At 68.5% G+C, this 205708-nt stretch carries 172 protein-coding genes; 70 read left to right on the forward strand and 102 right to left on the reverse strand.

Annotation, left to right across the window (positions count from 1 at the left end; genetic code table 11):
- The first annotated feature begins 66 nt into the window (after positions 1-66).
- Positions 67-249, forward strand: coding sequence for a hypothetical protein (locus ACHWVH_RS07130; RefSeq protein ID WP_394686896.1), 183 nt, complete (start codon positions 67-69; stop codon positions 247-249).
- Between the two features lie 133 nt (positions 250-382).
- Here the strand turns inward: ACHWVH_RS07130 and ACHWVH_RS07135 are convergent, their stop codons facing one another.
- Both ACHWVH_RS07135 and rmuC read right to left on the reverse strand, forming a co-directional pair.
- Positions 383-925, reverse strand: coding sequence for a glutathione peroxidase (locus ACHWVH_RS07135; protein ID WP_295966272.1), 543 nt, complete (start codon positions 923-925; stop codon positions 383-385).
- Between the two features lie 526 nt (positions 926-1451).
- The gene (gene rmuC / locus ACHWVH_RS07140; protein ID WP_295941428.1) at positions 1452-3041 is read right to left on the reverse strand and encodes a DNA recombination protein RmuC; all 1590 of its coding nucleotides are present in this window, start codon (positions 3039-3041) and stop codon (positions 1452-1454) included.
- 383 nt (positions 3042-3424) lie between these two features.
- On the opposite strand from rmuC, the gene ACHWVH_RS07145 reads away from it, so the two are divergent.
- The 6 genes from ACHWVH_RS07145 (at position 3425) to ACHWVH_RS07170 (ending at position 8789) form a co-directional block, all read left to right on the forward strand.
- Positions 3425-3751 (forward strand): hypothetical protein, encoded by a 327-nt coding sequence (locus ACHWVH_RS07145; protein WP_148827365.1) that lies wholly within the window; start codon positions 3425-3427, stop codon positions 3749-3751.
- Positions 3752-3877: 126 nt separating this feature from the next.
- A complete protein-coding gene (locus ACHWVH_RS07150; protein ID WP_017912892.1) occupies positions 3878-4606 on the forward strand; it encodes an MgtC/SapB family protein in 729 nt (242 codons plus the stop codon).
- A gap of 42 nt (positions 4607-4648) precedes the next feature.
- Positions 4649-5719, forward strand: a complete 1071-nt coding sequence (locus ACHWVH_RS07155) for a sensor histidine kinase (protein ID WP_394686897.1) — start codon at positions 4649-4651, stop codon at positions 5717-5719.
- A complete protein-coding gene (locus tag ACHWVH_RS07160) occupies positions 5716-6333 on the forward strand; it encodes a response regulator transcription factor (RefSeq protein WP_394686898.1) in 618 nt (205 codons plus the stop codon). The genes ACHWVH_RS07155 and ACHWVH_RS07160 overlap by 4 nt, the downstream gene beginning before the upstream one ends.
- A 288-nt stretch (positions 6334-6621) precedes the next feature.
- Positions 6622-8067 (forward strand): amino acid permease, encoded by a 1446-nt coding sequence (locus ACHWVH_RS07165; RefSeq protein ID WP_394686899.1) that lies wholly within the window; start codon positions 6622-6624, stop codon positions 8065-8067.
- A complete protein-coding gene (locus tag ACHWVH_RS07170) occupies positions 8064-8789 on the forward strand; it encodes a DUF6882 domain-containing protein (protein WP_152239766.1) in 726 nt (241 codons plus the stop codon). Before ACHWVH_RS07165 ends, ACHWVH_RS07170 begins: the two co-directional genes overlap by 4 nt.
- Before the next feature lie 45 nt (positions 8790-8834).
- Here the strand turns inward: ACHWVH_RS07170 and ACHWVH_RS07175 are convergent, their stop codons facing one another.
- The 3 genes from ACHWVH_RS07175 to ACHWVH_RS07185 form a co-directional block, all read right to left on the reverse strand.
- Positions 8835-9236, reverse strand: coding sequence for a DUF2628 domain-containing protein (locus ACHWVH_RS07175; RefSeq protein WP_394686900.1), 402 nt, complete (start codon positions 9234-9236; stop codon positions 8835-8837).
- An 850-nt stretch (positions 9237-10086) separates the two neighbouring features.
- Complete coding sequence (locus ACHWVH_RS07180) at positions 10087-11244, reverse strand: glycerate kinase (RefSeq protein WP_394686901.1); 1158 nt, start codon at positions 11242-11244, stop codon at positions 10087-10089.
- An 87-nt stretch (positions 11245-11331) separates the two neighbouring features.
- On the reverse strand, positions 11332-12513 hold the full coding sequence (locus tag ACHWVH_RS07185) for a class I SAM-dependent rRNA methyltransferase (protein ID WP_152180921.1): 1182 nt from the start codon (positions 12511-12513) through the stop codon (positions 11332-11334).
- Positions 12514-12771: 258 nt separating this feature from the next.
- Between ACHWVH_RS07185 and ACHWVH_RS07190 the strand changes: the two genes are divergently transcribed.
- From ACHWVH_RS07190 to ACHWVH_RS07210, 5 genes are all read left to right on the forward strand, one after another.
- Positions 12772-13725, forward strand: coding sequence for a TerC family protein (locus ACHWVH_RS07190; protein WP_017913055.1), 954 nt, complete (start codon positions 12772-12774; stop codon positions 13723-13725).
- Positions 13726-13827: 102 nt separating this feature from the next.
- Entirely contained in the window at positions 13828-14613 is a 786-nt protein-coding gene (locus ACHWVH_RS07195) for a rhomboid family intramembrane serine protease (protein ID WP_394686902.1), read from the forward strand.
- A gap of 198 nt (positions 14614-14811) precedes the next feature.
- Positions 14812-15642 (forward strand): phosphatase PAP2 family protein, encoded by an 831-nt coding sequence (locus ACHWVH_RS07200; RefSeq protein WP_394686903.1) that lies wholly within the window; start codon positions 14812-14814, stop codon positions 15640-15642.
- 106 nt (positions 15643-15748) lie between these two features.
- Positions 15749-16762, forward strand: a complete 1014-nt coding sequence (locus tag ACHWVH_RS07205; RefSeq protein WP_295923499.1) for a TIGR00266 family protein — start codon at positions 15749-15751, stop codon at positions 16760-16762.
- 205 nt (positions 16763-16967) lie between these two features.
- The gene (locus ACHWVH_RS07210) at positions 16968-18002 is read left to right on the forward strand and encodes a patatin-like phospholipase family protein (protein WP_295923496.1); all 1035 of its coding nucleotides are present in this window, start codon (positions 16968-16970) and stop codon (positions 18000-18002) included.
- A gap of 250 nt (positions 18003-18252) precedes the next feature.
- Here the strand turns inward: ACHWVH_RS07210 and ACHWVH_RS07215 are convergent, their stop codons facing one another.
- Together ACHWVH_RS07215 and ACHWVH_RS07220 are read right to left on the reverse strand one after the other, a co-directional pair.
- A complete protein-coding gene (locus ACHWVH_RS07215; protein WP_394686904.1) occupies positions 18253-20448 on the reverse strand; it encodes a TonB-dependent siderophore receptor in 2196 nt (731 codons plus the stop codon).
- A gap of 231 nt (positions 20449-20679) precedes the next feature.
- Positions 20680-21159 (reverse strand): Lrp/AsnC family transcriptional regulator, encoded by a 480-nt coding sequence (locus ACHWVH_RS07220; RefSeq protein ID WP_010343045.1) that lies wholly within the window; start codon positions 21157-21159, stop codon positions 20680-20682.
- A gap of 127 nt (positions 21160-21286) precedes the next feature.
- Here ACHWVH_RS07220 and phhA point away from each other — a divergent pair, with 127 nt between their 5' ends.
- Entirely contained in the window at positions 21287-22177 is an 891-nt protein-coding gene (gene phhA / locus ACHWVH_RS07225; RefSeq protein WP_267084917.1) for a phenylalanine 4-monooxygenase, read from the forward strand.
- A 63-nt stretch (positions 22178-22240) separates the two neighbouring features.
- Here phhA and ACHWVH_RS07230 read toward each other — a convergent pair whose 3' ends face one another.
- The 11 genes from ACHWVH_RS07230 to ACHWVH_RS07280 all read right to left on the reverse strand — a co-directional run bounded on the left by ACHWVH_RS07230 (position 22241) and on the right by ACHWVH_RS07280 (position 32628).
- Entirely contained in the window at positions 22241-22579 is a 339-nt protein-coding gene (locus ACHWVH_RS07230; protein WP_394686905.1) for a hypothetical protein, read from the reverse strand.
- A 250-nt stretch (positions 22580-22829) separates the two neighbouring features.
- The gene (locus ACHWVH_RS07235; protein WP_394686906.1) at positions 22830-23915 is read right to left on the reverse strand and encodes a cupin domain-containing protein; all 1086 of its coding nucleotides are present in this window, start codon (positions 23913-23915) and stop codon (positions 22830-22832) included.
- A 156-nt stretch (positions 23916-24071) separates the two neighbouring features.
- Positions 24072-24728, reverse strand: a complete 657-nt coding sequence (locus tag ACHWVH_RS07240; RefSeq protein ID WP_394686907.1) for an RpiB/LacA/LacB family sugar-phosphate isomerase — start codon at positions 24726-24728, stop codon at positions 24072-24074.
- Positions 24729-24870: 142 nt separating this feature from the next.
- Positions 24871-25626, reverse strand: a complete 756-nt coding sequence (kduD, locus tag ACHWVH_RS07245; RefSeq protein WP_010343054.1) for a 2-dehydro-3-deoxy-D-gluconate 5-dehydrogenase KduD — start codon at positions 25624-25626, stop codon at positions 24871-24873.
- Between the two features lie 61 nt (positions 25627-25687).
- Entirely contained in the window at positions 25688-26542 is an 855-nt protein-coding gene (kduI, locus tag ACHWVH_RS07250) for a 5-dehydro-4-deoxy-D-glucuronate isomerase (protein ID WP_394686908.1), read from the reverse strand.
- Positions 26543-26697: 155 nt separating this feature from the next.
- Positions 26698-27090, reverse strand: coding sequence for a VOC family protein (locus ACHWVH_RS07255; protein ID WP_394686909.1), 393 nt, complete (start codon positions 27088-27090; stop codon positions 26698-26700).
- Positions 27091-27709: 619 nt separating this feature from the next.
- Positions 27710-28768 (reverse strand): LacI family DNA-binding transcriptional regulator, encoded by a 1059-nt coding sequence (locus tag ACHWVH_RS07260; protein WP_017907811.1) that lies wholly within the window; start codon positions 28766-28768, stop codon positions 27710-27712.
- 189 nt (positions 28769-28957) lie between these two features.
- The gene (locus ACHWVH_RS07265) at positions 28958-30241 is read right to left on the reverse strand and encodes a TRAP transporter large permease (RefSeq protein ID WP_267084914.1); all 1284 of its coding nucleotides are present in this window, start codon (positions 30239-30241) and stop codon (positions 28958-28960) included.
- A 2-nt stretch (positions 30242-30243) separates the two neighbouring features.
- Complete coding sequence (locus tag ACHWVH_RS07270) at positions 30244-30762, reverse strand: TRAP transporter small permease (protein WP_191091443.1); 519 nt, start codon at positions 30760-30762, stop codon at positions 30244-30246.
- Positions 30763-30772: 10 nt separating this feature from the next.
- Complete coding sequence (locus ACHWVH_RS07275) at positions 30773-31774, reverse strand: TRAP transporter substrate-binding protein (RefSeq protein WP_017914540.1); 1002 nt, start codon at positions 31772-31774, stop codon at positions 30773-30775.
- A gap of 35 nt (positions 31775-31809) precedes the next feature.
- Positions 31810-32628, reverse strand: coding sequence for a 2-keto-4-pentenoate hydratase (locus ACHWVH_RS07280; RefSeq protein ID WP_267095243.1), 819 nt, complete (start codon positions 32626-32628; stop codon positions 31810-31812).
- 381 nt (positions 32629-33009) lie between these two features.
- Here ACHWVH_RS07280 and ACHWVH_RS07285 point away from each other — a divergent pair, with 381 nt between their 5' ends.
- Entirely contained in the window at positions 33010-34113 is a 1104-nt protein-coding gene (locus ACHWVH_RS07285; RefSeq protein WP_295932318.1) for an alpha/beta hydrolase, read from the forward strand.
- Between the two features lie 146 nt (positions 34114-34259).
- Positions 34260-35915 carry a carboxylesterase/lipase family protein gene (locus ACHWVH_RS07290; RefSeq protein WP_394686910.1) on the forward strand — a complete coding sequence of 552 codons (1656 nt, stop codon included), beginning with the start codon at positions 34260-34262 and terminating at the stop codon, positions 35913-35915.
- A gap of 183 nt (positions 35916-36098) precedes the next feature.
- Here the strand turns inward: ACHWVH_RS07290 and ACHWVH_RS07295 are convergent, their stop codons facing one another.
- The 13 genes from ACHWVH_RS07295 to ACHWVH_RS07355 all read right to left on the reverse strand — a co-directional run bounded on the left by ACHWVH_RS07295 (position 36099) and on the right by ACHWVH_RS07355 (position 49030).
- Positions 36099-37274, reverse strand: coding sequence for a GGDEF domain-containing protein (locus ACHWVH_RS07295; RefSeq protein ID WP_267095245.1), 1176 nt, complete (start codon positions 37272-37274; stop codon positions 36099-36101).
- Between the two features lie 203 nt (positions 37275-37477).
- Entirely contained in the window at positions 37478-39025 is a 1548-nt protein-coding gene (locus ACHWVH_RS07300; RefSeq protein WP_267098957.1) for a PepSY domain-containing protein, read from the reverse strand.
- A complete protein-coding gene (locus ACHWVH_RS07305; RefSeq protein ID WP_017916978.1) occupies positions 39022-39294 on the reverse strand; it encodes a hypothetical protein in 273 nt (90 codons plus the stop codon). Before ACHWVH_RS07305 ends, ACHWVH_RS07300 begins: the two co-directional genes overlap by 4 nt.
- Complete coding sequence (locus ACHWVH_RS07310) at positions 39284-39574, reverse strand: hypothetical protein (RefSeq protein ID WP_017907895.1); 291 nt, start codon at positions 39572-39574, stop codon at positions 39284-39286. The genes ACHWVH_RS07305 and ACHWVH_RS07310 overlap by 11 nt, the downstream gene beginning before the upstream one ends.
- Positions 39574-41826, reverse strand: coding sequence for a TonB-dependent receptor (locus ACHWVH_RS07315; protein ID WP_394686954.1), 2253 nt, complete (start codon positions 41824-41826; stop codon positions 39574-39576). The genes ACHWVH_RS07310 and ACHWVH_RS07315 overlap by 1 nt, the downstream gene beginning before the upstream one ends.
- Positions 41827-42651: 825 nt before the next feature.
- Positions 42652-45033 (reverse strand): TonB-dependent receptor, encoded by a 2382-nt coding sequence (locus tag ACHWVH_RS07320; protein WP_394686911.1) that lies wholly within the window; start codon positions 45031-45033, stop codon positions 42652-42654.
- Positions 45034-45365: 332 nt separating this feature from the next.
- On the reverse strand, positions 45366-45848 hold the full coding sequence (locus tag ACHWVH_RS07325; protein ID WP_394686912.1) for a DUF3828 domain-containing protein: 483 nt from the start codon (positions 45846-45848) through the stop codon (positions 45366-45368).
- Positions 45849-46141: 293 nt separating this feature from the next.
- Entirely contained in the window at positions 46142-46588 is a 447-nt protein-coding gene (locus tag ACHWVH_RS07330) for a hypothetical protein (RefSeq protein ID WP_394686913.1), read from the reverse strand.
- A 97-nt stretch (positions 46589-46685) separates the two neighbouring features.
- Positions 46686-47078 carry a hypothetical protein gene (locus ACHWVH_RS07335; RefSeq protein ID WP_295944744.1) on the reverse strand — a complete coding sequence of 131 codons (393 nt, stop codon included), beginning with the start codon at positions 47076-47078 and terminating at the stop codon, positions 46686-46688.
- A gap of 267 nt (positions 47079-47345) precedes the next feature.
- The gene (locus ACHWVH_RS07340) at positions 47346-47606 is read right to left on the reverse strand and encodes a hypothetical protein (RefSeq protein ID WP_017911386.1); all 261 of its coding nucleotides are present in this window, start codon (positions 47604-47606) and stop codon (positions 47346-47348) included.
- A gap of 142 nt (positions 47607-47748) precedes the next feature.
- Positions 47749-48213, reverse strand: coding sequence for a hypothetical protein (locus ACHWVH_RS07345; protein ID WP_295909683.1), 465 nt, complete (start codon positions 48211-48213; stop codon positions 47749-47751).
- A gap of 59 nt (positions 48214-48272) precedes the next feature.
- Positions 48273-48554 (reverse strand): hypothetical protein, encoded by a 282-nt coding sequence (locus tag ACHWVH_RS07350; protein ID WP_267084900.1) that lies wholly within the window; start codon positions 48552-48554, stop codon positions 48273-48275.
- Between the two features lie 113 nt (positions 48555-48667).
- On the reverse strand, positions 48668-49030 hold the full coding sequence (locus ACHWVH_RS07355) for a hypothetical protein (protein WP_320739972.1): 363 nt from the start codon (positions 49028-49030) through the stop codon (positions 48668-48670).
- 319 nt (positions 49031-49349) lie between these two features.
- Here ACHWVH_RS07355 and ACHWVH_RS07360 point away from each other — a divergent pair, with 319 nt between their 5' ends.
- Positions 49350-50027 carry a hypothetical protein gene (locus ACHWVH_RS07360; protein ID WP_394686914.1) on the forward strand — a complete coding sequence of 226 codons (678 nt, stop codon included), beginning with the start codon at positions 49350-49352 and terminating at the stop codon, positions 50025-50027.
- A gap of 107 nt (positions 50028-50134) precedes the next feature.
- Here the strand turns inward: ACHWVH_RS07360 and ACHWVH_RS07365 are convergent, their stop codons facing one another.
- From ACHWVH_RS07365 to ACHWVH_RS07390, 6 genes are all read right to left on the reverse strand, one after another.
- On the reverse strand, positions 50135-50593 hold the full coding sequence (locus ACHWVH_RS07365; protein WP_017907618.1) for a T6SS immunity protein Tdi1 domain-containing protein: 459 nt from the start codon (positions 50591-50593) through the stop codon (positions 50135-50137).
- 70 nt (positions 50594-50663) lie between these two features.
- A complete protein-coding gene (locus ACHWVH_RS07370; protein WP_152239789.1) occupies positions 50664-50927 on the reverse strand; it encodes a hypothetical protein in 264 nt (87 codons plus the stop codon).
- Between the two features lie 51 nt (positions 50928-50978).
- Positions 50979-51392, reverse strand: a complete 414-nt coding sequence (locus tag ACHWVH_RS07375) for an ankyrin repeat domain-containing protein (protein ID WP_081616361.1) — start codon at positions 51390-51392, stop codon at positions 50979-50981.
- Positions 51393-52049: 657 nt separating this feature from the next.
- Complete coding sequence (locus tag ACHWVH_RS07380; protein ID WP_017911379.1) at positions 52050-52448, reverse strand: Imm10 family immunity protein; 399 nt, start codon at positions 52446-52448, stop codon at positions 52050-52052.
- A gap of 99 nt (positions 52449-52547) precedes the next feature.
- Entirely contained in the window at positions 52548-53030 is a 483-nt protein-coding gene (locus ACHWVH_RS07385) for a hypothetical protein (protein WP_043090286.1), read from the reverse strand.
- A 72-nt stretch (positions 53031-53102) separates the two neighbouring features.
- A protein-coding gene (locus ACHWVH_RS07390; RefSeq protein ID WP_394686915.1) for an IS3 family transposase occupies positions 53103-54208 on the reverse strand; the annotation gives its coding sequence in 2 pieces (ribosomal slippage) (positions 53103-53950 and positions 53950-54208; 1107 coding nt in all).
- Positions 54209-54359: 151 nt separating this feature from the next.
- Between ACHWVH_RS07390 and ACHWVH_RS07395 the strand changes: the two genes are divergently transcribed.
- Positions 54360-55664: a hypothetical protein gene (locus tag ACHWVH_RS07395; protein WP_043093929.1), complete on the forward strand. Its 1305-nt coding sequence runs from the start codon at positions 54360-54362 to the stop codon at positions 55662-55664.
- A gap of 637 nt (positions 55665-56301) precedes the next feature.
- Here the strand turns inward: ACHWVH_RS07395 and ACHWVH_RS07400 are convergent.
- The 13 genes from ACHWVH_RS07400 to ACHWVH_RS07460 all read right to left on the reverse strand — a co-directional run bounded on the left by ACHWVH_RS07400 (position 56302) and on the right by ACHWVH_RS07460 (position 72233).
- On the reverse strand, positions 56302-56838 hold the full coding sequence (locus ACHWVH_RS07400) for an Imm1 family immunity protein (protein ID WP_394686916.1): 537 nt from the start codon (positions 56836-56838) through the stop codon (positions 56302-56304).
- Between the two features lie 1727 nt (positions 56839-58565).
- A complete protein-coding gene (locus ACHWVH_RS07405) occupies positions 58566-58883 on the reverse strand; it encodes a hypothetical protein (RefSeq protein WP_052250829.1) in 318 nt (105 codons plus the stop codon).
- A 154-nt stretch (positions 58884-59037) separates the two neighbouring features.
- Entirely contained in the window at positions 59038-59733 is a 696-nt protein-coding gene (locus ACHWVH_RS07410; protein WP_295972415.1) for a DUF1963 domain-containing protein, read from the reverse strand.
- Positions 59734-60007: 274 nt separating this feature from the next.
- The gene (locus ACHWVH_RS07415) at positions 60008-60361 is read right to left on the reverse strand and encodes a DUF2185 domain-containing protein (RefSeq protein ID WP_148828250.1); all 354 of its coding nucleotides are present in this window, start codon (positions 60359-60361) and stop codon (positions 60008-60010) included.
- 228 nt (positions 60362-60589) lie between these two features.
- Positions 60590-60943, reverse strand: a complete 354-nt coding sequence (locus tag ACHWVH_RS07420) for a hypothetical protein (protein ID WP_295972412.1) — start codon at positions 60941-60943, stop codon at positions 60590-60592.
- A gap of 280 nt (positions 60944-61223) precedes the next feature.
- Positions 61224-62291 (reverse strand): DUF6708 domain-containing protein, encoded by a 1068-nt coding sequence (locus ACHWVH_RS07425; protein ID WP_394686917.1) that lies wholly within the window; start codon positions 62289-62291, stop codon positions 61224-61226.
- Between the two features lie 196 nt (positions 62292-62487).
- Complete coding sequence (locus ACHWVH_RS07430) at positions 62488-62901, reverse strand: hypothetical protein (protein WP_394686918.1); 414 nt, start codon at positions 62899-62901, stop codon at positions 62488-62490.
- Between the two features lie 180 nt (positions 62902-63081).
- On the reverse strand, positions 63082-63528 hold the full coding sequence (locus tag ACHWVH_RS07435) for a hypothetical protein (RefSeq protein WP_394686919.1): 447 nt from the start codon (positions 63526-63528) through the stop codon (positions 63082-63084).
- A 3-nt stretch (positions 63529-63531) separates the two neighbouring features.
- Positions 63532-64188, reverse strand: a complete 657-nt coding sequence (locus ACHWVH_RS07440) for a serine protease (protein WP_394686920.1) — start codon at positions 64186-64188, stop codon at positions 63532-63534.
- Positions 64189-64353: 165 nt separating this feature from the next.
- On the reverse strand, positions 64354-64590 hold the full coding sequence (locus tag ACHWVH_RS07445; RefSeq protein ID WP_394686921.1) for a hypothetical protein: 237 nt from the start codon (positions 64588-64590) through the stop codon (positions 64354-64356).
- Positions 64591-64765: 175 nt separating this feature from the next.
- On the reverse strand, positions 64766-64975 hold the full coding sequence (locus tag ACHWVH_RS07450) for a hypothetical protein (RefSeq protein ID WP_394686922.1): 210 nt from the start codon (positions 64973-64975) through the stop codon (positions 64766-64768).
- A 246-nt stretch (positions 64976-65221) separates the two neighbouring features.
- Positions 65222-69010 carry a LamG-like jellyroll fold domain-containing protein gene (locus tag ACHWVH_RS07455; protein WP_394686923.1) on the reverse strand — a complete coding sequence of 1263 codons (3789 nt, stop codon included), beginning with the start codon at positions 69008-69010 and terminating at the stop codon, positions 65222-65224.
- A 445-nt stretch (positions 69011-69455) separates the two neighbouring features.
- Positions 69456-72233 (reverse strand): TonB-dependent receptor, encoded by a 2778-nt coding sequence (locus ACHWVH_RS07460; RefSeq protein ID WP_295966143.1) that lies wholly within the window; start codon positions 72231-72233, stop codon positions 69456-69458.
- A 295-nt stretch (positions 72234-72528) separates the two neighbouring features.
- Between ACHWVH_RS07460 and ACHWVH_RS07465 the strand changes: the two genes are divergently transcribed.
- A complete protein-coding gene (locus ACHWVH_RS07465; protein ID WP_295936212.1) occupies positions 72529-73551 on the forward strand; it encodes a sugar kinase in 1023 nt (340 codons plus the stop codon).
- A 569-nt stretch (positions 73552-74120) separates the two neighbouring features.
- On the opposite strand, the gene fabV is transcribed toward ACHWVH_RS07465, so the two are convergent.
- From fabV to ACHWVH_RS07480, 3 genes are all read right to left on the reverse strand, one after another.
- On the reverse strand, positions 74121-75326 hold the full coding sequence (gene fabV / locus ACHWVH_RS07470) for an enoyl-ACP reductase FabV (protein ID WP_320744872.1): 1206 nt from the start codon (positions 75324-75326) through the stop codon (positions 74121-74123).
- Between the two features lie 353 nt (positions 75327-75679).
- Positions 75680-76312, reverse strand: coding sequence for a response regulator transcription factor (locus tag ACHWVH_RS07475; protein WP_152239799.1), 633 nt, complete (start codon positions 76310-76312; stop codon positions 75680-75682).
- Positions 76309-77406, reverse strand: a complete 1098-nt coding sequence (locus ACHWVH_RS07480) for a sensor histidine kinase (protein ID WP_148828238.1) — start codon at positions 77404-77406, stop codon at positions 76309-76311. Before ACHWVH_RS07480 ends, ACHWVH_RS07475 begins: the two co-directional genes overlap by 4 nt.
- A gap of 224 nt (positions 77407-77630) precedes the next feature.
- Here ACHWVH_RS07480 and ACHWVH_RS07485 point away from each other — a divergent pair, with 224 nt between their 5' ends.
- From ACHWVH_RS07485 to lldD, 4 genes are all read left to right on the forward strand, one after another.
- Positions 77631-78212, forward strand: coding sequence for an isoprenylcysteine carboxylmethyltransferase family protein (locus ACHWVH_RS07485; RefSeq protein ID WP_267093200.1), 582 nt, complete (start codon positions 77631-77633; stop codon positions 78210-78212).
- Positions 78213-78222: 10 nt separating this feature from the next.
- Positions 78223-78678, forward strand: coding sequence for a DUF2214 family protein (locus ACHWVH_RS07490; protein WP_394686924.1), 456 nt, complete (start codon positions 78223-78225; stop codon positions 78676-78678).
- A gap of 104 nt (positions 78679-78782) precedes the next feature.
- Positions 78783-79583 carry a transcriptional regulator LldR gene (lldR, locus tag ACHWVH_RS07495; RefSeq protein ID WP_051064775.1) on the forward strand — a complete coding sequence of 267 codons (801 nt, stop codon included), beginning with the start codon at positions 78783-78785 and terminating at the stop codon, positions 79581-79583.
- A gap of 13 nt (positions 79584-79596) precedes the next feature.
- The gene (lldD, locus tag ACHWVH_RS07500) at positions 79597-80757 is read left to right on the forward strand and encodes an FMN-dependent L-lactate dehydrogenase LldD (protein WP_267093197.1); all 1161 of its coding nucleotides are present in this window, start codon (positions 79597-79599) and stop codon (positions 80755-80757) included.
- Positions 80758-80799: 42 nt separating this feature from the next.
- On the opposite strand, the gene ACHWVH_RS07505 is transcribed toward lldD, so the two are convergent.
- Positions 80800-81786, reverse strand: a complete 987-nt coding sequence (locus ACHWVH_RS07505; protein ID WP_394686925.1) for a Ku protein — start codon at positions 81784-81786, stop codon at positions 80800-80802.
- Positions 81786-82181: a hypothetical protein gene (locus ACHWVH_RS07510; protein ID WP_295911895.1), complete on the reverse strand. Its 396-nt coding sequence runs from the start codon at positions 82179-82181 to the stop codon at positions 81786-81788. The genes ACHWVH_RS07505 and ACHWVH_RS07510 overlap by 1 nt, the downstream gene beginning before the upstream one ends.
- Before the next feature lie 157 nt (positions 82182-82338).
- Between ACHWVH_RS07510 and ACHWVH_RS07515 the strand changes: the two genes are divergently transcribed.
- Positions 82339-82641 carry a hypothetical protein gene (locus tag ACHWVH_RS07515; protein ID WP_394686926.1) on the forward strand — a complete coding sequence of 101 codons (303 nt, stop codon included), beginning with the start codon at positions 82339-82341 and terminating at the stop codon, positions 82639-82641.
- Between the two features lie 230 nt (positions 82642-82871).
- On the opposite strand, the gene ACHWVH_RS07520 is transcribed toward ACHWVH_RS07515, so the two are convergent.
- Both ACHWVH_RS07520 and adhP read right to left on the reverse strand, forming a co-directional pair.
- The gene (locus ACHWVH_RS07520; RefSeq protein WP_295911898.1) at positions 82872-83267 is read right to left on the reverse strand and encodes a DUF779 domain-containing protein; all 396 of its coding nucleotides are present in this window, start codon (positions 83265-83267) and stop codon (positions 82872-82874) included.
- The gene (gene adhP, locus ACHWVH_RS07525) at positions 83267-84295 is read right to left on the reverse strand and encodes an alcohol dehydrogenase AdhP (RefSeq protein WP_148828231.1); all 1029 of its coding nucleotides are present in this window, start codon (positions 84293-84295) and stop codon (positions 83267-83269) included. Before adhP ends, ACHWVH_RS07520 begins: the two co-directional genes overlap by 1 nt.
- A 288-nt stretch (positions 84296-84583) precedes the next feature.
- Here adhP and ACHWVH_RS07530 point away from each other — a divergent pair, with 288 nt between their 5' ends.
- Both ACHWVH_RS07530 and ACHWVH_RS07535 read left to right on the forward strand, forming a co-directional pair.
- Positions 84584-85189 (forward strand): hypothetical protein, encoded by a 606-nt coding sequence (locus tag ACHWVH_RS07530; protein ID WP_295928504.1) that lies wholly within the window; start codon positions 84584-84586, stop codon positions 85187-85189.
- A gap of 66 nt (positions 85190-85255) precedes the next feature.
- Positions 85256-86587 (forward strand): peptidoglycan-binding protein, encoded by a 1332-nt coding sequence (locus ACHWVH_RS07535; protein WP_295928505.1) that lies wholly within the window; start codon positions 85256-85258, stop codon positions 86585-86587.
- A 146-nt stretch (positions 86588-86733) separates the two neighbouring features.
- On the opposite strand, the gene adh is transcribed toward ACHWVH_RS07535, so the two are convergent.
- Complete coding sequence (gene adh, locus ACHWVH_RS07540; protein WP_017914593.1) at positions 86734-88263, reverse strand: aldehyde dehydrogenase; 1530 nt, start codon at positions 88261-88263, stop codon at positions 86734-86736.
- A 245-nt stretch (positions 88264-88508) separates the two neighbouring features.
- Here adh and ACHWVH_RS07545 point away from each other — a divergent pair, with 245 nt between their 5' ends.
- Both ACHWVH_RS07545 and ACHWVH_RS07550 read left to right on the forward strand, forming a co-directional pair.
- Complete coding sequence (locus ACHWVH_RS07545) at positions 88509-90407, forward strand: sigma-54-dependent Fis family transcriptional regulator (RefSeq protein ID WP_295957296.1); 1899 nt, start codon at positions 88509-88511, stop codon at positions 90405-90407.
- A gap of 310 nt (positions 90408-90717) precedes the next feature.
- Positions 90718-91482, forward strand: a complete 765-nt coding sequence (locus ACHWVH_RS07550; protein ID WP_295936198.1) for an SDR family oxidoreductase — start codon at positions 90718-90720, stop codon at positions 91480-91482.
- A gap of 122 nt (positions 91483-91604) precedes the next feature.
- On the opposite strand, the gene ACHWVH_RS07555 is transcribed toward ACHWVH_RS07550, so the two are convergent.
- On the reverse strand, positions 91605-92024 hold the full coding sequence (locus ACHWVH_RS07555) for a hypothetical protein (protein WP_017910076.1): 420 nt from the start codon (positions 92022-92024) through the stop codon (positions 91605-91607).
- A gap of 440 nt (positions 92025-92464) precedes the next feature.
- Positions 92465-94591 (reverse strand): TonB-dependent receptor family protein, encoded by a 2127-nt coding sequence (locus ACHWVH_RS07560; RefSeq protein ID WP_394686927.1) that lies wholly within the window; start codon positions 94589-94591, stop codon positions 92465-92467.
- A 130-nt stretch (positions 94592-94721) separates the two neighbouring features.
- Here ACHWVH_RS07560 and ACHWVH_RS07565 point away from each other — a divergent pair, with 130 nt between their 5' ends.
- The 7 genes from ACHWVH_RS07565 to ACHWVH_RS07595 all read left to right on the forward strand — a co-directional run bounded on the left by ACHWVH_RS07565 (position 94722) and on the right by ACHWVH_RS07595 (position 100365).
- Positions 94722-95924, forward strand: a complete 1203-nt coding sequence (locus ACHWVH_RS07565) for an amino acid aminotransferase (protein WP_026144580.1) — start codon at positions 94722-94724, stop codon at positions 95922-95924.
- Positions 95925-96094: 170 nt separating this feature from the next.
- Positions 96095-97111, forward strand: a complete 1017-nt coding sequence (locus ACHWVH_RS07570; protein ID WP_017910079.1) for a class 1 fructose-bisphosphatase — start codon at positions 96095-96097, stop codon at positions 97109-97111.
- 259 nt (positions 97112-97370) lie between these two features.
- A complete protein-coding gene (locus ACHWVH_RS07575) occupies positions 97371-97694 on the forward strand; it encodes a hypothetical protein (protein WP_267084872.1) in 324 nt (107 codons plus the stop codon).
- Positions 97695-97775: 81 nt separating this feature from the next.
- Positions 97776-98288, forward strand: coding sequence for a hypothetical protein (locus ACHWVH_RS07580; RefSeq protein ID WP_394686928.1), 513 nt, complete (start codon positions 97776-97778; stop codon positions 98286-98288).
- 194 nt (positions 98289-98482) lie between these two features.
- Positions 98483-98755 carry a hypothetical protein gene (locus ACHWVH_RS07585; RefSeq protein ID WP_267123228.1) on the forward strand — a complete coding sequence of 91 codons (273 nt, stop codon included), beginning with the start codon at positions 98483-98485 and terminating at the stop codon, positions 98753-98755.
- A 206-nt stretch (positions 98756-98961) separates the two neighbouring features.
- On the forward strand, positions 98962-99573 hold the full coding sequence (locus ACHWVH_RS07590; RefSeq protein WP_152236791.1) for a flavodoxin family protein: 612 nt from the start codon (positions 98962-98964) through the stop codon (positions 99571-99573).
- An 84-nt stretch (positions 99574-99657) separates the two neighbouring features.
- Positions 99658-100365, forward strand: a complete 708-nt coding sequence (locus ACHWVH_RS07595; protein ID WP_017911286.1) for a 2OG-Fe(II) oxygenase — start codon at positions 99658-99660, stop codon at positions 100363-100365.
- Positions 100366-100524: 159 nt separating this feature from the next.
- Here ACHWVH_RS07595 and ACHWVH_RS07600 read toward each other — a convergent pair whose 3' ends face one another.
- Positions 100525-101610: a PA0069 family radical SAM protein gene (locus tag ACHWVH_RS07600; protein ID WP_295928519.1), complete on the reverse strand. Its 1086-nt coding sequence runs from the start codon at positions 101608-101610 to the stop codon at positions 100525-100527.
- Positions 101611-102001: 391 nt separating this feature from the next.
- On the opposite strand from ACHWVH_RS07600, the gene cls reads away from it, so the two are divergent.
- The 3 genes from cls to ACHWVH_RS07615 all read left to right on the forward strand — a co-directional run bounded on the left by cls (position 102002) and on the right by ACHWVH_RS07615 (position 104610).
- Positions 102002-103474, forward strand: coding sequence for a cardiolipin synthase (gene cls / locus ACHWVH_RS07605; protein WP_152236794.1), 1473 nt, complete (start codon positions 102002-102004; stop codon positions 103472-103474).
- A 102-nt stretch (positions 103475-103576) separates the two neighbouring features.
- On the forward strand, positions 103577-103843 hold the full coding sequence (locus ACHWVH_RS07610; protein WP_010340662.1) for a hypothetical protein: 267 nt from the start codon (positions 103577-103579) through the stop codon (positions 103841-103843).
- Between the two features lie 14 nt (positions 103844-103857).
- Positions 103858-104610 (forward strand): pyridoxine 5'-phosphate synthase, encoded by a 753-nt coding sequence (locus ACHWVH_RS07615; RefSeq protein ID WP_017914585.1) that lies wholly within the window; start codon positions 103858-103860, stop codon positions 104608-104610.
- Positions 104611-104792: 182 nt separating this feature from the next.
- On the opposite strand, the gene ACHWVH_RS07620 is transcribed toward ACHWVH_RS07615, so the two are convergent.
- From ACHWVH_RS07620 to dnaA, 12 genes are all read right to left on the reverse strand, one after another.
- Positions 104793-105200, reverse strand: coding sequence for a biopolymer transporter ExbD (locus ACHWVH_RS07620; RefSeq protein ID WP_017911271.1), 408 nt, complete (start codon positions 105198-105200; stop codon positions 104793-104795).
- 320 nt (positions 105201-105520) lie between these two features.
- Positions 105521-105934, reverse strand: a complete 414-nt coding sequence (locus ACHWVH_RS07625) for a biopolymer transporter ExbD (protein ID WP_010340665.1) — start codon at positions 105932-105934, stop codon at positions 105521-105523.
- Between the two features lie 3 nt (positions 105935-105937).
- Positions 105938-106363 carry a biopolymer transporter ExbD gene (locus ACHWVH_RS07630; RefSeq protein WP_010340666.1) on the reverse strand — a complete coding sequence of 142 codons (426 nt, stop codon included), beginning with the start codon at positions 106361-106363 and terminating at the stop codon, positions 105938-105940.
- Between the two features lie 40 nt (positions 106364-106403).
- Positions 106404-107168, reverse strand: coding sequence for a TonB-system energizer ExbB (gene exbB / locus ACHWVH_RS07635; RefSeq protein WP_010340667.1), 765 nt, complete (start codon positions 107166-107168; stop codon positions 106404-106406).
- 97 nt (positions 107169-107265) lie between these two features.
- Positions 107266-107940 carry an energy transducer TonB gene (locus ACHWVH_RS07640; protein ID WP_242082628.1) on the reverse strand — a complete coding sequence of 225 codons (675 nt, stop codon included), beginning with the start codon at positions 107938-107940 and terminating at the stop codon, positions 107266-107268.
- Between the two features lie 152 nt (positions 107941-108092).
- Positions 108093-109286, reverse strand: coding sequence for a lipopolysaccharide assembly protein LapB (locus tag ACHWVH_RS07645; protein WP_152237609.1), 1194 nt, complete (start codon positions 109284-109286; stop codon positions 108093-108095).
- 159 nt (positions 109287-109445) lie between these two features.
- On the reverse strand, positions 109446-110252 hold the full coding sequence (locus tag ACHWVH_RS07650; RefSeq protein WP_026143554.1) for a M48 family metallopeptidase: 807 nt from the start codon (positions 110250-110252) through the stop codon (positions 109446-109448).
- Positions 110253-110320: 68 nt separating this feature from the next.
- Positions 110321-111166, reverse strand: coding sequence for a CPBP family intramembrane glutamic endopeptidase (locus tag ACHWVH_RS07655; protein ID WP_267098919.1), 846 nt, complete (start codon positions 111164-111166; stop codon positions 110321-110323).
- A 78-nt stretch (positions 111167-111244) separates the two neighbouring features.
- Complete coding sequence (gene gyrB, locus ACHWVH_RS07660) at positions 111245-113707, reverse strand: DNA topoisomerase (ATP-hydrolyzing) subunit B (protein ID WP_017915838.1); 2463 nt, start codon at positions 113705-113707, stop codon at positions 111245-111247.
- A gap of 112 nt (positions 113708-113819) precedes the next feature.
- Complete coding sequence (recF, locus tag ACHWVH_RS07665; protein WP_267098918.1) at positions 113820-114920, reverse strand: DNA replication/repair protein RecF; 1101 nt, start codon at positions 114918-114920, stop codon at positions 113820-113822.
- Between the two features lie 480 nt (positions 114921-115400).
- Positions 115401-116501, reverse strand: a complete 1101-nt coding sequence (dnaN, locus tag ACHWVH_RS07670) for a DNA polymerase III subunit beta (RefSeq protein WP_017911750.1) — start codon at positions 116499-116501, stop codon at positions 115401-115403.
- A 322-nt stretch (positions 116502-116823) separates the two neighbouring features.
- Positions 116824-118164: a chromosomal replication initiator protein DnaA gene (dnaA, locus tag ACHWVH_RS07675; RefSeq protein ID WP_026144198.1), complete on the reverse strand. Its 1341-nt coding sequence runs from the start codon at positions 118162-118164 to the stop codon at positions 116824-116826.
- A 261-nt stretch (positions 118165-118425) separates the two neighbouring features.
- Between dnaA and rpmH the strand changes: the two genes are divergently transcribed.
- From rpmH to mnmE, 5 genes are all read left to right on the forward strand, one after another.
- Entirely contained in the window at positions 118426-118566 is a 141-nt protein-coding gene (gene rpmH / locus ACHWVH_RS07680; RefSeq protein WP_003469983.1) for a 50S ribosomal protein L34, read from the forward strand.
- A gap of 38 nt (positions 118567-118604) precedes the next feature.
- On the forward strand, positions 118605-119042 hold the full coding sequence (gene rnpA / locus ACHWVH_RS07685; protein WP_081616388.1) for a ribonuclease P protein component: 438 nt from the start codon (positions 118605-118607) through the stop codon (positions 119040-119042).
- An 18-nt stretch (positions 119043-119060) separates the two neighbouring features.
- Entirely contained in the window at positions 119061-120797 is a 1737-nt protein-coding gene (gene yidC, locus ACHWVH_RS07690) for a membrane protein insertase YidC (RefSeq protein WP_394686929.1), read from the forward strand.
- A 101-nt stretch (positions 120798-120898) separates the two neighbouring features.
- Positions 120899-123646, forward strand: coding sequence for a tetratricopeptide repeat protein (locus ACHWVH_RS07695; RefSeq protein ID WP_394686930.1), 2748 nt, complete (start codon positions 120899-120901; stop codon positions 123644-123646).
- 32 nt (positions 123647-123678) lie between these two features.
- Entirely contained in the window at positions 123679-125022 is a 1344-nt protein-coding gene (gene mnmE, locus ACHWVH_RS07700; RefSeq protein ID WP_394686931.1) for a tRNA uridine-5-carboxymethylaminomethyl(34) synthesis GTPase MnmE, read from the forward strand.
- 22 nt (positions 125023-125044) lie between these two features.
- Here the strand turns inward: mnmE and ACHWVH_RS07705 are convergent, their stop codons facing one another.
- Complete coding sequence (locus tag ACHWVH_RS07705; protein WP_295928532.1) at positions 125045-125950, reverse strand: NAD(P)H-binding protein; 906 nt, start codon at positions 125948-125950, stop codon at positions 125045-125047.
- A gap of 133 nt (positions 125951-126083) precedes the next feature.
- Here ACHWVH_RS07705 and ACHWVH_RS07710 point away from each other — a divergent pair, with 133 nt between their 5' ends.
- A complete protein-coding gene (locus ACHWVH_RS07710; RefSeq protein ID WP_295928535.1) occupies positions 126084-126536 on the forward strand; it encodes a helix-turn-helix domain-containing protein in 453 nt (150 codons plus the stop codon).
- Positions 126537-126658: 122 nt separating this feature from the next.
- On the opposite strand, the gene ACHWVH_RS07715 is transcribed toward ACHWVH_RS07710, so the two are convergent.
- Positions 126659-127501 carry an ABC transporter ATP-binding protein gene (locus ACHWVH_RS07715; RefSeq protein WP_394686932.1) on the reverse strand — a complete coding sequence of 281 codons (843 nt, stop codon included), beginning with the start codon at positions 127499-127501 and terminating at the stop codon, positions 126659-126661.
- A 135-nt stretch (positions 127502-127636) separates the two neighbouring features.
- Here ACHWVH_RS07715 and ACHWVH_RS07720 point away from each other — a divergent pair, with 135 nt between their 5' ends.
- Both ACHWVH_RS07720 and ACHWVH_RS07725 read left to right on the forward strand, forming a co-directional pair.
- Positions 127637-128833 carry an acyl-CoA desaturase gene (locus tag ACHWVH_RS07720; RefSeq protein ID WP_017907974.1) on the forward strand — a complete coding sequence of 399 codons (1197 nt, stop codon included), beginning with the start codon at positions 127637-127639 and terminating at the stop codon, positions 128831-128833.
- On the forward strand, positions 128830-129237 hold the full coding sequence (locus tag ACHWVH_RS07725; RefSeq protein ID WP_295928538.1) for an EF-hand domain-containing protein: 408 nt from the start codon (positions 128830-128832) through the stop codon (positions 129235-129237). Before ACHWVH_RS07720 ends, ACHWVH_RS07725 begins: the two co-directional genes overlap by 4 nt.
- Positions 129238-129396: 159 nt before the next feature.
- Here ACHWVH_RS07725 and ACHWVH_RS07730 read toward each other — a convergent pair whose 3' ends face one another.
- A complete protein-coding gene (locus ACHWVH_RS07730) occupies positions 129397-129807 on the reverse strand; it encodes a hypothetical protein (protein ID WP_148827859.1) in 411 nt (136 codons plus the stop codon).
- A gap of 3 nt (positions 129808-129810) precedes the next feature.
- A complete protein-coding gene (locus tag ACHWVH_RS07735) occupies positions 129811-134529 on the reverse strand; it encodes an RHS repeat-associated core domain-containing protein (protein ID WP_394686933.1) in 4719 nt (1572 codons plus the stop codon).
- Between the two features lie 391 nt (positions 134530-134920).
- Here ACHWVH_RS07735 and mutM point away from each other — a divergent pair, with 391 nt between their 5' ends.
- A complete protein-coding gene (mutM, locus tag ACHWVH_RS07740) occupies positions 134921-135733 on the forward strand; it encodes a bifunctional DNA-formamidopyrimidine glycosylase/DNA-(apurinic or apyrimidinic site) lyase (protein WP_152239412.1) in 813 nt (270 codons plus the stop codon).
- A gap of 399 nt (positions 135734-136132) precedes the next feature.
- Positions 136133-137737 carry a glucan biosynthesis protein gene (locus ACHWVH_RS07745; RefSeq protein WP_267118876.1) on the forward strand — a complete coding sequence of 535 codons (1605 nt, stop codon included), beginning with the start codon at positions 136133-136135 and terminating at the stop codon, positions 137735-137737.
- A gap of 204 nt (positions 137738-137941) precedes the next feature.
- On the opposite strand, the gene ACHWVH_RS07750 is transcribed toward ACHWVH_RS07745, so the two are convergent.
- Both ACHWVH_RS07750 and ACHWVH_RS07755 read right to left on the reverse strand, forming a co-directional pair.
- Positions 137942-138706 carry a sel1 repeat family protein gene (locus ACHWVH_RS07750; protein WP_295928546.1) on the reverse strand — a complete coding sequence of 255 codons (765 nt, stop codon included), beginning with the start codon at positions 138704-138706 and terminating at the stop codon, positions 137942-137944.
- 164 nt (positions 138707-138870) lie between these two features.
- A complete protein-coding gene (locus tag ACHWVH_RS07755) occupies positions 138871-139491 on the reverse strand; it encodes a thymidine kinase (RefSeq protein ID WP_394686934.1) in 621 nt (206 codons plus the stop codon).
- 132 nt (positions 139492-139623) lie between these two features.
- On the opposite strand from ACHWVH_RS07755, the gene rep reads away from it, so the two are divergent.
- Positions 139624-141600: a DNA helicase Rep gene (rep, locus tag ACHWVH_RS07760; protein WP_010340793.1), complete on the forward strand. Its 1977-nt coding sequence runs from the start codon at positions 139624-139626 to the stop codon at positions 141598-141600.
- A 961-nt stretch (positions 141601-142561) separates the two neighbouring features.
- Here the strand turns inward: rep and glyS are convergent.
- Together glyS and glyQ are read right to left on the reverse strand one after the other, a co-directional pair.
- Positions 142562-144733: a glycine--tRNA ligase subunit beta gene (glyS, locus tag ACHWVH_RS07765; protein ID WP_394686935.1), complete on the reverse strand. Its 2172-nt coding sequence runs from the start codon at positions 144731-144733 to the stop codon at positions 142562-142564.
- 158 nt (positions 144734-144891) lie between these two features.
- Positions 144892-145800, reverse strand: coding sequence for a glycine--tRNA ligase subunit alpha (glyQ, locus tag ACHWVH_RS07770; protein ID WP_010340858.1), 909 nt, complete (start codon positions 145798-145800; stop codon positions 144892-144894).
- A 76-nt stretch (positions 145801-145876) separates the two neighbouring features.
- Between glyQ and ACHWVH_RS07775 the strand changes: the two genes are divergently transcribed.
- The 3 genes from ACHWVH_RS07775 (at position 145877) to ACHWVH_RS07785 (ending at position 149513) form a co-directional block, all read left to right on the forward strand.
- The gene (locus ACHWVH_RS07775) at positions 145877-147697 is read left to right on the forward strand and encodes a GspE/PulE family protein (protein ID WP_394686936.1); all 1821 of its coding nucleotides are present in this window, start codon (positions 145877-145879) and stop codon (positions 147695-147697) included.
- A 103-nt stretch (positions 147698-147800) separates the two neighbouring features.
- Entirely contained in the window at positions 147801-148571 is a 771-nt protein-coding gene (locus ACHWVH_RS07780; protein WP_081613595.1) for a glutamine amidotransferase, read from the forward strand.
- 48 nt (positions 148572-148619) lie between these two features.
- Positions 148620-149513 carry a BPSS1780 family membrane protein gene (locus tag ACHWVH_RS07785; protein ID WP_394686937.1) on the forward strand — a complete coding sequence of 298 codons (894 nt, stop codon included), beginning with the start codon at positions 148620-148622 and terminating at the stop codon, positions 149511-149513.
- Positions 149514-149524: 11 nt separating this feature from the next.
- Here the strand turns inward: ACHWVH_RS07785 and ACHWVH_RS07790 are convergent, their stop codons facing one another.
- The 6 genes from ACHWVH_RS07790 to ACHWVH_RS07815 form a co-directional block, all read right to left on the reverse strand.
- Positions 149525-149824 carry a hypothetical protein gene (locus tag ACHWVH_RS07790; RefSeq protein ID WP_394686938.1) on the reverse strand — a complete coding sequence of 100 codons (300 nt, stop codon included), beginning with the start codon at positions 149822-149824 and terminating at the stop codon, positions 149525-149527.
- A 98-nt stretch (positions 149825-149922) separates the two neighbouring features.
- Positions 149923-150915, reverse strand: a complete 993-nt coding sequence (locus ACHWVH_RS07795) for a trypsin-like peptidase domain-containing protein (protein ID WP_242157615.1) — start codon at positions 150913-150915, stop codon at positions 149923-149925.
- 634 nt (positions 150916-151549) lie between these two features.
- Entirely contained in the window at positions 151550-152284 is a 735-nt protein-coding gene (tatC, locus tag ACHWVH_RS07800; RefSeq protein WP_295928562.1) for a twin-arginine translocase subunit TatC, read from the reverse strand.
- Positions 152281-152802, reverse strand: a complete 522-nt coding sequence (tatB, locus tag ACHWVH_RS07805) for a Sec-independent protein translocase protein TatB (protein WP_394686939.1) — start codon at positions 152800-152802, stop codon at positions 152281-152283. The genes tatC and tatB overlap by 4 nt, the downstream gene beginning before the upstream one ends.
- A 15-nt stretch (positions 152803-152817) precedes the next feature.
- Positions 152818-153048, reverse strand: coding sequence for a Sec-independent protein translocase subunit TatA (gene tatA, locus ACHWVH_RS07810; RefSeq protein WP_010340619.1), 231 nt, complete (start codon positions 153046-153048; stop codon positions 152818-152820).
- Between the two features lie 125 nt (positions 153049-153173).
- Entirely contained in the window at positions 153174-154073 is a 900-nt protein-coding gene (locus ACHWVH_RS07815; RefSeq protein WP_295966084.1) for a YSC84-related protein, read from the reverse strand.
- A 167-nt stretch (positions 154074-154240) separates the two neighbouring features.
- Here ACHWVH_RS07815 and hemH point away from each other — a divergent pair, with 167 nt between their 5' ends.
- From hemH to ACHWVH_RS07830, 3 genes are all read left to right on the forward strand, one after another.
- Complete coding sequence (gene hemH, locus ACHWVH_RS07820; RefSeq protein WP_017912113.1) at positions 154241-155200, forward strand: ferrochelatase; 960 nt, start codon at positions 154241-154243, stop codon at positions 155198-155200.
- Positions 155197-156039 carry an alpha/beta fold hydrolase gene (locus ACHWVH_RS07825; RefSeq protein WP_394686940.1) on the forward strand — a complete coding sequence of 281 codons (843 nt, stop codon included), beginning with the start codon at positions 155197-155199 and terminating at the stop codon, positions 156037-156039. The genes hemH and ACHWVH_RS07825 overlap by 4 nt, the downstream gene beginning before the upstream one ends.
- Before the next feature lie 227 nt (positions 156040-156266).
- Positions 156267-158462, forward strand: a complete 2196-nt coding sequence (locus ACHWVH_RS07830; protein ID WP_394686941.1) for a methyl-accepting chemotaxis protein — start codon at positions 156267-156269, stop codon at positions 158460-158462.
- Positions 158463-159191: 729 nt separating this feature from the next.
- On the opposite strand, the gene ACHWVH_RS07835 is transcribed toward ACHWVH_RS07830, so the two are convergent.
- The 5 genes from ACHWVH_RS07835 to ACHWVH_RS07855 form a co-directional block, all read right to left on the reverse strand.
- Positions 159192-159983 carry a M48 family metallopeptidase gene (locus ACHWVH_RS07835; RefSeq protein ID WP_148828610.1) on the reverse strand — a complete coding sequence of 264 codons (792 nt, stop codon included), beginning with the start codon at positions 159981-159983 and terminating at the stop codon, positions 159192-159194.
- 67 nt (positions 159984-160050) lie between these two features.
- Complete coding sequence (locus ACHWVH_RS07840) at positions 160051-160956, reverse strand: recombination-associated protein RdgC (RefSeq protein ID WP_017907953.1); 906 nt, start codon at positions 160954-160956, stop codon at positions 160051-160053.
- 112 nt (positions 160957-161068) lie between these two features.
- Positions 161069-161944, reverse strand: coding sequence for a tRNA 2-thiocytidine(32) synthetase TtcA (ttcA, locus tag ACHWVH_RS07845; RefSeq protein ID WP_320695063.1), 876 nt, complete (start codon positions 161942-161944; stop codon positions 161069-161071).
- Positions 161945-161999: 55 nt separating this feature from the next.
- Positions 162000-162314: a hypothetical protein gene (locus ACHWVH_RS07850; protein WP_394686942.1), complete on the reverse strand. Its 315-nt coding sequence runs from the start codon at positions 162312-162314 to the stop codon at positions 162000-162002.
- Between the two features lie 219 nt (positions 162315-162533).
- Positions 162534-163070, reverse strand: coding sequence for a DUF2199 domain-containing protein (locus tag ACHWVH_RS07855; protein WP_394686943.1), 537 nt, complete (start codon positions 163068-163070; stop codon positions 162534-162536).
- A 159-nt stretch (positions 163071-163229) separates the two neighbouring features.
- On the opposite strand from ACHWVH_RS07855, the gene ACHWVH_RS07860 reads away from it, so the two are divergent.
- Positions 163230-163592, forward strand: coding sequence for a hypothetical protein (locus tag ACHWVH_RS07860; RefSeq protein WP_267121622.1), 363 nt, complete (start codon positions 163230-163232; stop codon positions 163590-163592).
- Positions 163593-163628: 36 nt separating this feature from the next.
- Here the strand turns inward: ACHWVH_RS07860 and ACHWVH_RS07865 are convergent, their stop codons facing one another.
- On the reverse strand, positions 163629-164537 hold the full coding sequence (locus ACHWVH_RS07865; protein ID WP_295928574.1) for a DUF6624 domain-containing protein: 909 nt from the start codon (positions 164535-164537) through the stop codon (positions 163629-163631).
- Between the two features lie 200 nt (positions 164538-164737).
- On the opposite strand from ACHWVH_RS07865, the gene ACHWVH_RS07870 reads away from it, so the two are divergent.
- The 4 genes from ACHWVH_RS07870 (at position 164738) to ACHWVH_RS07885 (ending at position 170962) form a co-directional block, all read left to right on the forward strand.
- On the forward strand, positions 164738-164896 hold the full coding sequence (locus ACHWVH_RS07870) for a DUF2256 domain-containing protein (protein ID WP_267121620.1): 159 nt from the start codon (positions 164738-164740) through the stop codon (positions 164894-164896).
- A gap of 49 nt (positions 164897-164945) precedes the next feature.
- Positions 164946-166496, forward strand: coding sequence for a cryptochrome/photolyase family protein (locus tag ACHWVH_RS07875; RefSeq protein WP_394686944.1), 1551 nt, complete (start codon positions 164946-164948; stop codon positions 166494-166496).
- Positions 166497-166788: 292 nt separating this feature from the next.
- Entirely contained in the window at positions 166789-168375 is a 1587-nt protein-coding gene (locus tag ACHWVH_RS07880; RefSeq protein WP_394686945.1) for a choice-of-anchor Q domain-containing protein, read from the forward strand.
- A 382-nt stretch (positions 168376-168757) separates the two neighbouring features.
- Entirely contained in the window at positions 168758-170962 is a 2205-nt protein-coding gene (locus tag ACHWVH_RS07885) for a methyl-accepting chemotaxis protein (protein ID WP_295937146.1), read from the forward strand.
- A 173-nt stretch (positions 170963-171135) separates the two neighbouring features.
- Here ACHWVH_RS07885 and ACHWVH_RS07890 read toward each other — a convergent pair whose 3' ends face one another.
- Positions 171136-171435, reverse strand: coding sequence for a hypothetical protein (locus ACHWVH_RS07890; protein ID WP_267116991.1), 300 nt, complete (start codon positions 171433-171435; stop codon positions 171136-171138).
- On the reverse strand, positions 171432-171893 hold the full coding sequence (locus tag ACHWVH_RS07895) for a DUF4262 domain-containing protein (RefSeq protein ID WP_267103331.1): 462 nt from the start codon (positions 171891-171893) through the stop codon (positions 171432-171434). The genes ACHWVH_RS07890 and ACHWVH_RS07895 overlap by 4 nt, the downstream gene beginning before the upstream one ends.
- Positions 171894-172130: 237 nt before the next feature.
- On the opposite strand from ACHWVH_RS07895, the gene ACHWVH_RS07900 reads away from it, so the two are divergent.
- The 3 genes from ACHWVH_RS07900 (at position 172131) to ACHWVH_RS07910 (ending at position 174836) form a co-directional block, all read left to right on the forward strand.
- Positions 172131-172694 carry a DUF6891 domain-containing protein gene (locus tag ACHWVH_RS07900; RefSeq protein WP_267084840.1) on the forward strand — a complete coding sequence of 188 codons (564 nt, stop codon included), beginning with the start codon at positions 172131-172133 and terminating at the stop codon, positions 172692-172694.
- A gap of 139 nt (positions 172695-172833) precedes the next feature.
- Positions 172834-173439: a hypothetical protein gene (locus tag ACHWVH_RS07905; protein WP_394686946.1), complete on the forward strand. Its 606-nt coding sequence runs from the start codon at positions 172834-172836 to the stop codon at positions 173437-173439.
- Positions 173440-173450: 11 nt separating this feature from the next.
- Positions 173451-174836 (forward strand): XVIPCD domain-containing protein, encoded by a 1386-nt coding sequence (locus ACHWVH_RS07910; RefSeq protein WP_394686947.1) that lies wholly within the window; start codon positions 173451-173453, stop codon positions 174834-174836.
- Between the two features lie 132 nt (positions 174837-174968).
- Here the strand turns inward: ACHWVH_RS07910 and bamE are convergent, their stop codons facing one another.
- A complete protein-coding gene (bamE, locus tag ACHWVH_RS07915) occupies positions 174969-175547 on the reverse strand; it encodes an outer membrane protein assembly factor BamE (protein ID WP_017912129.1) in 579 nt (192 codons plus the stop codon).
- Between the two features lie 165 nt (positions 175548-175712).
- Here bamE and ACHWVH_RS07920 point away from each other — a divergent pair, with 165 nt between their 5' ends.
- Together ACHWVH_RS07920 and ACHWVH_RS07925 are read left to right on the forward strand one after the other, a co-directional pair.
- Positions 175713-175916 carry a YdcH family protein gene (locus ACHWVH_RS07920; RefSeq protein WP_017908896.1) on the forward strand — a complete coding sequence of 68 codons (204 nt, stop codon included), beginning with the start codon at positions 175713-175715 and terminating at the stop codon, positions 175914-175916.
- Positions 175913-176491, forward strand: a complete 579-nt coding sequence (locus ACHWVH_RS07925) for a DUF488 family protein (RefSeq protein ID WP_394686948.1) — start codon at positions 175913-175915, stop codon at positions 176489-176491. Before ACHWVH_RS07920 ends, ACHWVH_RS07925 begins: the two co-directional genes overlap by 4 nt.
- Before the next feature lie 91 nt (positions 176492-176582).
- On the opposite strand, the gene ACHWVH_RS07930 is transcribed toward ACHWVH_RS07925, so the two are convergent.
- From ACHWVH_RS07930 to ACHWVH_RS07940, 3 genes are all read right to left on the reverse strand, one after another.
- Complete coding sequence (locus ACHWVH_RS07930; protein WP_394686955.1) at positions 176583-177425, reverse strand: DUF2884 family protein; 843 nt, start codon at positions 177423-177425, stop codon at positions 176583-176585.
- A 215-nt stretch (positions 177426-177640) separates the two neighbouring features.
- Positions 177641-180313 (reverse strand): glycerol-3-phosphate 1-O-acyltransferase PlsB, encoded by a 2673-nt coding sequence (gene plsB / locus ACHWVH_RS07935; RefSeq protein ID WP_267084835.1) that lies wholly within the window; start codon positions 180311-180313, stop codon positions 177641-177643.
- Complete coding sequence (locus tag ACHWVH_RS07940; RefSeq protein ID WP_267098895.1) at positions 180313-181251, reverse strand: hypothetical protein; 939 nt, start codon at positions 181249-181251, stop codon at positions 180313-180315. The genes plsB and ACHWVH_RS07940 overlap by 1 nt, the downstream gene beginning before the upstream one ends.
- Positions 181252-181629: 378 nt before the next feature.
- Here ACHWVH_RS07940 and ACHWVH_RS07945 point away from each other — a divergent pair, with 378 nt between their 5' ends.
- The 4 genes from ACHWVH_RS07945 (at position 181630) to ACHWVH_RS07960 (ending at position 190504) form a co-directional block, all read left to right on the forward strand.
- Entirely contained in the window at positions 181630-184695 is a 3066-nt protein-coding gene (locus ACHWVH_RS07945; protein WP_394686949.1) for a discoidin domain-containing protein, read from the forward strand.
- A 14-nt stretch (positions 184696-184709) separates the two neighbouring features.
- A complete protein-coding gene (locus ACHWVH_RS07950) occupies positions 184710-185753 on the forward strand; it encodes a LacI family DNA-binding transcriptional regulator (RefSeq protein ID WP_394686956.1) in 1044 nt (347 codons plus the stop codon).
- 91 nt (positions 185754-185844) lie between these two features.
- Complete coding sequence (locus tag ACHWVH_RS07955) at positions 185845-188868, forward strand: TonB-dependent receptor domain-containing protein (protein ID WP_295928599.1); 3024 nt, start codon at positions 185845-185847, stop codon at positions 188866-188868.
- Between the two features lie 118 nt (positions 188869-188986).
- Positions 188987-190504: a tryptophan halogenase family protein gene (locus tag ACHWVH_RS07960; protein ID WP_394686950.1), complete on the forward strand. Its 1518-nt coding sequence runs from the start codon at positions 188987-188989 to the stop codon at positions 190502-190504.
- Between the two features lie 178 nt (positions 190505-190682).
- Here the strand turns inward: ACHWVH_RS07960 and pyrF are convergent, their stop codons facing one another.
- The 3 genes from pyrF to ACHWVH_RS07975 form a co-directional block, all read right to left on the reverse strand.
- Positions 190683-191417 carry an orotidine-5'-phosphate decarboxylase gene (pyrF, locus tag ACHWVH_RS07965; protein ID WP_394686951.1) on the reverse strand — a complete coding sequence of 245 codons (735 nt, stop codon included), beginning with the start codon at positions 191415-191417 and terminating at the stop codon, positions 190683-190685.
- Complete coding sequence (locus ACHWVH_RS07970) at positions 191414-192328, reverse strand: 5'-nucleotidase, lipoprotein e(P4) family (protein WP_043093728.1); 915 nt, start codon at positions 192326-192328, stop codon at positions 191414-191416. The genes pyrF and ACHWVH_RS07970 overlap by 4 nt, the downstream gene beginning before the upstream one ends.
- 90 nt (positions 192329-192418) lie before the next feature.
- Positions 192419-193042 carry a hypothetical protein gene (locus ACHWVH_RS07975; protein WP_394686952.1) on the reverse strand — a complete coding sequence of 208 codons (624 nt, stop codon included), beginning with the start codon at positions 193040-193042 and terminating at the stop codon, positions 192419-192421.
- 343 nt (positions 193043-193385) lie between these two features.
- Between ACHWVH_RS07975 and ACHWVH_RS07980 the strand changes: the two genes are divergently transcribed.
- Both ACHWVH_RS07980 and ACHWVH_RS07985 read left to right on the forward strand, forming a co-directional pair.
- Positions 193386-195026, forward strand: a complete 1641-nt coding sequence (locus tag ACHWVH_RS07980; RefSeq protein ID WP_394686957.1) for a ShlB/FhaC/HecB family hemolysin secretion/activation protein — start codon at positions 193386-193388, stop codon at positions 195024-195026.
- A 73-nt stretch (positions 195027-195099) separates the two neighbouring features.
- Positions 195100-205708 (forward strand): filamentous hemagglutinin N-terminal domain-containing protein (locus ACHWVH_RS07985; RefSeq protein WP_394686953.1); only part of this gene is annotated, 10609 nt, incomplete at its 3' end.

A 205708-nucleotide genomic window follows, 5' to 3' on the forward strand; every position in this document is an offset into this window, starting at 1 on the left:
GGTCCGCGTCCATCACGGGGATCCGCGGAAGGGGCATCCTGCCCCTGCCGCGGACGGCGTACATCCATGTACGCCGCCCTTCGGGTTTTTCCCCGCGATGGCCGCCGCTTCGGAAGGGAACCCGGTAAATCAAAAGCCAGAGCAACAGCCAAAGCCAAGCAACAGCCAAGGCAACAGCAACGGCAAAGCAACGGCAACGGCAACGGCAACGGCAACAGCAACGGTTTCGATGCTGCACGCCTTGCGTAGGAGCGGTTCAGCCGCAACAAGCGACGCCGGACAACGAGGACATCGCTCACCTCTCCGGCTCGTTCACCAACTACCTAGACGCCGCAACACACCTTCAGCTCGTCCAAGCACAGCCAGATGGCGCAGCGCACTGTTACCCCAGCGCCGCGTCGATCGCCGCGCGCAGGCGCGGATCCTCGGCGGTAACGTCCGGAGCGAAGCGCGCGCGGACCTGGCCGTCCCGGCCGACCAGGAACTTCTCGAAATTCCACAGCACGCCCGGCGCCGGATTCGGCTCGATGCCATAGCCGGCCAGCTTCTCGCGCATCGGGCCCTCGCCCTCGGTCTGCGGCTGCGCGGCGATCAGCCCGCGGTACAGCGGATGCGTGTCCTCGCCGGTGACCGCGATCTTGGAGAACATCGGGAAGGTCACATCGTAGGTGAGCTGGCAGAACTGCTGGATCTCCGCCTCGCTGCCCGGCTCCTGGCCCTTGAAATCGTTGGCCGGGAAGCCCAGTACTTCCAGCCCCGCAGCCTGCTTCTCGCGGTACAGCGCTTCCAGACCCGCGTACTGCGCGGTGAGGCCGCACTTGGAGGCGACGTTGACGATCAGCAACACCTTGCCCTCGAACGCGGCGAGGGTGGCCGGCTGGCCGTCGATGCGGGTCAGCGGAATGGCGGTCAACGACTCGGACATGGGGCATTACCTCGATCGAAAGGGAGCGCCAGCATAGTCGCTGCCGGCGCAGCATGCGCAGCGCCGTGACCGCGTGACTCAGCGCACCGACAGCTAGCCTGTGCAGGCACGTAACACCCGCTTTTGCTGCGGATCATGTGATCCCGCAGGAGCGGCTTCAGCCGCGACAGCGCGTCCGCAACACCTGCTCGCGACTGCCGCAGAAGAAACAAGAGCCGCCACTACACATGTGCCTCTCGTCGTGATCGGCAGCGCGCGTATCGGCCAGCAGGCGAGCAGGCGAGCGGCCTGGAGACGACAACGCATCCGCGATGTCGAATCGCATCGACACTGCAGGCAAGACCAGGACACCCGCATGCTGCGCCATCTGTACAGCGCGCGCGTACGAAGCGGCCGCGCTGGCCCTTCCAGGTCGCGGCGCTGCATCCAATATGGCGCGTGCTGGTCGCACGCCATCCCGCGCCAACACAACCGCCACGACCAGTCATTCCACCTCGACACCCCCGCCGCCGCGCACCGCAAGCCCTCACTCCCGGTCGTCGCCCGCCGCCTCGTCCGCCTCGGCATCGTCCAGCGGCAGCGACAGTTCCAGCAGCGGCGCGGCCTGCGCGTCGGCCAGGGTCTCGACGCCGCGCAGGCGGCGTTCGATGGTGCGGGTCTTGCGGCTGGCCTCGCCCAGGCTCTTGCCGACGGTGCTGATCTGCTTCTCGGCCTTTTCCAGGATGCCGGCGAACTTGCCGAACTCGCTCTTGACCGCCGCCAGCACACCCCACACCTCGCTGGAGCGCTTTTCGATGGCGAGGGTGCGGAAGCCCATCTGCAGGCTGTTGAGCAGGGCGGTGATCGTGGTCGGCCCGGCGACGACGATGCGGTGCTCGCGCTGCAGCAGGTCGGCCAGGCCGGGGCGGCGCAGGGTCTCGGCGTACAGGCCCTCGGTGGGCAGGAACATCACCGCGAAGTCGGTGGTGTGCGGCGGGGCGATGTACTTGTCGCCGATCGACTTGGCTTGCACCCGGATCGCGCGCTCCAGCTGCGCGCCGGTCGCCTGCACCAGCTCCGGATCGCCCTGCTCCTGCGCGTCGAGCAGGCGCTCGTAGTCTTCGCGCGGGAACTTGGCGTCGATCGGCAGCCACACCGGCGTGTCCTCGTGGCCGCGGCCGGGCAGGCGCACCGCGAAATCGACCATTTCGTTGCGCTCCGGGCGCACCCGCACGCCGCGTGCGTACTGCTCCTGGGTCAGGGTCTGCTCGAGGATGTTCTCCAGCTGCACCTCGCCCCAGCCGCCGCGGTTCTTGACGTTGCTCAGCACGCGCTTGAGATCGCCGACGCCGGTGGCCAGCTGCTGCATCTCGCCCAGGCCGCGCTGGACCTGCTCGAGCCGTTCGGACACCAGCTTGAACGAGGCGTCCAGGCGCGTGTTGAGGGTGGTCTGCAGCTTTTCGTCGACGGTGCCGCGCATCTGCTCGAGCTTGGCCGCGTTGTCGGCCTGCAGTTCCTTCAACCGCTCCTCCAGGGTGGCGCGCATCTCGCCCAGGCGCTGCTCGTTGCGCTGGACCAGGTCGCTCAGGCGCTGGCCGAGCGTGTCGGCGAAGCGTTGCTGCGCGTCGGCGCCTTCCTGGCGGCCCTTGCGCGCATCCTCGATCAGGGCCTCGCGCAACGCGCCCAGCTGCGCGTCGATGCGCGCGATCAGCTCGGCCTGCTGCTGGCCGAACTGGGCCATGCGTGCGTCCTGCTGCTGGCCGAAGGCGTCGAGCTGGCCGCGGATCTCGACCAGGCGCTGGCTCAGCAGCTCGGCCATGCGCTGCTGTGCGGCGCCGGCCTCGACCCGGCCGCGCCGCGCGTCCTCGGTCAGCGCCTCGCGCAGCAGGTCCAGGCGCTGATCGGTGCGGGTGGATAGATCCGCCAGGTGGCGGGCGAAGCCTTCGCTGCGTGCGTCCTGCTGCCGCGCCAGGCTGTCGAGCTGCTCGCGCAGTTCGCCGCGACCGCTGCGCTGCTCCTCGCGCAGGGCCGCCTCCAGCGCGGCGTGGTTGCCCCGCCGCAGCAACACGGCCAGCAACAGGGCGATGACGGCACACAACAGGCCGGCGAGGATCAGGAAATGGGCATCGTTCTGCATGCGGCCAGTGTAGCCGGCCGCGTCTCAATCGCTGCGCCACGCGCCGGCAGGCGGACCAGACCGGATATACCTTGGTATCGCCGTCATGGCCTCATGCAGGCTGGTGCACACCTGGGCCGCATGCCAAGCTTTGCGCCACCCGCTCCTGGCCCGGCCAGTGGGCGGTACCGCGGCATCCGACCGCGCCAGACCATCGCGCTCCGCGCGATCCGTTCCCCTGATACCGGAGGCGAGCATGGACCCCGATCCGCATCGACGCGGCATCAGCGCCGCATTCCCCCGCCGTTCCCCTCGCCTGGTCGCTGCCCGGCGCTGAGCCGGAAGACGCACGCCGCGCACACGCTGCGACGTCCTTGCCGGCCACGCGCCGCAAGGAGGTCGTCATGTTCCTGTTCTCGCTGTTCTCCCGCCGTTTCCGCCTGCAGCGCGGCCTGCAGCGCGCGCTGCGCGCCGCGGTCGCCATGCGCCGCACCGAAGCGCTGCGCCATCTGCTCGCCGCCCACGGCGCACGCGCCTTCGCCCTGGCCCTGTCCGCGCAGTCGCCGCGGGTCATGGCCGATGCGCTGTCGCTGCTGTCCGTCGCCGACCGCATCCGGGTCCGCGCGCGCTTGCCGCATGCGGCGCAGCGGCGCCTGCACGACGCCGGAGCGAACGCCCCGGCCGCGCACTGGCTGCATGCCGCGCTGGCGTGGTGGCCCGGGGTGCGCTGACACCCGCGCGCCTGCCGCCACGGTGTCGAATGCCATCTCGCCGCGGCATCATCGGCCCCCGTCCCCGCCCACTCCCTTCCCCGGAGCCGCCATGCTCGCTCCCCTCGCCTACCGGAACGCGCCCTAATGGAAGCCCTGCGCCTGTTCAATCTCGGCTCGCTGCTCGACACCCTGGTCAGCCTCACCGCCGCCTTCGTGCTCGGCGCGATCATCGGCTTCGAGCGCCAGGTGCGCCAGCGCACCGCCGGGCTGCGCACCAACACCCTGGTCGCGGTCGGCGCGGCGATCTTCGTCTCGCTCGGCGATCGCCTGTTCGAGATCCACGGCGGCACCCAGGGCGCGGTGCAGGTGGTGGCCTACGTGGTCTCGGGCATCGGCTTCCTCGGCGCCGGCGCGATCATGAAGGAAGGCGCCAACGTCACCGGGCTCAATACCGCGGCGACGTTGTGGGGGTCGGGCGCGGTCGGCGCCTGCGCCGGTGCCGGGCTGGTCGCCGAGGCGGTGCTGGCGGCCATGTTCGTGCTGCTCAGCAATACCCTGCTGCGGCCGATGGTGAACCGCATCAACCGGCATCCGCTGAAGGAGTCCTCGCTGGAAGCCACCTACATGTTCTATGCGATCTGCGCGCGCGAGGTGCACGGCGACGTGCGCGAGCGGCTGATCGAACTGCTGGAGGAGGCGCACTACCCGGCGCGCGAGGTCGAGCAGCATCCGTTCGGGCAGAAGGACGTGGAGATCGCCGCCACCCTGTACGCCACCGCGGTGCGTGCCGAGGAACTGGATGCGGTGGTGCAGCGCCTGGAGGGCGAACCGGGTGTACAACAGGCGTTCTGGAACGCCGGCGCCGAAGCCTGAGCCAGTCATGCCTATCCCCGTCACTCCCACGCCACGCCGCCGATGATCGCCTGGTTCAAGCCGCTGCCGCCGCATCGCCGCCTGCTCGGCCTGGCCGCGCTGGGCCTGGCGCTGTGTGCGATCTTCGTCGCCGACACGGTCACCGACTACGCGGTGGCGGCGGCGCTGTTCTACACCGTGGCGATCCTCGGCGCGGTGCGCTTGCTGGCCCCGGCCGGGCTGGGCGTGCTGGCGGGCATCTGCGTGGTGCTGGTCGTGCTCAGCTTCCATCTCACCCACGCCGGCGCCTACCGCGTCGGCGTGATCAACTCGGCGATCAGCATCGTGGTGGTGGCGGTCACCGCCTCCATCGCGGTGCGCATGGAGCGGGCCAAGGCCGCCGCGCACGCGGCGCAGGCGCAGTTGCTGCGGCTGGCGCGGGTGCGCAGCCTGGGCAGCCTGACCGCCTCGATCGCGCACGAAGTCAACCAGCCGCTGGCGGCCATCGTCACCAGCGGCAACGCCTGCCAGCGCTGGCTCGACCAGCAGCCGCCGAACCTGGACAAGGCGCGCGCGGCGCTGGCGCGCATCCTTGCCGACGCCGAGCGTGCCGGCGAGGTGATCGCGCGGGTGCGCAGCCTGACCCGGGGCGAGGCGCCGCAGCAGCGCGCCTTCGACCTCAACGCCGCGGTGGCCGAGGTACTGGCGCTGTCGCAGGGCGAACTGGAACGCAGCGCGGTCAGCGTGCACACCGAACTGTCGGCGCTGCTGCCGCCGGTGTCGGCCGACCCGGTGCAGATCCAGCAGGTGATCGGCAACCTGCTGCTCAACGCGATCGAGGCGATGGCCGCGACGCCGCCGGCGCAGCGTGTGTTGCGCATCGTCACCGCGCGCGAGGACGCGCGTTCGGTGCGGCTGAGCGTGGCCGACAGCGGCGAAGGCCTGTCCGCGCAGGCGCAGGCGCATCTGTTCGATGCGTTCTGGACCACCAAGCAGGGCGGCATCGGCATCGGCCTGAGCATCAGCCGCAGCATCGTCGAGGCCGGCGGCGGACGCATCTGGGCCGAACCCGGGCGGCCGCGCGGCGCGGTGTTCTGCGTGTGCCTGCCCACCGCCGGCGGAGCCACGCCATGAATGAGGCGACCGCACGCCCGGTGGTGTACCTGATCGACGACGACGCCTCGATCCGCGCCGCGCTGGAAGACCTGTTCGCCTCGGTGGACCTGCAGGTGCACGCCTTCGCCTCGATCCGCGACTTCCTGGCGCATCCGCGCGCCGACGCGCCGAGCTGCCTGGTGCTGGACATCCGCATGCCCGGGCAGAGCGGCATGGATTTCCACCGCAACATGCACGAGGCCGGGCTGGCGCTGCCGACCATCTTCATCACCGGCCACGGCGACATCCCGATGAGCGTGGAAGCGATGAAGAACGGCGCGATCGAGTTCCTGACCAAGCCGTTCCGCGACCAGGACCTGCTCGACGCGATCGGCCATGGCATCGCCCGCGACCGCGTGCGCCGCGCCGCCGATGCGGCGCAGGCGGAACTGCAGGCGCGCTGGGCGCGGCTCAGCGCCGGCGAACGCGAGGTGGTGGAGCTGGTGGTGCAGGGCCTGTTGAACAAGCAGGTGGCGGCGCGGCTGCAGCTCAGCGAGATCACGGTGAAGGTGCGCCGCGGCAATGCGATGCGCAAGCTGGAGGTCGGCTCGCTGGCGGAGCTGGTAAGGCTGGCGGAGCGGCTGGGGCGGTAGGTCAGTTGCGAAAGCCCACGATTGCCGGGCGCGGCGGAACAGGTCCTGACGCACCGGTATTCCGTAGAAGCGGCTTCAGCCGCGACGGGCTTTCCCGATGACGTCCGTCGCGGCTGAAGCCGCTGCTACGAGACAGAGAGAGAGAGAGCGGTCTCCGCTCGATAAAGCCGGACTTGCGCTTCGCATCGACCTCCACAAGCGCCGTGCCATACCGCGCCGCAGGCATAGCTTTGCTGCACCGCATTCGGCGACACTGCCGGGCTTGTCACTTCCGCACCCGAGGCCCGCATGTCGTTCCTGTTCCGGCGCAAGTCGCTCGACCTGGTCACCGTCCACGAGGCCGGCCGCCGGCTGGTGCCCTCGCTGAGCTGGCCGCATCTGGTGGCGCTGGGCATCGGCGCGATCGTCGGCACCGGCATCTACACCTTGATCGGCGTCGGCGCGCAGCTGGCCGGGCCGGCGGTGCTGGTGTCGTTCGCGGTGGCCGGGGCGATCTGCGCCTGCGCCGCGCTGGCCTATGCGGAGATGGCGACGATGATGCCGGCCGCCGGCAGCGCCTACACCTACAGCTACGTCGCGCTGGGCGAAGCGATCGCCTGGGTGGTGGGCTGGAGCCTGATCCTGGAGTACTCGCTGGTGGTCAGCACGGTGGCGGTGGGCTGGTCCGGCTACTTCGTCGGCTTCCTGCATTGGGCCAGCGCGCAAAGCGGCATGGATCTGAATCTGCCGGCGGCGCTGACCGCGGGGCCGCATGCCGGCGGCATCGTCAACCTGCCGGCGGTGCTGATCACCTTCGCCGTGGCCGGCCTGCTGATGGCCGGCACCAAGGAGAGCGCCACGCTCAACGCGGTGCTGGTGGTGCTGAAGCTGATCGCCCTGGGCATCTTCGTGGCGGTGGCGCTGCCGGCGTTCCAGAGCGCCAACTTGCACCCGTTCATGCCCTACGGTTTCCCCAAGACGGTCGGCGCCGACGGCGTCGCGCACGGGGTCATGGCGGCGGCGGCGATCATCTTCTTCGCCTTCTACGGCTTCGATGCGATCTCCACCGCCGCCGAGGAAACCAAGAACCCAAAGCGCGACCTGGCGATCGGCATCGTCGGTTCGATGATCGGCTGCACCCTGATCTACATCCTGGTGGCGCTCGCCGCGGTCGGCGCGATGCGCTACGACGTGTTCGGCGCCAGCGCCGAGCCGCTGGCGCTGATCCTGCGCGAACTCGGCCACGGCAAGGCGGCGGCGGCGATCGGCGTGGTCGCGGTGATCGCGCTGCCCACCGTGCTGCTGGCCTTCCTGTACGGGCAGAGCCGGATCTTCTTCGTGATGTCGCGCGACGGCCTGCTGCCGCGCGGGCTGTCCAAGGTCAACGCGCGTACCGGCACCCCGGTGGCGACCACGCTGTTCACCGCGGTGCTGGTGGCGGCGCTGGCCGGCGTGGCGCGGCTGGACGAGATCGCCGCGCTGGCCAATGCCGGCACCCTGGCCGCCTTCATCGCCGTGGCCGCGTGCATGCTGGTCCTGCGCCGCCGCGAACCCGGCCGCGCCCGCACCTTCCGCACGCCGCTGGCATGGGTGGTCGGGCCGCTGGCGATCGGTGGCTGCCTGTACCTGTTCTGGAGCCTGCCGGATACCACGAAGATCTGGTTCGGGCTGTGGAACGCGCTGGGCGTGGTCGCCTACCTGCTGTACGGCCGCCGCAACAGCCTGCTGCAGCGCGCGCCGCAGACGCCGCGATGAGCCCGGCGTTCCAGGCAGCGCTGGCACGGCACATCGGCAGCGCCTACGCCCGCCAGCTGGCGCTGGCCGACGTGCTGGCCGAGCGTCGCTGGCAAATGGACCTGGGCGAAGGCCAGGTGTACTTCGGCGAGGACCTGCAGTTCCCGATTCAATTGCTGGGCACCGCCGCAGAAGCCAGCGCCAGCTGGCTGTGGGCCTGGGCCAACACCGCCAGCAACCTGCCACCGGCCCTGCTGGCCGATGCCAATGCGCTACGTGCGCACGGCGAGCGCGAGGGCATCGCCGAACTGGCCGCGCCGTCCTCGGCGCTGGGCGAGGACGGCGGCCACCAGATCGCCCTGCTCGCCGGTGCCCTGCGCGGGCGCTGCTACTACCGCGCGCCGTACGACGGCGGCGCGCTGTTCTTCCTGCTCGAGGACGTACCGGCCGCGGTCTTCGCGCCGTGCGACGACGCCCGCGTGCTGCGCCTGCTCGGCGAATTGCCGATGCAGTTCGAACTCGACCACCGGGCCATGACCGACGGCTTCCTGGCCGATCAGGGCTATGCCCTGCAGCGCGACGCCGCGCAGACCGTGGCGACGCGCGGCAACACCCGCATCGTCCTGGCATTCGATGCGCAGGCGCGGCTGACCGGCATTCAGGGCCAGCTGGCCCCGGCGCAGGCCGCGGCGGTCACGCCGAAGCCGGCACCGGCCTGGCAGTTCTGGAAGCGCAAGCGTTGAGCGCAGCGGCGGCGTGTCGCACCTGCGCGCCGCCGTGCCCGACGCTTACCACCAACGCAGGCCTTCGAGCGGGTTCCAGCTGACGCTGCCCTTGCGCTGGTCCAGGTAGTAGGCGTAGTTGGCGGCCATGCCGACCAGCAGCGAGTAGGCGATGCCCAGGCCGCGGCCGATCGCCTCGGGGAGGAACGCCGCGACCACAGCCAGCGCCAGCCAGATGCCGATCAACCCCAGCGCCTTGCGCCACATGCCGAGGATGAAGAAGTAGATGAAGCCGAAGAACAGGGCGAAGAAGTTCATGTTGATCTTCAACCGTTCCATGAACGGCAGTGCCTTGAACGCGGCCTTGTACTCGGGCGTGGACGGGGCGCCGTAACGGTCGAAGAAGTCGAAGCGGAACTGCCACTTCGGGCTGAGCGGCGCACGTTGCGGGAGATTGGGGGTTTCCATGGCGTTAGAATCCGTGTTGTAAACGTTTTCAGTTTACCTGAACGGGGCAGCGCGCGCCAAATGGGCGCGGCTGCCGCACCAGTTTGGTGCGGTCCCTGGGGAGTTGGGATTGGGGATTCGGGATTGGTCGCAGCGGGGGCGCCAACGTCAGGCCTGGCTTGGGGACGGGCTTCCCTGCCAGCATTGCGGCAGCCGACAGTCATCGCGTCGGGACTGAAGTCCCTCCCACAGGGCTTGCCTGCGCGTGCGCGTGGCGCATCCGCTGGCGACATACCCACATGTGGGAGCGGCTTCAGCCGCGACGCGCGGGGCAGCGGCCTCGCGGGGTCCTGCGGTAACCACCGGTCATCGGGTCCGGACTGAAGTCCCTCCCACAGGCTTGCCTGCACGTGGCGCATCCGCTGGCGACATGCCCACGTGTGGGAGCGGCTTCAGCCGCGACGCACGGGGCAGCCACCTCGCGGGGTCCTGCGGTAACCACCAATCACCGCGTCGGGACTGAAATCCCTCCCACAAGGCTTGCCTGCAAGTGGCGCATCCGCTGGCGACATACCCACATGTGGGAGCGGCTTCAGCCGCGACGCGCGGGGCAGCGGCCTCGCGGGGCCCTGCGGTAACCACCGGTCATCGGGTCCGGACTGAAATCCCCCCCACAAGGCTTGCCTGCGCGTGCGCGTGGCGTATCCGCTGGCGACATACCCACGTGTGGGAGCGGCTTCAGCCGCGACGCGCGGGGCAGCGGCCTCGCGGGGTCCTGCGGTAACCACCAGTCACCGCGTCGGAACTGAAGCCCCTCCCACACGGGATTCCAAACGCCGCGGCTGCAGCGCGCCGCCAAAGCCGAGCGCCGCTATTGCGCCCGGGAGCCGCCGAGGCGCTGGCCCAGGGCGATCGCTGCGGCCACGTTGCGCGCGGCCTGGTGCAGGGCGTCGGCGGCGTCGGCCAGCGCGGCCTCGCGCGTGGACACGCGTTGCACCGCGCCGAACAGCGCGTCGATCCCCTGCGCCTGCAGATCCGCCGCGCCCTCGCCCAGGCCGCCGGCGATGGCCAGCACCGGCACGCCGTGGCGCCGGGCGATGCGGGCGAGGCCCACCGGCACCTTGCCCTGCGCGCTCTGCCCGTCCAGGCGGCCTTCGCCGGTGACCAGCAGATCGGCGCCGGCCAGGTGCGCTTCCAGCCCCAGCGCCTGCGCGACGATCTGAACGCCCGGCCGCAGCCGCGCGCCGAGGAACGCGACCAGGGCCGCGCCGATACCACCACCCGCGCCGGCGCCGGGCAGCTGCGCCACTGCCACGCCCAAGGTGCGTTCGATCGCATCGGCGTAGTGCTGCAACCCGGCATCGAGCTGCGCGACCATCGCCGGCGTGGCGCCCTTCTGCGGCCCGAACACCGCCGAGGCGCCGCTCGGCCCGGTCAGCGGGTTGTCGACATCGCAGGCGACTTCGATCGTGCACTCGCGCAGTCGCGGGTCCAGCCCGTCCAGGTCGATGCGCGCCAGCGCGGCCAGCGCCGCGCCGCCGGCGGCCAGGTCGCGGCCATGCGCGTCCAGCAGGCGCACGCCCAGGGCCTGCGCCATGCCGGCGCCGCCGTCGTTGCTGGCGCTGCCGCCGATGCCGATCAGCAGCCGGCGCGCACCGGCATCCAGCGCGGCCAGGATCAGTTCGCCGACGCCGCGGGTGCCGGTCAGGCATGGATCGCGCTGTTGCGGCGGCACCAGCATCAGCCCGCTGGCCGCGGCCATCTCGATCAGGGCGGTGCCGCCGTCCTCGCTCAGGCCGAACTGCGCGGCGACCGGCGCGCCCAGCGGCCCGGTCACCGTGCAGGCGACCCGGCGCCCGCCGCCAGCGGCGACCAGCGCGTCCACCGTGCCCTCGCCGCCGTCGGCGAACGGCAGCAGCACGTACTGCGCGGCCGGGAACACGCTGCGGAAGCCGGCCGCGATCTGCGCGGCCGCCTCCGCCGCGGACAGGCTTTCCTTGAACGCGTCCGGGGCGATGACGATCTTCATGCAGCGGCGGCGTCGATCGCCGGCCGGCGCGCCCGGATCAGGCCGTCACGCACGCATCGCCGCTCGGCCTTGCGCATGCGTGGCGCGCTAGTCCAGCACGCGGCAGAACACCGCCTTGAGGTAGCGCGATTCCTGCACGTGGGCCATGAACGGGTGGTCGGCGCCGGCGCCGGCCACCTTCAGGATCTGGATGGTGCGGCCGGAGAAATAGGCGGCGCGGCGCAGCATGTCCAGGAACTCGTGCTCGGCGACCAGGCCGGTGCAGGAGAAGGTGGCGAACAGGCCGCCCGGAGCGACCACGCCCAGCGCCAGCTTGTTCATGTCCAGGTATTTCTTCAGCGCCGGGATCACCTGGTCGCGGTCGCGGGTCATCTTGGCCGGGTCCAGGATCACCACGTCGTACTGGTCGCCGCGGGCAGCGGCATCGCGCAGGTACGGGAAGATGTCGGCCTGCACGAACTTGGGCCGCACGTCGTTGAGGCGAGCGTTGCCCTTGGCGATCTCGATCACGTCCTCGTCGATGTCCACGCCGACCACCTCGGTGGCGCCGCGGACCTTGGCGTAGACCGCGAAGCCGCCGGTGTTGCAGCACAGGTCGAGCACGCGCTTGCCCTCCACCTGCTGGCTCAGCCACTGCCGGTTCTCGCGCTGGTCGGCGAAGAAGCCGGTCTTGTGCGCGCCGGCCGGGTCGGCGCGGAAGCGCACGCCGTACTCGCTGATGATCGCCGGCTCCGGGCGCTCGCCGCTGCTGGACACCGGCCGGTAGTCGAAGCTCTCCTGCTTCTGCACGTGCTCCTCGGCGAAGCTGTAGAAGCGCGCGCCGGGGAACTGCGCGCGCAGCGCGGCGTAGATCCACTCGCGGTGGCGGAACATGCCGGCGCTGAAGAACTCCACCACCAGCAGGTCGCCGTAGCGGTCCACCACCAGGCCGGACAGGCCGTCGCCCTCGGCATGCACCACGCGCCAGGCATCGCTGACCGCGTCCAGCTTGAGCACGTCACGGCGCAGCGACACCGCCTCGGCGATCTTGCGCGCGAACCACGATTCGTCGACGGCGATGTCGGGATGGGTCTCGAGGATGCGCACGGCGATGCGCGAGTGGCCGTTGTAGAAGCCGCGGCCGATCCAGTCGCCGTCCACCCCGACCACGTCCACCAGCGCGCCCGGCTTGGGCCTGGCGGCGGGTTTTTCGACCAGTTTCTGGAAGATCCAAGGATGGCTGGAGCGCCAGGCGTTCTTGAGACGGACTACGGGCAGTGGACTATTCATGAACGCCATTGTAGCCGCCCCGATTGACGGCACCGCCGGCAGCCGCAAGAATGCGCGAAGAAGGGGAGTAGCTCCCGACGTTGTCGCCGTCAATTCGAGCCTGCGGGCTCCGGTGCAACGGCAGCCGGTGCATCGGCTGCGAGCGAGACCTTCGCCGCTGTGGCGAAGGCACCCTCTGGACGACATTCGTCGTCTCCGTCCGGAACGCCTCCGCCACCGCGGCCCCGAGGTTCCCTGTTCACTGACGGAAAATTCCCAATGGAAACGATAGGCAACGTGTGGTTGTGGAGCGGTTTCGCGATCGTGGTGGTCGTGGCGCTGCTGGCGGACCTGGTGCTGATGCGCCACGGCGGTCCGCACAAGGTCACCTTCAAGGAAGCGCTGTGGTGGAGCATCGGCTGGATCGCGCTGGCGCTGGCATTCAACGCCGGCCTGTGGTGGTACCTGCGCGAGACCATCGACGTGGCCACCGGCAACCGCCTCGGCCTTGAGTTCCTGACCGGCTACCTGGTCGAGAAGTCGCTGGCGGTCGACAACATCTTCGTGTTCCTGATGATCATGAGCTACTTCGCGGTGCCGGAGGAGCAGCGCCAGCGCGTGCTGGTGATCGGCGTGCTCGGCGCGATCGTGCTGCGCGCGGTGATGATCTTCGCCGGCTCGGTGCTGCTGACCAAGTTCCACTGGCTGCTGTACGTGTTCGGCGCGTTCCTGCTGCTGACCGGCATCAAGATGTGGTTCTCGGCGGGCAAGGAGCCGGACCTGGAGGCCAACCCGGTGCTGCGCTTCATGCGCAAGCATCTGCGCCTGACCCCGCAGTACCACGGCAACGCGCTGAGCGTGACCCAGGAAGGCAAGCGCTGGTTCACTCCGCTGTTCGCGGTGCTGATGCTGATCGCGATCACCGACGTGATCTTCGCGGTGGACAGCATCCCGGCGATCTTCGCGATCACCACCGACCCGTTCATCGTGCTGACCTCCAACGTGTTCGCGGTGCTGGGCCTGCGCGCGATGTTCTTCCTGCTGGCGGGCATGGCCGACCGCTTCCACCTGCTGCCCTACGGCCTGGCGATCGTGCTGGTGTTCATCGGCACCAAGATGCTGATCATCGACCTGTACAAGATCCCGGTGCTGGTGTCGCTGCTGGCGGTGGCGGTGGTGATCGGCGCCACCGTGGTGCTGAGCCTGCTGCGCCCGGCCAAGCCGGCGCACTGACCCGGCACCTGTGCCGCGGCCGCGGATTGTCCCGCGGCCGCGGCCAGTCCCTCCCACCGGCGGCGCCTTGCCTTGGTGGCGGGGCGCCGCCATCCAGGGAACATGGACACCTCTTCGCTCCCCTCGCCCACGCCCGAGCCCGATGCGCAGGGCCGCTTCGACCGTGCGCGGATCCTGCGCGCGTTCAATGTCAGCCTGGCCTTCGTGGCGTTGCTGGTGGCGGTGTTCGCCAGCCAGGGCCTGTTCGATTGGCGGCCCTGGGCGGTCGCGCCGCACACGGCCGCCGGCCTGCTCGGCGTGCTCACCGCGCCGCTGTTGCATGGCTCGCTCGAGCATCTGGGGGCCAATGCCGGCGCCCTGCTGATCCTGGGCACCCTGGCCGGCAGCGTGTATCCGCGCGCCACCCTGGCCGGGCTGCCCTTGCTGTGGCTGGGCTCGGGCCTGGGCGCCTGGTGGCTCGGCGATCCCGGCAGCCATCACCTGGGCGCCAGCGGCGTCGCCCACGGCCTGCTGTTCCTGGTGTTCGTGCTGGCCTTGCTGCGTCGCGACCGCGCCGCGATCGCCGCCAGCATGATCGCCTTCCTGTTCTACGGCGGCATGCTGGTGACGGTGCTGCCGCACGAGGACGGGGTGTCCTGGCAATCGCACCTGGGCGGCGCGGTGGGCGGCGTGGTCGCCGCGCTGCTGCTGCGCCATCGCGATCCGCTGCCGCCACGCAAGCGCTACAGCTGGGAGGACGAGGAGGACACCGACGACCTCCTCGTCGCCGACGACGAACTGGAACCGCCGCCGCCGGCCCAGGTGCCGGTGCTGTGGCAGCCACCGCCGGCGCCGCCGCGCGGGGTCGTGCTGCGCTTCCCGCCGCGCGAGGAGCGTGACGGGGGCTGAGGCGGGAACGGTGCTTCCAGAAATACGCAAACCTGCTTCCGGAGGAGCGGGTTCAGCCGCGACGGGCCTTCCCGGTCACGCCCGTCGCGGCTGAAGCCGCTCCTCTCCGCAGTCGCGCGCCGCGGCATGCCGCCTCGGGCGACCCGTCACTGCATCGCACCGTACACTGACCGATCCGCCGTCGCTGTCCGAGTCCGCATGCCCGTGTCGCCCGCCTGTCGTGTCCGTTCCGTCGCCGTGGTGCTGGCGCTCGCCCTGGCCGCCTGCAGCGGCCCCGCGCTGCGTGCACCGGCGCCTGCGCCGGCCAAGGCGGTGGGCTATCTGCCGGCCGCGGCGGTGCCGGACAGCCTGCAGTTGCTGCCGGCGCCGCCGGCGGCCGACTCGCCGGGTGAGGCGTTGGACCTGGCGATCAACCGCGAGGCGCTGGCCCTGCGCGGCAGCGCGCGCTGGCAGCAGGCCGCACGCGATGCCGATCTGAGCTTCCCGAACGGCGCCGGCCAGTTCGCCTGCGCGCTGGGCGTGGCGATCGATGCGCAGCACACCCCGCATCTGTACACCTTGCTGGAGCGCAGCCGCATCGACGCCAGTGCCGCCACCAAGGCGGCCAAGCGCCGGTACCAGCGCGCGCGGCCGTTCCTGCGCAACGCGCAGGCGGTGTGCACCCCGGGCGATCTCGACGACCTGCGCCAGAGCGGCTCCTATCCCTCAGGACACAGCGCCATCGGCTGGGCCTGGGCGCTGATCCTGAGCGAGATCGCGCCCGAACGCGCCACTGCGCTGATCGCGCGCGGCCGCAACTACGGCGAGAGCCGGCTGGTGTGCAACGTGCACTGGCAGAGCGACGTGCTCGCCGGCCGCTTCATGGGCGCGGCCACGGTGGCGCGGCTGCACGACGATGCGGCCTTCCGCGCCGACCTGGCCGCGGCCCGCGGCGAGATCATCGCCGCGCGCGCGGCCGTGCGCGTGCCGGCCGGCGACTGCGCCGCGGAAGCCGGCGTCCTGCAGGTGCGGCCGGCCAGCGCGTTGTAAGGCGCAGCGTGCGGACCGGCTGCACCGCCCCCTGCCTTTGGGCAGATGCGAACGGTCCGGGACGGCAGGCTAGACTCGCGCGACTTCCCGCCAAGGACCTGCACCCATGAGCCAGTGGTATTTCCTGACCGGCAGCGAACAGACCCGCTCCGGCCCGTTCGACGATGCCGATGCGGTCGCCTTCGCCCGCAACAATCCCACGGCACTGGCCTGGAGCCAGGGCCAGAACGGCTGGCTGCCGGTGGCGCAGATCGCGGCCCTGCAGGGTGCCGCGACGTTCCTGCCGCCGGGCCTGCCGCCGCCGCCGGCCGCAGGCGGCCGCGCCGACGAGATCGACTTCCGCATCGTCGGCCACGAAATGCAGTTCGTGGAGATCGAGCTGGACCCCGGCGAGAGCGCGGTGGCCGAGGCCGGCGCCCTGATGTTCAAGGACGCGGCGGTGCAGATGGACACCGTGTTCGGCGACGGTTCCGGCGGCAACCAGGGCGGGCTGATGGGCAAGCTGCTGTCGGCCGGCAAGCGCCTGGTCACCGGCGAGAGCCTGTTCACCACGGTGTTCACCCACCAGGGCCAGGGCAAGGCCAAGGTCGCCTTCGCCGCGCCCTATCCCGGCACGGTGCTGGCAATGAAGCTGGACCAGCACGGCGGCCGCCTGATCTGCCAGAAGGACAGCTTCCTGGCCGGCGCACGCGGCGTGTCGCTGGGCATCCATTTCCAGCGCAAGATCATGACCGGCCTGTTCGGCGGCGAAGGTTTCATCATGCAGAAGCTGGAGGGCGACGGCTGGGTGTTCGTGCATGCCGGCGGCTGCGTGATCGAGCGCGAGCTGGCGGCCGGCGAGCGGCTGGACGTGGACACCGGCTGCGTGGTCGCCTTCCACGCCTCGGTGGACATGGACGTGCGCCCGGTCAGCGGCATCAAGAGCATGTTCTTCGGCGGCGAAGGCATGTTCCTGGCCACCCTCACCGGACCCGGCAAGGTCTGGCTGCAGTCGCTGCCGTTCTCGCGCCTGGCCGGACGCATGTTCGCCGCCGCGCCGCAGGGCGGCGGGCAGAACCGCGGCGAAGGCTCGGTGCTGGGCGGCTTCGGCCGCATCCTCGACGGCGACAACAACTTCTAAAGCGGCGCATTAGCCCCTCTCCCCCCGGGAGAGGGGTTGGGGTGAGGGTACGTGCGCGCAGCGCCTCGCAACATCAGGCGCACAAACCCCAGGCCTCAGAAACGCGCGCACACCCCACGCCATGACCTCCAGTCGTGGGCGGTGCAGGAGGATGCGGCTATCCTCGCGCCGGCTCCTCCCTTCTTCTTCCTTCCGCGACGCATCCATGACCGTGTTCCGCTCCCCGCGCCTGCTGCTGTCCCTGTCCCTGTTCGGCCTGCTTGCCGCCTGCGGCGGCGAACCCAAGCCGGCGCCGCCGGCCCCGGTGGTGAGCGGACCGGCATCGGTGCCCACGCCGGCCGCCCAGCCGCTGCGCATCGGCATCGCCCTGGGCGGCGGTGCGGCCAAGGGCTTCGCCCACATCGGCGTGATCAAGATGCTGCAGGCCAATGGCCTGGAGCCGACGGTGGTGTCCGGCACCAGCGCCGGCAGCGTGGTCGGCGCGCTGTACGCCAGCGGCATGGACGCGTTCCAGATGCAGCAGGCGGCGGTGGCGCTGGACGAGAGCAGCATCCGCGACATGCGCCTGTTCTCCGGCGGCCTGGTGCAGGGCCAGGCGCTGCAGGACTACGTCAACGCCCAGCTCAAGGGCAAGCCGATCGAGAAGCTGGCCAAGCCGTTCGCCGCGGTCGCCACCCGGCTGGAAGACGGCGAGCGCACCGTGTTCGTGCGCGGCAATGCCGGCCAGGCGGTGCGCGCGTCCAGCAGCATCCCCGGCGTGTTCGAGCCGGTGACCATCGGCAAGTTCCATTACGTGGACGGCGGCGTGGTCAGCCCGGTGCCGGTGGACGCGGCGCGCCAGCTCGGCGCCGATTTCGTCATCGCCGTGGACATCTCCAGCAAGGCCAGCGGCAAGAACCCGGGCAGCATGCTCGGCACCGTCAACCAGTCGATCGCGATCATGGGCCAGCGCCTGGGCCAGCAGGAACTGGGCCGCGCCGACATCGTGATCCGGCCCAAGGTCAACGACATCGGCGCGGCCGACTTCGCCCAGCGCAACGCCGCGATCCTGGAAGGCGAAAAGGCCGCGCTGGCAGCGATGCCGCAGATCAAGGCCAAGCTGGCGCAACTGCAGCAGCAGCGCGCGGCAGCGGCAGCCGCGGCGGCAAAGGCCGCGCAACCGGCGCCGCCGCCGTGCGAGCCGCAGTCGCGACTGGGCCGCCTGCTGCGCCGCGACGATCCCTGCAAGCCGAAAGACTGAGCATTCGCTCCCCTCTCCCGCCAGGAGAGGGGCCGGGGGTGAGGGTCCGACCGCCAGCACCAACTCCCGGCACACGCAGTCCCACACGCACCGCACCGCCGCTCAGCACCGCCACCGCAGGCGGAAACCATCAGCGCAACGCGCTCCGCCTACAGCTCCCCTCTCCCACCGGGAGAGGGGCTGGGGGTGAGGGTCCGACCGCTAGCGCAGTCTCCCTGCACAAGCGGCCACGCCATTACTGCGCCGTCGCTCAGTACCGCCAGCGCAGGGTAAAGCTGACGAACCGCGGCTCGCCGTAGTTCTGGTAATCCAGGTTGGCCCAGTACTTCTTGTTCAATGCATTGGTCACCGCCAGCGTCGCGGTCCACTGCGTGCTGAGCTGGTAGTTGGCATTGAAGTGCACCAGCGCGTACGGATCCTGCGCCACGGTGACCGGGCGCGTGGCGGCAGTGCCGTCGCCGAGCGGGCGCTGGATGTTGTAGCCGCGCACCGCGCTCTGCCAGCTCACGCCACCGCCCAGGCTCAGGCGCTGCCAGGCGCCGGGCAGGCGCACCTGGGTGGACAGCTGCAGGTAGTCCTCCGGCAGGTTGGCGTAGATCGCGTCGGTCGGCGCGCGGGTGACCTTGGCGTGGGTGTAGCCGGCATTGAGCGTCCAGCCCGGGCGCAGTTCGCCGTTGTATTCCAGTTCCCAGCCGCGGCTCTTGGTGCCATCGACGCCGATGTAGGCCGAGCTGCCGTCGGGCAGCGAGGCTTCCGGCTGGGTCATGTCGCGCACCGCGTAGTTGTCCTGCCTGGCCTCGAACACCGCCGCACTCAGCAGCGCGCGGCCGTCGGCCAGCTGCGCCTTGATGCCCGCTTCCAGGTTGGAGCCCTGCACCGGCGCCAGCAGGTTGTTGTCCTTGTCCTTGTAGTTCTGCGGATTGAAGATCTCGGTGTAGCTGGCGTAGGTGGAGATGGCCGGGGTGAGGTCGTAGACCAGGCCGACGTAGGGCGTGACCTCGTCGCTGACCCTGTAGCGGCCGCTGGTGCCGGTGTAGCTGCCGTCGGCGGCGAAGGCCTGGGTGCGGGTCTGCCAGGAACTCAGACGTGCGCCGGCAATCAGCGACAGCGGTTCGGCCAGGCGCAGCCGGGTGGAGGCGTATACGCCGCGCTGGGTGGTGCGTGCCTCGCGCCGCGCGCCGGTGCGCGTGGTGGTGATCTGGCCCACGTCGCCGTGCCAGTCGTAGACGTTGGGGATGTAGTAGCAGCGCTCGCGGCCGCAGGTGGTCCAGTCGCCCGGGTAGCGCAGCGCCAGGGTCGGCGTGGTCGACTGCAGGTCCTGCCAGCTGCCGCCGACCACCACGTCGTGGTCGCGGCCGAACAGGGGGAACGTGCCGGACAGGTACACGTCCAGGCCGTCGCGGGTGTCGGTGGCCTGCCCGGCGGCGGCGCGCAGGTAGATGCCGCTGCCGTCGCGCCTGGGATAGCCGCTGCCGTAGACGCGCAGGTTTTCGACCTCGCCCTCGGTGCGCGCCAGGTTGACCTTCAACAGCCAGTTGTCGCCGAAGCGCTGTTCCAGGTTGGCGAAGGTGGTATGGGTGTTGCGCTGCCAGCGCGCCCACTTCGGCGCCAGGTTGGTGGAGGTCGGCAGGTCGGCGAAGCTGCCGTCGGCGAAGAAGTACGGCACCGTGCCCCAGGTCGAGCCGACCGGGTCGTTGTCCTGGCGCTGGTAGCCGACGGTGACCGTGGTGGTGTCGGTCAGGTCGCCTTCCAGCACCGCCATGCCCGACATCTTCTGCTCGGTGTAGTGGTCGTAGTAGCCGCCGCGGTCCTGCCAGGCAGCGACGAAACGGCTGCGGAAGCGGCCGTCGGTGCTCAGCGGCGCGGTGACGTCGGCCTGGGTGCGGCGGAAGTCCCAGGTGCCGAGCGAGGCCGCGAACGACGCATCGAAGCTCTTGCCGGGGCGCTTGCGCAGCAGGTTGACCGTGGCCGAGGGAATGCCGGCGCCGCTGAGCAGGCCGTTGGCGCCGCGGATCACCTCGACGCGGTCGTAGAAGACCATGTCGTATTCCTGGTTGGTGGAGCCGCTGTAGGTGGGCAGGCCGTCGACCTGGAAGTCGGTGATCTGGAAGCCGCGCGCGAAGTACAGCGGGCGCTGGGTGTCGTAGAAGGACACGTTGACGCCGGTGACGTTGCGCATGACGTCGTTGACGCTGAACAGCGATTCCTCTTCCAGCCGCTGCTGGCCCAGCACGCTCACCGACTGCGGCGTCTCCTGCAGCGTCAGCGGCAGGCGGGTGGTGGTGGACGGCTGCGCACGGCTCGGGCTGCCGCTGACCTCGACCTTGTCCAGCGTGGTCGGCTGCACGTCGGCCGCGGCCTCGGCGGCGAACAACGGTGCCGAGGCGGCGGAGAGCGCGGACAGCACGGCGAGGGACAACAGACGGCGTGGAGCGGAGGAAAGCATGGATCGATCTCGCGGGGTGGGGCGCGGCGGCGACACCGTCGCGCCGCGGTGGAGGAAAGGGGCAGGCGCAGCCACGCTCCACGGCGGGAATCGACGTGGCTGGCCCGGCAGGGCTGGCGGAGGGGCTGTGGCCGTGGATGGCCGTCGCAGAACGCAAATGTAAATCGTTAGCAACAACTTAACAAGGGCGGCCACGCGCCGACACGCTGCGACACATCCGCAGCGTTCCCGCTAGCCGCGCGGCAACGGCAGGCCGGCGAAGTCCTTGACCGTGCGCAGCACGAAGCTGGAATTGACGTCGGCGACGCCGGCGGCGTTGAGCAACTTGTCCAGTAGAAACGCGGAGAAATGCGCCAGATCGCGGACGTAGACGTGCAGCAGGTAGTCCATGTCGCCGGTCAGCGCATGGCAGGCGACCACCTCGTCCCAGCCCTGCACGCTGTCGGCGAAATGGGCGATGCCACTCTGGCCGTGCTTCTCCAGCTGCACGCGCACGAAGGCCTGCAGGCCCAGGCCGATCGCCGCCGGCACCAGCCGCGCGGCGTAGCCGGCGACCACGCCCTCCGCTTCCAGCCGCTGCACCCGGCGCAGGCAGGCCGAGGGCGACAGGTTCACCTGCGCGGCCAGCTCGGCATTGCTGGCGCGGCCTTCCCGCTGCAGCAGGGCGAGCAGGCGCAGGTCGGTGCGGTCGAAAGTCGGCGATCCGGTCATTTATTGCTCTGCAACATTGCTTATACGCAATAATCTTGCGCGCAGCGCGCCGATCCGTGCAACTTCGCAAGCCCATTGCGCGTCCGCGCGCCTACCATCGTGGCTATTCCTTTCCGGAGCGTCGACCATGGACACCGCACCGCGCCGCGTCGAACACCAGCAGACCGACAAGGGCTACGTGCCGGTCTACACCACGGCCGTGGTGACCCAGCCGTGGGACAGCTACAGCGCCGACGACCACGCCACCTGGGGCACGCTGTACACGCGCCAGCGCGAGCTGCTGGTCGGCCGCGCCTGCGCCGAGTTCCTGCAGGCGCAGGACGCGATGGGCATGAGTTCGCAGGCGATCCCGCGCTTCGACGAGCTCAACGCGGTGCTGCAGGCGACCACCGGCTGGACCCTGGTCGGCGTGGAAGGGTTGCTGCCGGAGCTGGACTTCTTCGACCACCTGGCCAACCGCCGCTTCCCGGTGACCTGGTGGATCCGCCGTCCCGAACAGATCGACTACATCGCCGAGCCGGACCTGTTCCACGACCTGTTCGGCCACGTGCCGCTGCTGATGAACCCGCTGTTCGCCGACTACATGCAGGCCTACGGGCGCGGCGGCGTCAAGGCGCACGCGATCGGTCCGGACGCGCTGCAGAACCTGACCCGGCTGTACTGGTACACGGTGGAGTTCGGCCTGATCGACACCCCCGACGGCCTGCGCATCTACGGCGCCGGCATCGTCTCGTCGAAGGGCGAATCGCTGTATTCGCTGGAGTCGGACGCGCCCAACCGCATCGGTTTCGACCTGCAGCGGATCATGCGCACCCGCTACCGCATCGACACCTACCAGAAGACCTACTTCGTCATCGACAGCTTCGAGCAGCTGATGCAGGCGACCTCGCCGGATTTCACCCCGATCTATGCGGCACTGGCCGACCAGGCGCATCTGCCGGCTGGCCAGGTGCAGGCGCAGGACCGCGTGTTCCATGCCGGCAGCGGCGAAGGCTGGGCGGACGGCGGCGACGTGTGAGGTGCGCACGACGGCCGCGCGGGGCGTGCCCGCACGCGACCGTCGCCTGGCCGCGCTGCGCGCTCAGTCGTCGCCCATGACGGCGACGCCGGTGACGCTGGCCGGCTTCAGGTTGCAGCCGTTCAAGTAGTTGTAGAGGGCGCTGTCGCCGACCTCTCTGCCACGGACCGGCGGCGTGGTCAGCTTGAACGGCCCCTGCGGACCCGCGGGCAGCGGAGTGCCGACGACGCTACGCGCCGGCACGCAGCCGAGGATGTAGTTGCGCATGGTCGCGACGGTGGGCCGGCCACCGGGATTCTGGAACTCGAACTCGAGATCCCAGTTGCTGTTGGCCAGCGCCGAGGCGGCGCAGCAGAACAGGCAGGCGGCGGTGAGGAACGAAAGGCGTTTGCTGGCGTGCATGGCAGTCTCCCAGGTGGATGTCGCAGCGCGCGAAGTGGCTGCGTCCGCAAGGCTCGCCCCGCGCGCCGGTCTCCGCACTCGGCAACCGCCTGAGATCGCGTCGCGCGCATGCCGATCGCGGACTGCAGAGCGCAACGCAAAAGCCCCTCTCCCACCGGGAGAGGGCTTGGGGTGAGGGTCCGGGCGCCACGCGCGCGCCGAACACAACGCAGGTGCCGATGACATGCCGCGGATCCGAACGGCAACGCCGTCAGCGCGGATACACCAGCAACAGCACCAGCGGCTCGTCGCCCACCTGCTGCAACGCGTGGGCGCTGCCGGCACGGGTCAGCAAGGCATGGCCGGCGCGCACGTCGTACTGGGTTCCGTCCAGCACGTAACTGCCGCGTCCGCTGACGATGTAATAGATCTCGTCCTTGTGCTGCGGATGCAGGCCGATGCCGGCGCCCTTGTGCAACACGCGCTTGCGCAACACGAATGGCAGGTCCTGCACGTCGGCGAAGAACGGATACGCCGTGGTCGGCCCTGCGCCGCCATGCGGGCCGGGCTGTTCGCGGGCCAGCGCGTCTTCGTGCAGCACCTGCGATTGCGCCGATGTATTTGCGCCATGCGCAACATGGAACGCATCGCAGTCGAGATCGCGCACCAGCGCCGGGCGCAACGCGGGCAACACCTGCACCGCATCGCGCAGCACCAGGCAGACCAGGGCGTTGGCGCCGGCGATGCTGAAGCGGCTGTCGGTGGCAGTGTCCTGTTCGGGAGCGAACAGGTAAGGACGCGCGCCCTGCTCGCCCAGCGCACGCAGCCAGGCACGGCTGCTGGCATCGAGGTCGATCAGCGCGACCTGCTGCGTGCTCGCCAGCCGTCGCAATGCCTGGGCGGACGGCAGTTGCGTGTCCAGCGGCGCACCGTCCTCGAATCGCGGGCGCGCCACCGGCGTGATCAGCACCGGGGTGGCGCCACGTTCGTGCGCCAGCGCCACGGCCCGGGCTAGCGTCTGCTGCGGATCGTCATCGCGGCCAGGGGCTGTGTGCCTGGCGTCGTCGTCGCCGAACTGGATCAGCAACACGTCGCCACGGCGCAGCTCCCTGACGATCGCCCGCAGCCGACCATCGGCGATCGCGCTGCGCGCGCCGGGTCCGTGCTTGGCGTCGTTGCGCACCTGCCACGCGTTCGGGTCCAAGTAGCTCTGCAAGGCCTGGCCCCAGCCAGCTTGCGGCGCACGGTCGGGGCCGTACTCGGCGGCCACGGCATCGCCGACGACGAACACGCGCTGCGGTTCGGCGCAGGCGGCGTCGGCGAAGAGCAGCAGCAGGACAAACAGGAGCAGGCGCATTGGGAAACTCCGCTGCGCGGGGTCTGCGTGGTGCCCGCGCCGGTCGGCGGGAACAGGCCGGGCAGACCGGGAGGCGTGGTGCGCGTTGGTCGATCCTTCGGCCCTCGCCCCAACCCCTCTCCCGCGGGAGAGGGGCGCGAGCGGCGCACCGTGCGATCAGGCCGCGGCGGCGGCGGCCTTGCCCAGCACGCCGGCGACGAAGGCGCGCAGGTCGGCGTCCTTGGCGTTGTCGAAGAAGCACTGCTGGAAGCGCGGGCCGCCCACGGCCTGCTTGACCAGTTCCGGATCCAGCGCGCGCAGGCCGTCCAGGTAGGACTTGGCCAGGGCCTGCTTGACCTGGGTCAGGATGCCGGCGTTGGCCTGCTGCGATTCGCGGCGCTCGGCCGGGTAGCCCATGCCGCGCTCGCCGCTGAAGGCCTTCTCGAAGATGTAGCGCACGTTGATCTCCGCGCCCCAGCCGTAGCCCTTGGCGAAGGCCAGCGCCAGCGCGTTGCCGTTGTTGACCTGGGCGAACAGGTAGGCGTCGGTCGGCTCGATGCAGTAGCCGCAGAACACGCCCGGGTGCGCGTTGAGCGACATCATCGCGCCCTGCCCGGTGCCGCAGCCGGCGACCACGAAGTCCACCGCGCCGGCATTGAGCAGCAGGCCGGCGCAGATGCCCAGGTGGATGTAGGTCAGGCGGTGGTCGGCGTCGCCGTCCATGCCGACGTTGAACACGCTGTGGCCCTGTGCGGCGGCGACGTCGTTGAGCTGCTGCAGGATCACCGGGTTCTTGGCGGCCTGGCTGAACTCGTTCATTAGGGCGATTTTCATGGGGGGTCCTTTGCGTGGGGGATTGGTTGGTGGGGGCAGGTTGGGCGGAACATGGGTCGGCGGCTGACGTACCCTCATCCGCCCTGACGGGCACCTTCCCCCAAAAAGGGGGCCGAGGTCCCGAAGGGAGAAAGGACGGCAGTTAGCGGGCGAGCCAGCCGCCGTCGACCGGGATCACGGTGCCGTTGACGTAGTCCGAGGCGCTGCTGGCCAGGAACACCGCGGTGCCGCCCAGGTCTTCCGGCACGCCCCAGCGGCCGGCCGGGATGCGGTCCAGGATCGCCTGGTTGCGCGCGGCGTCGGCGCGCAGCTGCGCGGTGTTGTCGGTGGCCATGTAGCCGGGGGCGATGGCGTTGATGTTGACGCCCTTGGCGCCCCACTCGTTGGCCAGCAGGCGGGTGATGCCGGCGATGCCGGACTTGCTGGCGGTGTAGGACGGCACGCGGATTCCGCCCTGGAACGACAGCATCGAGGCGATGTTGATGATCTTGCCGCTGCCCTGGGCGATGAAGTGGCGGCCGGCGGCCTGGCACATGAAGAACGCGGACTTGATGTTGACGTTCATGACGTCGTCCCAGTCCTGCTCGCTGAAGTCCACCGCATCGGCACGGCGGATCAGCCCGGCGTTGTTGACCAGGATGTCGAGACGGCCGAGCCCGGCCAGGGTCTCGTCGAGGATGCGCTGCACCGGCTCGATGCTGATCAGGTTGGCCTCGATGGCGACGAAGCGGCGGCCCAGCGCGGTGACCTTGGCCTCGGTCTCGGTGGGCGCGGCGATGCCGGCGGCGGCGATGTCGGCGCCGGCCTGCGCCAGCGCCACGGCGATGCCTTGGCCGAGGCCGGTGTTGGCGCCGGTGACCAGGGCGACCTTGCCTTCGAGACTGAACGGGTGGGTCATTGCGTGGACTCCTTGAGGGAATGCGGACGACGGGAATGGGAGCGGCGCGCGGGACGGCGGCCTACTTGAGCTGGCAGATGTCCAGCACGTGCATGTCGGTGTAGTCGAGGTTCTCGCCGCCCATCGCCCAGATGAAGGCGTAGTTGGCGGTGCCGGCGCCCATGTGGATCGACCACGGCGGCGACACCACGGCCTCGTTGTTCTGCACCACGATGTGGCGCTGCGCGTCCGGCTCGCCCATGAAGTGGTAGACGCGGTCGTTGGCGCCGAGATCGAAGTAGAAATAGACCTCGCTGCGGCGGTCGTGCAGGTGCGGCGGCATGGTGTTCCAGACGCTGCCCGGCTTGAGCACGGTCAGGCCCAGCAGCAGCTGCGAGGACTGGCAGGTGGCCGGCACGATGTACTGGTAGATGGTGCGTTCGTTGCTGGTCTCCAGCGCGCCGCGGTCCAGCGCCACCGCCTCGGCGATCGACAGGCGCTTGGTGGCGAAGCGCGCGTGCGCCGGCGTGGAGGCCAGATAGAACTGCGCCGGGTTGGCCGCGTCGTCGGAGGCGAACACCACCTCGGCGCTGCCCATCGCCACGTACAGGCCGTCCTTCGGGCCCAGCGGATATGCGGTGCCGTCGACGGTGACGGTGCCGCTGCCGGCGCCGACGTTGATCACGCCCAGCTCGCGCCGCTCCAGGAACGGGTGGCCCGCGGCCGAGGCCGGTTCGGTCTGCGCCGGCAGCGTCAGCGCCCGCGTGCGCGGGGCGGCGCCGCCGAGCACGAAGCGCTCGTAGTGGGTGTACTTCAGGGTCAGCGCGTCGTCCACGAACAGGCCATCGAGCAGGTACAGGTCGCGCAGCTGGTCGTTGCTGGCGCCCTTGATCGCGTCGGGATGGGTCGCGTAGTGGGTCTTGCAGTACAGGGACATGGGGCGCTCCAAGGCAGGCGACGGCGTGTGTCAGCCCGCCACGGAGGACAGTCTAGCGGGTCTGGTAAACCGGTGTCATTCCGCAGTGCACGAACAGCCGGGATTGGGGAGTGGGGATTCGGGATGTGAGCGCTGCGGCGCTCGCCAATGGCGTGCTAGCCGGGCGGCAGCGGCTCGCCGACGTCGATGCGGTTGCCGTCGGGGTCGGCGAAGACGAAGCAGCGCAGGCCGAAGTCGGCATCGCGGATCGCCTTGATGATGCGCACGCCCTGCGCCTGCAGGCCGTCGTACAGGGCCGCGGCGTCGTCGACGATCAGGTGGGCGACGTTGCTGGTGCTGCCGCGGTGGTCGGGACGCAGGGTCAGGTGCAGTTCGGCGGCGTCCTTCTTCAGGATCACGAAACCGACGGGATTGCCGTTCTGGAACACGCTGCGGAAGCCCAGGCGCTCGGTGTAGAAGGCGACGGCGCGGGCGATCTCGGCGACGGGCACGGTCGGCGCCAGGCGGCCGAAACGGACCGCGACGGGGGCGGGGATGGGGGACGACATGGCGAAGGCTCCTCGCAGGAAGGCCGCGCGGTCCGCCCGGGCGGTGCCGGAACGGAGCGGGCCTTCGATGGGCGGAGCGGTGTCCGCACGGTCGGCGGCAGTGTAGACCGTTTGCGGCGAGTCGGGAGGCGGTGGGGGGACACGTGCCCCGGCCGACATGTGGGTGCGACGCATGGATGGCGTTGAAACGCGCACGCCCCGCGGTCAGCAGGCGCTTCACTGCTGCCTGGGAACGGCTCCCGGTCTGCCGGGAATCGTTCGCCGCGGCAGTTCGGTTCGTGCGCGTCGGGGCTGAAGCCGCTCCCACAGGAATGCACTCGGCCTCCCTGTGGGAGGGACTTCAGTCCCGACGACGGAGGCTGTCAGTCGGCTTTCGGCTTCGCTTGTCGCCTCTGCACGACCGTCAACTCCCCATAAAGCGCCTGACACCCGCATTGCAGGTCGCTGACGCCGCTCCCGCAGCGGCGGATGCGCGTGAGCCCGAGCCAGGCGAACTGCCGGGGCGCGAATCACGCATCTCGCTGTGTCTTCGCGAGCGCCTGGCAGGCCGCAAGCCTCCGTCTGCCGCCGCGTGCGGCGGCGCGTCTCGGGCGCGCGGCAGCTCGCCGCGCCGCCGCGCTCAGTCTTCCGGCGGCTGGCAGGAGTCGCGCACGATCAGGTGCGGGCGCACGCTGGCCACCGCCAGCGACGGCGTGCCCTCGGGCTGGATCAGCATCGCCGCGGCGGTGCGGCCGGTGTCGCGGGTATGCCGGCGCACCGAGGTCAGCGAGGGCCACAGTCGCGAGGCCAGCGGGCTGTCGTCGTAGCCGATGATCGACAGCTGGCGCGGGATGTTGATGTTGGCGCGCAGCGCGACCTTGTACACGCCGGCGGCCATTTCGTCGTTGCCGGTGAAGATCGCACTGGGGCGCTGCTTGCCCAGCAGCAGCTTCTCCGCCGCGGCCACGCCCGATTCGAAGGTGTAGCCGGCCTCGACGATGCGCGCCGGCGGCAGTTCGATGCCGCGCCGGGTCAGCGCGTCGATGAAGCCGGCGGTGCGCTCGTGCGCGGAGCGGTAGGCGCTGGGGCCGGTGATCAGGGCGATGTCGCGGTGGCCCAGCGACAACAAGTAGTCGGCGGCCTCGGCGGCGCCGTCGCGGTCGTGGGTGACCACCATCTGCGAGGTGTCGTCCAGCGGCAGCGAGGCGATGCGGGTGTAGCGCACGCCGATGCCGGCGAGCATGTCCGCCAGCGCCTGGTCCTCGGAGGCGCGCGGCACCAGGATCACCCCGTGCAGCTTCTGCTGCTGCACGAAGCGGCGCACGCCCTCGATGTAGCCGGGACTGCGGCTGTCGCAGGGATGCACCACCAGCTCGAAGCTGGAGCCGCGCAGTGCGTCCAGCGCGCCGTACTGCATGTCCACGATGTACTGCGCGGTGGGGTTGTCGTAGACCATGCCGATCAGGAACGAGCGACGGAACGCCAGCCCGCGCGCCAGCGGGTCCGGCGCGTAGCCGACCTCGCGCATCAGCGCCTCGACCTTCTCGCGGGTGTCTTTGCGCACCAGCGGCGAGTTGTTGATGATCCGCGACACGGTCTTCTTCGACACCCCGGACAGGCGCGCGATGTCGTTGATCGTCGCGGCCTTGCCGTGGGCGGAAGCGGGAGCATCGACGGAACGGGGCTTGTTCGGCGCCATGGACGGAAAACCGGGCGAAAGAAAGGGGATTCTACTGGGTGTCATGTTCGCTCCAGCGCACGGTCACGGAAGCGGTGTAAGGCGCACCACCCCGGTGACCGGCCGCGGCGCTGCCAAGGCCGGCAGCGGCGATCGGCGCGAACGGCCCGCGGTCACCCGCCTGACGCGAGCCGGCGCCGCCGGGCCGGCTCAGGCGCGCAGCGCGCGCGGCAGCCACAGCGACAGCTCCGGGAAGAACGCCACGATCAGCAGCACGCACAGCGCCGCCAGCCAGAACGGCCAGATGGTGCGCATGCTCTGGGCCACGGTGATCTGCCCGATCGAGGTGCCGATGAACAGCACCGAGCCCACCGGCGGGGTGATCAGGCCGATGCCGCCGGCCAGCACCATCACCAGGCCGAAATGGATCGGGTCGATGCCGTAGGCCTTGGCTACCGGCAGGAAGATCGGCGTGCAGATCAGGATCTTCGGCGCCAGGTCCATGAACATGCCCAGCAGCAGCAGCATCACCACGATCATCAGCAGCACCGTGTGCTGGCTGTGGGCGATGGACTGCAGGAAGCGCACCGCCGCCGCCGGCACCTGCAGGTAGGCCAGCAGCCAGCCGAACACCGCCGCGGTGGCGATCACGAACAGGATCACCCCGGTGGTGCGCGCGGCATGCGTCACCGCACCGAAGAACTCCGCCCAGCGCAGCTGCCGGTACAGCAGCGCGGTGACCAGCAACGCGTACACCACCGCGATCGCCGCGCTCTCCACCGCGGTGAAGATGCCGGCACGGATGCCGACGAAGATCAGCGCGACCAGTCCCAGGCCCGGCAGCGCGCCGACCAGACGCAGCGCCACCGCGCGCCAGCCCGGGAACGCCTCGGTGCCGTAGCCGCGCGAGCGCGCCACCGCGTAGCCGGTGAGCATCATCGCCGCGGTCATCAACAGCGCCGGGACGATGCCGGCGGCGAACAGGTCGGCGATCGACAGGCCGCCACCGGCCGCGGCCGAGAACAGGATCAGGTTGTGCGAGGGCGGCACCAGCAGCGCGACCAGCGCGGCGGTCATGCTGACGTTGACCGCGTAGTCGCGGTCGTAGCCGCGGTTGATCATCTGCGGAATCATCGTGCCGCCGACCGCCGAGACGTCGGCGATGGCCGAGCCGGACACGCCGCCGAAGAACAGCGAGGACAGCACGCTGACCTGGCCCAGGCCGCCACGCATGCGCCCGACCAGCGAGGACGCCAGCGCGATCAGGCGGTCGGAGATGCCACCGCGCAGCATCAGTTCGCCGGCGAAGATGAACAGCGGGATCGCGATCAGCGACGCCGAGCCGCTGCCGGCGGAGATCTGCTGCACCAGCACCACCGCCGGCAGGTCCAGATACAGCAGCGTGGCCAGCGCGGCCGTGCCCAGCGCATACGCCACCGGCACGCCGATCAGCAGCAGCACCACGAACAATCCCAACAGGATGGCGATGGCCATGCTCAGTTCCTCCCCATGGTGGCGCCCGGGCGCAGCACCCGCCAGGCCTGGTACAGCGCGAACACGCTCATCAGCGCGCCGCCGATCGACAGCGGCAGGTAGTTGATGCTCTGCGGCATCTGCGCGCCGGCCATCTTGATGTCCAGCCCGTCCAGCAGCAGCACCGCGCCCCACCACGCGATCACCGCACCGATGGCGGCCACCAGCAGCGGGCGCACCAGGTCGATGACGCGGCGCAGGCTGGCGTGCAGCGTCTCGGCCAGCAGGAAGAAGCCGAAGTGGCGGCGTGTGTGCACGCCGGCGGCGGCCCCCAGGCTCATCGCCGTGCTCAGCAGCAGCAGCGTCACCGGCTCGGTCCAGCTCGGCGAGTCGTTGAGCACGTAGCGGGTGAACACCTGCCAGCCCTGCACCACCACCAGCCCGAGCAGGGCGGCGGCGGCGGTGCCGATGGCGAGGTTGGCGATCCGGTCCAGCAGCCGCTGCAGCGGCGGCACCGGGAGGGCGGGGGCGTGGTCGGTCATCGGCATGGGCTCAGGCGAAATCGCGAATGCGGCGGTAGAGGGCTTCGATCTCCGGCTGCTGCCGGTACTCGGCCAGCAGCGGCGCGGCGGCCTTGCGGAAGGCCGGCATGTCCACCTCGTTGATGGCCACGCCGTAGTCGATCACCTGCTGTCGCGCCTGCGCCTCGGAGGCATCCCACAGCCGGCGCATCACCGTCACCGACTGCCGCGCCGTCTCCAGCACCAGCGCGCGCTGGTCCGGCGTCAGCGTCTCGAAGCTGCGCCGGGACATCACCAGCACGTCCGGCGCGTACGAGTGATCGCTCTGCGACCAGTAGTGGGCGGCCTCGAAGTGGCGGCTGGACTGGAAGCTGCGCATGTTGTTCTCGGCGCCGTCGATCATGTGCGTTTCCATGGCCGAGAAGGTCTCGCCCAGCGACATCGGCGTGGGGTTGGCGCCGAGCATGCGCATCAGCTTGAGGAAGATGTCCGAGTTCGCCACGCGCAGCTTGAGCCCGTGCAGGTCCTTGGGCTGCCGCAGCGGATGCTTGGTGTTGTAGAAGCAGCGCGCGCCGGAGTCGTAGATCGCCAGCCCGACCAGGTCGCGCTGTTCGAAGCTGCGCAGGATGCTGTCGCCGACGTGGCCGTCGATCGCGCGGCGCAGGTGCGCCACCGAGTCGAACACGTACGGCAGGCACAGCGCCTGGGTCAGCGGGAAGGCGTTGTTCAGCGCGCCGGAATACACGCGGGTGATGTCGATGGCGCCGAAGCGCGCCATGTCGATCGCCTCCGCCTCGCGACCGAGCTGGCCGGAGTGATACTCGCGCAGGCGCAGGCGGCCGCCGGTCTTCTGCTCCAGGATCTGCCCGAACCAGCGCACCGCCTCCACGGTGGGGTAGTCGGCCACGTGCACGTCGGTGGCGGTGAGCAGGCGCGTACCGCTACCGCCGGCCTGCGCCAGCGCACCCAGCGGCACGCCGGCCGCGGCCGCCGCGGTCAGGCCCGCGCCCAGGAATCGTCTACGAGTGATCATGCTGCGCCCTCCCGCGCGTCATTGCCGTCGCCAGCCTAGGCCGCGACCGCCTTGCAGTGAAGTTCGCCGTAGCCGTCGAAGCGGATCGTCGCCTGCTGGCCGATGGCGATGTCGTGGATACCGGTGGCGTTGCCGGTGGCGATCAGCTCGCCGCGGCGCAGCGGCCGGCCACGCCTGGCCGAGCGCGCCAGCGCGAACGCGAACGCCGCACGCAGGCCGCCCGGCAACAGCGTGGCGCCGCCGGTGCCCACGCACTGACCCTCGATCCAGGTCTCGGCGCGCAGCGCGGTCTCGTCCAGCGCGGTCCAGTCCGGCACCTGCGGCCCCAGCAGCAGGCCGTTGTTGTTGCCGAAATCGGAGATCACCACGCGCGGCCCCAGCTGGTTGATCGTGGCCAGCGGGCTGCTCGCCACCTCGACGCCGACGAACAGCGTCGCCGGCACCTGCGCGGCCTGCTGTGGAGTCCAGTGCAACTGGTCGGCCGGCACGTCCGCGTCCAGGCGCAGTACGTACTCGGCCTCGACCGCGCCGAAGCCGCCGTCGAACACCGGGATGTCCGTTGTTCCACCGGTAGCATTCCACAGCGCAGTCGCGAAGATCGGGCCCAGCAGGCGCTCGTCCCCGGAGTGGTCGCGACGCTCAGCGGCGATGTAGCCGACCTTCCAGCCGACCACGCGGTCCGGCCATTGCGCGATCGCCAGATCCTGCACGCGATAGGCGGTCTCCAGATCGTCGGGGATGACACCGGGGAAATCGGGCAACGAGCGGCCCTGGCGACGGGCCTGGACGAAGCGGGCCGCGATGTCGGCCAACGCGGGCGGTGGCGTCTGCGACGGGCCGGAAGGAAGGCTCAAGGGCATCTCCGCAAGGAATGTGGGGGATCGGAATTGCTGCGCCGCGCATCGACAGCGCGTTGCGCCGTTGTATATGGTAAACCGGTGTCATTGGCAATGTGCGGTGCGGCAAAAGGCCGGGAATCGGGAATCGGGAATCGGGAATCGGGAATCGGGAATCGGGAATCGGGAATCGGGAATCGGGAATCGGGAATCGGGAATCGGGAATCGGGAATCGGGAATCGGCAAAGGCAAAGGCAAAGGCAAAGGCAAAGGCAACAGCAACAGCAACAGCAACAGCGATACAGCGCCATGCGTTGGCGCAGGCGGCGCGCACACTGGGGCCATCGTGCCCTCGGCCACGCGCCGCTGGTTTCTTCCATCCACGACGAGATCTCGATGATGTCGGCCCGACTCCTCGCCACCCGCCTACGTCCCGCCGAACCACTGTCCCCATCCTGCGGCAGGCGCCGGCCCCGCTCCGGCATCGCCCTGCTGGCGGCGCTGTGCCTGTTGCTGGGCGCCCTCGGCCCGACGGCAGCGGCCGAGCGGCCGACCAGCGAGAGCGCCGCCGAGGCGGCGGCGCGGCTGCCGCTGTGGCCCGGTCCGGCGCCGGGGTCGACGGCCGGCTCCGAGCACGCGCGCCTGGTCGAGCGCAGCGACGACCCGGCCCTGCCCGATCGCGCGCTCAGCGGCCGTTACCAGCCCTACATGGTGGTGTACCGGCCGAAGCACCCGAACGGCAGCGCGCTGCTGGTGGCGCCGGGCGGCGGCTATGCGCGCGTGGTGCTGGACAAGGAAGGCACGGCATTGGTATCGATCTTCGCCGAACAAGCCGGCATCACCCTGTTCGTGCTGCGTTACCGGCTGCCCGATGCGGCCGCCGACGGCGCCATGGCGCGCGACCAGCCACTGGCCGATGCGCAGCGCGCGCTGCGCCTGATCCGCGCGCATGCCGCCGACTACGGCGTGGATCCGCAGCGCATCGGCGCGATCGGCTTCTCCGCCGGCGGCCACGTCGCCGCCAGCCTCGGCACCCGCTACGACGACGTGGTGTATCCGGCGCGCGATGCGATCGACCGGGTCAGCGCGCGGCCGGATTTCCTGTTGCTGCTGTACCCGGTCATCGACATGGGTAGCGGCACCGCGGCGCACACCGGCTCGCGGCTGCGGCTGCTGGGCCGCCATCCGGACGCGGCGACCATGGCCGCCTACTCGCTGCAGAACCGGGTGCATGCCGGCATGCCGCCGACCTTCCTGGTGCACGCGCAGGACGATCCGGTAGTGCCGGAAGAGAACAGCCTGCTGTTCTACCAGGCGCTGCGCCAGGCCGGGGTGCCGGCCGAGCTGCACCTGTTCGCGCACGGCGGCCATGGCTTCGGCACCCGCGGCATCGCCGGCCTGCCGCTGGCGGCATGGCCGCAGCTGGCGCTGGGCTGGATGCGCAGCGTGCAGGACGATCCCCGCGCCCGCGCGCCGATCCCGCCACCGGCGGGCACGCCGTGAGCCCGTCCGTGAGCGACCTCTCCACCACGCGGCGGCGCCCGCCTCGCCCGGTCCACGCACGCCGCCGGACCGCCGGCCGTCGCAAACACGGCCACGCCGCCACACCTCTCGCGTCCCCGATCGCCTAGCCAGGACACCGTCCACGCATGACCGCCCGCCCTCGCTTGCCTGCCCCGCTCCTCACCGTGCCCGACGCGGCCGCACCCGACGACCATGGCCGCCGCCGCTTTCTGCGCGACGGCGCGCTCGGCGCGCTGGCCTTGAGCGGCGCGCTGCCCGGTCTGGCGCCGGCCTCGGTGCCGACGCCGGCGTCGCCGCTGGCGCGCACCCGCAGCGGCCGCATCCGTGGCGTGCGCGAGCAGGGCGTGAGCGTGTTCAAGGGCATTCCCTACGGCGCCGACACCGCGCCGCGGCGCTTTCAGCCGGCGCTGCAGGAACGGCCCTGGCACGGTGTGCGCGACTGCGGCGCCTATGGTGCGTCGGCGCCGCAGCGCGGGTCCGAGCCGGTCAGCGAGGACTGCCTGTTCCTCAACGTCTGGACTCCGGGCCTGCGCGACGGTGCGAAGCGTCCGATCCTGTTCTACATCCACGGCGGCGCCTACAACAACGGCTCCGGCAGCGACCCGCTGTACGACGGCGTGCGCCTGTGCCAGCGCGGCGACGTGGTGGTGATCAGCGTCAATCATCGCCTCAACGCCTTCGGCTATCTGTACCTGGCGCCGTTCGGAGGCGACGCCTATGCCGCCTCCGGCAACGTCGGCCAGCTCGACCTGGTGCAGGCGCTGCAGTGGGTGCGTGCGCACGCGGCCGAGTTCGGCGGCGATGCCGGCAACGTCACCGTGTTCGGCCAGTCCGGCGGCGGCGCCAAGATCGCCACGCTGATGGCGATGCCGGCCGCGCAGGGCCTGTTCCACCGCGCCTGGACCATGAGCGGGCAACAGGTCACCGCCGCCGGGCCGCGGGCCGCCGGCCAGCGCGCGCAGTTGCTGCTGCAAGCCCTGCAGTTGGGGCCAGCGCAACTGGACGCGCTGCGCACGCTGCCGCTGCAGCACGTGCTCGAGGCCACGCGCATCCGCGATCCATCGCGCGCGGAAGACACCGCGCTGTACCTGGGCCCGGTGCTGGATGCGCAAGTGCTGCACCGGCATCCGTTCTGGCCGGACGCGCCGCCGCAGTCGGCGCGCATCCCGATGGTGATCGGCAACACCCACGACGAGACCCGCGCCTTCCTCGGCCACGATCCGGCCAACTTCGCGCTGACCTGGGACGCGCTGCCGGACAAGCTGGCGCAGGAGCAGTACGTGGACCTGTCGCCGCAGGTGGTGATCGCCGAGTACCGACGGCTGTATCCGCACTACACACCGAGCGAGGTGTTCTTCGCCGCCACCACCGCCGGCCGCTCCTGGCGTGGCGCGGTCGAGGAAGCCGAGGCGCGCGCGCGGCAGGGCGCACCGACCTGGGTCTACCAACTGGACTGGGGTTCGCCACTGGACGGCGGCAAGTTCGGCGCCTTCCACACCCTGGACATCCCGCTGGTGTTCGACAACATCCGCCAGCCCGGGTCGCGCACCGGCGATGGCGCCGACGCGCAACGCATGGCCGATGCGATGAGCGCAGCGTTGCTGGCCTTCGCCCGCCACGGCGATCCCAACCACGCCGGCCTGCCACGCTGGGCACCGTACTCGCTGGCCCAGCGCGAAACCCTGCTGTTCGACACCGACAGCCGCCTGGCGCACGACCCGCGCGGCGGCGAGCGCCAGCTCTACGCGCAGGTGCCGTTCGTGCAGCGGGGGACGTTCTGAGACGGTGCCACGATCGCCGCGCGCGGCGCGCGTGGCCGTGACGAAACACCCGTGCGCGCCTGTCGAAAGCAGAGGCGCGCTTCACTGGTCGGTTGGTGTGCTGCGTCGGGACTGAAGTTCCTCCCACAGTGGCGGCGGCTGCGGCGGCGTCGGTCGCGAGGGCTGGTACGCCGGATCACCGCGCTACCAACCGGTGTCCTCGGCCAGCACCACGCGGTTGCCGACGGCGCGCGCGGCGTCCAGCAGCGCCTCGGCGCGCTGCATCAGCGTGGCCGGCGTGTCCTCCGGCGTGGCCAGCAGCGCACCGACGCTGACCGTCAGCGCCTGCGCGTCCGCCGTATCCGGCGCGATCGCCATCACCTCGACCATGTCGCGCAGCGCCGGCGCCACCTGGCGCAGGTGCGCGCCGCTGGCGTCGTACAGCACCAGCGCGAAGCGGTCGGCGCCGATGCGCATGGCCACGTCCAGCGGCCGCAGCAGACATTGCATGGCCTCGGCCACCTCCAGCACCGCGCGGTCGGCGGCCCCGGCGCCGCTGCGCTGGTTCAGCGCGGCGAAGCCGTCGAGTTGGACCAGGATCAGCGCCAGCCCGCGCTGCAGGCGCCCGCGCTCGGCCAGCGCCACCGCCAGGTGTTCGTCGAAGCGGCGGCGGTCGCCCAGGCCGGTGAGCGCGTCGCGCAAGGCCTCGTCGTCGCGTACCCGCCGCTGCAGGAAGCCTTCGCGGCGCGAGTGTTCGCGCAGGTAGCCGCCGGCCGCGCCGACCGGCACCGCGGTCCACAGCAGCCACTGCAGGCGCAGGTAGGCATCGTGCGCCGCGCCCTCAAGCAGCAGATGGCCGGCCACGGCGCTGATCGCGCACAGCAGCAGCGCCACCACCACGCTCTGCCACAACGCCATGCCCAACGGGAAGAAGCCGGCCACGATCACCAGGGTCATCACCGCCGCCGCATAGCGCAGTTCCTGCGGCGGGTAGCCGATGCTCGACAGCACCAGCCCGGTGCCGCCGACCAGCAGCAACAGCGCGGCATGGCCGGGGCCGTGCGTGTCGGCGCGATGGATCGCCGCCGCCACCCACAGCAACGCCAGCAGGGTCGCCACGCGCACCGCCACCGCATAGCCGAGCAGGCCGCCGCCGCGCCAGCCGAAATGCACCGCGTCCCAGCCCAGCAGCAGCAGCGCGATCAACACGCCCAGCGAGGCCGCCACTCGCTGCGCGAAGCCCAGCGTGGCGGCGGTGTAGTGGCGGTACGCCCGTTCCAGCGGAGGATCGAAACGCAGCGCGGCGAATCCCTTGCGCAATTGCGCCGCGTAGGCCTCGCCCGGCGGTGCGTCGTGTGGCTCCTGGTAACGCTCGTGCATGCAGTCCCCTGTCGACGGCAACGCGGCGCGAAGTGCGGATCAGGTCACATCAGATCGTGTCACCCGATTCGGTTTCGCGCGGACGCTGCGGTGCCCACGTCGAGACCATGAAAAAGCACCGGCGCGTGATTGTCCACTTTTGGGACGATCGGTTGCGTGACAGCAGCGCCCTGCCGCGCCGCCTTGGCACGGCAGGGCGAGCGTCAGCGCGGCGGCGGGAACGCCCACACGCTGTGTGGATCGCCGCCCTGCCCGCGGCGATACGCGGCGCGCGCCATCTGCCAGTAGGCCCAGGCCAGCGCCAGCGCGCAGGCGTCGATGGCCAGCAGCGTCCCGCTGCTCCACGGCGCCACCCAGCCGGCGGCGCCGCGCAACCCGGCCAGCGGCACCAGCGCGGTCAGCACCGCACAGGCCAGCAGCAGTTCGTAGGCGCCGCGCGCGGTGGGACGCAGCAGCGCCCAGGCCAGGCCGAGCGCGAACACGGCGTAGTACACCCAGCGCTCCATCCCCGGCGGCAACAGGCGCGCGGCCACGAACAGCGCCGACACCCCGGCCACGCAGGCCAGGCAGACGCCGGTGGTCAGCCGCGCCATGACGTGGGTGCGCAACGGCTGCGCGACCTGGCGGCGCTTCCGCCGCGCTTCCACCCACAGCAGGTTGCCGCTGTAGAACAGGAACGCGCCGCCGAGCCCGAGCAGGAAGTACAGCCACTGCAGCGGCCAGCGCCCGTAGTCGCCGAAGTGCAGGGTCTGCAGGCCGCGCAGCGCGGCCACGCCCGGCGACATGGTCTGCGGCGACAGCACCCGCAACACCTTGCCGTCGGCCGCGCGCAGCGCCACGCCGCCGAGCGTGTTGAGCCGGCGCTGCTCCTGGTGGCCGTACAGCTCCACCTGCGCATTGGCGTCGCCGGCATCGTGGAAGGACAGGCTCTCCGGCACGAAGCCGGGATTGGCCGCGCGTGCCCGCTTCACCAGCTCGGCCACCGGCAGCATCGGCGCAGGCACGTGCGCGGGCTGCACGTGCGGCGCCAGTTCGAAGTCCGGCTGCAGCACCTGCATCAGCTTGCCGTCGAACACCAGGTACTGGAACGGCGCCAGCAGCAGCACGCCCAGGGTCAGCACCGCGCCGGACCAGGCGAAGATCACGTGGAACGGCAGCGACAGCATGCCGATGGCGTTGTGCGCGTCCTGCCACAGGCGCTTGACGTTGCGGCCGCGGCGTAGCGCGAACAGGTCCTTGAGCAGCACCGGCGCGTACAGCACCACGCCGCTGACCAGGGCCACCCCGTACAGCAGGCAGACCACGCCGAACAGGTAGGTGCCGAAGGTGCGCGGCAGCCCGGCAGTGAAGTGCAGGTCGTACAGGAACGCGACGAAGCCGCTGCGCTGCGGCAGCTGCACCGGCTGCCCGTCGGCACCGGGCTGGAACTGCACCATGCCGCCGAAGGCCTGCTCCGCGGCCGGCCCGAACGCGAACAACTGCGGCTGCGTGCGGCCCTCGCCGGGCAGCATCAGCGTGTACGACTCGGCCAGCGCCGGATGCCGCGCCAGCACCGCATCGGCCAGCGCCTGCGCGGCCTGCTCCGGCGGCAACGCCGGGGCCTGCACCGCGGCCGGGCGTGGCCACTGCTCCAGGTCGTGGGTGAACACGTTGATCGCCCCAGCGTAGAAGGCGATGAACAAGGCCATGCCGGCGAGCAGGCCCATCCAGCTGTGCGCCGACAGGAACTGGCGCAGGGTCGCGGCCTTCATGCGCTCACCTGCACGAGGTGGGTGGCCTTGAGCAGGTAAAGCGCCACGTAGCACAGTGCGGTCGCAGCGCCCAGCCACAGCCACGCGCGCGCGCCGCTACGGAACACGAAGGCCAGCGACATGGCGCCGACCCACAGCGGGAACACCAGCAACAGCCAGGGCAAAGTATGCACCTGCAGGTCGCCCGGCCACAGCAGCACGCACAAGCCGATGACGCCCACCGCCAGCGGCAGGCCCAGCACGATCGCCGCCAGCCACCTAGCCCACATCGCCAGCCCCTTGGTGCAATTGCCGCCACGCATCCAGGTACGGCAGGGCCACCGCCGCCAGCATCGTCGCGCTCAGCGCGGCGAACACGCCGGCCCACACGCCCAGCGCCGAAATCGCCGCACCCAATGCGGCCACGCACAGCAGCGTGCCGGCCACGCGCAGCGCGCGCGCGTGCCGATGCCAGGCCGGACGCAGCCGCTGGTGCGCGGTGGCCAGGTAGAACGCCAGCGCCGCCAGCGCGGCGGCGAGCAGATAGGCGACGGTGGCAAAGGCGAGCATCACCAGCGCGCCTCGAAGCCGATGCCGACCACACGCGGCGCGCCCAGGATCGCGACCGGATCGGTGGCCCAGCGGTACTGCACGTAGTCGCGGTCGAGGAGGTTGTTGGCGAAGATCCACGCGCTCCAGTCCAGGTTCTCGTAGCCGAACTTGGCGTTGACCACGGTGCGCGAAGCCAGTTGCACGGCGCCGGCGCCGATGTCGGTGTAGACGCGGTCGCGGAAGCTGGCGTTGAGGTTGGCCAGCCAGCCCCCGGCGAAGCGCCAGTTGGCGCCCAGCGCCGCGGTCCAGTGCGGCGCGTAGGCGAATTCGCGGCCGGCGTAGTCGATGACCGAGGCGCCGGCGATGGTGGCGAAGCTGTCGTAGCGGGTGCGCGCATAGCCCAGCGAGCCGTACCAGTCGAAGGCTTCGCTGGGGCGGTGGCTGGCCTCCAGCTCGGCGCCGTACAGATGCGCGCGGCCGGCGTTGACGGTGTTGTAGTCGAAGCTGTTGAGGCCGAAGTAGGCGGTGGTCTGCTTGTCCTTCCAGTCGATGTAGTAGGCGTTGGCATTGAGGGTCAGGCGCCGGTCCAGCCACTGCGAGCGCAGCGCAGCTTCGTAGTTCCAGGTGTATTCCGGGTCATAGGGGAAGGCCTGGCTGCGCGCCGAGTTGAAGCTGGAGCCGCCGGAGCGGTAGCCGCGCTGCACCACCAGGCTGGTCGACAGGTCCGGGTTCCAGTCGTAGCGCATGCCGAGCTTGGGCAGCAGCGCGTCGAAGTCGCGCGTGTTCCAGGCCACCTCGCCGTTGGCCGAGCGCACGATGCCGGCCACGCCCTGGTTGATCGCGACGATGGCCCGATACAACGCGGTGCCGCTGGCGGCGAAGGCGGCCGGGTCGGGATAGCGGCCGGCGAAGGCCGCGGTGGTGTCGGAGGCCATGGCGTAGCGCTGGCGGTCGTAGCGCAGCCCACCGAGCAGCGAGAACCCGCTGCCCATCTGCCATTGGCCGTCGGCGAACAGCGCGCGGTTGCTGGAGCGGGTCGGACTGGCGCTGACGTAGTCGACCGGAATCACCGGCAGCGCCTGCGCGTAGCGGGTGGCGATCGCGCTGGCGGTGGCGGCCGGGAAGCCGGCGCTGCGCAGCAGCCCGGCGATGGTGGTGGTCGGCGTGGCGACGTTGTTCAGCAGTTGCGCGTCGTTGTCTTCCACGTGCCGCGCCCAGTACGCGCCGAGCAGGCCCTGCACCGCGGTGCCGGCGTAGTGCAGGCGCAATTCCTGCGAGGCGGTGGTGTCGTCGAGCTGGCGCCGCGCGTAGCCGGCGTTGTCCGGGCCATGGTCCATGTCCCACAGGCTGGACGAGGTGACCTTGTTCCAGGCGCTGACCGAGGACAGCGACCAGGCGTCGGAGAGCACGTAATCGGCCTGCAGGGTGACGATGTCGCTGTCGCTGCGGGTGCGGTCCGGGGTGTTGTTGGTGGCGTAGCGGTGCTCGAGGTAATCGGGCAGGTCGGTGCGCACGTAGGTGTACATGTACGGGCCGGTGCGGTGCGAGCGGGTGTAGCCCAGTTGCACCTTCAGCCCGGCGATCGCCGACGGCGTCCACAGCAGCTTGCCGCGGTAGATCGCCGAGACCTGCGCGTCGTCGGCGGCCTGTCGGGTGAGGTTCCAGGTGTAGCCGTCGAAGCTGCGCTGCTCCACCGAGGCGCGGAACGCCAGTTCGTCGGCCACGATCGGCCCGCCGACCGCGCCGGCCACGCTGCGGTCGGACGGATCGGAGGCCAGCACCCGCAGCTTGCCCTGCCAGTCCATGGTCGGCTCGGCGGTGCGCAGGACGATCGCGCCGGCCAGGGCGTTCTCGCCCTGCAGGGTGGACTGCGGGCCGCGCAGGATTTCCACCTGCTGCAGGTCCCACAGGCTCAGCGGCGCCCAGCTGATCGCCTTCCACGGCAGGGCGGCGCCGTCCAGGTAGATGGTAGCCAGCGGCGCATCGCTGCCGCCGTCGATGTTGCGGATGCCGCGGATGCTGAAGCCGGCATCGCCGTAGGTCTGGGCCATGTTGGCGGTGCGGTTGAAGACTTCGTAGGCGCTCTGCAGGTTCTCCTGCTCGATGCGCGCTTCGGTGGTGACGGCGACCGAGCTGGTGGTGTCCTGCACGCTGCGGCCGCTTTTCTCGCCGGTGACGACGATCTGGTCGAGGGTGGTGGGATCGGGGGGAGGCGCGGCCTCACCGCCTGCGGCGCGCGTTGTGGGCGCCCAGCCCAGCAGGATGGACACGACAGACAAGGACAACACCGATCGCGCGACGCGCATACACCACTTCCCCCGAAAGACTCACGGTTGAAGGCATGGCGGCGGCTGTGCCTGGCTGCCGGACGCGGCAGCGCTGGGCGCGGACTTTAGCAGAGCCGGGGCGGGGCTGCCATGGGATTTGGGATGGGTGGCAGGTTTGCTCAGGGGTCTTGGGAGCGTAGGAGCTGCTCCTACGGGTGGGCATCGCCAACGTATGCGTCACGCGCAGACACGTGTTGTGGGAGGGACTTCAGTCCCGACGCCGTGACCGGCGGCTGCCGCGATGCAGGGGGCCATCGTCCCAGGGGCATAGCGAGGCTGGCGCGTCGCGGCTGAAGCCGCTACTGCAGCTCACTTCATCTGATACATCAGTTAGAAGCAAAGGCTTTCGCCCTTACGGGCGAGTTACTTTTCTTTGCTTGTGCAAAGAAAAGTAACCAAAAGAAAGCACACCCTGCCTACGCGCCCTCCGCGCTGCGCGCTCCGGGTCCGCGTCCAGTGCGGGGATCCGCGGAAGGGGCATCCTGCCCCTGCCGCGGACGGCGTACATCCATGTACGCCGCCCTTCGGGTGTTTCCCCGCACTGGCCGCCGCTGCGGAAGGGAACCCGGTGAATCAGAAGCAACAGCCAAAGCCACAAGCGAGAAGCGAGAAGCGAGAAGCGAGAAGCGAGAAGCAAGAAGGCTATGGCTATGGCCACAGCTACAGGCTACTTGCTGCTACGAAAACGCAAACGGGCGGGAGGACTGTCGCCCTCCCGCCCGCTGGTGCCGGCAGGTGCTGCCAGCGTGGTGCTACGACGTGCTGCGATCAGTGCCAGTGCAGGTTGAACGAGACGCCGACGATGCGCGGTTCGTTGTACACGGCCGCCATGTAGTTCTCGATCACGCCCTTGAGGTTCTTCTCGTTGGTGATGTTGCGGGCGAACGCGGCCACTTCCCATGCGCCGTAGTCGCCGGTGTAACCCAGCTTGAGGCCGCCCTCGAAGTTGCCGTTGGAGGTGAACTCGGTGGAGTCGTACAGCACGAAGCTGGTGTAACCCTGCTTGTTCCAGTCGGTGGCGACGAAGAAGGCGCCGCCGTCGTTGACCGGGATGTCGTAGCGCGCAGCCAGGTTGACGTTGTACTTGGGCGCGTTCGGCAGCGGGTTGCCGTCGATCTGGGCGAAGGTGTTGTTGCCGATGCGGATGGTCGGGTCCTTCACCGTGCACACCACCACGCCGTTCAGGCCGCACACCTGCGCATACACGCGTTTGTCCTGGATCTCGCTGTGCAGCAGGCTCAGGCCCGCTGTCAGCGACAGGTTGGGGATCGGGCGCCAGTCAAGGTCCGCCTCCATGCCGTAGGCCTTGGCCTTGTCGGCGTTGAACAGCACGCCGTTTCCGTTGGAGTCGTTGCCGTTGAGCTGGATGTCGTCGACGGTGTAGGTGAAGCCGGTGACGTTCAGGCGCAGGCGGTTGTCGAACAGGTTGCTCTTGATGCCGGCTTCCCACGACAGGATGGTTTCCGAGTCGGCCGTGGTGAAGTCGGAATTGAACACCGCCGAACGGCCCTGGATGGTCGGGCCACGGAAGCCGCGCGCGACCTTCGCATACACGTTGACGTTCGGGTTGATCTCGTACATCGCGCTCAGGTCCCAGCTCGGCTGGGTGTCGGCCAGGCGCACGTCGCGGCGGCCCTTGTAGGTGACCACGCCGGACGCGGTGTCGGCGGTCTTGAGCAGCTTGGTCTCCTTGCTGTCGCGGGTCTGGCGCACGCCGGCGGTCAGGGTCAACGCGTCGGTGACCTTGTAGGTCAGCTGGCCGAAGCCGGCCCAGGAGGTGTTGCTGTTGTGCAGGCGCACCCAGTTGTTGGGATTGCGCGCAGCGGTCTGCAGGAAATAGGCGCGCTGGTAGAAGTCGGTGGTGTCCTTGCCGTCGAAGTAGAACGCGCCGGCCTGCCACTGCAGCGGGGCGTCGCCTTCGCTGGCCAGGCGCAGTTCCTGGGTGTACTGGTCCAGGTCGCGCACCTGGCCCATCGACTGGCCGTAGCCGTTGGGCACGCCGTTGACCGGGAAGTTGGCCGCGGCGCCGCCGTCGGTGTCGCCGCGGCTGTAGCCGGAGGTGGTCTCGTAGGCGCTGATCGAGGTCAGCGACACGCCGCCGAAGTCGTAGATCGCCTTCAGCGAGGCGCCGTGGGTCTTGTACGCCTGCGGGTTGTCGTGGGCTTCGTCGTAGGCCACCTGGTCGCGCGGCACGTCGACCTTGTTCGAGCCCTTGCGCAGCGCGCCGCGCAGGAACAGGGTGGAGGTGCCGTCGTAGTCGCGGGTATGGAACGAACCCAGCAGGGAGAAGTTCTCGCTCGGCTTCAGCAGCAGCTGCAGGCGCGCGTTGCGGTCGTCGTAGCCGCCCATCGCGTCCTTCTTCGGGGTGACCGTGCCGTCGGCGCTGGGGCCGGTGTAGGTGTTGTCCACCCAGTCGTCGCGGTGCTGGTACAGCGTGGACACGCGGAACGACAGCACGTCGTTGATCGGGCCGCCGATGCCGCCGTCCACCGAGACCGTGTTGTAGCTGCCATAGCTGGCGGTGACGCGGCCGGTGTAGTCGTCGCTGGGCTTGATGCTGTCGAACTTGACGATGCCGGCGGTGGTGTTGCGGCCGAACAGCGAGCCCTGCGGGCCGCGCAGCACTTCCACCTGATCCACGTCGTAGACCGGGTTGGACTTCAGCACCACGTGCTCCAGCACCACGTCGTCCTGGATGATCGACACCGGCTGCGAGGCGCCGAGATAGAAGTCGATGTTGCCCAGGCCGCGGATGTAGAAGCGCGGGAAGATGCGGCCGGTGGTGGTTTCGGCGTAGAAGCTGGGCACGCGGCCGGACAGCGCCAGCAGGGTGTCGTCGCCGCCGGCGGTGAAGTCGCGCATCGCCTCGCCCTGCACCACGCCCACCGACACCGGTACCTCCTGCAGGTTCTGCTCGCGGTGCTCGGCGGTGACGATGATGGTGTCCAGCGAGGTCGCCGCATCGCCAGTGCCGGCGACATTGGCCGGGCGGGTCTCGCTGCCAGCCAGCGACGGCGCGCTGTCCTGCGCGGCGGCGGCGGCGGCGGCGACCGAGGCCAGCACCAGTGCGGCGCAGGCCTGCGCCAGGCGGGTACGGGCCGGCGCGGCGCGCGCGGTCAGCGGCCGCGGGGAGAGAGAGGAAAGCAGCATGTCGGATCCTTGTGAGCGCGCAGAATCGAGTCCGTTCGGCTTGCGCAGCAGCCCGCGACGGCATGCGCCATACGGTGGCGCAGCGCGGCACGATATGTCGTCTGTGTTGCACCGCCGTTGCAATGACGGCGCGGCGGCCACGGCGCGACGATGCGTGACCGCATCACGTCACGCCAGGTGCGTGCCGTGGACATGCCTGGGTCTGCACACGCTGCCCGATCGCCCGAGCGGGTCCGCACTTCACCGCATGTTGCAGACAGCGAGGCCAAGGTCGAACGCGGTGCGGCGACCGAACTCATCCACCGCGCCTTCCCTCGTCTGCGTCGTTGCCATCAAGGCGCGCAGCGCTGCGCGGCGAATGCGGCCAGGCGCTGGGTGAGCGTGCCTTCCTGCCACGCGATGTCGAGGATCACCCAGCGATCGTCCTGGCGACCGAGCACCAACGTATCCGTCCACTGCTGGTCATCGATGGCCAGCCGGGCGCGCACCTGCGCGGCGTCGCCGGTGACTTGCGCGGTCGTCGAGACCAACGCCGTCGGTTGGTCCGGCCACAGGAAGAACGGGCTCTGGTCGAGCATGTGCGGCTTGACGTCTGCGGGCACAAGTTTGGCGCAGGCTGCCTCGTAGGCGCGCTGCGCCTCCAGCGCCGCGAACAATTCCCGCCCCAGCAGATGCCGCACCTGCGCAACGTCGCCATCGGCGTGCTTGGGCGCGATCGCCCAGGCATAGAACGTCTGGACCGTGCGCGCCGGCGACTCGCCCGCGATGGCGGCGAACGCGCTCAGCCACAGACTTATCGCACACAGAACGCGCATTCCCCTCATGGATCGTTGCCACCTCGGGCCGCCAGATGCGGCATCGCGATCCTCGACCAGTGGCTGCGCGGCGTCAATGCGAGCGCTGCCGCGTGCGCCAGCGGCTGGCGTGGCCGCAGCAACCAGATGCCTAGGTAACGGGAGACATCCAAGCTCACCGGAACTCCAACCACGTAGAGCGGCTTCGGCCGCGACAGGCTTTACCGGGAATTCCCGTTGCGGCTGAAACCGCTCCTACAAGGCCACGACACATGCCGCTAAATCGCAGCGAAAGCGCGTCACCAGGGCATCCTTCAGTCGCTGTCCACCCCGAGCACGCTCAAGCGCAGCGGCGGTGCATCCGGCCCGATCGGCGCATGCGCCAGGGTTCCGGTCACCCTCACCACCTGGCCGACACCTTCTTCGCGCAGGTGTGCGGCCTGGTCTGCGGTGACCGCCAGCCGCAACTGGCGCACCTGCTCGTGCCGCGGCTGGCGCCCATCCGCCGACGCCGCCACGCACAGCGGCTGCGGCAGGATCAGTACCTCTTCCTGGGTCGCTGCCGCACCGGTAGCGGCGTCCGGATGCGTATGCGTGTGCGGGACAGCAGGCGCGGCGGCGTCGGTGGGCGACGGCGCCAGAGTACCGGACAGGGTGACCTGAGTCGGGCCATACGGCAGGCAATGCCTGGGCGCCGCCATCAGCTCGGGCGAGGTGCCGATCAGCAGCAACGGAAACAGCGACAGGGTACGGATCGGCATGGTGGCACGCGGATGGAGAGGGACCGCCGAGCATACCCAAGCGCGATGGCGCGTGTGCTGCAGTCCGCGCCATCGCGTCGCGCAGCCCTACAGGCAGTCAGGCTTCGCGTTCCACCACCACGTCGGTGAACCGCGGTTCGGCCGCGATCAGCGCATGCAGCCGCGCAAAGCACGGATCGTCGTCGCGCATCGCATGGCGGCCGAGCAGCCGCTCCCAGAACGAGCGCTCCTTCTCGATCTGCAGCATCCAGGTATGGTTGCCATCGACCTCTTCCTCGGCGTAGGCGCCGACCAGGTAGGTGCGCCCCTGGCATTCGGCTTCGGAGGCCCAGCCCCAGTCCTCCGGGTCCGGCTCGGACAGGACCATGGCGTCGCCCACACGCACGCGCAGCCAGTCCAGCAGGGAGCTGCCGCGGATCGGATTGATCGGATTCTCCGGCTCGGCGCTCACCTCGAGCAGACGGGAGCGGAAATGGATGACAGGATGCATGCGGCAGCTTGACTCTCGAACGATCGGGGGGCGGACGCGCGCATCGGGGCGGCTGCGTCATGGCGCGCAGGCGCGGATGGGCGGTCCAGGAAGGTAACGCATGCACGGCCGCCCAGGTGGACAACGGTGCGGCACGTCATGCAACCCGGTGGCGGCCGGCATCGCCGTCTGCGGCACATGGGCATCTCTCGCAGCGCCCTGCCACCGGGGACCGACACCGTGGTGCAGCGACCGGCCGGACCCATTGCAGCACGGGCGCATGACAACTCATCGCATCTGTCGTAGACAGGCACGCGCGCCCAGATACGCCCAGATGCCGATTGCGACGGCAAGCCAGACGCTGGCGACCTTGCTGCAGGCCGAGGCGAAGGCCAGGTACGGAAACGAGTCGCCGGGAGGACCACCTTGCAACGACGCTGTACCCCCGCGTTGCCAGAACGTCAGCCACGCCTCGACACCGCACCACAACGGCAGCACCCAACCGGCGGACAGCAGCGCGATCGCGAGGGCGAGCAGGCGCTGCTTCATCGCACACCGCCAAGCGCCGACATCGCCACGCGGCAAGCAGCGTGGTCGTGCGACGGATCCGCAAGCCGGTTGAGCCGCCACAGGGCGATCGACCGTCGCGGCAGCCCTGCCGCCGTCGTGGCGACGCAGCGGCGGCACAGCCTCACGGTGTTTGCTCCGGCTCCGGCTCCGCCTCCGGCTCCAGATCCGACTCGAACGGACGATCGGGCAGGCGCTGCCCGCACCACAGACAGAACTGCACACAGATCGCATCATTGAGGTACCAAGTCGGATCCTCGCCACGGAACAACTCGAAGCCGATCCGCACGATCCTGTCCGGCTTGGTCACCGCCGCGAACATGCTGCTGCAGCAGTAGCGTGCGATTCGCTCGCGCCACGCCACCCGCTCCGGGAACTGCGCGTCCATCCAGGCGGCGCTCCAGGCCTGGCATGCCGAGCACTGCGCCAGATGCGACAGCGCCGCGAGGGTTGGTGGGTCCGGGAAGTGCTCCTCTTCCACCTCGATCATGCACTCCAACGCCATCACCAGTTCGGGGCGCTCGTCGATCTGATCGCGCAAGGTCGACAGCGTGTAACGCGTGGTGAAGCAGGTGGCCGAGTGAGGCATGAGTAGGTGCAATCCGTTGCAGTCGACAGCAAGCGTAGCGCTGTGTGGCCGCTTCGGGGTTAAGTCCCCGCTGCCTGCCACAGCGCATAGCCCAACAGCCCAAAGCCCACCAGGGCAAACCCGCCCCAGAAGGCCGCCGCGTCGGCCGAGACCACGCGTGGGGCCAGGTACGCGCTGCGCTTGCCGGATTTGCTGCGCCGTTTGCTGCTCCACGGTTCGACACTGTAGTAGCCGAACGAGAACGTCGGCACCACGAGCATGCCGACGACATAGCACAGACCGTAGAGAACGATCTCGACCAGCGGGCGCAGGACGACCTCGGTCAACAGGCTTGCGGGCATGGTGTCACCTGATCCAGACAGAAGTGATGTGCGGCGTTGGCCTCGCCCCTGCGCCGAGGCTGCATGCGATGCTCGTCGAGCGGGCACTGTCCGTCAACGGCCGGCGCCCTCGATCACCGGCTGTCGCTCAGCAGCCGCTGCACCAGCTCGAATCCGAGCACCGACATCGACGGATAGCGCGCGTACTCGTCCACCGACAGCATCCGCGCGAAGGTGTCGTCTTCGTGCAGGGCGCCGGCGATGTGGAAGGTCAGCAACTCCCCGGCGTCTTGGGGCAGCGGCGCGCGGCCGACGATCTGCCATTCGCCGCTCCTGAGTTTCTGGGTGCCGGTGAACAGCAACCGGATGTCCTTGTCGCCATCGCGCACCGGCAGCGGCCGTGTCGGCGACGCGCCAAGCGTCGGTTCCGATGCCTGCTGTTCCAGCACACAGAAGCCGACCACCTTGCGATAGTCGCCCCGCGGCGCCCACAGCACTTGGCAGGCGCGTACGTTCCAGCATCCGACGGGATCGCGAAGACATCGCCCGCCCGGTACTTCACTGCCATTCCACCACCCTCTGAAATCTGGACCGCGGCAAGGCATCCCCACGGCGTGCCTGATGGCAGCCACCTTACTGGTCGAGGTGTTCCTCGGCGTCGCTGCGGCTGGCCGGCGCGCATGGGTTACGGAGGCCACGCCACGCACCACAGCGACGGTGTCCAGCGGGCAGCATGATGTCCTCACCTACTGATTCGCTCGCCACCGGTTCACCCGGCATGCACCACACTATTGCCCCACCTCTGGAGCGACTGTGATGCACAAGACCTGGCTGCTCGCCTTGTTGGCGGTTCCCGCACTGGCCTACGCGGCGCCGGACGAGGACACGGCGATGTGCCGCAACGGCGGCTTCCCCATGAGTACGGCCGGGTTCTCGCTCGCCAAGGTCGCAGTGCCGCGCCTGTACCTGCTCAACGACGACGACGGTTGCCCGGCCAAGGGCGAGGCCGCGTGCCGGCAGCGCGCCTATGTGGTCAAGGACGACACCGTGATCCTGGCGCAGCGCCAGGGCGGCTTCGTCTGCGCGTTCTACCCCAACAAGGTCGGCGGCAGCGCCGGTTGGGTGGCAGCGTCGAGCGTGCAGCCGCTGCCGGCGACGGCCGCACCGAAGCCGCAGGCCTGGGTCGGCCAGTGGCACGACGGCGACAACGAACTGCAACTGATCGCCAACGGCGACGGCACCATCACCGCCAACGGCGATGCCTACTGGCCCAGCGCCAACCCGACCCCAGATCAAGCGCCTGGTGGGCCGCACCTTGGCGCCGTCACCGCGCGCGGCTTTCCCGAAGGCAATCGGCTTGAACTCAGCCAGGACGACTGCAAGGTCCGCCTGCAGCTGGTCGGCGACCTGCTGGTGGCCTCGGACAACCTGGAGTGCGGTGGCGCCAACGTCAGCTTCAATGGCGTGTACCGGCGCAAGGCGGCGAAGCACTGAGGCGCGGTCTCTGCGGTGCTGGCGTTGCGTTTGATCCAGGCGGCGATCCAGTGCCGCCTGGGTTCTCGCTTGGAAGATCGCGTCCCGCGGCTTCAATCCAGTTTGCGTCACAACCCCACGCTTTGCGCGACCAGGTCCGCAAAGACCCATACATCCCCCTTGTCGTACGTCTCGGGCGCTTCCGTTCCACCCAGCGTCGGATACGGCTGCGGGATGTAGATCTGCCCGGGCTTCAACGGGCCAAGACGCGCCGCGATCGCCCGCACGTGGTCGCCGCGCAACACGTACGCCTCGAAGCCCGGATCGCGCAGGATGGCCGCCTCGAATGCCTCGGTGGAGGCGTGCGCGCCATAGGACTTGCCGGCGGCCTTGAACGGGTGCAGCACCGCGTAATCCTGGCTGGCCGGGTCGTGCAGAAAGAAGTGGCCGAGACTCGAGTAGCCGACCACAGCGGTATACGCCGGGAATGCGTCCGCCCACGGGCCGAGCATCTCGTGCGATTCCGGCACGATCAGGTGGTACAGCGGGACGTTCGTCGTGTCAGCGCGCTCTGTGCTCTGGCTCATTGGAGACCTTGCAGCGATGGCGCGCCAGGATACCAAGCCACGTGCATCCGCCTGCTGTCAGCATGTTCACCTAGGCCTTGGCGATGGCGCCATAGCACCTGGCCGATCCATCCAGGAAAAACTGTACGTCGCGCCCCTCGCACCAGGCTTCCAGCTCGGCCTTGAACACCGGCCACAGGTCGCACGCCCATGCAGGTGCACTCTGCGCCCAGGCATGTTCGGTGGGCACGTAGACCGTCGGCACGCCCATCGGGAAATCCAGTACGAACTCGCCGCCCGGGCCAGTGCAGACGAGTTCTTCCTTCCAGCGGGGTTGGAATTGGAATGTGGTCATGCGTCCGTTAGCGGCAGATTGATGCGATCTCGCACGAACAAGGCACTGCGCCTATCTTCCGCCATGCTCAAGCAGCAGTTGCAGGATGGCCGGAGAAGCCATGCCGCGTGCAATTCCCGTTGGGGTCACCGACTCTCCTTCCGGAAGATTAGGATCTGCCCCATATTTCAGTAGCAAGCGAACGAGGTCAGCGTTGCCATTCCTCACTGCCAGTGCGAGTGGGGAGCTGAACTCGCCTGGAAGGCGAACGCACTCCGTGATCTGCGCATAGCCACGGCCGTTTGGGTCTGCGCCTCCTTCAAGCAAAATTTCTACCCCTGTCCAATCCTCGAACGCCACGGCCCTATTGAGGAAGTGATACTCGTACGCGGCCTTGCAGCGATCTTTGGCGAAGAGGTCTTTGGCATCGACGGCGGGTGGCAACACGCTGAGCGCCAACACGGCGAGTAGAGAGACCCTTTTCATGTTGCAAGTTGCCTCTTTTGACTCGATCCGCACGAACTGTCGTTGGTTTGAATAAGTTCCAGTCTATAGGACGGAACCACATGACTCCAATCAATACTCTTCACTACGGCTTCTCCAAACGACCGCCCAGTGCGCACAGGCCGCCAACAGGTTCCTGGTTCAGAGAGGCGCCAGTCCCAGCCTTCAGCTCAGCGGCACAGCGCTGGTTGACGACCAGGCGGTCGCGGATGGCTCACCATGCCTCACAACTTAATTTTCCCTTGTACATCCTACCGCGCATGGTCCAGGTCGTGTCCGGCCCTGCTCCCCTTAGCTTGAAGCTCGGTGGAAGCGAGGGATCGCCTGGATCGGTGTAGGTCAGGTCGATCCTGCTAGCGCTCTGATCCAACGCAACGACTTTGTAGGAACCTTGTGGAAGATTGCCTGGCCCATTCTTGTCTTGAATGAGGATCCCACCAATCTTGTCGTAGCCGAGAAATTCCAGATCCGGCACTGGTGCGCCGGGCGGCGCTTAGAACGCCCACATCGTACTGCTGGCCACGGCGGAGGACGCGGCCAGGAAAAGCGCAGTGATAAGGGCAAGTAGCATCTAGCCCTCCTTTGCCGTTAATGCCGAACGATCAAGCCCGCGAACGAGTACGGGTCGGATACGACACTTTAAGCATCGGTCACCAAGAGGCAACCGCTTCCCGCGAATATGCAACGAAGGGCAGCCTGCAATGTCAGGTACTCCGGCGGTGTCAACTGGAACACGACCGTGAGAATCCCCAAACCAGCCAGTGCCACCGGCGAATCTGGAACGAATGTAATCCGCGCGTGGCCAGGGCTGAGCAGAAACTGGGAGACGCCGCCGTAGCCCGAGGTTTCCTGGCCGCACCATTCGACATGATAGGTGTCCATCCTCAACGCCACGTCCTGCTCGTCGAACGAGAATGCACGCTGGAGCAGGAGATAGGTCGTGGTATCGAGCGCCTGGTCGGCGAAGCCGACAAGATGGCACTCCCCCTCTGGGTGTTCTACAGCGATGCTTCTCGCTTGAAGTACGAATGACGACATGCCGATGCTCGCTCCTCATTCGCCATATTCCACAGATTAGAAGAAGGCCAAGAGCGAACTCCCAAGAAAGCGCGCTCTGAGCCGTATTTTCCGCATAGGCTATTCAGCACGGTTGAAGCGGTTCATCGTGATCGCCGGCTCGCCGTTGATGTTCAACCAGACCACGGTTTCGGTCATCGTCTTGCCATCAGGGGCGACGGTGTAAGTGCGCGTCGTGCGCGGCATTCCCTTCAAGTAGAAGGCGGCGACCATCACGTTCGGCGCCGGCAGCCATACGGCCGTGGTGTCGACCGTCGGGTAGCCTTTGCTTGGGACTGCGGTTCCGTCTAGCGGATAAATGGCGACGGCATGGATGTCATGCCCATCGCCACCGACGATGTCGGCATTCGTCTGCCACTTGCCCTTGCCCACATCGCTGTAGGTGAGCGAGGCGCTTTTCGGCCGCTGCGCGGGCGGCGCCGGCATGCTCGCGACATCGAGCACCCATTTTCCGAGAAAGGGCGACTTGGAGGATTGGGCGAGCGTGGGCGCATTACAGACAAGGCCCACGATCAGCAGCAGTACGGCGAGATGCTTTTTCATACTTTCTCTCCAGCGGCTTAGGCGCATTGTTGCATAACCTCGACGTCCCCCCGCTTTCAGTAACGGGGCTCTTTAGAGTCCGGGTTTCATCGTAGCGGCTTTGGCCGCTAGCTGTTGGGCATAGGCGGCCGGGGTCAGGCCGCCCAAGATCTTCTTCGGTCGCTCCTCGTTATATTCCCGTCGCCAGGTCTGGATCTCGGCGCGGGCGTGCAGCAGCGTCGGGAACCAGTGTTCGTTGAGGCACTCGTCGCGCAGGCGGCCGTTGAGGTTCTCGATGTAGGCGTTCTGGTTCGGCTTGCCTGGCTGGATCAAGCGCAGCTGCACACCGCGCTCGTGAGCCCACGTCACCATCGTCTTGCCGCAGAACTCCTTGTCGTTGTCGGTGCGGATCACCTGCGGCAGACCCCGTGTCAGTGCCAGCCGATCCAGCACCCGGGCCACGCCGTGACCGTAGACAGCCCGCTCCACCTCGATCGCCACCGCCTCGTGCGTGGCATCGTCGACGATGGTCAGGGCCTTGAGCACCCGGCCCTCGGCGGTGCGGTCGAACACGAAGTCCATCGACCAGACCTGGTTAGCGGCTTCAGGCCGAAGCAACGGCTGGCGCTCGCCCAGCAGCACCTTCTTCCGCTTGCGCCGGCGCACCTGCAACCTGGCCTCTTGATACAGCCGTTCCACCCGCTTGTAGTTCACCGGCCACTGCTCCTGCCGCAGCTTCAGATAGATCATCCCGACGCCGTAGCGCTTGTGCCGCTGCGCCAGCGCCAGGATCCGCTCGCGCAGCTCGACGTTGCGATCCGGACGCGGGACGTAGCGCAGCGCGCTGGCGCTCATCCGCACCACGGCCAGCGCCCGACGCTCCGTGAGCCCGCGCTCCATCAGCTGCCGCACCAGCATCCTGCGCGCCGGTGCGGTCACCACTTTTTTCGCAGGGCGTCCTTGATAACGTCGTTCTCGAACAACTGCTCGGCCAGCAGCTTCTTCAGCCGCGTGTTCTCCGCCTCCAGCTCCTTGAGCCGCTTGGCCTCCGGCACGCTCATGCCGCCGAACTTGCTTCGCCACAGGTAGTAGGAGGCCTCGCTGAATCCGTGCCGCCGGCACAGGTCCTTCACCGCCACGCCGGCTTCGGCCTCACGCAGGAAGCCGATGATCTGCTCTTCGGTAAAGCGCTTCTTCACGTCCAATCTCCGTCTCGTTGGGGATTGGACTCCAAATCGCCCTGCTACTCAAAACCGGGGGACGTCGGGGCGTCGGTTTGACACAGGCATACGCGACAAGAAAAATAGATGGAGCTGCCCTTCAGGAACAAAATTCAAGGAGGATCAAACGATGACACACACGTGGCTTTTCGTCGCAGCCTGCGCAATGGCGCTGTCCAGTACTGCTCAGGCTCAGGATGCCAAGCCTTTGGACCAGTTGGAGGTCATCTCCCGCAGCTACGCAAAGGACAATCACGTGGCTGAAGCGGAAGCCTCGCGGCGCTTGGAGCTCAGGCAGGTGCTTGCCCGGTCGGAGATCGACGCTTTCAAAGCGGACTATGCCGACCGTCTCGATACCTCGTATTGGGACGATAGCCGCGACGGGTTCAAGCTCGTGCTGCGGCTCAAGCAGGGTCCGCTACCCGCTATCCATGAGTTGTCCACGCCGCACGGAACCATCCCGGTCAAGTTCACGCTGGTGTCCGGCAAGACGCTAGACGAGATCAGCGCCATCCTGGCGGCGAACCAAGCACGCCTGCAGGAGCAGGTGCCCGGCTTGCAGGGCACGGGTATCGATGAAGTGGATGCTGCGATCGTGCTTTACGTCTTCGTCCCTGCGGAGGAGCAAGCTGCCTACGAAGCGGAGAACGCAGCGCTGAGTCGCCAGCTCGGCGTGCCTGTCAGGTTCAAGTTCCTGCCGGGCCCCATGGAATCAGAACCACAAGAGTCGCCCGAGCCATCGTCCAGCTCAACGTTGCCGACACAGAGTGCGCCATTGGCAACGACCCAGTCCCCCTATGTGCGGGGCGGCTCGCAGATCCTCAATCTGGACAACGAGCACCAGTGCACCGGCGGCTTCATCGTGCGGAACAAGGACAACACCAATTGGGGCCTGGTCACCGCGGCGCACTGTGGCAAGAACCTCATGTACGGAAACTGGTCGGATGCGGCAAGCGGCGTACAGGTCACCGCGAAGCTGACTTACGAGGACCGGATTTTCGACGCGACACACGACTTGGCATGGTTTTCTTTCCCAGTTCTGGGCTACCGCCCACTTGGAGAAGTCTTTGCGAGGGACACCTGTTCCAGTTGCGGTGTGGCGATCCTCTCGGCCGCAGCCGCCGTAGCTGGAGATCGGGTATGCCACAGGGGCTTGCAGACCGGTTGGACGTGCGGCGTCGTGTCGAGTAGCACGGCGAGCTTTAGCAGTAAGGAGTGCAACGGACAGGTCTGTGACCCCCTGGCCTACAAGGTGGTAGTGGGGGACGACTTGGCGTGCTTTCGTGGTGACAGTGGCGGGCCGGTCCACTATGGAAACATTGCCTACGGCATCGTCAAGAGCGCTTCCTATGCGGGCGTCGAACCGGGCCGGTGCGGCGCGCTGGTTTTCAGTCCGATTGGCAAGATCGTGGACTTAGGCCTACGGCTGTACTGATTCCAGTACGCTGCACCTCTACCGGCTCTATCACTAGCGCATCGCGCGCAGATCAAGTTGTCCAGCCGGCATACCAGAACCCGCCGCAGGAGCCGCCGCAGCGGCGAGCCGTGCCGCTTAATCGAGCAGGCGCTGCGCCCCCGCCAGTCGCTCGTGTTCGAGGACCTTGTCGGCATGGGCCGATGCGGCACGGCAAAGGAGAGCCGTGGCCAGCACATCGGTCCAGGCGGCCGGGGGGATGCGGCGCGGCTGGCAGCGTCGCGCGAAAACAACGGCCAGTGCCGGAAAAGCGTCTGCTCGGCGATCGGCGCCGCCTGGCTCAAGCCCGGGCGCGCTGAGGTAGTATCCGGTTCGACCACGTCAACGTCGCATAGATGTCCGAACGCGTCGCATGTCGCCTTCACGGCGTGGATTTGAACAGCAAAAAGAGATCTGAGCGCACGCGCAGCAGGTGCTGAGCGTGCTCCCATTCTTTTGCCGGAGATCCCCATGCGCTGCGTCATCTATACCCGCAAGTCGGCCGACGAGACCGATCCTCAACTGAGAGAACTGGTGAGAGAACTGGGGTCAGAGTGCATTTTCAAGACAAGTGCACTCTGACTCTTTTTCCTACTGACTCTTTTTCCTAGACCGGTGATCAGACTTCTAAAGCATCACCGGAGTCGTTGTGCCAGCGGACGAAAGTTGGGGGCTTTCCCGTGTCCCGGAAGGAGGCGAAGGCTCGCTCAATCGTTGCGAGCGGCAGCGCCCATGAAGCTGGATATAAATCGACTTGGCCATTGAAGAGCCTGTATTCGATCATTTCGTCAAGCGGTCCGGAATAGGAAGGGTTGCGAGAACTGAAGCCTGGATCTTCAGACGAAGGCAAGAACATAAGCCAGCCGATGTCGCCGTTGATGAGAGCGCAAAGAGACGACCCATTTGGAGCCGATTCCCAGACCTCCCGACAGTTAGCGCAACTCAACATATAAGGACTAACACCTGATTTAAACCGAACCGCGAGGCAGCTTCCGCTTGAATAACTAGTTGCACCGCAGTGCACGAATTTTTCGGCGCAAAAGTATGCCAGCAACAAGCATTGCGCTCCCCAAAAGGATAAAAATGTATGGCAGATATTCCGACCAGGGTAGCTCGGCAGGGACCGCCCGAAGGTATTGATGGGAGGTCTCTCCATCACTTGGCAACATCAAGGAGATCGGAAGCTGATGCAGTACTATTGGCGTGCCGAATAGCCCGGTCAGCGAGAATAGCACGCCGAGCACTGTTACTAGGTTTGCGAAAATCTTCTTCATGTGACCTAACGCTTAAATTATCTCAATCAGCGAAGCCGGTTCGGCCTGAATGGAACTGTCAGCTGCCGTTTCCGGCACTGATGTAGTTGTAACAGCCGACTGCAGCAAGCGCGACCGTCAGCGCAATGAGACCGACTCCCTCGATATCTAAGTTCGACCGAAGAAGCTTGCGACGCCAAGACGGGACGAGCAGGCACGGCGACACTACCAGCAGCCCAGCGCCGAGGCTAGCCAAGCCGAGTCCGAGGTTGAACTGCCATGATTCCCAAAGCTGGCTAAGCATCTGACGTGGCACCTAGCGCCTGAACTAAGCGGACCCACGCAGCGACTTCGGCGTCGGCTTGAGTGAACTGTTAGGGACCACTGTTAGGCTCCAGCGACGATGATGCATCAAGGTATTCCTGCGGCGGAGACTCAAGCTGAGGATTGGCAAGCCAGTGAACTTCTCCGTGGATGCGAAGCATGGCCCAGTGCCATGCCTCGTCATGAAAGATGAGCCCGTGTAGATCATTTGGCTCCTCGTATGGATAGCGTGCAACTGCCGCGTTGTCAGCGTCCGCCGGTGATTATGACCCGTAAGAGCGAAGAACCCGCGCGAACAAGTGGCGTTCGTGCTTCAGGCACTCCACGTATTCTTTCTTTGTCCAGGTTTGAGTTGCCATGAAATTGGCATGTTAAAACTGGGGGTCAGGGTGAACTATAAAGGTGTAGCACACAAGAAAATGTGCACTCTGACCCCTAATTTCCTCAATAAAATGTGCACTCTGACCCCTATTTCCGTAGTGATATCACGAGGCCGCCCTGATGGAGATGCCAGACTTTTGCGAGCCATCTCCTTGCACGGAGCTTGGGCATCCCGCTGCAACGGCATATGCAATCACGAAGCAGGGTGTATACCAGGCACCAAATACCGCTTGGAATGGATTGCCTCCCTGTGAAAAAGCGATCCCGACGGCGGCGACGGATGTGAGGAGCGCCACAACGAGAGTCGGGTACTTCAGACGCAGCCTGTCTCTCATGAAAGCGAACGTTGTGGCGTACGCAATGAGGTGGACGGGAAGCACTGTCATGACAAAGACGCCCATCCACGCCGCAAGCCCTGTAGAGAGGCTGACGCCGGGCGCCAAGGCTGCGTTTGCGATAAGGCCGCCCCAAACAGAGAGAGGAGCCGCGACCAACCCCATCCAATGAAGAGCTGTTCCTAGCTTCGAATACCGTTTTTCTTCCATGCCCCTAGCCTGACGGACCGCGAGGATGCGGGATGGCGTGATCCTCGCCGAGGCATTGATCCGCAGTCAATGGCTGGGCGGCTCTTGCTCGGGTTCGCACCATAACTATCAGGCGTGCAAGGAGAACCGGATATCAGAGCGGACTTTCTAGGAAAACTGCACTCTGACCCCTATTTCCCCTCTGCGACGTGACCGCGTCCGGTTCCAATCCATCCCACAGGAACCAGTCGACGCAAAGCAGGCATAGGAAGGTCGTGGTCGACGTAACCACAACACCAGGCGGGATGGGACGACGACCGCCACGACGAAGGCCGATCCGGCACACGCAACCAGCGCCAGGAGTCCGATCACAAATACCTGCACGACATGCATCGCACCGCTCACCACTTACCAAAGTAGGAAGAGATGTCGAAGTAGACCTTGCGCTCCTCGCCCGAGGGCAGCACGATCGTGATGAGGTCCATGGCCGACGGCTCAAACAACAGCGACTGCGATTTGATGCGCGCGCCGGGGTAGTGCTGATCGAGCCATGTGCGTTGCGCGGCGATGCCCGCGCCTTCGCTATGCGCCGCAGACAGATCGACGGGACGGTCCGGCGATGCGCCATCCCCATGTGCGACGGCCGGCCGCGGCGACGGCGCGGAGTGACATGCCACAAGGCCCGCCAGCAGGATCAACGACAGCAGTCCACATTTCATATCACACCCCCTAATGTGATCGACCAGACAGCTGGATCAGAGTAGACCTGTCGGCGCACTGCGCACAATAGCGCGCAGTCTGGCTAGGACTTCGCTTGATGCATCACTCGATCAACTGCGCACCTGGTCTCGCAGCCTTCTCCACCGGACGCCGCTAGTAGCATTGCCACGCAAGCGCCCATTCGTCTTCTTTTCCTGGTGCTGTTCCGCGGCCGAAGTAGCCGACGCCGCCGTCGCCCCACATCCAGTGCCCCTTGTCCGTGGAGTCGATCTGGAAGACGAACTCCGGTGATGCGGGATGGCGCTTGAAAGGTGCCCAGAAGATCTCGGCCTGGATCAGCGTCGGCCATCCCCCCAGCTTGAATCCATCCAGGTTCCGGAAGAGATCGTGGTAGTGCGCTTCGATATCTGCTGGCAGATCCATCGGCGCATCCTCCCAGCACGGGTAGTCGTCATGAAAGACATGCGGCCGCATCGGAAATGCGCTAATGGGCGAATCGGTATTCCGTGGCGCCAGCGGGACCAGTGCATCGAGCCGCTCATAGGCCCGCAGACACCACCCTTCCCCGTTGGGCGTATCGACCGGGAGCGTATCGGGACCGATGAACACCGTAAGCAGTGCGATATCCGCGAGGCGGGCCGGCCGCAGCGGCAATTCGCTGACGTTGATCTGACACAGCGCATGCATCGGCCGTCCCGCCGTCTCCGGCCATGTCTCGCCCGACGCGCAGACGTTCACGCGACCGAACCAACTTGCCAGGGGATCGTCGGGCGGCCGGAATCCCCCGATCTCCAGGATGACACCCGAGCGGGCGAGTTGAGCTTTGAGGTCGTCAGCTGTCGTCGTCACGTGTGCGTCTTCCGCGCTTCATCTAGGCCGAGCCGTGTTTACTGGCTTTACTTCCAGTAGAACAAGGATCAGTGGGCATTTCCAAGACAGGTGCCCTCCGATCCTGTGCCGCAACCTCTAGGCTACGCCGATACCAAGGCGCCAGGAGATCGGACTCCGAGTTTGCGCCGCCCCGCCACACTGGCCCAACCATGTGGACGAGCGGAGGATTGCCCATTGTCACTAGCACTACAGTTAAACCGCGCCACGATCTGGAGGCGGTTTGAATCAACTGTCAGGGCTCATCCTCCGGCGTCCAGTTTGTCACCGCGATGAACTGCTCCGACTCCGGGAGCTTTTCAAATGCGCTGCCTTCCGGGGCGTCCAGAAACGGAATAATGCTCGGGTCGTAGTTGGCGATCGTGTTGACGTCATAGACGGCATGGTTGGCTGGGTTGTCCATGTACGCATCGTCTTCGGAGCCTGACATGAAGCGCCAACCGCTATCGATGTCGTTGTCCGGCGCTTCGCGGTACATGAAGCGCACGGAATCACCGTCGACGGTGATCCTGTCGGTGGCAATACAGCCGCCGTAGCCTTCGGCCATTGGCTCGATCTGATCTTGCGAGAGTCGGAACTGCTTGGTCATGCGTCCTGACACCTGGATTGGGCGACACCGCGAAGCAGGGCCGGTTGAATGAATAGTTGGACGGTGGTGCCAGAGGTGGTGAAGCATCGACTGCGCTTCACCAGCACTGCCGCATGGGCGCGAGCATGCCATAGATCTCTGTCTTGGATCTTGCTGGCGTCGCTGGTCTCTGGGTGTCACCAAGACCGGTCGTCAGGCCTCAAGCCTCCGGGCTTGGTGTGCCCACTGCTACACGCCGCCGCCCAGAAACGGCAGCACGATGAAAGAGGTAATCAGGAGACTACCGACGACGACGGTCGACAAGTAAGGCGCCGAGCGAGTTGAGCGATCCGTGGCCACGGAGTACCACGCTGCCGGAACCGAGATCAGAAGCGCCAGGAACGAGCCAACCCCAAGCACGGCGAACGCAACAGGCACCACAGGGACATCGCGCAGGAGGAGGGACGCCACCGTTGAAATGACCAGACTTGCTTCAAGAACCAGCAGAGCAAGTACGGAAATCTTCGCCGGCTGCATAGACATGTTCTCGGGGCTTGGCACCTGAATTGAACCGCACCGCGCGGCGGCTTCGGGTTGCATCATCGTTAGGCGTTGGTGCCAAGGAATGGGTGAAGCATGGACCGCGCTCCCCAGTACTGCTGCCAGTAGCCGAGCATGCCACAGATCGCGATCATGAGGATTTGTCCAAAGTGGACGCCGCACCGCGCGTCCATCACTAGACTAATGCATGAAGTAGGCGGAACCACGACACGCATTCGTCTCGTGTGGATTGTTGTACCCAGCATGTCTACTCCAGAACTGGCGTCAGAGCTAACTTTAAATGGCCTTGCATACAAGAAAAATGCACTCTGACCCCTGTTTTCTAAGCGTCCAGCGCGCTGCCATGCAAGGGGGCGCCGCCCACGCTGGCCAGCACTTCAGGCGGCCATGCGGGCTTGCTCTTGATGTGGAAACTGGCCCAGCGGATCAGGCCGTAGAGCAGGGTCAGCGGAAAGAGCGGGATGGCGATGACCTGCCAGAGGATGGCGCCCAGGTCGGGGTGCTTCCAATGCTCCGCACTGCCCGGGCCGATGAAGGGCTGGCCGAAGAAGATGCAGCGCGCCAAGCGCATCTCGAACAAGGCCTCATTGGGTCCGTCGCCTTCCACGAACAGCGGCCCTTCGTGCTCCATGAAGCGGCGGATGTGCTCCCAGGTATCGAGCAGGGGCTGCACCGCGATGGCGCTGCTGGTCAGGCCCAGGCCGAACTGGCCGACCACGCGGGTGTCGCCGGGCGCCGCCAGCACGATCATCTGCAGAGCCGCGTTGTCCTGCGCGACGGTGCCGGTGAAGGTCTTGAAGCGGACGACCTGGGCGCGCACGCAGGCCCAGTCGTAGCTGAGGATCTCGTGTTGGCCGCCCCCGCCCCAGAGCGGCCACCAGCCGAAGAGACGCGTGTTGTCCTTGAAGACATGAACCTTGCCGGCGTTGCGGTCGAACAGGGTGGGTGCGTAGCGGTAGCCGATGAGGTCGAAGCGGAGCATGAACGTAGTAGCCAACAGCATGATTCCACCGAACACAGCCGAGAACGCATCGAAACTTGTGAAGAGCGTTGGAATCAGCAAAGCGAGCAAAGGGCTAATGATGGCGATTGCTCCGAAAGCAAGATAGCCGACGAGCACCGTCATCATGCTTCCGTACGCTAGCCCATGCGGAAACGCCTCGATGACCGCGCCGCCGCTGTTGGGCGATCGGCTGGCCGGTACGCTGTGTGGCGGCAAGAGCACCGCCCCCGCGCCGATGCCCCTGAACACTTCGTTGTCGTGCAGCTTGAAGAACTCGTCGCAGGCCGCCTGGCCGAGCCACTCGAGATCGACCATGCCCAGTGGCCGGCCCGATGCCGATGGCTTGGGTCCGGAGACAGGGTGCTTGTCGTTCTTGGTTCGGGCCATGGCCAGGGTTTATTCACGATGAGCATGTCGAGCCCGCGGCTGACGCACTCGAAGGCAGCGACGCAGCGGTCTATGCTACGCGGTCCGGCACCATATGACGCCAAACAGAACTGGGGTCAGAGCCAACTTTAAATTGCCTTGCACACAATAAAATTGCACTCTGACCCCTGTTTTTCGCTTTAAGGAATAGGTGGAGTTAATTATCAGCTTTCACGCATACAACGATTTGGGTATTTTGGCCCAGAACGCCGTGATAGAAGTCAACACTGCCCTCGTGCTCAAGGATCGCGCAAACGGCGGCCTTAAGTGAGTCATGCCAGTTCCAGCCACCGGCGGGACTTGGAACTGCCGAAGAGATTGCCGAATACAGGCTTTGTTTCGGCGGCTTGGAGAATGGCCCTTTTCCAGTGAGCCGGAACGGCGACTTACGTTGTGAGTGGATCTCTTGAAGAATTTCGCTCCACTCCAAGTGCGTTAGCCAAACCGCAGCCATAACGCCTTTGACATTGCCAATAGTTACATCTATGTAAACGCCATCTCTCACTCGCTTGTAAGCAAAGATCCCTTCGGTAGTCCCGGCGTGCTTTCCAAGTGTTTGCAAAATTTTCATTACCTTCCTTCGGTCTAGTTATAACTAAGCCGCGCCGTCAAGCGGAATCGGTTGAATTTAACAAACTGAAATACAACCCGGCGGTAGAGTAAAATTTCAAAATGTGATTCCTAAGGAAATTATACTCCAGTCCTTCTCACCCATCTGACCCAGCCGGGTTCTCCCCCATAATTATGGCCTCTATTCAGGATGCAAACTGCACCACGCGTTGAGAGCGATCTTTCCGACACTTGCTAAGACCAGCGCTATGAGCGGAGCAATGACAGCCGAGGCGACACTAAGGTACGGCGCTATCGCTACTGCCATGGTGCTCACGACGTAGGTACGGGCAAGGCCTTTATCTCCAAACAACCCTTCCCTCTCCTTCTTGTACTTTTTGTCTCCGCAGAGGAATGCACGAACTTCTTTTCGCAAGCTATCTAGGAACGCACTTTTGTCACCGACAGGAGCCGACGCCGAGAAGCGGTACGTGTGCTCGGCAGATGCCGTAATCCACGCCTGCGCGACATCGTCATAAGTGGCCCCATTGGCTCGCAATTCTTGGATCGCCGCGCGCTGAAATTCGGGGAGGTCAGCAATCCATTTTTCAGGTTCGCCTTGAAGCAGCGTTTCGATTGTGTCGTTCATGGCCTAGTACATCTTCGAAAGGTACTCAGCCGACACTGCGTGCGTCGTCTGATGAAGCGTGTGCGGGTCAACACCCCCTAGCGATATGCCCCCGCCGCCACCGGGTGCATAGGAGCCAACGATTACACCGATCAAACGGCCATCGGTCTTTCTGAAAATTGGGCTGCCAGACTGCCCAGGTCGCGCTTGCGTATTCAAAATAAAGTGCTTCACCTTAATTCCACCAGAAGCAATAAGAACGCGCGCTCCAATCTCCGCATCCTGTTGTGTGAGAACCATGCGTCCGTGATCCGCGTGCGGGAAACCAAAACTGACCACTTGAGTACCCACGGGCGCGTCATCTGCGCCACCAACTATCAAATTGGATGCCCCATCTACATCTGCCTTAAGAACGGCGAGATCGTGGAACGGGTCAAGGGCGTGAATCTGAACTGGAAACAACTGAATGGAGTTGTCTCCAGTGTCTTGGTAATCGTGAAGGGAAGTAAGTCGCTTAAAGGCAAGGACAAGGTTCTGTCCTTCGGTTCCCGCAACATGGGACGCGGTGGCGAAGAGGCCAGGCTTGTTTAGAGCGAATGCGGTTCCGAGAAGCTGTACGCCCCCCGGTCCATTTCGGCCCAGGGCAAACACGAGATTTGAAACTGCGCTGAAATTAAACAACTGTTACCTCCAAAGATATGCGTCCCATTGGTGGTTGTAGAGAGTTCCCATGAATCGGCGCCGGTCCTCCACCTAATGAGGTCTAACACCTGAGTTAATCCAAGCCGCGCCGAGCAGCGGCGTCGGCTTGGACGAATGCTTGGCTGCATGCAGATGATCGTTTGCTCAGAGCGGCTCAACGGTAGCATCCTTGTCGATGCTTTCTTTGCACCAGGCGACGGCGGATTCATAAGCCTCCTCCTTGCTGCCGCCGATCAAATTCTTGGTCGACACGGTTCCCTCCCGAGCGTAAAGAACAGTGGCAACCCAATACCCGCCCTCCTGCTCCGTCAAGAATATCTTAAAGGTCTTTCCCGCCGCTGTCGAAATATTCCGTTCAATTGTTGGACCAATAAATGCCATTACTCTTCTCTGGGTGCGATGTCGCAGGCCAAGTGGCTTATTACGTTGGGAGAATCGGGGTCAGGGAGAATCGAAGTTAGAGTGCATTTTCAGATAAGCAGACACGAATTAAAACCATTCGGTTTTTATTAATTTACTGAATCTATCTTTTTCCATTAACCTCTTGACTTAGAAATCAAAGCTTATGTCGGCGGTATTGATTTTTGGTACTCGGGCTACGGTAGCTACCACCTCTATGCGAAGAGCCGTGGCCCGACGTGTAATGCCCACCATGACTGGTCGTGTGGTGTGAACCTGCCGCGCGCACACGTGCATCCGCGGATGCAGCAGACAGGCACAAGGCAAACCCGGCTAGCGCCGCGATGATCGAGACATTGGTAAACATCGATTTCCCCTGAGAAAATGTGGCGTCCTAGCGTTCCCATTACAGATGGACGCTCTACGCCGCGTATCCCCAGGCGCAACCGTCCTATCAGGTCCGATGGAAGTCCGTTCTCCCCCACAGACAACCCTGTTCTAGCACAGCGTCACACTTTTTGGGGAGACAAATGTAAGCCGTCAGTCGGGGACTTTCCGAGGTGAATGCGCGTCCCGCTAGGCAAGGGCGCGTCTTGATGTGGACCCGATTAAATCAGGGCACATCCACTGCATTGTTTCTCTGGGTCAGTTCCGCCACGTCGCCCTCGGTGACGACACGCACCCGTCCTCCCTTGGCGCTCTTTCCACCCGGCACCACCAACCGCACCTGCGCCGTCTTCGGCTCCAGATCGCGCGGCGCCGCCAACGCAGGAAACGCCGCCCGCGCCAATTCCCGCCCCCGCGCATCCTCTAGCACCACGAACCCGGCCGGCGCATCCACATGCCCCAGGCTATGTACGGTGACCTCGATGGCATCACCGATCACCCGCACATCCCCCCGCCCAATCCCCAGATCCGGCCGTAGCTCGACCGGCACCGCGGCCGGTGCGACCAGCTCGAACTCCATCACCACCGTCTGCCCTGCCGGGAATTCCACATCCACCGCCCCGCTCTTCTCGAACGCGAACTCGCGGGTGGCGGCCTTGCCATCGATCTTGCCATCGCCGTCGCGATCCACACCCGCGCGCATCTGCCACTGTCCGGCCGCAATGTTCCACCCGGTCATCTGCGCCCGCTGCGTCTTGCCGCTGGTGTTGTAGCCGATGACGGTGAAGCGATCCTGCCGCGGCTTCGGCAGCAGCAGCGCTACCTGCACCGCGCCTTCGGGATCGGCGAAGCGCCAGCTGACGGTGTGGCCGGGGTAGGTCTGGTTGCGCTTGAGGGCGACGCCGCCGAGGCGGGCGCGCTGCAGGTTCACGGTGGGCGATTCGACGCGGTCGCTCCACCAGTGGCCTTCGGTGTTCATGTAGAAGGTCTGCAGCTTGTCGCGGGTCTCGGCGCGGTACAGGGTTTCCAGCCAGCGCGGGTCGCCGCTCTGTTCCCAGGCGACGTGGTGGGCGAAGTCCGGGGCGTCGTCGGGGTCCGCATCGGCCGCCGCCTTGGCCAGGCTGGCGCCCCAGCTGTCGCGCTTGCCGAGCACGTCGAGGAAGTTCTCGTTGAGCAGGGACAGGCCGCCCGGGCCGGCCTTGGCGACGCGGTAGTCGATGGGCTGGAGGTAGCGCGCGTCGCCGGTCCAGCGGTAGGCGGCCCAGAAGGTGTGCAGGGTGTCGGGGCCGCCGCTGCCGTCGAACAGGCTGCCGCCGCGGGTCTTGCCGGTGGCCCAGTTGATCTCGTTGGGCAGCGCCCATTGGCCCTTGGCGTCGGTGTAGGCGTAGGCCAGGTAGCCGTCGGCCAGGCCGGTGACGATGCGGCGGCTGTTGGGGTCGGCGTTGTAGCCGCCCAGCAGCAGCGCCGGGTGCAGGATCGGGAACGAGTAGGGTTTTTGCCACTGCCAGTTCGGCTCGCGGTAGACCTTGCGCCCACCGAACCAGTTGCTGGCGAACAGCAGGTGGCCCTGCGGGTTGACCTGGATGATGCGGTCGAACGCCTTCACCGTGCGCATCAGCCGCTCCACCGTCAGCGGGTCGCCCCAGTTGAGGTAGAGCATTTCGCTGTTGATGTTGATGCCGTCCTCGTAGGAATGCAGTTCGTCGGTCTCGATGGTGGAGAGGCCGTCGGTGAACATGCCGTTGCGGTAGTTGGCGTCGGACAGGGCGGTGAGCGAGGCGTTGAGCTTGTCGGGATCCACGCCCATCAGGGCGACGCCGGGCCATTGCTGGGTGAGGTCGGAGTCGTCGGAGATGCCGCCGCCGAAATCGCCGTAGTCGACCTGGCGTTCGTCGATCCACCAGTTGATGTAGCGGCGCGTGGCCTTGAGGTCTTCCAGTTGCCAGAACGCCCAGCCCGGCACGCCCTTGGGCGGCTGCGGCAGTTGCACCGGCAGCGGGCCCTGGTTGCCGTAGCTGATGTCGGCCCAGTACTGGCGGCCCAGCGCGTTGTCCGGGTCCACCCGCAGCAGGTCGTGGATGTCCGCATCCAGGCGCGCGTACAGACGCTGGCGCTTGGAGGTGGTGTGTTCCTCGACCAGGAAGCCCCAGTTGTCCTTGACCTGGTTGAAGCGGTCGGCGATGTGCTCGACCTTGGCCTGCTCGCGCGGCTTGAACAGCAGGCGGATCTGCGCGCCGTCCAGCGCGCGCGCGTCGAAGCCGGGCGCGGCCGAGGCGATGCTGAGCATCAGGCTGTCGTCGGTCAGGATGCGGTCGCGCAGGTCCAGCCACAGCGTGCGCGCCTGCCCGGGCGCGACCGACACCGACACGTCGAGCATGTCGCGGCCGGGCCAGATCGGATCCTTGACGCGGAGGTTGAGCGGGATCAGGCCGTTGTGCGTGGCCGGCAGCTGCAGCGCCGGCAGGTCGATGGCGATGCCGTCCAGGCCGTCGTGCATGTTCTCCCAGCCGTACGACCAACTGCGCATCAGCGGCTGCGCGGCCGGTGCGTCGCCGAGGTTGGACGGAATGAGCACGTGGACGATGGGCAGCGGCGGCAGCGCGGTCTTTTCGTCGGCACGCTTGCGCGACGGCGCCTTGGTCGGCAGCGCGACCACGGTGCTGCGCTCGTCCGGCGGGTAGCGCCCGGCGATGTAGGCGCGCAGCGCGGCGAGGTTGGCGTAGTCCGGGGCGATGTCGCTGCGCACGGTGTAGCGCAGCGTGGCGCTGGGGTTGGCCGGCTCGGCACCGGCGCCGACGTCGTAGGCCCAGATCTCCTGGATCGGGGTTTCCTGGGCGACGTTGGTGAAGCGCAGATGGCCGCCGCGGCGGCGTTCGAACTGATCGACGCTGCGCACAGTGCCCTGGGCGCGCGAGAACAGCGGCGTCGGCGTCGCACCAGCGGCGGCATAGGTGGCCTGGCCGTAAGCGGCACCGCGCAGTTCGATGCGGTTGAACGGTTCGTCGGGCAGGGCCAGGTCCAGCGCCTTGCCGCCTTCGACATAGACGTTCCAGTCGGGCAGCTGGAAGTAGTCGTTGCGGCCGGGCAGGCGTGAGCGGTTGTACACGCCGGGCCAGGTGGTCTCGGCGATGCCGTCGGTGGCCTTCCACATCCACTCCTTGAGATCCTTGGCGTCGGCGAACTCGACCTTGCGGATGCGCGTGGACGGGGCATCCAGCGCCGGCGGTGCGCGGCCGTGGTCCCAGCCGAAGCGGTGCAGCCAGGCGTTGCGCGCGGCACTGTCGGGCACGGTCTCGGCGCTGCGCGGTTCCTGCTGCCGGGCCAGCGCGGCGACGCCCGCGGCGTCGAGCATGCGGTCGTAGACGCGGATCTCGTCGAAATCGCTGCCGCGCAGGAAGTTGTAGCGGCTCTGCACCTGGTGCGGGGCGAGTACGCGTGCGGCCAGGCCGAGCTGGTCGAGCGCGGCGTCGAAGTCGAGCGAGCCGCCGTCGGCGCAGGCCTGGGTGCAGTCCACGCGCGCGGCCTCCTTGCCGTCCACGTACAGGCGCACGCCGCGGGTCTCGTCCCAGGCGAAGGCCAGGTGGGTCCAGGCGCTCGGCGCGGGGAATTTGTCCAGCTTGAAGGAGACGCGGGTGCGCGCCAGGTTGGCGTCGGTCACGAAGGCATCGAAGCCGTGGCCGTTCCAATCGATGCGCAGCCAGGCCATGTCCCAGCTGGTGTGGTCGGCGTAGCCGACGCGGAAGATCACGAACGGCGCTTCGCCCACCGGGTAGCGCGAGCGCCAGAAGAACGACAGCGTGCCGCGCTGGGTGTAGAGGTTGCCGGGAGCGTTCCAGGACAGCACGCCGTCGTCGGCCCATTCGATGGCCTGGCCGGAGACGCCGGTCGGCACCAGGGCGATCTTGTCGCGGAAGTTGGGTTGGGGGTCGCCATGGGCGACGTCGGCGTCCAGGCCTTTGTCGGCGGAGACGCGGAACAGCAGTTCGGGGGGGGCGGCGGCGGCGATGGCTGGCAACGCGAGTGCACAGAGCAGGGCGAGGCGGTGTGAGATGCGACCTGGGCTCTGCGATTTGGCGACGTATGCAGTAGAGCCTTGCTTTGCCGAAGTGGGTAGGAACCGCGCGTCGCGGCCGAAGCCGCGCCCACATGTGCGTTGCTGCACAGTGGGAGCGGCGTCCGCCGCGACGCGCGATGCCGGCACATCCTGTGGCAATCGCGGAGAGCCGATGGACGCAAGCAGGTGCACCGCCTTCGCCTTCAGGCAACGCCACACCCCAGGACCGATCGCCGACACACCACCGCCGGCGCCCACCGCGCTGCCGCACATTGCCTGTTTCATCTCGCTCCTTTGCGATCGGCGCGCACCGTGGCGGCGCGCGTCGATCTCCCTCCCCGGCCCGCGAGTATGCGGGCAGCGGGGCGTTGCCGATGCCGCAGCGCGGCACCGGCGAACGCAGTCTTCAGAACTTGTAACGCACCCCGATCGCGTACTGGCGGCCGGTCTCGCTGTAGGTCAGCGGCAGCTGCGCGCCGGTGGCGCTGGTCTGCACCCACTCGTAGTACGGCACGTTGGTCAGGTTCGACCCTTCCAGGCTGATGTCGATCTTCTCGTCGATCTTGTAGGTCAGCTTGGCGTCCACGACATTGGTGCCGCGCATGCCGTGCATGTCGAAGCCGGTTTCCGTGGCCGGCACCTGGGTCAGGTAGCCGTCGCGGTGGGTCAGCGACACGCGACCGCTGAAGCGCTCGCCTTCGTAGAACAGCGTGGCGTTGTACGAATTCTTCGACAGGCCGGTGAGATCAGTGTTGAACGACAGCGCGCCGGTGCCGGTGACGTACTGGATCTTCGACTGCACGTAGGTGTAGTTCAGCTGGGTACCGAAGTTGGCCCACTTGCCCGGCAGGAAGCTGAAGGGCTGGATGTAGTTGAACTCGGCGCCCTTCAGCTTGCCGCCCGGGGTGTTGAGCGGCACGCTGAAGACGAAGTCGTCGCTGGCCGCCGCGCCGGTGCCGTCGAGCAGGCTGACCGGCAGGCCGCTGCTGGAGTACGGGGCGATGGTGCGCGCGGTCTGCACGAAGCTGTCGATGTCCTTGTAGAACAGCGCCAGGCCGAGCATCGCGCCTTCCTGCAGGTACCACTCGAAGCCGAGGTCGGCGGTCTTGGCGCGGATCGGATCCAGGTTCGGATTGCCGCCGCTGACCGTGCGCGCGCCGCCGGCGACGGCGACCGTCACGCCCGGGGTCAGGCTGCCCAGGCCCGGCCGCGTCATCACCTTGGCGGCGCCGAAGCGGACCAGGAAGTCCGGGGTGATCTCGGCGACCAGGTTCAGCGACGGCAGGGTGTCGTGGTAGTCGCGCTCGACCGTGGTGTTGATCAGGTTGGAGCCGACCAGGGCGTAGCCGGTGGACGACTGGTTGGTCTTCACGTAGCGCACGCCGATGTTGCCGGAGAACGGGATCGCGCCGATGTCGAAGGCGAAGTCGCCCATCAACCAGGCGCCGCGGTCCTTCTCTTCCACGCTGCGGGTGTTGACCGCGCGCTCGGTCAGCGTCCAGGTGCCGGTGCCGCTGTAGATGCCCAGCGCATCGGCGATGCCGTTGAGGTCGGGCACCGCCCAGTTCGACGGCGTGCCCTCGATGCCCTTGAGCCCGGCCAGCGTCACCAGGTCGACCGGCACGATGCGGTTGCCGGTGGCGAAGGTCGGCACGCTGGTCTCGGACGCGCGGCGGAACTCCTTGGTGTCGAAGCCGTAGTTCTTGGCCAGCACGCCGCCCTTGAGGGTGAAGTTGGTGCCCAGGTTCCACTCGAAATTCAGCGAGCCGGTGTCGAAGCTGTTGTTGGCCGACTGCGGACGCATGCGCACTTCGGCCAGGGTCCAGCCATTGGCGGCGGTCGGGTCGATGCCGTAGTTGAACACCGGCGAGGTGTAGCTGTTGCGGTAGTCGTAGCTGTAACCGGCGACGTTGTTCTTGTCCATGATCACCGTGGTCTGGATCGGGTTCCGGTGCTTGGAACTGGAGGTGCCGATCTCGCCGGTGATCTTGAAGGTGTCGCTGAAACGGTGCTCGCCGTTGAGGGTGAGCTGCTTGAAGACCGTGTTCCACTCGTCGTGGCGGTTCTCCGAGCGGATGTCGGTGTTGTCGAAGCGGCCATACAGCAGCGCACCGGAGGCCGGGTCGACGTAGCCGTCGCGCACGATCATGTCCGGCTTGCCGTTCTGCGAACGGCCGCGGCTGAAGCTGATCGCCTCGATGTAGTGCTCGTCGCGCTTGGCATCGATCTTCGAGTACAGGCCGTCCAGCGAGAACTCGGTGCTGTCGTTGGGCTTCCACTGCAGCGAGCCGGTCACGCCCAGGCGGTTCTGCTCGTGCTCCATCTGCGTGTAGCGCGGGATGCGCGGGCTGAACACGTTGGCGCTGTTGGCGGCGGCGAACGGCGAGGTGGGGCTGTAGCCGTTGTTGCTCGGGCCGTTGGCCCAGCGCGTGGTGCCGCTGCCTTCCTCGAGCACCTGGCGCTCGGAATAGGCCACCGACATCAGCGCGCCGAAGGTGCCGTCGGCCCAGGTGTTGGCGACCAGCGCGGCGATGCGCGGATCGGCCTTCTGCGACATGCCGTTGTAGGTGGCCTGGCCGTTGGCGGCGAAGGTGAAGCCGTCGTAGTCGAACGGCCGCGCGGTGCGCAGGTCGACCGTGGCGCCCAGCGAGCCTTCCTCGACGTCGGCCGAGGCGGTCTTGCGCACCACCATCTGGGTGAACAGGTCCGAGGCGAACACGTTGAAGTCGAAGCCGCGGCCGCGGTTGGTGCCGCCGCTCTGGTCGCTGGCACCGACCGTGGTCAGCGCTTCCATGCCGTTGATGCGCACGCGGGTGAAGTCCGGGCCGAGGCCGCGCACGGAGATGTTGCGGCCTTCGCCGGCGTCGCGGGTGATGACCACGCCGGGGATGCGCTGCAGCGATTCGGCCAGGTTGGTGTCCGGGAACTTGCCCACGTCCTCGGCGACGATGGCGTCGACCATGCCCTTTTCGGCGCGCTTGATGTCCAGCGCCTTCTCCACGCTGGCGCGGTAACCGGTGACGACGACGGTGTCGAGCTCGGTGGTGGCATCGGCCGAGGCCGCGGCGGGCGGCGCGGCCGCCGGCGCTTCCTGTGCCTGCAGGGCACCGGCCTGCAGGGCCAGGCCGATCGACAGCGCGAGCAAGGTAACCGGTGTCTTCCGGCGTTCGGTACGTGATTGCATGTCCTCCCCTCCCAAGGGTTACATGACGGCGTGGAACTGCGGGCGTTGTCGCGAATGACACCGCTGGTCAAAACCAACGTTAACAGTTGCGAAACATCCCGGCATCTTGCAGCGCAACAGAGTGCCCGGCGACCCGAGGGTCTTTTCAGTCAATGAGATAGCGCAGGATCGCGACGTCGGCCAGTGCCGAAGCGCCTGCTGCCGCACAAAAATGACACCGCTAGTCACTTTTTCTGGTCGGCGTTTGCATTTCGCGGCATGCTTGGCGTCCCTTCGGCTGCCGGACCCGCTTGCCATGACCGTTTCCCGCATCGTCTGCTTCGGCGAACTGTTGCTGCGCCTGGGCGCGCCCGGCCACGAACGGCTGCTGCAGACGCCGCGGCTGGAGGTGCAGGTGGGCGGTGCCGAGGCCAACGTGGGCGTGGCGCTGGCGCATTTCGGCCATGCCGTCTCGGTGGTCAGCGTGCTGCCCGACAACCCGCTGGGCCAGGCCGCCGCAGGCGAACTGCGCCGGCATGGCGTGGACACCGGCGGCATCCGCTTCGTGCCCGGGCGCATGGGCCTGTACTTCCTCAGCACCGGCGCCGGGCACCGGCCCAGCGAGGTCACCTACGACCGCGCCGGCTCGGCCTTCGCGCTGGATGCAGGCGACCGGCACGACTGGCCGGCGCTGCTGCGGGACGCGCAGTGGCTGCACCTGTCGGGGGTGACCCCGGCGCTGGGCGAACGCGGCGCGGCCGCGGCGCTGGCGGCCGCGCAGGCGGCACGCGCGGCCGGGGTGCGGGTGTCGTTCGACGGCAACTACCGCCCCAAGCTATGGGAGGCCTGGAACGGCGATGCGCCGGGCATCCTGCGCCAGCTGCTGGCGCAGGCGGACGTGCTGTTCGCCGACTACCGCGACCTGGAGGTGGTGCTGGGCCACCGCTACCCGCAGGACAGCGTGCAGGGGCGGGTAGAAGCGGGCGCGCGCGACGCCTTCGCCGCATTCCCGCAGCTGCAGGCGATGGCCTGCACCCAGCGCGTGGCGCACAGCGTGGACCGGCACAGCCTGGGCGCGATGCTGCTGCGCCGCGACGGCAGCGTCGCGCAGGCGCCAGCCGAGGAGCTGAGCGGCATCGTCGACCGCATCGGCGGCGGCGACGCCTTCGCCGCCGGCGTGCTGCACGGGCTGAGCCGCGGATGGGACGACACCGCCACGATCCGCTTCGGCCTGGCCGCCGGCTGCCTCAAGCACACGCTGCCGGGCGACGTGCTGGCGCTGAGCGAGGCCGAGGTGCGGGCGTGCGTGGGGGCGACGCGGTTCGATGTGAGGCGGTGAAGAGCCGGGAATGGGGAATGGGGAATGGGGAATCGTAAAAGCGCTGGCGCTTCCGGGTTTGCGTGCGGATTGGCGTTGCGCTGTGGCGGGGTTTTAGTCGTGGGGGTGTGCTGGCAATTCCAGCACCGCGGCTTCGATTGTCGCGGCTGAAGCCCCTCCTACAGCAGATGCCGCGGGGATGGATGAGGTCTTTGTGGGAGGGACTTCAGTCCCGACGCGGTGAAGCGCCGGGAATGGGGAGTGGGGAATCGTAAAAGCGCTGGCGCTGCGGGGTTTGCGTGCGGATCGGCGTTGCGCTGTGGCGGGGTTTTTAGTCCTGGGGTGTGCGGGCAGTTCCGGCACCGCGGCTTCGGTTTTCGCGGCTGAAGCCCCTCCTACAGCAGATGCCGCGGGGATGGATGAGGTCTTTGTGGGAGGGACTTCAGTCCCGACGCGATTCGGTCGACGTGCCGCCACCGCTGCCTCGCCGTCACCGCAAAAAAACGGCCGACATCGCTGCCGGCCGCATCTTCTGTCCGGGGCCCGGGATCAACACGACGCCCGTATCCCCACTCCCGAATCCCCGCTCCTCAGAGCTCCACGCAATCGAACTTGACGTCGGGGTCGACCTCGGCGTCGTAGTCCACGTCCTGGCGCTCGAAGCCGAACAGCTTGAGGAACTCGTGCTTGTAGCCGGCGTAGTCGGTGAGCTGGAACAGGTTCTCGGTGGTCACCTGCGGCCACAGCGCCTTGCAGGCGTCCTGCACGTCGTCGCGCAGTTCCCAGTCGTCCAGGCGCAGGCGGTTCTCGTCGTCGGTGGCGGCCGGCTGGCCGTCTTCGCGGTACAGGCGTTCGCGGAACAGACGGTCGGCCTGTTCGATGGTGCCTTCGTGCAGGCCCTTTTCCTTCATGATCTTGTAGACCATGGAGATGTACAACGGCATCACCGGGATCGCCGCGCTGGCCTGGGTCACCACCGATTTCAGCACCGCCACGTTGGCCGCGCCACCGTGAGCCTGCAGGCGCGCGTGCAGGCGCTGCGCGGTCTGGTCGAGGTCGACCTTGGCCTTGCCCAGCGCGCCGTGCCAGTAGATCGGCCAGGTGATCTCGGTGCCGATGTAGCTGAAGGCGACAGTGCGCGCGCCCGGGGCGAGCACGCCGGCGGCGTCCAGCGCATCGATCCACAGTTCCCAGTCCTGGCCGCCCATCACGGTGACGGTGTCCTCGATCTCCTGCTCGGTGGCCGGCTCGATCGAGGCCTCGATGATCGCGTCCTTGTTGGTGTCGATGGCGGTGGCGGTGTAGGTCTGGCCGATCGGCTTGAGCGCCGAGCGCTTCACTTCGCCGGTGCCCGGCAGCTTGCGCACCGGCGAGGCCAGCGAATACACCACCAGGTCGACCTGGCCGCCCATGTCCTGCTTGATCAGTTCGATGACCTTGGCGCGCGCCTCGTCGGAGAACGCGTCGCCGTTGATCGACTTGCTGTACAGGCCGGCGGCCTTGGCCTGCTTGTCGAAGGCGGCGGCGTTGTACCAGCCGGCGGTGCCGGCCTTCTTCTCGCTGCCGGGCTTTTCGAAGAACACGCCGAGGGTGGCGGCGCCGAAGCCGAACGCGGCGGTGATGCGCGAGGCCAGGCCGTAGCCGCTGGACGCGCCGATCACCAGCACGTTCTTTGGCCCGTCGTGGCGCACGCCGCGCGCGCGCGTGGCGGCGATCTGCTCGAGCACGTTGCGCTCGCAGCCGAGCGGATGCGTGGTGGTGCAGATGAAACCGCGGACTTTCGGATGGATGATCAACGTGAATTCCTCGTCGGCACAATGCCCGCGGCATCTTAATGTCTGCGGCGGGTGTGCAGAAGTCCCGGTGTTAGCACACGGCGGGGTATGGAGCGTACTGCCGGCGTGCGCGCGCGTTCGGATGGGTCGCCTCGCGACTGAAGTCGCTCCCACAGGGGCGGCGTCGTGGCGGCGGATGTCGTGCTGGCTGGAGGGAAACAGCTGATCGGCGAGCCGCAATCGCGCCATCGGTTGTCGCGGCTGAAGCCGCTCCTGCGGCAGGCCGCGGCACGGCACGGTCGCACCGTTGTGGGAGGGACTTCAGTCCCGACGCGCTGCCGGTGGACGTCGCAGCGCCACCGCTGGTGCACGCATCAGATGATGCGCAAGGTGATCGCCTTGAGCACGGCACGGGTGCGGTCGCGGGTGCCGAGCTTGTCGAGGATGGTGGAGACGTAGTTCTTCACCGTGCCCTCGGCCAGGAACAGGCTGCGCGCGATCTCCTTGTTGGAGTAGCCGCCGGCGAGCAGGCGCAGGATCGCCACTTCGCGGTCGTTGAAGGTGTCGCTCGGGGCGTCCTCGTCGCGGTAGCGGTAGCGCGCACGCACCGGGTCGGTGCTGACCGGCTGCAGCAGGGTCTCGCCAGCGGCCACGCGCGCGATCGCCTCGCGCAGGTCCTCCGGTGCGGCGTCCTTGAGCAGGAAGCCCTGCGCGCCGGCGGCGGTGGCGCGCAGCAGCAGATCGGATTCGTCGAAGGTGGTGAGCAGCAGCACCGGCGTGCGGTCGCCGCGCGCGCGCAACTGCTGCAGCGCCTGGATGCCGTCCATGCCGGGCATGCGGATGTCGCTGAGCACCACGTCCACCGGCGTGGCCGCCACCACGTCGAGCAAGGCCTGGCCGTCGTCGGCCTCGCAGGCGACGACGATGCCCTGGGTCTGCAACAGCGCGCGCAGGCCCGCGCGCACCAGCACCTGGTCGTCGGCCAGGGCGATCCGCAGCGCGCTCACAGCGGCAGCCTCGCGCTCAGCTGCATGCCGCCGAGCGGCGTGCGGCCCAGTTCCAGGCGTCCGTGCAGCGCGGCCAGACGCTCGCGCATGCCGGCGATGCCGTTGCCCTCGCGGATGCGCTCGGCGCGGTGGCCATCGTCCTCGATGTCCAGGCACAGCTGCTGCCGATCCTGGCCCAGGCGCACCCGCACGTGTGCCGCGTCGGCGTGCCGGGCGGCGTTGGTCAGCGCTTCCTGCACCAGCCGCAGCAGGGTCTCGGCCAGGTGCGGATCGGTGATGCGCAGCGCCGGATCGATCTGCAACTGCAGTTGCGGCCGCGGGAACGGCGCGGCCAGGGCACACAGCGCGGTCTCCAGGTCCACCCCGCGGTCGTCGCGCAGCGACTGCACCACCGCGCGGATGTCGGCCAGCAGCTCGCCGGACAGTCGCTCCACCGTCGCCACCTCCGTGCGTTGCGCCAGCGCCGGATCGGCCAGCAGCAGGCGCAACTGGATGCGCAGGGCGGTGAGCTTGTGTCCGGCCACGTCGTGCAGTTCGCGCGCCAGGCGCAGGCGCTCGGCATCGCGGGTGCTGTCGGCGAGCAGCGCACGGGTGGCCAGCAGGTCGGCGTTGACACGCGCCAGCGCCTCGCGCGCCAGCTCGGCAGTGCGCGCGTAGTGCGCGCTGAGGCCGGCGAAGGCGTGGAAGCCGGCGTAGATCAGCGTGGTCAGCAGCGGATGCCTGATGCCGGCGGCGGACAGCGCCAGGAAGGTGCCCAGGTTGGCCAGCAGCGCCAGCGCCAGCACTGGGCGCGGCGGCCATTGCAGCGCCACCTGCGCGACCACCACCACCAGCAGCACCGGCGCGGTGCCGACGTGCGGCTCCAGCCAGACCAGGGCCATCGCCGCGGCTGCCTCGACCCACAGCGCGACATCGCGCCAGCGCCCGGGCAGATAGTGCGCGCCGAGCAGCGGCAGCAGGAACAGCGCCGCCGCAGTCCAGCGCCAGGCCACCAGCGCATGCGGCGCGAACTGGAACGACCACAGCACGGTGGCCACGGTCAGCAACCCGGCCAGGCGCTTGGGTTCGATCAGATCGCGCAGGAATCGAGTCATGCGACGGATGCTGACCGCGTGCCGGCGCCGCGGCAATGGGGCGGGCGCAGAAAGTGACTTCCGGCAGGCGGACGGCATGACCAGCGGCCACTGCCGCGCCCCCCCGATGGCGCCACACTGCGTCCATGCCCTGCCGGGTGCCGGACGATCGGCACGCAGGATGGGCCCGGTTCATCCACCCTGCCACGCAATGCGTGGTGCACGCCGCCACGAGGAACACCGTCATGCTCCTGACCCTGCGCCATCCGGATCTGCTGTTCATGCTGCTCGGCCTGGGCTGGGGCGCGTACGAGATGCTGCTCAGCCGCCGCCGTCGCGCCGCCGACGGCGGTGCGCGCGACCAGGGCACGCTGCGCCTGCTGTGGCGCGTGCTGTACGGCGCGGTGGCGCTGGGCGTGCTGCTGTCGCTGCTCGGCGTGTGGCGCTATGCGCCGCACCTGCGCGAACCGCTGCGCTGGTTGGCCTGCGCGCTGCTGGCCGGCGGGCTGGCGCTGCGGCTGTGGTCGATCCGGGTGCTGGCGCGCTGGTTCACCGTCGACGTGACCATCCAGGAAGGCCACCGCCTGGTCCGCCACGGGCCGTACCGCTATCTGCGGCATCCCTCGTACACCGGCGCGTTGCTGGCGTTCTACGGGCTGGCGCTGGGCATGGGCAACGTGCTGTCGCTGCTGGCGATCGTGCTGCCGGTGACCTGGGCATTCCTGCGCCGCATCCGAGTGGAGGAAGCGATGCTGACCCAGGCCTTTCCCGAGGAGTATCCCGACTACGCCGCACACAGCTGGCGGCTGCTGCCGTGGGTGTGGTGAGGCCGCCGCGATGGCGCTGCGCGACCTGATCCTGGCCAGCCTGCACCACCTGGCGATGCTGCTGTTGATCGCCACGCTGGTGGCGGAATGGACCCTGCTGCGTGCGCCGCCGGACCACCGCCAAGTGACGCGGCTGGTCCGCGTCGACGCCGGCTACGGGCTGGCCGCGCTGCTGATCCTGGCGATCGGTGCCCTGCGCGTGCGCTACGGGCTCAAGGGCGCCGGTTACTACCTGCACACCCCCTGGTTCTGGGCCAAGCTCGGCACCTTCGCGGCGATCGGCCTGCTCTCGCTGGTGCCGACGCTGCGCCTGCTGGGCTGGCGCCGGCAGGCGCGGCTGCTGCCGACCTGGTCGCCGAACGCGGCGCAGGTGCGGACGCTGCAGCGGTTGATCGGGGTGGAACTGGGCCTGTTGGCGGTGCTGGTGGTGCTGGCCGCGGCGATGGCACGCGACGGCATGCTCTGATTGGTATTACCAATTTAGGCGACTCGCAGCGTTGCAACCATTGACGTCGCGTAATCCAAGGCGCCTAATGGCCACACCATTCGCGCCCCCGCCAGTTTATTGGTATGACCAATAGTCTTAAAGCTGCCGCTACTGCCGCTGCCGGCGAGTCCCCTGCCCGGCTCAGCGACCGGGTCGCCGCGCAGTTGCGCACGCTGATCGCGCAACGCGGCCTGGCGATCGACGCGCGCCTGCCCGCCGAGCGGACCCTGGCAGCGGAGCTGGGCGTGTCCCGCCCGGTGCTGCGCGAGGCCATCGCCCAGCTCGCCAGCCAGGGGCTGCTGCGGGCCCGGGTGGGAGGCGGCACCTACGTGCAACGGCCGCCAACCCCGGAAGACCAGGTGGTGGCGCCGCTGCAGCCGTTCCTGCCGTTGCTGCACGCCGACCCGGAGTACCGTTTCGACGTGCTGGAAGCGCGCCACGCGCTGGAAGGCGCCACCGCCTGGCATGCGGCGCTGCGCGCCACCGACGACGACCGCGCGCGCATCGAGGCGGCCTACGAGGCGCTGCTGCAGACCCATGCGCAGGCCGATGCGGCGGCGCAGGCGCACGCCGACGCCGATTTCCACCTGGCCATCGCCGAGGCCACCCACAACCGGGTGCTGCTGCAGGTGATGCGCGGGCTGTTCGACCTGCTGCAGGCCAACATCTCGCAGAGCCGGCAACAGCTGTTCGAATCGCCGCGCATCTTCTCCGCCCTGCTCGCCCAGCACCGCGCCCTGCGCGACGCGATCCTGGCCGGCGACCCCGAACGCGCCCGCGCCGCCGCGCACGCCCACCTGGAATTCGTGCACAGCGCGCTGCGCACCCTCGACGAGGACGATGCGCGCCGCGCCCGTGCCTCGCGCCTCCCCTCCTCTCCCTGACCGCCCTGCCCCCATGATCATTTCCGCCTCCACCGACTACCGTGCCGCCGCGCAGCGCCAGTTGCCGCCGTTTCTGTTCCACTACATCGACGGCGGCGCCTATGCCGAGCACACCCTGCGCCGCAACGTGTCCGACCTGAGCGACATCGCCCTGCGCCAGCGCGTGCTGCGCGACATGTCGGCGCTGGACCTGCACACCGAGCTGTTCGGCGAACGCCTGGCCTTGCCGGTGGCGCTGGGGCCGGTGGGCCTGACCGGCATGTACGCACGCCGCGGCGAGGTGCAGGCGGCCAGGGCGGCAGCGGCCAAGGGCGTGCCGTTCACCCTGTCCACGGTGTCGGTGTGCCCGATCGAGGAAGTGGCGCCGGCGATCGACCGGCCGATGTGGTTCCAGCTGTACGTGCTCAAGGACCGCGGCTTCATGCGCAACGCGCTGGAGCGGGCCAAGGCCGCAGGCGTCACCACCCTGGTGTTCACCGTGGACATGCCGGTGCCGGGCGCGCGCTACCGCGACGCGCATTCGGGCATGAGCGGCCCCAACGCGCCGCTGCGGCGCATGCTGCAGGCCGTCACCCATCCGCGCTGGGCCTGGGACGTGGGCCTGCGTGGGCGCCCGCACGACCTGGGCAACATCTCCACCTACCGCGGCCATCCCACCGGGCTGGCCGACTACATCGGCTGGCTCGGCGCCAACTTCGATCCGTCGATTTCGTGGAAGGACCTGGAGTGGATCCGCGAGTTCTGGACCGGGCCGATGGTGATCAAGGGCATCCTCGATCCGGACGATGCGCGCGATGCGGTGCGGTTCGGCGCCGACGGCATCGTCGTTTCCAACCATGGCGGGCGCCAGCTCGACGGCGTGCTGTCCAGCGCGCGGGCATTGCCGGCGATCGCCGATGCGGTGAAGGGCGAGCTGAAGATCCTGGCCGACTCCGGCGTGCGCAACGGCCTGGACGTGGTGCGCATGCTGGCGCTGGGCGCCGACACCGTGCTGCTCGGCCGCGCCTTCGTCTACGCGCTGGCCGCCGCCGGCCAGGCCGGCGTGGAGCATCTGCTGAGCCTGATCGAGAAGGAGATGCAGGTGGCGATGACCCTGACCGGCGCCAAATCGATCGCGGCGATTTCGCGCGAGTCGCTGGCGCAGGTGACGCGCGAGGCGATGGTCGCGGCGTAAAGCCGGTCGCGGCGACCCTGGCGCCGCCGCGACCGACCTGCTCTACCCGGCCTTGCGCCGCGTAGGGGCCTTGCGCGCAGCTGGCTTGGCCTTGGCCGCCGCTGGTTTCGGTTTGGCGCGCGTCGCCTTCTTGGCCTTGCCGGCCGCGCTCTTGGACGGCTTGCCGCTCTTCTTCGCCGCGGTCTTGCGTACCGGCACGCGCTCGTCCTGCCTGGCCGGCGTGCGCTTCTTGGCCTCCAGGCTCTTCTGCAGCAGCGACATGAAGTCGACCACGTTGGTGGTGGCGTCCTCGCGCTGCGGCGCCTCGGCGTCCTCGTCGACCTGGGTGGTGCCCTCCTGCGCCTTGATCCGCTTCTGGATCACCGCATGCAGCCGTTCGCGGAATTCGTCGTGGTAGGCATCGGGGTCCCAGCGCCCGGACATCGAGTCGATCAGCTGCGCCGCCATCTCGGTTTCCTTGGCGCTGATCCGGTAGTCGGCGGCCTTGCCGCCGGGCAGCGTGTAGTCGTCCAGGTCGACCAGTTCCTGCGGGTAGCGCAGCAGGATCAGCACCAGCGCATCCTGCAGCGGCATCACCGCCGACAGATACTCGCGGGTGCGGATCACCACCCGCGCGATGCCGACCTTACCGGTGTTGCGCAGGGTCTCGCGCAGCAGCACGTAGCCCTTCTCGGCCTTCTTGCCCGGCACCAGCACGTAGGGCTTCTCGAAGTAGCGCAGGTCGATCTCGGCGGCGTCGACGAAGGCCTCCACTTCCACCGTCTCGTGGCTTTCCGGTGCGGCCGAGGCGATGTCCTGCTGCTCGACCACCACGTAGTTGCCCTTGCTGTATTCGTAGGCTTTGACGATGTCCTTCCACGGCACTTCCTCGCCGGTGTCGGCGTTGACCCGCTCGAAGCGGATCGGGCGCTTGTCGCGCGCGTCGAGCATGCGGAAGTGCAGGTCGATCCGGCGTTCGCCGGACATCAGCGACACCGGCACGTTGAGCAAGCCGAAGGACAGCGTGCCGGTCCAGATCGGGCGCGGCATCAGTGCGGCTCCACGCCGGCGGCCTGCGCCGGCAGATGATCCAGCGCCTGCCAGGCATCCTCGATCACCTGCCGCGCCTGGGTCCAGTCCAGCCGCGAGTCGCCACGCATCAGGTCCCAGTGCGCGGCCAGTTCGTCTTCGGTCTCGGCGCCGGGCCCGCGCGGCCAGCCGCGTGCATGGGTCTGCAGGGCGAAGGCGTAGGCCGGGCACAGGTCGCGCCACGGCGTGCGGTGGCGGGCGCGGCGCTGGCGGTAGTCGGCCAGGCTGTAGCGGTGGTAGTCCGGTGCGTCGTGCGGGCGCAGGGCCGCACCACGGCGGCGCGGCGGCGGAGCGCTCGGCAAGGGATCCAGATGGGCGTTGAACAGCAGCGGGTCGGGACGGTCGCTGGTGCGCATTGCAGGGCTCCGGGCGGCAACGGCGGCGGGGGACGCGCAGCAGTAGCGCTGCAGCCGTTAGCGACCCGTGACCGATCCGTGGAGGATGCGCGATTCGCAATGGCTTCACCACGCCGGCGGTGAACTGGACCTCCGCTATTCCCTGGAGGAACCGGACATGTCCACGCCCACCGATCCGCTGCGCCAGGCCGCGCCCGTCCCCGGCGAACAGCGCGGCAAGCGCCAGACGCAGGACCGCGAAGACCGCGGCGCCGGCGGCCGCCCCGAGACCATCGTCGAACACGAACCGCGCACCGGCGAGAACCGCCCTGCCCCGCGGGACACGCCGGCGCACTCCACGCCGGACACCGCGCACGGACGGCATGCCGACGCCAACCAGGACGAAGCCCTGGAAGAAACCTTCCCCGCCAGCGATCCGGTGTCGCCGTTCGTGCCGGCGAAGGCGCCGAAGGCGTCGTAGCGCATCGAAGTCTGGCGTCCTACCAGCATCGGTGTGGAAGTGACTTCAGGGCACCTCAAAAAATCTCGACTGCAACATCAGCCGCGACGAGCGACATCATCGGCGCGTCCGACTGCACTGCAGTCGGGACTGAAGTCCCTCCAACAAGGAGGGGCCGGCGGGCAGCGCTTCCATCGATAGGATCGGAAACACGGTGCAGAAGAACTCGCTGCACCGCGGGCGTTCCGCCACTACACCTTTCCCGCCGCCTCCAGCGCGGCGTACTCGCTGTCGCCGAACAGCCGCGAGCGCACCAGGAAGCGCACGCCCTCGCCGTTCTCCAGGGAGAACATGCCGCCACGCCCAGGCACGACGTCGATGATCAACTGGGTGTGCTTCCAGTAGGCGAACTGCGACGGGCTGATGTAGAACGGCGCCTGCCCGATCTCGCCCAGCAGCACGTCGCGGTCGCCGACGATGAAGTCGTCCTGCGGGTAGCACATCGGCGAGGAACCATCGCAGCAGCCGCCCGACTGATGGAACAGCAGCGCGCCGTGCCGCGCCCGCAGCTTGGCGATCAGCTGCAGGGCCGGCAGCGTCGCCAGCACCTGCGGCGGCAGCGCGTCAGCGGGCGCGGACGCGTCCATCAGGCGGCCATGTCCAGGACGATGCGGCCTTCGATCTTGCCGGCGTGCATGCGCGCGAACACGTCGTTGACGTTGTCCAGAGTGTCGGTGGCCACGGTCGCGGCGACCTTGCCCTGCTCGGCGAATTCCAGCGATTCCTGCAGGTCCAGGCGCGTGCCGACGATCGAGCCGCGCACGGTCACGCCGTTGAGCACCATGCCGAAGATGTCCAGCGGGAACTGGCCCGGCGGCAACCCGTTGAGCGAGACGGTGCCGCCGCGGCGGACCATGCCGATGGCCTGCTCGAACGCCTTCGGCGAGACCGCGGTCACCAGCGCACCGTGCGCGCCACCGATCTCCTTCTTCAGGTACGCGACCGGATCGGTGGTGCGCGCGTTCACCGTCACCGTCGCGCCCAGACGCGTGGCCAGCGCCAGCTTGGCGTCGTCCACGTCGACCGCGGCCACGTTCAGGCCCATCGCCTTGGCGTACTGCACGGCCATGTGGCCGAGACCGCCGATGCCGGAGATCACCACCCAGTTGCCGGGCTTGGTGTCGGTGACCTTCAGGCCCTTGTACACGGTCACGCCGGCGCACAGGATCGGCGCGACCTCGACGAAGCCGATGTTCTTCGGCAGGTGGCCGACGTAGTTGGCATTGGCCAGGGCATATTCGGCGAAGCCGCCGTTGACCGAGTAGCCGGTGTTCTGCTGCGCCTCGCACAGGGTTTCCCAGCCGCCCAGGCAATGCTCGCAATGGCCGCAGGCCGAGTACAGCCACGGAATGCCGACGCGATCGCCTTCCCTGACGTGGTCCACGCCGGCGCCGACCGCCACCACATGGCCCACGCCCTCGTGGCCGGGGATGAACGGCGGGTTCGGCTTCACCGGCCAGTCGCCCTCGGCCGCATGCAGGTCGGTATGGCACACGCCGCAGGCTTCGATCTTGACCAGGATGTCGCCGGCCTGCGGCCGCGGCACCGTCACTTCCTCGATCACCAATGGCTTGCCGAACTCACGCACCACGGCGGCTTTCATCGTCTTGTCCATCGCAACGCTCCGTCTGTTGGTTGTACTTCACGCTACCTATCAGGCAGCGGCGTCGCCTTGATCCAGCGCAAATCGCCGCACTCCGTTCATCCCCGCCGCCGCCGCCCCGCGCAGGCGCCCATCGAACGGACGCGGCTTCTGCGCTACAGTCCGGCTTACACGGTTTTCCGCCCTGCCGGAGACGGGCCGGCGGCGCGGGAATCGCACTGGAGCCATGGAACCCATCGAGGGGCTTCTAACGCGCCATCGGTACACTGCCGTGCCGCGACGTCTCGCTGCCGACGGGACGTGCGCGTTGCCCTGCTGGCCACCGCACTCAAAGGAAAGAACGCCGCCATGCCTCAACGTTTGCTCGCCACCGCCCTGCTGGCGCTGCTGCTGCAAGGCTGCACACCACCGCAGTCCAATGCGTCGGTGACCGCAGCCCCGGCTCCCGCCGCCACCGCAGCCGCCACCACGCCGACAACGCCGCCCGCCGCGCAGGGGGCAGAACGCCCTGCGCTGCCTCCTGGCGCCTGCGACAAGACCCTGGATGGGTTCGGCACGTTCCTCGAGGCAATCGTGAACGATGCGGAGTTGCGTCATGCCTACAGCGCGCCCAAGGTCACCGAGGGTGATCTTCGAGATCCATCCAAAGTGGTGGATCGTCCCAGCGAGCCGTTCCGGCTGACCATGATCGACTATAGCTGGTCCTATGACGAACCCGGTCAGGACCTTAGCAAGCTGCCTCGCGTCAAACTGGACATCAAGCAGGAAGGCGACCGGATGCGCGTGGACTTCGTGAAGGCCGAGTTCTCCGCCGATGACGAACATATCAAGCGCATTGGGGCGCCCGAGGCCTATGTCTTCGACTACACGCAGCATTGCTGGCGGCTGGTCCAGCACTTGCGCTGAGTAGTAAATCGCCCGCTGTGCCGCGGGAGCCGTAATAGGTGAGACCATCGACAAAGGAGAAGGACGATGCCCAAGTACACGATCGTCGAGTCGGTAGGACACAGCGTCCAGTCGGTTCACGACTACGCGGATCTCGAACGCCACCATCCCACCCGGGGCAACGAACGTGGCCGCGTCTATGCGACAGTCAACGGCGAGCGCGAAGAACTGCTCGGTAACTACCGCGGCGCCGCAACCGTTTCGCGCGACGGAGACCATTACGTCTCCAAGGATTTCGTACTCAAGGCTGGCGCCTTGCAGGAAGTGCCTGTTCCGGCTGTCGCGAGCGGGTATATCGGCAAGGTCGATCCACGCGACGGCATCGTGCAGATCTACGACAAGCCCGCCAACGATCCCAGCCGCGAGATGATCGCGCAGTACCGGCATCTTGATCTGCGCAATACCCAACTCGCCTCCGGCGACCGTATCGAGTACGGCCAGTCGGTAGGCATCCAAGGCGGTTTCAACAAGGGCAACCCCACGGCCTTCGGCAAGCACGTGCACCTGGACATCAACACCAGCTACCTGCCGCAGGCCGACCGCTACATCCGCGACATGGACAGCGGCGCGATCACCACCGATCGCCGGCCGCAGGAAGCATCGCCGAATCTCACCGCGGCCGCCAAGGTCGGCGACATTTCCGGCAACGGGCGCACCGTGGCCGCGCCGGGCGGAGTCGCCGCCGCCGGGGCCGCGCCCATGGCCGACGGCATGCTGCGTAAGGAAGAGCGCGGCCCGGAAGTGAAGGCGTTGCAGGAACGCCTCAACCAACTGGGCTATACCGACGCCGAGGGCCGGCCCCTGCGCGCCGACGGCACGTTCGGCGACCGCACCCAGTACGCGGTGGAGGCATTCCAGCGCGACCATCGCCTCGATGTCGACGGGATCGCCGGCAACGACACGCTGCGTGCGCTCAAGACCGCGCAGGCGCAGCGCCGCGATGGCGCCGACGAGCCGGCCGCCCCGCGCACAGGCGATCCCACGCAGCCGCTGTTGTCGGACCAGGCGCATCCGCAGCACGCGATGTATCGGCAAGCGGTCGAAGGCTTGGAGAAACTCGGTCCGGCGGCCGGATTCAAGAACCGCGAGGAACTCGAACGCGCGGCGGGCGCGCTGACCCACGACGCCGCGGTCGGCGGGATGACGCGCATCGACCGCGTGGTGCTCAGCACCAAGGAGGGCGGCCTGATCGCGGTGCAGGAACGCCCCGGCGATCCCGCGCCGAAACGTGCCTACGTGGAACGCGATCAGGCGGTGCAGCAGACCCTGGAGCAATCCACGCGCAAGCTGCACGAGGACATGCCCATTCCCAACGAGCCGCAACCGGCGCGCGAGGAATCGCGCGCCAGGGCGCACTAGCGATTGCCCGCAACTGCGCGTGCCGGCCGGCTGCAGACGCGTGAGCGTACGCAGCGCGGCCGCGCCGGCAACGGCGTGGTCAGGACAAGGTTCCTGCCACGAGACAGGCAGGAATGCCATGGCCGCGATCGCAGCGCCTTCGCGCATCAGAAGAAGCCCAGCGCCTTCGGCGAGTAGCTGACCAGCAGGTTCTTGGTCTGCTGGTAGTGGTCGAGCATCATCTTGTGGTTCTCGCGGCCGATGCCCGACTGCTTGTAGCCGCCGAACGCGGCATGCGCCGGATAGGCGTGGTAGCAGTTGGTCCACACCCGCCCGGCCTGGATCGCGCGGCCCATGCGGTACAGCCGCGCGGCATCGCGGCTCCACACGCCGGCGCCCAGCCCGTACAGCGTGTCGTTGGCGATCGCCAGCGCGTCCGCCTCGTCCTTGAAGGTGGTCACCGACACCACCGGGCCGAAGATCTCCTCCTGGAACACGCGCATCTTGTTGTGCCCCTTGAACACCGTCGGCTTGACGTAGAAGCCGCCGGCCAGCTCGCCATCCAGCGCGTTGCGTTCGCCGCCGATCAGCACCTCGGCGCCTTCCTGCTTGCCGATGTCGATGTAGGACAGGATCTTCTCCAACTGCTCGCTGGAGGCCTGTGCGCCGACCATGGTGTTGGGATCGAGCGGATTGCCCTGCTTGATCGCCGCCACCCGCTTGAGCACCTTCTCCATGAAGCGCTCGTAGATCGATTCCTGGATCAGCGCGCGCGACGGACAGGTGCACACCTCGCCCTGGTTGAAGGCGAACAGCACGAAGCCTTCCACCGCCTTGTCGAGGAAATCGTCGTCCTCGGCCATCACGTCGGCGAAGAAGATGTTCGGCGACTTGCCGCCCAGCTCCAGCGTCACCGGGATCAGGTTCTGGCTGGCGTACTGCATGATCAGCCGGCCGGTGGTGGTCTCGCCGGTGAAGGCGATCTTGGCGATGCGCGGGTTGCTGGCCAGCGGCTTGCCCGCTTCCAGGCCGAAGCCGTTGACCACGTTGAGCACGCCCGGCGGCAGCAGGTCGCCGATCACCTCCATCAGCACCAGGATCGAGGCCGGGGTCTGCTCGGCCGGCTTCATCACCACGCAGTTGCCGGCGGCCAGCGCCGGTGCCAGCTTCCAGCACGCCATCAGCAGCGGGAAGTTCCACGGGATGATCTGGCCGACCACGCCGAGCGGTTCGTGGAAGTGGTAGGCGATGGTGTCGTGATCGATCTCGGAGATGCCGCCTTCCTGCGCGCGCACCGCGCCGGCGAAGTAGCGGAAGTGGTCCACGCACAGCGGCACGTCGGCGTTGAGCGTCTCGCGCACCGGCTTGCCGTTGTCCCAGGTCTCGGCATAGGCCAGCAGCTCCAGGTTCTGCTCGATGCGGTCGGCGATCTTCAGCAGCACGTTGCTGCGCTCGGTGCTGGAGCTCTTGCCCCAGGCGTCCTTGGCGGCGTGCGCGGCGTCCAGCGCCGCCTCGATGTCCTCGGCGTTGGAGCGCGCCACCGCGGTGAATACCTTGCCGGTGATCGGCGTGCTGTTGTCGAAGTACTGCCCGCTCTTCGGCTCCACCCACTTGCCGCCGATGAAGTTGCCGTAGCGCGACTTGAAGATGGACTGCGGATCGGTGGCATGCGGCTTGGCGGTGCTGACGGCGTTCATGGTGTTCTCCTTCGGCGGTCGAGAAGGACAGGGCAGGCCCGTCCGGGTAGCTGCACATGCGCAAGTCCGATGCCAGGTTTTGCGTGCTGCGCCGCGTCACGCGGTCGCACCGCGACACACCGACGCACCCCCTGCGGTTTTGCTGCGTCGCGTCACGTCTGGCGATTGCGCCGCGCCTGCGGATGTGCTGTTTATCGGAACACCCGTATCACCAGGTGTCGCAATCTGCGACAGCGGAGCCGGACATGGCGCAGCACCCCTCGCAACACCAACTCGGCCAGGCCCGCCGGGCCTTCTTCGAACGCGGCGGCGCGCCGGTCGGGCAGGTGCCCGACACCATCCTGCAGTCGTGGCAGCGCTGCCAGCGCCTGGGCCTGGCCGCGGACGCCAAGCCGGCGATCGAACCGCTGGAAGCCTCGCGCCTGCGCGTCCTGCGCGAGGCGCACGAGCGGCTGTGGCGGCTGGCCCGCGCCGAACTGGAAGGCCTGGCCGGCGACGCCGCGGCCACCGGCAGCATCGTGCTGCTCACCGACGAGGCCGGCTGGATCCTCGACGCCGAAGGCAGCCCGCGCTTCCTCGACAAGGCGGGCAGGGTGGCGCTGATGCCCGGCGCATGCTGGAGCGAACCCCAGGTCGGCACCAATGCGATCGGCACCGCCATCGTCGAAAGCCGTTCGGTGGAAGTGCGTGGCGGCGAGCACTATTTCGCCCCGCACCAGATCCTCAGTTGCGCGGCGGTGCCGATCTTCGATCCGTACGGCGCCCTAGCCGGCGTGCTCGACATCTCCGGCGACGCCAGCGTGCAGCACATGCATGCGCTGGCACTGGCGCGGATGGCGGTGGCCAACATCGAACACCGCTATTTCGACGACGGCATCCCCGGCTGCGAACTGCTGCGCGTGCACCACGACCCGGCGCTGCTCGGCACCGCGCGCGAAGCGCTGCTGGCGTTCCGCAACGGCCGCCTGGTGGCCGCCAACCAGGCCGGGTTGCGGCTGTTCGGTCTGGAGCGCCACGAACTCGGCCGCGCGCCCTACGAAGCGCTGTTCGAAGAGCCGCTATCGCGGCTGCGCCAGCAGGGCAGCGTGTTCGACCTGCAGGGGCGGGCGCTGCACGGACGCATCGACAGCCCGGCCGACGATCGTCCGCGGCGACGCCCGCAGCAGGCGCCGATCACCATAACCGCGTCATCGCGGCCTTCGGCGGCGGCGGCGTCCGACGCGCCGCTGTTCGACGCGGCGCAGGAACTGGCGCTGGAACGCGCGCGGCGCGTGCTCGATGCGCAACTGCCGGTGCTGGTGCAGGGCGAGACCGGCACCGGCAAGGAAGTGTTCGCGCGCGAATTGCACCGGCGCAGCGCCCGCGCCGGGCGCCCGTTCGTGGCGGTCAACTGCGCGGCGCTGCCGGAAGGGCTGATCGAAGCGGAACTGTTCGGCTACGAGGACGGCGCCTTCACCGGCGCGCGCAAGCACGGCAACCCGGGCCTGCTGCGCCAGGCCGATGGCGGCGTGCTGTTCCTGGACGAGATCGGCGACATGCCGCTGGCCCTGCAGCCGCGGCTGCTGCGCGTGCTGCAGGAACGCGAATTGCTGCCGCTGGGCGGCGGCAAGCCGGTGAAGCTGGATTTCGCCCTGGTCTGCGCCACCCACCGCGACCTGGACGCGGCGATGGCCGAACAGCGCTTCCGGCCCGATCTGTACTACCGCATCGCCCACCACTGCGTACAGATTCCGGCGCTGCGTGCGCATCCGGACCGACGTGCGCTCGTCGCCGAGCTGTGGGCGCGGCTGGGGCAGGGCAGGCGTCTGACCGAGGCGGCCCTGGCGACGCTGGGCGCCTACGCGTGGCCGGGCAATCTGCGCCAGCTGGTGGCGTGCCTGCGCACCCTGGTGGCGTTGAGCGAAGCGGATGCGCTGGTCGATACCGACGCATTGCCGGCCTACCTGCCCGGCGTGCGCGCGGGAGAGCAGGGCAGCAACGGCGGCACCGCGATGCCGTTGCCCGATGCCGACCTCGATAGTCTCGCGCTCGGCGCCATGCGCCAGGCCCTGGATGCCTGCAACGGCAACGTCTCGCAGGCCGCACGCCGGCTCGGCATCAGCCGCAGCACGCTGTACCGACGGCTGCAGTTGGGGACGCACTGAGGCGGCATATCGCCGGCTGCGCCTTACGCGGTCGTCGACGTCGCACGTCCCGTAGGAGCGGCTTCAGCCGCGACTGGCATGCCCGATGAGGTCGCGTCGCGGCTGAAGCCGCTCCTACAGGACAACAGTGCTTCTTGCCCAGTTTCGACGGATCCCACAGAACGCCGCGTCACGGTTTACCGCCGCTTTCGCATCCACCTTCTCTTTCAAGCAGTACACATCGGCCCACGACTGCCGCGTCCGAACACGGCGAGCAGCGCGCGGTGCTGCCGGCGATGCTCCAGGCTCCTTCGCAACCATGGAGCTTCACATGCAACGCTTGCACGGCAAGATCGCGCTCATCACCGGCGCCAGTTCCGGCATCGGCCACGCCGCCGCGCACCTGTTCGCGCGCGAAGGCGCCTGCGTGGTGCTGGGCGCGCGCCGCGGTGCGCTGCTGCAGACGCTCGCCGCGCAGATCGAGGACGCCGGCGGTCACGCCGCGTGGCTGGCCGGCGACGTCCGCGAGGAGGCCTATGCGCAGGCGTTGGTGGCGCTGGCGAACACGCGCTTCGGCGGGCTGGACATCGGCTTCAACAACGCCGGCACCCTGGGCACGCTGGTGCCGACCACGCAGCTGCAGGCGCAGGCCTGGCGCGACGCGCTCGATACCAATCTCAGCGGCGCATTCTTCGGCGCCAAGCATCAGATTCCGGCGATGCTGGCACGCGGCGGCGGGTCGCTGATCTTCACCTCGACCTTCGTCGGCCACACCGTCGGCTTCCCGTGCACCGCCGCCTATGCCGCCAGCAAGGCCGGCCTGATCGGCCTGACCCAGGCGCTGGCAGCGGAGTTCGGACCGCAGGCGATCCGGGTCAACGCCTTGCTGCCGGGCGGCACGCACACGCCGATGGCGGACGCGATGAACGGCACGCCGGAAGCGCTGGCGCAGGTCGCGCAGCTGCATGCGCTCAAACGCCTGGCGCAGCCGGACGAACTGGCACGGGCCGCGCTGTTCCTGGCCTCGGACGAAGCCGCGTTCGTGACCGGCAGCGCGATGCTGGTCGACGGCGGGGTATCGATCATGCGCAGTTGACGCGGACGGCGGTCGCGATGTCGCCGCGCCCGCACGCTGCGTGGCGAGGCGCACGCTCGCCACCGCGGGCAATGCCCTGCCGCTGCCGACGTCGCGACAGCAGCGGCCGGGCATGCAATCGCTCAGTCGTAGCTGTTGTTCATGCACGGTGAGCTGACCGGCGTCAGCACACTGAAGCTGCTGGCGTACAGCGCGATGATGCAGGTTCCCGGCGCATCGCTCTGCACGTAGTTGCATTGCTTGCTGTTGCGGCTACGCGAGCTGCCGTCGCTCATCTGGAACGACAGGTTCCAGTAGTCGTTGGAGCCGGTCTGCGCCCGCAGGGGCACGGAGGCGATCGTACCGCCCGGCGGCAGCGATGCCGAAGCGGCCGGATCCATGTAGTTGCCGCAGGTGTGCTTGACGCTGACGTTGTTGATCGTCTGGCCGGTGCAATTGACCACCGTGAAGGTGCCTTGGTACGGCGTGGCGCTGACGCCTTCGGCCAACGCGGGTTTGCTCTTGGTGCCGGCGTTGTCGCGGCTGTCGTCGGATGTGCTCATGGTGCGTCTCCTGGAGAGGCGAGGCGGTATGCGGGGGTGGCATTACGCTAGCGCCGCCGCGAAGAACGCCGCCAGCGTCCGCCGCCGGTTCGCGTAGACAGGTGCAGTGCGTTTGGTAGACGACTTGCATGCGCGGCGCAGCGCGTAGACGCGCGGCACCTGGCGTTCGCTCAATCCAGGCGTGGCATCGCCTCCGATGCTTCACACGCGGCTGCCAGGCGCCTTCTTCCGCAGTGCCGCTATCGCGTTCGCCTCGCACTGCATCTGCGCCTCGCACTTGCCGTCGTTCGACGGGTGCAGATGCTGATGGACGCATCGACCGTCATCGGCGTACAGCTGCGGCAGGCCATCGCCGAATGGTCGCCAGAACCAAGCGGGTGCGCAGCCGCCTCGCCACGCAGCCGCGAGCGAAAGCTAGCCCGACCGGCAGGCGTTCGCGGCTAGTACGGCAAGTCCCACTGCAAGCCGACCGTGTAGCTGCGGTCGGGGCCCGGCTCGTAGTAACGGCCGTTGCCGTCGTTGACGATGACCGAGCCGATGTAGCGGCGATCGAACGCGTTGTCGATGCGCGCGAAGGTGCGCAGGGTGCCGTGCGCGGTGGTCCAGCGCCGCGCCGCTTCCAGGTTGAGCAGGGCGTAGCCGGGCGCGGCCTCGCTGGCCAGGTCGTTGACCACGGTGTCGCCGGCGGCCACGCCCTCCACCGCGAATTGCCAGGCGCGCGGCTGCCACTGCCAGCGCGCGAACAGTTGCTGCTGCGGCACGCCGGGCAGGCGCGTGCCGGCGGCCACCACCGCGGTCGGCCTCGCGCAGCCGCTGCTGGCGCAGGTCAGGTAGGCCTGGCGCACCGTCGCCTGCAGCCACGTGTAGGCCACCTGCAGTTGCGCACTGGCGCCCAGCGGCAGGGTCAGGCTGGTCTCGGCGCCCTGGCGGCGGGTGCGGCCGATGTTGCGGTAGGTACTGCGGCCGTTGGTGTTGCTGGCCACCGCCAGCTCGTCCTCGGTGGTGGCGCGGAACAGCGCCGCGTCCCAACGGGCGCCCGCGGCGTTGCGCCACTTCGCGCCCAGTTCCAGGTTCTGGCTGCGCGCGGCGTCCAGGTCCAGCGCCAGGCCGGCGCCGCCGTCGCGGCGGTAGCCCAGCTCGTTGAAGGTCGGGGTCTCGAAGCCGCGCCCGGCCGAGGCGTAGAGCCGCAGGTCGTCGGTGACGCGGAACACCAGCCCGGCCACCGGCGTGGTCGCCGCATAGTCGGTGCGGCCGCTGTCGTCGGGATTGCGGCCGACGATGTAGGCGTCGTTCGAGCGGAACCGCACCTGGCTGTGGCGCAGCCCGGCCAGCAGCGACCAGCGCTCGGCGAACTGCCACCAGGCCTGGGCGAACTGGTCCACGTTCTCCACCCGGTCCTGCTGGTCGCGGCGCAGCCGACCCTTCACCCCCAGCGTGCTGCCGACGAAGTTCTCGTAGCCGGTGCGGTGCTGTTGCTGGCGGTCGGCATTGGCGCCGACGGTGAACTGGAACGGGCGGCCGCCCAGTTCGCCCTGCCAGGCCCAGCGCGCGTCGAGGCCGCCGTAGTCGCCGTCCAGGTCGATCACGCCGCCGGCATTGAGCGGGTTGCTCTGCGCGCCCACCGGGACCGAGAGGTATTGGGTGACGTCGCGGCGCCCGGCGTAGCCCATCAGCCGCCAGGTCTGCTGGTCCACCTGCTGGGTGAAGATCGCGCCGGCCTGCACCTGGCGGGTGGACTTGCGGGTGTCGAACTGGCCGGCGGCGGCAGTGGCCTGGCGCGGGTCGGCGGCGACCTGGGCGCGGCTCAGGCCCAGCGGATCCTGCGCATCGGGCGCCTCCAGCGCGTTGAGCAGCAGGTCCAGGCGCCGCCCGGGCGCCAGGTCGATGCCGATCTTGGCGTTGAAGGTGGTGCGCTGGGCGTGGCTGTGGTCGCGGTAGCCGTCGGTGCTGAAATGGGTGGCCGCCAGGTTGTAGTGGACGTCCCCCTGCTGGCCCAGCGCCTGCGCGCTGAGGGCGGCGGTGCCGTGGCTGCCGATCGCACTGCGCAGCCGCCACGGATCGTCCGGCTGGCCGTCGGCGCTCCACAGCTGCACCACGCCGCCGGAAGAGTTGCCGTACAGCGCCGAGAACGGCCCGCGCAGCACCTCGACGCGCTCGCTGCCGAACAGGTTGAAGTTGGACAGCTGGCCCTGGCCGTCCGGCATCGTCGCCGGGATGCCGTCCAGCAGCAGGCGCACGCCGCGTACGCCGAACGCCGAGCGCGCGCCGAAGCCGCGGATCGACAGCTGGGTGTCCTGCGCATAGTTCTGGCGATCGCGCGCGAGCAGGCCGGGCACCCCGACCAGCGCCTCGGACGCCTGTATGCCGAGGCGGTCGCTGTCGCCCAGGCCGGTGGTGGTCAGCGACGCCGGCAGGTCGAAATCGGCCACGCCGCCGACGCGGGCGGCCTGGACCTGGAGCACTGGCAAGGTGGTGGCCGGCTCCTCGCCGGGAGCGGCGTGGACCAGGGGCGACAGCGCCAGGGCGCAGGCCCCGCAGAGCAGGGCGGAGGGCAGGGAAGATGACATGGCCCATCATCGCCCAACTGCCGCCCGGCCGCACCCGTCCAAGCGCGGCAGCGTTTGTTAGGATGAGGTGTTTGACCGCGCCGGCTCCGGTCCTTCCGGCCCCCACCTCCGCCACCGAACGAGTACCGCCGTGTCCTTCTTTGCAAACGTGGAACAGGTCCCAGGCGACCCGATCCTGGGCCTGACCGAGGCCTACAACGCCGACTCCCGCCCGACCAAGGTCAACCTGGGCGTGGGCATCTACTACGACGAAAACGGCCGCATCCCGCTGCTGCGCGCGGTGCAGCAGATCGAACAGCAACTGGCGCAGGACGCCAGACCGCGCGGCTACCTGCCGATCGACGGCCTGCCGGCCTACGACCTGGCCACGCAGAAGCTGCTGTTCGGCGCCGAGTCGCCGCTGCTGGCCGCCGGCCGCGTCGCCACCTCGCAGACCATCGGCGGCAGCGGCGCGCTGCGCGTGGGCGCGGACCTGCTGAAGAAGCTGCTGTCCACCTCCACCATCGCCATCAGCAACCCGAGCTGGGAGAACCACCGCGCCGTGTTCGGTGCCGCTGGCTTCGACGTGGTCGAGTACACCTATTTCGATCCGGCCAGCCACGGCCTGAACTTCGACGGCATGCTCGCCGACCTGCGCCAGCTCGCCCCCGGCAGCGTGGTGCTGCTGCACGCGTGCTGCCACAACCCGACCGGCGCCGACCTGAGCCAGGCGCAGTGGCGCACCGTGGCCGAGCTGCTGAAGGAACGCAACCTGTTCCCGTTCGTGGACATCGCCTACCAGGGCTTCGACAAGGGCATCGACGCCGACGCCTACGCGGTGCGCCTGCTGGCCGAGGTCGGCATCGACAACTACGTGGTCGCCAGCTCCTACTCCAAGTCGTTCTCGCTGTACGGCGAGCGCGTCGGCGCGCTGTCGGTGGTCTCGGCCAACGCCGCCGAGAGCAAGGCGGTGCAGTCGCAGGTCAAGCGCATCATCCGCACCATCTACTCCAGCCCGTCCACGCACGGCGCCGCGCTGGTCGCCGGGGTGCTCAACAGCCCGGAACTGCGCGCGATGTGGGAGCAGGAACTGACCGAGATGCGCGAGCGCATCCACGCCCTGCGCGCCGGCATGGTGCAGAAGCTGGCCGCCCTCGGCGCGCCGGAGTTCGGCTTCATCCAGCAGCAGGCCGGCATGTTCTCCTACTCGGGCCTGAGCAAGGCGCAGGTGGACCGGCTGCGCGAGGAGTTCGGCATCTACGCGGTCGGCACCGGCCGCATCTGCGTGGCCGCGCTGAGCCAGAAGAACCTGGACTACGTGACCCAGGCCGTGGCGACCGTGCACAAGGGCTGAGTCCCCGCGGTCCCGCGCCGAGCCGGAAGCGCCTGCGCTTCCGGCTTTTTTGTGCCTGCATGGCGACCGTGTCGGCCCGCGCCGGCATGGTCGCGGAACACCGTTGATCGAAATCTGCGGCGCAACCCGCGACAATGGCGGCCCCCTTCTCACGCAAGGCCGTCCTGCCCATGTCGCGAACGTCGCTGACCCGCTTCCTGATCGAAGAACAGCATGCCGGGCGTATCGGCCCGGAGCTGCGCCAGCTCATCACGATCGTGTCCCGCGCCTGCAAGCGCATCTCCATCGCGGTCAGCAAGGGCGCCCTCGGCGGCGTGCTCGGCGATGCCGGCACCGGCAACGTGCAGGGCGAGGCGCAGAAGAAGCTGGACGTGCTCAGCAACGACATCCTGCTCGAAGCCAATGCCTGGGGCGGCCACCTCGCCGCCTGCGCCTCCGAAGAGATGGACCACTGCCAGCCGGTGCCCGACAAGTACCCCAGCGGCGATTTCCTGCTGCTGTTCGATCCGCTGGACGGCAGCTCCAACATCGACGTCAACGTCTCGGTCGGCACCATCTTCTCGGTGCTGCGCGCGCCCCCAGGCACCGACAAGCCCGGCGACGAGCACTTCCTGCAGCCGGGCACCGCGCAGGTCGCCGCCGGCTACTGCATCTACGGCCCCAGCACGATGCTGGTGCTGACCCTGGGCCACGGCACCCACGCCTTCACCCTGGAGCGCGAGGAGGGCAGCTTCCTGCTGACCCAGGCCGACATGCGCATCCCCGAGGACACCGCCGAGTTCGCGATCAACATGTCCAACCAGCGCCACTGGGAAGCGCCGATGCAGCAGTACGTGGCCGACCTGCTGGCCGGCAGCGAGGGCGTGCGCGGCAAGAACTTCAACATGCGCTGGATCGCCAGCATGGTCGCCGACGTGCACCGCATCCTCACCCGCGGCGGCATCTTCATCTATCCCTGGGACAAGAAAGACCCGGGCAAGGCCGGCAAGCTGCGGCTGATGTACGAAGCCAACCCGATGGGCATGCTGGTGGAGCAGGCCGGCGGCGCCGCCAGCACCGGCCGCGCACGCATCCTCGGCCTGCAACCGGAACAGCTGCACCAGCGCGTGCCGGTGTTCCTGGGCTCGAAGAACGAAGTGGCCGAGGCGGTGCGGTATCACCTGGAGCACGACAGCCACCACGGCTGAGCGTGGTGGCGCGGCAGCCGCGCGTCCGGGGACCCCGGACGATGGCGGCTGTCGCCAGCGCTGTCGTATCCTCGGTGCCGCATCGCCGGCATGGTCGCGGTGGGTGCAAGGGGGAGACCGCTACAGGCGGCACATTGCGATTGGGGGGCGAGATCCCCCTGTAGCGGCGCAGTCGCTTCGGGGCGGCGTCTTGGCTCGACGATGTGCGCTCACTGCCACAGCGCCGATGGCGGTAGAAAACTCAAACAGGGGAAATGCAATGAAGCGTGTCATCGGGCTATTGCTGCTGCTCGCCTCGGGTGTGGCCTGTGCCGACACCACGCAGCAGGGGAAGATCACCCGCGTCGTGGTCGAATCCAACTACGCTTCGGTCTGGCTGGAGAACCAACCGACCAACAACGAGTGCGCGTCCGATGGACGCTGGGTGATCGATTTTTCCGCGGACGCCATCGCCAAGGAAAAGTATTCGGCCATTCTCTCCGCCGCCACGTCCAGGACCCAGGTCGTGCTGCAGTACACGACCAGCGAGGGCTGTGGCGGTTTCGGCGCGAAGAAGATCCACTACGTCGATCTGCTGTACTGATCCCCGACGCTTGCCGCGCCCCTGGCCGGGCGCGCGGCGATGCGGCAGGATGCGCCGATCGAGACGAACAGGGAGGTTCCGATGCGCTGGTGCCTGATGCTGGTGGCGATGATGTCGAGCGGAACGCTGTCGGCCGCGGAACCCTTTCGCCTGCAGAACCTCATGCTGCTGCAGCCGGAATCGGTGATGCGCGATCGCGCCGAGAGCGTCGAAGACCTGGCGGCATATGTGAAAGCGCTGAATGCCACGGCGTCGCGCGAACTGGCGCGGGTCGCCACACCCCGACCGGCCGCCGGCTTCGTGGCCGTGGCGGTCCGCCCTGGCGGCCGGTCCCGGATCTGGCTGGATGTGACACCGGCACTGCCCGATGCGGTGGCGAACACGCTGGTCTCCGCTCTGGAGCGGGTACCGCCATTCCAGGCCAAGGGCGGTGCGGTGGTGTTCGCGCTCAACGTCACGCTGTGGGACGCGCCGCCGACCCAGCGCCAAGGTCCATCGCCAGCAGCCTGGCAGCGTGCTGCGGAAGGCGAACAGTCGCCGATCGAAATCGGCGACCTGGTCGATCGGGTCTGGCCAGCGAGTGCGGCGCACTGAGGCGCGGGAGCGGCGCTCGTCATGACGCACGACCGTGCGTCCGCTGCGACACCGCTCCTTTGCGCCGCTGGCGACGTGCCGGCGGTTGCCTCACGCCCTGGCTGCGGTAGGGTAGCGGCGTCCGGCGACAGCAGAGCGCGTTGATCGCCGGCGGTCGTCGCGTGCACCTGGTCGTCCCGGGCGGGAGGAACCCCATGAACCAGACCCTCGTCGTGTTGTTCTTCTTCGCCACCGCACCGGTCGCGCTGATGCCCACGGTCATCGCGCTGTTCACCCGCCACCGCTGGCGGCGGCGGATCGTGCTGGTCAACCTGGCGTTGTGGACGCTGCTGTTCTTCGCCGCCCGCAGCTTCACCCTGTACAACTCCAGCCGCTTCGAGCTGCCGACCCTGCTGGCGCTGGCGGTGTGGCTGGCGCTGTTGGGCATCGCGATCCGCGGCACGCCCGGGTCATCCGAGCGCTCCTAGCCACCGACAGCGCCCGCACGCCTGGTCGGTGCGCGATGGGGCGATCGCGGCGGGGGACCGCTATCGCCCAGGCCGATCTCAAGGCCACGCGGACCGCGCTCGCTGCGCGTTTGCGGTGCCGCAGCGCTCACGACCCTTGCACGCCATCGCGACGTCGGGCCCATCGCGCCCGATCCACAGTGAGGTTTTACTGACGGAGTCGGACCATGTCCCTGCGCGCCTTCGGCCTGAACTGCTCGCTCAAGCGCGGCACTGCGCCCTCGTCCACCCAGCGCCTGCTGGATCAGATCCTGCAGGCACTGGCCGCGCACGGCGTGCAGGGCGATTCGGCGCGTGTGGCCGACTTCGACGTGCGCCCCGGCGTACGTGCCGACGAAGGCGACGGCGATGCCTGGCCGCAGCTGCGCCAGCGCGTGCTGGATGCAGACATCTTCGTGCTGGCCACACCGATCTGGGTCGGCCATCCGTCGAGCCTGGCGCAGCGCGTCCTGGAGCGCATGGATGCGTTTCTCGGCGAAATCGGCGACGACGGCGTGTATCCGACCTTCAACCGCGTGGCCATGGTCGCGGTGGTGGGCAACGAGGATGGCGCGCACAAGGTCAGCGCCGATCTCTACCAGGGGCTGACCGACTTCGGTTTCAGCGTCGCCGCCGGCAGCCCGCCGTACTGGGTCGGCGAGGCGATGGGCAGCACCGACTACCAGGATCTGAAACAGACGCCGAAGGTGCTGGCCGACACCATCAAGACCGCCGCCAGCAACGCCGCGCACCTGGCGCGCCTGCTCAAGGCCAATCCGTACCCACCGCCGCTGGCCTGAGCGTTCCGCCGCGTCGGAGCGCCAGTGGCACGGAGCCGCTGCGCTGCGGCTGCAACCCTGCGAAATCGCTGGTAAGGTCGCGCGATGTCCGACCTGCATCCCGATTTCATCGAAGTGTTCGATGGCGCCATGTCCCGCGAGGACTGCGCCGCCATCCTGCGCCGCCTGCGCGGCAGCACCCAGTTGCGGCCAGGCGAGGTCGGCAGCGGCGTGTTCCCCGAGCTCAAGCGCAGCCGCGACCTGCGCATCAGCGGCCTGGAGCCATGGCGCGACGTGGAACAGCGGCTGCAGCAGGCCGTGTTCGGCGGGCTGCTCGGCTACCTGCGCAAGTACCCGCAGACCCTGATCTCGCCGCTGATGCTGCAGGTGCCCGGCGCCGACGGCCAGCCGCACCGGCTCGGCGCCGACGATTTCGCCCTGCTCGACGACGCCGCGCTGTCCAACCTGGCGCGCACCTGCCTGCGCCCGGGCGCGATCAACCTGCAGTGGTACGAAGCGGGCGAGGGCGGCTACCCGTACTGGCACTGCGAACTGTACCCGCGCGATCCGAGTGCCGAGACCCTGCACCGGCACCTGCTGTGGACCCTGTACCTCAACGACGATTTCGACGAGGGCGAGACCGAGTTCCTGTTCCAGCAGCGCAAGATCGTCCCGCGCGCCGGCAGCCTGCTGATCGCCCCGACCGCCTTCACCCACACCCACCGCGGCAACCGCCCGCAGCGCGGCGACAAGTTCATCGCCACAAGCTGGATCCTGTTCCAGTCGGCGCAGGCGCTTTACGGCAGGGAATAGGGAATGGGGAATGGGGATTCGTAAAAGCTGCTTTCTTGGTGGCTGAATTGCAGTGGCTGCGTCGGGCCGCCGCGACGCGCCGCTCTTGCTAATCCCCAATCCCGAATTCCGAATCCCTGCCCCATTACGAATCCCCAATCCCGAATCCCCAATCCCCGCTCAAAACAACACGCCCTGCGGCGACGGCGGGCGCGGCGGCAACGGTTTGACGAAGTGGCTGCAGTCCAGGCGGCGACGCGGGGACTCGGCATAACCCAGCCGCTTGTGCGCCAGCGCGAAGCGCCGTGCCAGCAGGTCGGCGTACACCCCTTCGCCGCGCATGCGCTTGCCGAAGGTGCTGTCGTAGTCCTTGCCGCCGCGCAACTGCTGCACCGTGCTCATCACGTGCGCGGCGCGGTCGGGATGGTGCGCCTGCAGCCAGTCGCGGAACAGCGGCGCCACCTCGTGCGGCAGGCGCAGCAGCACGTAACCGGCGGACTCGGCGCCAGCCTCGCGGGCCGCCTCCAGCACCGCTTCGAGGGCGTGATCGTTGATCCACGGGATCACCGGCGCCACCATCACCCCGACCGGCACGCCGGCCTCATGCAAGCTACGCATCGCCCGCAGCCGCGCGTGCGGCGCCGAGGCGCGCGGCTCCAGCTTGGCCGACAGCCGCGGGTCCAGCGAGGTCACCGAGAAGTACACGCTGACCAGGTTGTCTCGGGCCAGCGGCGTCAGCAGGTCCAGGTCGCGCTCGACCAGCGCGTTCTTGGTGATCAGCGAAAACGGGTGGCGGGTCTCGGCGAAGACCTCGATCAGGCGCCGGGTCAGCTGTAGCTTGCGCTCGATCGGCTGGTAGGCGTCGGTGTTGATGCCCAGCGCGATCGGGCTGGGCACGTAGCCGGGCTTGGCCAGCTCGCGGCGCAACAGTCCCGGGGCATTGGTCTTGGCAAACAGCCGCGTCTCGAAGTCCAGCCCCGGCGACAGGTTCAGATAGGCGTGGCTGGGGCGGGCGAAGCAGTAGCTGCAGCCGTGCTCGCAGCCGCGGTACGGATTGACCGACTGCGCGAACCCCACATCCGGCGACTGGTTGCGGCTGATGATGCTGCGTGCGGTCTCCTCGCTCACCTGGGTGCGCAGGCGCGGGGCGGCGAATTCCTCGCTGTCGTCGGGATGCCAGCCGTCGTCCTCGGCCTGGCTGACGGTTCGTTCGAAGCGGCCCGGCAGATGGCTGCCGGCGCCGCGGCCCTTGATGGCGGTGCTCATCGGCATAGGCTACGCGCCGACCGTCTCGGCGGATGCGACGGCACCGACGGCGGCGCTGAATCTTTCAGGCCGGCACGTACCATTTGGTTGCTTCCCCGGCTTGCGCAGGCATCGAAGGCGATGCCAGCGCCGCAGATCGTGCTCCTCGGTGGCCGGCGCGTCGACGCCGGTTTTCGCCGAGCCCGCACGCCGTCGCGCGCGAACGCCACACGGCAGGCGTCATCCGGCTGCCGCGTGCGCGTGTCATACACCGTGCAGTGCGGTGCCGGTTCGCAGAACCATGTGCCGCCAGCGAGCCAGACGGCCGCTGCACGCGATCAGGCCACTCGCCACCATGCCCAGCCGACGCCGCTTTCGCCGCAACCTCCGCGCCACCCTCTAGAATCCGCCGATGCTCGTGATCGCGACTCTGCAGAACACCTGGGACCGGCTGACCGGCATCCCTCACATCGGCGCCTACCTCACCGCCGCCTACCTGCTGTACATCCTGTGGCTGAGCGGCTGGATCGTGCTGCAGAAACGCGAGCCGGCGGCGACGCTGAGCTGGGTGCTGTCGCTGGCCGCCTTGCCCTACCTGGGCTTCGTCATCTACTACCTGCTGGGCCCGCAGAAGGTGAAACGGCAGCGCCTGCGCCGTGGCCGCTCGCGCTCGGGCATGGAGCACTACAGCAGCGTGTGCCCACCCGACGCCGACTGCACCGAGCTGGCCAAGATCGCCCAGGCCACCACCGGCCTGGCGCCGAGTTCGGCCACCGCGGTGCAGTGGCTGGTCGACGGCGCCGCTACCTACGAGGCGATCCTGCGCGACATCGGCGCCGCGCAGCACCATGTGCACCTGGAGTACTACATCTTCAATCCCGACCGCACCGGCACGCGCATCCGCGACGCGCTGGTCGAGCGCGCTCGCGCCGGGGTGCGGGTGCGCCTGCTGCTGGATGCGGTCGGCTCCTCGCAGGTGCGCAAGCGCTTCCTGCGGCCACTGCTGGAGGCCGGCGCCGAGGTGGCCTGGTTCCATCCCACCCAGTTGCTGCGGCCGTTCAAGTTCAAGCGGCCCTGGGTCAACCTGCGCACCCACCGCAAGATCGTGGTGATCGACGGCCGCATCGCCTTCACCGGCGGCATCAACGTCACCGACGAGGAGAACGAGGCGCTGCGCGCCGACGCCTACCGCGACCTGCACCTGCGCTGCGAAGGCCACGTGGTGCGCAGCCTGCAGCTGGTGTTCGTGGAGGACTGGCTGTACGCCACCCGGCAGGGCCGCGATGCCTTCGACATGGCGCGGATCTGGCCCAGCGACATGCCCAGCCGCGATGCCGGCACGATCCAGGCGCAGGTGCTGGTGTCGGGGCCGGATTCGTCGTGGGAGAGCATCCATCGCCTGCAGGTGGCGGCGATCCACGAGGCGCAACGGCGGGTGTGGCTGGTCACGCCGTACTTCGTGCCGGGCGAGGCCGCGCGCATGGCGCTGACCTCGGCGGCGCTGGGCGGGCTGGACGTGCGCCTGCTGGTGCCCAAGCGCAGCGACTCGCGGCTGGTGACCTTGGCCGCGCGCTCCTACTTCGACGAACTGCTGCAGGCCGGCGTGCGGATCTACGAGTACGGCCCGCGCATGCTGCACACCAAGGCGCTGATCACCGACGAGGACCTGTGTCTGGTCGGCAGCGCCAACTTCGACAACCGCAGTTTCCGGCTCAATTTCGAGGTCGCCACGCTGTTCCGCGACCGTGGGCTGACCCGGCAGCTGGCCGAGCTGCTGGAAGGCGAGATGGCCGACGCGGTGCGCGTGCGCGACGACCGCAAGCGCTCGCTGTGGCGCTACCGGCTGCCGGAGGCGGTGGCGCGGCTGACCTCGCCGCTGCTGTAAGCGCGGCGCCCCGGCGCCGGGAGCGGCGCGCGCCGGCCGCCACGCCACGTGGAACCGGCACGCCCGGCGGCGCTACACTGCGCCATCCTTGGGGAGATCGTCATGTACTGGCTCTTTCTGCCGCTCGCGCTGGGTGCTTTTGTTCTGGCGTTCACGACGCCGCACATGTGGTTGCTGGTGGTGAGCCTGCTGGCCGCGCTGGCCTTTCTGCTGGCCTGGGCACGCGGCTGGTACGTGGCCAAGATCGGCGACGCCAGCCAGCGCGACGCGATGCCGATGATCGACCCGGCCGAACTGCGCCGGCTGCGCGAGCAGGCCGAGGCGCGCCGCGCTGCGGCCGCCGCCAGCGACGACGCCGCGGCACCATAAGCGGTTCGCCGGCGATGACCAAGCTCAGCGTCAACGTCAACAAGATCGCGGTGCTGCGCAATTCGCGCGGCGGCGACCTGCCCAGCGTGCTCGACGCCGCGCGTGCCTGCCTGGACGCCGGCGCACACGGCATCACCGTGCACCCGCGCCCGGACCGGCGCCACATCCATGCCGAGGACGTGCTGGCGCTGGCCGAACTGACCCGCGAGCGCGGCGTCGAATTCAACATCGAGGGCAACCCGTTCGCGCCGCCGCGTCCCGGCTACCCGGGACTGATCGCCCTGTGCGCGCAGACCCGCCCGGCGCAGGCCACCCTGGTGCCCGACGGCGACGGCCAGCTCACCTCCGACCACGGTTTCGACTTCGGCCGCGACAGCGAGCGTCTGCGCCCGCTGATCGCCGAACTGAAAGCCCTGGGCTGCCGGGTCAGCCTGTTCGTCGATGCCGACAACCCCGACCTGGCGGTGGCGGCCGAACTGGGCGCCGACCGCATCGAGTTGTACACCGGTCCCTATGCCGCCGCATGGGAGCAGGGCGACAGTGCCGCGGCCGCGCCGTTCGCTGCTGCCGCACGCCGCGCGCAGGCTGCCGGGCTCGGCGTAAACGCCGGCCACGATCTGGCCCAGGCCAATCTCGGCGCGTTCCTGGAGACGGTGCCGCAGGTGCTGGAAGTGTCGATCGGCCACGCGCTGATCGGCGAGGCGCTCTACGCCGGGCTCGACGCCACGGTGAAGGCGTATCTGGCGGTGCTGGCCGGGGCACGCTGAGCGAGGCCGGCAGCGCGGCCTGGCTCCCTGGAACTTGCCCGCGTCGCGGGCGCAGCGATCGCGTCGCGATCGGCGCAATCCAATCATCCAGGGTCGTTCACTGTCTCCTGCAAGCGGGACCCCGCGGCTTCTCGCGCACGCGACGCCACCGGCAATGGTGGCGTCGCACCACAGACCGCCTGTTACTGCACGAAGCCGATGCGCTGGACGTCGGCGTTCTTGGCCGCCGCCAGCACCTTGGCCATGGCCTCGTAGTCGGCGTCCGGGCTGGCATCGATGCGCAGTTCGGGCGGATTGCCGGCCGCCTGCGCCATCGCTTCCTGCAGCCGGGGCTGCAGATCGCGCAAGGCCAGCGGCGCGGCATTCCAGAACAACTGGCCACTGGCGTCCAGGCGCAACTGGATCGGGTCCGGTGGCGGCAAGGGCCTGGACAGTGCCGGCGTCCGCTGCGGCAGGTCCATGGCGATCGTCCGCGTCAGCATCGGCGCGGTGACGATGAAGATGATCAACAGCACCAGCATCACATCGACCAGCGGGGTGACATTGATCTCCGCCAGCGGTCCCCGATTCCCTGCAGCACTGAACGCCATGGCCAGCCTCCTGTGGGTGTTGTGGTGTCGCGCCACCAGCCTACACCCGCGGCGCGGCGGGATGCGAGGGGCGGCGACAGGCGGGCAGGCTCGGGAGTGGTCCCGCATCGGACTGCTCAGGCCGGGAGGCGAGCAGGCGAGCGCGAAGCACGCCCGGCCAGGCGGACGACGCGACGCGCCACACGCAGGACCGCAGGCCGGCATCGTCGCAACGGGCAGGGCAGCCAACCATGCACGCACAAAAAAACGCCACCGTTTCCGGTGGCGTTTGCAGTCGCGTCATGACTGAGGTGTTGCGGTGAAGCGAATTGCGGTGAAGCTTATTGCTGCACGAAGCCGATCTTCTTCATGTCCGAGTTCTTGGCGGCGGCCAGCACCTTGGCCATCACTTCGTACTCGGAATCCGGATTGGCATCGATGCGCAGTTCCGGCTGGTTGGTCGGATCGCGCTGGACTTCGTTTTCCATCATCTGCGGGAGCGCACTCACCGCCACCGGGCTGTTGTTCCAGAACACCTGGTTCGACGCATCGATCCGCAGATCGATCGGCGGCGGCGGATCGCGCAACTGCGGCGGCGGGTTGATGACCCGCTGCGGCAGATCCACGTCGATCGGGTACGTCATGATCGGCGCGGTCACGATGAAGATGATCAACAGCACCAGCATCACGTCGACCAGCGGCGTGACGTTGATGTCGGCCATGGGACCACGGCCGCCTCCTGAGCTGAACGCCATGGCTCAGTTCCCCTTCTCTTTGGTCGCAACGAAGCCGACGTCCAGCATGCCCTGACTCTGCGCGATCTTGGTGATCTCGTTGATCGTGCGCATCTTGGTGGTGCGGTCGCCACGCAGGTTGAGCGGCGGCTGCGGGGTCTGCTGTGCAGCGGTCGAGAAGCGCGATTCCAGGGCTTCCTTGGAAATCGGCTCATCGTTCCAGTACAGCGACCCGTCCTCCTTGACCGCCAGGGTGATCGGATTCGAACGCTTGTCGTCCTTGTCCGGATCCTGCTTCAAGTTGGCTTGGGGCAGTTCCACCTTGACCTTGTGGGACATCAGCGGTGCCGTGATGATGAAGATGATCAGCAGCACCAGCATCACGTCCACGAGGGGCGTGACGTTGATGTCGGCCATGGGGCCGCCGCTGTTACCACTACTGAAAGCCATAACGGGCTCCGTTAACGTTGCGTGGACGACTTAGCCGGGATCAGCGAACGCGCGAACCGGTGGCGAAGAAGTCGTGCAGGTCGTGAGCGAAGGTGTCGAACTTGGCGATCACCGAACTGTTGACCTTGCTGAAGAAGTTGAAGGCGAACACGGCCGGGATCGCGACGAACAGACCGATCGCGGTCATGATCAGCGCTTCACCGACCGGGCCGGCCACGGCGTCGATCGAGGCGGAGCCGGTGGCACCGATCTTGATCAGCGCGCCGTAGATGCCCCACACCGTACCCAGCAGACCGACGAACGGCGCGGTCGCACCGACGGTCGCCAGCAGGGTCATGCCCGACTGCAGCTTGGTGCTTTCGCGGGTCACGGCCTGACGCAGGGCGCGGTCGACGAACTCCGAACGGCTCAGGGTCTCGCCCAGGCCGGTGCCGGTGCCGGCTTCGGCGCGCTGGTGGTGCGCGGCGGCCTGCGCAGCGTCCAGGGCGATTTTCGAGAACGGCTCGGAGGCCGGCTGCTCTTCCATCGCACGGATGGCGTCCTGGGCGTTCGGGGTGTCCCAGAACAGGCTGGTGACGCGGTCGGCCTGGCTCTTCAGACGGGTGGCGCGGAAGATGTTGATGATCGTCCAGTACCAGGACGAGGCGGACATGATGATCAGGGTGATGAGCACCACCCAGGAGACGGCGAAGTCACCCGGCTTGGAGGTCATTTCGGTGATCAGGTGCTCGAAGCCCATCTGCGACAGGGCGTTCGATGCGTTGTTGCCCCCCGCAGCAGCGGCGATGAAAATTTCCTGCAGCATGACGCTTACCTTTGTTGTGTGTGGTGGTGATGAGGGTGGTGCAAAGAGTAGACAGGGTCTGCGGACCGGCGGTGCGCCGGTCCGCGCAACCTTTGTATCAGTTCAGCGCGAAGTTGACCGGGACGCGGACGCGGCCGGCGGTCTTCTGTCCATTGACGACAGCGGCATTGAACCGCCACTTGCGCGCTGCTTCCATGGCGGCGCGGTCCAGGTCGCGGTTGCGGCTGGATTTCTCGACGGCAACGTTCGTGACGTTACCACTGGCATCGACATCGATGATCAGGATCACCTCACCCTGCGCGCCCGACCGGAATGCAGCCGGCGGGTACTTCGGCGGGTTCATGTTCTTCGACGAAATATCGACGCTAGCGCTGATGTCCGAGGGTGCGGCCGGCGGCGCAGGCGGCGACGGCGGGGTGGCCACGTCGTTCGGGCGCGGCTCCGGCACGTCGATCACCGGGGCTTCCGGCGGCGGCGGCAGCGGGGTCGGCTTCGGCGGCGCGAGGTTCTTCACCGGCGGCGGCGGAGTTTCCGGCGGCTTCGGCGGCGGCGGCGGCGGCGGCGGCGGCGGCGGCGGTGCGTCCACCAGGGTGACCATGATGTTGCGTTCCTTCTCCGCCACCGCCTTGGGCGCAACGGCCGGAATCAGCAGCAACATCAGCGCCGCAAGATGCAGCGCGATTACGAAGGCAATACCGATGATGCGCGGCCAGCTGAGGCCGGAGGCGTCATCTTTGTCGTACTGCCGATGGATGACCAGTTGTTCCGTCATGCGCCAATGACTCAATTAAAGGGGGGCGGATTCCGCTGTGGAGCGGAACCCAAGTTCACGCGGCAATGACACCGCAGGAACCTCCAAGCTTATACCAATCCCTGTTACCTGCACTACTTTCAGCACTGGTCTTCGGGGGCTTTTTTTGCGTGCTACTTCAGGTTGATGATCTTCTTGGCGTCTTCCGGCTTTTTGACGCCCTTGGCCAGTGCCTGCTGCGCGGCCTGCTTGGCCTCGGCAACGCGGCCTTCCGAATGCAGCACCTTGGCCAGGTTGAGATAGGTTTCGCCATCCTTGGACAGCGGCGCCGCCTTCTGCCAGTTCTCGATCGCCTGCGGCAGCTGGTCGGTGTAGTAGTACGACTGCGCCAACGCCAGGTAGGTCTGGTAGTCCGGCTTCAGAATGCCCTTCTGCATGCCTTCGTTGATGACTGCGATGACGTCCTTTTCGTGGCCGTCGGTGTTGGCGTAGATCGAGTACAGCTGCTTGTATTCCTTCTCGTCGGTCAGCTGACCGGCGGCACGCAGCTTGTCCATCACCGCCGCGGCCTTGTCCATCTGGTCGGCCTGCATGTACATGCTGGCCAGGTTGAGCTGGGCCTTCTTGTCGTTGGGCGACTTGGCGGCCAGCGCCTCGGCGGCCTTGACCGCTTCACCGGTCTGGCCGGCTTCGGCGTAGGACGCCATCAGCAGCTGATTCCAGCTGTCCTTCGGCTCCGGCGACGCGGCGATCGCCTGCTTCAGCGCCGGGATCGCTTCCTGGTAGCGCTGCGCCTGGTACAGCGCCTGGCCCTTGAGGATCAGGTCTTCCGGGCGGGTCGACTTGGTTTCGGCGAGGAACTTGTCGAGGGTGGCCAGGCCTTCGGCGGTCTGCTCGTCCTGCAGCTGCAGCTGCGCCAGCATCAGCATCGACTGGTAGTGGCCGTTGTTGTCCAGGCCGTTGAACTGGATCGCCTGCTTCAGGTACGCCTGCGCGGCCTTGCTGTCGTCGAGGTTGTAGGCGGCCTGCGCGGCCAGCTGCGCGGCGACCGACTTGTCGTATTCGTTGGCGCCGCTGTTGCCCAGGATCTCATCGGCCTGGCTGCGCACCGACGCGTAGTCCTCGCCCTTGTTGTAGGTGTCGATCAGCTTCTGCAGCTTGCTGCCGAGCTTGGACGAGGGCTTGCCGTTGGGCTCCTTGCGCTCGGCGTTGGGGAACAGCACCGCCGCCTTCTCGTTCTTGGCATTGCGCGAGGAACGGTGGTCGGTGCGATCGCTCTGCGCAGCGGCATCGGTCACCACCGCGCCACCGAGGGCGGCGGCGATCACCAGGGACAACAACGCTTGCTTGCGAATGCGGAATTTCATGGGTCACCTCGGTGGATACCGCCCGGAGCGGCACGGAAGACGGAGCGGCCGTTCCTCGGCCGAGCCAGCAAACCTATCAGAAACCTGTACGCCGTGAAAACGTTTTTGGATGCGTTTTCTGTGACAGTGCCGGCGACGGACACAGGGACGACGGACGACTCAGCCGCACTTGGGCGTCCTGCCGGCGCTGCGCGCCTGCGCATACACCGGTTCCAGCGCGGCGACATCGCGCTGCAGTTCGCCGATGCGGGCACTGGGATCGGGGTGGGTGGACAGCCACTGCGGCGGACGTGCGCCACCGGCGGCCATCATGTTCTTCCACAGATCCACCGCCTGCGCGGGATCGAATCCGGCCTGCGCCATCAGGCGCTGGCCGACGACATCCGCTTCGGTTTCCTGCTGGCGCGAACCGGGCAGCAGGAACAGGGTCTGCGCGGTCATGCCGCCGACCTGGCCGACGGTGTCGGCCGCGCCCTGACCGTAGCGGGCACCGGCCAACGCGCCAATCACGCTCAGGCCTGCCTGCGCACCGAGCTGGCGGGTGATGCGTTCTTCGTGATGACGCGAAATGACGTGGCCGATCTCGTGGCCGAGCACGGCGGCGAGCTGGTCCTGGTTCTTGGCCACGCTGAAGATGCCGCTGTTGACCCCGACCTTGCCGCCAGGCAGGGCGAACGCGTTGGGTTCCTTGTCGTTGAACAGCGCGGTTTCCCAGCCGGTGCCGCGCCATTGCTCGGGCAGCTGCGCGACCAGCGTGTTGACCACGCAGCGCACGTAGGCGTTGCGCTTGGGATCGGTGTCCAGCTGTTCCTTGGCCTTGGCTTCGGCGAACGCCTGCGCGCCCATCTGGTCGAGTTGTTGTTGCGAGATGCCGCCCACGACCTGGGTGCGCCCGGTTGGCGATGTCGTCGTCGCACACGCTGCCAGCAGCATCGCCAGCGATGCGCCAAGTACCACTTGCTTCATACGGTCCCCCCTCCTAACACGCGTCGCAGTGTGGGGCGCCGCGTCTTAACATTTCGTCAAACAAACCTTCAGGTTGCGCCAAACCAGTAGAGTCCGGCGACCGCGATGGCGTTGTTGAGCCCGTGCGCGGCGATCGGCGCCCATAGGGTGCCGGTGCGTTTGTACAGCCAGGCGAACGCGGCGCCCATGCCGCCGTAGACCAGCCACAGTTGCGCGGTGGCGGCCAGGCTGTTGCCGGTGGTCCCCGGTACTTCGTGCACCAGGGCGAAGGCGGCGCCGCTGAGCAGCATGCCCAACCGCGGCCGGCCTGCGTCCCACAGCCGCCCGAACAGCACGCGGCGGAACAGCAGTTCCTCGTAGGCCGGGGCGATCACGATCGCGAACACGCACAGGAACAGCGGCATCTGCGCCATCGCGTCCTGCATCAGCGGCAGGTTGGTCGGCACCGGCTTGATGCCGATCTGCGCCGCCAGCGCGGAGATCGTCGCGCTGCCGACGAACACCCCGACCGCGACCAGCAGCACCCAGCCCCAGGTCGCGGGTGCGCGCGCCGCCAGCCACGAGGCGCGGCGCTCGGCGGCGCTGGCCGGACGCCGCAGGAAGTACAGCAGCAGCGCCGCGGAGAGCGTGCTGACCAGGGCGATCAGCAGTTGCGCCAGCGCCCCCGGCTGGCCGACCTGCTGCGCGACCAGCGCGGCCAGGCGATCGGCAGGCACGCCCTGCGCCTTCAGTTCCATCGCCAGCTGGAAGCCGCGGATCACGCCCCAGACCAGGCCGCTCAGCACGCTCACCGCCAGCAGCACCACCGCCGCCAGCAGCACGTCGAGGAAGAAACCGAGGATCGGCCGGCGCGGGCGGGCCGGCGGCGCGGAAGGCAACGGCAGCGGGGTGGCGGGCAACGGCGGTGCGGTCATCGCGATCCTGTGCGGAAGCGGGCGGAAGGCACAGCGGGACGCCCGCCCCGGCGCACGCCAGGGCGGGGACCGCCAGGGTCAGATATCGAGGTTGGCGACCTTCAGCGCGTTTTCTTCGATGAAGTCGCGGCGCGGTTCGACCACGTCGCCCATCAGCGTGCTGAAGATCTGGTCGGCGGCGACCGCGTCCTCGATGCGCACCTGCAGCAGGCGACGCGTATCCGGGTTCACCGTGGTCTCCCACAGCTGCTCGGCGTTCATTTCGCCCAGGCCCTTGAAGCGCTGGATCTGGCGGCCCTTCTTGGCCTCCTCGAACAGCCAGGCGTAGGCCTGGGCGAAGCTGGTGATGGCCTGGGTCTTGTTGCCGCGCACGATCTGCGCGCCCTCGCGCACCAGCCCATGCAACTCCCGCGCGATCTCGCGCAGCGGCCGCAGCTCGCCGCTCTCGAACACCGCCATCGGCACCACATAGGTGGTCTCCTCGCCCATGTGCCGGCGCTCCACCAGCAGGGTGGCCGGGCGCTGCGCGTTGGACGCCTGGAAACGCAGGCTGTAGCGCGCCGAGCCCAGGCTGCCGCGGTTGAGCACCGCCTGCAGCGCGTCCAGGCTCGGATGCGTCTCGCCCTCGCTCTCGAGCTGGGCCACGTCCAGCGGCGGCAGGTCGATCAGCGCGCTCAGCAGCGCCGGGTCGTAGCGGTGCGCATTGCGCGCCACCGCCTCGTTGGCGCTGGCGAACAGCAGCAGCAGCTTCTCCAGCGCCGCACCGGTGATCGGTGGCTCGTTGCTGGCCGGAACCAGCGCCGCGCCTTCGACCGCGCTGCTGGCCAGGTAGGCGTTGAGCGCGTTGTCGTCCTTCAGGTACAGCTCCTGCTTGCCCTGCTTGAGCCGGTACAGCGGCGGCAGGCCGATGTAGACGTAGCCGCGCTCGATCAACTCCGGCATCTGCCGGTAGAAGAAGGTCAGCAGCAGGGTGCGGATGTGCGCGCCGTCGACGTCGGCGTCGGTCATGATGATGATGCGGTGGTAGCGCAGCTTGTCCGGGTTGTACTCGTCGCGGCCGATGCCGGTGCCCAGCGCGGTGATCAGCGTGCCGACCTGGTCGGAGGACAGCATGCGGTCGAAGCGCGCGCGCTCGACGTTGAGGATCTTGCCGCGCAACGGCAGCACCGCCTGGTTCTTGCGGTTGCGGCCCTGCTTGGCCGAGCCACCTGCCGAGTCGCCCTCGACGATGAACAGCTCCGACAGCGCCGGATCCTTTTCCTGGCAATCGGCCAGCTTGCCGGGCAGGCCGGCGATGTCCAGCGCACCCTTGCGACGGGTCAGGTCTCTTGCCTTGCGCGCGGCCTCACGGGCGCGGGCGGCATCGACGATCTTGCCGGCGATGGCCTTGGCCTCGTTGGGGTTCTCCTGCAGGAACTCCTCCAGGCGCGCGCCGAAGGCGTTCTCCACCGCCGGGCGCACGTCGGAGCTGACCAGCTTCTCCTTGGTCTGGCTGGAGAAGCTGGGGTCCGGCACCTTCACCGACAGCACCGCGATCATGCCTTCGCGCATGTCGTCGCCGGTCAGGTTGATCTTGGCCTGCTTGGCGATGCCGTTCTGCTCGATGTAGGTATTGAGCACGCGGGTCAACGCGCCGCGGAAGCCGGCCAGGTGGGTGCCGCCGTCCTTCTGCGGGATGTTGTTGGTGAAGCAGTACATCGTCTCCTGGTAGGAGTCGGTCCACTGTAGCGCCACGTCCACGGTGATGCCGTTGTGCTCGCCGGTGACCGAGATCACGTTCGGGTGCAGCGGGGTCTTCAGCTGCGCGAGGTGCTCGACGAAGCTGCGGATGCCGCCCTCGTAGTGGAAGTCGTCGCGACGCCCCTCGCCGCGCTCGTCGGCGAGCACGATCTTGACCCCGGAGTTGAGGAAGGACAGCTCGCGCAGGCGCCGGGCCAGGATGTCGTAGTGGAACTCCACGTTGTTGTGGAAGGCCACGACCGACGGCCAGAAGCGTACGGTGGTACCGCGCTGGGTGGTCTCGCCGAGCTTGACCAGCGGCGCGACGGCCGCGCCGTTGCTGAATTCCTGCTGGTAGTGCGAGCCGCCCTGGAACACGTCCAGCAGCAGCTTCTCCGACAGCGCGTTGACCACGCTGACGCCCACGCCGTGCAGGCCGCCGGACACCTTGTAGCTGTTGTCGTCGAACTTGCCGCCGGCGTGCAGGACGGTCATCACCACTTCGGCGGCGGAGACCTCACGGCCGAGCTTGGCGCTCATCTGCGCGTGCTTGCCGACCGGGATGCCGCGGCCGTTGTCCGACACCGAGACCGAACCATCGGCGTGGATCGTCACCGCCACGTGGTCGGCATGCCCGGCCAGGGCTTCGTCGATGGAGTTGTCGACGACCTCGAACACCATGTGATGCAGACCGGTGCCGTCATGGACGTCGCCGATGTACATGCCGGGCCGCTTGCGGACCGCCTCCAGGCCTTCCAGGGCGGTGATGCTGTTGGCGTCGTAGTTGCCGTTGCTGGGCGGGGTGTTCTGTTCGTCGGTCATGCGGGTGCCGTAGGCTCCACGAGGCGGCGAAGACAGGCCGGGGCCGGTTCGCGCCGCTGGATAGGGGATTGGCGGAAATTATAGCAGCCCGGGCCGCCCGACCCGCGGCGGCCTAGGAAACGGCCAGGATCTGGCCATGTTCCACGTGGAACCGGGCGATCGGCAGGCTGGCGTCGGCCAGCGCCTGCGGGGTTTCGGTGGCAGTGACGAAGACCTGCGCCGGCCCCGCACATAGGCGCTGCAGCACCCGGGCCTGGTGGTGGCGATCCAGTTCCGAGCCCAGATCGTCCAGGGCGATCACCGGCCATTCGCCGCGCTGCTCGGCGTAGTCCTCGGCCTGCGCCAGCAGGCAGGCCAGGGCGGTGAGCTTGGCCTGGCCGCGGGAGAGCGCATCACGGCCGGGAATCTCGGCAAAGCTGAGGCTCCAGTCGGCCCGGTGCGGGCCGGCGGAGGTATAGCCGAGCTGACGGTCGCGCTCCCGGTTGAGCAACAGTGCATCGGCCAGCGAGACCTCCTGACGGCGCCAGCCGGGCGCGAACTGCAGATGCGCGATGCCCAGCGACGGGGCGAGATCCGGGGCAAGGGCGAGCAGACGCTGAAGCAGGCGGTCCAGGTAGTCCTGGCGGCGCGAGGTCAACGGCTCGCCAGACTCGGCGAGCTCGTGATCCCAGGCATCCAACGCCGCGCCGCTGCCGCCGCTCTTGAGCAACGCATTGCGCTGCTTGAGCGCGCGGGCGTAGCGCCGCCACAGGGACAGGAAGTCAGGTTCCACGTGGAACAAGCCCCAGTCGACGAAGCGGCGGCGGGGCTCGCCGCCGCCGCTGACCAGCAGATGGCTTCCTGGCTCGAAGGTGACCACTGCCAGCGCGGCGCACAGCGTACCGAGATGGGCGACGTCCTCGCCGTCGAGGCGACCACGCCATTCTTGCCCGCTGTGGCGCAGTCCGGCGCGGCGCCGACGAGTCGCGCCGGCTTCAGCCGACTGCTCCTGCCATTCGACGAAAACGTCCAGCGCGTCCTGGCCCTGGCTGACCAGCCCATCGCGCACGCGTCCGCGGAAGCTGCGGCCATACGCCATCAGGTGCATCGCCTCAAGCACCGTGGTCTTGCCGGCGCCGTTGTCGCCGGTGATCAGGTTCAATCCAGGCGCGGGCGCCAGCTCGAGCGCCGCGAACCGGCGCAGGTGGTGGAAGTCGAGGCGGGAGACGTGCATGCGGGGATAGAGGCGAAGGCGCTCGCACCGGGCGCACGCAGATCGGGGCTTGGGGTAGGGCGGCAGCATACCCAAAACGGCTGATGGGCGCTGTCAGGACGGCCGCGCTCGGGAAATTGACAGCGCTGCGTGCCAGCAACCTCCGCATCATTGGGAGGACGGACTCCCGCGGGACGGTGGAGGCGTGGGTAAGAGGGTCGGCCAGGCGATCACAGGCACGTTGTCTTGCCGCACGGTCTCCTGGCGCTTCGATAATGGTGTGATCCCGCCGAGATGCCGGAGCCCGTCTCTTTGCAGACACAGTCACGGCCGATGCGTTTTGGCCGGGTAATGCAAGGGTGCAAGCTGCGCAGGCCTCCCGTGGCAACGGATCCCTCTCAGTGCAGGAGCGTTGATCTTGGAGCCCAACAAAAAGAAAACCCGGCACGAAGGCCGGGTCGCTTTCGCACGTGTTCCACGTGGAACACGAAACGGGAACCGTCAGAGACGCAGCGGCATCACCACATGGCGCGAGCGGGCGCTGCTGGCTTCCCGGACCAGCGCCGACGAGTTGGCGTCGCGCAGCTGGATCACCACGAACTCCTCGCGCAGCGCGGACAGCGCGTCGAGCAGGTAGTTCACGTTGAAGCCGATCGCCAGGTCGCTGACCTTGGTGTCCGCTTCCACTTCTTCCTGCGCTTCTTCCTGCTCCGGGTTATGCGCACTGATCTTCAGCTGGCCCGGCGAGACTTCCACGCGTACACCGCGGTACTTCTCGTTGGACAGGATCGCCGCACGCTGCAGCGCCGCGCGCAGGATCTCGCGATCCAGCTTGACCTCGCGGTCGGCACCGATCGGGATCACCGCTTCGTAATCGGGGAAGCGACCGTCGATCAGCTTGGAGGTGAAGGTGACATCGTCGCGCTTGACACGCACGTGCGCACGACCGACTTCCAGCTCGACTTCGCGCTCGCCGCCTTCCAGCAGGCGCTGCAGCTCGGTCACGCCCTTGCGCGGCACGATGATCTGGCGCTTGGCGCCGCCGGCGTTCTCCAGCTCGGTCTCGCACAGCGCCAGGCGATGGCCGTCGGTGGCCACGCAGCGCAGGGTCTGGTCGCGCAGGTCGAACAGCAGGCCGTTGAGGTAATAACGCACGTCCTGTTGCGCCATCGCGAACGCGGTGCGCTCGATCAGTTCCTTCAGCGCGGCTTCCGGCACCACCACGCGCTCGGTGGCTTCCACTTCGTCGACCGACGGGAAGTCGTTGGCGGGCAGCGTGGCCAGGGTGAAGCGGCTACGCCCGGCCTGCACGGTGATCTTGTCGCCGGACTGCGAGACGGTGACCTTGCTGCCGTCGGGCAGGGCCCGCACGATCTCGAACAGCTTGCGCGCCGGGATCGTGGTTTCGCCGTCCTGGGCATCGTCGACCGCAATGCGCGAGACCATCTCCACTTCCAGATCGGTACCGGTCAGCGACAGCTGGCCACCCTGCACCTGCACCAGGAAGTTGGCCAGAACCGGCAAGGTCTGGCGGCGTTCGACCACATTGACGACTTGCGCCAATGGCTTGAGGAAGGCTTCGCGCTGCAGTGTGAAACGCATGTGGTTCCGTGCCCCTATGCTTTAAAAGATGTGGAATAAATCAAAAGCTTGGTGGTGATGGTAGAGCGAAATTCGGTGCAAATGTAGCTCAAGCCACTGAAAACAAAAGATTTTTAGCGCCCTCAATCCCGTGTACTACTGTCCCGGAACTGGTGGGGAAACCTGTGGATAGTTTTGCCGTCGCCGCCGCGTCGCGCTTTATCCACAGTTTCTCCCGGATTTGTCGCGAAGTCATGCACCGATTTATCACGTGGCGCCAGGTGACCGCCGAACGCACACGCTGCGCGTGTGGATCGGCGTGCCGTCCCTGTCCTCTCCGGGCTCACTCGCTGAGCTTGCGGATCAGCTTGTCCCAGTCTTCGCGGAGCTTGCCGTCGGTTTCCATCAGGTGCTTGATCTGCCGGCAGGCGTGCAACACGGTGGTGTGGTCGCGCCCGGCGAACGCATCGCCGATCTCCGGCAGGCTGTGTTCGGTCAGTTCCTTGGTCAGCGCCATCGCCACCTGCCGCGGCCGCGCCAGCGAACGCGTGCGCCGCTTGGACAGCAGATCCTTGATCTGCAGGCCGTAGTAGTCGGCCACGGTCTTCTGGATGTTGGGGATGCCGATCGCCTGCTGCTGCGCACGCAGCAGGTCGCGCAGGGTTTCCTGGGCGAACTCGGTGGTGATCGCGCGGCCGGTGAAGTTGGCGCGCGCCGCCAGCGTGTTGAGCGCGCCTTCCAGGTCGCGCACGTTCGAGCGCATCTTCTTGGCGATCAGGAACGCCACGTCGTCGGGGATCTCCGCGCCGCGCTCGCGCGCCTTGGCCAGCACGATCGCCGCGCGGGTCTCGAAATCGGGCGGATCGATCGCCACCGACAGGCCCCAGGCCAGGCGCGACTTCAGCCGCGGCTCCAGGCCCTCGACCTCGCGCGGGTAGCGGTCGCAGGTCAGGATGATCTGCTGACGGCCGTCGAACAGCGCGTTGAAGGTGTGGAAGAACTCTTCCTGGGTGCGGTCCTTGCCGGCGAAGAACTGGATATCGTCGATCAGCAGCGCGTCCACCTGCTGGAACTGGCGCTTGAACTGGTCCATGGTCTTGTCCTGCAGCGCACGGATCATCGCGCTGAAGAACTGTTCCGAGCGCAGGTACATCACCCGCGCGTTCGGGTTCTGCTCGCGCATGGCGTTGCCGGCGGCGAACATCAGGTGGGTCTTGCCCAGGCCGGTGCCGCCGTACAGCAGCAGCGGGTTGTGCGCGCGGTCGCCGGGCTTCTGCGCGGCCTGCACCGCCGCGGCCAGGCCGAGCTGGTTGCTGCGGCCTTCGACGAAGTTGGCGAAGGTGTAGTGCGAATCGAGGTTGCCGGCGAACGGCTCCAGCAACGGCGGCGCCGGCGTGCGTGCGGCCGCGGTCTCGCTGGGCGGGGCGGCCGCCGGTTCCGGCGCGCGCGGACGCGAGCCGACCTGCAGCAGCACCTCGCCGCTGCCGGCGAAATAGGTCAGCAGTTCGCGGATACGCGGCAGGTAGCGCTCGCGCACCTGCTCGACGATGAAGGCGTTCGGGGCGTACAGCACCATGCTGTTGTCATGGCGCTGTTCGGCTTGCAGCGGTTTCAACCAAGTGTGAACGTCCTCGGCTGGAAATTCGGCTTCCAGACGTTCCAGGCAACGGGGCCAAGCATCCATCAGATCTAAATTCGTCGATAGACCGGGCATGAAGGGCGCGCTCGGGCGCGGCGCATTCGGCCGGTGGGAGAGGAAAGCGGATGGATCAGACTACCACCGGCGCGCAGGGTCGGGAATGGTTTTCCCACGGCTATTCACAGATCCATCCACAGGCCTGGCGTGGCCGGCCTGTGCCGTCGTCAATACAGGGAGTTGACCGCGGCGTGAGTGGTCCTATAGAATTTCCGGTTCTTTCCGCCCCATTCAGATCAGAGCGCCCCGATGGCCACCAAGCGCACCTTCCAGCCCAGCAACCTCAAGCGCAAGCGCGACCACGGCTTCCGTGCCCGTATGGCCACCGCCGACGGCCGCAAGATCCTGGCCCGTCGCCGCGCCAAGGGCCGCAAGCGCCTGAGCGCTTGATTGCTTCGCCGCCCCAGGCGGCGCCTGCAATCCGGACCGTGAATCATCCCGACCCGCGTAGGCGATTTCCTCGCTCTGCGCGGGTTCGCACGTCTGCGGAATACCGCGTCGTGTTCGATGCCGCGCGCCGCTGTTCCGAGCCGCTGATGAGCCTGCACTGGCGCAGTGCGCCGCACCCGGCGCGGCTGGGTCTGGCGGTGTCGCGCAAGGTCGACAAGCGCGCGGTCGTGCGCAATCGCATCAAGCGCGTGCTGCGCGAGGCCACGCGGCAGCTGTTGCCGTGGCTGAAGCCCGGCGACTACGTGGTGGTGGCGCGCAGCGCCGCCGCCCAGGCCAGCGGCGAGCAGCTGCGCCAGGCCTATCTGCGCCTGCTGCGTCGCGCCGGCGCATTGCCGGCCCCGGCCGCGGACGGCACAATGCCGCCGCCCGATCGTCCTTCTTCCCCCACATCCACGTCAGAACCTGCTTCTGGCTGAGCCGAGCTTGCCTGTCCGATGAACCAGACCCGCCTTTTCCTGATTTTCGCCTGGCTGATGGTCGCGGCGCTGTTGTGGATGGAGTGGAACAAGGAACACGCGCCGAACGCCACCGCGGCGACGGTCGCGGCAGCGACCACGGTGCCGCCGGCGCAGGACGCCGATGCCGGCGCCACGCATGCCCCGGCCGTTCCGCAGGCCACGGTGCCCGGCACCGCGCCGGCCAGCACCACGCCCGAGACCGCCGCGGCCAGCGCCGCGCCGCGGGTCACCGTCACCACCGACGTGCTGCGCCTGACCCTGGACGGCCGCAGCGTGTTCGACGCCGATCTGTTGCTGTTCCCGCAGACCAAGCAGCCCGGCAGCCCGCCGGTGCAGCTGCTGACCGAGGACGCGGCGCATCCGTACACCGCCACCAGCGGCTGGGTCGGCGAGCACAACTCGCCGTCGCCGGGCCCGGGCGGCTTCCGCCCCGAACACCCGGGCCAGGAGTACGTGCTGGCCAAGGGCCAGGACAGCCTGCAGGTGCCGTTCGTGTGGAATGGCCCGGACGGCGTGACCATTCGTCGCGTGTACACCCTGCAGCGCGGCCATTACGCCGTGCAGATGCGCGACGAGGTCATCAACCACGGCAGCAAGCCGTGGCAGGGCTATGTCTTCCGCAAATTGAGCCGGGTGCCGACCATCGTCAGCCGCGGCATGACCAACCCGGATTCCTTCAGCTTCAATGGCGCCACCTGGTTCAGCCCCGCCGACGGCTACCAGCGCCGCGCGTTCAAGGACTATCTGGACGACGGCCCGCTGAACCAGACGGTCAAGGGTGGCTGGATCGCGCTGTTGCAGCACCACTTCTTCACCAGCTGGATTCCGCAGAACGACCAGGATTCCCTGTTCGTGCTGTCCAACGACGGCCCGCGGCATGTGGTCGAAGCGCGCGGCCCCGGTTTCACCGTGGCGCCGGGCGCCAGCGCCAGCACCGAAGCGCGACTGTGGGTGGGCCCGAAGCTGGTCAATCTGATCGCCAAAGAGCAGGTGAAGGGATTGGATCGCGTGGTCGATTACAGCCGTTTCACCTTGCCTGCGATGCTCGGCCAGGGCCTGTTCTGGATCCTCAGCCATCTGCACAGCTTGATCGGCAACTGGGGCTGGTCGATCGTCGGCCTGGTGGTGCTGCTGAAACTGATGCTGTATCCGCTGTCGGCCGCGCAGTTCAAGAGCATGGCCAAGATGCGCAAGTTCCAGCCGCGCATCCAGCAGCTCAAGGAGCGCTACGGCGACGACAAGCAGAAGTTCCAGACCGCGATGATGGAGCTGTACAAGAAGGAGAAGATCAACCCGATGGGCGGCTGCCTGCCGGTGCTGATCCAGATGCCGATCTTCTTCGCCCTGTACTGGGTGCTGGTGGAGTCGGTGGAACTGCGCCAGGCGCCGTGGTTCGCCTGGATCCAGGACCTGACCGCGCGCGATCCGTACTTCATCCTGCCGGTGATCAACGTGGCGGTGATGTGGCTGACGCAGAAGCTGACGCCGTCGCCGGGCATGGATCCGGTGCAGGCCAAGATGATGCAGTTCATGCCGTTGGTGTTCGGCGTGATGATGGCCTTCGTGCCGTCGGGCCTGGTGTTGTATTGGGTCACCAATGGTTCGCTGGGCCTGCTGCAGCAGTGGTGGATGCTCAAGCGCCACGGCGAACCGGCCACCGCTGGTGGCGGCGGCGGCGGCAAGCCGCCGGCCAAGGCCAAGGCCAAGAAGTAAACCCGACAACGCCCGCCCTCCGGCGGGCGTTGCGCATGCGGCCGGGGAAGGCGCCGGCGTCTGCGCTGTTCCCGTAGCGCCTTGCTCGCGAGTCCGTGGTCATGCGCAAGCGCCATCGTCCGTTGTCGCCGTCCGTGGCCGTGATCGGCCTGCTCGCCTTGGCGCTGGCCGCGTGCCAGCGCACGCCTGCCGACAGCGCGGCGACGCCGTCCAAGTCCGCGACATCGGCGCCGGCGATCGCCATTCCAGGCTCTCCCGCATTGCAGGCCCAGGCGACGACGCTGCTGCAAGGCCTGCAGGCGCAGCTGGCGGCGCAGCGCAAGATCATCGTGTTGCTGGCCGACGAGGCCAAGCAGTCGCAGGCCGACCGACAGATCTCCAGCAGCGTCGGCCAGCAGCTGTTCCACGAGGGCCTGGAGCGCCGCGAGACGCTGGCCAAGCAATTCGATGCGCTGCTGGCGCTGCCCGACCCGCAGCGCTTCGCCGCGGTCGGCAGCCTGCTGGACTACGTCGAATCGGCGCCGGACCTGTACGACGCCGACCGCCTGGCATTCCGCGAGATTCTCGCCGACTGGCAGGTGCGCATCGGCAAGGACTCCTCGCTGCCGGCGATCAAGCTGCACCAGCGCATCGGCGAAGACCTGGAAGCGCTCGACGAGATCGAACGCACCTACAACCGCGAGATCACCGCGATCTTCAGCCGCTTCGATCGCACCCGCGCGATCGTGCAGAAGCGCGAGAAGTGGGAGGACTACGTCGCCCACCTGGGCACGCTGTACACGCGCGAGGCGATCCTGCGCGACTACGGCGTGATCACCCCATACCCGATGTCGATGAAGGACAGCGACCGCGAGGTGTTCGGCCGCGACCTGCCGCCGAAGACCGTGGTGCTGAGTTTCGACGACGGCCCGCATCGCGAGTACACCGACGAGATCGTGGCCATCCTCAAGCGCTACGACGTGCCGGCCACGTTCTTCGAAGTCGGCCGCAACCTGGGCAAGCTGGAGCCGGATGGCAAGGTCGACCTGTCGCCGCTGGCCAGCGTCAGCCGCAGCCTGATGGAGCAGGGCTACACCGTCGGCAACCACAGCCTGACCCACGCGCAGCTGTCCAAGGAAACCGGCGCCGCGCTGCGCAGCCAGATCCTGGACACCGACCGCATGCTGCGCGCAGTCGACGCCAAGCGTGCGCCGCTGTTCCGCTTCCCATACGGCGCGCGCAACGCCGAGGGCATGCAGATCCTCGGCGAGGCCGGGCTGAAGTCGGTGATGTGGAACGTGGATTCGCTGGACTGGGCCGACCCGGTGCCGGAGTCGATCGTACAGCGCGTGCTCGAGCAGGTCGGCCGCGAGCAGCGCGGCATCCTGCTGTTCCACGACATCCACGAACGCACGGTCAAGGCGTTGCCGCAGATCCTGGACCGGCTCAGCGCCGACGGCTACCAGTTCGCCGCGTGGAACGGGCGCGACTTCAGCGTGGCGCGCGCGGCCAGCAACGCTGCCGCACCGGCGGTGACCAGCGGCTACGACAAGTCGTGGGCCATCGTCATCGGTATCGACGACTACGCGCACTGGCCCAAGCTGCAGTACGCGGCCAACGATGCGCAGGCGATCGCGCAGACGCTGACCGGCAGCTTCGGTTTCCCGTCGTCGCAGGTGATCGTGCTGAAGAACCAGGAGGCGACCCGCAACAACATCCTGGCCGCTTTCCACGATCGCCTCGCACACGGCGGCGTCGGCAAGAACGACCGCGTGTTCGTGTTCTTCGCCGGTCACGGTGCGACCCGCAAGCTGGCCTCCGGGCGCGATCTCGGCTACATCGTGCCCGCCGACTCGGACCCGGCGCAGTTCGCCACCGACGCGATTCCGATGACCGAGATCCAGGACATCGCCGAAAGCCTGGAAGCCAAGCACGTGCTGTTCGTGATGGACGCGTGCTACAGCGGCCTGGGTCTGACCCGCGGCGGCGGTACCAGCGCCTACCTGCGCGAGAACGCGCGGCGCATCGCCCGACAGATGCTCACCGCCGGCGGCGCCGACCAGCAGGTCGCCGACAGCGGCCCCAACGGCCATTCGGTGTTCACCTGGGTGCTGCTGCAGGCGCTGTCGGGCAAGGCCGACCTCAACGGCGACGGCCTGATCACCGGCACCGAGCTGGCCGCCTACGTGGCGCCGGCGGTGTCGAGCATCTCGCAGCAGACGCCCGCGTTCGGCAGCCTGCCCGGTTCGCAGGGCGGCGAGTTCGTGCTGCAGGTACCGGAGGGCGAGGAATTCCTCACCGCCAGCACCCAGCAGCTGTCCTCGGCGGCGATCGCGATGAACGACCGCGTCGATGCGGCGGCGCCGGCATCGACCGCGACCGCGACCCCGAACGCCGGCGCCAGCAGCGCCGATGCACCGCCCGCTGCGGCCAAGCCGGCGGTGGTGGTCAAGGATCTGCAGGGCGGCGAGCGGCCGCTGGCGGTGCCGGCCGCGGCCGGTCCGGTGTCCGACCGCCAGCGTGCGCAGCGCGCCAACGACCGCGGCCTGCAGTTGTACAAGGAGAAGCGCTACGACGAGGCCGAGGCGCAGTTCACCGAGGCGCTGAAGCTGCGCCCGGACTTCGCGCTGGCGGCCAACAACCTGGGCTTCATCTACTATCGTCAGGGCAAGTACGCGCAGGCCGTGCGCTGGCTGGAGAACACGCTGAAGATCGATCCCTCGCGCGCGGTGGCCTACGTCAACCTGGGCGACGCCTACCGCCAGCTCGGCGATGCGGCCAAGGCCAAGCGCGCCTTCCAGACCTACCTGGAGCTGCAACCCAACGGCGCGTCGGCCGCCTACGTGCGCGGCCAGCTGCAGACGCTGTGATCCATCGCGCCGCCGAACCTGTCGCCTTCGCCATGCCCTCTTCCGCCACCGAGACCATCGCCGCCATCGCCACCGCTCCCGGCGCGGGTGGCGTCGGCGTGGTCCGCGTGTCCGGTCCGGCGGCGGCGGCCATCGCCGAGGGGCTGGGCCTGGGCGCGCTGGTGCCGCGCAGCGCCCGCTACGCGCGTTTTCGCGACGCGCACGGCGAGATCGTGGACGACGGCATCGCGCTGTGGTTTCCGGCGCCGCGCAGTTTCACCGGCGAGGACGTGCTGGAACTGCAGGCGCATGGCAGCCCGGTGCTGCTGCGGCACCTGGTGGCGCGCTGCTGCGAACTCGGCGCACGGCCGGCACGCCCGGGCGAGTTCAGCGAGCGCGCCTTCCTCAACCGCAAGCTCGACCTGGCCCAGGCCGAGGCGATCGCCGACCTGATCGCCGCCGGCGACTTGCGTGCGGCGCGCGCCGCACGGCGCTCGCTGGACGGGGTGTTTTCGCGTCGCGTCGACGACTTGGCCGAACAGCTGATCCGACTGCGCATCCACATCGAAGCGGCGATCGATTTCGCCGACGAGGCGCTGGACACGCTGGGCGGCGAGCAGGTCCGCGCCGGCCTGGCGCAGGCGCGCACGGATCTGACGCAGCTGCGTGCCGACGCCGAACGCGGCCGGCGCCTGCGCGATGGCCTGCACGCGGTGCTGGTCGGCCCGCCCAATGCCGGCAAGAGTTCGCTGCTCAATGCGCTGGCCGGCAGCGACCGCGCCATCGTCACCGACATCGCCGGCACCACCCGCGACACCTTGCACGAGACCGTGCGCCTGGACGGCGTGGAACTGACCCTGGTCGACACCGCCGGGCTGCGCGAGGGCGGCGATGCGATCGAACGCGAGGGCATGCGCCGCGCGCGCCAGGAACTGCAGCGCGCCGACCTTGCGCTGATCGTGCTCGACGCGCGCGAGGCCGAGGCCGGCCAGGCGGCGATCGCCGACGCCATCGCCGACGTGCCGCAGCGCCTGTGGATCCACAACAAGAGCGACCTGCTCGCTGCGGTGCCTGCCGCCAGCGCCGAGCGCGTCTACGTTTCCGCCGCCACCGGCAGCGGCCTGGAGCAGTTGCACGCCCAGTTGCGCGCGATCGCCGGCGCCGCGGCCGGCGAGGGCAGCGACGGCGAATTCTCCGCGCGCGCCCGCCACGTCGACGCGCTGCAGCGCGCCGCGACGCATGCCGACGCGGCGGCGGTCGAACTGAAACACGAACGCCTGGAACTGGCCGCCGAAGAGCTGCGCCTGGCCCATGCCGCGCTCGGCGAGATCGTCGGCACGCTCAGTGCCGACGACCTGCTCGGGCGGATCTTCTCCAGTTTCTGCATCGGCAAATAGCCCGTCGCGCCGCTGAGTGCGCTTACGGCTTCAGCCCCGCCAGTTGCGCGCGATTGTCCTGCAGCCACTGTTCGAACGGCAGCGGCGCCTGCCCGGTCAGCGCCTGGTAGTCGCTGGTGACGGTGGCGACGTGGCCGGCCGCGGTGTTGGTGTCGAACGAAGCATAGATGCGCGCGACCGGTTCGGGCAGGCCTGCGCCGACCATGCCCTGTACCAGGCCCTCGACCGGTACCGGCACCACCTGGATCTGCACATCCAGCACCTGCGCGACCAGCGCGGCGATCTCGGCGGTGGTGTAGGCGCGCGCGCCGCTGAGGGTGAGCGTGCGCTTGCCGTCGCCGCCGGCCAGGGCAATCGCGGCGGCGCGGGCCAGGTCGTCGCGCGCGATATGGGCGATGCCGCCGTCGCCGGCCGCGCTGTACCAGTGGCCCGAGGCCAGCACCGACGGCAGGCTCATGAACAGGTTTTCGAAGTACCAGTGGTTGCGCAGCACGGTCCAGGCGGGCAGGGTGCTGGCGGCCAGGCTGTCCTCGGTGCCGGCGTGATCCGTGGCCAGCAGCAGCGGCGAGTCGTGCGGTTCCGGGCAGGAGGTGTAGACCAGGTGGCCGACGCCGGCACGCTCGGCGGCGGCGATCGCGGCCTGGTGCTGCTGCAGGCGGTGGCCGGGGCGGTCCAGTGCGTCGGTGCTGATCAGCAGCACGCGGCCGGCGCCACGGAATGCGGTGTCGAGCGAAGCGGCGTCGTCGAAATCGCCGTGGCGCACGTCCACGCCGCGCGCGGCCCAGGCGGCCAGGCGGTCGGGCTGGCGGGTCATCGCCACCACCCGCGACGGCGCCACCTTGAGGGTATCGAGCAGGTGCGCGAGCACGCGCTGGCCGAACTGGCCGCCGGCGCCGGTGACGAGCAGGGAATCGGAAGATGCGGACATGACAGGTCTCCTGAGGAAGGGCGGCGTCGCAGGACGCAATGGTCTGGAAAAGGAACCTGGTCTATCCTAGAGACCTTGGCCGACCTGTAAAGACGGCACTTTTTCCGCCCCTGCTTACCCCGAGGTAACCACCATGGACACCGTCGTACCGCCGGTCGCCGCCTGCGACGCGCTGTTGAGCCAGCAGTTGCAGGACTACCAGCGTGCCGGCATGGCCATCGACCAGTGCCCGGTGCGCGACGTGCTGGCGCAGATCGGCGACAAGTGGAGCACCCTGTTCGTGATGCTGCTGGCCGAACGCCCGCACCGCTTCGGCGAACTGCGCCGCGCGGTGCCGGACATCTCCCAGCGCATGCTGACCCAGACCCTGCGCGACCTGCAGCGCGAAGGGCTGGTCGCCCGCGAGGTGCTGCCGACCGTGCCGCCCGGCGTGGAGTACCGGCTCACCCCACTGGGGCAATCGTTGAGCGTGGTGCTGGCACCGCTGGTGCGCTGGGCTGCCGACCATCATGCGCAGATCCGCAGCGCACGTGCTGCGTTCGAGGCCGATGCACCGGCGCGGGCGGCGGGCGCCACGTACCGTTGACGCGTCCCGTACGAGCGGCTTTACCGAGAACGCCCGGTCGCGGCGGAAGCCGCTCCTTACGGACATTCCCGCATTACCCGCAACCCCGACGGACCCAAACGGCCGAATTCGGCAACCGCGGATCAGCTCTCCGCAATCACCCGCGCGCTGTAGCTGTCGCCGTCGCGCTGCACCCGTACCGGTCCGCCGAACACCGCCGACAACGGCGCATCGGCCAACAACTCCTCGCGCGCGCCGTCGGCGTACACCTGGCCCTCGCGCAACAGGATCACCCGTGCGATTTCCGGCACGATCTCTTCGATGTGGTGGGTGACCAGCACCAGGGTGATGTCCTGACGGGCGAGGTCGCGCATCGTCGCCAGCAAGTGCTCGCGCGCGACCAGGTCCAGGCCTGTACTGGGTTCGTCCAGCAGCAGCGCCTGCGGCCGGTTGACCAGGGCGCGCGCGATCAGCACGCGCCGGGTCTCGCCGGCCGACAGCTCGGCATAAGGACGCCGCAGCAATGGCAGCGCGTGCGCGGCCTGCAGCGCCTCGCGCGCGCGGCCGCGCATCGCCTCGGTGACCTCGCGGTGCGGCGGCACCACGTAGCTGGCGAAGAACCCGGACAGCACCGCGCTTTCCACGTCCAGCCCGGGCATGTCGGCGAGATTGACGCTGAGGTCGCCGGTGACGATGCCCAACTGGCTGCGCAGCCGGTCCACCTGCCAGCGGCTCTGGCCGAGCACCCGCACCGCCGGCTCCTCGCCGGCGCGCGCCAGCGGATACAGCTCGCGGGTGATGAGCTTGATGAACGAGGATTTGCCGCAGCCGTTCGGGCCGAGGATCGCGGTGTGCTGGCCGAGCGCGATGCGCAGGCTCAGCGAATGCAGCACGCGGACCTGGCCGCGGACGACGCTGGCGCGATCGAGTTCGATCAACGGCGTGGCCGCTGGCACGGGGGTTGCTTGGGAAGAGGCGGCTGACATGGAACCGAAACCGTTCTGTGATCGGAAGCGCTTGGCGGCTGAATACCATACGCGAGCGCCGGGTGAAGTTTGCGCCCGCAACCCCCATCATGTCGTCATCCCCTCACGCCGTCTTACGCTCTGGAGCTTCTGGCAATGTTCGACGCGATCCTCGACTTCCTCGGCAACGGCCTGCTCGGCGTCGGCTGGTGGGGCATGCTGGCCGTGCTGCTGCTGTTCACCCAGCTCACCATCTTCGCGGTGACGCTGTATCTGCACCGCAGCCAGGCGCATCGCGGAGTGGACTTCCATCCGCTGCTGTCGCACTTCTTCCGCTTCTGGACCTGGTTCACCACCTCGATGATCACCAAGGAGTGGGTGGCGATCCATCGCAAGCACCACGCCAAGGTGGAGACCGAGGAAGACCCGCACAGCCCGCAGACCAAGGGCATCGCCCGCGTGTTCTGGCGCGGCGTGGAGCTGTACCGCGAAGCGCGCACCCAGCGCGGCGACATCGAGCAGTACGGTAAGGGCGCGCCGGACGACTGGATCGAGCGGCACCTGTACACCCCGTACGCGAACCTGGGGCCGGTGGCGCTGTTCGCGGTCAACTTCGCGCTGTTCGGCCTGCCCGGCATCGCGCTGTGGGCGCTGCAGATGGCGTGGATCCCGTTCTGGGCCGCCGGCGTGATCAACGGCCTGGGCCACTGGTGGGGCTACCGCAACTTCGAGTCCGCCGACACCTCGACCAACCTGACCCCGTGGGCGCTGTGGATCGGCGGCGAAGAACTGCACAACAACCACCATGCCTTCCCGAGCTCGGCGCGCTTCTCGATGCGCCGTTGGGAACTGGACATCGGCTGGATCGCGATCCGCGCGCTGGCCGCCCTGCGTCTGGCCAAGATCCTGCGCGTGGCGCCGACCCTGGACGTACGCCCGAACATCGCCGTGCCCGACGCCGACACCCTGCGCGCGCTGCTGTCGCATCGCTTCCAGGCGATGACCGATTACCAGCGCAACGTGTTCAAGCCCGCGCTCAAGGAAGAAGCCGCGCAGGCCGGCGCCAAGCTGCGCAAGCTGCTGCCGCGGCGCCTGCGCAAGGGCCTGGTCGACGATGGCCGCTGGCTCAAGCCCGACGCGCGCGAACAGCTGCAGCACTGGGTGGCGCAGCGCCCGCGCATGCGCACGCTGGTCGAGCATCGCGCCCGCCTGGCGGCCCTGCTGGAAGCGCGCACCCACGACGCCAGCGAACGTCTCAAGCACCTGCAGGCCTGGTGCCACGACGCCGAAGCCAGCGGCATCGCCGCGCTGCAGGCCTACGCCGCGCGACTGAAGGGCTACGCCCTGGCATGAGCCGCGGCGCACCGCATATCCCGTCGCACGAACGCCGCCTTGCGCGGCGTTCGTCGTTACTGGTCGGACTGACGCTGCGCATCGCCTGCACCCTGTTGGCCGGCGGTATCGTCAGCGCCCACGCGCAGGCGATCGACAGCACCACCAGCTACCTGCAGCGCATGGACCGCGACGGCGACGGCCGCGTCAGCTTGGACGAATACCTGGCCTGGATGAGCTACGCCTTCGACGCGCGCGACCGCGACCACGACGGCGTGCTCAGCCCCGCCGAACTGTCCGGCGGCCGCGGCCCGCCGATCACCCGCGCACAGCACCTGGCCACCCTGACCGCCCGCTTCCGCAAGCAGGACACCAACGGCGACGGCTACCTCAGCGCGCGGGAGCTGGCGGCGCCGCCGCAGTAGGGGATAGCTCTGATGGTACGGCTTCTATTGCCGAGCTGGTTGCGCAAACCGATGCATCCCATCGATCTGAGCATCGCCATCGTCGATATGCATACATCTCGATGCAGCCTGCCTGGCGGATAGTGATGCCTGTAGGCACGGCTTAGTCACGGCGCCGGCTTAGGAGATTCTGGTTGCAGGCTCCTTTCCCTGACTAGATAACGGCGCTTTGGACCAGCGCTTTCCTGTTCGAGACCACAGGAAGTAAGTCGCCACAATCTCCAACACCTGCCACCACCAATATGCGCCACCCGTATGCGCATTCATCACAGACACCACAAAATGCAAGAAAATCAGCGCCGGCAGGCACAGGAAGACGGCGATAACAAAGTGGGACCATGTCTGCGCCTTACTGAGCGAAAAGGCAAGATAAAAACATAGCGTTATTCCTGGAAAGAAAATCAGGTAGCGAAAATAGTCTCCAATGGGTGCATTATTAAATAAGTGCCTGTTAGCAAAAAAACTATCTAGGCCGATAACAAAAAAAAGCAAGAATGAAAGAACTACGGGAATCCACTTTAGGATATTCATTAACTACCATCCTGTCTCGCATTCGTTGTCGCGGGAAGCGCCAAAGGGCGTTTTCCCAATAATTTCTTGTAGGATCCCTTCAGATCCATCACCAACCTGCGGAACATAATTTGGATATACTCCTCTTGGCCACAAGGAGCCCCCATAAAAGAGGGGGCTAATTCCCGCCTCCTGAAAAACTTTATAGTGGTATTCATCGATGAAGTTGCCATACGGCTCTCTTACAACACGGCCTTGCTCGTCACGAATTGAATAACGCCTGTCTTCACGAGCTAAGCCATTTCTAATTTTTGTTAATATAACACTTGCTGAGTCGGATGTCCGATTTGTAGCCCATGCATGAATAATGCCAGCTCTTATTGCCTCGTTAATGACTAGGTTTTCACCCTTGCATGTTCTGGCTGCTCGTTTGTAGTAAAGAGATCCAGTTTTTCTATAAAGAGATTCATAGTAGCTGCATATAGATTTATCGCCTGGCCCATCAAAATCCCACTTCTTAAGACCTTTGGGGTCGTAATTATTTAGTGGATATGAATCCACATAAGAAAAAGTCGAAATGCCACCTTCTAGCCCAATCGGATCACTCTGCACGTACCGCCCCGTACCGGCCTCGTAGTCGCGGAAGTAGTTCTGGTTCAGCCCGCTCAACGCGTCATAGCGCTGCCCTGGGAAACGCATATCGAACACGAACGCGGTGCCATCCTTGTCCGGGTCCTGGTCCGGCGCGGTGGTGCCGAAGGCTTCGCCCTTCAGGTCCCAGTGCCAGATTGCCACGTCACGGACCGGGTCGATCACCGCGCGCGGCGTGCCCAGGTGATCCGGCTGCACGTAGCGCAGCGTGGTCTTGGCCAGCACGCCGACCGGCAGATCGTCCAGCCAGATCGCCTGCTGTACGACTGCACCGTTGTTGTCGTAGTCGCCCAGCCAGTGACCGTTCTCGTCGTACAACGTATAGGTGTTGGTACTACCCACACGCCGCACCTGCTCGCCACGGCCGTTGTAGGCATAGTTCGCCACGGTGGTGCCACTACGCTTGACCTGCGTCAGTCGGCCATTTGCTCCATACACGTACTGCACGGCCGTGCCGCCGATCGCGGTGGTGTTGCCGGCCGCGTCATAGCTGCGCGCGGTACCGGCCACGCTGCTCAGGCGGTGGCTGGTGGTCGGATAGGTGTAGGTCTGCGTGGCGGTGTTGACCTTGGCGCTCAGGCGGTTGCCGGTGGCATCGTAGGTATAGCCGTCGATCACCGTATCGGTCGGGCCGTCCTTGAACGCGGTCAGCCGGCCCAGCGGGTCGTAGTCCAGTTTGATGACCGGTGCGGTGTTGCCCGGCGCGGTCAGTGCGCTGAGGTTGCCGACCGGGTCGAAGGCAAAGCCCACCGCCAGGCCATCGTTGCGGGTGTCGTTGACCGTCAGCGGGCGATAGTCCTGATTCAGCACGCGCTGCGTCGGACGGCCGTTGCCGTAGGTCCACCCGGCCACCGGGCCGAACGGATAGTAGGTGGCCTGATTCAGCAGCACCTGTCGCGTGCCGCCGGGTGGTGTCACGCCGACCTCGGTGGTCTGGCCCTGGGCGTTGCGCACGTAGTCCACCACCGCCCCATCCGGGTAGGTCAGGCGGCTCAGCTGCCCGGCCTTGGTGTAGGCGTAGCGGACCACGAACACCTTCCCGTTGGTGGTCTGCACCTTGCGCACCAGATCGCCGAAGCGGTCGTAGCAGTAGTCTGTGCTGCCGCTGCCGTCCTGCATCCGGGTCAGGCGGCCCACGGCGTAGGTCTCGCCGCTGGCGCAGGTCGTCTGACTGACGTCGTAGGTATAGCTGACGTTGAGGCTGGTGGTCGGATAGGTGACCTGAGTCAGGCGGTTCAGCGCGTCATAGCCGTAGCTGATCTTGATGTTGCGCGCATCGGTCTGAGTGGCACGGTTGCCAGCGCTGTCGTAGGTGTAGGTCGTGCTGCCGGTGTCCGGGCTGGTGAGCTTGGTCAGGTCGCCCAGGCCGTTGTAGGCGTAGGTGGTGTCCAGGCCCTTGGGATCGGTAACCTTGGTCAGGTTGTCCAGGGCGTCGTAGCCGAAGGTGGTTTCGGCGGCGATGCCGCCCACGTCCTGCAGCGTGCGCGCCAGGCGGTTGAGCGGGTCGTAGTCGTTCTGGGTGGCATGACCGAGCGCGTCGGTGACGGTCTTTGTGTTGCCGTTGCCGTCGTAACCGAAGTCGGTCGGATCGCCCTGCGCGGTGGCCTGCGTGGCCAGTTGGCCGAGCTGGTTGTAGATCCGAGAAAGCGAGCGCTTGAGCGTACCCGATGCGTCCTTGGTGTCTTCCTTGAGCCGGTTGCCGGCATTGTCCAGGGTGTAGTGGATGGTATTGCCGGCGTTGTCGGCGATATCGGCCAGCCGGTGCGCCGCATCGTAGGTGAAGCGGGTGAACGCCCCATCGGGCTGGGTCACCTGCTTGACCAGGCCGGTCGGCCAGTAGTCGATGGCGGTGATGCGGTCATCGCTCTCGCTGCTGTCGTCGGCCCCACGCACCTTGCTGGCGGTCAGCCAGCCGCGCGGGTGGTAGGTGTAGTCGGTGATGACGCCATTGGCATCCTTCGCCGACAGCACGCGGCCGGCGCCGTCGTAGGCCAGGTACTCGGTAACCTGGCCAAGCGCGTTGGTCACCCTCCACAGGTCGCCCTTGCGGTGCGGACAGGTGGTCGGGGACGTGGCGCAGGTGCTGTCGTCGGTGGGGTAATACGTAAAGCTGGTGATGTCGTTGACGTCGGTGCGCGCGCCGTCGACCGACTTGGGCAGGCCCAGGATCGGGCAGGTGCTGTCGGTCGCGGCTACGTCGGACGCTTCGCAGTAGCTGTAGGTGATAGTGCGCTGCTTGCCTGAAGCCGTGTCGCTGCTCGTCATCTGCACCGGCTGCAGGCGATCGTTGTAGCTGTAGGACACGGTGCGCCCGCCGGTCTGCACCGACAGCAGGCGATTGCTGCCAGCCGCCGTACGTGTCGTCGTAGTGCGCTCCTGCGGTTGCCCGACCGCCTCGCGTACGGTGTGGATGTTCACCGCGACACCGTTCTCGGTCGCTTCGGCGTAGCTGTGCTGGGTCTGGATGCCACGGCGATCGGTGACGCTGCTCAGCCGGCGGCGGAAGTCGCTGGACTGGTCGTTGTAACTGTACTGCAGCGTGCCGTCGGTCCTGGCAACGGCACCAACCTTCGGCGACGCGCCACCGGCGTTAGTCATCGTGTAATCGATGACGTCGCCCAGTGCGTCGGTGACGCGAGTGCTGGCAGCCGAGTACGCCAGGGTGATCCCATCGATGCCACCTGCGTGCTGGCTGGAGATCGCACGGCCAGCCTCGTCGTAGGCGAAGGTGCTGAAGCGCTGACCGTCTTCGCCGGTAAATCCGGTCAGATTTTCAGGAAAGCGAGGGTCCTCATAGTGGTAGAGCTTTTGGGTCCCGTCCGGGTATGTGGCGGTTTCCACCTGGCCACGTTGAGTATACGTATAGGTAACCAATGGCATGCCGAAGGTAGTAATCGTTCCGATCAACGCCCCACTTGTCGCTGACAGGTAGTGGAAATCGAGTGTACGACCACTGCTATGTAGGATCGTGGTCAAGCGACCCAGATCGTCATAGTCGTAGTGCAGAAATGTACCGTCCCGGTTTTCCCGTTCAAGAAGCTTGCCATCAGCATCGAAGATCAGCACGGCATCTCTGCGGTAAAGCTTCCATGATGTGCCGTCGGCGATAAGCCGGTCGCCGCCATTGTCCGAAGCGAAATACCCATCGCCGACTTGGTGATATCGGGTATGGAAGCCCCCACCATCGATCAATCCTATGCTGTCGGCGCCAATTGCAAGCCTGATCGCATGCGAGTGCGTCCAGCCATAGCCGAAGCCACCAGTGTCATTCGAGATGCCCGAGTGGTAGTGCCGTTCAAGCGCAATCCAACCAAGATCGAAATCCGGGGCAACTTCATACTTGTCACCGGTCTTGGTATCGCATGGATTGCCCTCGTAGCCGCAACCGCGTTCAAGGGTCTTGGTGACGACGAATGCGATGGCGTATTCGTTGACGCACGCCTGGTACTTGTCGCGCCAAGACATCAGCTTTTCAACCGGGCACTCGGTCCTGCGATGGCGGACAAGCTCCATCTGCTCGCTTTTAGGTACGCACTCGTCGGCACCGAAATAGTTATAGTCGAGCCTGTAGGTCTTCTCTCCCCACTCGCCACCATCGTTGCCATCGGTGCGTGTGTCCTGCCATCCTCCCAAAAGCGTAATTTTCGCCGTCGCCGGACAAGGGCTGTTACTTTCGTTTGCTACTTGCTCAAGCGACCGTATCGCCTCCTCTTCAGTTGAGTATTCCTGATCACCGACATACATCCACTCCGGATCCGTCGGTAACTCCTTACCGTTCCAGTATGTGATCTTGACGTCGCCGTTCTCCAGGATTTCTTGGCTCTTTATCTGATCGGCGTATTTGTAGAATTCGGGAACGTATGCATCGGGAGGCGGCAAGTCCTTGATGGCGGCCGCAGCCTGCTCTTGCGTCGTGTACTGGCCATGACTTGCCCCGTCGGAATCGACCAGCGTCCATGTCCGCTTGCTTTCTTCTGCCTGCGCCACATTGACCAGCCCTGCTGCCAACGGCATGAGGAGGCATAGGCGTGCTAGCCACGTCCGCGGTCCTTTGACGGTGGCCTGAATATGGCAGTTTCCTTTCTGGTGCATTTCTTATCCCTAAGTGAGGTGGCACCTGCGCGCGGCAACGTGCAACTTCTTTTCGCGCACGCTTCCGTGCGCGGCCAATGTCACTACTGGAGTGGCAGATCACCTGCCGAGCGGATTGCTCCCTTCCCATTCACCGCCGCGCCGCGGCGGCTTGCGTCCAACGCTCTCGCGAAATGGAAACCTATCACAGATAAATTTGTCAACTAATGACTAAGTCGTGGCCATTCCATGTCAGCAAGGTGACTCAAACGCGAAGGCGTGGCTCTTACCTTTAAACGGGTATGCAGTCGCTGTCCACATCGCTCGGAGGTGCGACTGCGTGGCTCTCGGGTGTGGACCAGGGATGTTAGAGTTTCAATGTCATCTGCCGCCTCATTACGCTGTTCAAGCCATGCCCGAACTCCCCGAAGTCGAAACCACCCGGCGCGGCCTGGAGCCGCATCTGTCGGGGCGGCGCATCCATGGGGTGATCCTGCGTCGGCCGGATCTGCGCTGGCCGATTCCGCCTGACGTGGCGGAGCGGCTGCCGGGGCAGCGCATCGACGGCATTCGCCGGCGCGCGAAGTACTTGTTGCTGGATACCGCGGTCGGCAGTGCGCTGTTGCATCTGGGCATGTCCGGCAGCTTGCGCGTACTGCCGGGCGATACGCCGCCGCGGGCGCACGACCACGTCGACATCAGCCTGGAAGACGGGCGCGTGCTGCGCTTCAACGACCCGCGCCGGTTCGGCTGCCTGCTGTGGCAGGCGCCGGGCGAGACCCATCCGCTGCTCGCCGAGCTGGGGCCGGAGCCGTTGTCCGATGCGTTCGACGGCGATCATCTGTTCCGGCTCAGCCGCGGCCGCACTGCGCCGGTCAAGACCTTCCTGATGGATCAGCGCATCGTGGTCGGGGTGGGCAACATCTACGCGGCCGAGAGCCTGTTCCAGGCGGGCATCAGTCCGCTGCGCGAGGCCGGCGACGTCTCGCGTGCCCGTTACGCACGCCTGGCCGAGGCGGCCAAGGCGATCCTGGGTTATGCGATCCAGCGCGGCGGCACGACCCTGCGCGATTTCATCAGCCCGGACGGGGCGCCGGGCTACTTCGAGCAGGAGCTGTCGGTCTACGGCCGTGAGGGCGAGGCCTGCAAGCGCTGCGGGCGCACGCTGCGCCACGCCAGCATCGGCCAGCGCGCCAGCGTCTGGTGTGGCCACTGCCAGCGCTGAGCAACGAACGCGATCGCGCTGCACGCACCGACGAAGGCGGTGCGGCGTCTGCAGGGACACCGCCAGCACCGCGCTTCTTGCAGCGTCTCGGCACGATGGGCCGTCGCGACCGCGAGCGCGATTCAGCCGCGCCCGGCCTTGCCGGTAACGCGTCGGCTCAAGCGCACATGTCAGTGGGCTTTTCAACGGGCCTTGTCGCGTCGTTAGCGGCTCCCGAAGGCGCCTTGCCCACTCGGGCATAGCGACGCCGATGTGGTCGGGTCGGCAAAGCGTGTCTCCCGGGCCTGCCGGCCCACTCCTGCACGTCTGCGCCCGGGACGCACTCCCACGGACACCATCACCGCCACCTTCGGCGCCGCTTGTCTATGATGGGCGTCCTTTTCCGTTTCGATCCCGGCCATGCAACGACGCGATTTCCTCAAGAACGCCGCCGCCGCCTTCGCCGCCATGGGCTTGCCGGCGATGCCGATGCTCGGCCAGGCGGCCCCCGCGGTGGGCCTGCGCCGCCTGGGCAAGCCGCAGCCGTTCGACTACGCCTGGCTCAAGGGCCACGCACGGGCCATGGCCAACGCGCCGTACCAGAGCCACAAGCGGGTGCTGCCGGCGCCGGTGGAGGGATTGACCTGGGACCAGTACCAGTCGATCCGCTATCGCCAGGACCACGCGCTGTGGGCGGCCGAGCAGGGCCCGAAATTCCAGGCCAAGTTCTTCCACCTGGGCCTGTACTTCAAGACGCCGGTGCACATGTTCGACCTGGTCGACGGGCAGGCGCAGGAACTGGCCTACGACAGCGCGGCGTTCGATTACGGCAGCAGCGGGCTGAAGGGCAAGCCGCTGCCGAAGGAACTGGGCTTTGCCGGTTTCCGCCTCAACACCAAGCAGGACACCGAGCGCGACTTCGCCGCCTTCCTCGGTGCCAGCTACTTCCGTGCGGTGGGTAAGGAGGGCCAGTACGGGCAGTCGGCGCGCGGGTTGGCGATCGATACCGGCACCGGCGGCCCGGAGGAATTCCCGGACTTCATCGCCTACTGGCTGGAGCAGCCCAAGGCCGGCTCGGACACGGTGGTGGTGTACGCGCTGCTGGATTCGCCCAGCGTGGCCGGTGCCTACCGCTTCGCGATCACCAATGGCGACGTGTTGCTGATGGACATCGACAGCGCGCTGTATCCGCGCAAGACCATCGAGCGCCTGGGCCTGGGGCCGTGCACCAGCATGTACCAGGTGGGCGAGAACGACCGCCGCATGGATTGGGACTGGCGCCCGGAGATCCACGACACCGACGGCCTGGCGATGTGGACCGGCGGCGGCGAGTGGATCTGGCGGCCGCTGTGCAATCCGCCGCACCTGCGCTTCAACATGTTCGTCGACGAGAACCCGCGTGGTTTCGGCCTGCTGCAGCGCGACCGCAACTTCGATCATTACCAGGACGACGGCGTGTTCTACGAGAAGCGCCCATGCCTGTGGGTGGAGCCGAAGCAGGGCTGGGGCAAGGGCTCGGTGCAACTGGTGGAGATCCCCACCGTCGACGAGACCTTCGACAACATCGTCGCGTTCTGGAATCCGCAGGACAAGCCGCAGCCCGGCCAGGAGCTGCTGTTCGGCTATCGCCTGTACTGGGGCGCACAGGCGCCGGCGTCCTCGCCGCTGGCGCACTGCGTGGCCACGCGTACCGGCCTGGGCGGTGTGGTCGGGCAGAAGCGGCATTACTTCTCGTGGCGCTTCGCGGTGGATTTCGTCGGCGGCGAACTGGCCAAGCTGGGCAAGGAGAAGGACGCCAAGGTCGAGGCGGTGCTGCAGCTCAATCGCGGCCGTACCGAGATCGTCTCGGCGCGGCCGTTGCACGAGATTTCCGGCTACCGCGCGATGTTCGACGTGGTGCCGCCGGACGACGGCACCGAGCAGATCGACATCCGCCTGTACCTGCGCAGCGGCGAGCGCCCGCTGACCGAGACCTGGCTTTACCAGTGGACGCCGCCGCCGGCGGCAGAGCGCAAGTTGTACTGAGCCGCGAAGCGCTCGGCGCCGGCCGGCATCGGGCGCTCGTTGGATGGGGCGGTTGCGCTGGTGTTTCAGTCCCGACGCAGTCGGGTGTGCGAGTGCGGTGCGCCTCGCGCGTCGCGGCTGGAGCCGCTTCCACAGGGGCGCACAGGCCCGGCACTGGGCTGCTGTGGGAGGGACTTCAGTCCCGACGCGGAAATGGCGCCGCGTTCAGTGCTTGCCCGGCTCCTGCGGCGGCGTTGGCGGTGCGCCTTCCGTGCTGATGTCCTCGACATCGCCGATGTCGACCCGGCCCGGGGTGCGCCCGTCCCACACCTGGTCCTGCAGCTTCCAATACGCGCTCGGTTCCCAGAACTGCTTGGCGTAGAACACTTCCGGATCGATGCTGCCGCCGCGCGGGCCGTTGATCGACAGCGGGCCGGCCGCGCCGGAGTGGCCGAGCAGGCCGCCGGTGCTGCGCATCGCTTCGCGCCGCAGGACCGCTTCCTGGCGCGGCTTGGCGACCTGATCGCCGTAGTCGGCGAGCATCGACTTGTCGAGCTTGGCCGCGCGCTTGCGCTCGTCCGGAGTCAGCTGGTTCCAGTACTCCATCTTGCGCGCGCCGAACTGGTCGTAGCCGCGCTCGGCGGCCAGCGCCATCCACAGGAAGCCCATCGTATGGTCGGCGGCGCCGCCCTGGCCTTCCCAGTACATCTCGCCCAACCGCGCCTGCGACGGCTTGTCGGCGTAGCGCGCGGCCAGCTGGTACTGCTTCCTGGCCTCGGCGTACTCGCCCTTCTTGTCGGCGCGGATGCCGGCGCGGCGATAGAACAGGTCCAGGTGCGCCTCGAGGAAGCCGTCGGTGAGCACCTGCGCCGGGATGTCCTGGAAGGTGTGGTCGCCCGGGGCCGCAGCGGCGGGGCCGGGCAGGGCGAGCAGCAGGGCACAGGCCAGGACGGTGCTGCTGCCGGCGAAAAATCCTTTCAACGAAACCATGTTCCTCATCCCATGAGTGTGATCGGCGCGATTCTAGGCATGCCGCCGGGTGCGCTCCATAGACTGATGGCATAGGCACAGGCGCCTGCGCGGCAATCGTCAGCGGCGGTTCATCGCGGTCCGATCAGACGCACCAGCGCGGTGCGTCGCGCGTTGCATCCGGGTTACAGCGGCAGGGCGATCTGCAGCGGATCGATGCGCCCTTCGCCGCGCATGATCTTCTTGAACTCGGGGCGGCTGACCGACACGTAGCGCTCGTTGCCGCCGATCTCCACCTGCGGGCCGTCCTGCACCGCATGGCCGTTCTCGTCCACGCGCACGGTCATCGTCGCCTTGCTGCCGGTGTGGCAGATGGTCTTGATCTCCTGCAGCTCGTCGGCCCAGGCCAGCAGGTACTGGCTGCCTTCGAACAGCTCGCCGCGGAAATCGGTGCGCAGGCCGTAGCACAGCACCGGGATGCGCAGCCGGTCGACCACTTCGCTGAGTTGCCAGACCTGGGCGCGGCTGAGGAACTGCGCCTCATCCACCAGCACGCAATGCAGCGGGCCGCGGCTGGCGATGTCGGCTTCGATGGTGGCCAGCAGATCGGTGTCGGCGACGAAGGGCATGCCGTCGGCGCGCAGGCCGATGCGCGAGGCGACCACGCCGCTGCCGGCGCGATGGTCCAGCCGCGGCGTCAGGATCGCCGTGCGCATGCCGCGCTCGCGGTAGTTGTGCGCCGACTGCAGCAGCGTGGTGGTCTTGCCGGCGTTCATCGCCGAATAGTAGAAATACAGTTTCGCCATGCCGCCGATTCTAGCGCGGCGGCCGCGCGCCCCGGCCGCCGGGCGGTTCGCGAACCGGTTCAGCGCCGGCGCGGCGGTGGGGCGTCGGCGCCGGCCGGTGCCCGTTACAATGCGCGGCCAAGGGAAGTCTTCATGCACGGTCTCAATCCTCCCCAACGCGCCGCGGTCCTGCATTGCGAGGGTCCGTTGCTGGTGCTGGCCGGCGCCGGCAGCGGCAAGACCCGCGTGATCGTGGAAAAGATCGCGCACCTGATCGCCAGCGGCCGCTACCCGGCCAAGCGCATCGCCGCGATCACCTTCACCAACAAGTCGGCCAAGGAAATGCGCGAGCGCGTGGCCAAGCGCATCCGCAGCGAGGCCGCCGACGGCCTGACCATCTGCACCTTCCACGCCCTGGGGCTGAAGTTCCTGCAGATCGAACACGCGGCGGTGGGCCTGAAGCGCGGCTTCTCGATCTTCGACGCCGACGATGCCGCCGCGCAGATCAAGGACCTGATGCCCGGCGCCAAGCCCGATGCCATCGAGGACGCCAAGAACCTGATTTCGCGCGCCAAGAACGCCGGGCTGTCGCCGGAGCAGGCGATGGCGGCGGCCCGCAGCAACCGCGAGCAGGAGGCGGCCAGCCTGTACGAGCGCTACCAGGCGCGGCTGAGCACCTTCAACGCGGTGGACTTCGACGACCTGATCCGCCTGCCGGTGCAGGTGCTGGAGGAAAACGAGGACATCGTGATGGCCTGGCGCGAACGCATCGGCTATCTGCTGGTGGACGAGAGCCAGGACACCAACGATGCGCAGTACCGGTTGCTGAAGATGCTGGCCGGCCCGCGCGGCAACTTCACCTGCGTGGGCGACGACGACCAGAGCATCTATGCCTGGCGCGGCGCCAACCCGGAAAACCTGATGCAGATGGGCCGCGACTATCCGGCCCTGCAGATCATCAAGCTGGAGCAGAACTACCGCTGCTCCAACCGGGTGCTGCGCGCGGCCAACGCCCTGATCGCACACAACCCGCACGAGCATCTGAAGACGCTGTGGAGCGACCAAGCCGATGGCGAGCGCATCCGCGTGTGGGAGTGCCGCGACAGCGAGCACGAGGCGGAGAAGGTGGCCGCCGAGATCGCCTATCTGGGCACCGCCAAGCAGGTGCCGTGGAGCGATTTCTGCATCCTGTTCCGCGGCAATTTCCAGTCGCGGCCGCTGGAAAAGGCGCTGCAGATGGCCAGCGTGCCGTACCACATCACCGGCGGCACCGCGTTCCTGGAGCGGCAGGAGGTCAAGGACGTGCTGTCCTGGCTGCGCCTGCTGGTCAATCCAGACGACGACGCGGCGTTCCTGCGCGCGGTGCAGGCGCCCAAGCGCGAGGTCGGCGCGACCTCGCTGGCCAAGCTGGCCGAACTGGCTTCTGCCAAGCACCTGCCGATGTCGCGCGCGGCCGAGTCGGTGGGCGCGCTGCAGCAGTTGCCGCCGCGCGCGGCCAACGGCCTGAGCGACTTCGTCGACATCCTGCACGAACTGCGCGCGGCCTCGACCACGCTGTCCTCGGCCGACGTGGTGCGCCAGCTCGCCGAGCAGTCGGGGCTGATCCGCGAGCTGCGCAGCCAGTGCAAGGACGAAGCGAGTTTCCAGCGCCGCCGCGGCAACCTGGAGGAACTGGCCAAGTGGTTCGAGGGCGGCCCGCGCGGCGCCACCGTCGGCGACCTGGCCGCGCAGTTGGCGCTGCTGTCGCGCAACGACAAGGACGACGGCGGCAACCAGGTGCGGATGATGACCATGCACGCGTCCAAGGGCCTGGAGTTCCGCTACGTGTTCATCGTTGGCTGCGAGGACGGCGTGCTGCCGCACGAGGTCAGCCTGGAAGAGGGCAATCTGCAGGAAGAGCGGCGTCTGCTGTACGTGGGCATCACCCGCGCCAAGGAGCAGCTGTGGATGAGCTACAGCAAGCTCACTCGCAAGTTCGGCGAGCACATCCGGCTCAAGCCCAGCCGCTTCTTCGACGAGATCCCGGCTGAGGAAATGCAGCGCGACGGCGCCGACCCGGTGGCCGACGCGGCGCGCAAGAAGGAACGCGCGAATGCAGGGTTGGCGGCGATCCAGGCGTTGTTTGATTGAAGGCCGGGATTGGGGAGTCGGGATTGGGGATTCGTAATGGCGGGGTACGTTGTGAGCGCTGTGGCTGGGAGGGGGCGTGCGGATGTGCGCAGGGGCTAGTCGGCTGTTCCTTCTCCCTGCGGGACCACGGCCCCCTTTTGGGGGAAGGTGCCCCGTAGGGGCGGATGAGGGTACGGGCGAAGCCTCGTGTCTTCAATCTCTGCATGTCGCTTCGCGCCGGACCCTCACCCCAACCCCTCTCCCGGAGGGAGAGGGGCTAGTCGGCTGTTCCTTCTCCCTTCGGGACCACTGCCCCCTTTTGGGGGGAAGGTGCCCCGCAGAGGCGGATGAGGGTCCGGGCGAAGCCTCGTGCACTCACACTCCGCGAGTCGCGTCGCGCCGGACCCTCACCCCAACCCCTCTCCCGGAGGGAGACGGCTAGTCAGCTGTTCCTTCTCCCTTCGGGACCACGGCCCCCTTTTTGGGGGAAGGTGCTCCGCAGAGGCGGATGAGGGTCAGGCGCAGCCTCGTGCACTGACACTCCGCAGGTCGCTTCGCGCCGGACCCTCACCCCAACCCCTCTCCCGGAGGGAGAGGGGTTAGTCAGCTGCTCCTTCTCCCTTCGGGACCACGGCCCCCTTTTTGGGGGAAGGTGCCCCGTAGGGGCGGATGAGGGTACGGGCGAAGCCTCGTGTCCTCAATCTCTGCGGGTCGCTTCGCGCCGTACCCTCACCCCTACCCCTCTCCCGAGGGGAGAGGGGCTTAGGGCGGGCGCTTGCACACGCTTGTTGTGACGGACACAAGCAACGCGCCTGCAGGGGCTTGCGGACAGCAGTGAGCTTGCACTGTGGGAGGGACTTCAGTCCCGACGCATTGCGGTGTGCCGAAGCCATTGGCGCCGAGCATTGCCGCAGGAGCTCCACCCGAAAAACGAGAACGGGCCGCGCAAGGCGGCCCGTCTCTGGTTCGACGCTTCTGCTGCTTACGCCGACAGGTGTTCGATCGCCGCGACGCTGCCGAGACGGTCGCCCAGGCGCTTGAGCAGGGCCAGGCGGTTGCGACGCAGCGCCGGGTCGTCGGCGTTGACCATCACCCCGTCGAAGAACGCGTCCACCTGCGGGCGTAGCCGTGCCAGGAAGTTCAGCACGGTGACGTAGTCGTGCTGGCGCAGCGCGCCGTCGGTCTCGGCAATCGCCGCTTCCACCGCCTCGGCCAGCGCGCGCTCGGCCGGCTCGCGCAGCAGGCCCGCGTCGACCTGCGCCGGAATCTCGCCCTCGGCCTTGCGCAGGATGTTGCGGATGCGCTTGTTGGCCGCGGCCAGCGCCTCGGCCTCCGGCAACGCGGCGAAGGTGCCGATCGCGTCGATGCGGCGGTCGAAGTCGTACAGGGAGGCTGGCTTCAGTTCTGCCACCGCGTTGAACTGCGTCGCCGGCACGCCCTTGTCGGCGTAGTAGCCGCGCAGGCGGTCGAGGATGAAGTCGAAGATCTCCTCGACCTGCTCCAGCGAAACCGCGCCCACCTGATGTTGCACGGGTGCAGTCTCAGCACCTTCGCGCTTCGCCTCTGCTGCTGCGTCCAGCTTCTTCAGCAGGGCGGAACGCCGAATTGCCTCCATCGCCTGGGTCGCAGCCGTCGACAGGAGCGCCTTCACATCCACATCAAACCCACTCTCAATCACCGTCCGCGCCAACCCCAGCGCATTGCGCCGCAGCGCGAACGGATCCTTGTTGCCCGTGGGCTTCAACCCCGCGGCGAACCCGCCGGCCAGCGTATCCAGGCGTTCGGCGATCGCCAGCACCTTGCCCAGCGGCGACAGCGCGATGTCGTCGCCGGCGAAGCGCGGCTGGTAGGCCTCGTCGATCGCCAGGGCGATCTCGCTCGGCTCGCCCGCGGCGAGCGCGTAGTGGCGGCCGGCGATGCCCTGCAGTTCCGGGAATTCGTTGACCATGCGCGACTGCAGGTCGTTCTTGCTCAGTTCGGCGGCGCGGCGCGCCTGCGCCGGGTCCACGCCGACCTGCGCGGCGATCGCCTCGGCCAGCGCGGCCACGCGCTGCACCTTGTCGGCGATGCTGCCGAGCTTGGCCTGGTAGGTGACGCTGGCCAGGCCGGCGCCCATCGCCTGCAGGCCCTGCTTGAGGTCTTCGTCGAAGAAGAACTTGGCGTCGGCGAAGCGCGGGCGGATCACCCGCTCGTAGCCCTTGGCCACTTCGGCCACATCGCGCGAGACGATGTTGGCGATGCCGATGAAGTGTTCGGTGAGCTTGCCGCCGTCGTCCAGCACCGGGAAGAACTTCTGGTTGCTCTCCATGGTCTCGATCAGCGCTTCCTGCGGCACCGCCAGGAACGCCGGCTCGAACTTGCACAGCACCGCCGATGGCCATTCGACCAGGTTCACCACCTGCTCCAGGTTGTCGGCGGCGATGCGCGCGCTGCCGCCGGCCTCACGCGCGGCCTGCTCGACCTCGGCGACGATGCGCGCGCGGCGCACGTCCGGGTCCACCAGCACCTGCGCGGCCTGCAGTGCGGCCACGTAGTCGCCCGGCTGCGCCAGCGGCACCGGCGCGTCGTGCAGGAAGCGGTGGCCGCGGCTGTCGCGCCCCGCCTCCACGCCGAACAGCGGCATCGGCACCACCTCGCTGCCGAACAGCAGCACCAGCCACTGCACCGGCCGCGCGAAGCCATAGTCGTGATCGCCCCAGCGCATCGGCTTGGGGATCGGCATCGCCGCGATCGCCTCGCGCAGGATCTCCGGCAGCAGCGTGGCGGTGCGCGCGCCCGGGTTCACCGCGCGGTGCACGAAGCGTTCGCCCTTGGCGTCGCTGGTGCGCTCCAGCGCGGTCCAGTCGATCCCGGCCTTGGCGGCGAACCCCTGCAGCGCCTTGGTCGGCTGGCCATCCGCGTCCAGCGCGATGTTGAGGTAGGGGCCGAGCACTTCCGCGCGCTGCTCCGGCTGTTCGACGGCCACGCCCGGCAGCAGCACCGCCAGCCGGCGCGGCGTGGACAGCGGCTTGGCGTCGCCGCGCTCGACCGCGATGCCGCGCTTCTCCAGCCCGGCGATCACGCCGTCGAACAGCGCCTGGGCCAGGCCCGGCAATGCCTTGACCGGCAGTTCCTCGGTGCCCAGTTCGATCAGCAGGGGAAGGTGTTGGCTCATGTGTCGGACCTTGCTAGCGGTTTTTCCCTTCTCCCTGCGGGAGAAGGTGCCCCGAAGGGGCGGATGAGGGTGCGGGCGCCTGGGGAGTCGGAGCACCCGGCTACTCGTGCCGGCGTACCCTCACCCCAACCCCTCTCCCGGCGGGAGAGGGGCTTGCATCACTTCTTGACGCCGGGGAAGCCCAGCTTCTCGCGCTGCGCGTAGTAGGCCTTGGCCACCGCCTGCGCCAGCGCGCGCACGCGCAGGATGTAGCGCTGGCGTTCGGTCACCGAGATCGCGCGGCGTGCGTCGAGCAGGTTGAAGGCGTGGCTGGCCTTGGTCACCTGCTCGTACGCCGGCAGCGGCAGCCCGACCTCGACCAGCGCCTGCGCTTCCTGCTCGCACGCGTCGAAACGGTGGAACAGTTCGGCCACGTTGGCGTGCTCGAAGTTGTACGCGCTCTGCTCCACCTCGTTCTGGTGGTAGACGTCGCCGTAGGTGACCGGGGTGCCGTCGGGGCCGTAGGTCCACACCAGGTCGTAGACGTTGTCGCAGTTCTGCAGGTACATGCACAAGCGCTCGAGACCGTAGGTGATCTCGCCCAGCACCGGCTTGCACTCCAGGCCGCCGGCCTGCTGGAAGTAGGTGAACTGGGTGACTTCCATGCCGTTGAGCCACACCTCCCAGCCCAGGCCCCAGGCGCCCAGCGTCGGCGATTCCCAGTTGTCCTCGACGAAGCGCAGGTCGTGCACCAGCGGATCGATGCCCAGCGCCTTGAGCGAATCCAGGTACAGCTGCTGGATGTTGTCCGGGTTCGGCTTCATCGCCACCTGGTACTGGTAGTAGCGCTGCAGGCGGTTCGGGTTCTCGCCGTAGCGGCCGTCGGTGGGGCGCCGGCTCGGTTGCACGTAGGCCGCGTTCCACGGCTCCGGCCCGAGCGCGCGCAGGAACGTGGCCGGATGGAAGGTGCCGGCGCCCACTTCCAGGTCCAACGGTTGGATCAGCACGCAGCCGTGCTGCGCCCAGAACTGGTTGAGGGTCTGGATCAGACCCTGGAACGTGATCGGAACGGACCGGGAAACGGACATCTCGCAGGGGGCCGGTTGAGGGGTGCGCTAGTATAGCGACCGACTCGCGGGGACTTCCGCGCACCGGACCTGGACCATGGATTCGCGCCCTGCCGCGCCGCCCGCGTCGTCGCCCGCCGAACCCACCGTGGCGTTGCTGCCGGGCCGGTTGAGCTTCGAGCGCGTGGCCGCCGCATTGCTCGCCGACGGCCTGGTCGCACCGGCCGAACGCGGCCGCGTGCAGTTCTCGGCACAGACCGCGCGCACCGTCAGCGACGTGCATCCGCTGGTGCTGTTGTCCAACCTGAAACTGGCCGCCACCCGTCCGCCCGGCAGCGAACTGAGCCTGGAACGGCTGACCGAGTGGTTGGCGCAGCGCTGCGGCCTGCGTTACCTGCGCATCGATCCGACCCGGGTCGACGTGGCCGCGGTCACCGGCGTGGTCTCGCACGCCTATGCGCGCCGCCACCGGATCCTGCCGCTGGCGTTGCAGCCCGAGCGCCTGCTGGTGGCGACCAGCGAACCGCTGGCGCTGGACTGGCTCGGCGACGTGCAGCACCTGGCGCGGCGCCGCATCGAGGTCGTGGTGGTCAACCCGCTGGACCTGCATCGCTACACGATGGAGTTCTTCGGCGTGACCCGCTCGGTGCGTGGCGCCAAGGACGGGCGCACCGAGCAGAGCAGCGGCCTGCCCAGCTTCGAGCAACTGGTGGAACTGGGCCGCGGCGGCGACGTCAACGCCGACGACCATCACATCGTGCACATCGTCGACTGGCTGCTGCAGTACGCCTACGAGCAGCGCGCCAGCGACATCCACCTGGAGCCGCGGCGCGAGGCCGGGCGCATGCGCTTCCGCATCGACGGCGTGCTGCACAAGGTGCTGGAAGTACCGCCGGCGGTGATGACCGCCATCGTCAGCCGCATCAAGGTGCTCGGGCGCATGGACCTGGCCGAGCGGCGGCGCCCGCAGGACGGGCGCATCAAGACCCGCTCGCCCGGCGGGCGCGAGACCGAGATGCGCCTGTCGACCATGCCCACCGCGTTCGGCGAGAAGTGCGTGATGCGCATCTTCGACCCGGATGCCGCGTTCAAGAGCGTGGACCAGCTCGGCTTCAGCCCGCAGGAAGCGGCCGGCTGGAACGCGCTGGTGGAGCGCCCGCACGGCATCGTGCTGGTCACCGGCCCCACCGGCTCGGGCAAGACCACCACGCTGTACTCCACGCTCAAGCGCCTGGCCACGCCGGACGTGAACGTGTGCAGCGTGGAGGACCCGATCGAGATGATCGCCACCGAGTTCAACCAGATGCAGGTGCAGGCCAACATCGACCTGGACTTCGCCAGCGGCGTGCGCACCCTGCTGCGGCAGGACCCGGACATCATCATGATCGGCGAGATCCGCGACCTGGAAACCGCGCAGATGGCGGTGCAGGCCTCGCTGACCGGCCACCTGGTGCTGTCGACCCTGCACACCAACGATGCGCCCTCGGCGATCACCCGCCTGCTCGACCTGGGCGTGCCGCATTACCTGGTCGCCTCCACCCTCAACGGCGTGCTGGCGCAGCGCCTGGTGCGCACCCTGTGCAGCCACTGCAAGCGCCCGCACACCCTGGAAGCGCACGAGTGGGACGCGCTGCGCGAGCCGGGCGAGGCCCTGCCCGAGCCGCTGCACCCCTATGCGCCGGTCGGCTGCCTGGAGTGCCGTCGCACCGGCTACCTGGGCCGCGTGGGCCTGTACGAACTGCTGCCGGTGACCCCGCGCCTGCGCACCCTGATCCGCGCCGACATGGACCTGGCCGGCTTCAGCCGCGCCGCCCAGGACGAGGGTGTGCGCACGCTGCGCCGCGCCGGCCTGGAAAAGGTGGCCGCCGGGCTGACCACCATCGAAGAAGTGCTGTCGGTGCTGCCGCCGCGGGAGTGAAGCGCGGGGCGCTTTCCCGTCTCATGATCGCCAGTTATATGGCTATGCCGCCACCGCCGCGCGGCCTTGAACAATCCACGGCGACGGCGTCTAGAATCCCCCCATGCCGTTCGCTTCTCCCGTCCGTCGCCGTGCTGCGCCCTTCCTGATCCTCGAAACCGGTGAACCGGTGGCGACGATGCGGCGCTACGGACGCTTCCCGCACTGGATCCGCGTCGCCGCCGGCCTGGCCGAGCGCGAGACGGTGGTGACGAACGTCGCCGCCGGCGAAGCCTTGCCGGCGCGGGGCGACTTCGCCGGAGTGATCGTCACCGGCTCGGCGGCGTTCGTCACCGACCGGGCCGAGTGGAGCGAACGCTCGGCGGCCTGGTTGCGCGAAGCCGCCGAGGACGGCACGCCGCTGCTGGGCATCTGCTACGGGCACCAGCTGCTGGCGCATGCGCTGGGCGGGGAGGTCGCCTACAACCCGGCCGGGCGCGAATCGGGCACGGTGGACATCGAACTGCACCCGCCCGCCGCCGAGGATCCGCTGTTCGCCGGCCTGCCGCCTCGCTTCCCCGCGCATGCCACGCATCTGCAGACGGTGCTGCGCGCGCCGTCCGGCGCCACGGTGCTGGCGCACTCGGCGCAGGACCAGTGCCACGCGTTCCGCTGGGGCGAGGCGACCTGGGGCCTGCAGTTCCATCCGGAGTTCGCCACCCACCACATGCGCGGCTACGTGCAGGCGCGCGCGGACTGTCTACGCAGCGCCGGACGCTGCGCCCGTACCATCGCCCGCGAGGTCAGCGCCGCACCGCTGGCACGCAAACTGTTGCGGCGCTTCGTTCAGCACGCACGCGGGCAGCACAGCAGCGGCCAGGCAAAACCGCGATAATCTGTGCAGTCGCCGCCGCTGTACGGCGTCCCCCACTTCGGATTGGCAATGATCGAGATTCGCAAGCTGCCGGCCTCGGCCGGCGCGGAATGGCTGTTGGGCGGTGTGTCCCTGCTGCGACGGGCGCCGTGGGCGCTGGGCCGGCTGGGGCTGATCTGGGGCCTGGCGACGCTGATCGCCCTGTTCCTGAGCGCGCTCCATCCGACCCTGGGCATGCTGGCGCAATTGCTGATGGGCCTGGCCGGGCCGTTGCTGTTCGGCGGGCTGGTGTGGGCCGCGCGCGAGGTCGACCAGGGCCGCAGCGCCGAGCCGGCGCACCTGTTGCAGGGCCTGCATGGCAACCGCGCGCCGAACCTGCTGGTGGCGCTGCTGCCGCAGGTGGCGGTCGGGCTGGCGCTGGCGCTCCTGGCCGTGGTGGTGATCGGCCCGAGCGGGCTGCAGCAGCTGAATACGGTGATCGACAAGTTCAACGAAATAGGCCAGTCCGGCGTGCAACCGGATCCGCTGCAGGTGGAGCAACTCGTCGCCACCCTGCCGGCGCTGCGCATCCTGCTGTGGCTGATGCTGGTGGCGGTGGGCGTCGTGGCGGTGGCGCTGACGCTGTTCCTGTTCGCCCCGCAGGTGATGTTCGACGGCCGCAACGGCATCGCTGCGATCGGTCTGGGTTTGCGTGCCTGCCTGCACAACCTGCCCGCGCTGCTGGTGTTCTTCGTGCTCGCCTTCCTGGCCATGTTCGCGTTCTACTTCGCGCTGACCGTGGTGATGCTGGTGCTTCAGCTGCTCGTCGGCACCACGATGGCGGCGCTGATCGCGCAGGTGCTGCTGATGGCGGTGTTGCCGCCGACGATCGCCGGCATCGTGTACGTGGCCTGGAAGCAGATGTTCGTGCACGCCGGCGATGCAGCGGCCGTGGCGCGGCCCTCGAACGTCATCGAAGCCTGATCGCGGCTGACTCAGCGGCCGCCGCTGCCGTCGCCGGGAGCGCGCTGGGCTGCCCGGGGAATCGCCTTCAACTCGTCGATCACCCGCCTGGGGGCGCGCAGGCGGATCTGCACGGGGAACGACTCGTACACCACGACGCCCTCCACCACGCCCCGCTCCTTCAGCTCCATGACCCGGGCCAGCACGGGGTCCGGGGATTGCGCGCTGCCGATGATCAGCGCGGACTCCAGCGGCTCGCGATTGGCGGCCGGCCCGCTGCCGAGGCTGCAGCCGGCCAGTAGCGTCAGCGTCGCGGCAAGCACCCGTCTCATCTGCAACTCCTCTGGCATCGTGGATTCGGCGAACGCCGTGGTGCGCAGTCGCCCGCAGCACCACGGCGATGTCGCTCAGGATCGGGACCGCGCGCGCGTCACGGGTTGTCGGCGATCCAGTTCTGCAGCGTGTTGAAGACGGTACTGGTCAGCCGCGTCCCGCAGTTCTGGCTCGACGAGCCGGTGGTGTGCACGCCGCGGACCACGTAGCCGCTGTCGTAGATGCCGCTCCCGCTGTTGCCGCCGCTGGTGTCGATGGTGTAGCAGAGCCGGTAGGAGCCGCTGGTGGAGACGCCTCCGGACGCACTCCACATCGTTCCGAACGGCTTGTCGCCCGGATATCCGGTGATGGTATGGGTGCCTCCCGAGTAGGTGCCCCAGCCCGCATTGCCGCCATGGGGCGCCGTGCTCAGGACGATCAGCGCATAGTCGTAGTTGCTGTCGCCGTTGTTGAGCCATGCCGTCGTGGTGATGGCACGCGCCCACGTCGCCGTTCCCCACGGCTGGTAGCTGCCGTTCTGGGCCACGGTGAAGTCGAGGCTGGAATACCAATTGCCAGCGCCGTCGGATACGCAGTGGCCGGCGGTCAGGACGTGCTTGGGTCCGATCAGCGTTCCGGTGCAGCCGATGCCGATGCGCCCGATGTGCCAGTACGGCGCGTTGGTGGTGGTGGTCACCTGGACCCGTTCGTCGGTGCCGATCACCACGTTGGGGACGGCGCGGCCGGCGCCATCGCCAGTGGGGCGCGTCGGTGGCGTGCCGGGCACGGAGTGCGGCAGGCGGCCGAGCAGTTCCATCGCCTTGATCGCCTCCTCGAAGAGCGCCACGTCCTCCGCGCTTGCCGACGAGACGTATTGGTCGCCATTGCGGGTGACCATCACCGCGCTCAGGCCAGCGGCCTTCTGTTGCGGGCTCTGCAAGCGCGTGTCCGCCGGCGTGGCCGTCTCCGCGTACACGCCGGTCACCAGATTGTCGCCGTTGATGAACTTCGCTTTCCCGCCCTGTTTCTGGAACGATGGCGTACCTGCGACCGCCGCGGTCGCCGCGGTCGAGACCAGCAAGGTAAATCCCAGTGCAGCCAGACGTTTCATGACGTGCTCCTTGGTCATTGGGATACTGCTTCATTGCGAGAGAAGCCGGGTCGACGCGAACTCCTGCGCGCTTCCGGCCTGCCCGTCCGCCAGGGACCGGGGGTGGCGGCGTAGACATGCGCACCGCCACGAATACGGTCTTCCATGACCGTGTCGGCAGGGCCGGAATGCGGCCGGTGCCGATGCTCCTGTGATCGGGTGCGGCTCCGACGCCGTGTATGCGGATCGCGCGATCCAGCGTCGGCCACAGCCGACGACACACCTTGCTCTGACTCAGCTGCAGCGTTGGCGAAATGGCGGGGCGTGGCGCACCGCAACGAGGTCCGCGCCGCGCCGTGGAAGCGCATCGCACCGCTGAATCCGCAGATCACGTCGTCGCGCAAGCGACAGCACCCGCGCATGGGCGATCAGCGTGCGCGCAAGGGAATGGTCTTGGTCGTGTGTACCGGCAGTCATTCGCACGCGGCACCTTCCTTGGCGTATTCGCGGCCCCCAGGGGGCATCCGTTGCGGTGTGTTCGGAACGACGGCGTGCAGTCGACCTTGAAGACTTTTATACGTCACGCGCCAGGGCGTTGCCGTAATTCGCATCCCAGATCACCGCAAGCGATCGCGCGGTCTACCGCCGCATTTGCCTACTGCGTCCGCGCCTGGCTCGACACCAGCCAGCTCGACGCCAGGATGCCCAATTCGTACAGCAGGCACATCGGGATCGCCAGCATCAGTTGCGAGACCACGTCCGGCGGGGTCAGCACCGCGGCCAGCACGAAGATGCCGACGACTGCGTAGCCGCGGCCTTCGCGCAGTTGCTGCGGGGTCACCCAGCCGAGCAGGGCCAGGATCACCAATGCCACCGGCAGTTCGAAGCTGGCGCCGAAGGCGAAGAAGATCGCCAGCACGAAGTCCAGGTAGGCGCCGGCATCGGGGGTGAGCTGGATCACGTCCGGCTTGAACGTGGTCAGGAAGTGGAACACCGCCGGCAGCACCAGGAAGTAGGCGAAGCCGCAGCCGAGGTAGAACAGCAGCACTGCCGAGGCCAGCAGCGGCAGCGCCAGGCGCTTCTCGCGCTGGTACAGGCCGGGGGCGACGAAGGCCCAGGCCTGGTACAGCAGCCAGGGGGCGGACACGAACAGGGCCAGGAAGAACGCCAGCTTCAGCGGGGCGATGACCGCGCCGGCCGGGTGCGTGGCGATGACGCTCTGGCCCACCGGCAACTGCGCCAGCATCGGCTCGGCCAGCCAGGAGTACAGGCGCTTGGAGAAGGGCAGCAGCGCCACCACCACCACGCCCAGGCCGATCAGCGCGCGCATCAGCCGCGCGCGCAGTTCGATCAGGTGTTCGATCAGGCTGCTCTCGGCTTCCACGTTCATCGCGGCGCCTCCGGATCAATGGAGGGCGGCTGGCCGGTGTGCGCCGTGGCGGTGGACGCCGGATGCGGTGCGGCGGCACCGCGCGCGGCGGCCGGCACCGTCGCGGCAGAGTGCGTGGGCAGGGCCGTGGCCGTGTCGGGAGCATGCGCAGTCGGGGCGTCGATTGCGGCGGCTGTCGCTGGCGGCACGGTCGACGGCGCGCTGTCGGCAGGCGGCACCGGCGGGTTCGGATCGATCTCGCGGCGCAGCGCCTCGGTCTGCCGCTGCAGTTCCTCGCTGCCGTCGCGAAACTGGGTCTCGGCCTGGCGCAGCGAGCTCTGCACGTCGTGCAGGCTGCGCTTGAGTTCCTCGGCTTCCAGTTCGCGCTCCAGTTCCTGCTTCACCGAGTCCCACTGCGCGCGGGCGCGGCGCACCCACAATCCGGCGAAGCGCGCCGCCTTGGGCAGGCGCTCGGGACCGAGCACCACCAGGGCCACCACCGCGATCACCAGCAGTTCGCTGAATCCGATATCGAACACGCCGGCGGGGTCCCGTCAGTGCGCGTCGCGGTCGCGCTCGGCCTGGGTCTGGCGGGACGGCTCGCTGCTGCTGCGCGTCTCGTCGCCGAGCTGGCCGGCAGGCTTGTCGTCGTCGCGCATGCCTTTCTTGAATTCCTTGACCGCGTTGCCCAGATCCTTGGCGCCGCTCGTCAGCCGCTTGGTGCCGAACACCAGCAGCACGATCACCAGCACCACCAGCCAGTGCCAGATGCTAAGACTGCCCATGATCCGCTCGCAGAAAAGTCGTAAGGAACCCGCAGGATAACGCACCGCGCCGCGCCGCGTTACCTTTCCCGGCCGTGCAGGGAGGGCTGCACGGCGCGATGGACAGGTGGCGTTGGGAACGGCGCTCAGCGATCGCCGTCGAGCTTCTCGGTGCGGATCTCGCCGTCGGACACCGGCTGGAAGCCCTGCTGCGCCGGTGGCGCCTGGCCCTGCAGGGGGACGGTGCTGGCAGCGGCGTCGGGCGCGGCGGTCGGTTCCGGCGTGGCCTGCGGCGCCGGCATGGCCGCCGGTGCCGGGGCGGCGCCCGGGCTGCCGTTGCTGTCGGTGCCACGGCTCTGCCGCGCAGCGTAGGTGGCTTCCTCGAGCTTGTCGCGGAAGGCGACGATGTCGTTGGACGGCCGGTTGGTGGTGCGGCCTTCGAAGATCATCCGCGGGGTGGTGTTGCTGCCGTAGGCGTTGAGGTCGGCGGCATCGTCGATCTGCAGCGCGGCGCCATCCAGGGCGACGCCGGCGAACAGGCCGCGCGCGCGCGACCACGACCAGATCTCGGCCTTGAGCTGGCCGTCGGTGGCCGCGGCGGCGTTGCGCCCGACCGGGCCGGCGGCGACGCCGGCATCGGCGCCGAGGGTGAACTTGCCGTTGACGATGTTGTCCAGGCTGCGGTCGTTGCGGAACACCAGCACCACGTCGGAGGACTGCACGCCGACCTGGAAGCCGATGCTGCCGCCGGTGAGCTTGACGAACACCGGGTTGGACCAGGTGCCGTCGGGGCGCTTGACCGACATCAGGCCGTGGCCGCGACGCCCGCCGATCACCAGGCCGGCCTTGAGCGTATCCGGGATCACCACGATGGCGCGGCCCTCGTCGAGCAGCTTGTCGGGGATGGCCTGCTCGGGAATCTTCTGGATGTCGGTCAGCACGCGCAGCGCGTTGCGGGCGCGCTCGTCCTCTTCCGGTCCAGCCACGGCGTGGCCGACGAACAACAGGGTGCTCAACAACAGGGCGAGGCGCGGCAGGAGGGGCATGGCGGGCTCCGAAATAGGTCCGCAGCAAGATACTGCAAGTGCTTGAACTTAGTCACAGGGCAATGAATCGGCAATGAGTGGTGCCGGCACCGCATGCAGGCGCCGTCGATCGCCGCGATCGAACGGATCGACACGCCGCAACGCCCGCGCTCTGCCACAATGCGCGCATGTCCGACGCACCCGAGACCGCCATCCTGGTGGTGAATCTAGGCACGCCCGAGGCGCCGACCGCGCCTGCGGTCGCCCGTTACCTGGCCGAGTTCCTTGGCGACAAGCGCGTGGTCGCGATCCCGCGGCTGTTCTGGTGGCCGCTGCTGCACTGGGTGATCCTGCCGCGGCGCTCGCCGAAATCGGCGGAGAAGTACGCCCAAGTGTGGCTGGCGGACGGCTCGCCGCTGGCGGTGTACACCCGCCGCCTGGCCGAGGGCATGCAGCGCGAGCTGCCCGGGCACCGCGTGGCCTGGGCGATGCGCTACGGCGCGCCGGCGCTGGCGCCGGCCCTGGACGCGCTGCGTGAGGCGGGCGTGCGCCGGATCGTGGTGCTGCCGCTGTACCCGCAGTATTCGACCACCACCACCGCCTCGATCGAGGATGTGGTGCAGGCCTGGCAGGCGCGCCATCCGCAGCTGCCGGTGCACCTGATCGAGGACTACCCGACCGATCCGGCCTGGGTTGCGGCGGTGGCCGACAGCGTGCGTGCGCACTGGGCGCAGCATGGCCGCGGCGAGCGGCTGTTCTTCTCCTTCCACGGCCTGCCGCAGCGCGTGGCCAACAACGGCGATCCCTACCCGCAGCGCTGCGAAGCCAGCGCGCAGGCGATCGCCACCGCACTGGGCCTGGAGGCGGGCCAGTGGGAGCTCGGCTACCAGTCGCGCTTCGGCGCCGAGCGCTGGCTGCGCCCGTACGCCGAGCCGCGGCTGTGGGAGCTTGCCGGGCAGGGGGTCAAGCAGGTGGACGTACTCTGTCCCGGCTTCGCCACCGACTGCCTGGAAACCCTGGAAGAAGTGGCGATGGGCTTCGTCGAGACCTGCGCCGAACGCGGCATGCAGGTGCGCTACATCCCCTGTCTCAACGACGCCCCGGCGCACGCGCGTGCCCTGGCGCAGCTGGCGGCCCGCGCGGCATGAGTTTGCGTGCTTTTGCCTGCCCGTCGCGGGTGGGCGCGCTGGCCGGACTGCGCAGCGGCGACCCGGAGGGGCCCAAGGCGCTGGCCTTGCACGGCTGGCTCGATAACGCCGCCAGCTTCGTGCCGCTGAGCCGGCACCTGCCGCAGCTGGACCTGGTGATGCTGGATCTGCCCGGCCATGGCCACAGCAGCGACCTGCCCGATGGCGCCGAGTACCTGCTGGCCAGCGCCCTGCACCCGGTGCTGGACGCGGCCGATGCGCTGGGCTGGGAGCGCTTCGTGCTGATCGGCCATTCGATGGGCGCGGCCATCGCCAGCCTGCTGGCCGTCGCGGCGCCGCAACGCATCGAGAAGTTCGTGGCGATCGAGATGCTGGGCGGCTTGGCCGAGAGCGAGGCGGGCGCGGTGGAACGGTTGCGCAACAGCGTCGCCAGTACCCGCCGTGCCACCGCCACGTCGTTGCGCGTCTTTCCCGATCTGGCCGCGCCGGTGCGGGCGCGGATGCTGGCCAACCAGCTCAGCGAGCCGGCCGCGCGGCTGCTGGTGGAACGCGGCGTGCGCGCGGTGGACGGCGGCTACGTGTGGCGCAGCGACCGCCGGCTGACCCTGCCCACCGCGATCCGCCCGACCGAGCCGCAGATGCAGGCGCTGCTGGCCGGCATCGAGTGCCCGACCGCGGTGGTGTTCGCCGATCCGGCGCAGGACATCCTGCCCGAATCGCTGCGCCTGACGCGCGCGGCGTGCCTGCGCGACGGCCGCGTGCACACGCTGCCCGGCACCCACCATCTGCACATGGAACAACCGGCGGCGGTGGCCGCGTTGCTGCACGGCTTCCTCTGACGCAGACGCGGCGCTGACCGCGTCGCCGTGCGTCTGCGCCGCCGCGACCATCGCATCCGGGCATCGCGCACGCACACTGCGACGCAGTGGGCGCCGGCGCTGCGCAGGCCGCCGCAATTGTTCCTTTCGCGGCGTCACAGTTCGCCATGTTGTCGCCATGCCGTCGCGGTTCGGAAAACTTCGGCGCACAGCGTAGCGCGCACCTTTCGCCCTGACGCCGCGCTTCCATGATCCGCCTCCTTCGCCGCTACCGGGTCGGCCCACGCCTGACCTTCGCCTTCGCTGCCCTGCTGTTGATCTGCGGTGCCCTGATCGTGGCCAGCCTCGCGTCGATGGCGCTGGCGCGCCAGCAGCTCGACGACATCGCCCTGGACAAGATGGAGAAGATCCGCCTGTCCAACGCCATGGTCGCGGCGCAGGCGCGGCTGGAGATCGGCCTGCTCAACGACGTCATCCTGACCAACCCTGACGAGAAGCAGGCGGTGGTGCGCGCGATCGGCCAGGCCCAGCGCGACTACGCGCAGGCACGGCGCAAGCTGTTCGCGCTGCGCCTGGACCCGGCCGACCGCACCGGCGCGCAGCTGCGCGCGGCGATCGACAAGGCCTATGTGCAGGTGCAGCCGTTCCAGTCGCAGGTGCTGGCGATGGCCGCCGACAACCAGAACCTGGATGCGCAGACCTTGCACCTGTACACCTTGCAGCCGCTGCTGGCGCAGTGGCAGCAGGCGATCCAGCGCAACGCCGCGCACCTGCGCACGCTCAGCGACGGCTCCTATGCGCAGGCGGTGACCACCATGGCCCGCGCGCGCTGGTTGCTGCTGCTCGGCGGCGGCCTGCTGCTGGCGGTCAGTGCGTGGCTGGGCTGGTGCATCACCCAGAGCCTGGTGCGGCCGCTGCGCGAAGGCACCCGCGTGGCCGCGGCGATCGCCGCCGGCCAACTCGACGCGGTGTTGCCGGCACAGGGCAACGACGAGGCCGCCGAGCTGCTGCGCAGCATGCAGACCATGCAGACCCAACTGCGCGCGGTGCTGGCCGAGCAGCGGCGGATGGCGCAACGGCATGCCGACGGCGCCATCGCCTGCCGCGGCGATGCGGCCGCCTTCCCGGGCGACTATGGCCAATTGCTGCGCGACGCCAATGCGCTGGTCGACCTGCACGTGGGCACCGCGCAGTCGATGGTGGCGCTGATGCGGCGCTACGCCATCGGCGATCTCAGCGAGGACATGCCGCGCCTGCCCGGCGAGCAGGCCGCGATCTCCGAGGCGATGGATGCGATCAAGGCCAACCTCGGCACGCTCAGCCGCGACATCTGGCATCTGGCCGAGGCCGCCGCGGCCGGCGACTTCAGCGCGCGTGCCGATCTCGGCGCGCACCAGCACGATTTCCGCATCATGCTCGAGAGTCTCAACCAGCTGATGGCGACGGTGGACGGCAACCTGGACGAGTTGTCCGGGCTGTTGCGCGCCATCGCCAGCGGCGACCTCGGCGTGCGCATGCACGGCGATTTCCATGGCGTGTTCGCCGACATGCGCGACGACGCCAACGCCAGTGCAGACCAGCTCGCGGCGATCGTGGCCGGCATCCAGCATGCGGCCGCGGCGATCGATGCCGAGGCCGGCGCCATCGCCGGCGGCCACCAGGACCTGTCGCAGCGCAGCGCCGAACAGGCCGGCACGCTGGAGCGCACCGCCCGTGCGGCGGCGCGCCTGACCGACACCGTGCGCCAGAACGCCACCCATGCGCACCATGCCAACCAGCTGGCCGACGCCGCGGCGACCGTGGCCGGCCAGGGCGGTGCTTCGATCGATGCGGCGGTCGGTGCGATGCAGGGCGTGGAAGCGGCCTCGCGCAAGATCGGCGAGATCATCGCGGTGATCGACGGCATCGCCTTCCAGACCAACATCCTGGCGCTCAATGCCGCGGTGGAGGCCGCGCGTGCCGGCGAGCAGGGCCGCGGCTTCGCGGTGGTCGCCAGCGAGGTGCGCGCGCTGGCGCAGCGCTCGGCCGATGCGGCCAAGGAGATCAAGCGCCTGATCGAGGCCTCGGTGGACCAGGTCGCGGTGGCCTCGGCACAGGTGCACGACGCCGGCCGCACCATGGGGCGCGTGCTGGCCTCGGTGGACGAGGTCAATGCCCTCATGGCGGGCATTGCGGCGGCCTCGCAGGAGCAGGCCGCCGGCATCGACGAAGTCGGACAGGCGATGGCGCAGATGGACCGCAGCACCCAGCAGAACCTGGCGCTGGTGGAGCAGGCCACGGCCGCGTCACGCGCCTTGGAGCAGCAAGCCGGCAGTCTGAGCGAGGCGGTGGCGGTGTTCCGGCTGGCCGACGCGGCACCGTCGGTCCCGCCGGCGGAGCAGGCGTTGCCGGTGCTGGCGATCCAGCCTGCGCCAGCCGGCTTCGACTATGCGCGCAGCGCCTGATGCGGAAGCGTTCGCAGGAGCGGGGCGCCGCGGGCAGTGCGGTTGACGACCGCTACGGCGTCCATCGCCAGGCCGAACGCACCCACGTCAGGGGCATGCGGACAGGCCTGTAGGTGTGTTCCCTACACACCCATCGTCAAGCTTGTGTGTAGAAAAATTTTCGCTTAAGTTGCGCCCACGCCTGCCGTCAACAGGCGTAGACGCGATACGTCCTGTGTACGCGGCTCGATCCCGGCGTCCTGACATGCCGGCGTAGTGCCGCACGGACCGTACCGCCTCGCTGGCGCCGGAGGTCGCGCCTGATCCGCGGTAGGCGGGAGGAGAGGGGGCCTGCCGGGCGCTGCATGGAGTTCTGCTTCCGCAGCGCTGGGCCAACACACCGCAATGCGACCGCATCGGCGCGCCCACCCGCCTGCTCATTCCCCCCCTTGTTCGCATCCCTGTTTGCGCCATGTCGTGCCGCAGCGCAGCATGCGTGTTCTCGCCGCTCGACCGCAGCCTCGCCGCAGCCGTCGATCGCGCCGCTATGTTCGGTGTTCGGCCGTGGTCCTGGCGCACCCGCCGCAGCGTCTTCGAGCGCTTCGACGAACGCGCTCTCGCCCAAGCCGATCTGTCGGATGCAGCCTGTCCTTCAGAAGCGGCTTCCGCCGCGATGCGCTTTGCCGAGAACGCGCATCGCGGCGGAAGCTGCTTCTACGGAGTGTTTCCCACCATTCGTGGATGGACCCTTCAGTCGCGATCCGGCCGCAGCAGCCAGCGCAGGTGCGCCTTGAGCTGGCGGCCGTGCTGGTGGAACCAGGTGCGCTCGGCGCGCCAATCGGGGAAGCGCGCTTCCACTTCGTGCCAGAACGCCGGCGAATGATTGGCCTGGATCAGGTGGCAGAGCTCGTGCACCAGCACGTACTCGAACGCCGAGGGGCGTCCCAGCACCAGCGCCAGATCCAGCGCCATGCTGCCGTCGGGCGCCAGCGAGCCCCACTGCGAGGACATGACCTTGTAGCGCACCGCACGCGGGGCGCGCGGCAGCGACGGCAGGTACTGCGGCAGCCAGCGGCCGACGTCGGCGCGGGCCTGGGCTTCGTAGAAATCGCGCAGCGCGCGGCGCAGTGCCGCGTCGCCGCCGCGTGGCGGCAGGTGCAGGTGCGCCACGCCGTCGGCGACCTCGATGCGCGCGTAGCGGGCGTCGTGCCAGGCCACCGGCAGCGACTGCCCGCGCAGCGGCAGTTCGCCGGCCTCGCCCGGGCGCAGCGGCGTCAGCGTCTCGGCGGCGACATAGCGCGAGAGCTGCTGCGCCAGCCACTGGCGGTTCTCCAGCAGGAAGCGCTCGCCGGCGATCAGGCTGGCCCGCAGCGGCAGGGTCAGGCGTGCGCCGCGTTCGTCCACGCTGAGCTTGATGCGCCGCGCGCGCGGGTCGCGCACGCGCAGCACCTCGACCTCGCGCTCGTCCAGGCGGAAGCGGACGAGGTCGCGTTCGACGGCCGCCGGGGGCGGCGCGATCAGGCGACGGAGCAGATCGGGCATGGGCACAGCATACCGCCGGCGCGGGTGCGCACGGTGACAGCCGCGTGCACCCGCTTGCGCCGCGGCATCAGTCGGCCTTGCTCAGCTTCAGCGCCGCTTCCAGCAACAGGAACAGGCGCCGCACTTCGGCGCTCATCAGCGCGAAGCGCGCGTCCAGTTCGGCGCGCACGCCGTCCTGGTCGGCATGCTCGAGCTGGTCCAGCGCACCGTCGAGGAACTTCAGCTTGCGGATCACCAGATCGTCGCCGAGCACGAAGGACACGTGGTCGTCGAGCACCAGCGCCAGCTTGGTGACCTGCTTGCCGGCTTCCAGGTGCTTGTCGATCTCGTCGCAGCGCAGCTCCTGGTGCTGGCACTTGACCACCGCGCCGCCTTCGATCGGATCCTTCATCTCGCATTCTTCGCCCAGGCTCAGGCCTTCGGGCAGCGGCTCGCCGGCGATCCAGCCGGTGAGGATCGAGCGCGGCGCCACTTCGGCGTTGAGCGGCAGCGCCGGGAAGCTGCCGAGCAGGCCGCGGATCTCCGACATCACGTTCTCGCCGGTCTTGCGGCTGGAGGTGTCCACGGCGACGTAGCCGTGCTGCAGGTCGAGCATGGCGTCGGTGCGCGAGGATTTGACGAAGGCACGCGGCAGCAGCTCGTGGATCAGGTCGTCCTTGAGCCGCTTGCGCGCGCGGCCGCCGGGGCGCCGGCCTTCCTTCTCCTCGATCTCGGCGACCTTGCGCGCGAGCAGGTCGTTGACCACCGAGCCGGGCAGGATCTTGTCCTCGCCACCGACGGTCAGCCACAGGAAGTCGGCGATGCGGTGCGACAGTGCTTCCTGCTCGTCGCGGCCGAACGGGGAGATGAAGCCACGCGAACTCATTTCCAGCGGGCCGACCGACTTGAGTTGGGCCTCCGGCAGGAGCGTCTCGACCTCGGAGAAATCGAGCGTGGTGGGAAAGCGGAACAGGGTCAGATTGCGAAAGAACATCGAGCATCCAGCGGAAGGAAACGGAACGGTCCGGCGGCATGCGCCGGAGAGCGGCGGCCATTGTCGCATCGCGCCCGCCCCGGCACCGCATCGGGCGGTTCAGCGAGATGGATCAGCCCGGCGGGTCGTCCGCCCAGGCGCCGGCCGTGGCCGTGGCCGCGCCGCCGAGCGCGGCGAAGTCGAACAGCGCGCGGTCGGCCAGCTGCGCCGGATGCACGTTGCCGAGCGCGCGGGCGATCTGCTCCACCCGCCCCGGATGCTCCCGGTCCCACTGCTGCAGCAGCTGGCCGACCTGGCGGCGCTGCAGCGTCTCCTGGCTGCCGCACAGCGTGCAGGGGATCAGCGGGAAGCCCTGCGCCTGCGCATAGGCGGCGATGTCGTCCTCACGCACGTAGGCCAGCGGCCGGATCACCACGTGGCGGCCATCGTCGCTGCGCAGCACCGGCGCCATCGCCGCCAGCTTGGCGTGGAAGAACAGGTTCATGAAGAACGTGGCGACGATGTCGTCGCGGTGGTGGCCCAGCGCGATCTTGGTGATGCCGTTCTCCGCCGCGTAGCGGTACAGTGCGCCACGGCGCAGCCGCGAGCACAGCGAACACAGGGTCTTGCCTTCCGGCACCACCCGGGTGACCACCGAATAGGTGTCCTGTTCGATCACATGCCAGGGCACGCCGCGCTGGCGCAGGTAGGTCGGCAGCACGTCGGCGGGAAAGCCCGGCTGCTTCTGGTCCAGGTTCACCGCCACCAGCTCGAACGGTACCGGCGCCTTGCGCTGCAACTGCAGCAGGATGTCGAGCAGGGTGTAGCTGTCCTTGCCGCCGGACAGGCACACCATGACCTTGTCGCCGGCACCGATCATGCCGAAATCGGCGATGGCCTGGCCCACCTGCCGGCACAGGCGCTTGCCCAAAGCCACGGCGTTGCGGGCGGCAGGCGGTGCGGGATCGGCGAGCGGGTGCAGCGGCGGCAGGGGCAGGGGCGAGGTCATCGGCGGTAGTGTAGTCGGCGCGGCCGGCGCAGCACCGCGCGGTCGGCGTTGCCGGTCATTCCAGTTCCGCCACCTCGACCGTCCCGAACGTGCTGGTCAGGCGGGCGATGACGGTGCCGAGGCAGCGCAGTCCCTCGCGGGTGTTCGCGCAAAAGGACAGGCCGTCTGCGGTGCACCAGAACACCGCGTCCGGCATCGGTCGTGCCAGCGCGGCGGCGCCGGCATCGCGCGCGTCCGCATCTTCCACGCCCGGCAGCTGGCCGATGGCTTGCCGTGTCTTTGCTGGATCGGCGTCGGCAAACGTCAGGCAATACTCATATCCCATGTGCTGCTCCGATTCGGGGCGGTGCCTAGCGGCGTGCGACGTCACCGCTTCGCGGATGCGATGCCCCGGCACAGCCTACACGCCAATTTCGTAGTGCTGATGTTCGGTCGGAATGGGCCTTCGTACACCGTCGAGTCTTACGCGCCGACGCCGACCGGGTCTTGGGTCAGCGTACCGTCGCGGCGCCGCGCGCGGCTCCACGCCTCCGCTACACCGGACGGAAACGCGGCCCGCGGCCCACAAACATCCACACCGACGACAGCGTTATGGCGTCGTCCCCTGGTCCGTCGCAACGGAGATGGATGTGTGCGTCATCAGCGCAAACAGTTCGGCCACCCGCTGCTCGGAGATCCCTTCACGCTGTTCGACTGCGAGCGGGTGCGCGGTCGGCTCCAGTTCGATCCATGGGCGAATGCCGTCGTTGCGCAGATGGACCTGCACCTTGAGACCGGCGGTCTCCGGATACGGCGACAGGCGTGTGTTCAGCCAGCCGAAGAACGGCCCCACATGCGCACGCTGCGGCTGATCGAAACAGTGGACCCATTGCAGGTAGCTGGCTTCGCTGAGCGAGACCCAAACGCCCCAGGAAAACGGTTCGGCGTGGCCATGCACGGGGATCTCGATGCAGCCGCGGACGAAGAAGTGAGCCTCATCGATCACGCAATCGTCCGAGCCCAGCTCGCAGCGGGTGGCGCGCTGCGCCTCCGGAATCAGCGCATAGCTCAGCGGCGACGCCACGCTGAAGCCGGGCATGCCTTCGTGGAGCTGATCACAGGCGCTGCAGGTGAAGCGGAACGTCATGGCTGGGGTCGAGACGGCAAGAAGGCTGGCCAGTGTAGCCGCCTGCGGCATTGCCAGCCCCCGCGCGCGGCAGGCGTCCGGCGACCCTGTTTTTGTCATCATGCCGAGCCAGGACCGCCCCGCTACACTCGCCACTGGTCACGGACGCAAGGTCGCTCCATGTTCAAGAACCTCATTCCCAAGATCTTCTACGCGCGCATGCAGGACGGACTGGATTTCTTCGTCGGCGGCCTGGGATTCCAGGTGCTGTACCAGGACGCCACGATGGCGGTGATCGCGCGCGACGGCGCCAAGGCCTATCTGGTGGAGAACGCCGAGTGGGCGGCGAAGGACCGGCCGGAACTGGGCATCGAAACCGACAGCATCGACACGATCTATGCCGAGTTGTCCGCACGTGCGCCGCAGTGGCTGCATCCGAATTGCCGTACCGTCGCGCTCAAGCCTTGGGGCGCACGCGAGTTCGCGATGCTGGACCCCACCACGGTCTGTGTGGTGTTCCGCGAGTGGCTGGCGCAGGAGTGAGGGCGCCCGGGTAGATGCCATGCACGTTAGGTCCGTTCATCGCACCGGCGCGTGGTAGACCTCGGACAGAAAGGCCTTGTATTCGGCGATCGGCGGCAGGCCCATCGTCGCGCGGCGCGCATCCAGGCCGTTGATGTCCTGGGTCCTGTCCAGGGCCATCGTGCCGTCCGGCTCGGTTTTGAACTGCGTACCGTAAAGCTGCGGCTTGCCTTGGTGCAGCAGCACGCGATCCTGCAGCATTGCCACGTCGGAAGGATCCGCCTCCTTCTGCGCCAGGGCGGCCTGCATCAACGCGAGGACATGCTCCTGGAAGGCGGGGTCCAGGGTGGCGTGCTGGGCGATCAGGAACGCGGCCTTGGATCCGTCTTCGCCCACCGATGTGCGCGTCGGCCATCCCTTCTTCGCTACTATGGTCTTCAGCCAAGTCGTGCTGTCCTGGTCCACCACTACCGTCTGCTGCCATGACGCGGGGGTGTTTCCCTCGTCGATGGCCTTCTGTCGGACGGCCTGATCCTTCTCCACACGCGCCAGCAATGCCTGCCGCAGTGGCTGGTCGAGGCGCGCCTGGCGTGTGGCATCGAGCGTCTCGGCATGGGCGATCAGCGATGACCACGACGGTAAGGTGCGCAGCCGGTTCAGGCCGGGTCGGTCCTTGTGCGTGAGTTCCTGTATATCGATGCGGCCTTGCGCCAACCGCGCGTCGAGTACCGCCAAGGCCGCATCCGTTCTCCCGGCAGCGGCCAGGCATTCGACGTAGAACAGATCGCCTCCGCTCGGTAGGCCGGCCGGCGCTGCGTCGATGCGCGCCAAGGTATCGGCACAAGTGCCGTAGTCCTTCGCATCGTAGGCCGCAAGCGCATCGTCCAACCGCGCAGGCGCCGCAGCGGAGACAGGCGCCGCGCTCGCGGCCAGCAATGCGACAAACAGCGCGTATCCCTGGTGCATAAACGATCCACTCTGGCGGGGCCGCGCGGCGCGTAGCCTGGGCGGACAGTAGCGCAGTCCGGTGTCATCGGCAGCACGCGGTCGCGACTGCGCCTGGGTCGCGGCGGGAGTGTCCCGTCGGGGACCTGGCGGGGCACACTATGCACTCGGTTGCCGGCCCCGGCCGCGCCGGTCCGTCCCATATCGCCGCGGGATCGCGCATGCGCAAGAAACAGGATCTGCCGGAAAAGCCCTGCCTGCACTGCGGCCGGCCGTTCCGCTGGCGCAAGAAGTGGGAGAAGGTCTGGGACGAGGTGAAGTATTGTTCCGACCGCTGCCGTGGCGAACGCAAGCGCGTGCGTGCGCTGGAGGTGCCATGAGCCGGGTCGTGCGCTGGCGCACCGCATGCCAGCAGGCGTGCCGCCCCGCATGAGTTCGCTGCCCCCCACCGCCCACACCCTGCGCCTGGTGCTCGGCGACCAGCTCGATCCCGCGCACGCCTGGTTCGACGTGCGCGATCCCGGCGTGGTGTATGTGCTGATGGAAGTGCGGCAGGAGACCGACTACGTCCTGCACCATGCGCAGAAGATCCTGGCGGTGTTCGCCGCGATGCGCGATTTCGCCCGCCAGCTGCGGGCGACGGGCCACCGCGTGCGCTACGTGGCGATCGATGACGCCAGCAATCGCCAGTCCATCCCCGCCAATCTCGAGGCGCTGATGGCGCACTACGGTGCGCAGCGCCTGCAGTATCAGGATCCGGACGAATGGCGTCTGGACCAGCAGCTGCGGCAGTGGGGCGCGGCGCAGGCCTTCGTCGTCGAGGCGGTGGACAGCACGCACTTCTACACGCGCCGCGGCGAGCTGGCGGACTTTTTCCGCGGGTGTGGGCAGTGGCTGATGGAGCACTTCTACCGGCACATGCGCAAGCGCCACCGCATCCTGCTGGCAGCGGACGGCACGCCCGAGGGCGGGCAGTGGAACTACGACCACGACAATCGCCAGCCCTGGCATGGCGAGCCGCCACCACCGCCCGATGCGCGCCCGACTCACGATCACCGCGCGCTGTGGGCCAGCATCCAGGCCGCCGGCGTGGACAGTTTCGGTCAGCCGCAGGCGGAGGCGGTGCGCTGGCCATTGAACCGGGCCGAGGCGCTGGCCTGCCTCGATCGGTTCATCGTCGACGCCCTGCCGCATTTCGGCCGCTACGAGGATGCGATGAGCACGCGCAGTCCGCGCCTGTTCCATTCGCAGCTTTCCTTCGCCCTCAACACCAAGATGCTGCGGCCGCAGGAAGTGGTGCAGTGCGCGCTGGAGGCCTATGGTGCCGGCGCCGCGCCGCTGGCGGCGGTGGAAGGTTTCGTGCGGCAGATCCTCGGCTGGCGCGAGTACGTGCGCGGCATCTACTGGGCGCACATGCCGGACTATGAAGCGCGCAACGCGCTCGGCCACGACACGCCGCTGCCGGCCTGGTTCTGGACCGGCGAGACGCACATGCGCTGCCTGCAGCACGCCATCGGCCAATCGCTGCAGGATGCGTACGCGCACCATATCCAGCGGCTGATGGTGATCGGCAACTTCGCCCTGCTGGCCGGACTGGATCCGGCGGCGGTGCATCGCTGGTACCTGGGCGTCTACATCGACGCGTTCGAATGGGTCGAACTGCCCAACACCGTCGGCATGAGCCAGTTCGCCGACGGCGGCCTGCTCGCGACCAAGCCCTACGTCAGCAGCGCGGCCTACATCGACCGCATGAGCGACTACTGCCAGGGCTGCCGTTACGACCGCAAGCAGAAGACCGGCGCGCGTGCGTGTCCCTACAACGCGCTGTACTGGGACTTCTTCGCACGGCACCAGGACACGCTGGGGCGCAATCGTCGCCTGGACATGGTCTACCGCCAGTTGGGCAAGCTGCCGGCCACGCAACTGCAGGCCTTGCGCGCACAGGCGCAGCAGTTGCGCGAAGGTCTGGACGCGCTGTAGCGCGGGCCAGGCGACTCGTGCGCATCCGCAGCGGCCGGATGCGATGCGGGAACGTGCCCTGCGACGCACCCAAAGCGTGCCGCGCGCCGCGTATCGGCACACTGTCGCATCGGCGGACCGTGCAATCGCGCGATGTGCTACCTGCGTTCTGGCCGATCGACACGCGCTTGAGCACCCTATGCCGCCGGTCGGTTCAGGCCGCCGGTTGCACTCGAGGTGTCAGCGACGTGGATGACAGTTGGATGACTGTCGCGCGTCGTGTTGTTCCCCCGCAACCCTATCGAGCATGATCATGACCACGACGCTATACCTCACCACCAGCGCACGCGCGCTGGGTGTCCTCGCTCTCATGACCGCCGCCACGGCGATCGCCGCCGTCCCCGCGGCGCCGCAATGCAGCGTGCCGCAGGCCTGGGCGCTGCCGACCGCGACCACCGTGGTCGGCACCGGCACGCAGGCCAGTTGCACCGCCAGCGCGCTGGCCACCGCCGCGGCGCAGGGCGGCTACATCACCTTCAACTGCGGCACCAAGCCGACCAGCATCGCCGTCACGCGTTCGATCACCATCGCGGCGACGACGCCCACGGTGATCGACGGCCAGGGCAAGATCACCCTGGACGGCCGCCAGTCCGCCCGGATCCTGCTGGTCAATGCCGGCAGCGCGCTATCGGTGCGCAACCTGAAACTGCAGAACGGCAGCTCCGTGCAGCCGGCATCGAACCAGGCTTACGACCCGGGCACCTGGGGCGGCGGCGCGGTCAAGGTCGGCTACCGCGGCAAGCTGGAAGTCATCAACAGCCAGTTCCTCGCCAACCGCAGCAGCATCGGCGGCGGCGCCATCTTCGCCGGCAGCGACGCCGAGGTGACCATCGTCCGCAGCGGCTTCTACAAGAACAGCTCCTGGCTCGGCGGCGCGCTGTACACCCAGCTCAGCCGGCTCACCATCGTCGGCTCGGAATTCGCCAACAACCAGGCGATCAATGCGCCGCAGGGCTTCCCCGATGTCGGCAACTTCGGCGGTGGCGGGGCGATCGACACCGACGGCGCATCGCTGGCCGGCTATCTCAAGGGTGGCGTCGGCAGCGGCGGCACGCTGGCGGTATGCGGCACCGTGGTCCGCAACAACGTCGCCGCCAACGGCTCCGGCGGTGCCACGTTGTGGGCGTACGCGCCGGACACCATCGACGTGAAGTACTCCACCTTCGCCAACAACGTCGCCACCGGCGGCCCCGGCGGCGGCGCGCGCATCAGCATCGGCTTCACCGACACCTCGCATGCCGGCACCGCCATCACCACGCCGGGCACCATCAACGTCGCCGAGACCAGCTTCCTGTCCAACAAGGCCCAACAGGGCAACGCCGGCGCGCTGTACCTGGATTGCTACGGCGCCTGCGACGTCAGCAACAGCACTTTCTACGGCAACTACGCGAAAGGCGTGGGCGCGGCCATCCAGCACGTCGGCTGGCAGCCGGCCAACGGCGACCAAGGCAGCCCCAGCGTGCGCTTCAACAACGTCACCTTCGCCGAGAACACGCCGTGGGTGACCCTGTTCGGCGACAGGTTCGACCTCCGCAACAGCATCCTGTACTCCAAGACCGAGCGCGTGTTCTGCAACAACCAGAGCAACACCGGCAACAACCTCATCGAGTACTCGGCCAAGGGCGCGGTGTGGCCGAATGCCTGCCTGGCCGCGGGCACCCTGAAAGCAGCCGATCCGCTGCTGTCGGCCCCGGCCAGCAACGGCGGGCCGACGCTCACCCAGCTGCCTGCGGCCAACAGCCCGGCGCTGAATGCCGGCAGCGGCTGCGCCGCCATCGACCAGCGCGGCAATCCCCGCAATACCGCGGTGTGCGATCTCGGCGCGGTGGAGGTCAAGTAGGCCGATTCACGGTCATGACGTGCATGGCACCGCGCGGTCGCGCCGGCTTGGCCGCTGCGACCGCGCGCTCTGCATGCGCGCAGCTTGTCCGGTGCGCCTGACGACGCGTGCCAGGCGACGGCCGATGCCGCGCAGACCGCGCCGTTGCAGGCATGACGCGCGTTGTGGTGGGCGCCAACAACGCCGTCGCGACTGTCGCGCGCGCTGCGGACGATACGGTGGCGTATCTGCTTTCCTGGGCATCGGCGGTGCCGCGCGGTGATGCGACGCCAGCGACATCTGCGCCTGCGAATGTCCGGATTTGGGACCTGGGTCGCTCGCTTGGGGTCAAGTTCGCGGGGCTGAGACCGATAGAGGTACCCCCCCTCGCGAGTCCCCCACGATGCACTTCTTTCACTCCTTCAAGGTGAGTCAGCGCCTTGCGCTGTCGTTCGGCCTGCTGATCGTACTGCTTGGCGCTTCCTCTACCTTGGCGCTCTACCAGTTACACAACGTGCGCCAGGCGGTCGACAAGATCGTCCACGAGAACAACCTGAAGACCGAACTGCTGTACACCATGCTGCGCAACAATATGAGCGCGGAGCGCTATCTGCGCGACATGATGCTGTCGCCGGCCGACAAGCGCCCGGCGCTCGCCGCGAAGATCCAGGAGATCCGCGTCGACAACGATCGCCGTCGCAAGGCGCTGGACGCCCTGCCGGGCACGCCGGCAGGTCTTGCCATGCGTAAGCAGATCCATGACGCGCAGGCGGCCGCACGGTCGGTCAACAGCCGGGTGCTGGCGCTGGCCAGTTCCGGCGAGATCGAGGCGGCCAAGCAGCTGCTGTACGGCGACGCCGCGCCGTTGCTGGCGCGGCGCGTGCAGGTGATCCAGAACGCGGTGGATCTGCAGATCCGGCAGAACGCGCTCAGCTCCGAGCAGATCCAGGCGGCCCTGGTCTTCAGCAATCGTGCCCTGATCGGGTTCGGCCTGCTGGCGGCGGTGCTCGGCGCGACCTTGAGCGTGCTGATCACCCGCAGCCTGGCCGGACCGCTCGGGCGCGCGACCGAAATCGCCGAATCCATCGCCCAGGGCCGGCTGGACCATCGGATCCCGCCGCAGCCCAAGGACGAGACTGGCCGCCTGCTGACCAGCATGGACCGCATGCAGGCGCAGCTGCAGGCGGTGATGGCGGCACAGTCGCAGGTGGCCAGGCACCACGAGCGCGGCGACGTCAGCCAGCGCATGGACGAGGACGCGTTCCCCGGCGAATACGCACGCATGGTGCGGGAGAGCAATGCGTTGCTCGACATGCACGTGAGTCTCCAGCAGCGCCTGCTCGAGATCATGGGACGCTACGCGATCGGCGACCTGTCGCAGGACATGGATCGCCTGCCCGGCGAGCAGGCCGCGCTCACCGAGACCATGGACCAGGTCAAGCGCAATCTGTCGGCGATGAATGCCGAGATCGGGCAACTGGTCGACGCCGCGGCCGCCGGCGATTTCGCCGTGCGCGGCGACACTGCGCGCTTCCAGTACGACTTCCGCGACATGGTCGAGGGGTTGAACCAGTTGATGGCGACCACCGACGGCAATCTGCAGGCGCTGTCCAAACTGCTGCAGGACATCGCGAGCGGCGACCTGACCACGCGCATGGAGGGGCAGTTCCAGGGCGTGTTCGCGCAGATGCGCGAGGATGCCGATGCCACCGTGGCCCAGCTGACCGGGATCGTCGGCCGCATCCAGCATGCGTCCGGGCAGATCACCGGCGCCGCCGGCGAGATCGCCGCCGGCAACACCGATCTGTCGCGTCGCACCGAGCAACAGGCCGCCAGCCTGGAGGAAACCGCCGCCTCGATGGAAGAGCTGACCTCCACCGTGCGCCAAAATGCCGAACGCGCCAGCCAGGCCAACCAGTTGGCCATCGGCGCGACCGCGGTGGCGTCGCAAGGCGGCGCGGTGGTGGCCCAGGTCATCGACACGATGAACGGCATCCAGACCTCGTCCAGGCGGATCGCCGACATCATCGGCGTGATCGACGGCATCGCCTTCCAGACCAACATCCTCGCGCTCAACGCCGCGGTAGAGGCGGCGCGTGCCGGTGAGCAGGGCCGCGGTTTTGCCGTGGTCGCCAGCGAAGTGCGGGTGCTGGCGCAGCGCTCGGCCGAGGCCGCCAAGGAGATCAAGCAGCTGATCGACGACTCGGTGAGCAAGGTGGACGCAGGCTCGGTCCTGGTCAACAACGCCGGCAGCACCATGCACGAGATCGTCGTCAGCGTGCAGCGTGTGACCGACTTCATGACCGAGATCTCGGCCGCCTCGCAGGAGCAGTCGAGCGGCATCGAACAGGTTACCCAGACCATCACTCACATGGACCAGGCCACCCAGCAGAATGCCGCCCTGGTGGAAGAAGCCTCGGCGGCTGCTCAGGCGATGGAGGAGCAGGCGATCCAGCTCAGCGAGGCGGTGACGCTGTTCCGCGTGGCGGGCAGCAACGGCGACATGCCGGCGCGGAGCCAGGCCAAGCTCTTGGGCAAGGCCGGTACCTCGAACTCGCGGCGTGGTCCGCGTCAGGTGGCGCCGTTACTGGTCGAACACGCCTGCTAAGGGCGTAGACACGGCGCGCGCCGCTGACCGCAGCGCGCTCGCCACGCCTCTCCCCGGGTTCCCCGGGGAGAAGGCTGCACGGCGTATGTTCGCAGCGCGGAAGCGTGGTCCGCAACGACACCGCCGCCAACGGCTCCGGCGGTGCCACGCTGTGCGCGGTTGAACGTCCATCATCAGACGGCGGGGTGGAAGTGCGACGTCAGCCGCCAAAATGAGAGGGACACCACCAGAACGGCAGTGCCGGCGACGTGCCATGGCCTGCAGGTCTTCTTCAGGATCAGCCAACGCGCACCGCAGTAACTCAACAACACACCGACACTCGCGATGATGGGTGTCGTCAAGGCGGACCATTCGCCACGGCGATCGTGGGCTAGGTTGATCAGGCCATCACTCGATGCGAGGTCGTTCAGGACGGCTCCCAGCATCCAACTGCTGGAAAAGAGCAACAGCCAGCCGACGACGCTCTTAATCAAATGCTGATCCCCGCACCATCCAGCAGCGGCTGACTCTGGCGAACGTCATCGGAAGCGTCTGGATCCCAAGGCCAGACTCCTCCAAGTGTCGGATAGACAATCTGCAGGGCAGCATAGTCGGTACCACCATGAAACCAGGTTGCAGACAGCATGTAGGTCTCGCGATGAACCTCCAGGACTTGGCGGAACTGCACCGGAAACCCTTCGAGAAAGCCCGTATATGGGAGGCCCGCTACGAAAAGCTCGCCGTTGCGAGCACGCTCCATGTAACGGTTGATCAAGGCGCTGCCAAGGTCGGAGCGAACCCCGACGACAATGACCTCTGGGATACCGAGGGTTTTTGCCAAACCGATGGAGTAGGAGAAGGGCTGCTGGATCTGACTCGGATCGAAAACGGAGGTGATGTGACAACCGAATTTCTCGACGTTGTTGAGTATCCGCTGCTCCATTCGATTCATGTCGGTGCTGGTATTCGAGAGGAGCGCGCCGAGCGGCACGGGTGTGTTGAAAGATCTCGCGTATCAGTCTAATTCCAAAGCCGATAGGAACAACAGGGTCATGGTGGTCGCAGAGGCCGTGGGTGATGCTTGCGTAGCAGATGCCAGGCGAACTCGCTAGCGCCGGATCGTCAGCAACGCGACTGGATGGCCCTGCTACAGTGCGCGCGGCATGCGCCGAAGACCGCAGGAGCGACCATGAACGAATCCGACGCCTACGTGTACGACGAGATCCGCAAATGGGTCTGGTCCGGGTTCTACTCCCAGGACGAGATCCAGGAGATGCTCGAGGACATCCTCGAAGACGACTGCGACGAGGCCATGTTGCGCGCCTCGGTCGCCAGCCAGTGGCAGGCCAAGCAGCAGGCGGAACAGACCTGGCCGGCGCAGACCGATTGCGACCGGCTCGAGGCGCTGTTCGAGCGGCTGCACGACGCCGGCATCTGCGCGCTGGCCAATGCCGGCTACACCATGTCCGACGGTCACGTCGAAGTGAACCAGGCGGTGGCCGACACGCCGGACCGGCGCTACCACGGCTACTGCTTCTATCACGGCCAGGACATGGAGCGCGCGATCGACGGCGGCGGGCTGATGCTGGCATTCGGCGATCTGGAGGGGCGCGAAGAGGCAGACCTGGTGGTCGGCCAGCAGGTCGCCGCGGCGTTGCGTGCGGCGGGCTTCACCGTGGACTGGGACGGCACGCCGCGCAAGCGTATCGATCTGCCCGGCTTCGTCTGGCAGCGCCGCGCCGACTGGGACTGACGCGCCAGCGCAGCGGCGGGCTGCGCGACCCTGGTGCGCTGGCTACAATCGCACACCCAAGCCTGGCCGCGCTGCGGTGCGCGGCAGGCGCTCGACGGAGAGGCGATTCATGGAGCGGATGTTTCATCGCAATGGCCGCATGCCGCGCCGCGCAGCCGGCATGCGCCCGGCGCCGCGTACGGCCCTGCTGCTGGCCACCGCGCTGCTGGCCGCGTGTGCCGGCGCGCAGTCCTCTTCCTCCTCGATCACCCCTGCACACACGGAGCGGACCATGTCGGAGATGACGCCAGAGCACCTGGCACAAGGCGTAGTACGGTTGATCCTGGCGATCGGCGGCAGGCAGGACCTGGTCGCCGCCCAGGTCGCGGCGCAGACCGGTCTGCAGGTCGAGGACGAGGGCGGGCATACGTTCAGCGCATCTGGCACGCTCGCCGGCGGTGGCGGCTACACGCTGGAATCGGTCGCCGATGCCGACGATGCCCCGCCGTCGCGGCTGGACCTGCGCTTCACCCCAGCGCCGGGCGCGGCGCCGGCGCGGTGCACGCAATCGTTGGACGCGTATCGCCAGGCACTGGTCGCGGCCGGCTTCGTGCCGCGCTGGATCGCACCGCCGCGTCAGGGCAGCGCCGGTCGCTGGCATTTCGAACGCGGCGCGGTCGCCGTGTACGCCTTCGTCGGCAAGGACGCTGGCGAACACGACGCGCAGGCGTGCGTGGAGATGCTGCAGATCCTGGTCGACGCCTGAGGAGCGCGGAGATGGCACACGACGACGAACGCCTGAAGGGCATGGTCGACACCTTCGCGCAGGCGCATCCGAAGGAAGGCCAGGCGCTGCGGCAGATGCTGGACAACACGCCGGAACTGCGCACGCGCGTGGAACAGGCGATCGGGCAACAGCAGCTGTCCGGCTTCGCGCCCAGCCCCGAGGCGGGTACCGGCGCGTACAGCCCGCGCACGGGGCAGATCGAGTTGCCGATGGACGTGCTGGCGACAGCCAGGATGAACGCGCCGCGCGACGATTCGGCCAACACCGCCCGCATCGTGCTGGGCCACGAGATCGGCCATGCCATCAACAAGGACGCGATCGACCGCAGCGATGCCGCGTTCGCCGCCAAGGTCGACGGCATCGCCGCCTCGCCCTCGCCGCACGACTACACCGCCACGCTCAAGGCCTACGGGCAGGAACAGCGCACCCGCGAAGCCAAGGACGAGATCGCCGGGGTCAACACGCTGGCCGACTACGTCACCCGCAACAACCCCAAGGCCACGCTCAAGGACCTGTACAACGCCAGCAGCGAGATGGCGAGCTACATCGACAAGCAGGGCGTGGGCAGCAAGGCCACCTACACCGCCAAGGACGGGCTGAGCTTCGGCAAGGATCTGAAGATCGACGCCGACAATCCGCGCAACGTGGAGGCGATGGGCAAGCTGTTCTACGACGCGCGCGGCTATCCGCAGAACTATGGCGAGCGCGCGCTGGCGCAGATCGCCGATGCCGAGGACCGGGCGCAGGCGCAGCACCCCGAGCGCACGCCGCCGGCGGTGCATGCCGACCTGAAGGCGCTCGGCATCGACGCCGCGCAGGTGCCGCGCGATGTGCTGCCGGCGGGATTCCGCGATGGACCCGCACCGGCGCCCGCGCCCGCGCCGGCACAGCAGCCCGAACCGCCCGCGCCGCGCGCCAGCGAGCCGGCCGCCGCGCCGGCTGCCGCCGATCGCGCCCTGCACGAGCGGGTCCGCAGCGGCGTGGCCCAGGCCGAACAGGCGATCGGCAAGGCTTGGGACGACAACAGCGAGCGCATGACCGCCAGCCTGACCCTGTTGGCCAGGCAGAACGGCTTCAGCGAGCGCGACCAGCTGGCAGTGGGCTTCAACCGGCCCACCGCCGCGCACCAGGGCGGCGAACTGGCGTTCGTGTACCGCAACGGCGGCGACGTTTCGCCCGATCCCTACGCCAACCGCGCGCACATGCCCACCAACGAGGCGATCGCGCGGCCGGCGCAGGAGACCTACCGGCAGCTGCAGCAACTTGGCGCGCAGCAGGGCCAGGCGCAGCGCCAGGCACAGGAGCAGGAACAGGCGCTGCAGGCGTCGCAACAAGGCCCGACGCGGAGCGATCCGCCGCAGGTGCTGAGCCGCTGAGCGCAGCAAGGCGGTAGCGCGCGCACTGTACCGCCGCCTCGGTGGGCCATGGTCGCGGCAAGCCGCGGCCACGGCAACCCGCTCGCGCCGCCTCCCATCGCGTCGGGAGCGCGGCGCCAGGGCACACTGGGCTTACGGTTGCCAGACCAGGTTCTGGGTCTTCGGATCGGCGGTGACCTTCTCGACCTTACCGGCGCCGTCGAAGGACACCTGGAACTCGTTGAAGCTGTCGAGCCAGTAGCGCCACAGCGGCGCGTCCAGGCTCGGGTTCTCGCTGGTGATCGGATAGCCCAGCGCCATCAGCACCTGCTCGCGGGTCATGCCCTTGGTCACGCGGTTGGCGGCGATCGCCTCGCGGATCTTCGGCGGGTAGGCCGCCAGCTTCGCCGTGGGATCCTGCGCGACCACGTAGCGCTGGGCGAAGGCCTCGTTGCCCAGGTCGCGGCTGTAGTCGTTGCCGATCGACTGCTTCTTGCCATCGATCAGCACATTGACCCGGTAGCGGCCGTAGCCGGTCACCTGCACCGGCGTGCCGGCCGGGATCACCCGCTTGCCGTCTTCGGCGTAGTTGCTGTCGCTGATCCAGCTGCCGTCGCTGCGCATGTTGCAGCACAGGAAGCCGGAGAACTTGGCATCGGCCGCCGCGGCCAGCTGCGGCAGGGCCGCCGCCAAGGCGAGGGCGAGAACGAACGGGGAACGGAACGAACGCATGGCTGACTCCTTTCGGCGCGGCGATCCTGCCGCGGGTGGCACGAGGGTGGGAGGGCGCCGCCTCCGCCGCGGCGCCCGCGCGCATTGTGCCGGCTGTCCTGCGCCCGGCATAGCGGCGCGTTGCACGGTGACGGCGGACCGGTGGCCTGTGTATGCTCGAACCTCGTGGACACCCTGACGCCCGCCGAGATCTCCCTGCGCATCGACGCCCTGCGTCGCGAGCACCGCGCGCTCGACGAACAGTTGCAGCGCATCCCGGCCAATCTGGACGACGAGCTGGAAGCCAAGCGGCTGAAGAAGCGCAAGCTGCAACTGAAGGACTGCATCCTGCGCCTGGAGCATCTGCTGATCCCCGACGAACCGGCGTGAGCGCGGCGACCTTCTTCAGCGTCGGCCATTCCACGCGCAGCCTGGAGACCTTCCTGCAGATCCTGCAGGGCGCCGGCGTCACCCGGCTCGCCGACGTGCGCGCGTTTCCGTCTTCGCGGCGGTTCCCGCAGTTCGACGGCAGCGCGCTGGCACCGGCGCTGGCCGCGGCGGGCATCGCCTACCGGCACTTCCGCGCCCTGGGCGGACGCCGCGGCAGGCAGCCGGGCGTCGATCCGCAGCGCAACGGTCACTGGCGCAGCGTCAGCTTCCACAACTACGCCGACTACGCGCTGGGCGACGAATTCGCCGAGGCGCTGGCCGAGTTGCAGGCCTTCGGCGAGGACGGCGCATGCGCGGTGATGTGCGCCGAGGCCTACTGGCGGCAGTGCCACCGCCAGATCGTCTGCGACCATCTGCTGCACCACGGCCACCCGGTGGTGCACCTGATCGACGTCGCCCGCCAGGAACCGGCCACGCTGAACCCGGCCGCGCGCAGCGACGCGCAGGGGCAACTGGTCTATCCGCCGGATGTGGCGGATGCCGGACTGCGCACCGGGGACCTGTTCGAGGCCTGAGCCGCGCCGTGGTCGCCGCGTCAGGGTGTCCGCCGCGTCGCCACGCGCCGGGATTCCACTGCGGGTCGCGCCACGCGCAGCGGCGTCAGACTCAGTCCTGCGGAACCGACGGCACCGCGATCGCATTGCTGCGCGGCGTATCGTCGGTGCTGACGAGCGTGGTGGTGCTCTGCCCGCTCGCTCCGTCCTGGTTGGCGGCGAGCAGGCGCAGGGGCTGGCCGCGATAGCGGTACTCCAGCGCCTGCTGCAGCTGGTCCAGCCGCGCCACCCGCGCGCACAGCGCCTGCGCCTTGGTTTCGATCCCCTTGCTGCGCGCATCCAGCCGCGCCTCGAGGGCGGCGTCCATGCGGTCGGCGCGTTCGCCGATGGCCTCCGCGCGGCCCGTCACGACCTGCCAGAGCACGTGACGGGTGATGCTGCCCACGAAGCTTTCCGCCTGCGTCTCGACATAGTCCTCGAACCGGTCGTCGAACGCCTCCTGGTCCCAGCGCCCCTTGCCGAGGGTGCCGTCGACATAGGCATTGGCGTGCGTGCGCAGCCGTTCGATCTTGCGCGCGTTGCCGGCACTGCCGGTCAGCATCTCCACAACGGAACCCAGCACGTCGTAGCTGAGATCGACCACCTCGTGCGAAAGGTCGGCCACCTGCGGCATCAGCGCGCGGGTTTCGCGTTCCATCTCCAGCAGCCGCTGCGCATCGGCGTCGCCGATCTGCTGCACCTGGCGATCCACGCTCAATTCGCCCGCATGGAAGAAGATCTCGCGCGGCCCGTCGCCATCGCTGCGGGTCAGCCAGATGCCGCCAGTGTCGGCGAGCACGTTGAACGGTGTGCTCAGGCCGCACTGGCGCGAGGACACCTGCGGCCGATGGTCGTGCTTGCCAGCGTCGTCGCCTTGGTCGGCCCACGCGGGCCCGCTGGAGGCGGCAAGCAGCAACAGAGCGAAAAGAGGAGCTGTGCGCATCGCCGGAACCCGCAGCAGGGAGTTTGGAGCATGCTCGGGCCGCACAGGCCCACGGTCGCGTGTCGGAAGTCACTGTGCCGCGGCGTCAACCGCCGCGCCGCAGTGATACCAGGGCGCCCTTCTGTTTGGCGCGTCGCCACGCGCCAGGATCTCACCGCATCACGACTGCAGGTGCGGCGACTGCCGCCTCAATCCTGCGGAACCGGCGGCTCCTCCACCTTCGCCGCTTCCGGGCTGACGCGCTCGATGGTGTGGCGCAGCTCACGGCCGAGGATGAACTTGGCGTCCTTCGCCCACGCATCCAGCCGTTCGTCGAACACCAGCTTGCTGTTCTCGTCCGGCCACACCAGCTTCAGTTCGCGCAGCTTCTGGATGAAGCCGCGGAACAGGGTCTTGTCGAAGAACTCCGGCGCCGCCGGTGCGTACAGCAGGCTCAGGCGTTGCGCGGCCTGCTGGCACAGGCTCTCCAGTTCGCCGGCGCCGAGCTTGCCCGGGCCGTTCTTCACCAGGACCGAGATGGCGATGTAATAGCGCTCGAACGCCTGTTGCAGCGAGTGGCCGATGGCGCGCAGGCGGAACACCTCGTCGGTCTGGCCGGTGTTGCGCGCCAGCACGCTGCCGTCGTCCTCGGCGAGCTGCAGCAGCAGGCCTTCGCGCACGAACACCTCGATGGTGCGTTCGATGCGCTCGGCGAACTGGTCCTCGCTCCACGGCAGGAACAGTTCCGCCTGCAGGAACGGATACACGGTGCGGCCCAGCCGCAGCAGGCCGGCGCGGCTCATGCGGCGGTTGTTCTGGAAACAGCACGCCACCCACGAGGAGGCGGTGAACAGGTGCAGCACGTTGTTGCGGAAGTAGCTCAGCAGCACCGCGTTGTCGCCGTTGACGCTGAGCACGTCGCCGAGCGGATGCGGCGTGCGGGTGAGCACGTTGATCTCTTCGGCGTGGGCGATGATGCGCTCGGGCGAATGCGGGGTCACCGTGACCCGGTCCGAGTACGGCAGTTCCGCCAGCAGCTTCTTGCACAGTTCGATCTGCGCGATCAGGTCGGCCTCGCCCATGGCGTGCTTGGGCGTGGACAACAGCGCCAGCGCCAGCAGGTTGACCGGGTTGACGTCGGCGGCGGCGTTGATGTGCACCTGGATCTGCTGCGCCAGCGCATCGACGGTGCCGTTCAACCAGGCCGGTTTCTCGTCCTCGCCCAGCGGCTGGCCGTCCCATTCCGGCGCGCGCTGCGCCAGCACCTGGCTCAACGGAATCGGCTCGCCGAAGTTCACCACCACCTGGCCGTAGTTCTGCTTGAGCACCTTGGGGATGCCCCACAGCAGCGCCCAGATCGATTCCTTCTCCTTGGGCCGGCCGCTGAGTTCGTCGAGGTAGCTGTTGCCCTCCATCAGCTTCTCGTAGCCGACGTAGATCGGCTGGAACAGCACCGGCTTGCGCGGCTGGCGCAGGAACGCGCGCAGGGTCATCGCGATCATGCCGCCCTTGGGCTGCAGCAGGCGGCCGGTGCGCGAGCGTCCGCCTTCGACGAAGTACTCGATCGAGTAGCCGCCGGCGACCAGTTGCGCCACGTACTCGCTGAGCACCGCCGAGTACAACGCGTTGCCCTTGATCGAGCGGCGGATGAAGAACGCGCCGCCCTTGCGCAGCAGGGTGCCGACCACCGGCAGGTTGAGGTTGATGCCGGCCACGATGTGCGGCGGCACGATGCCGCGTTCGTACAGCAGGTAGGACAGCAGCAGGTAGTCCATGTGGCTGCGGTGGCTGGGCACGTAGATCACTTCGTGCCCGGGCGCTGCGTCCTTGAGCTTGTCCAGGTGGTGGACCAGCACGCCGGCGTAGATGCGGTTCCAGACGTGGGTCAGCAGAAAGCTGGCCGAGCGCACCACCGGGCTGGAATAGTCGGCGGCGATCTCCCAGGCGTAGGCGTGCGCCTTGCGCCAGGCGTCCACCGGCTTGCTGTTGTCGCGCTTGGCCTGTGCGGCGATCGCCTCGCGCACCGGCTCGGCGGCCAGCACCTGGTCCACCAGCAGGCGCCGGGTCGACAGGTCGGGGCCGATCACCGCCTCGCGGATGCGCCGGAAGTGGGTGCGCAGCACGCGCTGCAGCTTGCGCACGGTGCGCTCGGGCGGCAGCCCTTCCTCCACCGTCTGCCGCATCGACACCGGCGGGGCGAAGCGCACGATGGTGCTGCGGCCGTTGAGCAGCACGCCGAGCAGGCGCCGGAAGCTGCCCACCAGCGCCCAGTTTTCCGAGAACAGCACGGCGAACCAGCCGCTCTGCTTGTCCGGGGCGCGGCCGACGAAGATCGACACCGGCACCAGGTGGATGTCCAGGTCCGGGCGCTCGCGGTGCGCCTGCAGCAGCTTGGCCAGCGAATCGGAGTGGGTCTTGGCGCCGCGCTGCTCCGGCAGCAGCGCGTGGTTGCTGCTGCGCCGGGACAGCGCCAGGTAGGCGCGCTTGCGCCCCAGCGGGTCGCCGGGCAGCGGCACCAGCGGCGAGGGCAGGCCGGATTCGCGGCAGGCCTTGTCCAGGATCAGCGCGTTGGACAGGCCGTAGTCCTCCAGCACGTACACCACCGGGCGGCCGTCGTTGTACTGGCCCGGCTCGGCCGGTTCGATCTTCAGGCCCAGCCAGGGATCGGCCAGGCGGCCGAGCAGGCGCGCCCACAGCGGCCCCTTGGCCTGGCGCGCGGCGGTCGCGGCCACCGGCAGGGTGGAGGGAGCGGCGGTCGAGGAAAGAGACGCGCCGGGGTCGGCCGGGGAGGCGTCGGCGGGCGCACGTGCCGTGTCGGCCGCGCGTGCGGCCGCGGCGTCGTCGGGGAACGGTAGGGGATTCTGTTCTGGCATCGGGGCCATTATCGCTTAGCCGGCGGGACGGGGTCGGCGGCGGGCGCCGCGGCCGCGGCGGCGGTGCCGGCGCTGGCCGCCAGCAGCGCGTCCACCTCGCTGAGGGTGTCGCGCAGGTACCAGTGCCCGTCACGGCGCACCAGCACCGCGGTGGTGTCGATCTGTTCGCCGTCCAGCGGGTACTGGATGCGCACCACCGCCTGGTCGCCCTGCTGGTTGACCAGGCCGGTGCGCAGCGCGCCGGCGCTGGCGTCCAGGTCCAGGCCGTAGTCGGCCAGCACCGCCTTGAGGTCGGCCACGAACGGGCCCAGCCGGCGCAGGCTCTCGTCCATGCCCAGGGTGCGCAGGTCGGCATCGTTGCGCACGCCGGTGCGGCGCGCGCCCGCGCACAGCCGCGCGAGCGCTGCCTGCGCACGCTTGCGCTCGGACAGCGGCGCGCGCGCGGCCCAGGCGCTCAGCGCCTGCACCAGTTGCACGTAATGGCCGCGCTGCTCGGGCGTGTAGTGGCCCTGGTTGCGCAGGAACTGCACGCCGAACAGGCCCAGCGAGTGCGCCGCCTGCTTCAGGCTCGCCGCCTGGCCGCCGAACTGCGCGTCGAAGGCGCGCTGCAGCTGGCGCTCGGCGTCCGGCGCGGCGAGGGTGTCGAGCACCTCGGGCAGGCGTTCGGCCAGCGGCAGCTCGGTCAGCGGCCAGCGGCTGCGGTCCTCGCTCCAGGCCTGTTGCAGGCGCTGGTACTGGGCCGGCGGCACCGCGGCGCGGGCGTAACCGAGCAGGTCGTTGCGCTGCAGCGCGTGCGCCAGCGTGCGCACCGCGGCGGCCGGCTCGGCGCTGGCGCCGGGCAGTTCGGCGGGCGTGCGCTTGCATCCGCCCACGGCCAGGGCGAGCATCGCCAACAGCAGGACGCACAGCGCGCGCGAGGAGATGACCCGGGTCGGGCAGGACGACATACGATGCGGGCTCGTTCCCCAAAACGTCCCGCATCTTGCTGGGCGCGGGCGATTCCGGCAAGCCGGGCGGGGCGGCGGTGCGGGGACGACCGGCAGGCAGCCAGGGGGCTGGGCTTGTCGCGGCGGGACATTTCATGACCCGGCGTTGGGGCGTCGGGACAGGCATGTCGGCATATGGCCAGATGTGCCAGTGGATTGCGGATGTTGCAACGCATCATGTAACCGCTTGCAGTTGCTGCTAACGTCCGCCCACCTCGATTGAGGCGGTGCTGGCCGGGGGACCCAGTGCGATATTCGTCAGAGATCATCCGAGTGCTCGGTCACGGTGGCGCGCGCCGCTGCGCCTGGGTGTTGTCCGCAGTCCTGTACGGACTTGCGATGACGGCCCCGGTGCAGGCGCAGGACGGCCGCCTGCCGCCGCGTGCGCAATGGCAGGCGTCCAGTTCCTCCAAGCAGGTCAAGGCGCAGGCGATCGGCTATCTGATCGACGGCGACGCCAGCACCCGCACCGCCGGCGCCTTCAGTCCCGGCCACTGGTTCCAGATCGACCTGGGCCGCGCCGCGCAGGTCGGCGGCGTGCGCCTGCAATGGGACACCTCCAATCCGGAAGGCTTCCTGCTGCAGACCTCGCGCGATGGCCAGCGCTGGGACACGGTGTACACGATGGCCGATTCGCTGGGCGGCACCGAGACCGTGTTCTTCGCGCCGCATCTGGCCCGCTACCTGCGCCTGGCTGCGCCCGCGCGCAGCGCCGACTGGGGCGTGTCGATCTACGAGATGGAGCCGCTGGGTGCCGGCGCCGTGCAGTTGCGTGGCGTGTCCGCGGCCGACGCCGCGGCGCTGTGGCAGGGCGGTGCCGCGGTGGCGATGCCGGGCAGCGGCGTGCAGGCGCGGCAATTGGACATCGCCTTCCCGCGCGCGTTCGACAGCGCCGGCCTGATCGTCGAGTTCGCCAGCGCGCATGGCGCGGCGCAGCTGCAGGCGCAGGACGCCGCGGGCCGCTGGCGCACGCTGGCCGACGACCCGCAGGCCGGCGACAGCGACAGCGCCTACCTGGCCGGCACCGCGCCGCTGCCGGTGCGCGCGCTGCGCCTGCGCGTCGACGCCGCGCCCGGTGGCGTCGCGCCGACCCTGGCGCGCCTGCGCCTGCTGGGGCCGAAGGCGGTGATCACGCCGATGAAGCGCTACCAGGTCGCCGCGCAGCGCGGCACCACGCGCGCGCTGTTCCCGGCCTCGCTGCACATGCAGCAGACCTATTGGACCGCGGTCGGCATCCACGCCGGCCGGCAGAAATCGATCTTCGACGAGTACGGCAACCTGGAGGCGTGGAAGGGCGCGCCGCTGGTGCAGCCGCTGTGGCGCGACGCCTCCGGCACCGCCGCCGGCGCCGACGGCCATGCGCTGACCCACGCCTTGCGCGACGGCTGGAAGCCGATGCCGTCGGTGCGCTGGTCGCCGCAGCCGGGGCTGGAACTGCGCAGCGAGACCTTCGCGATCGAACGCGACGGCCAGCCGGTGACGCTGCTGCGCCATCGCCTGCGCAACACCGGCACCACCCCGGTCAGCGGCACCCTGTCGCTGCTGGTGCGGCCGATGCAGATGAATCCGCCGTGGCAGAACGGCGGCCTGTCGCCGATCCACGACGTCGCCGTCGACGGCGACGTCGTGCGGGTCAACGGCCGTGCGCTGCTGACCTCGCTGAGCGCGCCCAGCGGCGGCGGCGCCGAAGCGTTCGGCGCGAACGGCGCCACCGAGATCACCCGCCACGTCGCCGCCGGCACGCTGCCGGCGCAGCGCCAGGCGCACGACGCCGACGGCCTGGCCGCGGCGATGCTGAACTACACGGTGCGCCTGGCGCCTGGTGCGCAACAGGATGTGGTGCTGGCATTCCCGCTGGGCACCGCCAGCGCCGATGCCCAGGGCCGTCTGCCGCCGGCGCCGCCGCTGGACCGCGACGCCCTGCTCGCCGCCGGCCGTGGCGACGCGGGCCGCAGCTTCGACGCGCTGGCCGAGCAGGTCTCCGCGGACTGGCAGCAGCGCCTGGGCAACGTCGGCCTGCGCCTGCCCGACGCCAGCCTGGTGGACATGCTGCGCGCGCAGGCCGCGTACATGCTGATCAACCAGACCGGCCCGGCGATGCAGCCGGGGCCGCGCAACTACAACCGTTCCTTCATCCGCGACGGCATGGCCACCTCGGCGATCCTGCTGCGCATGGGCCAGGCGCAGGTCGCGCGCGACTACCTGCAGTGGTACAGCGACCACGCGGTGCACCCGAACGGGCTGGTCTCGCCGATCCTCAACGACGACGGCAGCGTCAACGATGGCTTCGGCTCGGACCTGGAGTACGACAGCCAGGGCGAGTACATCACCCTGGTCGCCGACGTCGCGCGGCTGCACGGCGGCCCGGAAAGCGTGCGCGCCTACCTGCCGAAGGTGAAGCTGGCGATGCAGTTCCTGCAGGAACTGCGCGAGCGCACCCTGGTGCCGGGCTACATGGCCGAGCAGCCGGCGCCGGAACGCTTCCGCGGCATCCTAGCCCCGTCGATCAGCCACGAAGGCTATTCCAGCCCCACCCACAGCTACTGGGACGACTACTGGGCGCTGAAGGGCTGGCACGACGGCGCCTGGCTGGCCGAATCGCTGGGCGATGCCGCCACCGCCGCCTGGGCGCGCGAACAGTACGCGGCGCTGCGCAGCTCGCTGGCCGCTTCCATCCGCGCCACCATGGCGTGGAAGGGCGCGGACTACATTCCCGCTGCGGCCGACCTGGGCGACGGCGATCCGACCAGCGTCTCGATCGCGCTGGATCCCACCGGCCAGCAGGACCTGCTGCCGGAGGCGGCGCTGCGCACCACCTTCGCGCGCTATCTGGAAGACGTGCGCCAGCGCAAGCAACCCAATGCGCTGTGGGCCTACACCCCGTACGAGATGCGCAACGTGCTGACCTACGTGCATCTGGACCAGCCGCAGGTGGCCGACGAACTGCTGCAGGACCTGCTGCGCGACCGCCGCCCGTTCGAATGGCAGGTGCTGGCCGAGGTGGTGCAGTCGCGGCTGCGCTTCCCGCGCTACCTGGGCGACATGCCGCATACCTGGATCGGCGCCGAGTACGCGCGCACCCTGTTCGGCATGCTCATGCACGAGGGCGACGACGCGCTGGTGCTGCTGCCCGGCGTGCCGCCAGCCTGGCTCGCCGACGATGGCCTGGCCGTGCAGCGCCTGCCCACCGCCTACGGCACGCTCGGCCTGCGCGCGCGCCAGCGCGACGGGCGGCTGCGCGTCGAACTCGACAGCGGCCTGCGCGCCGGCACCGCCGTGCGCGTGGTCTGGCCGACGCGCACGCGGCCGACCCAGGTGCGCGTGGACGGCCGCCGGATCGACCGATACGACGCCGGCGGCGTGACCCTGTCCAAGCCGTTCCGGACCCTGGAGGCACGCTGGTGAGCCCGCCCCCCGTCATGGCGCCGGACCAGCGCGCCAACATCACCATCAAGGACGTGGCGCGCCTGGCCAACGTCTCGGTGGCCACCGTGTCGCGCACCATGAACGGCCACCAGCACGTGGCCGAGTCGGTGCGCGCGCGCGTGCTGGAAGCCGCGCGCACCCTGCACTACGTGCCGCACCACGCCGCGCGCAGCCTGAGCAGCCGCCGCACCCACACCATCGGCGTGGTGCTGCCGGACCTGCACGGCGAGTTCTTCTCCGAACTGATCCGCGGCATCGACACGGTGGCGCGCGAGCGCGGCCTGCACCTGCTGGTGTCCAGCTACCACGGCGAGCCGGAACAGCAGCGGCTGGCGGTGCGGCGCATGCCCGGACGCGTCGACGGACTGCTGATCATGTCGCCGTCCATGGCCAGCGATGCCGAGGACCCGGCCGACATGCTGCCCGGCACGCTGCCGGCGGTGCTGATGAACTGCGCCGAGCGCATCGGCGAGGCGCAGGTGCTCAACGTCGACAACTACGGCGGCGCGCGTGCGATGACCCGCCACCTGCTGGACGTGGGCCATCGCCGCATCGCCTTCATCGCCGGGCCGGACGACAACTTCGATGCGCGCGAACGCCTGCGCGGCTACCGCGATGAACTGCGCGAGCGCTGCCCGCAGGTGGCACCGCTGGTGCTGCCCGGCGCCTTCGACGAGGCCTCCGGGTACCGCGCCGGCGAAGCCCTGCTGCAGGGGCAGCGGCCGGACGTGGTGTTCGCCGCCAACGACATGATGGCGCTGGGCTGCCTGTTCGCCTTCACCCATGCGGGGCTGCGCGTGCCCGAGGACATCGCCCTGGCCGGCTTCGACGACGTGCCGATGGCACGCTACGTGCATCCGGCCCTGACGACCATGCGCGTGGACATCGCCGGCTTCGGCGCCCGCGCCATGCAACTGCTGCTCGGTGCGCTGGAGCCGCATGCCGCTCCGGCGGCGTCGGCGGCAGCGGCCAATGCGATCGCTCCGCAACTCATCGTTCGTGCTTCCAGTGCCCAGCGAGGGACCGCCATGGACTGACACCGACGCATGCAGCACCGATGTCGTTTTTTTGCACCACCTAAAAGAACACAACAATGATCCCGTTGACCGCCCTGGGAGGGCTTTAGTCATGAAGAAATCGCGTTCCGCCTCCAACCTGCCCGCACGCAGCCTGCTGTGCTGCGCGCTGGCCACCTGCCTGTTCGCCACGATGCCGGCGATGGCCCAGTCCAGCAGCGCGACCCTGCGCGGCCAGGTCGCCGCCGCCCAGGCCGGCACCGAAGTCACCGTCACCAACGTCGCCACCGGTTCGGTGCGTCGCGCGCCGATCGCCGCCAACGGCAACTACACCGTGGTCGGCCTGCCGCCGGGCACCTACAAGGTCGAGGCCAACGGCGTCACCAAGACGGTGACCCTGCAGGTCGCGTCCTCGTCCACCGTCGATCTCGACGCCGGTACCACCGCCGCCGGCGGCAACGCGACCACCCTGGACACCGTCACCGTCAGCGCGCCGCTGCTGAAGGACGTCAAGACCTCGGAAGTGGGCAACGTGGTGTCGCTGCACCAGATCCAGCAGCTGCCGCAGGCCACCCGCAACTTCCTGGAGTTCGCCGACACCGTGCCGGGCATGGTGTTCCAGATCGACGGCAACGGAAACACCAAGCTGCGCGGCGGTGCATCCAATGCCAGCGCCGGCAACCTGTACATCGACGGCGTCGGCCAGAAGAGCTACGTCAAGGGCGGCGGCATCGCCGGCCAGAGCGACACCCAGGGCAACCCGTTCCCGCAGTTGGCGATCGGCGAGTACAAGGTCATCACCTCCAACTACAAGGCGGAGTACGGCCAGATCAGCGGCGCGGCGATCACCGCGGCCACCAAGTCCGGCACCAACGAGTTCCACGGCGAAGCCTTCTACCGTTACACCGACCAGGATCTGCGCGACAAGCGTCCCGACGAAGCGAACGGCAAGATCGATTCGCAGACCAAGGAATACGGCTTCGCCCTGGGCGGCCCGATCATCCAGGACCGCATGCACTTCTTCGTCGCATACGAAGGCAAGGAGAACGTGGTGCCGAAGAGCGTGCAGGCGGACAGCACCGCGCAGCCGTACGTGGGTCTGCTGCCGTCCAACCTGTCCAGCCAGTTCGGTGCGGCCAACATGCCGTTCACCGAGGACCTGTACTTCGGCAAGATCGATTTCGAACCGACCGATCGCGACCGCATCGAACTGAGCGGCCAGTACCGCGACGAGACCCAGACCGGCAACGTCGGCGGCACCAGCACGCCGGAGCACGGCACCAACAAGATCAACAAGGACAAGCGCGCCAACATCCGTTGGCAGCACAGCGCCGACAACTGGTTCAACGAGCTGATCGTCGGCACCGAGGATTCGGAGAACAACCCGAATCCGAAGAGCATCGGCAATGGCGTCGTCTACAAGTACCTCAACTACAACGATCCCAACGTCGGCGAATACACCTTCCTGGAAACCGGCTCCGCTGGCGGCCTGAACGTGCAGCGCAAGAGCCAGAAGGGCTGGTTCCTGCAGAACGACCTGACCTTCACCAGCTTCCAGTGGCATGGCGAGCACACCATCAAGATGGGCGTCAGCTACAAGGACATCAAGCTGACCTCGCAGGATGCCGCTGCGCTCAACCCGCAGTTCAGCTATGCGGTCAACAACAACGGCGTCGCCGCCACGCCGTATCGCGTGGACTACGTCGCGCCGTACAACACCCCCGGCCAGAAGGCCACGGTGGAGTCGCCGTCCAAGCAGTACGGCATCTACATCCAGGACGACTGGGCGGCGACCGACAAGCTGATGATCAACGTCGGCGTGCGTTGGGACTACGAGGACAGCCCGGCCTACACCGACTTCGTCACCTCGCAGGCCTTCGTCAACGCGCTGTACTCCAACGATCCGGCCAACCCGGGCCAGCCCTGGGCCAACCGCCTGCTGCCCAGCGGCATCAATGTCGCCGACTACATCAGCACCGGTCGCAACCGCAAGAACTTCAAGGATGGCTGGGCACCGCGCCTGGGCTTCTCCTACGACTTCTTCGGCGACGAGAGCTCGGTGCTGCACGGCGGTGCCGGCCGCTCCTACGATCGCAACCTGTTCGAACAGCTGGCGCTGGAAACCAGCAAGGCCGCGCTGTCGCCGGTCGCGGTGTACTTCCAGAACCCGGCTACCGGCCAGTGCTACCGTGGCGACCGCGTCTGCACCGCGTGGGATCCGCGCTACCTCAATGGCGTGGACCAGTTGAACACCATCCCCGGCGTCAGCGGCAGCGCCGAACTGTTCATGTTCAACAACCACCTGAAGACGCCGTACAGCGACCAGTACAGCATCGGCATCACCAACCAGGTCGGCGACTGGCAGACCGACGTGACCTTCCAGCGCGTGCTCAGCTACGACGGCTTCGCGATGTCGCTGATCAACCGCTACCCGGATGGTTCCTACTTCCAGAACGGCAGCGCCCCGTGGGGCCAGCCGGTGCCGGGCTACCAGAACACGATCATCGGCATGAATGGCCTGGAGCAGCGCAGCAGCCAGGTGCTGCTGTCGGCCGACAAGCCGTACACCAAGGAATCGGGCTGGGGTCTGACCCTGTCGTACACCCACACCAGCGCGCGTCAGAACCGCAACATCGACGAGCCGTACGCGTTCGACAAGGCGACCATCCACGACTATCCGTTCGTGAAGTCCGATGCCGTGTCGGCGCACCGCTTCGTCGCCTCCGGCTCGATCGACGGTCCGTGGGGCCTGACCTTCGGCGCGAAGGTGGTGCTGGCGACGCCGGAGCCGATCAACACCATCGCCTGCTACGGCCACACCGATGCGGACGGCGCGACCTGCCAGCAGGTGGCGGCGGTGCCGCCGGGCAGCGGCAAGTTCCTGGTCGGCGGCAAGATCTGGGGCTACCGCACGGTCGACTTCCAGGCGACCAAGGACTTCACCGTGTACAACGACTTCAAGTTGACCGCGCGCGTGAACCTGCTCAACGCCTTCAACTTCAAGAACTACGCGTCGTACTCGTACAACGATTTCGGCTCCGATGGCCGTTTCGATCCGAACATCACCATCAACAAGACCGGCGACATCATGTACGTGCCGCGCACCGTGACCTTCGAGATCGGCGCCAAGTTCTGATCCACCGCATGACCCACGCGCGTGCCCGACCGGCGCGCGTGGGGTTTCAACGGACGGGGCCGCGTGGCCCCGTCCGCGTTTGCGGTCGCCCCTTTCCTCGGTACAGGACCCTGCACGCATGATCGCCGCCCCTCTTCGCAACCTGGTCATCGTCGGCGGCGGCACTGCCGGCTGGATGGCCGCTGCCGCGCTGGCGCGTGTGCTGGGCCCCGAGTACCGCATCACCTTGATCGAGTCCGAGCAGATCGGCATCGTCGGCGTCGGCGAGGCCACCGTGCCGCACATCAAGGCCTTCAACAACCTGCTCGGCATCAACGAGGCCGAGTTCGTGCGCCACACCCAGGGCAGCTTCAAGCTCGGCATCGAGTTCGCCGACTGGCAGCGCCCGGGCACGTCCTACGTGCACGGCTTCGGCACCGAGATCGGGCATCCGCTCGGGTTGCTGCCGTTCCAGCACTACTGGTTCAAGCAGGCGCTGGCCGGCAAGGCCAGGCCGCTGGGCGCCTACACGCTCAACACCGTCGCCGCCAAGCGCGACCGCTTCATGACTTCGGCCACCGACGTGCCGCCGAATTCGCCGCTGGCCAACATCGCCTACGCCTACCATTTCGATGCGGCGCTGTATGCGGGCTTCCTGCGCCGCTATGCCGAGCAGCGCGGGGTGACCCGGCGCGAGGGCATCGTCGAGGAGGTGCAACTGCATCCGGAATCGGGCGACGTGCGCGCGGTGCGCCTGGCGTCGGGCGAGGCGATCGCCGGCGACCTGTTCATCGATTGCTCCGGCTTCCGCGGCCTGCTGATCGAGCAGGCGCTGCACACCGGCTACCACGATTTCAGCCACTGGCTGCCGTGCGACCGTGCGCTGGCGGTGCCCTGCGCCAAGGTCGGCCCGCCCACGCCGTACACCCGCGCCACCGCGCGCGCCGCCGGCTGGCAGTGGCGCATTCCGCTGCAGCACCGCACCGGCAACGGCTACGTGTACTGCAGTGCGCACATCAGCGACGACGAGGCCGCGGCCACGCTGCTGGCCAACCTCGACGGCCCGGCCCTGGCCGATCCGCGGCCGCTGCGCTTCGTCACCGGCCGCCGCAAGCAGGTGTGGAACCGCAACGTGGTCGCGCTGGGCCTGGCCAGCGGCTTCATGGAGCCGTTGGAATCGACCAGCATCCACCTGGTCCAGTCCGGCATCTCCAAGCTGCTGGAGTTGTTCCCGCGCGAGGGCATCAGCCCGGTACTGGTGCGGCGCTACAACGAGCGCATCGCCTTCGAGTTCGACCGCATCCGCGACTTCCTGCTGTTGCACTACCACGCCACCGAGCGCGACGACAGCACGTTCTGGCGACACTGCCGCAGCATGCCGATCACCCCGGAACTGGAGGAGACGCTGGCGCTGTTCCGCGACAGCGGCCGCTTCTACCGCAACGGCGACGAGATGTTCGCCGAGATCAGCTGGGTGCAGGTGATGGTCGGGCAGGGCATCCTGCCGCGCGCCTACCATCCGCTGGTGGACCAGGTGCCGCAGGCCGACCTGGAGCGCTTCATGGCCAGCGTCGAGCAGACCATCGGCCATTGCGCCGACGCGATGCCGCCGCACCAGGCCTTCATCGACCGCTACTGCGCGGCCCGGCCCGCCTGAGCGCGACGCGGGCACAAAAAAAGAGGCCACGCGCACCAGGCGCGGGCCTCTTCTAATCCGACCGAAGCCGGAGAACGGTATGGCACATCTCCGGCAACGCCGGACGCTGGGCATGCTACCGCCACGCCGAAGCTAAAGCAATGCTTTAGAAGTTGCTTTCTAAGTCATTGATTTGAAATCAACTGACAGCGCCGCCGGCCAACGTCAGCGCGATCTCCCGCTGGATCGCCTCGGCGGCAGCGCGCGGATCGGCCGCCTGGCGGATCGGCCGGCCGACCACGATCGCATCGGCGCCGTCGGCGAAGGCCTGGGCCACGCCGACGGTGCGCTGCTGGTCGTCGCCGACCGGGCCGCCCGGGCGGATGCCGGGGCAGACGATGGAGAAGCCGGCGCCGGTGGCGCGGCGGATCGGCGCCGCTTCCTGGCCGGACGCGATCACGCCGTCGATGCCGGCCGCCTGCGCGGCCAGCGCGCGCTCCACCACCACGTCTTCCGGTGCGCGGTCGATGCCCATCGACGCCAGGTCGGCGCGGCCCATCGAGGTCAGCACGGTCACCGCCAGCAGGCGCATGTCGCTGCCGTTGGCCTCGGCCGCGGCCTGCATCATCGCCGGGTGCCAGCCGTGGATGGTGCAGTAGTCCACCGGCCACTGCGACAGCCGCCGGATCACCCCGCCCACCGTGGCCGGGATGTCGAAGAACTTCAGGTCCACGAACACGCGCTTGCCGCGCCCGGCCAGCGTGTCCAGCACGTCGAAGTATTCGCCGGAGGCGAGCAGTTCCATGCCGATCTTGTAGAACGCCACCGCCTCGCCGAGCTGCTCGATCCACTCCAGCGCCTCGCTGCGCCCGGGCACGTCGAGGGCGAAGATCAGGCGCTCGTGCGGCGCCAGCGCCAGCGGCGCGCGACTCACTGCGCCAGCTCCAGCGCCTGCACCTTGGCCTGGTGGCGGGCGGCACGCGACTGGGTGAAGTCGTTGTTGAACAGCGCCGGCTCCCAGGAGCCGTAGCTGGGGTTGGGCAGCATCCACCAGCGCTCGCCGAACCAGTCGTGGTACTGCTGCAGCAACTGCGCGCGGCCTTCCGGGGTATTGGCCACCACCTGCGCGAAGTCGCCGAGCTGGTCGCCGAACTGCATCAGCACGCGATACTGCTGGCCGACCAGCTTGCGCCGGCAGTTCTTCTCCGAGCCGTTCTGCTCGCAATCCTTGACCACCGTGCCCAGGCCCAGCAGCACGCTGTTGTCGGCCACCGGCAGGCCGGCGCTGCGCAGGTTGGCCAGGGTCGCGTCGGTCAGGTGCACCGCGCGGTTGGTCACGTACAGCACGGTGACGCCCTTGGCGGTGGCGGCCTTGGCGAAATCGACCACGCCGGGAATCGGCTTGGCCTTCTTCTCGGCGACCCACTGGTCCCAGGTGACCTCGTCGTATTCCTTGCCGTTGCGGATCAGCCGCGCCTGGTACGGCGAGTTGTCCAGCACGGTTTCGTCCACGTCCATCACCACCGCTGGCTTCAACCCCGCGGCGGCGTTGCCGCGCTCCTCCGGCACCAGCGCGTCCCAGTTCGGCTCCTTCAGCGCCGCATCCAGGCGGTCGGCGGCGGCGCGATAGGTCTGCTCGGCCAGGGCCTGGTACTCGGCCGAGCGCTGCATCCACAGCACTGCGTTGAGGTTGTCGTCGGCGGCGCCCGGCGTGGCAGTTGCGGGCGTGGCGGCAGCTGCAGGGGCGGCCGGCTTGGCGGCGGGGTCGGCGACCTGCGCCTGCGGCTTGCAGGCGGACAGGGCGAGCACGGCGCAGGCCAGTGCGGTGCGGGCGATCGGCGTCATCGGGTGTGGAAACCTGGGCAAATGAACCGCGGATTTTAGCCGGTTGCGATGACAGGCGCGGCGCGCGGTGGCGCAGGCGGGCTGCCGCGCTCAGGGTGCGAACGTCAGTCCGTGCAGGTCCGGGGCGAGCACCGCCTCGATGGGGTCGGCATCGTCGTGGCCGGCATAGGCGCTGAAGCGGATGCGCAGGCGGCCGTCGCGGACCGTGTAGGGCGTCAGGTCGTCGAGGTCGGGCGCGTCCAGATCGATGTTGTCCAGGCAACTGGACACCGGCACCCGCGCCAGGATCGACGGCGTGCCGTGCAGGTCGACCACGGTCAGCGCCATCTCCGCCCCGGCGCCGCAGTAGCCATGTCCGTCCCCGGGCGAGGAACGGCGCACCGACAGGTACAGCAGGCGGTCGCGCGCCAGATACGGCTGCAACCGGGTCGGCAGCAGGCGGATGGCGCGCGCGCTGCCGATCAGCTCCGGTGCGTAGGCGCGCGGGATGGTTTCCAGCACGGTGGGTGCGCGCCCCGGCACCTGCAGCACGATGCGGCCGGCGCGATAGGCCAGATGCAGGACGCCGCGGCGTGGATCGCAGACCTCGGTCTCGGCCAGCGCGGCCGATGCCGCGCCGCAGCCCGTCGGCGTCGGCGTCGGCGTCGGCGTCGGCGTTGCGGCGCTGTGGGCAGCGGGCGAGGCCAGGGCCAGCAGGAGGAGGAGCGGCAGCATGCGAGGCCTTCGAGGTGTGAGCCAAGAGTGTGGCAGCCGCCGTGGATCGCGCGCCAGTTGTGACCTGGGTCCTTTGCGAGGGTGATGAAATTCTCGCAAGCGCCTGTTTTGCAGGGGATTTACCGACAGCGTGTCGGGAGCTTCCCGATGCCGCCGCACTGTGGTTTCCACCACACTTCCAAGTATGGAAAACCGTGCGGCGCGGCGCCTGGTGCGCTGCGGCGCAATCGCGCCTGCACCGCAGGCAAACGCGGGAAGCGTCACAGGGGACGTCGCAGTGAATCGTCGGAGAAAAGGAGCTTCTCGCATTGTGCTGGCTGCGTGCCTGTTCGCCAGCGTGCCCATGGCGCAGGCGCAGGACCCGCCGAGCACGCTCGACCGCCAGGAACAACTGCGCCAGGCCGAGCAGGTCCAGCGTCAGCAGGAGCAGGACCGGCAGGCGCCGTTCGTGGGCCCGCGCGAGACCGAAGCCCCGGCGGACATGCGCAGCATCGCCTTGCCGACCGAAGCGCTGTGCTTCCCGATCCAGCGCGTCCGCCTCAGCGGCGCCGGTCCCGACGCGGCGCGCTTTTCCTGGCTGTGGCAGTCGCTGCGTCGTTACGAGGGCCGCTGCATCGGCACGGCCGGCATCGACCTGATCCGCCGCCGCGCGCTCGACCAACTGGTCGCGCGCGGCTTCGTCACCACCCGCCTCGGCGTGCCCGCGCAGGACCTGTCCCGCGGTGAGCTGCGCTTCGAACTGCTGCCCGGGCGCCTGCGCCAGGTGCGGGTGCAGTCGGCGGACGGCCGTGTGTTCTGGCGCGGTGCGCTGCCGCTGCGGCCGGGCGACGTGCTCGACCTGCGCGCGATCGAGCAGGGCGTGGAGCAGTTCAAGCGGGTGCCGTCGCAGGACGCCAAGATCGATATCGCGCCGGGCGAGCAGCCCGGCGAGTCGGACCTGCTGATCACCATGCAGCGCAGCAAGCGCTGGCGCGCGGTGCTCAACGCCGACGATTCGGGCGTGCAGGCGACCGGCCGCTACCAGGGCGGCGTCGATTTCGCCCTGGATGCGCCGCTGGGCATCAACGACCTGCTCTCGATCGGCTACAACCACGACCTGGTGGACGATGGCGCCGCGCGCGGCACCCGCGGCAACAGCCTGTCCTACAGCGTGCCCTGGGGCTGGTGGACGTTCTCCCTGTCGCTGTCGTCGTATCGCTACCACCAGCAGGTGGACGGCTTCCGCCAGAGCTTCCAGTCCAGCGGCAGCTCCGACAGCGCGCAACTGGATGTGCAGCGGGTGATTCACCGCACCGGCACCAGCAAGACCACGCTGGGCATGGTGGTGGCCAAGCGCGCCGCACGCAGCTACCTGGACGGCGTGGAGATCGGCATCCAGCGCCGCCACACCACCAGCGCCGAGCTCTACCTCAGCCATCGCCACTACCTGGGCAAGCTGCAGCTGGACACACGCCTTGGGCACCGCCGCGGTACCCCGTGGTTCGACGGGCAATGGACCGGCTACGACCCGGCGGTGGGCTTCCCCGGCTACCGCTACGGCGTCACCACCCTGGATGTCAGCGCCGGTCTGCCGTTCGCGCTGGGCCCGGTGGCGATGAGCTGGGACAGCAGCCTGCATGCGCAGACCTCCCCGCACCTGCTGCTGGGTTCGGAATTCATCACCCTGGGTGGGCGCTACAGCGTGCGCGGCTTCGACGGCGAACGCACCCTCGGCGCCGAGCGCGGCGCGTACTGGCGCAACAGCCTCAACCTGCCGGTGCAGCGCCTGGGCATCACCCCGTACCTGGGCGTGGATGCCGGTCGCATCGCCGGACCCAGCGCCGCCGCGCAAGCCGGGCGCAGCCTGGTCGGCGGCTTCGTCGGCGTGCGCGGCGCGCACGGCGGGCTCAGTTGGGATGGCTTCGCCGGCTGGGACCTGCACGCACCGCGCGACTTCCACAGCGCGCAGCCGGCCTACGGCGTACGCCTGATCTACCAGTTCTGACACGGCCTGCCGCCGGCCGGCGGCAGGGGATGCGATGGGTTTTGCCGCCAGTGGCGGCACGAGAGACACGACGATGCACATGGACCGTACCGACGACCGCCGCCACCGCCTGCTCGAGCCGCTCAAGCGCGGCCTGGCCGCATTGTTGTGCTGCACCGTCACCTGGACCTCGCTGCCGCTGTACGCGCAGGTCGCACCGGTCGCCAATCCGGACGGGCGCCAGCCCGGCCAGCAGGCCGCCGCCAACGGCGTGCCGGTGGTCGACATCGTCGCCCCCAACGCGCGCGGCGTCTCGCACAACCGCTATTCGCGCTTCGACGTCGGCAGCAACGGCCTGATCCTCAACAACAGCGCGCAGATCTCCAAGACCGAACTCGGCGGCTACATCGCCGGCAACGACAATCTGAAGAACAGCGGCGCGGCCACGCTGATCCTCAACGAAGTCACCTCCACCACCAGCCGCCTGCAGGGCTATACCGAGATCGCCGGGGCCAAGGCGCAGTTGGTGATCGCCAATCCCAACGGCATCGTCTGCGACGGCTGCGGCTTCCTCAACACCTCGCGCGTCACCCTGGCCACCGGCACCCCGCTGCTCGGCGCCGACGGCGCCTTGAACGGGTTTTCCATCACCGGCGGTGCGCTGAGCATCGGCAGCAACGGCCTGGACGCGTACAACGTGGACCGCCTGGATCTGCTGTCGCGGCAGTTGAGCGTGGGCGGTTCGGTGTGGGCCAAGGATCTGCTGGCCAGCGCCGGTGCGCAGCGTATCGGCTACGACGGCATGCTGCTGGAGGTGCTGCCGGGCAGCGACGGCGCACCGCCGGCGATCGGCATCGACGTGGCGTACCTGGGCGGCATGTACGCCGACCGCATCCGCCTGATCGCCACCGAGGCCGGCGTGGGCGTGGTCAGCCGCGGCACCCTGTCCGCGCAGAGCGGCAGCCTGCAGATCGACAGCGCCGGCCAGCTCAGCCTGGCCGGCACCGCGGTGGCCCGCGACGACGTCGACCTGCGCGCGGCCGGCGCGCTGAGCCAGCAAGGCGTCCTCGGCTCGCAGCAGGCCGGCGTGCGCCTGCGCGCCGCGCAACTGGCGCTGAGCGGCGACACCATCGCCCATGGCCTGCTCGACGCCGCCGCCAGCGGCGCGCTGGCCCACAGCGGGCGCAGCAGCGCCGGCGCCATCAGCTTGTTCGGCTCGGAGCTGGACGCCGGCGGCAGCCTCTACAGCGGCGGCGATCTGGCGCTGAGTGCCAGCGGCGAGTTGCGCAGCAGCGGTAGCGCCTACGCCGGTGGCGCGGCGCAGTTGCAGGCCGGCGCGGCCTGGCTGCAGCGCGGCGGCACCGTGCAGAGCGCCGGCAGCCTGGCGGTGCAGGCGGCGCGGATCGATGCCGCCGGCGTGCTCGACGCCGGTGTGGGCCTGCGCCTGCGCAGCGACGCCGACATGCGCCTGTCCGGCCTCGCGCAGTCCTGGCAGGACGCGAGTGTGCAGGCCGGCGGACGCCTGGACACGCTCGGCCAGCTCAGCGCCGGCGGGCGCCTGGACCTGGGCGCGGCAGCGATCGGCAATGCGGCCGGTGCGGTGGTCTCGGCCGGCGGCGACATCGCGCTGGCGACGCCGGGCGCACTGGACAACGCCGGCACGTTGTATGCCGGCCGCGACCTGCGCATCGACGCGGCCAGCGTCGGCAACTCCGGCGGCAGCTACGCCGGGCGCAACGCCACGCTCGCCAGCACGGCGGCGCTGAACAACAGCGGCAGCCTGGTGGCCGGCGCGGCGCTGAGCGTGGACGCGGCGCAGCTGCGCAGCAGCGGCGAACTCGGCAGCCAGGGCGGCAATGTCGCCCTGCGCAGTCGCGGCGACCTGGCCCTGGCCGGGCAGGTGGCGGCAAAGGGCGCGCTGACCGCGCAGGCCGGCGGCGCCTTGCTGCAATCGGGCACCCTGGGCGCGGGCAGCGCGCAACTGCGGGCGGCCGGCGACGCCACGCTGGACGGTGTGGTCCGCACCGATGGCGATCTGCAGTTGAGCGCCGATGGCCAGTTGCGCAGCAGCGCCACCCTGGCGGCCGGCGGCAATGCCACGCTGCATGCGCAGGGCGCATTGCTGCAGAGTGGGCAGGTGCAGAGCGGCGGCGCACTGGCGCTGGATGGCGCCAGCATCGCCCAGGCCGGCGTGCTCGATGCCGGCACCACCCTGGCGCTGCGCAGCGCCGGCGACCTGTCGCTGGCCGGCACCGTGCAGTCGCGTGGCGACCTCGCGCTGAGCAGCGCCGGGGCGCTGCAGAACCAGGCCCAGGTGGTGGCCGGCGGCGCGCTCAGCGCCAACGCCGTCAGCCTGAGCAACGCCGCTGGCGCCAGCCTGTCGGCCCTGGGCGATGCCAGCCTGAGCAGTGCGACCGTGCTGTCCAACGACGGCCACCTGTACGCCGGTGGTGCGCTCGGCCTGCGCGCCGGCAGCCTCGCGCAGACCGGCTCGGCCAATGCCGGCACGACGCTGACGCTGACCGTCGATGGCGCCGTCGCCAACCAGGGCGATCTGGTCGGCGGTGACGCCGTGCAGCTCGATGTGGGCAGTCTCGCCAGCAGCGGCCAGCTCGGCAGCCAGCGCGGCCAGGTCGTGCTGAACAGCCGCGGCGACATGCAACTCGACGGCGTGGTCGTGGCCGCCGTCGCCTTGAACGCGCAGGCGCTCGGCGATCTGCAGCAGCGCGGCAGCCTGCGTGCGGCCGGCGTGCAGCTCGCTGCCGCGGGCAGCCTGGGCGTGGCCGGCACGGTGCAGAGCACCGACACCCTGCAACTGCAGGCACAACGTGCGCTGCGCGTGGACGGCCAGGCCAGCGCGAGCGGCGCGGTCGGCGTCAACGCCGCCAGCGTCGCGCTGGGCAGCGGCGCCATCCTGCAGAGCGCCACCACCCTGCAGGTGGACACCGCCGCGCTGGACAGCCAGGGCACACTGGATGCGGGCACCGATCTGCGCCTGCACAGCACGGGCGACATGCAGCTGGCCGGTCTCGCCCAGGCCGGGCGCGACGTCGCGGTGCTGGCCGATGGCACCCTGGACAACCAGGCCAAGGTGTTCGCCGGGCGTGCGCTGCAACTCACCGCCGCCAGCGCCAACAACCAGGCGCAAGGCCAGTGGCTCGCCCAGGGAGCGCTCGACGCCAACGTGCAGGGCAGCTTCGACAATGCCGGCCTGGTGCAGGCCGGCCAGGCCGCGAGCTTGACCGTGGGCAGCCTGCAACAGAGTGGCCGCACCTATGCCGGCGATACCTTGACCGTGCAGGCGGCCACCGCACTGACCAACAGCGGTGACTTGATCGGCAAGCACGATGTGGCGATCAGCGCCGCCAGCGTGGCCAGCAGCGGCCAGCTCGGCAGCCAGGATGGACAGCTCGGCGTCGTCAGCGCCGGCGATCTGCAAGTGACCGGCACCCAGATCGCCGGCACCGCGCTGCGCCTGCAGGCGGCGGGCGATCTGCTGCACGGCGGCATCAGCAAGGCGCAGTCCGTGCAGCTGGAGGCGGGGCGCGATTTGAGCATGGCCGGCACGGTGCAAAGTGCGTCGACCCTGCAGGCGCAGGCGCTGCGCGCGCTGCAACTGGACGGGCAGGCGCTGGCCGGCGGCAACGTGCAGCTGCGCGGCGCCAGCGTCGGCACCGGCAGCGCCGCGGTGCTGCAGAGCACCGCGGCCATCGCCGTGGACGGCGGCAGCATCGACAGCCAGGGCGCGCTCGACGCCGGCACCGACCTGACCCTGCACAGCCAGGACGCGTTGCACCTGGCCGGCATCGCCCAGGGCGGCAACGACGTGCGGCTGACCGCCGCCGGCGCGTTCGACAACAGCGCCCGCGTGGTGGCCGGGCGCGATCTGCAGGTGCAGGCGGGCAGCGCGGTCAACCGCGCCGCCGGCACGCTGGCCGCCGGCCGCGGGCTGGATCTGCACGTCGCTGGATTGCTCGACAACGCCGGCCTGCTGCGCGGCGAGCAATCGCTGCAACTGCAGGCGGGCAGCGTGCAGCACAGCGGCACGCTGTCCACCGGCCAGGCGCTGACGCTGCGCAGCAGCGGCGCGATGGACAACCGCGGCAACGTGATCGCCGGCGGCGACCTGCTGGTGGACGTGGGCAGCCTCAGCAACAGCGGCCAGCTCGGCAGCCAGAACGGCCAGGTCACGCTCACCAGCCAGGGCGACCTGCAGCTGGGCGGCAGCGTGATCGCCGCGCAGGCCTTGAACGCCACTGCGCTGGGCGACCTGCGCCTGGACGGCGTGGCCAAGGCGCGCGCGATCGCCCTGAACGGGCGCGATGTCGGCGTCGCCGGTGGGTTGCAGAGCGCCACCGGCGCGACGCTGCAGGCGCAGCGCGCGCTCAGCGTCGATGGCCAGGCATTGGCCACCGGCGACCTGCAACTGCAGGGTGCGAGCGTGACCACCGGCAACGCGGCGGTGCTGCAGAGCGCGGCCGGTGCCATCACCCTGCAAGGCGGCAGCCTCGACAGCCGCGGCACGCTCGACGCCGCCACCGATCTGGCCTTGCGCAGCGATGGCGCCCTAACCGTGGCCGGCGTCGCCCAGGCCGGGCGCGATGTCGCGCTCGCCGCAGGCACCCAACTGACCAATGCCGCGCAGGTGCTGGCCGGCCGCGACCTCAGCGTCGCCGCCACCGGCATCGCCAATGCCCAAGGCGGCAGCCTCGCCGCGAAGGGCGCGCTGGCCCTGACCACCGCCGGCACCCTCGCCAACGCCGGCACCTTGCAGTCCGGCCAGGCCATGACCCTGCAGGTCGGCGACCTGCAGCACAGCGGCCAGGCCTACGCCGGCGACACGCTGAGCCTGCGCGCCAGCGGCGCCATCGACAGCCAGGGCGAGCTGATCGCCAAGCGCGACCTGCAGCTCGACGCCGCGCGCATCGCCAGCACAGGCCAGCTCGGCAGCCAGAGCGGCCAGGTGACGCTGACCAGCCAGGGTGATCTGACATTGGGCGGCACCGTCGCCGCCGCCACCGCACTCAGCGCGCAGGCGCAGGGCGATCTGCTGCAGACCGGCACGCTCAGCGCGCAGGCGCTGGACCTGCGTGCGGGGCGCGACCTGACCCTTGGCGGCCAGCTCGCCACGACCCAGGGACTGCAAGCGCAGGCGCAGCGCGATCTGCAGGTGAACGGCACCGTCAGCGCCGGCCAGAGTGCCACCCTGCAGGCCGGCGGCACCCTGCGCAGCGGCAGCCAGAGCGTGCTGCACAGTGCCGGCGCGCTGCAATTGAACGGCGCGGCCATCGACAGCCAGGGCACCGTCGACGCCGGCACCACGCTGGCGATGACCAGCACCGGCGATCTCGCTCTCGGCGGCCTGGTGCAGGCCGCATCGACCATCGACCTGCGTGCCACCGGCGCGCTCACCAACGCCGCTCAGGTGGTCGCCGGCAGCGACCTGAGCCTCACCGCCGCCAGTGCCACCAACAGCGGCAGCGGCACGCTCGCCGCCCTGGGCAACGCCACCTTCACCGTGAGCGGCCTGCTCAGCAACGCCGGCGCGCTGCGTGCGCGCCAGCGCCTGCAGCTGGACGTCGGTTCGCTGCAGCAGACCGGGCGCAGCTACGGCGTGCAGCGCCTGGCGCTGACCGCCAACGGTGCGGTCGACAATCGCGGCGACCTGATCGCCGGCAGCGCCCTGCGCGTGCAGGCAGCCAGCGTCGCCAGCAGCGGCCAGCTCGGCAGCGAAACCGGCGACGTGGCCCTGGTCAGCCAGGGCGACCTGAACCTGGGCGGCACCCTGGCCTCGGCCGGCGGGTTCAGCGCGCAGGCCGGCGGCGCGCTCAACCAGAGTGGCGCCTTGAGCGCGGCGACCACGCTGCAACTGCAGGCGCACGGCGACCTGACCGTGGCCGGCACCCTCAACGCCAACCAGGTCCTGCTCGGTAGCGACGCCAGCGTGCTCCAGCACGGCACCGTCAGCGGTGCGGACATCGCGCTGCAGGGCCAGCGTATCGACAACGCCGGGCAGACCCTGTCCAGCGGCAATCTGCGCCTGAGCGGCGGGGATGTCGCCATCGGCGGCGTGGCCGCGGCCGGCGTGCGCGCCGATGGCAGCCTCGGCAACAGTGGCGCGCTGACCCTGCATGCCGATGGCACGCTCAGCGCCAGCGGCCGCCTGATCGCCGCCGGCAACCTCGCCGCCGATGCCACGCAACTCGCGCTGGCCGGCAGCACCGCCCGCGTCGGCGGCAACGCCACGCTGACCGCAAGCGGCGACGTGGACCACCGCGGCGCCGACCTGCTCGCCGGCGGCCTGCTCACCGTGCGCGCGGGTGGCGCGCTGGATAACAGCGCGCTCAACGGCGTCGGCGGCACGCTGCAGGCGGCGGGCCTTGACCTGGGCGCGGCGACGCTGCGCAACGGCAGCGGCAGCCTGGTGCAGAGCGGCAGCGGCACCACCCGCATCGCGGTCACCGGCGCGTTCGACAACGGCGGCGGCCGCCTGGTCAGCAACGGCAGCGACCTGCAGCTGGGCGCGGCGTCGATCAACAACGCACAAGGGCGCATCGAACACGCCGGTGGCGGCACGCTGATGGTCAGCAGCAGCGGCGCCCTCGGCAATGCCGGCGGGCGCATCCTCACCCAGGGCCAGCTGCAGCTCAGTACCGGCAACACGCTGGACAACCAGGGCGGCGCCATCGCCGCGGCCGGCGATGCCAGCGTCACCGCGGCCGGCCTGGGCAATATCGGCGGCAGCGTGTCCGGACGCGGCTTGAATGTGCAACTGGGCAGCGGCGCGCTCGACAACCGCCTCGGCGTGGTGCAGGCCACCGGCGGCAGCCTGGTGCTGCGCGCCGACAGCCTCGAAAACCGCGGCGGCACCATGCAGGCGCTGAGCAGCGGTGGTGCGGGTGGCGACCTGCGCGTGGATCTGGCGCATACGTTGAACAACGACGCGGGCGTGATCGGCGCCAGCACCGATCTGACGCTGAACGCGGAGAACGCGAGCAACAGCGCCGGGACCCTGCAGGCCGGGCGCGACCTGGCGCTGACCGCGCGCGGCCAGCTCGACAACCACCAGAGCGGCCGCATCGGCGCCGCTCGCGACCTCAGCGTCGCGGTCACCGGCGCGCTGCTCAACAGCGGCGGCCAGCTCGACAGCGGCAACGCCATGACCCTGTCCGGCGGCCGCATCGACAACAGCCAGGGCAGCGTCGTCAACAACGGCGGCGGCCTGACCCGGCTCACCACCGGCGGCGAGTTGCGCAACGTCGGCGGCAGCCTGGGCGGGCGCGGCAGCGTCGTGCTCGACGCCGCCAGCATCGCCAACGGCAGCGGGCAACTGGTCGCCGGCGGCGACCTGATCGCCAACACCAATGCGCTCGACAACCAGGGCGGCAGCGTCTACGCCGGCGGCAGCATGCTGTTGCAGCGGAGCGGCGCCACGCTCGACAACCGCAACGGCAGGATCAAGGCCGAACAGGCGGTGCGCCTGAATCTGCAGAGCCTGAGCAACAGCGGCGGGCAGATCGGCGCCGGCAGCAGCGCCGGCGGCGCGGGCGACGTGGTCATCGACACCGTCGGCTTCGACGGCGGCGGCAGCATCCTCGGCCAGAACCTGCTCGACCTGACCATCCGCAGCGATTACACCCATCGCGCCGGTGCCGACATCACCAGCAACGGCGACTTCCGCCTGGCGGTGGGCGGCAACTTCGTCAACGCCTCGACGCTGCAGGCCGGGCGCAGCCTGGGCATCAATGCCAGCAGCATCAACAACGTGGCCGGCGCCAGCATGCGCTCGGGCAACGTGCAGTTGAACACCGGCGGCAGCGTCAGCAACGCCGGCGACCTCTCCGCCAGCGGCAACCTGCAGGTCACTGCCGGGTCGGTGTCCAATACCGGCAGCCTGGTCGGCGGCAACGTGCTGGTGGACACCGGCACCCTGGTCAACGGCGCCGACCTGGGCGGCGCCACCGACAACGCCGCCTACGGCAGCGCGCTGATCGGCGCCACCAGCGGCATGACCCTGCTGGTGCGCGACCAGTTGGTCAACCGCGATGCGCGCATCTTCAGCCTCGGCAACATCGCCATCGGCGCCGCGCGCGACGGCAACGGCACGCTCACCGCGCGCACCGGCACGCTGGACAACGTCTCCGGCAGCATCGAGGCCGATGGCAGCATCCTGATTGCGGCGAACCAGATCAACAATCGGCGAAGGGTGCTGAATACCCAGACCGGCCCGCTGTCGGATGCGGACAAAGCAGCGGCTAATGCAGCGATGCCGAGCGAGCGGATCGACAGCGGAAGCATCGTCTATCCCAAGGTCCCGTACTACATCTATTACCCGTATCGTGGCGAGGCGCCAGGCGTATTCCGCAGCTATTCTGTTGAGCAGCGCGAACGCCTGATCGCGGCTAGCGCCGAAGGGCGCATCGCGGCCGGTGGCAACATCGCCCTGTCCGGCAGCGTGACCAACAATGCATCGACGATTGCTGCTGCTGGCGCGCTGATGGTCAACCAGCGCGGTGTCGCAGGTCTTTACGACGGCATGGTCACTGGCAACGAGTCCGTGGCGAACCAGGCGCTGGCGCTGAAGCAGCAGGTTGTTCAGCGCGATGTGGAGCACAAGGTCACTGCCTACATCGACGACTGTGCGGGAACGCCTGTATCGGGAATCAACAAGGGCAAAAAACCGATCTGCGGGTACGACGAGACGCAGGTGGAACTATCCAGCACCACCGTCGACTCCAGCTACATCGCCCTCGCCGCCAACATGACCGGTGGTCAGGGCGTGGCGATCAGCGGCGCCACCATCAGCAACGGCGCGGTCGGCAGCGACGGCCGCAGCATCGGCGGCGCGTCCTTCAACGCCACCCAGGGCGGGGCCCTGAACCGGTACGGCACGATGAGCGCCGACGGCGCCGGCGGTATCGCCGTGCAGGCGCAGACCGCTGCGACCCCGACCAAGGCCAACGTGGGCAACCATATCGCCACCGCCAGCCTGGGTGCCATCCGCATCGACGACGGCCAGGCCACCCTGGTCGGTGGCAGCAGCGCCACTGCGTCCCAGGTCCAGGCCAGCGGCGTGCAGGCCCAACTCGGCGGCGCCAGCAGCGGCAGCCGCAGCCAGGTCCAGGCCGGCACCGCGCAGGCGGTGTTGACCGCCGGCACCGTGCCGGGCCAGTACCAGCAGATCGATCCGGGCACCGGCCAGGTGCCGCAGGTGGTCGGCGGCGTCGGCGCGCCGCTGGGCAACATCGTGCTGCCGATGGGCGGGCTGTACCGCCTGGTCGGCAGCAACGGCGCCAGCGTCAACACGCTGGGTCGCGCCGCCAACGGCCTGGGCGGGGTCAAGGCCAACACCAGCGCCCCCGGCCGCCGCTACCTGATCGAGACCGATCCGCGCTTCGTCGACTACAACAATTTCATCAGCAGCGATTACCTGCTCGACAAGCTCGGCGTGGATCCGCAGTGGACCCAGACCCGCCTCGGCGATGGTTTCTACGAGCAGCGGCTGGTGCTGGACCAGATCACCCAGCTCACCGGCCGCCGCTACCTGGGCAACTACGCCGACGGCGTGGCCCAGTACCGCGCACTGCTCGATGGCGGCGTCGCCGAGGCCGGCACCCTGCACCTGAGCGTGGGCGTGGCGCTGACCGCCGACCAGGTCGCCGCGCTGACCCACGACATCGTGTGGATGGTGGAACAGGAGTACCAGGGTCAGAAGGTGCTGGTGCCGGTGGTGTACCTGTCGTCGAAGACCGCGCTGACCCTGCGCAGCGACGGTGCGCTACTGGCCGGCGGCAATGGCGACACCGTGCTCAATGCCGCGGCCGGCCTGAGCAACAGCGGCACCATCAGTGGCGCCAATGTCAGCGCCACCGCCGGTAACCTGCTCAACCAGGGCCGTATCGTGTCCGGCGGTACCGTGGCGTTGCAGGCCAAGCAGGACCTGCTCAACCTCGGCGGCCAGATCGCCGGCCGCGACGTGCTGCTCGGTGCCGGCCGCGACCTGACCAGCACCACCCGCGACGCCCTCGCCGGCGGCGACCTGCGTTCGGGCATCACCGCCAGCAACAACCTGCTGCTGCAGGCCGGTCGCGACCTCAGCCTCACCGGCACCACCGTGCAGGCCGGCAACAGCGCGGCGCTGCAGGCGGGCAACAACCTCACGCTGCAGCCGACCGCGCTACGCGATGAGTCCGGCCTGGTGCGCGGCGGCGATGGCACCAGCCTGACCGTCGGCAACAACCTGTCCCTGCAGGCCGGCAACGACCTGCAATTGCACGGGGTGGCGATCGCCGCCGGCGGCAACGCTGCGTTGCAGGCCGGCCACGACCTGTCGCTGACCCCGGTCGCCGACGCCAACGGCAAGGCCACGGTGCGCACCAGCATCGCCACCGGCGGCAGCCTGCAACTGGCCGCCGGCAACGACCTCACCATCCGCCAGGCCCAAGTGAAGGCCGATGGCAACCTGATCGCCGCGGCCGGACACGATCTCAATGTCACGTCGGTGCTGGGCGACAGCCACACCGTCACCGACCAGACCCGGCAGGGCAAGACCAAGGTCGTCACCACCACGACCACACAGGACATCGACCAGCAGGCGCTCACCGCCGGCGGCAACCTGGTGCTCAGCGCCGGCCACGACGTCAACCTGACCGCCGCCAAGCTCGACGCCGGCAAGGGTTTGGCGGTGGTCGCAGGCAACGACC

This window comes from uncultured Xanthomonas sp. (genome assembly GCF_964278005.1).
Classification (GTDB): domain Bacteria; phylum Pseudomonadota; class Gammaproteobacteria; order Xanthomonadales; family Xanthomonadaceae; genus Xanthomonas_A; species Xanthomonas_A sontii.

Coding starts and splice junctions, on each gene's coding strand:
- ACHWVH_RS07600 (WP_295928519.1), bottom strand. CDS start 101,610: ATGAGCACCGCCATCAAGGGCCGCGGCGCCGGCAGCCATCTGCCGGGC.
- ACHWVH_RS07580 (WP_394686928.1), top strand. CDS start 97,776: ATGCGCTGGTGCCTGATGCTGGTGGCGATGATGTCGAGCGGAACGCTG.
- ACHWVH_RS07905 (WP_394686946.1), top strand. CDS start 172,834: ATGCCGCGCCGCGCAGCCGGCATGCGCCCGGCGCCGCGTACGGCCCTG.
- ACHWVH_RS07885 (WP_295937146.1), top strand. CDS start 168,758: ATGCACTTCTTTCACTCCTTCAAGGTGAGTCAGCGCCTTGCGCTGTCG.
- ACHWVH_RS07555 (WP_017910076.1), bottom strand. CDS start 92,024: ATGAGCACATCCGACGACAGCCGCGACAACGCCGGCACCAAGAGCAAA.
- ACHWVH_RS07575 (WP_267084872.1), top strand. CDS start 97,371: ATGAAGCGTGTCATCGGGCTATTGCTGCTGCTCGCCTCGGGTGTGGCC.
- ACHWVH_RS07815 (WP_295966084.1), bottom strand. CDS start 154,073: ATGCCCCTCCTGCCGCGCCTCGCCCTGTTGTTGAGCACCCTGTTGTTC.
- plsB (WP_267084835.1), bottom strand. CDS start 180,313: ATGGCCCCGATGCCAGAACAGAATCCCCTACCGTTCCCCGACGACGCC.
- ACHWVH_RS07330 (WP_394686913.1), bottom strand. CDS start 46,588: ATGCCGATCCGTACCCTGTCGCTGTTTCCGTTGCTGCTGATCGGCACC.
- ACHWVH_RS07215 (WP_394686904.1), bottom strand. CDS start 20,448: ATGCTTTCCTCCGCTCCACGCCGTCTGTTGTCCCTCGCCGTGCTGTCC.
- ACHWVH_RS07275 (WP_017914540.1), bottom strand. CDS start 31,774: ATGATCACTCGTAGACGATTCCTGGGCGCGGGCCTGACCGCGGCGGCC.
- ACHWVH_RS07975 (WP_394686952.1), bottom strand. CDS start 193,042: ATGCTGCCGCTCCTCCTCCTGCTGGCCCTGGCCTCGCCCGCTGCCCAC.
- ACHWVH_RS07205 (WP_295923499.1), top strand. CDS start 15,749: ATGAGCCAGTGGTATTTCCTGACCGGCAGCGAACAGACCCGCTCCGGC.
- rpmH (WP_003469983.1), top strand. CDS start 118,426: ATGGCCACCAAGCGCACCTTCCAGCCCAGCAACCTCAAGCGCAAGCGC.
- mnmE (WP_394686931.1), top strand. CDS start 123,679: ATGCCCTCTTCCGCCACCGAGACCATCGCCGCCATCGCCACCGCTCCC.
- ACHWVH_RS07860 (WP_267121622.1), top strand. CDS start 163,230: ATGTTCAAGAACCTCATTCCCAAGATCTTCTACGCGCGCATGCAGGAC.
- ACHWVH_RS07645 (WP_152237609.1), bottom strand. CDS start 109,286: ATGAAATTCCGCATTCGCAAGCAAGCGTTGTTGTCCCTGGTGATCGCC.
- ACHWVH_RS07640 (WP_242082628.1), bottom strand. CDS start 107,940: ATGACGGAACAACTGGTCATCCATCGGCAGTACGACAAAGATGACGCC.
- ACHWVH_RS07725 (WP_295928538.1), top strand. CDS start 128,830: ATGAGCCGCGGCGCACCGCATATCCCGTCGCACGAACGCCGCCTTGCG.
- ACHWVH_RS07365 (WP_017907618.1), bottom strand. CDS start 50,593: ATGAGCCAGAGCACAGAGCGCGCTGACACGACGAACGTCCCGCTGTAC.
- glyS (WP_394686935.1), bottom strand. CDS start 144,733: ATGAGCCAACACCTTCCCCTGCTGATCGAACTGGGCACCGAGGAACTG.
- ACHWVH_RS07170 (WP_152239766.1), top strand. CDS start 8,064: ATGAGCCCGGCGTTCCAGGCAGCGCTGGCACGGCACATCGGCAGCGCC.
- ACHWVH_RS07980 (WP_394686957.1), top strand. CDS start 193,386: ATGGCGCAGGCGCAGGACCCGCCGAGCACGCTCGACCGCCAGGAACAA.
- ACHWVH_RS07490 (WP_394686924.1), top strand. CDS start 78,223: ATGGCGCTGCGCGACCTGATCCTGGCCAGCCTGCACCACCTGGCGATG.
- ACHWVH_RS07305 (WP_017916978.1), bottom strand. CDS start 39,294: ATGTGGGCTAGGTGGCTGGCGGCGATCGTGCTGGGCCTGCCGCTGGCG.
- ACHWVH_RS07255 (WP_394686909.1), bottom strand. CDS start 27,090: ATGTCGTCCCCCATCCCCGCCCCCGTCGCGGTCCGTTTCGGCCGCCTG.
- ACHWVH_RS07545 (WP_295957296.1), top strand. CDS start 88,509: ATGGCGCAGCACCCCTCGCAACACCAACTCGGCCAGGCCCGCCGGGCC.
- ttcA (WP_320695063.1), bottom strand. CDS start 161,944: ATGACCTCGCCCCTGCCCCTGCCGCCGCTGCACCCGCTCGCCGATCCC.
- ACHWVH_RS07955 (WP_295928599.1), top strand. CDS start 185,845: ATGAAGAAATCGCGTTCCGCCTCCAACCTGCCCGCACGCAGCCTGCTG.
- ACHWVH_RS07855 (WP_394686943.1), bottom strand. CDS start 163,070: ATGACGTTCCGCTTCACCTGCAGCGCCTGTGATCAGCTCCACGAAGGC.
- ACHWVH_RS07165 (WP_394686899.1), top strand. CDS start 6,622: ATGTCGTTCCTGTTCCGGCGCAAGTCGCTCGACCTGGTCACCGTCCAC.
- ACHWVH_RS07505 (WP_394686925.1), bottom strand. CDS start 81,786: ATGCCGCGCCCGATCTGGACCGGCACGCTGTCCTTCGGCTTGCTCAAC.
- ACHWVH_RS07585 (WP_267123228.1), top strand. CDS start 98,483: ATGAACCAGACCCTCGTCGTGTTGTTCTTCTTCGCCACCGCACCGGTC.
- ACHWVH_RS07485 (WP_267093200.1), top strand. CDS start 77,631: ATGCTCCTGACCCTGCGCCATCCGGATCTGCTGTTCATGCTGCTCGGC.
- ACHWVH_RS07620 (WP_017911271.1), bottom strand. CDS start 105,200: ATGGCGTTCAGTGCTGCAGGGAATCGGGGACCGCTGGCGGAGATCAAT.
- glyQ (WP_010340858.1), bottom strand. CDS start 145,800: ATGTCCGTTTCCCGGTCCGTTCCGATCACGTTCCAGGGTCTGATCCAG.
- ACHWVH_RS07655 (WP_267098919.1), bottom strand. CDS start 111,166: ATGACCGCACCGCCGTTGCCCGCCACCCCGCTGCCGTTGCCTTCCGCG.
- ACHWVH_RS07200 (WP_394686903.1), top strand. CDS start 14,812: ATGCCCGTGTCGCCCGCCTGTCGTGTCCGTTCCGTCGCCGTGGTGCTG.
- ACHWVH_RS07780 (WP_081613595.1), top strand. CDS start 147,801: ATGCCGTTCGCTTCTCCCGTCCGTCGCCGTGCTGCGCCCTTCCTGATC.
- ACHWVH_RS07290 (WP_394686910.1), top strand. CDS start 34,260: ATGACCGCCCGCCCTCGCTTGCCTGCCCCGCTCCTCACCGTGCCCGAC.
- ACHWVH_RS07960 (WP_394686950.1), top strand. CDS start 188,987: ATGATCGCCGCCCCTCTTCGCAACCTGGTCATCGTCGGCGGCGGCACT.
- mutM (WP_152239412.1), top strand. CDS start 134,921: ATGCCCGAACTCCCCGAAGTCGAAACCACCCGGCGCGGCCTGGAGCCG.
- yidC (WP_394686929.1), top strand. CDS start 119,061: ATGAACCAGACCCGCCTTTTCCTGATTTTCGCCTGGCTGATGGTCGCG.
- ACHWVH_RS07745 (WP_267118876.1), top strand. CDS start 136,133: ATGCAACGACGCGATTTCCTCAAGAACGCCGCCGCCGCCTTCGCCGCC.
- ACHWVH_RS07425 (WP_394686917.1), bottom strand. CDS start 62,291: ATGGCCCGAACCAAGAACGACAAGCACCCTGTCTCCGGACCCAAGCCA.
- tatC (WP_295928562.1), bottom strand. CDS start 152,284: ATGAACGTGGAAGCCGAGAGCAGCCTGATCGAACACCTGATCGAACTG.
- adh (WP_017914593.1), bottom strand. CDS start 88,263: ATGAACGCCGTCAGCACCGCCAAGCCGCATGCCACCGATCCGCAGTCC.
- ACHWVH_RS07130 (WP_394686896.1), top strand. CDS start 67: ATGTACGCCGCCCTTCGGGTTTTTCCCCGCGATGGCCGCCGCTTCGGA.
- adhP (WP_148828231.1), bottom strand. CDS start 84,295: ATGGACAAGACGATGAAAGCCGCCGTGGTGCGTGAGTTCGGCAAGCCA.
- ACHWVH_RS07360 (WP_394686914.1), top strand. CDS start 49,350: ATGCACAAGACCTGGCTGCTCGCCTTGTTGGCGGTTCCCGCACTGGCC.
- ACHWVH_RS07695 (WP_394686930.1), top strand. CDS start 120,899: ATGCGCAAGCGCCATCGTCCGTTGTCGCCGTCCGTGGCCGTGATCGGC.
- ACHWVH_RS07480 (WP_148828238.1), bottom strand. CDS start 77,406: ATGACTCGATTCCTGCGCGATCTGATCGAACCCAAGCGCCTGGCCGGG.
- ACHWVH_RS07370 (WP_152239789.1), bottom strand. CDS start 50,927: ATGACCACATTCCAATTCCAACCCCGCTGGAAGGAAGAACTCGTCTGC.
- ACHWVH_RS07625 (WP_010340665.1), bottom strand. CDS start 105,934: ATGGCGTTCAGCTCAGGAGGCGGCCGTGGTCCCATGGCCGACATCAAC.
- ACHWVH_RS07300 (WP_267098957.1), bottom strand. CDS start 39,025: ATGAAGGCCGCGACCCTGCGCCAGTTCCTGTCGGCGCACAGCTGGATG.
- ACHWVH_RS07145 (WP_148827365.1), top strand. CDS start 3,425: ATGTTCCTGTTCTCGCTGTTCTCCCGCCGTTTCCGCCTGCAGCGCGGC.
- ACHWVH_RS07240 (WP_394686907.1), bottom strand. CDS start 24,728: ATGAAAATCGCCCTAATGAACGAGTTCAGCCAGGCCGCCAAGAACCCG.
- bamE (WP_017912129.1), bottom strand. CDS start 175,547: ATGCGTTCGTTCCGTTCCCCGTTCGTTCTCGCCCTCGCCTTGGCGGCG.
- exbB (WP_010340667.1), bottom strand. CDS start 107,168: ATGCTGCAGGAAATTTTCATCGCCGCTGCTGCGGGGGGCAACAACGCA.
- ACHWVH_RS07190 (WP_017913055.1), top strand. CDS start 12,772: ATGGAAACGATAGGCAACGTGTGGTTGTGGAGCGGTTTCGCGATCGTG.
- kduI (WP_394686908.1), bottom strand. CDS start 26,542: ATGTCCCTGTACTGCAAGACCCACTACGCGACCCATCCCGACGCGATC.
- ACHWVH_RS07785 (WP_394686937.1), top strand. CDS start 148,620: ATGATCGAGATTCGCAAGCTGCCGGCCTCGGCCGGCGCGGAATGGCTG.
- ACHWVH_RS07395 (WP_043093929.1), top strand. CDS start 54,360: ATGACACACACGTGGCTTTTCGTCGCAGCCTGCGCAATGGCGCTGTCC.
- ACHWVH_RS07325 (WP_394686912.1), bottom strand. CDS start 45,848: ATGCGCGTTCTGTGTGCGATAAGTCTGTGGCTGAGCGCGTTCGCCGCC.
- ACHWVH_RS07520 (WP_295911898.1), bottom strand. CDS start 83,267: ATGGACGCGTCCGCGCCCGCTGACGCGCTGCCGCCGCAGGTGCTGGCG.
- ACHWVH_RS07340 (WP_017911386.1), bottom strand. CDS start 47,606: ATGAAGCAGCGCCTGCTCGCCCTCGCGATCGCGCTGCTGTCCGCCGGT.
- ACHWVH_RS07135 (WP_295966272.1), bottom strand. CDS start 925: ATGTCCGAGTCGTTGACCGCCATTCCGCTGACCCGCATCGACGGCCAG.
- ACHWVH_RS07835 (WP_148828610.1), bottom strand. CDS start 159,983: ATGCCCGATCTGCTCCGTCGCCTGATCGCGCCGCCCCCGGCGGCCGTC.
- ACHWVH_RS07450 (WP_394686922.1), bottom strand. CDS start 64,975: ATGTTTACCAATGTCTCGATCATCGCGGCGCTAGCCGGGTTTGCCTTG.
- tatA (WP_010340619.1), bottom strand. CDS start 153,048: ATGGGCAGTCTTAGCATCTGGCACTGGCTGGTGGTGCTGGTGATCGTG.
- ACHWVH_RS07235 (WP_394686906.1), bottom strand. CDS start 23,915: ATGCGCCTGCTCCTGTTTGTCCTGCTGCTGCTCTTCGCCGACGCCGCC.
- ACHWVH_RS07825 (WP_394686940.1), top strand. CDS start 155,197: ATGAGTTTGCGTGCTTTTGCCTGCCCGTCGCGGGTGGGCGCGCTGGCC.
- ACHWVH_RS07195 (WP_394686902.1), top strand. CDS start 13,828: ATGGACACCTCTTCGCTCCCCTCGCCCACGCCCGAGCCCGATGCGCAG.
- ACHWVH_RS07510 (WP_295911895.1), bottom strand. CDS start 82,181: ATGCGCACCAGCGACCGTCCCGACCCGCTGCTGTTCAACGCCCATCTG.
- ACHWVH_RS07230 (WP_394686905.1), bottom strand. CDS start 22,579: ATGCACGCCAGCAAACGCCTTTCGTTCCTCACCGCCGCCTGCCTGTTC.
- dnaN (WP_017911750.1), bottom strand. CDS start 116,501: ATGCGTTTCACACTGCAGCGCGAAGCCTTCCTCAAGCCATTGGCGCAA.
- ACHWVH_RS07430 (WP_394686918.1), bottom strand. CDS start 62,901: ATGAAAATTTTGCAAACACTTGGAAAGCACGCCGGGACTACCGAAGGG.
- ACHWVH_RS07405 (WP_052250829.1), bottom strand. CDS start 58,883: ATGAAATGTGGACTGCTGTCGTTGATCCTGCTGGCGGGCCTTGTGGCA.
- ACHWVH_RS07445 (WP_394686921.1), bottom strand. CDS start 64,590: ATGGCATTTATTGGTCCAACAATTGAACGGAATATTTCGACAGCGGCG.
- hemH (WP_017912113.1), top strand. CDS start 154,241: ATGTCCGACGCACCCGAGACCGCCATCCTGGTGGTGAATCTAGGCACG.
- recF (WP_267098918.1), bottom strand. CDS start 114,920: ATGCACGTCTCCCGCCTCGACTTCCACCACCTGCGCCGGTTCGCGGCG.
- ACHWVH_RS07175 (WP_394686900.1), bottom strand. CDS start 9,236: ATGGAAACCCCCAATCTCCCGCAACGTGCGCCGCTCAGCCCGAAGTGG.
- ACHWVH_RS07880 (WP_394686945.1), top strand. CDS start 166,789: ATGACCACGACGCTATACCTCACCACCAGCGCACGCGCGCTGGGTGTC.
- ACHWVH_RS07910 (WP_394686947.1), top strand. CDS start 173,451: ATGGCACACGACGACGAACGCCTGAAGGGCATGGTCGACACCTTCGCG.
- ACHWVH_RS07720 (WP_017907974.1), top strand. CDS start 127,637: ATGTTCGACGCGATCCTCGACTTCCTCGGCAACGGCCTGCTCGGCGTC.
- ACHWVH_RS07795 (WP_242157615.1), bottom strand. CDS start 150,915: ATGAAACGTCTGGCTGCACTGGGATTTACCTTGCTGGTCTCGACCGCG.
- ACHWVH_RS07750 (WP_295928546.1), bottom strand. CDS start 138,706: ATGGTTTCGTTGAAAGGATTTTTCGCCGGCAGCAGCACCGTCCTGGCC.
- ACHWVH_RS07790 (WP_394686938.1), bottom strand. CDS start 149,824: ATGAGACGGGTGCTTGCCGCGACGCTGACGCTACTGGCCGGCTGCAGC.
- rep (WP_010340793.1), top strand. CDS start 139,624: ATGCACGGTCTCAATCCTCCCCAACGCGCCGCGGTCCTGCATTGCGAG.
- ACHWVH_RS07385 (WP_043090286.1), bottom strand. CDS start 53,030: ATGAAAAAGCATCTCGCCGTACTGCTGCTGATCGTGGGCCTTGTCTGT.
- ACHWVH_RS07295 (WP_267095245.1), bottom strand. CDS start 37,274: ATGCACGAGCGTTACCAGGAGCCACACGACGCACCGCCGGGCGAGGCC.
- ACHWVH_RS07650 (WP_026143554.1), bottom strand. CDS start 110,252: ATGAAGCAAGTGGTACTTGGCGCATCGCTGGCGATGCTGCTGGCAGCG.
- ACHWVH_RS07945 (WP_394686949.1), top strand. CDS start 181,630: ATGACGGCCCCGGTGCAGGCGCAGGACGGCCGCCTGCCGCCGCGTGCG.
- gyrB (WP_017915838.1), bottom strand. CDS start 113,707: ATGACCGACGAACAGAACACCCCGCCCAGCAACGGCAACTACGACGCC.
- ACHWVH_RS07730 (WP_148827859.1), bottom strand. CDS start 129,807: ATGAATATCCTAAAGTGGATTCCCGTAGTTCTTTCATTCTTGCTTTTT.
- ACHWVH_RS07375 (WP_081616361.1), bottom strand. CDS start 51,392: ATGAAAAGGGTCTCTCTACTCGCCGTGTTGGCGCTCAGCGTGTTGCCA.
- lldR (WP_051064775.1), top strand. CDS start 78,783: ATGACCAATAGTCTTAAAGCTGCCGCTACTGCCGCTGCCGGCGAGTCC.
- ACHWVH_RS07415 (WP_148828250.1), bottom strand. CDS start 60,361: ATGACCAAGCAGTTCCGACTCTCGCAAGATCAGATCGAGCCAATGGCC.
- ACHWVH_RS07380 (WP_017911379.1), bottom strand. CDS start 52,448: ATGTCGTCATTCGTACTTCAAGCGAGAAGCATCGCTGTAGAACACCCA.
- ACHWVH_RS07180 (WP_394686901.1), bottom strand. CDS start 11,244: ATGAAGATCGTCATCGCCCCGGACGCGTTCAAGGAAAGCCTGTCCGCG.
- ACHWVH_RS07155 (WP_394686897.1), top strand. CDS start 4,649: ATGATCGCCTGGTTCAAGCCGCTGCCGCCGCATCGCCGCCTGCTCGGC.
- lldD (WP_267093197.1), top strand. CDS start 79,597: ATGATCATTTCCGCCTCCACCGACTACCGTGCCGCCGCGCAGCGCCAG.
- ACHWVH_RS07950 (WP_394686956.1), top strand. CDS start 184,710: ATGGCGCCGGACCAGCGCGCCAACATCACCATCAAGGACGTGGCGCGC.
- ACHWVH_RS07270 (WP_191091443.1), bottom strand. CDS start 30,762: ATGACCGACCACGCCCCCGCCCTCCCGGTGCCGCCGCTGCAGCGGCTG.
- ACHWVH_RS07895 (WP_267103331.1), bottom strand. CDS start 171,893: ATGAATCGAATGGAGCAGCGGATACTCAACAACGTCGAGAAATTCGGT.
- ACHWVH_RS07420 (WP_295972412.1), bottom strand. CDS start 60,943: ATGATGCAACCCGAAGCCGCCGCGCGGTGCGGTTCAATTCAGGTGCCA.
- ACHWVH_RS07335 (WP_295944744.1), bottom strand. CDS start 47,078: ATGCATCCTGTCATCCATTTCCGCTCCCGTCTGCTCGAGGTGAGCGCC.
- ACHWVH_RS07735 (WP_394686933.1), bottom strand. CDS start 134,529: ATGCACCAGAAAGGAAACTGCCATATTCAGGCCACCGTCAAAGGACCG.
- ACHWVH_RS07435 (WP_394686919.1), bottom strand. CDS start 63,528: ATGAACGACACAATCGAAACGCTGCTTCAAGGCGAACCTGAAAAATGG.
- ACHWVH_RS07320 (WP_394686911.1), bottom strand. CDS start 45,033: ATGCTGCTTTCCTCTCTCTCCCCGCGGCCGCTGACCGCGCGCGCCGCG.
- ACHWVH_RS07265 (WP_267084914.1), bottom strand. CDS start 30,241: ATGGCCATCGCCATCCTGTTGGGATTGTTCGTGGTGCTGCTGCTGATC.
- dnaA (WP_026144198.1), bottom strand. CDS start 118,164: ATGGATGCTTGGCCCCGTTGCCTGGAACGTCTGGAAGCCGAATTTCCA.
- ACHWVH_RS07310 (WP_017907895.1), bottom strand. CDS start 39,574: ATGCTCGCCTTTGCCACCGTCGCCTATCTGCTCGCCGCCGCGCTGGCG.
- ACHWVH_RS07840 (WP_017907953.1), bottom strand. CDS start 160,956: ATGTTCTTTCGCAATCTGACCCTGTTCCGCTTTCCCACCACGCTCGAT.
- ACHWVH_RS07940 (WP_267098895.1), bottom strand. CDS start 181,251: ATGTCGTCCTGCCCGACCCGGGTCATCTCCTCGCGCGCGCTGTGCGTC.
- ACHWVH_RS07220 (WP_010343045.1), bottom strand. CDS start 21,159: ATGACCGGATCGCCGACTTTCGACCGCACCGACCTGCGCCTGCTCGCC.
- rmuC (WP_295941428.1), bottom strand. CDS start 3,041: ATGCAGAACGATGCCCATTTCCTGATCCTCGCCGGCCTGTTGTGTGCC.
- ACHWVH_RS07465 (WP_295936212.1), top strand. CDS start 72,529: ATGACCGTTTCCCGCATCGTCTGCTTCGGCGAACTGTTGCTGCGCCTG.
- ACHWVH_RS07210 (WP_295923496.1), top strand. CDS start 16,968: ATGACCGTGTTCCGCTCCCCGCGCCTGCTGCTGTCCCTGTCCCTGTTC.
- phhA (WP_267084917.1), top strand. CDS start 21,287: ATGGACACCGCACCGCGCCGCGTCGAACACCAGCAGACCGACAAGGGC.
- ACHWVH_RS07160 (WP_394686898.1), top strand. CDS start 5,716: ATGAATGAGGCGACCGCACGCCCGGTGGTGTACCTGATCGACGACGAC.
- ACHWVH_RS07460 (WP_295966143.1), bottom strand. CDS start 72,233: ATGCAATCACGTACCGAACGCCGGAAGACACCGGTTACCTTGCTCGCG.
- ACHWVH_RS07550 (WP_295936198.1), top strand. CDS start 90,718: ATGCAACGCTTGCACGGCAAGATCGCGCTCATCACCGGCGCCAGTTCC.
- ACHWVH_RS07595 (WP_017911286.1), top strand. CDS start 99,658: ATGTCCGACCTGCATCCCGATTTCATCGAAGTGTTCGATGGCGCCATG.
- ACHWVH_RS07560 (WP_394686927.1), bottom strand. CDS start 94,591: ATGTCATCTTCCCTGCCCTCCGCCCTGCTCTGCGGGGCCTGCGCCCTG.
- ACHWVH_RS07630 (WP_010340666.1), bottom strand. CDS start 106,363: ATGGCTTTCAGTAGTGGTAACAGCGGCGGCCCCATGGCCGACATCAAC.
- ACHWVH_RS07875 (WP_394686944.1), top strand. CDS start 164,946: ATGAGTTCGCTGCCCCCCACCGCCCACACCCTGCGCCTGGTGCTCGGC.
- ACHWVH_RS07285 (WP_295932318.1), top strand. CDS start 33,010: ATGTCGGCCCGACTCCTCGCCACCCGCCTACGTCCCGCCGAACCACTG.
- ACHWVH_RS07350 (WP_267084900.1), bottom strand. CDS start 48,554: ATGCCCGCAAGCCTGTTGACCGAGGTCGTCCTGCGCCCGCTGGTCGAG.
- ACHWVH_RS07715 (WP_394686932.1), bottom strand. CDS start 127,501: ATGTCAGCCGCCTCTTCCCAAGCAACCCCCGTGCCAGCGGCCACGCCG.
- ACHWVH_RS07590 (WP_152236791.1), top strand. CDS start 98,962: ATGTCCCTGCGCGCCTTCGGCCTGAACTGCTCGCTCAAGCGCGGCACT.
- ACHWVH_RS07150 (WP_017912892.1), top strand. CDS start 3,878: ATGGAAGCCCTGCGCCTGTTCAATCTCGGCTCGCTGCTCGACACCCTG.
- ACHWVH_RS07830 (WP_394686941.1), top strand. CDS start 156,267: ATGATCCGCCTCCTTCGCCGCTACCGGGTCGGCCCACGCCTGACCTTC.
- ACHWVH_RS07755 (WP_394686934.1), bottom strand. CDS start 139,491: ATGGCGAAACTGTATTTCTACTATTCGGCGATGAACGCCGGCAAGACC.
- ACHWVH_RS07710 (WP_295928535.1), top strand. CDS start 126,084: ATGGACACCGTCGTACCGCCGGTCGCCGCCTGCGACGCGCTGTTGAGC.
- ACHWVH_RS07535 (WP_295928505.1), top strand. CDS start 85,256: ATGCCCAAGTACACGATCGTCGAGTCGGTAGGACACAGCGTCCAGTCG.
- ACHWVH_RS07260 (WP_017907811.1), bottom strand. CDS start 28,768: ATGGCGCCGAACAAGCCCCGTTCCGTCGATGCTCCCGCTTCCGCCCAC.
- ACHWVH_RS07345 (WP_295909683.1), bottom strand. CDS start 48,213: ATGCCTCACTCGGCCACCTGCTTCACCACGCGTTACACGCTGTCGACC.
- ACHWVH_RS07515 (WP_394686926.1), top strand. CDS start 82,339: ATGTCCACGCCCACCGATCCGCTGCGCCAGGCCGCGCCCGTCCCCGGC.
- ACHWVH_RS07870 (WP_267121620.1), top strand. CDS start 164,738: ATGCGCAAGAAACAGGATCTGCCGGAAAAGCCCTGCCTGCACTGCGGC.
- ACHWVH_RS07570 (WP_017910079.1), top strand. CDS start 96,095: ATGTCGCGAACGTCGCTGACCCGCTTCCTGATCGAAGAACAGCATGCC.
- ACHWVH_RS07970 (WP_043093728.1), bottom strand. CDS start 192,328: ATGACGCCGATCGCCCGCACCGCACTGGCCTGCGCCGTGCTCGCCCTG.
- cls (WP_152236794.1), top strand. CDS start 102,002: ATGCTCGTGATCGCGACTCTGCAGAACACCTGGGACCGGCTGACCGGC.
- ACHWVH_RS07185 (WP_152180921.1), bottom strand. CDS start 12,513: ATGAATAGTCCACTGCCCGTAGTCCGTCTCAAGAACGCCTGGCGCTCC.
- ACHWVH_RS07610 (WP_010340662.1), top strand. CDS start 103,577: ATGTACTGGCTCTTTCTGCCGCTCGCGCTGGGTGCTTTTGTTCTGGCG.
- ACHWVH_RS07615 (WP_017914585.1), top strand. CDS start 103,858: ATGACCAAGCTCAGCGTCAACGTCAACAAGATCGCGGTGCTGCGCAAT.
- ACHWVH_RS07900 (WP_267084840.1), top strand. CDS start 172,131: ATGAACGAATCCGACGCCTACGTGTACGACGAGATCCGCAAATGGGTC.
- ACHWVH_RS07775 (WP_394686936.1), top strand. CDS start 145,877: ATGGATTCGCGCCCTGCCGCGCCGCCCGCGTCGTCGCCCGCCGAACCC.
- ACHWVH_RS07865 (WP_295928574.1), bottom strand. CDS start 164,537: ATGCACCAGGGATACGCGCTGTTTGTCGCATTGCTGGCCGCGAGCGCG.
- kduD (WP_010343054.1), bottom strand. CDS start 25,626: ATGACCCACCCGTTCAGTCTCGAAGGCAAGGTCGCCCTGGTCACCGGC.
- ACHWVH_RS07705 (WP_295928532.1), bottom strand. CDS start 125,950: ATGTCCGCATCTTCCGATTCCCTGCTCGTCACCGGCGCCGGCGGCCAG.
- ACHWVH_RS07400 (WP_394686916.1), bottom strand. CDS start 56,838: ATGGAGAGACCTCCCATCAATACCTTCGGGCGGTCCCTGCCGAGCTAC.